This is a genomic window from Buttiauxella sp. 3AFRM03, from assembly GCF_003675305.1.
GTDB classification, from domain to species: domain Bacteria; phylum Pseudomonadota; class Gammaproteobacteria; order Enterobacterales; family Enterobacteriaceae; genus Buttiauxella; species Buttiauxella ferragutiae.
The window spans coordinates 571,772-802,457 of the sequence record NZ_CP033076.1; the positions used below are offsets into that span (position 1 = coordinate 571,772).

228 protein-coding genes, 4 tRNA genes, 6 pseudogenes and 1 riboswitch (2 of these 239 cut by a window edge) are annotated in these 230,686 nt (G+C 49.8%); of the genes and pseudogenes, 104 read left to right on the plus strand and 134 right to left on the minus strand.

Annotation, left to right across the window (positions count from 1 at the left end; translation table 11 throughout):
* On the minus strand, window positions 1-87 hold the 5' end (the start) of the coding sequence (gene rspA / locus D8682_RS03885) for a starvation-sensing protein RspA (RefSeq protein WP_064546305.1). Its footprint begins 1,128 nt before the window's first position; the window shows 87 of its 1,215 coding nt (coding positions 1-87); the start codon lies at window positions 85-87; its stop codon lies beyond the left edge, outside the window.
* A gap of 187 nt (window positions 88-274) precedes the next feature.
* Window positions 275-601, minus strand: a complete 327-nt coding sequence (locus D8682_RS03890; RefSeq protein WP_121815628.1) for a YnfA family protein — start codon at window positions 599-601, stop codon at window positions 275-277.
* Between the two features lie 113 nt (window positions 602-714).
* Here D8682_RS03890 and D8682_RS03895 point away from each other — a divergent pair, with 113 nt between their 5' ends.
* Both D8682_RS03895 and speG read left to right on the plus strand, forming a co-directional pair.
* Window positions 715-1,065, plus strand: a complete 351-nt coding sequence (locus tag D8682_RS03895) for a DUF1283 family protein (protein ID WP_064546304.1) — start codon at window positions 715-717, stop codon at window positions 1,063-1,065.
* A gap of 61 nt (window positions 1,066-1,126) precedes the next feature.
* Window positions 1,127-1,684: a spermidine N1-acetyltransferase gene (speG, locus tag D8682_RS03900; protein ID WP_064546302.1), complete on the plus strand. Its 558-nt coding sequence runs from the start codon at window positions 1,127-1,129 to the stop codon at window positions 1,682-1,684.
* Between the two features lie 49 nt (window positions 1,685-1,733).
* On the opposite strand, the gene D8682_RS03905 is transcribed toward speG, so the two are convergent.
* Complete coding sequence (locus D8682_RS03905; protein WP_064546300.1) at window positions 1,734-2,774, minus strand: oxidoreductase; 1,041 nt, start codon at window positions 2,772-2,774, stop codon at window positions 1,734-1,736.
* A gap of 279 nt (window positions 2,775-3,053) precedes the next feature.
* Between D8682_RS03905 and ydgT the strand changes: the two genes are divergently transcribed.
* The 11 genes from ydgT to gstA all read left to right on the plus strand — a co-directional run bounded on the left by ydgT (window position 3,054) and on the right by gstA (window position 12,974).
* Window positions 3,054-3,269: a transcription modulator YdgT gene (ydgT, locus tag D8682_RS03910; protein ID WP_034495755.1), complete on the plus strand. Its 216-nt coding sequence runs from the start codon at window positions 3,054-3,056 to the stop codon at window positions 3,267-3,269.
* A 91-nt stretch (window positions 3,270-3,360) separates the two neighbouring features.
* Window positions 3,361-3,813, plus strand: coding sequence for a DUF2569 domain-containing protein (locus D8682_RS03915; RefSeq protein WP_064546297.1), 453 nt, complete (start codon window positions 3,361-3,363; stop codon window positions 3,811-3,813).
* A gap of 80 nt (window positions 3,814-3,893) precedes the next feature.
* Window positions 3,894-4,475 (plus strand): electron transport complex subunit RsxA, encoded by a 582-nt coding sequence (rsxA, locus tag D8682_RS03920; protein WP_034455395.1) that lies wholly within the window; start codon window positions 3,894-3,896, stop codon window positions 4,473-4,475.
* Window positions 4,475-5,053: an electron transport complex subunit RsxB gene (rsxB, locus tag D8682_RS03925; RefSeq protein ID WP_064546295.1), complete on the plus strand. Its 579-nt coding sequence runs from the start codon at window positions 4,475-4,477 to the stop codon at window positions 5,051-5,053. Before rsxA ends, rsxB begins: the two co-directional genes overlap by 1 nt.
* Entirely contained in the window at window positions 5,046-7,133 is a 2,088-nt protein-coding gene (gene rsxC, locus D8682_RS03930) for an electron transport complex subunit RsxC (RefSeq protein ID WP_121813576.1), read from the plus strand. The genes rsxB and rsxC overlap by 8 nt, the downstream gene beginning before the upstream one ends.
* Complete coding sequence (rsxD, locus tag D8682_RS03935) at window positions 7,134-8,183, plus strand: electron transport complex subunit RsxD (protein ID WP_064546291.1); 1,050 nt, start codon at window positions 7,134-7,136, stop codon at window positions 8,181-8,183.
* A 9-nt stretch (window positions 8,184-8,192) separates the two neighbouring features.
* Complete coding sequence (gene rsxG / locus D8682_RS03940; protein WP_064546289.1) at window positions 8,193-8,819, plus strand: electron transport complex subunit RsxG; 627 nt, start codon at window positions 8,193-8,195, stop codon at window positions 8,817-8,819.
* The gene (locus tag D8682_RS03945; protein ID WP_064546287.1) at window positions 8,816-9,502 is read left to right on the plus strand and encodes an electron transport complex subunit E; all 687 of its coding nucleotides are present in this window, start codon (window positions 8,816-8,818) and stop codon (window positions 9,500-9,502) included. The genes rsxG and D8682_RS03945 overlap by 4 nt, the downstream gene beginning before the upstream one ends.
* Complete coding sequence (nth, locus tag D8682_RS03950; RefSeq protein WP_121813577.1) at window positions 9,502-10,137, plus strand: endonuclease III; 636 nt, start codon at window positions 9,502-9,504, stop codon at window positions 10,135-10,137. The genes D8682_RS03945 and nth overlap by 1 nt, the downstream gene beginning before the upstream one ends.
* Window positions 10,138-10,755: 618 nt before the next feature.
* Window positions 10,756-12,261, plus strand: coding sequence for a dipeptide/tripeptide permease DtpA (gene dtpA / locus D8682_RS03955; RefSeq protein ID WP_064546283.1), 1,506 nt, complete (start codon window positions 10,756-10,758; stop codon window positions 12,259-12,261).
* Between the two features lie 110 nt (window positions 12,262-12,371).
* On the plus strand, window positions 12,372-12,974 hold the full coding sequence (gene gstA, locus D8682_RS03960) for a glutathione transferase GstA (RefSeq protein ID WP_121813578.1): 603 nt from the start codon (window positions 12,372-12,374) through the stop codon (window positions 12,972-12,974).
* Between the two features lie 42 nt (window positions 12,975-13,016).
* Here the strand turns inward: gstA and pdxY are convergent, their stop codons facing one another.
* The 5 genes from pdxY to anmK form a co-directional block, all read right to left on the minus strand.
* Complete coding sequence (gene pdxY / locus D8682_RS03965) at window positions 13,017-13,877, minus strand: pyridoxal kinase PdxY (protein ID WP_121813579.1); 861 nt, start codon at window positions 13,875-13,877, stop codon at window positions 13,017-13,019.
* 101 nt (window positions 13,878-13,978) lie between these two features.
* Window positions 13,979-15,253, minus strand: coding sequence for a tyrosine--tRNA ligase (gene tyrS / locus D8682_RS03970; RefSeq protein ID WP_121813580.1), 1,275 nt, complete (start codon window positions 15,251-15,253; stop codon window positions 13,979-13,981).
* A gap of 142 nt (window positions 15,254-15,395) precedes the next feature.
* Entirely contained in the window at window positions 15,396-16,052 is a 657-nt protein-coding gene (gene pdxH, locus D8682_RS03975; protein ID WP_064546275.1) for a pyridoxamine 5'-phosphate oxidase, read from the minus strand.
* A gap of 57 nt (window positions 16,053-16,109) precedes the next feature.
* Entirely contained in the window at window positions 16,110-16,433 is a 324-nt protein-coding gene (gene mliC / locus D8682_RS03980; protein WP_064546273.1) for a C-type lysozyme inhibitor, read from the minus strand.
* Between the two features lie 111 nt (window positions 16,434-16,544).
* Window positions 16,545-17,669 (minus strand): anhydro-N-acetylmuramic acid kinase, encoded by a 1,125-nt coding sequence (gene anmK, locus D8682_RS03985; RefSeq protein ID WP_064546271.1) that lies wholly within the window; start codon window positions 17,667-17,669, stop codon window positions 16,545-16,547.
* Window positions 17,670-17,956: 287 nt separating this feature from the next.
* Between anmK and slyB the strand changes: the two genes are divergently transcribed.
* Window positions 17,957-18,424 carry an outer membrane lipoprotein SlyB gene (slyB, locus tag D8682_RS03990; RefSeq protein WP_064546269.1) on the plus strand — a complete coding sequence of 156 codons (468 nt, stop codon included), beginning with the start codon at window positions 17,957-17,959 and terminating at the stop codon, window positions 18,422-18,424.
* A 117-nt stretch (window positions 18,425-18,541) separates the two neighbouring features.
* On the opposite strand, the gene slyA is transcribed toward slyB, so the two are convergent.
* Window positions 18,542-18,982: a transcriptional regulator SlyA gene (gene slyA, locus D8682_RS03995; RefSeq protein WP_064546267.1), complete on the minus strand. Its 441-nt coding sequence runs from the start codon at window positions 18,980-18,982 to the stop codon at window positions 18,542-18,544.
* Window positions 18,983-19,157: 175 nt separating this feature from the next.
* Here slyA and D8682_RS04000 point away from each other — a divergent pair, with 175 nt between their 5' ends.
* From D8682_RS04000 to D8682_RS04010, 3 genes are read left to right on the plus strand one after another with little or no spacing between them, the layout of a single operon-like run.
* The gene (locus tag D8682_RS04000; protein ID WP_074388562.1) at window positions 19,158-19,394 is read left to right on the plus strand and encodes a DUF1656 domain-containing protein; all 237 of its coding nucleotides are present in this window, start codon (window positions 19,158-19,160) and stop codon (window positions 19,392-19,394) included.
* 8 nt (window positions 19,395-19,402) lie between these two features.
* A complete protein-coding gene (locus tag D8682_RS04005) occupies window positions 19,403-20,254 on the plus strand; it encodes an HlyD family secretion protein (RefSeq protein WP_064546265.1) in 852 nt (283 codons plus the stop codon).
* A gap of 7 nt (window positions 20,255-20,261) precedes the next feature.
* Window positions 20,262-22,283: an FUSC family protein gene (locus tag D8682_RS04010; protein ID WP_121813581.1), complete on the plus strand. Its 2,022-nt coding sequence runs from the start codon at window positions 20,262-20,264 to the stop codon at window positions 22,281-22,283.
* A gap of 2 nt (window positions 22,284-22,285) precedes the next feature.
* Here D8682_RS04010 and sodC read toward each other — a convergent pair whose 3' ends face one another.
* From sodC to D8682_RS04025, 3 genes are all read right to left on the minus strand, one after another.
* Window positions 22,286-22,807, minus strand: coding sequence for a superoxide dismutase [Cu-Zn] SodC (gene sodC / locus D8682_RS04015; RefSeq protein ID WP_064546567.1), 522 nt, complete (start codon window positions 22,805-22,807; stop codon window positions 22,286-22,288).
* An 80-nt stretch (window positions 22,808-22,887) separates the two neighbouring features.
* A complete protein-coding gene (locus tag D8682_RS04020; protein WP_121813582.1) occupies window positions 22,888-23,784 on the minus strand; it encodes an aldo/keto reductase family oxidoreductase in 897 nt (298 codons plus the stop codon).
* A 57-nt stretch (window positions 23,785-23,841) separates the two neighbouring features.
* A complete protein-coding gene (locus D8682_RS04025; RefSeq protein WP_074388561.1) occupies window positions 23,842-24,081 on the minus strand; it encodes a DUF1289 domain-containing protein in 240 nt (79 codons plus the stop codon).
* Between the two features lie 175 nt (window positions 24,082-24,256).
* On the opposite strand from D8682_RS04025, the gene D8682_RS04030 reads away from it, so the two are divergent.
* The 6 genes from D8682_RS04030 (at window position 24,257) to D8682_RS04055 (ending at window position 28,798) form a co-directional block, all read left to right on the plus strand.
* Window positions 24,257-24,859 (plus strand): phosphoethanolamine transferase domain-containing protein, encoded by a 603-nt coding sequence (locus D8682_RS04030; RefSeq protein WP_064546259.1) that lies wholly within the window; start codon window positions 24,257-24,259, stop codon window positions 24,857-24,859.
* The gene (locus D8682_RS04035) at window positions 24,856-25,455 is read left to right on the plus strand and encodes a TetR/AcrR family transcriptional regulator (RefSeq protein ID WP_121813583.1); all 600 of its coding nucleotides are present in this window, start codon (window positions 24,856-24,858) and stop codon (window positions 25,453-25,455) included. Before D8682_RS04030 ends, D8682_RS04035 begins: the two co-directional genes overlap by 4 nt.
* Window positions 25,456-25,510: 55 nt before the next feature.
* The gene (locus D8682_RS04040) at window positions 25,511-26,608 is read left to right on the plus strand and encodes an alkene reductase (RefSeq protein WP_064546254.1); all 1,098 of its coding nucleotides are present in this window, start codon (window positions 25,511-25,513) and stop codon (window positions 26,606-26,608) included.
* A 207-nt stretch (window positions 26,609-26,815) separates the two neighbouring features.
* Window positions 26,816-27,223, plus strand: a complete 408-nt coding sequence (gene gloA, locus D8682_RS04045) for a lactoylglutathione lyase (protein ID WP_064546252.1) — start codon at window positions 26,816-26,818, stop codon at window positions 27,221-27,223.
* A 94-nt stretch (window positions 27,224-27,317) separates the two neighbouring features.
* On the plus strand, window positions 27,318-27,977 hold the full coding sequence (gene rnt, locus D8682_RS04050) for a ribonuclease T (protein ID WP_121813584.1): 660 nt from the start codon (window positions 27,318-27,320) through the stop codon (window positions 27,975-27,977).
* Between the two features lie 44 nt (window positions 27,978-28,021).
* Entirely contained in the window at window positions 28,022-28,798 is a 777-nt protein-coding gene (locus tag D8682_RS04055; RefSeq protein WP_121813585.1) for a response regulator, read from the plus strand.
* A 105-nt stretch (window positions 28,799-28,903) separates the two neighbouring features.
* Here the strand turns inward: D8682_RS04055 and D8682_RS04060 are convergent, their stop codons facing one another.
* Window positions 28,904-29,248 (minus strand): Grx4 family monothiol glutaredoxin, encoded by a 345-nt coding sequence (locus D8682_RS04060; protein WP_064511765.1) that lies wholly within the window; start codon window positions 29,246-29,248, stop codon window positions 28,904-28,906.
* 362 nt (window positions 29,249-29,610) lie between these two features.
* On the opposite strand from D8682_RS04060, the gene D8682_RS04065 reads away from it, so the two are divergent.
* Entirely contained in the window at window positions 29,611-30,465 is an 855-nt protein-coding gene (locus D8682_RS04065) for a C40 family peptidase (protein WP_121813586.1), read from the plus strand.
* A 131-nt stretch (window positions 30,466-30,596) separates the two neighbouring features.
* Window positions 30,597-31,178, plus strand: a complete 582-nt coding sequence (gene sodB, locus D8682_RS04070) for a superoxide dismutase [Fe] (RefSeq protein ID WP_064546243.1) — start codon at window positions 30,597-30,599, stop codon at window positions 31,176-31,178.
* A 53-nt stretch (window positions 31,179-31,231) separates the two neighbouring features.
* Here sodB and D8682_RS27410 read toward each other — a convergent pair whose 3' ends face one another.
* Window positions 31,232-31,324 carry a YnhF family membrane protein gene (locus D8682_RS27410; RefSeq protein ID WP_202914370.1) on the minus strand — a complete coding sequence of 31 codons (93 nt, stop codon included), beginning with the start codon at window positions 31,322-31,324 and terminating at the stop codon, window positions 31,232-31,234.
* 292 nt (window positions 31,325-31,616) lie between these two features.
* Here D8682_RS27410 and purR point away from each other — a divergent pair, with 292 nt between their 5' ends.
* Complete coding sequence (gene purR, locus D8682_RS04080; RefSeq protein WP_064546241.1) at window positions 31,617-32,642, plus strand: HTH-type transcriptional repressor PurR; 1,026 nt, start codon at window positions 31,617-31,619, stop codon at window positions 32,640-32,642.
* A 38-nt stretch (window positions 32,643-32,680) separates the two neighbouring features.
* Here purR and punR read toward each other — a convergent pair whose 3' ends face one another.
* On the minus strand, window positions 32,681-33,592 hold the full coding sequence (punR, locus tag D8682_RS04085) for a DNA-binding transcriptional activator PunR (RefSeq protein ID WP_121813587.1): 912 nt from the start codon (window positions 33,590-33,592) through the stop codon (window positions 32,681-32,683).
* A gap of 115 nt (window positions 33,593-33,707) precedes the next feature.
* Here punR and punC point away from each other — a divergent pair, with 115 nt between their 5' ends.
* The 5 genes from punC to D8682_RS04115 all read left to right on the plus strand — a co-directional run bounded on the left by punC (window position 33,708) and on the right by D8682_RS04115 (window position 40,271).
* The gene (gene punC, locus D8682_RS04090; protein WP_064546237.1) at window positions 33,708-34,901 is read left to right on the plus strand and encodes a purine nucleoside transporter PunC; all 1,194 of its coding nucleotides are present in this window, start codon (window positions 33,708-33,710) and stop codon (window positions 34,899-34,901) included.
* A 298-nt stretch (window positions 34,902-35,199) separates the two neighbouring features.
* On the plus strand, window positions 35,200-36,348 hold the full coding sequence (gene cfa / locus D8682_RS04100; protein WP_064546232.1) for a cyclopropane fatty acyl phospholipid synthase: 1,149 nt from the start codon (window positions 35,200-35,202) through the stop codon (window positions 36,346-36,348).
* 185 nt (window positions 36,349-36,533) lie between these two features.
* The gene (locus D8682_RS04105) at window positions 36,534-37,853 is read left to right on the plus strand and encodes a PTS sugar transporter subunit IIC (protein ID WP_121813588.1); all 1,320 of its coding nucleotides are present in this window, start codon (window positions 36,534-36,536) and stop codon (window positions 37,851-37,853) included.
* Between the two features lie 48 nt (window positions 37,854-37,901).
* Window positions 37,902-39,293, plus strand: a complete 1,392-nt coding sequence (locus D8682_RS04110) for a glycoside hydrolase family 1 protein (protein ID WP_121813589.1) — start codon at window positions 37,902-37,904, stop codon at window positions 39,291-39,293.
* A gap of 54 nt (window positions 39,294-39,347) precedes the next feature.
* The gene (locus D8682_RS04115; protein WP_121813590.1) at window positions 39,348-40,271 is read left to right on the plus strand and encodes a LacI family DNA-binding transcriptional regulator; all 924 of its coding nucleotides are present in this window, start codon (window positions 39,348-39,350) and stop codon (window positions 40,269-40,271) included.
* A 65-nt stretch (window positions 40,272-40,336) separates the two neighbouring features.
* On the opposite strand, the gene D8682_RS04120 is transcribed toward D8682_RS04115, so the two are convergent.
* On the minus strand, window positions 40,337-40,978 hold the full coding sequence (locus D8682_RS04120; RefSeq protein ID WP_064546223.1) for a riboflavin synthase: 642 nt from the start codon (window positions 40,976-40,978) through the stop codon (window positions 40,337-40,339).
* Between the two features lie 224 nt (window positions 40,979-41,202).
* On the opposite strand from D8682_RS04120, the gene mdtK reads away from it, so the two are divergent.
* The 3 genes from mdtK to D8682_RS04135 all read left to right on the plus strand — a co-directional run bounded on the left by mdtK (window position 41,203) and on the right by D8682_RS04135 (window position 42,925).
* Window positions 41,203-42,576 carry an MdtK family multidrug efflux MATE transporter gene (mdtK, locus tag D8682_RS04125; RefSeq protein WP_121813591.1) on the plus strand — a complete coding sequence of 458 codons (1,374 nt, stop codon included), beginning with the start codon at window positions 41,203-41,205 and terminating at the stop codon, window positions 42,574-42,576.
* A 153-nt stretch (window positions 42,577-42,729) separates the two neighbouring features.
* Window positions 42,730-42,806 (plus strand) — tRNA-Val (locus D8682_RS04130).
* A 42-nt stretch (window positions 42,807-42,848) separates the two neighbouring features.
* Window positions 42,849-42,925, plus strand: a tRNA-Val gene (locus D8682_RS04135).
* A gap of 67 nt (window positions 42,926-42,992) precedes the next feature.
* Here the strand turns inward: D8682_RS04135 and D8682_RS04140 are convergent.
* The 7 genes from D8682_RS04140 to D8682_RS04170 all read right to left on the minus strand — a co-directional run bounded on the left by D8682_RS04140 (window position 42,993) and on the right by D8682_RS04170 (window position 50,878).
* Window positions 42,993-44,450 (minus strand): capsule assembly Wzi family protein, encoded by a 1,458-nt coding sequence (locus tag D8682_RS04140; protein ID WP_121813592.1) that lies wholly within the window; start codon window positions 44,448-44,450, stop codon window positions 42,993-42,995.
* 39 nt (window positions 44,451-44,489) lie between these two features.
* On the minus strand, window positions 44,490-45,131 hold the full coding sequence (locus D8682_RS04145; protein WP_121813593.1) for a LuxR C-terminal-related transcriptional regulator: 642 nt from the start codon (window positions 45,129-45,131) through the stop codon (window positions 44,490-44,492).
* Window positions 45,132-45,328: 197 nt separating this feature from the next.
* Entirely contained in the window at window positions 45,329-45,862 is a 534-nt protein-coding gene (locus D8682_RS04150; RefSeq protein ID WP_064546211.1) for a fimbrial protein, read from the minus strand.
* 15 nt (window positions 45,863-45,877) lie between these two features.
* Window positions 45,878-46,894, minus strand: a complete 1,017-nt coding sequence (locus tag D8682_RS04155) for a fimbrial protein (protein WP_121813594.1) — start codon at window positions 46,892-46,894, stop codon at window positions 45,878-45,880.
* 8 nt (window positions 46,895-46,902) lie between these two features.
* Window positions 46,903-49,488: a fimbria/pilus outer membrane usher protein gene (locus tag D8682_RS04160; protein ID WP_121813595.1), complete on the minus strand. Its 2,586-nt coding sequence runs from the start codon at window positions 49,486-49,488 to the stop codon at window positions 46,903-46,905.
* A 91-nt stretch (window positions 49,489-49,579) separates the two neighbouring features.
* On the minus strand, window positions 49,580-50,257 hold the full coding sequence (locus tag D8682_RS04165) for a molecular chaperone (protein WP_064546209.1): 678 nt from the start codon (window positions 50,255-50,257) through the stop codon (window positions 49,580-49,582).
* Window positions 50,258-50,350: 93 nt separating this feature from the next.
* Window positions 50,351-50,878 (minus strand): fimbrial protein, encoded by a 528-nt coding sequence (locus D8682_RS04170; RefSeq protein ID WP_121813596.1) that lies wholly within the window; start codon window positions 50,876-50,878, stop codon window positions 50,351-50,353.
* A gap of 340 nt (window positions 50,879-51,218) precedes the next feature.
* Here D8682_RS04170 and D8682_RS04175 point away from each other — a divergent pair, with 340 nt between their 5' ends.
* Entirely contained in the window at window positions 51,219-51,884 is a 666-nt protein-coding gene (locus D8682_RS04175; RefSeq protein ID WP_238392814.1) for a winged helix-turn-helix transcriptional regulator, read from the plus strand.
* 62 nt (window positions 51,885-51,946) lie between these two features.
* On the opposite strand, the gene arnF is transcribed toward D8682_RS04175, so the two are convergent.
* From arnF to arnB, 7 genes are all read right to left on the minus strand, one after another.
* Complete coding sequence (arnF, locus tag D8682_RS04180) at window positions 51,947-52,327, minus strand: 4-amino-4-deoxy-L-arabinose-phosphoundecaprenol flippase subunit ArnF (protein WP_202914371.1); 381 nt, start codon at window positions 52,325-52,327, stop codon at window positions 51,947-51,949.
* A complete protein-coding gene (gene arnE, locus D8682_RS04185) occupies window positions 52,327-52,650 on the minus strand; it encodes a 4-amino-4-deoxy-L-arabinose-phosphoundecaprenol flippase subunit ArnE (RefSeq protein WP_064546201.1) in 324 nt (107 codons plus the stop codon). Before arnE ends, arnF begins: the two co-directional genes overlap by 1 nt.
* Window positions 52,651-52,754: 104 nt before the next feature.
* Complete coding sequence (arnT, locus tag D8682_RS04190; RefSeq protein ID WP_121813598.1) at window positions 52,755-54,416, minus strand: lipid IV(A) 4-amino-4-deoxy-L-arabinosyltransferase; 1,662 nt, start codon at window positions 54,414-54,416, stop codon at window positions 52,755-52,757.
* 4 nt (window positions 54,417-54,420) lie between these two features.
* Window positions 54,421-55,317 (minus strand): 4-deoxy-4-formamido-L-arabinose-phosphoundecaprenol deformylase, encoded by an 897-nt coding sequence (gene arnD / locus D8682_RS04195; RefSeq protein ID WP_121813599.1) that lies wholly within the window; start codon window positions 55,315-55,317, stop codon window positions 54,421-54,423.
* On the minus strand, window positions 55,314-57,296 hold the full coding sequence (arnA, locus tag D8682_RS04200; protein WP_121813600.1) for a bifunctional UDP-4-amino-4-deoxy-L-arabinose formyltransferase/UDP-glucuronic acid oxidase ArnA: 1,983 nt from the start codon (window positions 57,294-57,296) through the stop codon (window positions 55,314-55,316). The genes arnD and arnA overlap by 4 nt, the downstream gene beginning before the upstream one ends.
* Window positions 57,293-58,276: an undecaprenyl-phosphate 4-deoxy-4-formamido-L-arabinose transferase gene (gene arnC, locus D8682_RS04205; RefSeq protein WP_064546193.1), complete on the minus strand. Its 984-nt coding sequence runs from the start codon at window positions 58,274-58,276 to the stop codon at window positions 57,293-57,295. The genes arnA and arnC overlap by 4 nt, the downstream gene beginning before the upstream one ends.
* A 1-nt stretch (window position 58,277) precedes the next feature.
* Window positions 58,278-59,417, minus strand: a complete 1,140-nt coding sequence (gene arnB / locus D8682_RS04210) for a UDP-4-amino-4-deoxy-L-arabinose aminotransferase (RefSeq protein WP_121813601.1) — start codon at window positions 59,415-59,417, stop codon at window positions 58,278-58,280.
* Window positions 59,418-59,977: 560 nt separating this feature from the next.
* Between arnB and D8682_RS04215 the strand changes: the two genes are divergently transcribed.
* On the plus strand, window positions 59,978-61,597 hold the full coding sequence (locus tag D8682_RS04215) for a phosphoethanolamine transferase (protein ID WP_121813602.1): 1,620 nt from the start codon (window positions 59,978-59,980) through the stop codon (window positions 61,595-61,597).
* 835 nt (window positions 61,598-62,432) lie between these two features.
* Here the strand turns inward: D8682_RS04215 and D8682_RS04220 are convergent.
* From D8682_RS04220 to D8682_RS04235, 4 genes are read right to left on the minus strand one after another with little or no spacing between them, the layout of a single operon-like run.
* Window positions 62,433-63,614, minus strand: coding sequence for a cytochrome c (locus tag D8682_RS04220; RefSeq protein WP_121815632.1), 1,182 nt, complete (start codon window positions 63,612-63,614; stop codon window positions 62,433-62,435).
* Window positions 63,615-63,619: 5 nt separating this feature from the next.
* Window positions 63,620-65,512: an NAD(P)/FAD-dependent oxidoreductase gene (locus D8682_RS04225; RefSeq protein ID WP_064546186.1), complete on the minus strand. Its 1,893-nt coding sequence runs from the start codon at window positions 65,510-65,512 to the stop codon at window positions 63,620-63,622.
* Between the two features lie 8 nt (window positions 65,513-65,520).
* Window positions 65,521-65,997: an ester cyclase gene (locus D8682_RS04230; RefSeq protein ID WP_121813603.1), complete on the minus strand. Its 477-nt coding sequence runs from the start codon at window positions 65,995-65,997 to the stop codon at window positions 65,521-65,523.
* A gap of 35 nt (window positions 65,998-66,032) precedes the next feature.
* Entirely contained in the window at window positions 66,033-67,460 is a 1,428-nt protein-coding gene (locus D8682_RS04235) for a gamma-aminobutyraldehyde dehydrogenase (RefSeq protein WP_121813604.1), read from the minus strand.
* Window positions 67,461-67,637: 177 nt separating this feature from the next.
* On the opposite strand from D8682_RS04235, the gene D8682_RS04240 reads away from it, so the two are divergent.
* Window positions 67,638-68,372 (plus strand): FadR/GntR family transcriptional regulator, encoded by a 735-nt coding sequence (locus D8682_RS04240; protein ID WP_064546180.1) that lies wholly within the window; start codon window positions 67,638-67,640, stop codon window positions 68,370-68,372.
* Window positions 68,373-68,389: 17 nt separating this feature from the next.
* A complete protein-coding gene (locus D8682_RS04245; protein WP_121813605.1) occupies window positions 68,390-69,079 on the plus strand; it encodes a cache domain-containing protein in 690 nt (229 codons plus the stop codon).
* A 43-nt stretch (window positions 69,080-69,122) separates the two neighbouring features.
* On the opposite strand, the gene D8682_RS04250 is transcribed toward D8682_RS04245, so the two are convergent.
* On the minus strand, window positions 69,123-70,601 hold the full coding sequence (locus D8682_RS04250) for an APC family permease (RefSeq protein ID WP_121813606.1): 1,479 nt from the start codon (window positions 70,599-70,601) through the stop codon (window positions 69,123-69,125).
* Between the two features lie 362 nt (window positions 70,602-70,963).
* On the opposite strand from D8682_RS04250, the gene D8682_RS04255 reads away from it, so the two are divergent.
* On the plus strand, window positions 70,964-71,950 hold the full coding sequence (locus D8682_RS04255; protein WP_121813607.1) for an IS110 family transposase: 987 nt from the start codon (window positions 70,964-70,966) through the stop codon (window positions 71,948-71,950).
* Here the strand turns inward: D8682_RS04255 and D8682_RS26665 are convergent.
* Genes D8682_RS26665 through puuE form a run of 3 tightly spaced genes read right to left on the minus strand, consistent with a single transcriptional unit; the run spans window position 71,932 to window position 75,348 of the window.
* On the minus strand, window positions 71,932-72,591 hold the full coding sequence (locus D8682_RS26665; protein ID WP_162302979.1) for a hypothetical protein: 660 nt from the start codon (window positions 72,589-72,591) through the stop codon (window positions 71,932-71,934). The two genes, D8682_RS04255 and D8682_RS26665, sit on opposite strands and share 19 nt — an antisense overlap.
* Before the next feature lie 28 nt (window positions 72,592-72,619).
* The gene (locus D8682_RS04260) at window positions 72,620-74,071 is read right to left on the minus strand and encodes an NAD-dependent succinate-semialdehyde dehydrogenase (RefSeq protein WP_121815633.1); all 1,452 of its coding nucleotides are present in this window, start codon (window positions 74,069-74,071) and stop codon (window positions 72,620-72,622) included.
* 11 nt (window positions 74,072-74,082) lie between these two features.
* On the minus strand, window positions 74,083-75,348 hold the full coding sequence (gene puuE, locus D8682_RS04265) for a 4-aminobutyrate transaminase (RefSeq protein WP_121813608.1): 1,266 nt from the start codon (window positions 75,346-75,348) through the stop codon (window positions 74,083-74,085).
* A 110-nt stretch (window positions 75,349-75,458) separates the two neighbouring features.
* Between puuE and D8682_RS04270 the strand changes: the two genes are divergently transcribed.
* The 7 genes from D8682_RS04270 (at window position 75,459) to D8682_RS04300 (ending at window position 85,276) form a co-directional block, all read left to right on the plus strand.
* Window positions 75,459-76,931, plus strand: a complete 1,473-nt coding sequence (locus D8682_RS04270) for a PLP-dependent aminotransferase family protein (RefSeq protein ID WP_121813609.1) — start codon at window positions 75,459-75,461, stop codon at window positions 76,929-76,931.
* Between the two features lie 76 nt (window positions 76,932-77,007).
* Window positions 77,008-77,655, plus strand: coding sequence for a metal-binding protein ZinT (gene zinT / locus D8682_RS04275; RefSeq protein ID WP_064546170.1), 648 nt, complete (start codon window positions 77,008-77,010; stop codon window positions 77,653-77,655).
* Between the two features lie 459 nt (window positions 77,656-78,114).
* Window positions 78,115-78,609 carry an SH3 domain-containing protein gene (locus tag D8682_RS04280; RefSeq protein WP_064546168.1) on the plus strand — a complete coding sequence of 165 codons (495 nt, stop codon included), beginning with the start codon at window positions 78,115-78,117 and terminating at the stop codon, window positions 78,607-78,609.
* 59 nt (window positions 78,610-78,668) lie between these two features.
* The gene (locus D8682_RS04285) at window positions 78,669-79,622 is read left to right on the plus strand and encodes a hypothetical protein (protein ID WP_064546167.1); all 954 of its coding nucleotides are present in this window, start codon (window positions 78,669-78,671) and stop codon (window positions 79,620-79,622) included.
* Window positions 79,623-79,661: 39 nt separating this feature from the next.
* Complete coding sequence (locus tag D8682_RS04290) at window positions 79,662-81,047, plus strand: protein kinase (RefSeq protein WP_121813610.1); 1,386 nt, start codon at window positions 79,662-79,664, stop codon at window positions 81,045-81,047.
* Between the two features lie 145 nt (window positions 81,048-81,192).
* On the plus strand, window positions 81,193-82,887 hold the full coding sequence (gene treA, locus D8682_RS04295; protein ID WP_121813611.1) for an alpha,alpha-trehalase TreA: 1,695 nt from the start codon (window positions 81,193-81,195) through the stop codon (window positions 82,885-82,887).
* A gap of 211 nt (window positions 82,888-83,098) precedes the next feature.
* Window positions 83,099-85,276, plus strand: a complete 2,178-nt coding sequence (locus tag D8682_RS04300; RefSeq protein ID WP_121813612.1) for a TonB-dependent siderophore receptor — start codon at window positions 83,099-83,101, stop codon at window positions 85,274-85,276.
* Window positions 85,277-85,330: 54 nt separating this feature from the next.
* Here D8682_RS04300 and D8682_RS04305 read toward each other — a convergent pair whose 3' ends face one another.
* The 4 genes from D8682_RS04305 to ebgR all read right to left on the minus strand — a co-directional run bounded on the left by D8682_RS04305 (window position 85,331) and on the right by ebgR (window position 91,656).
* Entirely contained in the window at window positions 85,331-86,821 is a 1,491-nt protein-coding gene (locus D8682_RS04305; RefSeq protein ID WP_121813613.1) for an amino acid permease, read from the minus strand.
* 96 nt (window positions 86,822-86,917) lie between these two features.
* Window positions 86,918-87,370 (minus strand): beta-galactosidase subunit beta, encoded by a 453-nt coding sequence (locus tag D8682_RS04310; protein WP_121813614.1) that lies wholly within the window; start codon window positions 87,368-87,370, stop codon window positions 86,918-86,920.
* On the minus strand, window positions 87,367-90,441 hold the full coding sequence (gene ebgA / locus D8682_RS04315) for a beta-galactosidase subunit alpha (protein ID WP_121813615.1): 3,075 nt from the start codon (window positions 90,439-90,441) through the stop codon (window positions 87,367-87,369). Before ebgA ends, D8682_RS04310 begins: the two co-directional genes overlap by 4 nt.
* A 231-nt stretch (window positions 90,442-90,672) precedes the next feature.
* Window positions 90,673-91,656, minus strand: a complete 984-nt coding sequence (gene ebgR / locus D8682_RS04320) for a transcriptional regulator EbgR (protein WP_064546152.1) — start codon at window positions 91,654-91,656, stop codon at window positions 90,673-90,675.
* Window positions 91,657-91,904: 248 nt separating this feature from the next.
* Here ebgR and ygjK point away from each other — a divergent pair, with 248 nt between their 5' ends.
* Complete coding sequence (gene ygjK, locus D8682_RS04325) at window positions 91,905-94,277, plus strand: alpha-glucosidase (protein ID WP_121813616.1); 2,373 nt, start codon at window positions 91,905-91,907, stop codon at window positions 94,275-94,277.
* 125 nt (window positions 94,278-94,402) lie between these two features.
* Here the strand turns inward: ygjK and D8682_RS04330 are convergent, their stop codons facing one another.
* Window positions 94,403-94,654: a GlsB/YeaQ/YmgE family stress response membrane protein gene (locus tag D8682_RS04330; RefSeq protein WP_064546149.1), complete on the minus strand. Its 252-nt coding sequence runs from the start codon at window positions 94,652-94,654 to the stop codon at window positions 94,403-94,405.
* A gap of 232 nt (window positions 94,655-94,886) precedes the next feature.
* Here D8682_RS04330 and D8682_RS04335 point away from each other — a divergent pair, with 232 nt between their 5' ends.
* A complete protein-coding gene (locus D8682_RS04335) occupies window positions 94,887-95,618 on the plus strand; it encodes a flagellar brake protein (protein WP_064546555.1) in 732 nt (243 codons plus the stop codon).
* Window positions 95,619-95,625: 7 nt separating this feature from the next.
* On the opposite strand, the gene emtA is transcribed toward D8682_RS04335, so the two are convergent.
* On the minus strand, window positions 95,626-96,234 hold the full coding sequence (gene emtA, locus D8682_RS04340) for a membrane-bound lytic murein transglycosylase EmtA (protein ID WP_064546147.1): 609 nt from the start codon (window positions 96,232-96,234) through the stop codon (window positions 95,626-95,628).
* Between the two features lie 113 nt (window positions 96,235-96,347).
* Between emtA and ldcA the strand changes: the two genes are divergently transcribed.
* Window positions 96,348-97,268, plus strand: coding sequence for a muramoyltetrapeptide carboxypeptidase (gene ldcA, locus D8682_RS04345; protein ID WP_121813617.1), 921 nt, complete (start codon window positions 96,348-96,350; stop codon window positions 97,266-97,268).
* A gap of 88 nt (window positions 97,269-97,356) precedes the next feature.
* The gene (locus D8682_RS04350) at window positions 97,357-99,087 is read left to right on the plus strand and encodes a potassium/proton antiporter (protein WP_121813618.1); all 1,731 of its coding nucleotides are present in this window, start codon (window positions 97,357-97,359) and stop codon (window positions 99,085-99,087) included.
* 84 nt (window positions 99,088-99,171) lie between these two features.
* Here D8682_RS04350 and dadX read toward each other — a convergent pair whose 3' ends face one another.
* Both dadX and D8682_RS04360 read right to left on the minus strand, forming a co-directional pair.
* Window positions 99,172-100,245 (minus strand): catabolic alanine racemase DadX, encoded by a 1,074-nt coding sequence (gene dadX, locus D8682_RS04355; RefSeq protein WP_121813619.1) that lies wholly within the window; start codon window positions 100,243-100,245, stop codon window positions 99,172-99,174.
* A gap of 19 nt (window positions 100,246-100,264) precedes the next feature.
* The gene (locus D8682_RS04360) at window positions 100,265-101,563 is read right to left on the minus strand and encodes a D-amino acid dehydrogenase (RefSeq protein ID WP_064546139.1); all 1,299 of its coding nucleotides are present in this window, start codon (window positions 101,561-101,563) and stop codon (window positions 100,265-100,267) included.
* A gap of 325 nt (window positions 101,564-101,888) precedes the next feature.
* Between D8682_RS04360 and D8682_RS04365 the strand changes: the two genes are divergently transcribed.
* The gene (locus tag D8682_RS04365; RefSeq protein ID WP_064546553.1) at window positions 101,889-103,424 is read left to right on the plus strand and encodes a SpoVR family protein; all 1,536 of its coding nucleotides are present in this window, start codon (window positions 101,889-101,891) and stop codon (window positions 103,422-103,424) included.
* 80 nt (window positions 103,425-103,504) lie between these two features.
* Here the strand turns inward: D8682_RS04365 and fadR are convergent, their stop codons facing one another.
* Entirely contained in the window at window positions 103,505-104,224 is a 720-nt protein-coding gene (gene fadR / locus D8682_RS04370; RefSeq protein WP_064546136.1) for a fatty acid metabolism transcriptional regulator FadR, read from the minus strand.
* Window positions 104,225-104,520: 296 nt separating this feature from the next.
* Between fadR and nhaB the strand changes: the two genes are divergently transcribed.
* On the plus strand, window positions 104,521-106,086 hold the full coding sequence (gene nhaB / locus D8682_RS04375) for a Na(+)/H(+) antiporter NhaB (protein WP_121813620.1): 1,566 nt from the start codon (window positions 104,521-104,523) through the stop codon (window positions 106,084-106,086).
* Window positions 106,087-106,229: 143 nt separating this feature from the next.
* Entirely contained in the window at window positions 106,230-106,760 is a 531-nt protein-coding gene (dsbB, locus tag D8682_RS04380) for a disulfide bond formation protein DsbB (protein WP_064546132.1), read from the plus strand.
* Between the two features lie 47 nt (window positions 106,761-106,807).
* Here dsbB and D8682_RS04385 read toward each other — a convergent pair.
* The 7 genes and pseudogenes from D8682_RS04385 to D8682_RS04420 all read right to left on the minus strand — a co-directional run.
* A pseudogene (locus D8682_RS04385) lies at window positions 106,808-107,745 on the minus strand (IS3 family transposase); the annotation flags it as partial.
* Window positions 107,724-108,960 (minus strand): annotated as a pseudogene (locus tag D8682_RS04390) (IS3 family transposase). The pseudogenes D8682_RS04390 and D8682_RS04385, both read right to left, overlap by 22 nt.
* A gap of 93 nt (window positions 108,961-109,053) precedes the next feature.
* A complete protein-coding gene (locus D8682_RS04395) occupies window positions 109,054-109,290 on the minus strand; it encodes a DUF333 domain-containing protein (RefSeq protein WP_121813621.1) in 237 nt (78 codons plus the stop codon).
* A 739-nt stretch (window positions 109,291-110,029) separates the two neighbouring features.
* Window positions 110,030-110,476, minus strand: a complete 447-nt coding sequence (locus D8682_RS04405; protein ID WP_064546127.1) for a YcgN family cysteine cluster protein — start codon at window positions 110,474-110,476, stop codon at window positions 110,030-110,032.
* Between the two features lie 87 nt (window positions 110,477-110,563).
* Window positions 110,564-111,223 carry a fumarylacetoacetate hydrolase family protein gene (locus D8682_RS04410; RefSeq protein ID WP_121813622.1) on the minus strand — a complete coding sequence of 220 codons (660 nt, stop codon included), beginning with the start codon at window positions 111,221-111,223 and terminating at the stop codon, window positions 110,564-110,566.
* Between the two features lie 54 nt (window positions 111,224-111,277).
* A complete protein-coding gene (locus D8682_RS04415; RefSeq protein ID WP_064546123.1) occupies window positions 111,278-112,345 on the minus strand; it encodes a lytic transglycosylase domain-containing protein in 1,068 nt (355 codons plus the stop codon).
* 201 nt (window positions 112,346-112,546) lie between these two features.
* Window positions 112,547-112,822 carry a YcgL domain-containing protein gene (locus D8682_RS04420; protein ID WP_064546121.1) on the minus strand — a complete coding sequence of 92 codons (276 nt, stop codon included), beginning with the start codon at window positions 112,820-112,822 and terminating at the stop codon, window positions 112,547-112,549.
* Window positions 112,823-112,948: 126 nt separating this feature from the next.
* Between D8682_RS04420 and minC the strand changes: the two genes are divergently transcribed.
* The 3 genes from minC to minE are packed head-to-tail and all read left to right on the plus strand — an operon-like array spanning window position 112,949 to window position 114,775.
* A complete protein-coding gene (gene minC, locus D8682_RS04425) occupies window positions 112,949-113,656 on the plus strand; it encodes a septum site-determining protein MinC (protein ID WP_064546117.1) in 708 nt (235 codons plus the stop codon).
* A gap of 24 nt (window positions 113,657-113,680) precedes the next feature.
* Window positions 113,681-114,493, plus strand: coding sequence for a septum site-determining protein MinD (gene minD, locus D8682_RS04430; RefSeq protein ID WP_034495914.1), 813 nt, complete (start codon window positions 113,681-113,683; stop codon window positions 114,491-114,493).
* Window positions 114,494-114,496: 3 nt separating this feature from the next.
* Entirely contained in the window at window positions 114,497-114,775 is a 279-nt protein-coding gene (minE, locus tag D8682_RS04435) for a cell division topological specificity factor MinE (RefSeq protein WP_064546115.1), read from the plus strand.
* A gap of 161 nt (window positions 114,776-114,936) precedes the next feature.
* Here the strand turns inward: minE and rnd are convergent, their stop codons facing one another.
* The 5 genes from rnd to D8682_RS04460 form a co-directional block, all read right to left on the minus strand.
* The gene (gene rnd / locus D8682_RS04440; protein WP_162303064.1) at window positions 114,937-116,046 is read right to left on the minus strand and encodes a ribonuclease D; all 1,110 of its coding nucleotides are present in this window, start codon (window positions 116,044-116,046) and stop codon (window positions 114,937-114,939) included.
* An 82-nt stretch (window positions 116,047-116,128) separates the two neighbouring features.
* Window positions 116,129-117,814, minus strand: a complete 1,686-nt coding sequence (fadD, locus tag D8682_RS04445) for a long-chain-fatty-acid--CoA ligase FadD (protein ID WP_162302980.1) — start codon at window positions 117,812-117,814, stop codon at window positions 116,129-116,131.
* 204 nt (window positions 117,815-118,018) lie between these two features.
* Window positions 118,019-118,621: a Slp family lipoprotein gene (locus D8682_RS04450; protein WP_064546109.1), complete on the minus strand. Its 603-nt coding sequence runs from the start codon at window positions 118,619-118,621 to the stop codon at window positions 118,019-118,021.
* A gap of 46 nt (window positions 118,622-118,667) precedes the next feature.
* A complete protein-coding gene (gene tsaB, locus D8682_RS04455; protein WP_121815635.1) occupies window positions 118,668-119,363 on the minus strand; it encodes a tRNA (adenosine(37)-N6)-threonylcarbamoyltransferase complex dimerization subunit type 1 TsaB in 696 nt (231 codons plus the stop codon).
* Between the two features lie 70 nt (window positions 119,364-119,433).
* The gene (locus D8682_RS04460) at window positions 119,434-121,344 is read right to left on the minus strand and encodes an ATP-dependent DNA helicase (RefSeq protein ID WP_121813625.1); all 1,911 of its coding nucleotides are present in this window, start codon (window positions 121,342-121,344) and stop codon (window positions 119,434-119,436) included.
* A gap of 121 nt (window positions 121,345-121,465) precedes the next feature.
* Between D8682_RS04460 and D8682_RS04465 the strand changes: the two genes are divergently transcribed.
* On the plus strand, window positions 121,466-121,810 hold the full coding sequence (locus D8682_RS04465) for a RidA family protein (protein WP_121813626.1): 345 nt from the start codon (window positions 121,466-121,468) through the stop codon (window positions 121,808-121,810).
* A gap of 119 nt (window positions 121,811-121,929) precedes the next feature.
* Here the strand turns inward: D8682_RS04465 and D8682_RS27070 are convergent.
* Window positions 121,930-122,103 (minus strand): annotated as a pseudogene (locus D8682_RS27070) (YoaH family protein); the annotation flags it as partial.
* A gap of 116 nt (window positions 122,104-122,219) precedes the next feature.
* Between D8682_RS27070 and pabB the strand changes: the two are divergent.
* From pabB to D8682_RS04490, 4 genes are all read left to right on the plus strand, one after another.
* On the plus strand, window positions 122,220-123,578 hold the full coding sequence (gene pabB / locus D8682_RS04475) for an aminodeoxychorismate synthase component 1 (protein WP_121813627.1): 1,359 nt from the start codon (window positions 122,220-122,222) through the stop codon (window positions 123,576-123,578).
* Window positions 123,579-123,582: 4 nt separating this feature from the next.
* Window positions 123,583-124,161: a CoA pyrophosphatase gene (locus tag D8682_RS04480; protein ID WP_064546098.1), complete on the plus strand. Its 579-nt coding sequence runs from the start codon at window positions 123,583-123,585 to the stop codon at window positions 124,159-124,161.
* A 275-nt stretch (window positions 124,162-124,436) separates the two neighbouring features.
* Window positions 124,437-125,801: an L-serine ammonia-lyase gene (gene sdaA, locus D8682_RS04485; RefSeq protein ID WP_064546096.1), complete on the plus strand. Its 1,365-nt coding sequence runs from the start codon at window positions 124,437-124,439 to the stop codon at window positions 125,799-125,801.
* Between the two features lie 233 nt (window positions 125,802-126,034).
* Window positions 126,035-127,630 (plus strand): EAL domain-containing protein, encoded by a 1,596-nt coding sequence (locus D8682_RS04490; protein WP_064546094.1) that lies wholly within the window; start codon window positions 126,035-126,037, stop codon window positions 127,628-127,630.
* Here D8682_RS04490 and yoaE read toward each other — a convergent pair whose 3' ends face one another.
* Complete coding sequence (gene yoaE / locus D8682_RS04495; RefSeq protein WP_121813628.1) at window positions 127,631-129,190, minus strand: CNNM family cation transport protein YoaE; 1,560 nt, start codon at window positions 129,188-129,190, stop codon at window positions 127,631-127,633. It lies immediately after the preceding gene.
* A gap of 480 nt (window positions 129,191-129,670) precedes the next feature.
* On the opposite strand from yoaE, the gene manX reads away from it, so the two are divergent.
* The 5 genes from manX to mntP all read left to right on the plus strand — a co-directional run bounded on the left by manX (window position 129,671) and on the right by mntP (window position 133,889).
* On the plus strand, window positions 129,671-130,639 hold the full coding sequence (manX, locus tag D8682_RS04500; protein WP_121813629.1) for a PTS mannose transporter subunit IIAB: 969 nt from the start codon (window positions 129,671-129,673) through the stop codon (window positions 130,637-130,639).
* A 75-nt stretch (window positions 130,640-130,714) separates the two neighbouring features.
* Window positions 130,715-131,515: a PTS mannose/fructose/sorbose transporter subunit IIC gene (locus D8682_RS04505; protein WP_121813630.1), complete on the plus strand. Its 801-nt coding sequence runs from the start codon at window positions 130,715-130,717 to the stop codon at window positions 131,513-131,515.
* 12 nt (window positions 131,516-131,527) lie between these two features.
* Window positions 131,528-132,382, plus strand: coding sequence for a PTS mannose transporter subunit IID (locus D8682_RS04510; RefSeq protein WP_064546086.1), 855 nt, complete (start codon window positions 131,528-131,530; stop codon window positions 132,380-132,382).
* 66 nt (window positions 132,383-132,448) lie between these two features.
* Complete coding sequence (locus tag D8682_RS04515; protein ID WP_121813631.1) at window positions 132,449-132,907, plus strand: DUF986 family protein; 459 nt, start codon at window positions 132,449-132,451, stop codon at window positions 132,905-132,907.
* Between the two features lie 199 nt (window positions 132,908-133,106).
* A riboswitch (yybP-ykoY riboswitch) is annotated at window positions 133,107-133,270 on the plus strand.
* Between the two features lie 46 nt (window positions 133,271-133,316).
* Window positions 133,317-133,889, plus strand: coding sequence for a manganese efflux pump MntP (mntP, locus tag D8682_RS04525; RefSeq protein ID WP_064546082.1), 573 nt, complete (start codon window positions 133,317-133,319; stop codon window positions 133,887-133,889).
* 4 nt (window positions 133,890-133,893) lie between these two features.
* Here the strand turns inward: mntP and rlmA are convergent, their stop codons facing one another.
* From rlmA to mgrB, 6 genes are all read right to left on the minus strand, one after another.
* Window positions 133,894-134,709 carry a 23S rRNA (guanine(745)-N(1))-methyltransferase gene (rlmA, locus tag D8682_RS04530; protein ID WP_121813632.1) on the minus strand — a complete coding sequence of 272 codons (816 nt, stop codon included), beginning with the start codon at window positions 134,707-134,709 and terminating at the stop codon, window positions 133,894-133,896.
* Window positions 134,710-134,772: 63 nt separating this feature from the next.
* A complete protein-coding gene (gene ftsI, locus D8682_RS04535; protein WP_121813633.1) occupies window positions 134,773-136,518 on the minus strand; it encodes a peptidoglycan glycosyltransferase FtsI in 1,746 nt (581 codons plus the stop codon).
* A gap of 233 nt (window positions 136,519-136,751) precedes the next feature.
* Window positions 136,752-136,961: a transcription antiterminator/RNA stability regulator CspE gene (cspE, locus tag D8682_RS04540; RefSeq protein ID WP_001062678.1), complete on the minus strand. Its 210-nt coding sequence runs from the start codon at window positions 136,959-136,961 to the stop codon at window positions 136,752-136,754.
* Window positions 136,962-136,974: 13 nt separating this feature from the next.
* Window positions 136,975-137,118, minus strand: a complete 144-nt coding sequence (locus tag D8682_RS04545) for a DUF2627 domain-containing protein (protein ID WP_074388558.1) — start codon at window positions 137,116-137,118, stop codon at window positions 136,975-136,977.
* A gap of 794 nt (window positions 137,119-137,912) precedes the next feature.
* Window positions 137,913-138,200: a YebO family protein gene (locus D8682_RS04550; protein WP_064546076.1), complete on the minus strand. Its 288-nt coding sequence runs from the start codon at window positions 138,198-138,200 to the stop codon at window positions 137,913-137,915.
* Between the two features lie 74 nt (window positions 138,201-138,274).
* Window positions 138,275-138,418: a PhoP/PhoQ regulator MgrB gene (mgrB, locus tag D8682_RS04555; protein WP_121815636.1), complete on the minus strand. Its 144-nt coding sequence runs from the start codon at window positions 138,416-138,418 to the stop codon at window positions 138,275-138,277.
* A gap of 158 nt (window positions 138,419-138,576) precedes the next feature.
* On the opposite strand from mgrB, the gene D8682_RS04560 reads away from it, so the two are divergent.
* Window positions 138,577-138,819 (plus strand): YobH family protein, encoded by a 243-nt coding sequence (locus tag D8682_RS04560; protein ID WP_064546074.1) that lies wholly within the window; start codon window positions 138,577-138,579, stop codon window positions 138,817-138,819.
* 50 nt (window positions 138,820-138,869) lie between these two features.
* Here D8682_RS04560 and kdgR read toward each other — a convergent pair whose 3' ends face one another.
* Window positions 138,870-139,661 carry a DNA-binding transcriptional regulator KdgR gene (gene kdgR / locus D8682_RS04565; protein ID WP_121813634.1) on the minus strand — a complete coding sequence of 264 codons (792 nt, stop codon included), beginning with the start codon at window positions 139,659-139,661 and terminating at the stop codon, window positions 138,870-138,872.
* 177 nt (window positions 139,662-139,838) lie between these two features.
* On the opposite strand from kdgR, the gene D8682_RS04570 reads away from it, so the two are divergent.
* Window positions 139,839-141,215, plus strand: coding sequence for an MFS transporter (locus D8682_RS04570; protein WP_064546070.1), 1,377 nt, complete (start codon window positions 139,839-139,841; stop codon window positions 141,213-141,215).
* Between the two features lie 45 nt (window positions 141,216-141,260).
* Here D8682_RS04570 and htpX read toward each other — a convergent pair whose 3' ends face one another.
* The 4 genes from htpX to D8682_RS04590 form a co-directional block, all read right to left on the minus strand.
* Window positions 141,261-142,142 carry a protease HtpX gene (htpX, locus tag D8682_RS04575; RefSeq protein WP_034496301.1) on the minus strand — a complete coding sequence of 294 codons (882 nt, stop codon included), beginning with the start codon at window positions 142,140-142,142 and terminating at the stop codon, window positions 141,261-141,263.
* A gap of 193 nt (window positions 142,143-142,335) precedes the next feature.
* A complete protein-coding gene (gene prc, locus D8682_RS04580; RefSeq protein ID WP_064546068.1) occupies window positions 142,336-144,384 on the minus strand; it encodes a carboxy terminal-processing peptidase in 2,049 nt (682 codons plus the stop codon).
* A 20-nt stretch (window positions 144,385-144,404) separates the two neighbouring features.
* Window positions 144,405-145,088, minus strand: a complete 684-nt coding sequence (gene proQ, locus D8682_RS04585) for an RNA chaperone ProQ (RefSeq protein WP_064546066.1) — start codon at window positions 145,086-145,088, stop codon at window positions 144,405-144,407.
* Between the two features lie 104 nt (window positions 145,089-145,192).
* A complete protein-coding gene (locus D8682_RS04590) occupies window positions 145,193-145,681 on the minus strand; it encodes a GAF domain-containing protein (RefSeq protein ID WP_064546064.1) in 489 nt (162 codons plus the stop codon).
* 171 nt (window positions 145,682-145,852) lie between these two features.
* Between D8682_RS04590 and yebS the strand changes: the two genes are divergently transcribed.
* From yebS to D8682_RS04615, 5 genes are all read left to right on the plus strand, one after another.
* Window positions 145,853-147,097 carry a membrane integrity lipid transport subunit YebS gene (gene yebS / locus D8682_RS04595; RefSeq protein ID WP_064546062.1) on the plus strand — a complete coding sequence of 415 codons (1,245 nt, stop codon included), beginning with the start codon at window positions 145,853-145,855 and terminating at the stop codon, window positions 147,095-147,097.
* Window positions 147,066-149,699 (plus strand): PqiB family protein, encoded by a 2,634-nt coding sequence (locus D8682_RS04600; protein WP_121813635.1) that lies wholly within the window; start codon window positions 147,066-147,068, stop codon window positions 149,697-149,699. Before yebS ends, D8682_RS04600 begins: the two co-directional genes overlap by 32 nt.
* Window positions 149,700-149,771: 72 nt before the next feature.
* A complete protein-coding gene (gene rsmF, locus D8682_RS04605; protein ID WP_121813636.1) occupies window positions 149,772-151,214 on the plus strand; it encodes a 16S rRNA (cytosine(1407)-C(5))-methyltransferase RsmF in 1,443 nt (480 codons plus the stop codon).
* 111 nt (window positions 151,215-151,325) lie between these two features.
* Window positions 151,326-151,565 (plus strand): YebV family protein, encoded by a 240-nt coding sequence (locus tag D8682_RS04610; protein ID WP_064546055.1) that lies wholly within the window; start codon window positions 151,326-151,328, stop codon window positions 151,563-151,565.
* 106 nt (window positions 151,566-151,671) lie between these two features.
* Window positions 151,672-151,863 (plus strand): YebW family protein, encoded by a 192-nt coding sequence (locus tag D8682_RS04615; protein ID WP_064546053.1) that lies wholly within the window; start codon window positions 151,672-151,674, stop codon window positions 151,861-151,863.
* On the opposite strand, the gene D8682_RS04620 is transcribed toward D8682_RS04615, so the two are convergent.
* The 3 genes from D8682_RS04620 to D8682_RS04630 all read right to left on the minus strand — a co-directional run bounded on the left by D8682_RS04620 (window position 151,864) and on the right by D8682_RS04630 (window position 154,983).
* Complete coding sequence (locus D8682_RS04620) at window positions 151,864-152,508, minus strand: metallophosphoesterase (RefSeq protein WP_064546051.1); 645 nt, start codon at window positions 152,506-152,508, stop codon at window positions 151,864-151,866.
* Window positions 152,509-152,563: 55 nt separating this feature from the next.
* Complete coding sequence (locus D8682_RS04625; RefSeq protein WP_064546049.1) at window positions 152,564-153,091, minus strand: GNAT family N-acetyltransferase; 528 nt, start codon at window positions 153,089-153,091, stop codon at window positions 152,564-152,566.
* A 401-nt stretch (window positions 153,092-153,492) separates the two neighbouring features.
* Window positions 153,493-154,983: a SulP family inorganic anion transporter gene (locus tag D8682_RS04630; RefSeq protein WP_121813637.1), complete on the minus strand. Its 1,491-nt coding sequence runs from the start codon at window positions 154,981-154,983 to the stop codon at window positions 153,493-153,495.
* Window positions 154,984-155,310: 327 nt separating this feature from the next.
* Here D8682_RS04630 and D8682_RS04635 point away from each other — a divergent pair, with 327 nt between their 5' ends.
* From D8682_RS04635 to D8682_RS04650, 4 genes and pseudogenes are all read left to right on the plus strand, one after another.
* Window positions 155,311-156,150 carry a transporter substrate-binding domain-containing protein gene (locus D8682_RS04635; protein WP_121813638.1) on the plus strand — a complete coding sequence of 280 codons (840 nt, stop codon included), beginning with the start codon at window positions 155,311-155,313 and terminating at the stop codon, window positions 156,148-156,150.
* 75 nt (window positions 156,151-156,225) lie between these two features.
* A complete protein-coding gene (locus D8682_RS04640) occupies window positions 156,226-156,540 on the plus strand; it encodes a BON domain-containing protein (RefSeq protein ID WP_064546043.1) in 315 nt (104 codons plus the stop codon).
* A gap of 745 nt (window positions 156,541-157,285) precedes the next feature.
* Window positions 157,286-158,290 (plus strand): IS110 family transposase, encoded by a 1,005-nt coding sequence (locus D8682_RS04645; RefSeq protein ID WP_121813639.1) that lies wholly within the window; start codon window positions 157,286-157,288, stop codon window positions 158,288-158,290.
* A 274-nt stretch (window positions 158,291-158,564) separates the two neighbouring features.
* Window positions 158,565-159,709: pseudogene (locus D8682_RS04650) on the plus strand (IS4 family transposase).
* 41 nt (window positions 159,710-159,750) lie between these two features.
* On the opposite strand, the gene D8682_RS26670 reads toward D8682_RS04650, so the two are convergent.
* Window positions 159,751-159,909, minus strand: coding sequence for a hypothetical protein (locus D8682_RS26670; RefSeq protein WP_162302981.1), 159 nt, complete (start codon window positions 159,907-159,909; stop codon window positions 159,751-159,753).
* A gap of 150 nt (window positions 159,910-160,059) precedes the next feature.
* Entirely contained in the window at window positions 160,060-160,401 is a 342-nt protein-coding gene (locus D8682_RS04655) for a hypothetical protein (RefSeq protein ID WP_121813640.1), read from the minus strand.
* 426 nt (window positions 160,402-160,827) lie between these two features.
* Here D8682_RS04655 and D8682_RS04665 point away from each other — a divergent pair, with 426 nt between their 5' ends.
* From D8682_RS04665 to D8682_RS04675, 3 genes are all read left to right on the plus strand, one after another.
* Window positions 160,828-161,217, plus strand: coding sequence for a VOC family protein (locus tag D8682_RS04665; protein WP_121813642.1), 390 nt, complete (start codon window positions 160,828-160,830; stop codon window positions 161,215-161,217).
* A gap of 371 nt (window positions 161,218-161,588) precedes the next feature.
* Entirely contained in the window at window positions 161,589-162,137 is a 549-nt protein-coding gene (locus D8682_RS04670; RefSeq protein WP_121813643.1) for an NlpC/P60 family protein, read from the plus strand.
* A gap of 179 nt (window positions 162,138-162,316) precedes the next feature.
* Window positions 162,317-163,479, plus strand: a protein-coding gene (locus D8682_RS04675; RefSeq protein ID WP_121813401.1) for an IS3 family transposase whose coding sequence is annotated in 2 segments (ribosomal slippage) — window positions 162,317-162,578 and window positions 162,578-163,479 — 1,164 coding nt in all. Because the reading frame shifts where the segments join, the coding sequence is not laid out codon by codon here.
* A 13-nt stretch (window positions 163,480-163,492) separates the two neighbouring features.
* Here D8682_RS04675 and D8682_RS04680 read toward each other — a convergent pair.
* From D8682_RS04680 to D8682_RS27080, 3 genes are all read right to left on the minus strand, one after another.
* Complete coding sequence (locus D8682_RS04680) at window positions 163,493-164,218, minus strand: hypothetical protein (RefSeq protein ID WP_202914372.1); 726 nt, start codon at window positions 164,216-164,218, stop codon at window positions 163,493-163,495.
* The gene (locus D8682_RS27075; RefSeq protein ID WP_238392815.1) at window positions 164,208-164,651 is read right to left on the minus strand and encodes a hypothetical protein; all 444 of its coding nucleotides are present in this window, start codon (window positions 164,649-164,651) and stop codon (window positions 164,208-164,210) included. The genes D8682_RS04680 and D8682_RS27075 overlap by 11 nt, the downstream gene beginning before the upstream one ends.
* Window positions 164,652-164,816: 165 nt before the next feature.
* Window positions 164,817-165,410: a hypothetical protein gene (locus D8682_RS27080; protein ID WP_238392816.1), complete on the minus strand. Its 594-nt coding sequence runs from the start codon at window positions 165,408-165,410 to the stop codon at window positions 164,817-164,819.
* A gap of 21 nt (window positions 165,411-165,431) precedes the next feature.
* On the opposite strand from D8682_RS27080, the gene D8682_RS04690 reads away from it, so the two are divergent.
* The gene (locus D8682_RS04690) at window positions 165,432-165,923 is read left to right on the plus strand and encodes a hypothetical protein (protein ID WP_121813644.1); all 492 of its coding nucleotides are present in this window, start codon (window positions 165,432-165,434) and stop codon (window positions 165,921-165,923) included.
* 2 nt (window positions 165,924-165,925) lie between these two features.
* Here D8682_RS04690 and D8682_RS04695 read toward each other — a convergent pair whose 3' ends face one another.
* From D8682_RS04695 to D8682_RS27090, 4 genes and pseudogenes are all read right to left on the minus strand, one after another.
* Complete coding sequence (locus D8682_RS04695) at window positions 165,926-166,273, minus strand: hypothetical protein (protein ID WP_121813645.1); 348 nt, start codon at window positions 166,271-166,273, stop codon at window positions 165,926-165,928.
* Entirely contained in the window at window positions 166,270-166,824 is a 555-nt protein-coding gene (locus D8682_RS04700; RefSeq protein WP_238392817.1) for a phage baseplate protein, read from the minus strand. Before D8682_RS04700 ends, D8682_RS04695 begins: the two co-directional genes overlap by 4 nt.
* A gap of 46 nt (window positions 166,825-166,870) precedes the next feature.
* Window positions 166,871-167,233 carry a hypothetical protein gene (locus D8682_RS27085; RefSeq protein WP_238392863.1) on the minus strand — a complete coding sequence of 121 codons (363 nt, stop codon included), beginning with the start codon at window positions 167,231-167,233 and terminating at the stop codon, window positions 166,871-166,873.
* Between the two features lie 167 nt (window positions 167,234-167,400).
* Window positions 167,401-167,583: pseudogene (locus tag D8682_RS27090) on the minus strand (transglycosylase SLT domain-containing protein); the annotation flags it as partial.
* Between D8682_RS27090 and D8682_RS04710 the strand changes: the two are divergent.
* Window positions 167,531-167,809 (plus strand): tyrosine-type recombinase/integrase, encoded by a 279-nt coding sequence (locus D8682_RS04710; RefSeq protein ID WP_238392818.1) that lies wholly within the window; start codon window positions 167,531-167,533, stop codon window positions 167,807-167,809. The pseudogene D8682_RS27090 and the gene D8682_RS04710 overlap by 53 nt on opposite strands.
* Window positions 167,810-168,154: 345 nt before the next feature.
* Here D8682_RS04710 and D8682_RS04715 read toward each other — a convergent pair whose 3' ends face one another.
* Genes D8682_RS04715 through yobA form a run of 3 tightly spaced genes read right to left on the minus strand, consistent with a single transcriptional unit; the run spans window position 168,155 to window position 169,775 of the window.
* Window positions 168,155-168,496 carry a YebY family protein gene (locus D8682_RS04715; protein WP_064545927.1) on the minus strand — a complete coding sequence of 114 codons (342 nt, stop codon included), beginning with the start codon at window positions 168,494-168,496 and terminating at the stop codon, window positions 168,155-168,157.
* A gap of 26 nt (window positions 168,497-168,522) precedes the next feature.
* Entirely contained in the window at window positions 168,523-169,395 is an 873-nt protein-coding gene (copD, locus tag D8682_RS04720; RefSeq protein ID WP_064545924.1) for a copper homeostasis membrane protein CopD, read from the minus strand.
* Window positions 169,396-169,400: 5 nt separating this feature from the next.
* Window positions 169,401-169,775 (minus strand): CopC domain-containing protein YobA, encoded by a 375-nt coding sequence (yobA, locus tag D8682_RS04725; protein WP_064545923.1) that lies wholly within the window; start codon window positions 169,773-169,775, stop codon window positions 169,401-169,403.
* A gap of 148 nt (window positions 169,776-169,923) precedes the next feature.
* Between yobA and D8682_RS04730 the strand changes: the two genes are divergently transcribed.
* The 3 genes from D8682_RS04730 to exoX all read left to right on the plus strand — a co-directional run bounded on the left by D8682_RS04730 (window position 169,924) and on the right by exoX (window position 171,718).
* A complete protein-coding gene (locus D8682_RS04730) occupies window positions 169,924-170,154 on the plus strand; it encodes a DNA polymerase III subunit theta (RefSeq protein ID WP_034495983.1) in 231 nt (76 codons plus the stop codon).
* 131 nt (window positions 170,155-170,285) lie between these two features.
* Complete coding sequence (locus tag D8682_RS04735) at window positions 170,286-171,017, plus strand: carbon-nitrogen hydrolase family protein (RefSeq protein ID WP_121813648.1); 732 nt, start codon at window positions 170,286-170,288, stop codon at window positions 171,015-171,017.
* A 38-nt stretch (window positions 171,018-171,055) separates the two neighbouring features.
* A complete protein-coding gene (gene exoX, locus D8682_RS04740) occupies window positions 171,056-171,718 on the plus strand; it encodes an exodeoxyribonuclease X (RefSeq protein WP_064545921.1) in 663 nt (220 codons plus the stop codon).
* Between the two features lie 7 nt (window positions 171,719-171,725).
* Here the strand turns inward: exoX and ptrB are convergent, their stop codons facing one another.
* From ptrB to D8682_RS04755, 3 genes are all read right to left on the minus strand, one after another.
* Window positions 171,726-173,783, minus strand: coding sequence for an oligopeptidase B (gene ptrB, locus D8682_RS04745; RefSeq protein WP_064546017.1), 2,058 nt, complete (start codon window positions 173,781-173,783; stop codon window positions 171,726-171,728).
* Between the two features lie 93 nt (window positions 173,784-173,876).
* Window positions 173,877-174,560: a tellurite resistance TerB family protein gene (locus D8682_RS04750; RefSeq protein ID WP_064545920.1), complete on the minus strand. Its 684-nt coding sequence runs from the start codon at window positions 174,558-174,560 to the stop codon at window positions 173,877-173,879.
* Between the two features lie 117 nt (window positions 174,561-174,677).
* On the minus strand, window positions 174,678-175,022 hold the full coding sequence (locus tag D8682_RS04755; protein ID WP_064545919.1) for a YebG family protein: 345 nt from the start codon (window positions 175,020-175,022) through the stop codon (window positions 174,678-174,680).
* A gap of 138 nt (window positions 175,023-175,160) precedes the next feature.
* Here D8682_RS04755 and purT point away from each other — a divergent pair, with 138 nt between their 5' ends.
* Window positions 175,161-176,339, plus strand: coding sequence for a formate-dependent phosphoribosylglycinamide formyltransferase (gene purT, locus D8682_RS04760; protein ID WP_121813649.1), 1,179 nt, complete (start codon window positions 175,161-175,163; stop codon window positions 176,337-176,339).
* A 65-nt stretch (window positions 176,340-176,404) separates the two neighbouring features.
* Here purT and D8682_RS04765 read toward each other — a convergent pair whose 3' ends face one another.
* From D8682_RS04765 to zwf, 3 genes are all read right to left on the minus strand, one after another.
* Complete coding sequence (locus tag D8682_RS04765) at window positions 176,405-177,043, minus strand: bifunctional 4-hydroxy-2-oxoglutarate aldolase/2-dehydro-3-deoxy-phosphogluconate aldolase (RefSeq protein ID WP_121813650.1); 639 nt, start codon at window positions 177,041-177,043, stop codon at window positions 176,405-176,407.
* Between the two features lie 65 nt (window positions 177,044-177,108).
* Window positions 177,109-178,920 carry a phosphogluconate dehydratase gene (edd, locus tag D8682_RS04770; RefSeq protein ID WP_064545912.1) on the minus strand — a complete coding sequence of 604 codons (1,812 nt, stop codon included), beginning with the start codon at window positions 178,918-178,920 and terminating at the stop codon, window positions 177,109-177,111.
* A 377-nt stretch (window positions 178,921-179,297) separates the two neighbouring features.
* Window positions 179,298-180,773: a glucose-6-phosphate dehydrogenase gene (gene zwf, locus D8682_RS04775; protein ID WP_064545910.1), complete on the minus strand. Its 1,476-nt coding sequence runs from the start codon at window positions 180,771-180,773 to the stop codon at window positions 179,298-179,300.
* Between the two features lie 359 nt (window positions 180,774-181,132).
* Here zwf and D8682_RS04780 point away from each other — a divergent pair, with 359 nt between their 5' ends.
* Window positions 181,133-182,002, plus strand: a complete 870-nt coding sequence (locus D8682_RS04780; RefSeq protein ID WP_064545908.1) for a MurR/RpiR family transcriptional regulator — start codon at window positions 181,133-181,135, stop codon at window positions 182,000-182,002.
* Window positions 182,003-182,195: 193 nt separating this feature from the next.
* Window positions 182,196-183,638 (plus strand): pyruvate kinase, encoded by a 1,443-nt coding sequence (gene pyk / locus D8682_RS04785; protein ID WP_064545906.1) that lies wholly within the window; start codon window positions 182,196-182,198, stop codon window positions 183,636-183,638.
* A gap of 41 nt (window positions 183,639-183,679) precedes the next feature.
* On the opposite strand, the gene lpxM is transcribed toward pyk, so the two are convergent.
* From lpxM to znuA, 3 genes are all read right to left on the minus strand, one after another.
* A complete protein-coding gene (gene lpxM / locus D8682_RS04790) occupies window positions 183,680-184,654 on the minus strand; it encodes a lauroyl-Kdo(2)-lipid IV(A) myristoyltransferase (protein WP_064545904.1) in 975 nt (324 codons plus the stop codon).
* A 123-nt stretch (window positions 184,655-184,777) separates the two neighbouring features.
* Complete coding sequence (gene mepM / locus D8682_RS04795; protein ID WP_074388553.1) at window positions 184,778-186,100, minus strand: murein DD-endopeptidase MepM; 1,323 nt, start codon at window positions 186,098-186,100, stop codon at window positions 184,778-184,780.
* Between the two features lie 15 nt (window positions 186,101-186,115).
* The gene (znuA, locus tag D8682_RS04800; protein ID WP_064545900.1) at window positions 186,116-187,060 is read right to left on the minus strand and encodes a zinc ABC transporter substrate-binding protein ZnuA; all 945 of its coding nucleotides are present in this window, start codon (window positions 187,058-187,060) and stop codon (window positions 186,116-186,118) included.
* A gap of 79 nt (window positions 187,061-187,139) precedes the next feature.
* Here znuA and znuC point away from each other — a divergent pair, with 79 nt between their 5' ends.
* Window positions 187,140-187,895 (plus strand): zinc ABC transporter ATP-binding protein ZnuC, encoded by a 756-nt coding sequence (znuC, locus tag D8682_RS04805; RefSeq protein WP_064545899.1) that lies wholly within the window; start codon window positions 187,140-187,142, stop codon window positions 187,893-187,895.
* The gene (gene znuB, locus D8682_RS04810; protein ID WP_064545898.1) at window positions 187,892-188,677 is read left to right on the plus strand and encodes a zinc ABC transporter permease subunit ZnuB; all 786 of its coding nucleotides are present in this window, start codon (window positions 187,892-187,894) and stop codon (window positions 188,675-188,677) included. The genes znuC and znuB overlap by 4 nt, the downstream gene beginning before the upstream one ends.
* Window positions 188,678-188,764: 87 nt before the next feature.
* On the opposite strand, the gene ruvB is transcribed toward znuB, so the two are convergent.
* From ruvB to aspS, 6 genes are all read right to left on the minus strand, one after another.
* On the minus strand, window positions 188,765-189,772 hold the full coding sequence (gene ruvB / locus D8682_RS04815; protein ID WP_121813651.1) for a Holliday junction branch migration DNA helicase RuvB: 1,008 nt from the start codon (window positions 189,770-189,772) through the stop codon (window positions 188,765-188,767).
* A gap of 21 nt (window positions 189,773-189,793) precedes the next feature.
* Window positions 189,794-190,405 carry a Holliday junction branch migration protein RuvA gene (ruvA, locus tag D8682_RS04820; protein ID WP_064545891.1) on the minus strand — a complete coding sequence of 204 codons (612 nt, stop codon included), beginning with the start codon at window positions 190,403-190,405 and terminating at the stop codon, window positions 189,794-189,796.
* 79 nt (window positions 190,406-190,484) lie between these two features.
* Complete coding sequence (ruvC, locus tag D8682_RS04825; protein WP_064545890.1) at window positions 190,485-191,006, minus strand: crossover junction endodeoxyribonuclease RuvC; 522 nt, start codon at window positions 191,004-191,006, stop codon at window positions 190,485-190,487.
* A 43-nt stretch (window positions 191,007-191,049) separates the two neighbouring features.
* Entirely contained in the window at window positions 191,050-191,793 is a 744-nt protein-coding gene (locus tag D8682_RS04830; protein WP_064545889.1) for a YebC/PmpR family DNA-binding transcriptional regulator, read from the minus strand.
* 23 nt (window positions 191,794-191,816) lie between these two features.
* Entirely contained in the window at window positions 191,817-192,260 is a 444-nt protein-coding gene (gene nudB / locus D8682_RS04835; RefSeq protein WP_064545887.1) for a dihydroneopterin triphosphate diphosphatase, read from the minus strand.
* Complete coding sequence (gene aspS, locus D8682_RS04840; protein WP_121813652.1) at window positions 192,260-194,032, minus strand: aspartate--tRNA ligase; 1,773 nt, start codon at window positions 194,030-194,032, stop codon at window positions 192,260-192,262. The genes nudB and aspS overlap by 1 nt, the downstream gene beginning before the upstream one ends.
* 249 nt (window positions 194,033-194,281) lie before the next feature.
* On the opposite strand from aspS, the gene D8682_RS04845 reads away from it, so the two are divergent.
* The 13 genes and pseudogenes from D8682_RS04845 to D8682_RS27415 all read left to right on the plus strand — a co-directional run bounded on the left by D8682_RS04845 (window position 194,282) and on the right by D8682_RS27415 (window position 205,038).
* Window positions 194,282-194,848, plus strand: a complete 567-nt coding sequence (locus D8682_RS04845) for a hydrolase (RefSeq protein ID WP_064545880.1) — start codon at window positions 194,282-194,284, stop codon at window positions 194,846-194,848.
* Window positions 194,845-194,940: pseudogene (locus D8682_RS27095) on the plus strand (hypothetical protein); the annotation flags it as partial. The gene D8682_RS04845 and the pseudogene D8682_RS27095, both read left to right, overlap by 4 nt.
* Window positions 194,941-195,212: 272 nt before the next feature.
* The gene (locus tag D8682_RS04855) at window positions 195,213-195,458 is read left to right on the plus strand and encodes a DinI-like family protein (protein ID WP_121813653.1); all 246 of its coding nucleotides are present in this window, start codon (window positions 195,213-195,215) and stop codon (window positions 195,456-195,458) included.
* Complete coding sequence (locus D8682_RS04860) at window positions 195,451-195,714, plus strand: hypothetical protein (protein ID WP_121813654.1); 264 nt, start codon at window positions 195,451-195,453, stop codon at window positions 195,712-195,714. Before D8682_RS04855 ends, D8682_RS04860 begins: the two co-directional genes overlap by 8 nt.
* 359 nt (window positions 195,715-196,073) lie before the next feature.
* Window positions 196,074-199,007, plus strand: coding sequence for a tetratricopeptide repeat protein (locus D8682_RS04870; RefSeq protein ID WP_121813656.1), 2,934 nt, complete (start codon window positions 196,074-196,076; stop codon window positions 199,005-199,007).
* A 326-nt stretch (window positions 199,008-199,333) separates the two neighbouring features.
* Window positions 199,334-199,825, plus strand: coding sequence for a DUF805 domain-containing protein (locus D8682_RS04875; RefSeq protein WP_162302982.1), 492 nt, complete (start codon window positions 199,334-199,336; stop codon window positions 199,823-199,825).
* Window positions 199,826-199,992: 167 nt separating this feature from the next.
* On the plus strand, window positions 199,993-200,967 hold the full coding sequence (locus tag D8682_RS04880; protein WP_162302983.1) for a leucine-rich repeat domain-containing protein: 975 nt from the start codon (window positions 199,993-199,995) through the stop codon (window positions 200,965-200,967).
* A gap of 125 nt (window positions 200,968-201,092) precedes the next feature.
* Complete coding sequence (locus D8682_RS04885; RefSeq protein WP_121813659.1) at window positions 201,093-201,650, plus strand: DUF805 domain-containing protein; 558 nt, start codon at window positions 201,093-201,095, stop codon at window positions 201,648-201,650.
* A gap of 65 nt (window positions 201,651-201,715) precedes the next feature.
* A complete protein-coding gene (locus D8682_RS04890; RefSeq protein WP_121813660.1) occupies window positions 201,716-202,135 on the plus strand; it encodes a hypothetical protein in 420 nt (139 codons plus the stop codon).
* 155 nt (window positions 202,136-202,290) lie between these two features.
* Window positions 202,291-202,746 (plus strand): hypothetical protein, encoded by a 456-nt coding sequence (locus D8682_RS04895; RefSeq protein ID WP_121813661.1) that lies wholly within the window; start codon window positions 202,291-202,293, stop codon window positions 202,744-202,746.
* A gap of 438 nt (window positions 202,747-203,184) precedes the next feature.
* Window positions 203,185-203,661, plus strand: a complete 477-nt coding sequence (locus D8682_RS04905) for a hypothetical protein (protein WP_121813663.1) — start codon at window positions 203,185-203,187, stop codon at window positions 203,659-203,661.
* A gap of 2 nt (window positions 203,662-203,663) precedes the next feature.
* Complete coding sequence (locus D8682_RS04910) at window positions 203,664-204,785, plus strand: PAAR domain-containing protein (RefSeq protein ID WP_121813664.1); 1,122 nt, start codon at window positions 203,664-203,666, stop codon at window positions 204,783-204,785.
* Window positions 204,775-205,038: a hypothetical protein gene (locus D8682_RS27415; protein ID WP_121813665.1), complete on the plus strand. Its 264-nt coding sequence runs from the start codon at window positions 204,775-204,777 to the stop codon at window positions 205,036-205,038. The genes D8682_RS04910 and D8682_RS27415 overlap by 11 nt, the downstream gene beginning before the upstream one ends.
* 386 nt (window positions 205,039-205,424) lie before the next feature.
* Here D8682_RS27415 and D8682_RS04925 read toward each other — a convergent pair whose 3' ends face one another.
* From D8682_RS04925 to D8682_RS05045, 25 genes are all read right to left on the minus strand, one after another.
* Window positions 205,425-206,501, minus strand: coding sequence for a contractile injection system protein, VgrG/Pvc8 family (locus tag D8682_RS04925; protein ID WP_121813667.1), 1,077 nt, complete (start codon window positions 206,499-206,501; stop codon window positions 205,425-205,427).
* Between the two features lie 4 nt (window positions 206,502-206,505).
* The gene (locus D8682_RS04930; protein WP_121813668.1) at window positions 206,506-206,709 is read right to left on the minus strand and encodes a tail protein X; all 204 of its coding nucleotides are present in this window, start codon (window positions 206,707-206,709) and stop codon (window positions 206,506-206,508) included.
* A complete protein-coding gene (locus tag D8682_RS04935; protein WP_121813669.1) occupies window positions 206,684-207,187 on the minus strand; it encodes a phage tail protein in 504 nt (167 codons plus the stop codon). The genes D8682_RS04930 and D8682_RS04935 overlap by 26 nt, the downstream gene beginning before the upstream one ends.
* The gene (locus tag D8682_RS04940; protein WP_121813670.1) at window positions 207,187-207,762 is read right to left on the minus strand and encodes a phage major tail tube protein; all 576 of its coding nucleotides are present in this window, start codon (window positions 207,760-207,762) and stop codon (window positions 207,187-207,189) included. Before D8682_RS04940 ends, D8682_RS04935 begins: the two co-directional genes overlap by 1 nt.
* A gap of 1 nt (window position 207,763) precedes the next feature.
* Complete coding sequence (locus D8682_RS04945; protein WP_121813671.1) at window positions 207,764-209,452, minus strand: hypothetical protein; 1,689 nt, start codon at window positions 209,450-209,452, stop codon at window positions 207,764-207,766.
* A gap of 102 nt (window positions 209,453-209,554) precedes the next feature.
* Window positions 209,555-209,881, minus strand: coding sequence for a phage tail assembly protein (locus D8682_RS04950; RefSeq protein WP_121813672.1), 327 nt, complete (start codon window positions 209,879-209,881; stop codon window positions 209,555-209,557).
* Between the two features lie 64 nt (window positions 209,882-209,945).
* A complete protein-coding gene (locus D8682_RS04955; protein WP_121813673.1) occupies window positions 209,946-210,458 on the minus strand; it encodes a phage major tail tube protein in 513 nt (170 codons plus the stop codon).
* The gene (locus tag D8682_RS04960) at window positions 210,455-211,909 is read right to left on the minus strand and encodes a phage tail sheath subtilisin-like domain-containing protein (protein ID WP_121813674.1); all 1,455 of its coding nucleotides are present in this window, start codon (window positions 211,907-211,909) and stop codon (window positions 210,455-210,457) included. The genes D8682_RS04955 and D8682_RS04960 overlap by 4 nt, the downstream gene beginning before the upstream one ends.
* A 98-nt stretch (window positions 211,910-212,007) precedes the next feature.
* The gene (locus tag D8682_RS04965; protein WP_121813675.1) at window positions 212,008-212,457 is read right to left on the minus strand and encodes a hypothetical protein; all 450 of its coding nucleotides are present in this window, start codon (window positions 212,455-212,457) and stop codon (window positions 212,008-212,010) included.
* Window positions 212,458-213,861 carry a phage tail protein gene (locus D8682_RS04970; protein WP_121813676.1) on the minus strand — a complete coding sequence of 468 codons (1,404 nt, stop codon included), beginning with the start codon at window positions 213,859-213,861 and terminating at the stop codon, window positions 212,458-212,460.
* A 3-nt stretch (window positions 213,862-213,864) separates the two neighbouring features.
* On the minus strand, window positions 213,865-214,404 hold the full coding sequence (locus D8682_RS04975; RefSeq protein ID WP_121813677.1) for a phage tail protein I: 540 nt from the start codon (window positions 214,402-214,404) through the stop codon (window positions 213,865-213,867).
* Window positions 214,397-215,308 (minus strand): baseplate J/gp47 family protein, encoded by a 912-nt coding sequence (locus D8682_RS04980; protein ID WP_121813678.1) that lies wholly within the window; start codon window positions 215,306-215,308, stop codon window positions 214,397-214,399. The genes D8682_RS04975 and D8682_RS04980 overlap by 8 nt, the downstream gene beginning before the upstream one ends.
* Window positions 215,305-215,655, minus strand: a complete 351-nt coding sequence (locus tag D8682_RS04985; protein ID WP_238392819.1) for a GPW/gp25 family protein — start codon at window positions 215,653-215,655, stop codon at window positions 215,305-215,307. Before D8682_RS04985 ends, D8682_RS04980 begins: the two co-directional genes overlap by 4 nt.
* A gap of 25 nt (window positions 215,656-215,680) precedes the next feature.
* A complete protein-coding gene (locus D8682_RS04990; RefSeq protein ID WP_121813679.1) occupies window positions 215,681-216,280 on the minus strand; it encodes a phage baseplate assembly protein V in 600 nt (199 codons plus the stop codon).
* Entirely contained in the window at window positions 216,273-216,809 is a 537-nt protein-coding gene (locus D8682_RS04995; RefSeq protein WP_121813680.1) for a hypothetical protein, read from the minus strand. The genes D8682_RS04990 and D8682_RS04995 overlap by 8 nt, the downstream gene beginning before the upstream one ends.
* Window positions 216,810-216,811: 2 nt before the next feature.
* Window positions 216,812-217,504: a hypothetical protein gene (locus D8682_RS05000; protein ID WP_121813681.1), complete on the minus strand. Its 693-nt coding sequence runs from the start codon at window positions 217,502-217,504 to the stop codon at window positions 216,812-216,814.
* Entirely contained in the window at window positions 217,501-217,878 is a 378-nt protein-coding gene (locus D8682_RS05005; protein ID WP_121813682.1) for a head-tail joining protein, read from the minus strand. Before D8682_RS05005 ends, D8682_RS05000 begins: the two co-directional genes overlap by 4 nt.
* Window positions 217,879-217,880: 2 nt before the next feature.
* Entirely contained in the window at window positions 217,881-218,249 is a 369-nt protein-coding gene (gene gpFI, locus D8682_RS05010) for a DNA-packaging protein FI (protein ID WP_121813683.1), read from the minus strand.
* Between the two features lie 40 nt (window positions 218,250-218,289).
* Window positions 218,290-219,318, minus strand: a complete 1,029-nt coding sequence (locus tag D8682_RS05015) for a major capsid protein (RefSeq protein ID WP_121813684.1) — start codon at window positions 219,316-219,318, stop codon at window positions 218,290-218,292.
* A 58-nt stretch (window positions 219,319-219,376) separates the two neighbouring features.
* Window positions 219,377-219,709, minus strand: coding sequence for a head decoration protein (locus D8682_RS05020; RefSeq protein WP_121813685.1), 333 nt, complete (start codon window positions 219,707-219,709; stop codon window positions 219,377-219,379).
* Window positions 219,710-219,718: 9 nt separating this feature from the next.
* The gene (locus D8682_RS05025) at window positions 219,719-221,044 is read right to left on the minus strand and encodes a S49 family peptidase (protein WP_121813686.1); all 1,326 of its coding nucleotides are present in this window, start codon (window positions 221,042-221,044) and stop codon (window positions 219,719-219,721) included.
* Window positions 221,031-222,617 carry a phage portal protein gene (locus tag D8682_RS05030; protein ID WP_121813687.1) on the minus strand — a complete coding sequence of 529 codons (1,587 nt, stop codon included), beginning with the start codon at window positions 222,615-222,617 and terminating at the stop codon, window positions 221,031-221,033. Before D8682_RS05030 ends, D8682_RS05025 begins: the two co-directional genes overlap by 14 nt.
* The gene (gpW, locus tag D8682_RS05035) at window positions 222,614-222,820 is read right to left on the minus strand and encodes a gpW family head-tail joining protein (RefSeq protein ID WP_121813688.1); all 207 of its coding nucleotides are present in this window, start codon (window positions 222,818-222,820) and stop codon (window positions 222,614-222,616) included. Before gpW ends, D8682_RS05030 begins: the two co-directional genes overlap by 4 nt.
* Window positions 222,821-224,731, minus strand: a complete 1,911-nt coding sequence (locus D8682_RS05040; RefSeq protein ID WP_121813689.1) for a phage terminase large subunit family protein — start codon at window positions 224,729-224,731, stop codon at window positions 222,821-222,823.
* Window positions 224,706-225,254, minus strand: coding sequence for a terminase small subunit (locus D8682_RS05045; protein WP_162302984.1), 549 nt, complete (start codon window positions 225,252-225,254; stop codon window positions 224,706-224,708). The genes D8682_RS05040 and D8682_RS05045 overlap by 26 nt, the downstream gene beginning before the upstream one ends.
* Before the next feature lie 387 nt (window positions 225,255-225,641).
* Here D8682_RS05045 and D8682_RS05050 point away from each other — a divergent pair, with 387 nt between their 5' ends.
* Window positions 225,642-226,142: a DUF2004 domain-containing protein gene (locus tag D8682_RS05050; RefSeq protein ID WP_162302985.1), complete on the plus strand. Its 501-nt coding sequence runs from the start codon at window positions 225,642-225,644 to the stop codon at window positions 226,140-226,142.
* Window positions 226,143-226,225: 83 nt separating this feature from the next.
* Here D8682_RS05050 and D8682_RS05055 read toward each other — a convergent pair whose 3' ends face one another.
* The 7 genes from D8682_RS05055 to D8682_RS05085 all read right to left on the minus strand — a co-directional run.
* On the minus strand, window positions 226,226-226,540 hold the full coding sequence (locus D8682_RS05055; RefSeq protein ID WP_121813691.1) for a hypothetical protein: 315 nt from the start codon (window positions 226,538-226,540) through the stop codon (window positions 226,226-226,228).
* A 373-nt stretch (window positions 226,541-226,913) separates the two neighbouring features.
* Window positions 226,914-226,990: transfer RNA gene (locus D8682_RS05060), tRNA-Phe, on the minus strand.
* A gap of 327 nt (window positions 226,991-227,317) precedes the next feature.
* Window positions 227,318-227,851, minus strand: a complete 534-nt coding sequence (locus D8682_RS05065) for a hypothetical protein (RefSeq protein ID WP_121813692.1) — start codon at window positions 227,849-227,851, stop codon at window positions 227,318-227,320.
* Between the two features lie 291 nt (window positions 227,852-228,142).
* Complete coding sequence (locus D8682_RS05070) at window positions 228,143-229,198, minus strand: site-specific DNA-methyltransferase (protein ID WP_121813693.1); 1,056 nt, start codon at window positions 229,196-229,198, stop codon at window positions 228,143-228,145.
* Between the two features lie 148 nt (window positions 229,199-229,346).
* Entirely contained in the window at window positions 229,347-229,538 is a 192-nt protein-coding gene (locus tag D8682_RS05075) for a TrmB family transcriptional regulator (RefSeq protein WP_121813694.1), read from the minus strand.
* A gap of 442 nt (window positions 229,539-229,980) precedes the next feature.
* A tRNA-Cys gene (locus D8682_RS05080) sits at window positions 229,981-230,057 on the minus strand.
* A 345-nt stretch (window positions 230,058-230,402) separates the two neighbouring features.
* Window positions 230,403-230,686: the 3' end of an antitermination protein gene (locus tag D8682_RS05085; RefSeq protein WP_121813695.1), read on the minus strand. The gene runs 499 nt beyond the window's last position; 284 of the gene's 783 nt are visible here — the last part of the coding sequence; its start codon lies beyond the right edge, outside the window; the stop codon is at window positions 230,403-230,405.

Here is a 230,686-nt window from a genome sequence, read left to right on the forward strand (position 1 = left end):
GGTGAGTCCATCGTCAGTAGTAATTTTTAGCGTGACAAAGTTACGTCCAGGGCAAGTGACAAAAACTTCTGCTTTTACAATCTTCATTCGGATTCCCTTACAACACATTGGTCGACAGTCTTCAATGCATGTAAAACTACGCCACTGCCAACTACCATACAAGTATGCTTATTGAATTTTAGCGTGTTGAGTCACAATTAATTTGTGACTCTTGCGTAGTGTTTCAGTGGGAATGCGAGAAAAGCAGGAAGATTATCCGAAGGGAAATGACGTATCAGGCGCGGCCCCAACCCGCCACGATAATTAACATGCCGCTAAACGCGACGGCCGCCCCCACCCAGTCGTATGTACTTAACTTAACGCCGTCAATCCAGCGTAACCACAGCAAAGCTGTCATCACATAAACCCCGCCATAAGCGGCATACACGCGCCCACTAGCTGCCGGATGGAGGGTTAACAGCCAGACAAACATCGCCAGTGATAATGCCGCGGGAACCAGCAACCACGCCGAACCATCGCGTTTTAACCAAAGCGTCGGTAAAACACAGCCGATGATTTCAGCGAGCGCAGTAACAAAAAAGAGCAAGGTTGTTTTGATCATATTGAACATTGTCTGGAATAATGAGGTCAATAAGTGGGTCATCTGATATATCCCACTCGCCAGTGGTATTTTTTACATTAACAAAAGGGGCTTCACCCTAAAAGGAATCGACAATGAACACAATCCTTCGCAAACGTCTGTCCGTGGCAATTTTGCCGTTGGCAATGTTGCTGAGCGCAGTTGCGTTTGTTCAACCAGCTCATGCTCAGACAAGTAAGCTGATCGTTGAGTCAGGTGACAATGCGCAAACTCGCCAGGATGCGGCGATGGACAAAGAGCAATGGAATGACACACGCCAATTGCGTCAGAAAGTGAACAAACGCACCGAGAAAGAGTGGGATAAAGCCGACGTGGCTTTCGATGCCCGTGATAATTGCCAGAAAAGCACCAACCTTAACGCCTATTGGGAACCCAACACCCTGCGTTGTCTGGACCGTCGTACCGGTCGCGATGTCGCACCGTAACTGGCGACTGTAGTCAATAAGGCTTCTGCCTGGAAGCCTTACCACTTTGAAAGGAACTCACATGCCCCACGATTTGCAAATCAAACTTCGCCCGCTAGAACGCGAAGATCTCCGTTTCGTCCATCAACTGGATAACAACGCAAGCGTGATGCGCTACTGGTTTGAAGAGCCCTACGAGGCGTTTGTCGAATTGTCAGATTTGTACGACAAACATATTCACGACCAAAGTGAGCGGCGTTTTGTCATTGAATGTAATGGCGAGAAAGCCGGTCTGGTGGAATTGGTCGAAATTAACCATGTTCACCGCCGTGCCGAATTCCAGATAATTATTTCGCCAGACTATCAGGGCAAAGGGCTGGCATCTCGAGCCGCTATACTTGCGATGGATTACGGGTTTATGGTGCTGAACCTGTACAAGCTGTATTTAATTGTTGATAAAGAAAATGCCAAAGCCGTGCATATCTATAAGAAACTGGGCTTTATGGTGGAAGGCGAATTAATCCACGAATTCTTTATTAATGGTGAGTATCGCAACACAATCCGGATGTGCATTTTCCAGCATCAGTATCTGACAGAGCACAAAACCAGCGGCAGTCTGTTAAAACCTACCGCGCAGTAAACAAGTCCATCTCACCCTGGACCAGGGTGAGATGTCCTATAAATGCGGGCTATGACAGATTCAGCGTGGCGCGATGTTTGGCAGACTCCATCCCCAGCTCAATCATTTCCATAACCTGAATAGCTTGTGCTGCCGGCACTGGGTTTTCGCCGTGACCGGTAAGAGCATCACGAATCGCCGCATAGTAAGCCGGGTAATTACCAGGCACTGTCAACAGCGTTTGTTCCGCCATCACGTCGCCCTGTGCCAGCGTTAATACGCCATCACGCATATCATAACCCCAGTCTTCCTGCGGTAGACGTTCGCCCGCTTTCAGGCGATCTTCCTGTGGGTCCAGGCCATATTTGATGTAACTGCCACGCGCTCCGTGCACGATATAACGAGCAGTTTCTGCCGCCGCCAACAAAGTGCCGTGTAAGACAACGCGGCGTTGAGGATAGGCCAGTACCGCGTGGAAGTAGTCAGTGGCTTGCGCACCCGGCCGCAACTGGCCTAAATCCACGGTCAGGCTTACCGGCAATCCGAAAAGATTTAGCGCCTGGTCGATAAGATGTGGCCCTAAGTCGTACCAGATACCACTGCCGACACCAGCCTGCTCACGCCAGCGATTGCGAACTTGCGGACGGTAGCGGTCGAAGTGCGATTCAAAATAGGCCACTTCGCCCAAAGTACCGTCTGCCAGCAGCCCTTTCAGGGTTAAGAAATCACTGTCCCAACGGCGGTTATGGAATACTGAGAGTAACAAACCACAGCTTTTTGCCAGTGCATCCAGTTCACGCGCTTGTGACAACGTCACGGTAAACGGTTTATCGACCACCACATGCTTGCCTGCTTCCAGCGCGGCTTTAGCCAACGGGAAATGCGTGTCGTTAGGAGTTGGGATAACAATCAGGTCGATATTTGGGTCGTTGAAAAGATGATGAGGGTCAGAGACAACCGGCATGTTTGGCCAGTCAGCATGAACTTTCGTGGCATCGCTGCTGGAAACACCCGCCAGGACCATGCCAGGCGTACCGACAATTAATGGTGCGTGAAAGGTTTTGCTGGCGTAACCGTAACCGATTAGTCCGACACGAATGTTATCACTCATTTGCGTTCCTCATTATTTTTGACGGTTCATTTGACACCATCCCACAGATTGTAACAACAGGTAATTATATTGTTGCGTGCTAGTTGCGTATTCCACAGCCTACCTGTCCGTAAGACGGCATCCAACTGGCGTTTTTGCCATAACCAGCCGATGAAAACTCCTAAAAATTTAAACTCGGGTTATTCGTAGATAAATAAAAAGCGATTTACGGTTATTATTCGGACAAAACAAACGTACTGCGTGCCCTTTCCTCTTTTATTTTATGGATAACCACCCCCCATGACTGCTCTCGATTATTTAATGAAGTTCCGTAAAATCAGTTCGTCCGAAAGCCTTGAAAAACTGTTTGATCATCTTAACTACACCCTGACAGATAATAATGAACTGATGAATATGTATCGCGCAGCCGATCATCGTCGGGCGGAATTAGTTTCAGGCGGACGTCTGTTTGATTTAGGCTGTGTGCCAAAATCGGTCTGGCGGTATGTGCTCTAGCATCACAGGTAGTAAAGCGCTGAAAAAACCTTATAATCCTCCCGCCTTATGATTCGCATAAGGAAAGTCTCATACTTTTTCGGGAGGTAACATGACGACGACCCAAGAACCCATGCAAGCACCTCGTATTGCAGGCTGGCTTCTGGCCCCTCTCGCCTGGCTTTTGATGACGCTTCTCAGCAGCACTATTGCGCTAGCCATTTATCTTATGATGCTCATCACCCCAGAAAGCCATCGACTTATGAGCGCACAAGGCCCCAAAATGGTGCTCCTTTGGTACACCTCAATTGCCTGTGCCATTGCCATGTGGGGTTACACCATGTGGTTGACTATTGCCTTCTTCAAACGTCGTAAGAATGTGGTACGTCATTATATTCTTTGGTTATTACTGTCAGTACTGTTAGCGATTAAAGCCTTCGCATTTTCCCCAGTAAGTGACAGCCTGGCATTACGTCAGTTGATGTTTCCTTTATTGGCTGCCGCCTTGTTGGTTCCTTACCTCAAGCGTTCACAGCGCGTGAAGCAAACATTTATTAAACCGTAATAACCCTATAATCGTTCTGTTGTCGTCATCGGCCTGTTGGCCGATAATAGGCGGCTTTTTTTTGGTTTCAGGTCTTATTCATGACAGATTATTTGCTGCTCTTTGTTGGAACGGTGCTGGTCAATAACTTCGTATTAGTGAAGTTTCTTGGTCTGTGTCCGTTTATGGGGGTTTCCAAAAAACTGGAGACCGCTATTGGCATGGGGCTGGCGACCACTTTTGTACTGACGCTGGCTTCTATTTGCGCCTGGCTGGTCAATGAGTTGATCCTTATTCCTCTCGACTTAGTCTATTTGCGCACGCTGGCCTTTATTCTGGTGATTGCCGTTGTAGTTCAATTTACCGAAATGGTGGTTCGCAAAACCAGCCCGGCGCTCTATCGCCTGTTGGGGATCTTCTTGCCACTGATTACCACTAACTGCGCGGTGCTGGGCGTTGCGTTACTCAACATCAATCTTGGCCACAACTTCCTGCAATCCGCGCTTTATGGCTTTTCAGCTGCGGTAGGTTTTTCACTGGTGATGGTGTTGTTTGCGGCTATTCGGGAACGTCTGGCGGTTGCCGATGTGCCTGCGCCTTTTCGCGGGAATGCCATTGCACTAATCACCGCAGGCTTAATGTCTTTGGCCTTTATGGGCTTTAGCGGCCTGGTAAAGTTCTGATGAGTACTATTTGGATTGCGGTGATAGCTCTGGGCCTGTTAGGCCTGGTATTCGGGCTGATCCTCGGCTATGCCTCACGCCGTTTTCGTGTCGAAGAAGACCCGATTGTCGATAAAATTGATGAGTTGCTGCCGCAAAGTCAGTGCGGTCAATGCGGTTACCCTGGCTGCCGTCCCTATGCCGAAGCGGTAGGAAACCAGGGTGCGAATATCAACTTGTGCGCACCCGGCGGTGAGGCGGTGATGCACAAAATTGCCACATTACTTAACGTCGACCCGCAACCTATTGATGGTGATGCCGATGCGCAAGAGCCCGTGCGTATGTTGGCGGTTATCGACGAAGCCAACTGTATTGGCTGCACCAAGTGCATTCAGGCTTGCCCGGTTGACGCCATTGTCGGCGCAACCCGAGCCATGCACACCGTTATTAGTGACCTTTGCACCGGATGCAATTTATGTGTCGACCCGTGCCCAACGCGCTGTATTGATTTGCGCCCGGTCGAAACCACCACAGAAAGCTGGAAGTGGGATCTGCAAACCATCCCGGTTCGACTCATTCCGGTGGAGCAAAATGTTTAAGCTATTTACCCGTTTCAAAAAAGATAAAATTTGGGATTTTGACGGTGGTATTCATCCACCGGAAATGAAAACTCAATCCAACGGTACGCCGCTACGCCAGGTTCCTTTACCGCAAAAACTGGTTATCCCGTTAAAGCAGCACATTGGTGCTGAGGGCGAGCTGTGCGTGAAACCCGGTGATTACGTGCTGCGTGGTCAACCATTGACTCGCGGGCGTGGTCGCATGTTGCCGGTTCACGCTCCTACCTCAGGAACCGTTACCGCCATTGCGCCCCACTCTACAGCTCATCCTTCTGCGCTGGCTGAACTGAGTGTCCTGATTGAAGCCGATGGCGAAGACCAATGGATTGAACGCGACGGCTGGCAGGACTATACCTCCCGCAGCCGTGAGGAGCTGATTGAGCGCATTCATCAGTTTGGCGTGGCAGGTTTGGGTGGCGCAGGTTTCCCCACGGGCAATAAATTGCACGGTGGCGGCGATAAAATCGAGACGCTGATTATCAATGCGGCTGAATGCGAACCGTACATTACTGCCGATGACCGCCTGATGCAGGATTGTGCCGCGCAAATCGTCGAAGGTGTGCGCATCCTCGCGCATATCTTAAAACCTCAGCGCGTTTTAATCGGTATTGAAGACAATAAACCGCAGGCGATTTCGATGCTGCGTGCGGTGTTATGTGATACCCACGGCATTCAACTACGCGTCATCCCGACCAAATATCCGTCTGGTGGCGCAAAGCAACTGACTCAGATTCTGACGGGGAAACAGGTACCACAGGGTGGGCGTTCTTCCGATATCGGCGTGCTGATGCAAAACGTCGGGACGGCCTTCGCGGTGAAGCGCGCCATTGTTGATGGTGAGCCTTTAACTGAGCGCGTAGTGACGTTAACCGGCGGTGCCGTTCAACAGCCAGGTAATGTCTGGGCACGGTTAGGAACTCCGGTTCGCCATCTGCTTGATTTTGCAGGATTCCGTCCGGGCCATGATCAACAAGTGATTATGGGCGGCCCACTGATGGGCTTTTGTCTGCCGTGGCTGGATGTTCCGGTAGTTAAAATCACCAACTGTTTGCTGGCCCCATCGGCCAACGAAATGGGTGAGCCGCAGGAAGAACAGAACTGTATCCGTTGCAGCGCCTGCGCCGATTCTTGCCCGGCTGATTTGTTGCCACAGCAGCTTTACTGGTTTAGCCGTGGGCAGCAGCACGATAAAGCCCAGGCTCACAACCTGAAAGATTGCATTGAATGCGGCGCTTGCGCCTATGTGTGCCCCAGCAACATTCCGCTGGTGCAGTACTTCCGTCAGGAAAAAGCCGAGATCCGCGAAATCGAGCTGGAAGCAAAACGCACTGCTGAAGCGAAGATTCGCTTTGAGGCACGCCAGGCGCGTCTTGAACGTGAAAAAGCCGCTCGTCAGGAACGCCATAAGAAGGCAGCGGTTCAGCCAACTGCGAAAGATAACGATGCAATTCAGGCAGCACTTGCTCGCGTGAAAAACAAGCAAGCACAAAGCAATGAACCGATTGTTATTCAGGCAGGTAGTCTGCCAGATAACCAGCAGGTTATTGCGGCGCGTGAAGCTCGCAAAGCGCAGGCTCGCGCTCGTCAGGCAGAGAAAGATACGCAAACAAGCGTGGCAGAAACCACGGCGACAGACCCGCGCAAAGCAGCCGTTGAAGCGGCTATCGCCCGTGCTAAAGCGCGTAAAGCGGCGCAAGCTGGCGAATCTGCTCCGGTAACTGAAAGCGCTGAAGCCACTAAAGTCGACGCCGTTGACCCGCGCAAAGCAGCTGTCGAAGCGGCTATCGCCCGCGCTAAAGCGCGTAAAGCGGCGCAAGCTGGCGAATCTGCTCCGGTAACTGAAAGCGCTAAAGCCACTAAAGTCGACGCCGTTGACCCACGTAAAGCGGCTGTCGAAGCGGCTATCGCCCGTGCTAAAGCGCGTAAAGCGGCTCAGGCTACAACCGAATCTGTAGCAGAATCTGCCGAAGAACAAGATCCGCGCAAAGCCGCGGTTGCGGCGGCCATCGCCCGAGTCCAGGCACGAAAAGCAGCGCAACAAATGGCATCAGAGGAATAGATGGTTTTCAAGATAGCAAGCTCCCCTTATACCCATAACCAACGCAGCACATCGCGGATTATGCTGCTGGTGACCTGCGCCACTTTGCCAGGAATCGCCATGCTGTGGTACTGGTTTGGCTGGGGAAGCCTGGTGCAGATTGCATTAGGTATCCTCACCGCCGTCGCCGCAGAGCTATTTGTGCTCAAACTGCGTAAGCAACCCCTGAAAATCCTGGCTGACAATTCAGCTGCGTTAACCGGCCTGCTGTTAGGTATGAGTATTCCGCCCCTTGCACCGTGGTGGATGGTGATTCTCGGTACCCTATTCGCCGTCATCATCGCTAAACAGTTATATGGCGGGCTTGGTCACAACCCCTTTAACCCGGCGATGGTCGGCTACGTGGTATTACTGATTGCCTTTCCTGTGCAAATGACATCATGGCTGCCGCCGCAAACTCTTGCCGCGACGGTGCCGGGTTTTGCTGATTCAGTGCATGTTATTTTCTCGGGTGCGACTGCAGTGGGTGACAGCATGTCGCAACTACGTATGGGCATTGACGGTATAAGTCAGGCGACTCCGCTTGATACCTTTAAGACAGGGTTACGTGCCGGGCATTCCGCAACGTCCCTGATGCAGGCACCTATCTACACAGGCGTACTGGCAGGAATCGGCTGGCAGTGGGTCAACCTGGCCTTCCTGCTGGGTGGCGTGTTCTTATTGATGAAAGGCGCAATTCGTTGGCATATTCCGGTCAGTTTCCTGATTACGCTGGCGGTGTGTTCCACTCTGGGTTGGGTGTTTTCCCCGGAAAAATGTGCCTCGCCGGTGATTCACCTGTTCTCTGGCGCAACCATGCTGGGAGCATTTTTCATTCTCACCGACCCCGTCACTGCCTCGACGACGAATCGAGGACGCCTGATTTTTGGCGCACTGACCGGTGTGTTGGTATGGCTCATTCGCACCTATGGCGGCTATCCGGATGGCGTGGCATTTGCCGTACTGCTGGCAAATATTACCGTCCCGTTGATTGATTATTACACCCGCCCTCGTGCTTATGGGCACCGCTAAGGAGTCGTCATGCTGAAAACAATGCAAAAACATGGCGTGACTCTGGCGCTATTTGCCGTAATGGCGACCGGACTTACGGCAGTCGTCAATGCGTTAACCAAAGACACCATCGAGCAACAGGCCGTGGCCCAACAAAAGCTATTGTTTGATCAGGTGATTTCCCCCGATCTCTACGACAATAATATTCAGTCCAGTTGCCTGGTCGTCAGTGAGCCACAATTGGGCAAAGGTGAACGCCATATTTACGTGGCGCGTAAAGGCCAACAGCCCGTTGCCGTGGTGATGGAAGCGACAGCGCCTGACGGCTATTCTGGCGCCATTCAATTACTGGTTGCGGCCGATTTTAATGGCAAGGTACTGGGGTCACGTGTCACAGAACACCATGAAACTCCGGGGCTGGGCGATAAAATAGAAACCCGACTGAGTGACTGGATTACCCATTTTGCCGGTAAAACCATTGGTGGCAGTGATGACCCAAGCTGGGCGGTGAAAAAAGATGGTGGGCAGTTTGATCAATTTACCGGGGCCACTATCACACCACGTGCAGTCGTCAATGCGGTAAAACGAGCGGGACTGTTCGCTAAAACATTACCATCGCAAATTGATAACCTTCCTGTTTGTGGAGCACAGCCATGAGCGAAGTAAAAGATATTGTCGTTCAGGGGTTATGGAAAAATAACTCCGCACTAGTGCAATTGTTGGGCCTGTGCCCACTGCTGGCAGTAACATCAACAGCCACCAATGCCCTCGGTCTTGGTCTGGCAACCACACTGGTGCTGGTGCTGACTAACAGTGCCGTTTCTGCCCTGCGCCGCTGGGTTCCGGCAGAGATTCGCATCCCCATTTACGTGATGATTATTGCCTCGGTTGTCAGCACCGTACAAATGCTCATCAACGCCTATGCTTATGGTTTATATCAGTCTTTGGGGATATTTATTCCGCTGATTGTGACCAACTGTATTGTCATCGGTCGCGCCGAAGCGTTCGCCGCCAAAAGCAGTGTGCCACTGGCCGCCCTCGATGGGCTTGCCATTGGCCTGGGTGCCACAAGTGCCATGTTTGTATTAGGCTCCCTGCGCGAAATCATTGGCAACGGAACGTTATTTGATGGGGCTGATGCGTTACTTGGCAGTTGGGCTAAGGTGCTGCGCATTGAAGTCTTCCACACCGATACCCCTTTCCTGCTGGCGATGTTGCCACCGGGTGCGTTCATCGGCCTGGGTTTGATGCTGGCGGTGAAGTATCTGATCGATGAAAAAATGAAAACGCGCCGTACCGCGAAAGCGACGGCACCGGAAGGGAATCCAGAGAAAGCGTAATGAATAAAACCAAGCGGCTAGAGATCCTGACACGTCTGCGTGATAACAACCCTCACCCGACCACGGAGCTGCATTTCAGCTCCCCGTTTGAATTGCTGATCTCGGTTCTGCTGTCAGCGCAAGCCACTGATGTCAGTGTCAATAAAGCCACGGCAAAGTTGTATCCGGTGGCGAATACGCCACAAGCTATGCTCGATTTAGGCGTGGACGGCGTGAAGTCGTATATCAAAACCATTGGCCTGTTTAACAGCAAGGCGGAAAACGTCATCAAGACCTGCCGGATGCTCATTGAGCTACATAACGGTGAAGTCCCTGAAGACAGAGCGGCCCTGGAAGCCCTGCCTGGTGTAGGGCGTAAAACCGCCAATGTGGTGCTCAATACCGCATTTGGCTGGCCCACTATTGCCGTCGACACCCATATTTTCCGCGTTTGTAACCGCACCAATTTTGCACCAGGTAAAAATGTTGAGCAGGTTGAGGAAAAGCTGCTGAAGGTGGTTCCGGCAGAATTTAAAGTCGATTGCCATCACTGGCTAATCCTTCATGGCCGTTACACCTGCATTGCTCGTAAACCGCGCTGTGGCTCATGTATCATTGAAGATCTGTGCGAATTCAAAGAGAAAGTTGAACTCTGATTTCCCGCTTGCTTCTTAAGAAGCAGGGCATTCCATTCCCTTATACACTTCCTCATAGCTGCCAATACCAATAAATCCATTCATTTGTTCTGCGTATTGTTACCACTTCACTTACTTCATCTGGTGAATAATCACCCGACCAGGTTAATCGTTTTTTTACGATAAGAATTTTCCATAAATATGTGACGAATATCACACTGATAACTTGATGTTAAATTTTGGTCATCAAAATGAAATAAATAACCACGTAATACACAGTGATAACTCCAACCAGGCAGGACAATTACCTGTACAAATCTTTACACCTGGCCTATATCACTACACATTTACCAGTAGAGCAGAACATATAACTAAATTGCCGTTATTTTATCATTTTATGAGAGAATAAATTGGTAAAGCGCATTTTGATAAAATTTAACGCTGAATAACAATTTGGTTTGCGGAGCTTTATCTTGCACGGGATAAATGTAACAGATCATTACAAACCTCTTGCCTGAAGCCTCAGGATAGTGAACATTACCCGCCGTTTCCCCTTTCTTATAACTAAAAAAGCGAATGCACACTCGGCATAACGCTTAAAAAATTCCTGTTAAATTGGGATGTAAAAAAGAGGTATATGTGTCGACTGCAAACAAAGAACCAGCAGAAAGCATCAGTCTGAATGCTTTCAAACAACCTAAATCGTTCTACCTGATTTTCTCTATCGAATTATGGGAGCGTTTTGGCTACTACGGCCTCCAGGGCATCATGGCCGTTTATCTGGTCAAAATGCTTGGGATGTCCGAAGCTGACTCCATCACCCTGTTCTCTTCCTTCAGTGCACTGGTCTATGGCTTAGTAGCAATTGGTGGCTGGCTGGGCGATAAAGTTCTCGGCACCAAACGTGTCATTATGCTCGGTACTATCGTACTGGCTATCGGTTATGCGCTGGTGGCATTTTCCGGTCATGATGTGGCAGTGGTGTACATGGGTATGGCGACTATCGCTGTGGGTAACGGTCTGTTCAAGGCTAACCCGTCGGCCCTGCTTTCTACCTGTTATGCGAAGGATGACCCGCGTCTTGATGGTGCATTTACTATGTACTATATGTCCATCAACATTGGTTCGTTCTTCTCTATGCTTGCCACACCGTGGCTTGCTGCGAAGTACGGCTGGAGCGTTGCGTTTTCCCTCAGCTTCGTCGGTATGCTGATTACTCTTGTGAACTTCATGTTCTGTAAGAGATGGGTAAAAGACTACGGTTCCAAACCAGACTTTGAACCTGTTCACTTCGGTAAACTGATTGCCACTATCGCGGGCGTCATTGTGCTGGTAACCGCTGCAACCTGGCTGCTGCACAACCAGGGTATCGCACGTATGGTACTGGGCGTTGTGGCTCTGGGCATCGTGATTATCTTTGCTAAAGAAGCCTTTGCCATGCAGGGCGCTGCGCGTCGCAAGATGATTGTTGCGTTCATCCTGATGGTTGAAGCGATTGTGTTCTTCGTGCTGTACAGCCAAATGCCTACTTCTCTGAACTTCTTTGCTATTCGTAACGTAGAGCATGCGATTCTGGGTATTACGTTCGAACCGGAGCAGTTCCAGGCACTGAACCCATTCTGGATTATGATCGGCAGCCCGATTCTGGCCGCTATCTATAATAAAATGGGCGACCGTATGCCGATGCCGCATAAATTTGCCTTCGGTATGGTGCTGTGTTCCCTGGCCTTCCTGGTACTGCCTGTTGGCGCTAAGTTCGCATCTGACGCCGGTATCGTATCGGTTAGCTGGTTGATTCTGAGCTATGCGCTGCAGAGTATCGGTGAGCTGATGATTTCCGGCCTGGGCCTGGCAATGGTTGCACAACTGGTACCACAGCGTCTGATGGGCTTCATCATGGGTAGCTGGTTCCTGACTACCGCTGGTGCAGCAATCATTGCCGGTAAAGTGGCTAACCTGATGGCGGTTCCTGAGAACGTGACTGATCCGCTGCAATCTCTGGCTGTTTACGGTCACGTGTTCATGCAGATCGGTATCGCTACTGCTGTTATCGCTGTTCTGATGATGATCATTGCACCAAAACTGAACCGTATGACCTTCAGTGATGAAAAAACTGAAACCTCTACGGAAACAGCTACCGCGTAATGTAGCGGGAAACATAAAATTTTAAGCCGTTAGCTTCATGCTTAACGGCTTTTTTTTTGCCGGTAAGCGCACTAACATAAGGTATCTTAGCGCCCAATAGGAGTTCAGTAATGAAACTGTATTATAAAGCTGGTGCCTGTTCCCTCTCCCCTCATATTATTCTGCGTGAAACGGGTATTGATTTCTCTCTGGTTAAGGTCGATTTAGCGGCGAAGAAAACCGAAGCAGGTGATGACTATCTTGAAGTCAATGCGAAGGGGCAAGTCCCTGCGTTGCTGCTGGATGACGGTTCACTGCTAACTGAAGGCGTGGCGATTGTTCAGTATTTGGCGGATAAGGTACCTGACCGCCAACTACTCGCTCCGGCAGGCAGCATGACGCGTTACCACACTCTCGAATGGCTGAACTACATCGCGACCGAGTTGCACAAGGGCTTCTCCCCGTTGTTCAACCCAGCAACGCCTGACGAATACAAAACCATTGCGCGTGCCGCACTGGAGAAGAAATTCAAATACGTTGACGAAGAGCTGAATGATAAACAGTGGCTGATGGGCCTGCGCTTTAGCGTGGCAGATGCGTATTTGTTTACCGTGCTGCGCTGGGCGAATGCGGTGAAACTGAATCTGGAAGGGCTGAGCAACATCGAAGCGTTTATGGAGCGTATGAAAGCGCGTCCGGCAGTGGCTGCTGCATTAACAGCTGAAGGGATTTAATTAATACGGCGGATAGGCGCAAGCTTCATCCGCCATTTTTTATTACAGTTTCACTGCAGTGAAATAATGCTCTGGATTTGCAATACCTTCTTGCGCTGCCACCAGTTGCAGTTCGTACTCTTCCATTTTCTTGGTTACTACCATGATGTCGTATACCGCGGCGGTAACATGCTCCAGCGCTTCGCGTAACGTGGCACCATGCAGCAGATTCACCAATAACAGTCCACTCGTCACATCACCCACTCCGACTGGCTGACGGTCGCCAAAGTCGACCAATGGGCGGTGAATATGCCAGGCTTCATCTGCCGTCACCAACAACATTTCAAAGCGGTCATGCTGGAACGCAGCACGCGCCAGGTGTTTCACCAACACAATTTCTGGCCCCTGGGCAATCAGCTCTCTCGCAGCACTGACCGCTTCTTCAACGGTGTTTACCGTATGACCGCAGAGAATCTCAAGCTCAATTAAGTTTGGGGCAATAATGTCGCTGGCTGGCATGGCATAACGAGTATGGAATTCGGCAACACCAGGTGCAACGATACAGCCCTTTTCTGGATGCCCCATTACCGGGTCACAGAAGTACTTCGCTTGCGGATTAGCTTCTTTAACTTTACGAACAATAGAAAGAATGTGCTCGCCCTGTTCGGCAGAGCCAAGATAACCACTCAGTACTGCATCACAACGCTTTAACTGCCCAATATCTGCAATCCCCTGCACAATCTCGCTGAGGTGGCTGGCTGGCATCACGCTGCCTGTCCATTTACCGTATTGGGTATGGTTTGAGAATTGGACTGTGTTCAGCGACCATACGTTGGCGCCCAGACGGCGCATCGGGAATTCGGCAGCACTGTTACCTGCATGACCGAAAACGACATGAGACTGGATGGCAAGGATATTTTTCATTTCTCTACTCGGAGGCAACGATTTTTTTAGGGGTTGCGAAATGACAACGGGTGGCAAAAATAAAGGGCGTGGTTTCCCACGCCCTTTAAGTTTATTCTCAATTACTTCCAGCAAACGAGGCAGTAATTTTTCTTACCCCGGCGCAACAAGGTGTAGCGATTGAAAAGAATATCGCTATCAGCAAAGGTATATTCCGGGTCAGACTGCTTCTCGCCATTAATGGTGATCGCGTTCTGTGCAATGGTTTTACGTGCCTGGCCGCGTGACGGTTGCAGTTCAGAATCAACCAACGCCTGTTGCAGGTCAGCACCACGATCCATTTCCACCATCGGTACGCCGTCTTGTGCCAGTTGCTCAAGGTCAGCTTCGGTCAAATCGCTCAAGTTGCCGTTGAACAGGCTGCTGGTGATACGTTTTGCTGCTTCCAGGCCTTCTTCGCCGTGAACCAGACGAGTCACTTGCTCGGCAAGCACGTATTGCGCACGCGGAGCGGTACCGCTGTTTTTGTCTTCTTCTTCCAGTGCGTCAATTTCTTCGAGGCTCATGAAAGTGAAGAACTTCAGGAAGCGATACACATCGGAGTCTGCGGTGTTAATCCAGAACTGGTAGAACTTGTACGGGCTGGTTTTCTTCGGATCAAGCCATACTGCGCCACCTTCAGTTTTACCGAATTTGGTACCGTCAGATTTGGTGATCAACGGAACGGTAAGACCGAACGCTTGTTGCTGGTGCAAACGGCGAGTCAAGTCGATACCAGAGGTGATATTGCCCCACTGATCAGAACCGCCAATTTGCAGCACCACGCCGTGCAGTTTGTTCAGGCACGCGAAGTCATAACCTTGTAACAGGTTGTAGGAAAATTCGGTGAAAGAGATACCAACATCATCACGGTTCAGGCGCTGCTTCACCGCTTCTTTGTTAATCATCTGGTTAACAGAGAAGTGCTTACCGATATCACGCAGGAAGGTCAGAACGTTCATTCCGCCAAACCAGTCGTAGTTGTTAGCCGCGATAGCTGAGTTTTCACCGCAGTTGAAATCGAGGAAAGGTGCAACCTGACGGCGGATTTTTTCCACCCACTCTTGCACTGTGTCTTCGGTATTCAGTTTACGCTCTGAGGCTTTGAAGCTAGGGTCACCAATCAAACCTGTCGCACCACCCACCAGCGCAACCGGTTTGTGGCCCGCTTCCTGGAAGCGTTTCAGGCACAGCAGTGGAACCAGATGGCCCAAATGCAAGCTGTCAGCGGTAGGATCAAAGCCGCAATACAGAGCAATTGGCCCTTGCGCCAGTCGCTGTGCTAACGCTTCTTCATCCGTTACCTGGGCGACTAAGCCCCGCTCTTGCAATTGTTTTATCAAATTGATGCTCGCCATCAAATTCTCCATCTATATACGACTGCACCTTGGCCGGTACACGGCTTTCCGCCTGTTGGCGAAAGGAGTTAATTTCTTAGGGGACATAGGATAAAGCGCCAACAGCAGGAGTGCCAGCGCTTAAAACAACAATTTCCCTATGTTATGGCGCCAAACGGTCTATTTTCCAGGAACTGCCTTCGCGCTGGTATAAAAAACGATCGTGTAGACGATGTTCGCCGCCCTGCCAGAATTCCATTTGTTCAATTGTTACGCGATAGCCACCCCAGAAACTGGGTAATGGAATGTCGCCTTGCTGGAATTTCTGTTTCAGCTCGAGGAATTTACTTTCCAGAATACCTCGTGCGGAAATTCGGCTGGACTGTTTGGAAACCCAGGCACCAATTTGGCTATCGCGCGGGCGACTGTGGAAATATTTCATCACTTCGAGGGTAGATAAACGCTCCGCAGTGCCTTGCACCATCACCTGGCGATCAAGCATATGCCAGGGGAAATGCAGGCTAATACGCGGATTATTTTCCAAATGATGCGCTTTGCGCGAACCAAGGTTGGTGTAAAACACCAGCCCGCGTTCATCATAGTGTTTGAGCAAAACGATGCGCTGATATGGCTGACCGCTCTCATCGACAGTAGCCACCACCATGGCGGTAGGATCAGCAAGTTTTGCCTCGCAAGCTTGAGCTAACCAGCGCTCAAACAAGGCTAACGGTTGTTCAGTAAGATCATTGCGGCGCAAACCACCTTTTGTGTATTCGCGGCGCAGATGCGCAATTTGTTGCAAAGAGTCGTTATCAGACATGGCGTTACGTCAGGCTATCGTAAGGTGGAGCTATTGTGCGCTCCACCCTTAGAAATCTCAACGCTTGGGATTTTGTAATTGGCAATTATCTAACACAACAGTGTCTTTCCGATAAACCGTGGCGGTATCGCCTTTCGACCAGAACACGTAAACCCCATCAGTATAACGAACACCCGATGCCGATAATCCCTGAGTCAGGGACAAGTATTCATTGTCGTAAACGAAATTCACCATGCTTTTCTGGTTATTCAATTTAACGGTGAGGGGTTTATCATCGCACTGATACTGCAAAGTATCGGTCTGCATACGCTCAACAAAAGTGTTGTAGTAGCTACATCCGGCAAGCATGAAGGGGATGGTGGCAATAAGTAGTTTTTTCATCTGCATATCCTGAAGTTCTTATTATTTCTTATAAAGGGGGAGCATAACTTCCCCCATTCACTTCAGTTTAGAGATTTAGTGCTTAAGTTAATTTCAGTTAACTCTGATTTTTCAGGGAATATTGTACAGTGGGTTGGCAGGAAAAATTGCCCCTATCACGCTAGCAGCCGATGCTCCCGTTACCGAAGGTAAATTGCCCGGTAATCCAGATAACGTTCGATAGGCAAGCCAGGCGAAAGCCAGCGCTTCCATGTCATCGCCACTGATTCCTGCTTCGTCAGTTGTCGTGACTTCGATTCCTGGCAGCAGCCCTGCCAAACGAGCCATCAATAAAGGATTGCGACTTCCCCCACCGCACACCATCAAGCGCTCACAACCACCGCTCAACAATACTTGTTCTGAAATCGTTACTGCAGTCAGTTCGGTCAGCGTTGCCTGGACATCTTCTCCGGCAAGCCCAGGGAATGCTGCGAGCTGCCGCTCAAGCCATCCATAATTGAAATACTCGCGCCCGGTACTTTTTGGTGCTGGCATCGCAAAGTAAGGATCACTCAACATTTGCTGCAGTAAGGGGATAATCACCTTGCCGCTGATCGCCCATTGCGCATCTTTATCATAGGCTTTCCCGCGCTGACGCCAGATCCAGGCATCAATCAGCATATTTCCCGGCCCGGTATCGAAACCGCGCACTGGTTGTTCAGGAATCAACAAAGAGAGATTAGCGATACCACCAATATTGAGCACCATGCGATGTTCAGTGGGATGCCCAAGTAAAGCCTGATGGAAGGCAGGGACTAGTGGAGCGCCCTGCCCACCCAGAGCCATATCACGGCGGCGGAAATCACCGACAACGGTGACTCCGGTACGGGCAACAATTTGGTTGTTATCGCCAATTTGCATAGTGTGCGCCGCTTCACCTTGTGGCTCATGCCATACAGTTTGCCCATGGCAGCCAATAGCGGTGATATCCGTATACGTCAGGCCTTGTTCGGTCATCAGAGTTTGTACTGCCTCAGCGAACAATTTACCCAGTCGATTATCGAGCTGACCGAGTTGAGAAAGAGTTAATTGCTGGCCCTGGCAGATTGCCAGAATGGCATTTTTAATATCCAAAGGAATGGGATGGCTGTAACTCGCTTGCTGAGCAACAAGATGTTCATCAATCGCAGCAAGAACGACATCAATACCGTCCAGGCTGGTGCCTGACATCACGCCGATATAACGCCCTGATTTCATCTGTTACTCCTGAAAACTCGCCAAATTGTGGGATTAAGTGCCCCATAAACTAACATTCAACACAGTGATTGATTAATAGTTTTTAACCACGTTGCGTCACAAAATGATATTGAAAGCGCTGTTATACCTCAACAATGGCAAATGGTTTAAGCCCGGTTAAAACTCACTTATCTAGAATCAATGCGACCATGTGGCTGAACTAATATTAAATTCGGCACCTAAATACCATATAATTAGGCCCGATGGATGCTCGGTTGGGCGTTTTAAGATGATCAGGAGAGTCACAAATGATTTCACGTATACTGGCGGTCTCGTTAGTAGGTTTAACTTTGGCTGGTTGCGCTAACACCAGTACGCTTTCAGGCGATGTGTATAGCGCCTCAGATGCTAAGCAAGTTCAAAGCGTAACTTACGGCACATTGGTCTCCACTCGCCCGGTACAAATCCAGGCTGGCAATGATTCAAATGTGATGGGCGCGATTGGTGGTGCAGTTCTGGGTGGTTTCCTAGGTAATACTGTCGGCGGCGGTTCGGGCCGTTCACTGGCTACAGCTGCAGGTGCTGTGGCAGGTGGCGTAGCGGGTCAGAGCGTCCAGAGCGCCATCAACAAAACTGATGGTGTTGAGCTGGAAATCCGTAAAGATGATGGCAATACTATTCTGGTCGTGCAAAAACAAGGTAAGACCCAGTTTGCTGCTGGTCAACGTGTAAGAATCGCCAGCAACGGCAGCCAAACGACTGTATCACCAAATTAATAATGAAGAGGTGGCTTGCTTGCAGGTCGCCCTACTTTATTGCGGTGGAACAAAGTTTGTAGCGCGAAGTTTGCTAAAGAGTAAGCCTCACCGAGAGATGAGGCTTACTGAGAGAAATTACTCTTTAGTCTGAAGATGAACGATGTTTTGTTCCAGTCGATTAATCAGATCAAGAAGTAGCGCTTGCTCGTCGGAACTGATCCCCAACAAAATCTCATTGCGCGTTTTTTTAATCACCGTTTCCATCTCATTGATGATTGGCTCAGCGCGTTCAGTAAGCTTAATACGTTTTGCCCTGCGGTCATTCGCGCAGGTTTGACGTGAAATAAGCCCTTTCTCTTCAAGCTGGTCGAGCGTTCTGACCAATGAGGGTTGTTCGATACCAATCGCTTTCGCCAACTGAATCTGTGACTGCTCGGGCGGCAACTGATGAATATTGTGCAGCGTAACCCAATGCGTCTGTGTCAACTCCAGAGGTTTTAGACGATGGTCAATCAGAGCACGCCAAATGCGCACTAACCTTGCCAGATCTGATCCTAGTGGCGATTCCAATTTCATCTCCTTATAATTAGCTTGCTAACTTATTATACTGATTTTAAACTATTGTGCAGGCATTCATTGAAAAATTAAATTCCTTACTTTTGCTGATGTTAAGCAACCAGCTATACTTTTAGTTTACAACTAAGTCAGGGGAAACGGCAGTCATCCCCAGTAATTTAAAGGATTATCTGACGTGATATTCAGTTTTATAACATCAGGCTTACCTCTTCAGGACTTGGTTGTCGGGGCTTCCATCTACTTTCCCCCTCTTTTCAAAGCCGTTATCCTTGGCTTTTTTATCTGGCTCATTCTGCATCATTTGCTGCGTGACTGGATGTATTCCGGCGATATCTGGCATCCGACATTAATGGATTTGTCGTTATTTTCGCTGTCCGTTAGCGCAGGACTTGTCATTTTAGTGATGTGGTAAGCAATAACATGAAAACAATAAAGTACTTCTCCACGCTGCTGATTTTCGCTGTCGCCATTATTGTTGGCTGGATGTTGTGGAATTATTACATGCAATCCCCGTGGACGCGAGATGGGAAAGTGCGTGCCGAACAAGTCAGCATCACCCCTCAGGTGTCGGGAACCATTACTCAGTTGAATGTCGAAGATAACCAGTTCGTTAAAGCGGGCACCGTGCTGTTCACTATTGACCCCACGCCTTATCACATTGCCCAACTCAATGCACAAGCGCAGCTAGCCCAAACTCAGTCTGAACTGGCGAAAGCCAGCAATGAAGCATTACGCCGCAGAAATTTACCGCGTAATTATATTTCTGCTGAAGATATGGATACGGCGAATATCAATGTCAAAGCCGAACAAGCCGCAGTTAAAGCTGCCGAAGCCACACTTGAGCACGCGAAATGGCAACTGACTCAAACAACCGTCAGCGCGCCAGTTGATGGTTGGGTCACCAATCTCTCGACCCGTACCGGTAACTATGCCACTGTGGGTCAACCGGTCTTTGCGCTTATCGACAGCCACTCTTTTTACGTGGTCGGTTACTTTGAAGAAACCAAGCTGCGCCATATCCAACCCGGTGACACTACGCAGATTGTGCTGTACAGCGGCCATGTCCCGCTAAGCGGCAAAGTGCAAAGTATCGGCCGCGCTATCTACGATCAAAGCGTGGAAAGCGACAGCAATTTAGTTCCAGATATCAAACCCAATGTGCCGTGGGTGCGCCTCGCCCAGCGCGTTCCGGTGCGCATCAAATTAGATAGAATTCCCGAAGGCGTTACGCTGGTTTCCGGCACCACCTGCACAGTTACCATAAAGCATTAATCGGCTGATGAAACTCTCCGCCCTGCAATGGCAAAACACCCCGTGGGGAAAGGCGAATGCCGGGCAATGGCGTTATGCGCTGCGTAACGCTATTGCGATGTGTCTCGCATTAACTATTGCCTATTATCTCGATCTGGACGAACCGTACTGGGCGATGACTTCAGCGGCGGTGGTCAGTTTTCCCACCGTAGGCGGTGTAGTCAGTAAAAGTTTGGGGCGTGTTGCCGGCAGCCTGATTGGTGCGACGGCTTCGCTAATCATCGCGGGGAATACGCTGAACGACCCCTGGCTGTTTACCTTCGCAATGGCGTCCTGGCTGGCGCTGTGTACGTGGAGTTCAAGTCATTTCCAGAATAACGTTGCCTATGCGTTTATGCTGGCAGGTTACACCGCCGCAATCATCGCTTTCCCTATGGTGAATACCGTCGATACCACGCAACTTTGGGATATCACTCAAGCGCGTGTTTGCGAAGTGATCGTCGGGATTTTGAGTGGGGCATTTATGATGATGGTGCTACCCAGCACATCGGATGGCACCACCCTGCTGACAGCTCTGCGGAATATGCACGCCCGGCTGTTAGAACACGCATCTATGCTGTGGAAACCAGAAACCACCGATGCCATCCGCACCGCGCATGAAGGTGTAATTGGGCAAATTCTGACCATGAATTTACTCAGGATTCAGGCATTCTGGAGCCATTATCGTTTCCGCCGCCAGAACAATTTGCTTAACTACCTCATTCATCAGCAATTGCGCCTGACCAGTGTGATCTCCAGCCTGCGCCGGATGTTGATGAACTGGCCAAACCCACCTGAAAATTTGTGGCCAGTTCTCGAAGCTTTAATCAAAGAGTTGGCGCGGGAAGAAGTTCATAAGTACACCATTGCACGACTGCTTGCGCAGATCGCCCCCAGTACTGAAGATGATTATCGGCATCAGGCATTCTGGCATCGCCTGCGCTACTTTTGCTGGCTCTATCTCAACAGCAGTCGCTGGTTACGCGAGCTGGAAAATGCCACGCCGGTCGCTGAATTAAGCCCGCCAAAAACACCGCCACTGGCTCGTCATACCGACAATACCGAAGCGGTCTGGAGTGCTTTGCGCACGTTTTGTGTGATCACCGTTACTGGTGCCTGGTGTATCAGCACCCAATGGGACGCCGGGAGTGGTGCGTTATCACTGGCGGCCATTAGTTGTGTGCTCTACTCGTCAGTACCATCGCCGTTGAATTCGCTGACCCTGCTAATGCGCACCTTATTGTGGCTTTCGGTGTTCAGCTTCCTGGTCAAATTTGGCCTGATGGTGCAAATCACCGATCTGTGGCAATTCCTTGTTTTCTTACTGCCGCTGTTGGCAACCATGCAGTTACTGAAGCTACAGCAACCCAAGCTAGCTGGATTGTGGGGACAACTGATAGTTTTCATGGGGTCGTTTATTGCCGTCACCAATCCGCCAGTCTATGACTTCGCTGATTTTCTGAATGACAACCTGGCAAAAGTGATTGGCGTGGGGCTGTCGTGGGTTGCGTTTTCGGTGCTGCGCCCCGGTTCTGATACGCGCAAAGGCCGCCGCCATATTCGTGCATTGCGCCGTGGCTTCGTGGACCAACTTAGCCGTAAACCGCAACATTCTGAGAATCAGTTTGAGTCATTGGTTTATCACCACATCAGCCAGCTCAGTAGCAGTAAAGATGACGTGGCACGCCGCTGGCTACTGCGTTGGGGTGTGGTGTTGCTAAATTGTTCGCATGTTGTCTGGCAATTACGCGGATGGGAAACTCGCTCGGACCCGCTTTCTCAGGTACGTGATGTGTGCATTCATACTTTGCGTGACGTGATGAGCGAGCGTGGGGTTCAACAACGTTCTTTAGCCACCTCGTTGCAGGAATTGCAGCGGATGTCGGAAACACTCTCGCATCATCATAATCCGGCAGCGCGCGAACTGGCGGGGATCATCTGGCGGCTTTACTGCTCTCTTTCACAGCTAGAACAAGCGCCACCTGCCGGAACGCTGGCAGGCAGCCACTGAGTTTATTGAATTACACCGCAGGCGTAACGCGCACCACCACCACCTAGCGGTTTAGGTTGATCGGACATATTATCGCCGTCAACATGAACCATCAGCGCCTTACCTTTGACTTCATCAAGGGTTTTCATGCGCGGTGCCGTGACTGGTTCAGTTGCGCTGCCATCATTATCGACCACCAACACCGGTAAATCACCCAAGTGTCCAACCCCCATCGGCCCCATATGCTTACCGGTTTTGTCAGGATCAAGGTGACCACCAGCGGCCTCAGCAGCCGAAGGTTTACCGTTTTTCATTCCGGGGTCACAACTGCCATTGGCGTGAACGTGAAAACCATGTTCACCAGGAGGAAGAGTTCGAAGATCGGGCGCGAAAACCAGCCCTTTATCGGTTTCGGTTATTTTCACCGTGCCAAGAGAATGGTCAATTCCCTTTGACGTGACGAGATTCATTTGCACTTCAGTGCTGGCAGCCTGAACAGCAGCACAGCTAAATAGCGTAAGAAAAGCCAGACTAATTCGCTTCATAATATCTCCCGGATTGACTTTCAGCCTGTTAAGCATAGGCCATACCAGTCGAATGCTCCGGGAGATCGCTATTTTTGTGGTTATGGCACGTCGTAACCCAGCGCAGCTTTACGAATGCGGAACCACTGTTGGCGGTTCATATCGAGGCTTAAAGAGTGAATCGCTGAACGTACGCGCTCAATCTTACCGGAGCCGATAATTGGCAACGGCTTCGCGGGTAAACGCATCACCCAGGCATAAACCACTTGTTCGATAGTTTCCGCCCCCAGTTCATCTCCCACAGCACGCAGCTCATCACGCAACGGTTGGAAAGTTTCATCATTAAACAAGCTCCCGCCGCCCAGGCATGACCACGCCATAGGATGGATGCGCAGTTGCTGGCATTGATCCAGCGTGCCATCAAGAATCGTTGGCTGATGCACTGGGGAAATCTCTACCTGGTTAGTCGCCAGCGTAAACGGCAGACGTGATTGCAGCAGACTAAATTGCGCAGGAGTGAAGTTAGAGACACCAAAATGGCGCACTTTGCCGCTCTGATGCAGCGAGGTAAACGCCTCAGCCACTTCGTCAGCATCCATAAGCGGATCCGGGCGGTGAATTAACAGCAAATCGAGGTAGTCGGTAGCCAGTTTTTGCAGTGAAGAGTCGGCACTGCTGATGATGTGTGATTTGTCAGTAATGTAGTGTCCCAGTGCATGGCCTGGATTTGCGGTGGTGGCAATCCCGCACTTGGTGACAATTTCCATTTTCTGCCGTAGGTGTGGCACCAGGCGCATCGCATCGCCAAAGGCAGCTTCGCACTGATAACCACCGTAAATATCGGCGTGATCGGCTGTAGTGATTCCCAGGTCGACATGTTCTTCGATAAAACTGGCCAGCTGGCGAGCGGACATGTTCCATTCCATCAAACGCCAATAGCCCATAACAAGCCGAGAAAACTCAGGTCCCTGCGGGGAAATCGTAGTGCGCTGTACCATAAAGCCTATCCTCAGTAAGAAACGAATTCTGCGAGTGAGTATAGCGAGATCAGCGAATTAAAAAAGTGAGGGTTGCTGCGGTTCTTCGGGGGGAGTGGACTTGCTTGCGCGTAATTTGCGTATCAATCTCTGGCGGCATAAGCGCAGTACTTCCTGCTTTTGCCCATCGCTCATTTGCTGCCACTGAAAACGCTCATCGCGGCTACGCATACAACCACGGCAAAAGCCGCGCTCATCCGACTGGCAGATCCCGCGACATGGGCTTTGTATCGGGAAAAACTCTAGCTGTTCAGACACCCTCACCCCCGTAATCTTGTGTTATTTCAATTGAAGCCCTTCATCCAAAATGTTGCAAGCGCGGCGGTGAATATTCTCAACACGTATCCCGAATAGCGGACGATGACCGTTTTGCTTAAATTAAGGTTCACCTAATCTTCATTCTTTAGTCTGTGCCCATTACTTATGAGCACTTATGGCTGTCATGGAAACCCTGAAAAAGTTACAGTGTAACGATTCAAAGTTTAATCTCTACTGCGCGTTCTTCTTCACCATAATCAATTTCTTGTTGATCAAACGCAGCTGGGAAATTATTGAACCAAATTCGTTCCACAGCTGGATTTTCGCCATTTCGGTGCCAGTGGTTTTATTTAGCGCCTGGTTGATAATCTTTAGCCTGATTAACCTGCCGTGGTTGCGTAAACCATTACTGGTGATTTTGGTGCCTGGCTGCGCGGCCTGTAACTATTTTATGTTCACCTGTGGCGCAGTTATCGACAAAAACATGATGACCAACGTCGTGACTTTGGTTACACCGCAATTACTGATGTGGACTGGGCTCACCGGTATTGTATGCGCAGTGTTTTTGGCCACGATTAAAATCAAACCTTCGCGTTGGTGGTACACCCTGCTATCGCGCACCGTTGGCGTACTGGCGGGTCTGCTAATCATTATTCTGGTGGCTTCCGTATTTTATAAAGACTACGCCTCGCTGTTCCGTAACCACAAAAATATCGTAAAAATTCTGCCACCTGATACTTGCATTAGACCGACTGGTCTATTACAGTTCTTTCCATGAACAGACATCCCGCACATGACACTCGTGAACATCTTCTTGCTACCGGCGAGCAGCTTTGTCTGCAACGTGGGTTTACTGGCATGGGATTAAGCGAACTGTTAAGCACCGCCGAAGTACCGAAAGGTTCCTTCTATCACTACTTTCGCTCAAAAGAGGCGTTTGGCGTGGCGATGCTGGAGAGGTATTACACCGCTTATAACCTGCGATTGCAGCAGCATTTTTCGCAAGACAGCGGGAATTACCGTGAGAAATTAATCGCCTGGTATCAGGAAACTGTCACCTGGTTTTCGCAACATGGCAGCCTGATCAGTTGTTTGACGGTTAAACTTTCGGCTGAAGTGTGTGACCTTTCAGAAGATATGCGCACAGCCTTAAATAAAGGTTCGGCGCAAATCGTTTCCCAGATTGCAGATGCACTGGAGAAGGGGCATGCCGAATCAAGCCTTAAATTAACCGACTCGGCGTTAAGCCAGGCACAAGTGATTTATGCCCTGTGGCTGGGAGCCAGCTTACAGGCGAAAATTTCACGTAGCGCGATACCGCTGGAATGCGCCCTCGCCCACGTTAGCCAATTATTAGCGGAGCCTGTCTCCTGACAGGCTTTTTTATTTACTCAATTACTAGACGACCGGTCTATTCAAAGGATAACCCATGTCAGCAGATAAATTATTTACCCCACTGAAAGTCGGTGCCATTACCACACCAAACCGCATTTTTATGGCGCCATTAACTCGTCTTCGCAGCATTGTGCCTGGCGATATCCCAACCCCATTGATGGGCGAATATTATCGCCAGCGCGCAAGCTCCGGCCTTATCATCAGTGAAGCCACGCAAATTTCTGCGCAAGCTAAAGGTTATGAAGGCGCACCCGGTCTGCACAGCGATGAGCAAATCGCTGCGTGGAAGAAAATCACCGCCGGTGTTCATGCGGCAAAAGGTCGCATTGCGGTACAACTCTGGCACACCGGCCGTATCTCTCACTCCAGCATTCAGCCAGGCCAGCAAGCGCCTGTCGCGCCATCGGCAATTTCTGCCGGTACGCGCACCTCACTGCGTGATGAAAATGGCCACGCCATTCGCGTCGACACCTCTTTGCCACGTGCGCTTGAGCTGAATGAAATCCCGGGCATCGTCAATGATTTCCGTCAGGCGGTAGGTAACGCCCGTGATGCCGGTTTTGACATGGTCGAACTGCACTCCGCGCACGGTTATTTGCTGCACCAGTTCCTGTCACCGACCTCCAACCATCGTACGGACGAATATGGCGGTAGCCGCGAAAACCGTGCGCGTCTGGTACTGGAAGTGGTCGATGCCGTGAGCAAAGAATGGAGTGCCGACCGAATTGGTATCCGCGTCTCGCCAATCGGTTCATTCCAGAACGTGGATAACGGCCCGGATGAAGAAGCCGATGCGTTGTATCTGATTGAAGAATTGAACAAGCGCGGCATCGCTTATCTGCACATGTCAGAGCCTGACTGGGCTGGCGGCAAACCGTATAGCGAAGAGTTCCGCCTGAAAGTGCGTGAACGTTTCAACGGCGTGATCATCGGCGCGGGCGCTTATACCCCAGAGAAAGCGGAGTCGTTAATCGAGAAAGGTTTAATCGACGCTGTCGCTTTTGGCCGCGATTACATCGCCAATCCGGATTTGGTCGAACGCCTGCATCACAATGCCGAACTCAACGCCCAACGTCCTGAAACCTTCTATGGCGGCGGTGCTGAAGGTTATACCGATTACCCAACTTTATAAGACCTGTCGATTGATAGCGGCGTGAATTCGCCGCTATACTTACCCTCACATTTAGAAATTAACCCTTTAATTTTACCCAAATAATTCTAGTTGTGGCCAGGCGGCAAGCTCAGGAATCCCCGGGAGCTTACTTGAGTAAATGACTGGGGTGAGTGAGTGCAGCCAACACCGTCACAACTTGAAGAATGAAGGGGAAAAGAGGAATTTATGCGCTTACTTCATACCATGCTGCGCGTTGGCGATCTGCAACGCTCTATCAATTTTTACACCAACGTACTGGGCATGACCCTGCTGCGTACCAGTGAAAACCCAGAATATAAATACTCTTTGGCGTTTGTTGGCTACGGCCCGGAAACCGAAGAAGCCGTTATCGAACTGACTTATAACTGGGGTACCGAGAGCTACGATCTGGGCAACGCCTACGGCCATATCGCATTGAGCGTTGATAATGCCGCCGAAGCTTGCGAGCGTATTCGCAACAACGGTGGCAATGTAACCCGTGAAGCTGGCCCGGTAAAAGGCGGCTCCACCGTTATCGCTTTCGTTGAAGATCCAGACGGCTACAAAATCGAGCTCATCGAGAGCAAAGATGCGGGTAAAGGCCTGGGTAACTAATACTCAACTAACGGGCGGTAAACCTGCCCGTTAGCTTCCCTTCTTAAAATTTGCCATAATGCGCGCTGCTTTTTCCCCGTATTAAGAGATCCTGATGTCTGACAACACGCAACTGCAAGGCCTGTGTGACCGCTTTCGTGGTTTTTATCCGGTAGTCATTGACGTTGAAACCGCTGGGTTTAACGCGAAAACCGATGCTTTACTGGAAGTCGCTGCCATCACCTTGAAGATGGATCAGGACGGCTGGTTAATGCCTGATGAAACCCTGCATTTCCATGTCGAACCTTTCGAAGGCGCTATCCTTCAGCCTGAAGCGCTGGCCTTCAATGGTATTGACCCGCACAACCCGTTGCGTGGTGCCGTCAGTGAATATGACGCGCTACATGCGATTTTTAAGATGGTGCGCAAAGGCATCAAAGACAGCGGGTGTAACCGTGCAATTATGGTGGCGCACAATGCCACCTTTGATCACAGCTTTATGATGGCCGCGGCAGAACGCGCGTCATTAAAACGTAACCCTTTTCATCCGTTTGTCACCTTTGATACCGCCGCACTGAGCGGACTGGCATTAGGCCAAACGGTGCTGGCGAAAGCGTGTATTGCTGCTGGTATGCCGTTTGATAGCAGCCAGGCGCACTCTGCACTTTATGATACCGAGCAAACCGCGCAGCTATTTTGCGAGATAGTGAATCGCTGGAAGCGTTTAGGTGGCTGGCCGCTGCCGTTGCCAGAACAGCCGAATTCTGAAGCCTAAGGTGTTTGGTTCTTTATTTGCACGAACCATGAGGGTAACTGGTTATGGAAATCAACAAATTTGCTGAATCTGCTAAAGGATTCACCAAAAGCCCTTTGGGCATAATTGCTCTATTTATAGTGCTGGTTTATGGTTTTGCCTCATTAGTCGTGGGCTTGGGCAACAATCTTTCGGACCATATAGTTCCTTTAATCTATTTTATGGTTTTCTTCCCTATATTAGTATTTCTGGGTTTTTTATGGTTGGTTGCAAAACACCATAATAAGCTTTATGGCCCTTCCGACTTCAAAGACGAAGACAACTTCCTGAAAGCGCAAATGATGACAATTGCCTCTTTGGCAGCAGCCACAGCCAAAAACCCTGGAGATAATGCGGCATTAGAAGATTCACAGTTCAAAAAGATCATTAATGCTGTATCAACCTCATCAATGCTCGCAACTACTGCAAAATCCAAGCACAGAATCTTATGGGTAGACGACCGTCCAGATAATAATATTTATGAGCGGAAAGCTTTTGAAGCCCAAGGGATTGAATTTACACTGGCACTTTCCACTCAAGAGGCTTTGGGACTTATTGCTGAAAATAACTTTGATGCGATAATTTCCGATATGGGCAGAAAGGAAGGACCACGGGAAGGGTATGTGTTACTTGACAAGCTTCGAGCTGCAAACAACAGAACACCATTCATAATCTATGCAGCATCAAATCTTCCAGAGCATAAAGAAGAAGCATATATTCGGGGAGCAAACGGCTCAACAAACCGCGTAGCAGAACTTTTCGAATTGGTCATGGCGGCTCTAACGAATACGGCACGGTCTTAAAAAGATCACCGCCAGTAAAGTAAAATGGTTCATCACGCTACACGTGATGAACCATTAAAAACAATAAGCGAAGACATTTCAGCCTTCACTTATCCCAGCAGCAAATTACTCTGCGTCTGGCTCTTCAGATTTATGCTTAGCAGCAGATTCTTTAATCAGCGCCTGCAATTCACCACGTTGATACATCTCAATGATGATGTCGCAACCGCCAACCAGCTCGCCATCAACCCACAATTGCGGGAAAGTCGGCCAGTTGGCATATTTTGGCAACTCAGCACGGATGTCCGGGTTCTGCAAAATATCAACGTAGGCGAAACGCTCACCACAGGCAGACAGCGCCTGCACAGCCTGGGCTGAGAAACCACAGCTAGGCAGTTTCGGGGAACCTTTCATATAAAGAAGGATTGGGTTTTCAGTAATCTGTTGTTGGATTTTTTCAATAGTGCTCATTGCTTGCTTCCTCAAACCTGGTCTCGGCAGTAGCCTGCCATTGTAGCGATCGATACCCTCTCCAGAAAACACCAATTTTTGCAGGGTTTCTGTGTACTACGCGATGGAGGGATAACATGTCTCAAGAATAACACTTTTCCGGTAGCTGCAAATCAGGAATTAACCCTATCCCTGATCAATAAATCACCTTATGACCTTAAGTTTGATGATTTTTTTTGCGACTGGTTACGAAACAGCACGACGATAGGTAAAAGGTTGTTAACTTTATCTCACTTAATAGATTAGAATCGGCGGGTTTCGCAAAATCATACACGGGCATGATGGTAATTATCATGCATTCATTTTAACCAGGGGATTGTCGAGTGGCGCGGATAACAAAAATTTCTATCACGCTCTGTGCTCTGCTATTTACCTTGCCGTATACACCATTGACGCAGGCGTCTGAGCACGCTCGTCCCGTGGCGGCGCATAAAGCGCACGTTGTGAAAAGCACAACCAAGAGCACAGAAAAGAGCAGTAAGAGTAAAGATAAAACCACTACCGCCAGCAAGAAAACCAACACCACCTCCAAAACAGCCAGCAAGAAAAAAGAAACCACTGCCTCAACGAGTAAAACCGCTAAAAACTCCAGCAGTGCTAAAACAAAAAATCTTGCCAGTAAAGACCGCAAAAAATCCTCTCAGCTCGCGAAAGTCCAGCCTGTTGCTCTCACCGAAAAATGCAGTAAACCTCGTAAAGGTTATAAAACGCATTGCGTGAAAGTCAAAGCAGAGCAACCAACGACGATTGCCGCTGCGCATAAAGTCCGGGTGCAAAAAGCACAGAAAACGGCGATGAACAAATTGATGGGCCAGATTGGCAAACCGTATCGCTGGGGTGGGACTTCACCGCGTACCGGTTTCGATTGCAGCGGTCTGGTTTATTACGCCTATAAAGATTTGGTGAAGTTCCGTATTCCACGCACTGCTAACGAAATGTATCACCTGCGTGATGCCTCTTCGGTGGATCGTGGTGAGCTGGAAACAGGTGACCTGGTATTCTTCCGTACACAAGGTCGCGGCACTGCGGATCACGTAGGCGTGTATGTAGGCAACGGTAAGTTCATTCAGTCTCCACGTTCGGGCAGGGATATCCAAATCACTTCCTTGAGCGAAGATTACTGGCAACGCCACTATGTTGGCGCTAAACGTGTCATGACCTCCAAAACCATTCGTTAAAAATTCGTCGAAAATCTGCGCCTGCCCTTCATTGGGCAGGCGTGTTCCTCTTTTGCTTACCCTTTCAATTTGTTACCCTAAACCCGCACTAAAAGTGTTGTCTAGATGTAAACAATAATAAGGAGTTAGCAATGTCGTTCGAACTACCTGCACTACCGTATGCAAAAGATGCTTTAGCACCGCATATCTCCGCCGAAACCCTGGAATACCATTACGGTAAACACCATCAAACCTATGTCACTAACCTGAATAATCTGGTTAAAGGCAGCGCGTTTGAGGGTAAAACCCTCGAAGAGATCGTTCGTACTTCCGAAGGTGGCGTATTTAACAACGCCGCTCAGGTCTGGAACCACACTTTCTACTGGAACTGCCTGGCACCAAATGCTGGCGGCGAGCCAACTGGCGAACTGCTGGAAGCCATCAATAAATCTTTTGGTAGCTTCGCTGAGTTCAAGCAGCAATTTACTGATGCTGCTATCAAGAACTTCGGTGCTGGCTGGACATGGCTGGTTAAACAGGAAGATGGCGCATTAGCGATTGTTTCTACCTCTAACGCTGGCACCCCACTGACGACTGCAGCTAAACCGCTGTTGACTGTGGATGTGTGGGAACATGCGTACTACATCGACTACCGCAATGCTCGTGCTGGCTACCTTGAGCATTTCTGGGCGCTGGTGAACTGGGCGTTTGTTGCGAAGAATTTAGCAGCTTAATGCAAAAGTAAATGGGCCGCGATTTGCGGCCCATCTTGATCAAAGCGTAAAAATCAGTGCAGTACGGCAGTTAGTGCGCCGAAAACAATCAAAGCCAAAACAATTACCGTCGTCGTGATTGAAAATTTCAAATCGGTGCTCATCATTAAACTCCTTTTATATCCATACAATCGATGTGTCAGGGTGATTTTCCCACAACCAGAGATAAAAATCCTCCAGGTTTTAATCTGATATCAATTTTCCCTCTTCCACTTTTCGCCTGGATAGGCCAAAATCCCTCGCTAATTTGTTGCGTATCGTCAATTCAATGCCCTCCTCCCGTTTTATGTCGCAATCCCGGCATACCTGCAACCATCATGTTGCCTGTGGAGTCAGCGTACGCAAACGTTTAACATAATAGCAATCAAGGGTTTACGATATAGCCCGGAGTGAATTTTAATGGCGACAATCAAGGACGTGGCGAAGCGCGCAAACGTTTCCACTACAACCGTATCACATGTGATTAACAAAACCCGTTTTGTGGCGGAAGAAACGCGCAATGCGGTGTGGGCAGCAATTAAAGAATTGCACTACTCGCCAAGCGCCGTAGCACGAAGCCTGAAAGTTAATCACACCAAAACGATTGGTCTGCTTGCCACTTCCAGTGAAGCACCCTATTTCGCCGAGATAATCGAAGCGGTGGAAAATAGCTGCTTTGAAAAAGGCTACACCCTGATTTTGGGCAACGCGCACAACAACTTTGAAAAGCAGCGCGCTTACTTATCGATGATGGCACAAAAGCGTGTCGATGGCCTGTTAGTGATGTGCTCTGAATATCCTGAATCATTGCTCACCATGCTTGAAGAGTACCGTCACATCCCTATGGTGGTGATGGACTGGGGCGAGGCTCGTGCCGATTTCACCGACTCCGTGGTCGATAACGCTTTCCACGGCGGTTATCTTGCTGGACGTTATTTGATTGAACGCGGCCACCGCGAAATTGGCGCCATTCCCGGGCAAATGGAACGTAACACCGGTGGCGGCCGCCATGCAGGCTTTATGAAAGCACTGGAAGAAGCGGGAATTTCCATTCCGGAAAACTGGATTGTTCAGGGAGACTTTGAACCTGAATCAGGTTACCGCGCCATGCAGCAGATCATCGGCCAGTCTCATCGCCCAACAGCGGTATTCTGTGGCGGCGACATTATGGCGATGGGTGCTATTTGCGCTGCTGATGAAATGGGGCTGCGCGTACCGCAGGATATTTCCGTTATCGGTTACGACAACGTACGCAACGCGCGTTACTTCTCACCGGCATTGACCACCATCCACCAGCCGAAAGATTCGCTAGGGGAAACGGCGTTTAATATGCTGCTGGATAGAATCGTCAACAAACGCGAAGAGTCGCAGTCGATTGAGGTTCACCCGCGTCTGATTGAACGCCGCTCTGTGGCTGATGGCCCGTTTCGCGATTATCGCCGCTAAGTGTGTGTCGGATGTCGCGCAAGCGACATCCAGCAGACTTACAGCGGCTCCTGTAGCCACTCCTGATTCATCGTGTCACTATCGCCTAAGTAATCCAACAGCCAGGCCAACGCTGGCGATGCATCGTTTTGCTGCCATGTCAGGCAACATGCCGCGTCAGGGAATGGATTATCCAGCGTTAATTCGCGCCATTTCCCTGAAGCAACCCACGGTTTGGCAATATGTAACGGCACCATGCCGATACACAACCCCGCGCTCAAGCAATCCGAACCGGACGCCCAATCAGGCACTACCACGCGGCGCTGGTTATCTAACAGCCAGGTAATTCGTTTTGGTAATGAACGCGAAGTATCTTCCAGAACTAGCGATGGCCAGGCACGCAGGTCATCATCGCTTAACGTCCCATCGCACTGTGCCAGTGGGTGCGAGGAAGCCACCACGCAACGCCAGCTCAACGTTCCCATATCACGGAAGGCATAACGCCCCCCAACCGGAATCGCCTGAGTCGCGCCAATCGCCACTTCTACGCGTCCATCCGCCAGCGCATCCCACACGCCGTTGAACACTTCCTGAAAGATACGTAATTCGATATCAGGAAAATGGCGATAGAAATCCAGCACCAGTTGCCGCGTTCGCTCCGGTTTTACAATGTTATCAACTGCAATCGCCAGGTGACCACGCCATCCATTGGCGATCTGTTGGCACTGTTGCCGTGTCGTCATCATTTTTTTGATAACAGAGCGGCCTTCTTTGAGAAAAAAGACGCCAGCAGGGGTTAATTCAACATCCCGATGACGACGTTCGAATAGCGGAACGGCTAACCAATCTTCGAGTTGCCGCACCGTATAACTAATGGCAGACGGAACGCGGTGCAACTCTTGTGCTGCACCGCTGAAGCTGCCATTGCGCGCTACCGCATCGATGACTTCCAGCGAGTATTCTGACCACATTTCTTTGCTCACAAATTTTTTGAACGCAACCTACAAATATTAGCGTTTCACAAGCGTAATTGCACTCCGTACACTCTCGCGGCGATTAACCTGCAAGATAAAACAAGAGAAAATTATGCAACCATCAAAAGGATTTCTTATCTGGCTGGCCGGATTAAGTGTGCTGGGGTTCCTCGCCACAGACATGTATCTGCCTGCTTTCGCTGCCATTCAGCAAGATTTACAGACCGACGCCTCTGCCGTCAGTGCCAGCCTGAGTCTGTTCCTTGCCGGCTTTGCGTTTGCCCAGTTGATGTGGGGTCCATTGTCAGACCACTTCGGTCGTAAACCGGTATTACTGGCGGGTTTAAGCCTGTTCGCCATCGGTTGTATCGGCATGCTGTGGGTTGAAAGCGCCACCGCGCTACTGGTACTGCGTTTTGTTCAGGCGGTTGGCGTCTGTTCTGCGGCCGTCAGTTGGCAAGCTTTGGTGACCGATTACTATCCGGCGAATCGCGCTAACCGTATTTTCGCCACCATTATGCCACTGGTTGGCTTGTCTCCGGCGTTGGCACCGCTGCTCGGTAGCTGGATTTTGACTCACTTTGACTGGCAGGCGATTTTCGCTACCCTGTTTGCCATCACGCTGGTGCTGATGATCCCGACTTTACGTCTGAAACCCCGCACTCAGCACCATCCGCAAACCGAAGATAATAAAGTCAGCTTTACCTCTTTGCTGCGCTCACGCGTGTACAGCGGGAACGTATTGATTTATGCCGCCTGCTCCGCCAGCTTCTTTGCCTGGCTGACCGGTTCGCCATTCATTCTTAACGATATGGGTTACAGCCCGGCGGTTATTGGACTGAGTTATGTGCCGCAAACCATCGCCTTCTTGATTGGCGGCTACGGCTGCCGTAGCGCGCTGCAAAAATGGCAAGGCAAGCAAATGTTGCCATGGTTACTTGCACTCTACACCCTGAGCATTTTCGGTACCTGGGGTGTGGCGGTCAGCGGCCATGCCAGCCTCACGCTGCTATTGATTCCATTCTGCGTGATGGCGATTGCTAATGGTGCGATTTACCCGATCGTCGTTGCTTCAGCCTTGTTGCCATTCCCGCAGGCCACCGGTAAAGCAGCTGCATTGCAAAATACGCTGCAATTAGGTTTGTGCTTCCTGGCAAGTTTGATGGTGTCATGGTTGGTCGCAACCCCGTTGTTGACCACCACCAGCGTCATGCTGGTGACCATCGTCTTAGCCATGTTGGGCTACTTGCTGCAACGCCGTAGTCATGTCAAAGTCTGGCAACCTGCTGAATCCGATGCACATTAATGTATCGTTTGCGTGACAGTAATGTAGTTAGCTTGCTAACAATATTTCATTGAATCACCGCCTGGGCGAGCCTATACTTATTTACGGCTTGACCGTCAGCACAATAATAATGACGTTTTGACGGGAGCCTTTGTGCTCCCGTTTGTTGTTTTAGAAGCTTTTTTTGTGGGCTCTCGCCCCCCTTTCTCTGTTCTACGTCGGATATCAGGCTCGCGGTATTTTCCGTGACATTTCTCACATGCCCAAAATAGCGTCTACGCTGTTTTAAGGTTCCTCTCACAATGGTGATGGAGAAGCTATGAGTTCATCGTGTATAGAAGAAGTCAGCATAAGAAATAACCCGTGGTATCGAATCGTGAGCGAAATGCTCACGCAGGCTGGCGTGGAAATTAACGGCCCGCGCCCTTTCGATATCCAGGTTAAGCATCCCGATTTTTTTAAGCGCGTGCTGCAAGAAGGCACCCTCGGGCTGGGTGAAAGCTATATGGACGGCTGGTGGGACTGCGAACGGCTGGATATATTTTTCAATAACACCATCCGTGCCGGACTTGAGAATCAACTCCCCCGCCATTTAAAAGACACCCTGCGCATTGCTGCAGCCCGAATATTAAATCTGCAATCCAAAAAACGCGCCTGGATTGTCGGTAAAGAACATTATGATCTTGGCAACGACTTATTTAGCCGGATGCTCGATGAACATATGCAATATTCCTGCGGCTACTGGAAATCAGCCACTACCCTTAGCGATGCGCAGAATGCCAAACTGAAAATGATCTGCGATAAGTTGCATCTTGAGCCAGGTATGACGCTGCTGGATATCGGCTGCGGCTGGGGTGGGCTTGCGGAATATGCCGCACGGCATTATGGGGTCGTGGTTCATGGCGTGACCATTTCTGCCGAGCAGCAGAAAATGGCTCAGGAACGTTGTCTCGGGCTGGACGTGACTATCTTGCTGCAAGATTATCGCGATTTAGAAATGCAGTTTGACCGCATTGTTTCAGTTGGCATGTTTGAACACGTCGGGCCGAAAAACTATGCCACCTATTTCAATGTGGTTGACCGCAACCTGAAACCAGAGGGTATTTTCCTGCTGCACACTATTGGTTCGAATAAAACCGATAACTGCGTTGACCCGTGGATAGACAAATACATTTTCCCGAACGGTTGCCTGCCGTCCGTGCGCCAGATTGCCGATGCCAATGAAGGCCATTTCGTGATGGAAGACTGGCATAACTTTGGTGCCGACTACGATAAAACGTTAATGGCATGGCACGAGCGTTTCCAGAATACCTGGCCGGAATTTGCCAGTAACTATTCAGAACGATTCAAACGGATGTTTAGTTATTACCTTAATGCGTGTGCCGGAGCCTTCCGCGCCCGCGATATTCAACTGTGGCAAATCGTCTTTAGCCGCGGCATCGAACACGGCTTACGCGTCCCGCACTGATTTAATACCCCGGCTAGTCCGGGGTTTAGCATTTTCTTAACAAATCGTGAACTTCTTCACGTTTCCAGCTCTCCTTTCCTCACGAGTTTGATCTCGCTAACACTTATCTCTTTATTCAATGGAAACCGGTTTCCCTGTTGTTTCACAATCAATCCACTTACCCCGACAATAACAAGGATACCGCCATGAGCATCTACCAAAAAATGGTCAATGTGATTGAGCAAAAAGTCACTCCCATGGCCGGAGCGATGGGCTCTCAGCGCCATGTCATCGCCATCCGCGACGGCTTTATCTCTGCCCTACCGTTTATGATCATCGGTTCTTTCTTGTTAGTATTTATTTTCCCGCCGTTCTCACCTGACAGTAGTTGGGGCTTTGCCCGCTCGTGGTTGAGTTTTTCTCTCACCTACCGCGAACAGCTGATGTTGCCGTTTAACCTCAGCATGGGTGTCATGACATTCTTTATTTCGGTCGGTATTGGTGCAAGCCTCGGAAAGCACTATAAGCTCGACCCGATTATGACCGGCTTACTGGCATTTATGGCTTTTTTACTGGTCGCAGCACCGTATAAAGACGGGCAGATTTCAACACAATATTTCTCTGGCCAGGGCATCTTTACCGCACTGCTGACGGCCATTTATGCCAGCGAAATGTATGCGTTCCTCAAACGCCACAACATCACTATCCGCTTGCCGAAAGAAGTCCCAACCGGTGTTGCGCGCTCGTTTGAGATCCTGATTCCGGTGGTGGTGATTGTCGCCACGCTCCATCCGCTGAACTTATTTATTGAATCGACCACCGGAATGATTATTCCGGAAGCGATCATGCACCTGCTGGCACCGCTGGTTTCGGCCTCTGACTCATTGCCTGCGATTCTGATTTCGGTGTTTATCTGCCAGATCCTGTGGTTTGCCGGTATCCACGGTGCACTGATTGTCACCGGGATTATGAACCCATTCTGGATGGCCAACCTTTCGGCGAACCAGACCGCACTCGCCGCCGGTAACGTGCTGCCACATATCTACCTGCAAGGTTTCTGGGATCACTACCTGCTGATTGGCGGCGTCGGTTCAACATTGCCGCTGGCGTTCTTGCTGCTGCGTAGCCGCGCCATTCACCTGCGTACTATCGGTAAAATGGGCGTGGTGCCAAGCTTCTTTAACATCAACGAACCCATTTTGTTCGGTACGCCAATCATCATGAACCCGCTGTTCTTCCTGCCATTTACTTTGGTGCCGATGATTAACGCAACCCTGGCGTACATCGCGACTAAATTAGGTTGGGTGGCACAAGTTGTGTCGTTAACACCGTGGACAACCCCGGCACCCATTGGCGCGTCGTGGGCCGCAAATTGGGCGGTAAGTCCCGTAATCATGTGCCTGATTTGTATGGTCATGTCGGCTGTGATGTATTACCCCTTCCTGAAGGCTTACGAGCGCACCCTGCTAAAACAGGACGAAGAGCGCAGTGCACAGGAAAACGAGAACCCGATTACTGTAAGTTAATTTTTTATAGCCTGCCGGTATGGCAGGCTCGTCAAATGAGGAACAAAAATGAAATACCAATTTCCTGATAATTTTTGGTGGGGCAGCGCCAGTTCAGCACCACAAACGGAAGGCGAAACACTCGGATTTGGCAAAACGGCCACCATCTGGGATCGGTGGTTTAAAGAGCAACCGACCCGTTTCCATAACGGCGTAGGCCCGGCAGAGACTTCCACCTTCTACAAGAACTGGAAAGAAGATATTGCGCTGCTCAAAGCGCTTAATCACAACACTTTCCGTACCTCGATTTCCTGGGCTCGTCTAATTCCGGAAGGCCGCGGTACGGTCAATCAGGAAGCGGTGACCTTCTACAATCAAGTTATTGATGAATTACTGGCGCAAGGCATTAAGCCGTTCATCAACCTGTTCCACTTTGATATGCCAATGGTGATGCAGCAGCAAGGCGGCTGGGAGAATCGTGACGTTGTCACGGCTTATGCTGAATTTGCCAGCAAGTGTTTCGAATTGTTCGGCGACCGTGTAAAGCATTGGTTCACCTTCAACGAGCCAGTAGTACCGGTTGAAGGCGGCTATTTGTACGACTTCCATTACCCGAATGTAGTGGATTTCAAACGTGCAGCCACCGTGGCTTACCACACTATGATTGCGCACTCTCTGGCGGTGAAGGCCTACCACGAGCGTAACGACGGCGGCGAGATTGGCATTATCCTCAACCTCACGCCATCTTATCCACGCTCACAAAACCCGGCAGATGTGAAAGCGGCAAATATTGCTGACCTGATGTTTAACCGCAGCTTCCTCGACCCGGCGCTGCGTGGTGAATATCCGCAAGAACTGGTGGCGCTGTTGAAAGAACACGGCCAATTGCCAGTCTGCCAGCCAGAAGACAAAGCTCTGCTGGCGGCGGGTGTGGTCGATTTATTGGGTATCAACTACTACCAGCCGCGCCGCATCAAATGCCGCGACTCGCTAGTGAACCCTGACAGCCCATTCATGCCGGAATGGTTCTTCGAAGCCTACGAAATGCCTGGCCGCAAAATGAACCCGTACCGTGGCTGGGAAATCTACGAGCAAGGAATCTACGATATTCTCACTAATCTGCGTGAAAATTATGGCAACCCAAATTGCTATATTTCAGAGAACGGCATGGGCGTTGAGAACGAGCAGCGTTTCGATGAAAACGGCCAGATTCAGGATGATTACCGCATTGATTTTGTACGCGACCACCTGAAGTGGCTGCATAAAGGTATCAGCGAAGGCAGCAATTGCCTCGGTTACCACATGTGGACGTTTATTGATAACTGGTCCTGGTGTAACGCCTATAAAAACCGTTACGGTTTTGTCTCGTTAAACCTTGAGACACAGCAGCGCACTATCAAGAAAAGCGGTGAGTGGTATCGCACGACCGCTGCAGAAAATGGCTTTAACGACCGGACGTAATCTCAGCACTCGGGCCGCAAGGCCCGTTTCTGGCTGAGAAGTGGGAAACAGACCATGTCGAATATTAATGATGTTGCACGTCTTGCGCAGGTTTCCAAAGCCACGGTTTCGCGCGTATTAAGCGGCAGTCGCGGCGTCAAAGAAGAGAGTCGTCAGGCGGTTTTACGCGCCGCCGAAATTCTGAATTACACCCCTAATGCCATTGCGCAATCGTTGAGCAGCCAGTCGACGAACTGCATCGGTGTGATTTGTGCCACCGAACATATTCAGCAGTCTACCGGTTACCTGCAAGCGCTTGAAAAACAGCTCAATCAACATCACAAGCACTTGTTATTACGCTTCGCCAATGACCACAACAGCGTGGTACAAGCCGCTCAGGAGTTATCGAAGGGGTTATGCGACGCACTGGTAGTGGTCGGCGCGCGTTTCCCACTGCCGACGCTTGCTGACGACATCATGCTGATTGACTGCCTGAGCGGTGCCGAAAATTTCAGCGTTCAATGCGATCATGTTTTTGCCGCAGAAACCGCCGTGCACTATTTGTGTAACCAGCAACGGCGGCAAATCGCCTTAATCAACTTTGCCAGCGGAGAAGCGGCAGCGTTAACGCTCGAGGGTTATCACCAGGCGCTGCACAACCATGTGGTGCCTTTTAACCGCCAGTTAGTGATTGAAGATGAGTCATCAGTACGCATTGCACTGCAACGTCTGATTAACCGTGGGGTGAAATTTTCCGCCCTGTTAGTTACAGACGATACCCAGGCACAAGAAGCCATGATGATGCTCAACCAGTACCAGTTAAAAGTGCCCGAACAAGTGATGGTATTTAGTCTGGATGGCTCCACCCGAATGCCTGGGTCGAACACCATTCCGGCGATTCAATACCCGCTGGAAAGTATGGCGCGTCGGGCGGTGGAATTACTGTTAGGGGAACGCCAGACCAGCGATGTGGTGCGCGGCAGTTTATTGATTGCGTAAGAATGTCGGATACGGCTCGAAACTGTACGGTGGATAAGCCAAAGGCGTCATCCACCGTATAATCCTTATTCCTTCGGTAACAGCGCTTCCAAAGTCGCTTCACGTTGTGCCAGCACACGCTCAACGGTATCGACAATCGCCTGCGTTTGCGGGTCGATTTCAATATTAATGCGGTTGCCCAATTTCTTGCTGCCTAATGTGGTGCGCTCAAGCGTTTCTGGAATTAAATGTACACAGAAACGTGAAGCCGTCACTTCGCCCACTGTCAGGCTAATACCATCGATGCCGATATATCCTTTATGCAGGATATATTTCATCAAGGTTTTATCGCGCATTTTAAACCAGATCTGGCGGTTATTTTCCGACGTCAGGATCTTCGCCACTTCCGCCGTGGTCATAATATGCCCCGACATCAAATGCCCGCCGATTTCATCATTAAATTTGGCGGCACGCTCGACGTTAACGCTGTCGCCCACCACTAACTCGCCGAGGTTGGTGATACGCAGCGTCTCTTTCATTAAATCAAAGCTGACGTGATTGCCATTGATTTGGGTGACCGTCAGACAACAGCCGTTGTGCGCCACCGATGCCCCAGTTTCAAGGCCTGGTAACATCGCATCTGGCATTGCGACAACGTGCGTACGGAAGTTAGGTTTCTCATCAATGGAGACCAGGGTTGCTGTGCCCTGCACAATACCTGTAAACATCGTAAAGCTCCTGGTAATTAACGGCAGCTGAAAATTATATGGCAGCACTTTAACAGTTGGAAAAAAACCTTGCCAGTCATCCGCGCTACCCCACCATTATTTGACTGGCGTATTCGTTTTCTCCCGCTACAATAGTCAGGCTATTTCCCCTGCTATTCCTATTTTCCTGCCTCTTCTGGCGGTCTTGTTGTCTATCTAATAACTAAAAATAATCAGGTGTATAAATGCAGAAGTACATAGTTGAAGCCCGCCAGTTGCTAGCGCTGGCGATACCCGTAATGCTGGCGCAAATTGCACAAACCTCAATGGGTTTTGTCGATACCGTGATGGCCGGTGGCTACAGCGCAACCGATATGGCCGCAGTGGCAATCGGTACCTCTATCTGGCTACCTGCGATACTTTTCGGCCATGGGTTGTTAATGGCTCTGACGCCCACCGTCGCCCAACTCAATGGTTCTGGCCGTCGTGAGCGCATTGCCCACCAGATTCGCCAGGGCTTTTGGCTGGCGGGCATCGTCTCGGCAATCATCATGATTGTGCTATGGAACGCGGGATATATTATTCACGCGACCAAGAATATCGACCCGCAACTTGCCGATAAGGCCGTCGGCTATTTGCGTGCGCTGTTGTGGGGTGTCCCGGGCTATTTGTTCTTCCAGGTGGCGCGTAACCAGTGTGAAGGTTTAGCGAAAACCAAACCCGGCATGGTGATGGGCTTTATCGGCCTGCTGGTCAATATTCCGGTCAACTACATCTTTATTTATGGCCACTTTGGCATGCCAGAACTGGGTGGTGTGGGCTGTGGCGTTGCCACTGCTGCGGTGTACTGGGTAATGTTCTTCTGCATGATCTCTTATGTGAAGAAAGCCCGCTCAATGCGCGATTTGAAGCTGGAAAAAGGCTTCATCAAGCCCGACTGGAAAGTGATGAAGCGCTTAACTCAGCTTGGGTTGCCGATTGCGCTGGCGCTTTTTTTTGAGGTAACGCTGTTTGCGGTTGTAGCATTGCTGGTTGCACCATTGGGGATTATTAACGTCGCCGGTCACCAGATTGCCCTGAACTTCAGCTCGCTGATGTTCGTATTGCCGCTGTCGCTATCAGCTGCGGTCACTATTCGCGTCGGCTTCCGTTTGGGCCAGGGTTCAACGCTTGATGCCCAAACGGCGGCATGGACGGGGATTGGTGTTGCAATGTGTATGGCGACGCTCACCGCTATTTTCACGATAGTGATGCGTGAACACATCGCCCTGCTCTACAACAGCAATCCGGAAGTGATTGCCCTGGCAGCACATCTGATGCTGCTGGCGGCGGTTTACCAATTGTCTGATTCTGTTCAAGTCGTCGGTAGCGGTGTGTTGCGTGGTTATAAAGATACCCGTTCGATTTTCTTTATCACCTTTATCGCCTATTGGGTTCTGGGCTTACCGAGTGGTTACATCCTGGCGCTGACCGATTGGGTGGTCGAACCGATGGGCCCGGCAGGATTCTGGACCGGTTTTATCATCGGTCTGACGTCAGCGGCAATTATGATGATGCTGAGGATGCGTTGGTTACAACGCCAGCCATCCGTGACAATTTTGCAGCGCGCTGCACATTAAACCCGAATAGCCGCCGTAATGGCGGCTATTTTTCCATCGAGTTGCGCAGATGCGCAGCAAACGAGTGAAATATGGAAGAAAATTGCGGTTTAACGCTTGCAAGGTTTAAGGGGTGCCGCTAATATTCGTCCCCGTTGTCACAGACAACACAGTGCGTCCGTAGCTCAGTTGGTTAGAGCACTACCTTGACATGGTAGGGGTCGGTGGTTCGAGTCCACTCGGACGCACCATTTTCTAGTTTTACTGCAATATGTAGTACCGCAACACACAGTGCGTCCGTAGCTCAGTTGGTTAGAGCACTACCTTGACATGGTAGGGGTCGGTGGTTCGAGTCCACTCGGACGCACCATTCTTAGTAGTAAACACCTTTATTCCCTCCCCACAGCAAAATCAACCCCTAAGCTATAACTTCTGTATTAATCAAATGACAGCGGCAATTCAAACGCGAAAGTAACGCCCAGTTCACTCTCTTTTGTCGAGCTACCCTGCGTATAACCCACTCCACTGTTCAGCGTCATCTGTTTATACAGCGGCGTCTGCCAGCCCAGTTCGAGGCCCTTCAGCGTGTCTGAATGCGGGAAAGCCTGATTTATCGGTTGCGACAGGCGATTCACCCGCACCCAGACTGCGCGCGCGCTCAGCCGTTGTTGATTCGCCAGCACCAGTTCGAGTTTCCCCGAATAACGAGTACCGTCGCCGCCCATCGACTCACCCAGCGGCGAGCCCTGCTGGTAGTAACCCTGCTGATAGCAATAGTGGTAATAGATAATGCCGGTTTTCTGCATCCCTGAGCGGGTATCGGCCCCTTCGAGTGTCCAGTTAAGCTGGCTTTCACCCCACACATTTACGGCATGATGACCTTCTATTCCGGCAATAAAAGTATTGTGCGAGGGCAAAACGCCCGCCTGATCTTCACCCGTCACCTGCCCGTAAACGCTCAGTGGCAGGTCGATCAGCGGCGCGAGTTTCAGGCGAAAATCCACCCCGCCTAACTGGTCACCGGGATCTCTGTCCTGGCTGCCGGTATTGTCACGGCCAATAAATGCATCGCCAAACGAGTGGAAGGTATTGGGCCGCCCTTTTCCGCCCCACATCATGATGCGCGAAGCCCCCAGGTCCAGCGCGCTGAATGGCGAAATAGTCAAGCGGCCGCTAATCAGCTTCGGTTGTTGTGGACGTTGATACTGGCGCAGTTGCCCAGCCGATAGCTGATACTGCCAGCTTCCCAGCCACGACAACCACGGCGTTTCAAAAGGCGACTGGTCAGCGCGTTGCACTAAAAAGCCCACCACCGGGCGCGCCGCATCCGAGCGAATGGTGCTGCCGTCGTTACCCGGCCCCCACCATTGTGGGATTTCACCAAATGCCAGCCACTGATTAAACAGTTTCACCCCCGCGTAAGCGCCGTTAAGGTTGATGTTGGCAGAGTCCGCAATGTACTGATGGCTTTCAAACTGCGCCTGCAAATTCACATCCCAGAAATCGCCATTGCTGGCAAGTGCCGCACCGATCCCATGTGCACTGGCAGGCGTGTCGGCAAAACCCTGGGGTAATGGCGGGTGGTCGGATTGCGTCCAGCCCTTTATTCTGACCGGGGCTTTCAGGTCAGCCAGGCGCTGCTCAACACGTTGAAGTACGGCCTGGTTTGCGGCACTGCTCTGCAATTTTGCCTGTGAAATAGTGCGGGTTATTTCTTCCTGGCTTAACGGCCAGGTGGAAAGGTTAATGTGAATAACGTCCCTGTCCGCCAGCCAGGTCAGATCGCTGCGCAATTGCGCGTCATTACTGACAAGCCCTGCGGCAACGCTGTTACTGCAATAACAAACTAACGCCCAGCACAGACTCTGCCGGCATAATAGAGCCAGAGGTTTCATTGCCATTCCTTTGAATTATCGCCCTGAGAAAATCCTGTTTTAATTCGCTTCCAGACTTTGATTAAATAATTCGAGCGTGCGTTTTTCTTTTAATAAATTATTTAAAAAGGTCAATAACTCAAAATCCGTATTCAAGTTAAATTTGGTCATAATCATGCGCTTGTGCGCGCCAACCGTTTTCGGGTTGATCTGTAAATCACTGGCGATCTTTTCTGTGGTATCACCACGATAAAAATGCGCCGCAATTTTGACCTGTTGCGGTGATAACGTGCGATGGCGGCAATCCAGGCAGCTCCATTGTTTCTTTTGCTCCTGTGCGGCCCGGCAATCCTCCCAGCCGCGCATAATCGTGGTTTTAGTTTTATTCACCGGCTCAGCGCGGTTCACAAAGGCAATATCAGTAATGCATAACGGTAACTCTGCGTAGCGCGGGTTTTTACTACCTTCATATAAGCCAATGACCAGGCTGTTTTTCCTGCGGGTGTGCAGTAAGGGCTGGCAAATACAGCTGACGCCGACATCATAATTTTTAAAGATAATATCCGCCGTGGCGATATTGGTTTCGTTTAACGTAACAATCTCGACTGTTACATTCATTTCTGCTGAAAATATCTGCTTCAACAGCATTTCCAGTCCATGGCGATATAAAACATTTTGCTCATCAATAACAATTTTTAACATACCACTGCCCCAGCAAGAATCGACAACAGCAATTTCCTCGAACACCCGTTATTGATTAAAAATCAACGCCAGATTCCGGCAATAAACTCCATACCATGCACCCTATAAGCGTAGCGATAATTAATCCTTTAATCAGATATGGTCCATAGCGATATAAAAAATACATATCAATATTCCTTACTCTTTTATTACTGCGGCTACTGGTACGTGAACGTCATGGTGACCACACTATTAATGGCTCCTGAACCCACATTCCCGCCAGGCGTGATGACCCGAGCAGCCAGGCCAAACGTGGCGGTACGCAGAGTGGGATCAATATTTGACGTCATGGTGGTGCTGTTGCCTTTCGCCAGTGTACGGTTGCTGTTATCCACCATTTGAATCGCCATGTTTGTCGCGCTGCCTGACGATGTGGCATTTTGATAGAGCGTGGCATCCGTGGGATAAGGTGTTCCCTGGAATGTGACCGTTGCTGTGACAAGTGCTGCCGGGCAATTGATCAGTTTAACGGTGAACGGTACCCACGCTGAAGCCGAGCCCGCCGTTCTGAGATCGGTACCAAGTAGTTGCCCAAAGTTAATATTCTGACTCACTGAACCTGGGTCAACCACACAAGGTGTGGGCAGTATTCGGCCTGTCACATTAATATTCACTATATCTGCGGCAAACACTGGCCCAACAGAAAATACGCTGGACAAGGCAACCATTAAATACACTTTAAGTGGCAGCATATTCTTCCCTTTTTATTATTGATAAGCCATGGTCACAGTGGCCGTTGCATTGGCTGTACCGGGCACCACCGTACTGGCGGTCTGATAATATCTGGCGGTGAATGGCACATTTAATGTGTCCCCCGCATTAACCACATTGCCGGCTGAGAAATAATTATCAAACACCGCTGGGCTGCTGTTATAGAGTAATTGGATACCAATCCCGCTGGCATTATTCGCACCCGCTGTTAATGCCATCACCGCATTGGGTTTCGAAATATAGGCCGCAGAGGTCATATTCATCATCACATTCACTGGCGCATTACAGGTTACCGGCACATTAAAAGCCTTATCCCCGGCGGTTGATCCAATACCTGAAAAATTAGCCACGATCATATCGTCTAATGGCACCGGAATATTGGCATCCACTGAACAAGAAACAGCGCGATAATAAAGTGTGCCGGTATAGGAAACCGAACTATCAGTATTGCTACCCAGACCATAACCGGTGTTATACATCCCGATACCAAACTTGGTTTGTCCTGGGGCCATAGCACCACTGCCAATAGTATTGCTGGTTTTAACTAATGCCAGAGTCATACTAATTGAATAGGTTTTGGCACTGGTGTTAGAGATATAACCTAATGGAGTATTTCGTGTATCACACGACGTCCCTGCCCCCGTTACTCTCTGACCACTCGAGTTAATGAGGGTAATACCCACGCCAGCCACCCCGGTATTATAGACGCGAGGCATACCCGAAACTTCAGTTCCCGTTCCGTAATAACAGGTGATAATCGCAATCCCCTGCGGCACCGCCGATATTGTCGAACAGTTGCCTGAGAAACTGAATACGCGTTCAGTACCGGGTATGGTTGAACCTATTGGCAAGGTTGAATCCACCGCCGTTGACGATAACGTCGCGATACCCGGTATCGCTGGCGTAGAGACACATCCGGTATTAGCAGCGAATACATTGGGGGAGATTAAACACAGCCCCAATAATAAACTGCATAGCATCATTATTCTTTTGGCAATAATAAATAAGCCCATTTCATTCCTCACTTGCACTGGCCATTAACGGTCTGGATGCCAGCCGTGTTATTTGTCTGTTTTGACAGGGAATAGGTCACCTGGCATTTTTGACTGGCATCGCTACCCCAGGTGACATTCAACGTGCCGCTGTCCGCCATCCCGGTCAGGTAAACCTGCCCTGCATCACCAACGATAAATGCCTGTGCGATTTTTTGAGTGGGGTCGCTCACCATTGCGCCAAACGGTACGGTTTGACTACCCGGACGGAGTAATGTCATCAGCACACGTTGGCCGACGTTCGCTTCAAAGTTTGCCCGCACCACCGCACCGCGCGTTGGCACCACGTTCTGGTCGGTGAGTGTCAGATCCACATTGTCCGGCAACGTTTCTGAATTTAATTGCAGACGGTCTTTGCGATACGGGCTGGTGTACGGAACAATCGCGTAGCCTCGCCAGTCGGTCTTCACGCCAGTTTGGTTATTGACTCCCACACCGCTGGCACCCGGCGCTTTCACCAGCGCAATGGTTTCACCTAACGGCTGACCAAACGTCACGCCATCCTCATGCACGACAACCCCGCCTTGCACGCCGTAATTCAGGCGTTGGCTGTGGCGGTCATAGCCATAACCCCCCTCCACTTCGCCGTAAGTACCACGGTAATCGGCATTCATGTTGCCGCTGTTACCCGTCCCCTCGGTGCCATAACCTTCCTGCACGCTCCAGCTCAGGTTATTGTCCGCAAGTGCCGTTCCGTTAAGGCCAACGCTCTGGGTGGTATTACCCTGTTTGCTGGTATTTAAGTTGTAACTGGCCCAGGTATTGGGCAAGAAACGACTTAATGGCACGCTGATATTTAAACTAAATATCTGGTCACGATCGTAAATACGCCCGTGGCCTGCTGCATCACTGCTATTACTCGCCTGTGAGTTTTCGTTGTAGCTGTAATTAAGCCCGTAACTGACGTCATTCCAGTTGTTGTTATATCCAACCCCAATTGAACGCATGGTACGATGGCTATTCCAGTAGTTTTCACTGACCCAACTTAATGATAATGAACCTGCGTTTTCCCACAGATTCTGGCTAATCGTCATCTCGCTACGGTTGCGGCGTCTTTCAATAATTGGGCTTGGGGTGCCGTCGCGCCAGGTATCCATCACTTCCTGGAGGGTATAAAAACCGTTGGTCGAATAACGGTAACCGGCGATAGCAAAGTTAGTGCCGGTCTGGACGATATTCTTGCTATAACGCACGCGCCACGACTGGCCGTTATCTTTTGGCTTATCCTGCATGGTTGACCAGGCCTGAGTCACATCAGTTGAGACGGCACCAAAATCACCAAAATTTTTCCCGACACCCAGCGCCAGTGACTGATAATGGCTGGCAAACTGCCCGCCGCCATAGCCCGTGAAACCTGCAGGTAAACCATAAATAGCCGTTCCCTGGGTGAATGGGGTTTTATCGACGCTGCCGTCATAAGAGCGATACTGGCCGCTGGTCAGGCTGTATTTCAGCCGCCCTTCACGTTGCAGTACCGGCAGCGAAGCAAATGGCACCACCAGCTGCTGTTCACTCCCGTCAGCCTCTTTAATAGTGACGTACAAATCGCCAGACCCACCGGTTGGGAACATATCCGTGATTTCAAAGGCACCCGGTGCGACATAACTTTGGTAAATGATGTAACCGTTTTGACGGATGATCACCTGCGCGTTGGTACGCGCAATACCGCGAACAACTGGGGCATAACCACGCATGCTGTCGGGTAACATGTCGTCATCGGAGGCAATTTGCGCGCCTCTGAATGGCACGCTGTCAAAAACATCACCTGGCGATGAGCTATCACCGAGGGTTAATTGGCTTTTTAGCGAAATAATATTGCGCTGGGCGTAGGTGTATACCGTGTCCCATTTATCCTGGCCATTAGTATCCCGATTCCAGGTGGTATAGTTACGCAAACGCCACGGCCCGATATTAATACCCGGACGCAGGTTGGCATATTGTGTATTACTGTCATTGCCACTGCTATCCCGCGAGGTATTATTCGCACCACTGAGATTGTAATTAAGCAGGAAAGCCGTAATACCATTATCCCACTGGCTTTCGGGTACATATCCGCGTGCTTTTTGTGAGATGGCTATTTGCGGAATACTCAACAATAGTTGCTGGGCACTAAAGCGAAATTGTGCTGAAGCCTGAGGGATCGCCGTTAAATTGGCACATTTCTCGTCGGCTGCGCCAAGCTCGGGGAACTGCGGAGTTTTAACCCCCATGTCGCTGAGGTCTGCCACGCTCAGACAGGGCTGTAAACTCTCTTTGCCCTGTGCATCTTTTTGCAAACTAAACTCAACATCACGCGTCTGTTGTTGTTCGTTATTAAGATAAATATCGACGCGATAAGTCCCGGGGAGTTGTCCTGCCCCATCTTCAAACACAGAAAGATCCGTACTCCCCAGAGCTGTATTACCTTGTTCCAGTAAAGCGGGGTTAAATACATCACGGGCTTGCGCATCGAATGAAAAAGCATTCAATAAAACCACATAGCCAGAAATTAAATATGCCAATTTACTGATATTAAATGAAGGGACAGGTTTGTTGCTCCCTTTAATAATAAACATCAATTAACTCCTTGTGCAAAAGGCATGAGATACCCTGGTAATGTGGTAAACATTTATTGGTGGTTTATCGGTTTATATGTCTGCTGAAGATTTAAAGGGAGCTTTTATGCTCCGGCCCAATCGCGCCGTAGTCACTGATAATCGTCCAGGTGACGCTGCCGGAGCTGGCACCCACAGGCATTGCGAAGCTCGCGGTACCGCCGGGAGCGACATAAGTCACATCCTGCACGCTTTTACCCGCCACTTTCACATCCATGAAATTCATATAGAACGGCGTCGGGTTGCTGACTTGTATATTATTCCCGCTACGGTGCCAGGATAATTTATCGGTCATCTCTTCCGGAACCCCTTTCAATCCCTGCGGGCGATAGATCAATTTAATGCGCGTTTTCACGGCAATTTGCAGTGTATTAATATTCGCCGCGACATCAGCGGAAGGAATAGCTTTGATATTCATCCAATAAAGCGATTCTTTATCGGAAGGCAAGTTGCCTCCCGCACGTACCACGCGCAAGACGTTATTTTGCCCGCCATCAAGACGGAACAGTGGCGGAGTCACCACAAAGGGGGCTTTCTCAGCGCCACCCTTTTCCATTTCCACCCACGACTGGATGAGAAAAGGCTGTTTGTCGGGGTTGCTGACGCTGAGTGAAGACTCCTTTCTGGCGCCGTCATAAATCAAGCGCGTGCCACCAACAATCACACCAGCCTGGGCTGCGCAGGTGCTAACCAGCAGGGCAACCAGCAAAGTTCCAGGGATAAATTTCATTACTACACTCCAGAATAATCAGGGATAAAAGCCGGTAACAGTAGCTACCGGCCAGCTGTTCAACTCTCAGCCCGCACAAGGCCTCAAATTGAATTAGTTGTAAGTGACAGAGAAGTCAGCGGTAGAGTTCGCCGGGCCCGCGGTCACAGTGGAAGAAGTCGCGATATAACGCGCAACGAATTCCAGGTTGTTATCAGCAGTGCTGGACAGCGGATACGCTTTAGAAGAGGTGAACAATGGCAGCACGGTATTCGCATCATCAGAAAGCTGAATACCTACGCCCGTTGCCACACCAGATTCCTGTGTCAGAGCCAAAACTGAGGTATCACCGCTAACGTTAGTACCATCGAATTTAACCATGGCGTTATGCACGGTCGCTGGGCAGTTAGTTAATTGAAGAGTGAATTTAGTAGCAGCTGCTGTAGAGCCTGCACCTGTGAATTCAGTTTTTGCCACGCTACCTAAAGTCACTGTCAGTGGGTTAGATGGGGTATTCACAATCGTACAGCCGGCATCGATGATTTCACCCTGGAAATTAACCTGGCCACCCGCAGCGAAAGCAGAAGCAGTAGACAGAATGGCAGTAGCGGCGAATGCAACAGCGATTAAATTCTTTTTCATAACACTTTCCTTGAATATATTTACCGTTAATAGAAAGCCATAGCCCTTTATCTTTAATAAGGTAAAAGGGCTATCTCTGTTTAATGATCAACATTTATTGCTGAGCAATTCTCAGGCTTTCAGATAGTTAAATAGTGAAGCTAGTTATTAATTGCTTTTAGTTAAATACAGCAATTTTTACCCTTACTATTTACAGGGCAGATTTTGATATAAACACAGAGATCATTTCAACATATTTTTGGGTGTACTTTTACACCGCTAATTTCTTTTAAAAATATTTTGTTTAAGCATAATCCCAACCATCAAATTTTATTATTTTTCAAATAACGGCAAGCCTAAAATGAAAGACTTTCAATACGAAAATCCTTTTTTTTCAGAGAATTACCTATCCAAAAGCAAGAAGCCTGTTGATGACATTATGGCTTTAATAAAATATCTGACCCCCATAAGCAACAAATTAGAAACAACTGAAAGACAATTCATTAACCACAAAGATAGTGATAAGCGTATGTGCTTTATCCTACATAAAGGCAGCGTGACACTTTACCGCCGCAACGATGGGATAATATTAAACTCAGAATCTGCCCCCTACATTTTCGGGCTTAGCACCCAACACCTTGCGCAGGATTATCTTTCTATACGCACTAATGAAGACTCAGAGATCAGCTATTTATCGATTGATGACACCAACAAAATCATCGCCCGCCATAATTTATGGAAGCAGTTAAGCTACTTGATGATTTACACCATTACGCGGATTTATGATCATTGCAGCAAAATATCGTCACTGTCGTCCTATGAGATAATCTGCCACCAACTCTATGAATTGATGAACGAACCTGAAGACGTCAGAAATCAAGTGAGTGTCGCCACTTATATCAAGGACAGAACGTTTTTATCGCGCAGCAGCATTATGAAGATTCTTGCGCAATTAAAGGAAGGGGGTTACATCGTGACAGACCGCGGGGTGTTAATTGAATTGTTTACCCCGCCGAAAAAATATTAATCACAGCAAGGTCGGTGGATTAGCGCTAGCGACATCCACCATTTTTTTGCCCGCAGCCAGGTTTAGCGTTTTTTATCGGGAATACAGACCAGCAATAAGCCGATGAAAATCACCCCAACCCCGACCAATTTTCCGGCGCTGAAACGCTCATGCAGCCACGGCAACCAGATAGCCGCCGCCCAGACCAGCACGTAACTCAAACTGAGCAGTGGGTAAGCTTTGCTGAGCGCCACGCGGCGTAATGCCATAAACCAGCATGCCATCGAGCAGACATACGCCAGCAGTCCAATCACCAGTATTTCAGCGCCAGGGCTAATTCCCCAGAACGCCGAAAAAAGTTCGCGTGGGCGGTCAATTGGCGGCAGCGCCATCATCGCCCATTTCATCATCAGCTGCGCGCAAGTGACCAACAGCACGCTCATTAAGGCCCAAAAGTAGCCCATCAGGCAGCACCTCCCAGTATGCTGATGCCGCAGATGATCACCACCACGCCCAGCCAGTGCCGCAGTGACACCGGCTCATGCCAAATAAAACGCGCCGCCAGGGTGATAAAAATAAAGTTCAGGCTCAACATCGGATACGCAACGCTCACCGGCACGCGTTGCAAAACCAGCAACCACAGCAACATCGCGCAGCCCAGCAACAGCACGCTTAACGCCAGCCAGCCCAATAAATGCAGCCGACCGCGCTTGTAAGTGGCCTGCTTCTGACAAAGCTGGCCGCCACAACTCAGTAAACTCGCCAGCACTATCAGCAAATAACTCATAAGACTGATGACAGACCTTTTTCGGGGTTCACTTCAAAATGGTGGATGGCGCTGACGCTTATCCACCCTACAAAACCAGATTTTCTGCCTTTGTCAGCACGCTATCATGGCGTTTTTTCATAGAAGAAAAGCACAAAGCGGCCTTTGCGATAAATATTATCGGGCGGTGGTACATCCTGGTCTTCCGGCACTTTATCTTTCGACAGCAACAACACCAACGAAACATTGCCTTGTTGGCGATGTTCCGCCAGCCAGCCTGGGAAATCCTCGCGGGAGACAAAGTTATCTTGCGCATCGGCGAAATTCGTCAGGCCGTAATTCAGCTCACCCGGTTTGGCGTACATCGTAATATCGCTGCGCTTTAATTCCCAGGCGATACCCGCGCCTACCCCGACGCTATCGGCAAGAATATAACGGCTGCTCTCCAGCTCCGGGCGCACTACGTCGATGAACACTTGCGGATGTTTGGAATCGATAACTTTGTCAGGAATCACGCCGCCAACTAACAACGCCAGACCCAGCGGGCATATTGCCGCCCACTGCCAGTGCCTGGCGTTATTGCGCAGGGTAAGATAGCCGACCAGCGCCCAGACCAGGAATGCCACTGCCGCCTGTATCGCTTTGAGCACTTCGTGACTGGCATAAAGCGGATGTTTTGCCACGCCCCAGGGCGCCAGTACCACCAGCACGGCTAAGGTACAAATCCCGCCGAAAGCGACGTTTATCCAGCCGTTGATTTTCAGGGTGCGAGTCGAAGCCAGTAATTGCGTAGCATGGCGCGCCAGCAAAATAGCCAGCGGGGCAAAACACGGCAGAATATAAGTCGGTAATTTGCCTTTCGCGATACTAAAAAAAAGTAGCGGCATTACCACCCAGCCCAGTAAATAGAGCGAGCTGCTTTCGCTTGAACGCTCCTGCCAACTGCGTTTTAGTGCACCCGGCAGCAACGCCAGCCAGGGTAAGCAACCGGCAATCAGGAAAGGAATGTAATACCAGAATGGCGCTTTATGCTGCGCGTCTTTCTCGGCGAAACGCTGAATATGCTCAACCCAGAAGAAATAGTTCCAGAATGTCGGCTCCGCTTTGGCAATAACCAACGCCCACGGCAAGGTAATAACCACCGCGCTCAATACCGCCAGCGGGCCAAACAACAGCACCTCTTTCCAGCGTTTTTGCGCAATCACCCACGGCAACACGCCCAGCACTGGTACCGCCAACGCGAGGAAACCTTTGGTCATCACCCCCATGCCGCAGGCCAGGCCGAGCAGAATATAGCCGCCTGCTTTTCCAGCGGTGGTCTGCGCATGGGTGCCAAGCCAGAAGCTGCACATCGCCGCTACAAGCCACAGCGTGATCATCGGGTCCAGCACCGCGTAGGTGCCCACGCCATAAACCAGCAGACAGGTCAGGAAAATCACGCCAGACAGCACCGCAACGGTCTTGTCACGCCAGATACGCAACGCCAGCCAACTCACCATCAGTGCGCTTAGCGTAATAGAAAACACCGAGCCAAAGCGCACCGCGAAATTGTTATGGCCGAAAATCAACTGGCTGAGATTATTAATCCAGTATCCGGCAACCGGTTTTTCGAAATAACGCACGTCGAGAAAATGCGGGACGATCCAGTTACCCGCCGCCAGCATCTCGCGGCTGATTTCCGCATAGCGTGTTTCGTCCGGTTGCCACAGGGCGCGGAATTCTAGCGGCAGCAGGTAAAGCAGAGCAAAACCTAATAACAGAACAAACGAGTACTTTGCTGATTTCATCCGTTTAGCGCCCGATAAGTTGTTGGCAGCCTAACCAGCCTTCACGACCTGGGATCACACCGCGCACCACTCTCCCCAATGGCAAAGTGGTTAAATCTTGCGGTAACAGTTCGCTAAGTGGGCAAAACTGAATACCTTCCCGTGCTGCCATGGTCAGCAGTTCATCAAAGTCTTTGCGCATCACCATCCCTTCCACTTCGGCGTGAATGGTGTACACCGGCGTACCGCTATCCTGCTTAATACGGTCAAGGATAAAACGGTTGTAGCCTTCACGACTGACCCCTTTACCAATCACTTCATCCCAGGTCGGTAGCGTCACCGGAATTTGTACCGTTCCGCTGCTGCCATCGGGTAATAGCGGGCGAAATGGTGTGGTTCCGCGGCAGTCGCTGTTGTAAGTGAATTTGAACGACTCTTTTGCCCGCACCACGCGCTGGTCAGCACGCCATCCGGCAACCGCTGAACAGCTCACCGGTTGCTCGACAATTTGGCCCAATGATTCCAGGCCAAGGCGAATTTGTTTCTCAAGATGCGCGTTATCCCAGACACCCGCCCAGGTTTGCCAGGCAAAGTGATCCCAGGCGTGCAACCCGACTTCATGATGATCCGCCGCCGCTGCAATGATCTCCGCATTGCCTTCACCGATTTTGCGGCCCGGCCATGCGGTACCCGCCAGCAAAATATCCCAACCGTAGAGCGATGCGGCTTTCGAACGCAGCATCTTCCACAGGAATTGCGGTTTCACCAGGCGCCACAAATGGCGGCCCATGTTATCCGGGCCAACGCTTACGAAAAATGTGGCCTGAATACCATGCAAACTTAAGATCTCAAGAAGATGCGGAACCCCTTGTTGGGTGCCCCGCCATGTATCTACATCAATGCGCAGGCCAACTTTTCTCATGCCTGAGGTTCCGTCAGTTCAACTGTATTAAGGAAGAAATCCAGCGTTTCGTCGATGGTTTTTCCCATCTCGACCGTTGGCGTCCAGTTTAGTAAGCGCTGTGCGTTGCGGATGCTTGGCTTACGGTGTTCCACGTCCTGATAACCTTTACCGTAATAGGTGCTGCTTTCCACTTCACGGAAGCCAGCGAACGGCGGGAAATGGTTGCGCAGCGGGTGTTTTTCAAAGCTCGCCAGCAGCATTTCAGCCAGATCTTTGATACTCGCTTCATTGTCCGGGTTACCGATATTGACGATTTGCCCATCGCAATTGTTGTTCTTATTCTCGATAACGCGGAACAACGCTTCGATACCGTCGCTGATATCAGTGAAGCAACGTTTTTGACGCCCGCCATCAATCAGCTTAATCGGTGAGCCTTCTACCAGGTTGAGAATCAACTGGGTAATGGCGCGTGAACTACCGATACGTGCAGCATTCAGGTTATCGAGGCGTGGCCCCATCCAGTTAAACGGACGGAACAGCGTAAAGCGCAAACCCTCTTTCTCGCCATAAGCCCAAATCACGCGGTCGAGCAGTTGTTTGGACACCGAGTAAATCCAGCGCTGTTTGTTGATGGGGCCAACAATCAGGTTCGAGTTATCTTCATCAAAGACCTTATCGGTACTCATGCCGTACACCTCAGAGGTAGACGGGAAGATAATGCGTTTTTGATACTTCACGCAGTCGCGAATAATCTTCAGATTCTCTTCGAAATCTAGCTCAAAGACGCGCAGTGGATTACGGGTATATTCAATCGGCGTGGCAATCGCCACCAGCGGCAGCACCACGTCACATTTCTTAATGTGGTATTCAATCCACTCGGAGTGAATGCTGATGTCGCCTTCCACAAAGTGGAAGCGAGCGTTGCCGAGGAAACGGCTGATGGCATCAGAGCTAATATCCAGCCCGTACACTTCAAAGTTGTCGTCCTGCAACAGGCGCTCGGTCAGGTGGTTGCCGATAAAACCGTTTACTCCAAGGATCAGCACGCGAGTGCGGCGTTTAATAGCCGAAACCGGTTGGCTGCTGAGTAACGCCCCCGCCACCAGACCCAGAGTTTGCGCCAGTTGCGCGCCCTGCATGTATACGCCGTTGTCCGTTTGCCCGGTGAGTATTTCAAGTGCACCGCCGCCCGTGGCGATCACCAGCGGGCTGACGGACAGCACGGTTCCGGCTTTCGCTGCCTGCAACCCTTCCAGCACACGGCTTTTCCAGACGATAAATTTGCTGCCGCCAACATAGCTGAAAGCGCCCGGCCATGGGTCGGTAACGGCTCGCACCAGGTTATTAATTTCCTGCGCCGTGGATTGCCAGTTAATGCAGCCATCTTGTGGTGTCCGACGGCCAACTAAGCTTGCTTTGCTGTGGTCTTGCTCAACCTGCGGGAAATGTCCGGTTTTGATGACTGGCAGAATATCTTCCAGCAACTCAGTAGCGGCTTCCGTCAGTTTCTTGTGCAGCGTTAGCGCGGTGTCTTGTGGCGTAATCGTGACGCGATTTTGCTCGACGATGGCACCGGCATCAGCACGCTTAACCATACGATGCAGCGTAACGCCGGTTTCGGTTTCGCCGTTCACCAACACCCAGTTCAGCGGCGCGCGGCCACGGTAGGCTGGCAATAACGAGCCGTGAAGGTTAAATGCCCCGACCGTCACGCTTTGCAGAATTTCTTCGCACAACAAGTTGCGGTAATAGAACGAGAAAATCACATTAGCCTGTGCCGATTTAATACGATCGACCCACAGCGGGTGATTGACGTCATCCGGTGCATAAACCGGGATACCATGTTCCGCTGCCGTTCTCGCCACTGAGCCAAAGAAATGGTTTTCAGAAGGTGAATCAGGGTGGGTATAAATAGCCGCGATGTCATAACCGGCGGCGACCAGTGCGTTAACACCCGCGCAGCCCATGTCGTGATAAGCAAAAACGATAGCTTTCATTGTTGATTTTCCTCAGAAATTGAAACTGACTCACGGCTAACCACCCGCTGAATAAAGTAACGTGGCCGGGCACGGACATCGGTGTAAATCCTGCCGATGTATTCCCCTAATAGCCCCATGCCGACAAACTGTGCGCCGATGAACATAAACAGCACCGCGAAGAGCATGAACACCCCTTCCGCCGCCCATTGCGGCCCGAAGGCAAGTCGTAAAACCACCAGCAGAACGGACAGCGCAAACCCCATTACCGCGATGATGCTGCCAAACACACTGAGCATGCGCAGTGGTGTGGTCGTCAGGCAGGTGACCAGGTCGTACATCAAATTAATCAGGCGCATAAAGCTGTATTTCGAATCGCCAAATTCGCGTTCGGCGTGATGCACCGGGATTTCCGTGGCTTTACGCGCAAAGGTATTCGCCAGAATGGGAATAAAGGTGCTGCGTTCGTGGCAATTGAGCATCGCGTCGATAATGTGGCGACGGTAGGCGCGCAGCATGCAGCCGTAATCGCCCATCGCTTTGCCGGTGGTGCTCTGAATCAGGCGGTTGATCAGCCGTGAAGCGCGTTTGCGAAACCAGGTATCCTGGCGATTCTGGCGCACGGTGCCGACCACGTCGTAACCTTCATCGGCCTTCGCCACCAGGCGGGGGATCTCTTCTGGCGGGTTTTGTAAATCCGCATCCAGCGTGACAATCAAATCGCCGGTAACATGGCTAAAGCCCGCCATAATCGCGTTGTGTTGCCCATAATTGCGGTTGAGTAACACCGCAACAATATGGCTGCCTGGCGCTTCGGCGGCATCGCTTAGCATATCGGCTGAATTGTCAGTGCTGCCGTCATCAACCAGCAGGATTTCGTAATCTTTACCCAGCGTTTCACACGCCGCGGTAGTGCGTTTGATAAGCTCGGGCAAGCTTTCTTGTTCGTTATAAACAGGGATCACCACAGAGACTTTGTGGATGGCTACTGGTTTGGTCATATTATTTTCCTGCGACTTCACGCAACGCGTTGATCACGCGGGAGACATCGTCATCAGTCATCGTTGGGAACAACGGAATAGAGCAAATTCGCTCACTGTTCCATTCGGTATCGGGTAAAGAGAGCGTTGGGTATCGTTCGCGGTAATACTTCTGGGTATGGGCGGCGCGGAAATGCAAACCGCTGCCGATGCCTTTTGCTTTCAGGGCTTCCATAAGTTCGTTACGTGAAATGCCGCAACGCGCTTCATCAACGCGAATAATAAATAGATGCCAGGCGTGCTGGTGTTCCCACTCTGGCTGGATAAGCGGCAAGAAAGGCGTGTTCGCCAGTTCAGCTAAGTAACGTCCGGCGATTTCTGTACGGCGAGCATTGTTTTGCGCAAGTTTGCCTAACTGCACCAGCGCGATAGCGGCATTAATATCGGCAAGATTGTATTTGTAACCAGGCGCTATCACTTCGGCTTGCGGCGCACGGCCAAGCGTCTGGCGGTCAAAGGCATCAACACCCAGCCCGTGGAATTTCAGGCTACGCATGCGGTTGGCGAACGCCTCGTCGTCGGTGACGATTAACCCACCTTCTGCACAAGTCATGTTTTTAATCGCATGGAACGAGAAAATTGCCGTCCCACGGTCGCCAACATGTTTGCCTTTATAGTACGTTCCCGCCGCATGTGCCGCGTCTTCAATCACCGGAATTCCGTGGCGCTCACCCACGGCGCGGATCGCGTCAATATCCACTGGCGCTCCGGCATAATGAACCGGAATAATCGCGCGAGTTCGCGGGGTTATCGCGGCTTCAATGGCGGCGGCGGTCACCATTAGCGTGTTGCGGTCAACATCAATCATCACCGGTTCAGCGCCCAGTAACACAATCATATTCAGGGTGGAAACCCAGGTCAGCGAAGGCGTAATTACCTCGTCACCCGCACCGATGCCCAATGCCATCAACGCGACGTGCATTCCGGCGGTGGCTGAGCTGACAGCAATCGCATGTTTATTGCCGGTTAACTCGCAAAAAGCTTGTTCAAGTGCCTGATTTTTTGGGCCAGTGGTTATCCAACCGGACTGCAAAACTTCACTCACCACAGCGAGTTCTTCTGGCCCGATAGCGGGACGTGAGAAAGGCAGAAATTCACTCATTGAATATTCCCATTATTAGCAGCACGAATTAGCAGCACGGTGTTCACTCCAGGAGTAACTCCAGATTAAGACGTTGCACGAATGTATTTATCATGACCCTGTGTTATTAAATAAACGTGCAACATGACTGATTCAAAATGCAGTTATCTAAACCGCGATTAAATTGAAATCAACTTAACAGAGTTTTCTTAGCTCAATATTAAGATTGCACCAGACAGAATAAAAATCACCTTAATGGAAAATACTGACAGACATCCCAAAACCACAAAAATCAACACAACACCATGAATCAATTAACTTTTAACGAAAACACCATCTATAAGACTCATGTTTTTTTAAGTGTTTTTAATCTATTAAGGTTAAATTAAGGTTTGTAATGAATAAATAACCACTCTTGAACCATAAATCGTGAGTTGTTTTTTGGGATATTTAAGAGGGTATTTCTTAACTTCACCGCAACTTATTTGTTCTGAGCAAATTTCAAACACTTGGTAAAAATTGCCAGCACGTTTTAGATTCCAAATGGTATTTACTTTGGCGGCAATTATTCGGAGATATTAATGCCCGTACTTTTCAGGATTAAGCTTATCCCACTGGTTTTACTGTTGGCGGTGGTTTTTGCCTTCTTGCTTAACTGGCCCGTATTACTGCATTTTTACGATATTTTGACGCACCTTGAGCACGTCAAAATGGGTTTTGCCATCTCCATACCGTTTGTATTGGTTGCGGCACTTAACTTTGTCTTTATGCCCTTTTCGATTCGATTTTTGCTGAAGCCGTTTTTTGCCCTGTTATTTGTGACAGGCTCAATGGTCAGTTACTCGACGCTGAAATACAAAGTGATGTTTGATCAGTCTATGATCCAAAACATCGTCGAAACCAATCCACAAGAAGCCCATTCTTATCTGAATGGCTCGATCATTTTATGGCTGCTGCTGACCGGAATACTTCCGGCTATCTTGCTGTTTTTAATTAAGATTGAATATCCAGCCAAGTGGTATAAGGGCATTACATACCGTTTGTTGTCTATGGCGGCATCACTGTTGCTAATTGCGGGTGTGGCCGCACTTTATTACCAGGACTACGCCTCTGTCGGGCGCAATAACTCAACGCTAAACAAAGAGATTATCCCGGCGAACTACGTCTACAGTACCGTCCGCTATCTGCAAGATACCTACTTCACCACCAAAGAACCGTTCCAGACATTGGGTGATGACGCCAAACGTGTTGCCAATAAAGACAAACCGACACTAATGTTCCTGGTGATTGGCGAAACCGCACGTAGCCAGAATTTCTCGATGAACGGTTATGAGCGTGATACCAACGCTTTCACCAGCCAAAGTGGCGATGTTATTTCGTTTAAGGACGTTCATTCGTGCGGCACGGCCACTGCGGTTTCCGTACCCTGCATGTTCTCAAATATGAACCGCACCGAGTACAACGCCAAAAAAGCGACTAACAGTGAAAACTTCCTCGATATCGTGCAAAAAACCGGGGTTTCGCTGCTGTGGAAAGATAATGACGGTGGCTGTAAAGGCGTGTGTAAACGGTTACCGACTATCGAAATTAAACCGACCGATAACCCGAAATTGTGTAATGGCGAAACCTGTTTCGACGAGGTGATGCTGGAAAATATCGATGAAGAGATGGCAAAAATGGCCGGGGATAAGCTGGTTGCCTTTCATATCATTGGTAGCCACGGGCCGACCTATTTCCAGCGTTATCCGGCTAAACAACGCCACTTTATGCCGGAATGTGCGCGTAGCGACATTGAAAACTGTACGCAAGAACAACTGGTCAATACCTACGACAACACCATTCGTTATACCGACTATGTCGTGGCACAAATGATTGAAAAGCTCAAACTTTATAGCGACAAGTACAACACCGTGCTGCTGTATGTGTCCGACCACGGCGAGTCTCTGGGGGAAAGTGGCCTGTATCTGCACGGCACGCCGTACAAACTGGCACCGGATCAGCAAACGCATATACCGATGCAGGTGTGGATGTCACCCGGTTTTATCGCGGATAAGCACATTAATATGACTTGTCTGAAAAATAATGCTGCGAAGAACCCGTACTCCCATGACAACTTGTTCTCATCGGTGCTAGGGATTTGGGACATCACCACCCGCGATTACCACGCGGATAGTGATTTGTTCCGCGGGTGCCGGAGTTAATCCAACGTCAGACAGCTGAAAATGTCGGATGGCGCTGCGCTTATCCGACCTACTCGGTTTCATAAGGCTTTGTTTTGTAGGGTGGATAAGCACTAGCGTCATCCACCATTTACGCCAGTGGTGTCGGATGACCCTGCGCTTATCCGACCTACTCGGTTTCATAAGGCTTTGTTTTGTAAGGTGGATAAGCACTAGCGTCATCCACCATTTACGCCAGTTGTGTCGGATGGCGCTGCGCTTATCCGACCTACGCGGTTTCATAAGGCTTTGTTTTGTAAGGTGGATAAGCACTAGCGTCATCCACCATTTACGCCAGTTGTGTCGGATGGCGCTGCGTTTATCCGACCTACGCGGTTTCATAAGGCTTTGTTTTGTAAGGTGGATAAGCACTAGCGTCATCCACCATTTACGCCAGTTGTGTCGGATGGCGCTGCGTTTATCCGACCTGCGCGGTTTCATAAGACTTTGTTTTGTAGGGTGGATAAGCGCCAGCGTCATCCACCGCTTGCGCCTGTCGTTACACCTGAAAATGTCGGATGGCGCTGCGCTTATCTGAGCTACGCGGTTTCATAAGGCTTTGTTTTGTAGGGTGGATAAGCGCCAGCGTCATCCACCATTTACGCCAGTGGTGTCGGATGGCGCTGCGTTTATCCGACCTACTCGGTTTCATAAGGCTTTGTTTTTGTAAGGTGGATAAGCGCTAGTGTCATCCACCGCTTGCACCTGTCGTTACACGTGAAAATGTCGGATGGCGCTGCGCTTATCCGACCTGCGCGGTTTCATAACGCTTTGTTTTGTAGGGTGGATAAGCGCTAGCGTCATCCACCGCAGGACTCTATTTCGCTATCGCACTAACCTCATCTTTGGTCGCCTGCGGCGCGCCATTGCCCCACGTTCCTCTGACGTAATTAACCACATTGGTCATTTCATCGTCAGACATCACCTCTTTATATGCCGGCATTTTGAAAGAAATATTGCCGTGGGTTTGCGGTGTTTCGGCGCCCTGATAAACCACAGAAATCAATGATGACGGGTCTTTGGCGTTGACTACCGTGTTGTTCACTAACGAAGGGACGGTGAAATCTTTGCCTTTTCCGTCATCACCGTGGCAGGTGGAACAATACATCGAATACAGCGTTTTACCGTCTGTCGGCGCATAAACAATGGCGCCATCGGCAGCCACCGGCACGCCATTTTTGTGGTTAAAGTTCAGCAAATAAAACGCTATCGCATCCAGATCTTTGTCGGTCAGATACTGCGTGCTCTGCGTCACCACCTCACTCATTGGCCCGGAAAGCGCATCGTGCTGGCTGCGCCCCATGCGCAGCAGATCTTTTAATTCATCTCTCGACATAGAAATGTTTCGCAACGAAGGTGCATACCAACCTTCAATCATCGCCCCCGTCAGATATTCAGCGCTGGAGGCGTCATAGCCTTTTTCCTGCATCGTCACACCTCTTGGGGTATGACACGCACCACAATGCCCCGGCCCTTCCACCAGATAAGCACCTCGGGCTAATAAATCAGTGGGCTGCCCGGTTTTATTTTCAGGGGCCGTCTCTTCGACGAACAACCAGTTCCAGACATGCAAAGGCCAGCGGGCCGACAAGAGCAAAGGGATCTCATTGTCTTTGTTTTTTGTATCCGCCGCCGGAACCTCATTCATGAAATAGTCATACAAGGCACGAATATCTTGATCCGTCATTTTGGCGTAGGACGGATACGGCATCGCGGGATACAACGGATGCCCATCTTTTGCGATGCCCTGCCTGACGGCTTTTTCGAAGTCTTCGTATGAATAATTACCAATGCCGAAGGTTTTATCCGGCGTGATGTTAGTGGCGTAAATATCGCCAATCGGCGTGGAGAACTTTTTCCCGCCCGCCATCGGCGCTCCGCCTTCGGTGGTGTGGCACGCCACGCAATCTGAAATCTTTGCCATATATTCGCCTGCCGAACTCGCGGCGGCATTCCCCGCGACGAACAAGCAGCCAATAGCCAATAAAGTCTGTTTCATGTCGCTCATCCCATCGCTTTAAGTTCGTTGACCGCGCGCCACGCCTGGTCAATCGCGGTATGCGCGTAGGCGTCCCAGTCGGAATCAGAGTTGGCTATCGCAATGCGGCCAATGGGTTGACGCGCGCGCTCAATGATTTCGGGCATTTTGTCCATATCATCGAACAAGGCGGTGGCGTAGTAAGAATAACCGTGCGCCCAGCGGTTAACGGTGATGGCAGTAATATCCCGTTCATGGTCAAAACCGGTTTGCCCGAGCATTTCCTGCAATTGTGTACGAATCATTTTTTCATGGGTGTCGAATGGCGTACCCAGTAAATACGCCCGCCCCTGGCGGAATTGCTCACGCGCACTCAATTTGCTTCCCGGATACGTCGGTACATAAACCATATGCAGACACATCGGTTGATCGGCATTTTGCGGATGCTGGTAACCGCCCATGCTGACCGGATAATCCAGCTTCACGCGGCTATATGGTGCGGCGGGTGAATAAAATTCGTGGATGCCTAATTGCATGAATGACTGCCAGTTTTTGACCACCACATTGGTGTACACCAGCGGCGCTTTAACGTTGAGTCGCAGGTCAGCCTTTTGCTGTTCCGGCGTTTCAGGCACCAGATACGGGATCATCATGTTGTAACCCGCCATGATGGCTTTTCGCCCTTTCACGCGATGCGCTTTACCGTCATTCACGTAAGTCACCACCACACCGTCTTCGCTATTGGCCGCATTAATCACCATGCTGTTAAGGCGCAGGCGTGTGCTGTTTTCCGGCAGATCGAGCTTTTCATAATGAAGCCTGGCGGTAATGGAATCCTCCATGGTGTTACCCGGCAGCGCATCTGGAATCAGGTGCCTGACGATCAGCCGCGCAAGCCCGGCATTACCATCAGGAAAATGATAAACATAGGGTTCATCGAGATCGGCCTGTGCCTCTTCATCAAGCGGCGGTAAATCCATGGCATCCATTCCCGGAAGCGCGCAGGTTCGGGCATCGCTACAACTTACGCCTTCAATACCGATGGCAAAAAAGTCGTTGGTGCGTTGCTGGAAATACATCAGCGCCATTTTGCTCAAGCCGACTTTTTCTACCAGGAAATCGCGGTAACTGTGGGTGTCCATCCACGCGGATTTTTCGTCGGCGGTCATGCCTTTCAGGTAATCCACTGGATTAACATGCAGATCCAAAATGGCTTTGCGATCGCTTTCGCTCAACGGGAAATCATTAATGAATGCTTCAAGGGGGCGACCATTGAGTTTATCGCGCGGAATATCATCAGCGACGGCGTGCCCAGGATCACCGCTGACAATTTTGGTTTCACCAAAGTTCTTTTTGTCGAAGAAAACGCCACGGCTGAGTTTTAAATCGGGGTAGAAATTAACGTCAAAGCTTTCCTTCATTCTGACGACGCTTACGCCGACGGTAGACAGCAGCCCATTTACCTCATCGCTAAAATTGCGGCTCGGCGATTGAAAGGCTTCACTGCCGCCATAGCCAATGATTTTTTTGCCGTCCGCTTTAAATTCATTACGTTTCGCGTGACCGCCAAAATCATCATGATTATCGAGCACCAGCACTTTGCTATTCTTACCCGCCAAATCATGCCAGAAGCTGGCGGCAGATAAACCACTTAGCCCGCCGCCAACAATCACCAGATCATATTCTTCTTCGATGGGCAGATGGTCGGTACTAAATTTTTCATGATCGCGGCCAATCGCATGTGCCATTTCAAAAGAACCGGGATGATTCCCACGCAGCCCAGTGAGTTGCGGTGGATAATAGTCATCGCCAATCATCACACTGGCTTTTCCGGCAGCTTTTGCAAAATCAAGTGGTGTCATCCCTGCGGCAATAGTAATTGCCACTCCATTGAGAAAATCACGTCTGGTGATAGACATATCAGTCCTTATTTAGCTTGTGGCTTTAGTTCTTCGTCGAGCTTTTTGGAGTCGTAATAATCGCCCTGCCAGGTTATTTTCCCGTTATTGACGGTGATATAACTGACTCCTTCAAATTTAATCGGGTTATTTGTGGCCGGGCTTCCCGCCCATTCGCCGCTATTTTTACCGCTGAATTCCCAGCGAAAAGCGATAGTGTCGTGATCGTAAACTGGCTTGCTGGTCATTTTCCAGGTTAAATCTGGCACCGCTTTAATAAACGCGCCAATCACCTCTTTTTCGGCGTTACTTTTCCCTTTCACCGGCGTGCCGCTGGCGGCATCGTAATACACCACATCATTGGATAAATATTGCGCGGCCTTTGCGGCGTCATGGGCATTCCACGCCGACATATAATCTTTAACCACCGTTAACGGAGACACTTCCGCTAATGCCAAATTTGAGAACAGCGCCAGGGACAGAACAGCGACTTTCATTGCTTTCATTTCATCACCTTAAAGTCTAATCGGAGCGGCGTTAATTATTCAGAGATGTCACACATGATGTGTTTCACTCGCGTGTATTCATCCAGTGAGTAGGATGATAAATCTTTGCCATAGCCAGATTTTTTGAAGCCGCCGTGAGGCATCTCCGCACACAGAGGAATATGGTTGTTAATCCATACGGTGCCGAAATCCAGACGAATGCTGAAACGTTGGGCGCGGCTGTGGTTGCTGGTCCAGATGCTCGCCGCCAGGCCGTATTCCACATCATTGGCCTTCTCCAGTGCTTCCGCCTCGGAGGAAAACTTCTGCACTGTCATCACCGGGCCAAACACTTCGTGCTGGATGGCCTCGTCGCGTTGATCAAGCCCGGAAATAATCGTCGGTTCAAAATAGAAGCCTGGGCCATCCCCCGCTTTGCCGCCAGTTTCGATGACGGCGTGTGACGGCAGGCGGCTGATAAAACCTTTGACCTGTTCTAGTTGGTTGCGGCTGTTTAACGCGCCGTACAACGCGTCTTTATCTTCCGGTGTGCCAAATTTGATAGCGCGGGTTTTGGTGACCAATTTTTCGAGGAATTGCGCATAGATAGAGTCTTCAATCAAAATTCGCGTCGCCGAGGTGCAGTCTTGTCCGGCATTGAAGAACCCTGCAGTGGTGATGACCTCCACCGCTTTGGCAATGTCGGCATCGGCAAAGACGATGACCGGAGCCTTACCGCCCAATTCAAGGTGCGCTTTGGTCAAATTAGCCGCAGCAGAGGCCGCAACTTGCAACCCCGCGCGCACCGAACCGGTTATCGAAACCAGTGACGCTTCGGTGCTGGACACCACCAGCGAGCCGGTTTCCGCTTTGCCGAGCACCACGTTAAATACCCCTTGCGGGAAAAGAGGTGCTGCCAGTTCCGCCAGAATCAACGTGCTGATGGGCGTGGTATCGCTGGGCTTTAACACCACCGTGTTTCCGGCGGCCAGTGCCGGTGCGATTTTCCACACCGCCATCATGAAGGGATAGTTCCACGGGGTGACCTGGCCGACAATCCCCAGCGGTTCGCGGCGAATCGTCGAGGTTAAGCCCTCGGCATATTCATAGGAGGCTTTTCCTTCCAGGCAACGCGCAGCACCAGCAAAAAAACGCAGCGCATCACAGGATGCCGCAATCTCTTCTTTTTCAATGAAATGCCGCAGCTGCCCGGTTTCTTCGCTTTGCGCCTGAATCAGGCGTTCAACATTACGTTCAATTTCATCCGCCAGTTTCAGCAGCGCACGCTGTCTCTGCGACGGCGTGGAGTGTTTCCACACCGCAAAAGCTGTTTTCGCCGCCAGATAAGCTTGCTCGACCTCCGCACGACCGGCGCTCGGCGACAGTGCGTAGGTTTCACCATTCACCGGGCTAACCAGCTCAAAGAGGTTCTCCTGCGAACCCGCGACATATTGCCCATTGATAAAATGCTTCAGAATCTTCATCGTGCTCTCCGCTGGTTTAAACATATATTATATTATGTAATATGTTTGATGAAGATTAAATTCAATAACATTTTGCTAACAATATGATATACATCCCATTCCGAAGTGATTCTTTACGCAGCGCTTGTATGCTATGTTCAGTGGCCTTATTCAAGGAGTCTCTCTTCAGGGAAAATTATGATTACGCATGCGGTGATATTCGCGCCAATCGGTCAGGCCAGCCGTTCCGATCAGATAGTTCAGCGGCTTTCCAACGCCATTATTACCGGCCTGCTTGAGGCAAACGAGCAGCTACCGAATGAAGCCGATCTGGCAAAAATGATGGGGGTTTCGCACATCACCATCCGGGAAGCGTTAAACACGCTGCGCGCGAATAATTTAATTCATACGGTGCGTGGGCGTAACGGTGGCAGTTTTGTGTGCGAACAAGCGTGGGAATTAAGTCACTCTCTTAATCCTTTTAAAACCCTGAGCACTGATTACCTGTCTGATTTGGGCGAGATGCACTGCGCGATTATTAGCCACAGCGCAAGGCTTGCGTCGCGCCGTATGACGAACGCCGATATCACCCGCCTGCGCGACTTTGTTGCAGTACTTGCCGCCTCCACCACGCCCGAGGCACGTACTCAGGCCGACATGCGCTGTTTGTTAGCCATTGCCGCCTGTTCACAGTCAGCACGTCTGGCAAACCAGGAGCTGATTTTGCAATCTGAATGGTCGTCACTGGTGGCGATGCTGTTCCGTTCAGAAAATATACATCGCGAGATTGTTGATCTGTATATCTCGTTAATTGACACGCTGGAATCTCACAATGAAATCGAGTCAGTTAACATTGCCAAAAAATTAATCGACACGTTTACTTTCTATCTGATAGAAAATAAATTGAAGCACAACGTAAATAATAACCAATAAAAACAACAGGCATAAATATGCTACAAACAACATCACTCCGTACTCTAAGCACCAAAATTGATAAAATCATTAACTCGACTATTGAATCCACCGTGTTGCTTGCCAGGGAAATTGAAGCTTCGCTGGCTGAAATTAAAGACGTTAAGCTGGAGCATCTGCTTGAGCCGTCAGTCAGAAAAACCATTCAGGATCATATTAAACAAACTCTGAATAGTAATGGTTACTGTGCGGGTGCCGGTTTTGCCAGCCATATTGAAAGCAGCGTCAGCAATAAGGAATTCTGGCTTCTGGAGTGGTGGTATAAGAAAGCCGATGGTGTAAAACAGGTGAATCTGGATTTGGACCAGGCCACACAACAGCGCCTGGATTTCCGTACCTTTGAATGGTTTAAGCAAGCGCCATCGGTGGATAACGCCTTTATCCATGGCCCCTACGTCGACTATATTTGCAATACTTCGTACACCCTCACCTGCGCCGTCCCGGTTCATTTTCAGGATCAGTTTTTAGGTGTTGCGGCGATAGATTTATTAGTCAGCCGTGTAGAGGATGAGCTATTACCTTATGCGGCTAATGATAAAGTTATTCTAACCAATAAAGAGCGCAGAATTATTTTCTCTACCCATCCACGATTCCGCGTCGGTGATTTACTGGATGCCAGTGTGACGAGTATTGTCTTTGAGAATGATTATTTTAATTTATATATGTGAATAAGTCGGATGTCGCTACGCTAAGCGACATCCGACATTGATATTAACCTTGTTCGGTATTTAATTTACGAGCGTATTCAATCGCATCATTCTCGGGTGCACTCGAGCGACCAAACGGTTTGCTGACGAACATATAAATCAGGCCCGAACCAATCACAATCGCCAGTCCTACCAGCACCGTCCAGCGGTCCATAAAGTTTTCACTCTGGGCCGGTTGCGCCAGTAACCAAATACCGCACAACCCGTAAGCCAGTGCCAGAATATTGACGATAATCCCCCACGAACCCACCGTCCATTCACCGGCAGGTTTCCACCCTTTCAGGCGCTGGCGCAATGCCGCCAGTACCACCATCTGGAAGGAAATATAGATACCGATGACCGCAAATGCGGTAATACGCGCCAGGCTATCAGGCTGGAAATAGACCCACACGCAGATAATCACCGGTAACAAACAGCTCACCATCATGGCGTTATCCGGCACGCTATGTTTGGAGATTTTCGACATCCATTCGCTGCCAGGTAGCATGTTATCGCGGGAGAAGGAAAATATCAGACGGCTCAAGGCAGCTTGCAAAGAAAGAATACAAGACAACATCGCAATCACCGCGACCACAATAAAGACCGTAGCACCGGTTGGCCCCAACGCTTCGTTGAGAATCGCCGGAATCGGGTCGGAAATTTTACCGTTTACAATGTTGACTAAATCTGGGGACGATAACAAATAACCCATAATCGAAATTACCGCAGAGATGGCACCAAACACGATACTTAAAATCATCGCCACGGGAATTTTCTTACCTGGGTTTTTCACTTCTTCTGCCACATTACCGCAGGCTTCGAAGCCGAAGAACATAAACAACCCCATCAAAGATGCTGACATAAAGGCGGTGGTGTAATTGCCGTCGTTAGCCAACACGCCCATCGAGTCAAATACCACGGAGAAAGGTTGCGAGCGATGGAATATCAGCAGATAAATGCCGAGTGCAATAACGCTGACGATTTCACACCAAAAACCAATTCTCGCCACGCGAGCCAGGTTTTTGGTGCCTGACATATTCACGACCATCATAATCAGCAGCAAGACGACAGACGTCACCATCATATTGCCCGCACTAGTGGCGTAGTGGAATAACGAGGCCACGAAGGTAGAGGTGTATTCCGCAATCGAAGTAATGGTAACCACTAACGCCCAAAGATAAATCCAGGCGGCAATCCAGGCATATTTTTTACCCCAAAGTCTTCTCGCCCACGGATATAAGCCACCGGTAATCGGATATTGCGAGGCCACTTCGCCAAAGACTAACGCCACCAGTAGTTGCCCGCACGCCACAATCAATATCCACCAAATAGCCGGTGGCCCCGCGAGCGTCACGGCCAACGCAAACAGCGAATAAACCGCAGTCAGTGGCGAAAGGTAGGTAAATCCCAATGCGAAGTTAGACATCAGCCCTATCGAGCGGTTGAATTGCTCGCCTTTAACTGGCTGATGTTGGTGATGTTGTTTGTCTGTCGTCTGGTCCATATCTTTTCTCTTTATGTGGCATAAGGGCAGGCAGTGTGTATATTTTATAAAACATAATATGTTATATGTATACGCTTAATGTCACATAATTGTTAAAGATTTTGAGCGAGATTTTAACAAGAGAATTGTCGGATGACGCTACGCTTATCCGACCTTGTATCTTGAACCGGTAGCTGGTTAGCTACCGGTTACATGAAACGGAGGAAGCTTGTATCCGACCTGAAGACCTCGATCTTCCGACGTAGCTTAAGCCCTCCGTTTCACCTTTCACGCCACTCAAAATCCGAACGGTAACCAGAAGCTCTGACTTCGCATGTACAAGGCTGGAATGGCGTGTTGGTTCACGTGGAAGGAGATGAAATATGGCTTTTCTCGGTGCTGATATCAGCAAAAATAAAATAGATGTCTGTCTGCTTGTTGCCGGTATTAAGGGTAAGAAAAAGCAGAAAGTCTTCACCAATGAACCCTGTGTGGCCCGCAAAATCATCGACTGGCTGGAGGCCCAAAAATGCGCCTCTGATAATATGACAGTCGTGATGGAAGCCACGGGTATCTACCATGAGAATCTGGCGTATGGGCTTCATGATGCGGGGATTTCTGTCTGCATGGCCAATCCATACCGTGTCCGTGAGTTTGCCTGCGGAATGGATATCCTCACGAAAAATGACACAGTGGACGCATTTGTGCTGGCCTGTTATGGCGAGCTGAAGCATCCCGATGCCTGGGTCCCACCGTCAGTTGAAGTCCGTAAACTCAGGGCGTTGTTGCGTCAGCGCGACGCGCTGAAAGAGGATGTGCAGAGGACGGCCAACCGGCTTGAAAAAGCGCATTCAACCTCGACACCACGGGAGGTCATAGGCTCACTGGAGCGGACACACGGCTGGCTGAGTGATGAACTGGAACGGATAGAAAAGCTCATTACTGACCACACAGATAACGACCCGGGACTGAAGGCCGATCTGGAGCTGCTGAAATCGATAAAATGTGTGAAGGAGCAGGTGGGACGGGAGATGCTGGCACTACTGAAAGACGGGACGTTCAAAAGTGCCTCGCAGGTGGCAGCGTATCTGGGAATAACACCGGTGGAGAGAGTGTCCGGCAGTTCGGTACGCGGGCGGGCACATATGTCAAAAACAGGCCCCTCAATAGTCAGAGCCAAACTGTATGTAGCAGCCCTGAGTGCAATCCGGTGGAATAAACCCGCGAAGGCGATATATGAAAGGCTGGTAGCGAAAGGTAAGGCGAAAAAAGCGGCGCTGGGTGCAGTGATGCGTAAGCTGGTACATATGTGCTTCGGCGTACTGAAAACCCGATTACCATGGGATGAAAATTATGCAGCTACCGCTTGACGTCCAAGACGGTAGCTACGATTTGGATTTTGTAGAGCAGGCAAGCGCAGTGTCACCCACCAGAAATTTGGATATTGTAGAGCGGGTAAGCGCAGCGTCACCCACCAGAAATTTGGATATTGTAGAGCGGGTAAGCGCAGCGTCCCCCACCAGAAATTTGGATTTTGTAGAGCGGGTAAGCGTAGTGTCACCCACCAGAAGTCAGGATTTTGTAGCACGGGTAAGCGTAGTGTCACCCACCAGAAATTTGGATTTTGTAGGGCGGGTAAGCGTAGTGTCACCCACCAGAAGTCAGGATTTTGTAGCACGGGTAAGCGTAGTGTCATCAACCAGAAATTTGGATTTTGTAGAGCGGGTAAGCGTAGTGTCACCAACCAGAAATTTGGATTTTGTAGCACGGGTAAGCGCAGTGTCACCCGCCAGAAATTTGGATTTTGTAGGACGGGTAAGCGTAGTGTCACCAACCAGAAATTTGGATTTTGTAGGACGGGTAAGCGCAGTGTCACCCGCCAGAAGTCAGGATTTTGTAGAGCGGGTAAGCGCAGTGTCACCCACCAGAAATTTGGATTTTGTAGAGCGGGTAAGCGCAGCGTCACCCACCAGAAGTCAGGATTTTGTAGGGCGGGTAAGCGTAGCGTCACCCGCCAGAAGGTTGTAAATGTGAATGGGTTAAGCGAGGTTAACGCAGACGTATTTCATCTCTAAATACTCATCAATCCCAAAGCGTGAGCCTTCGCGCCCCAGCCCTGATTGCTTGATGCCGCCAAATGGCGCAACTTCGTTGGAAATCAGCCCGGTGTTGACCCCTACCATGCCGTATTCCAGTGCTTCAGGAATTTGCCACTGGCGCTTCGCATCCTGCGTGAATATATACGCGGCAAGGCCAAACTCGGTATCGTTGGCGTAATTCACTACTTCGTCGTCACGGTCAAATTTAAACAACGCAGCCACCGGCCCGAAGGTTTCTTCACGAGCAAAACGCATCTCTTGCGTGATATTGGCCACCACGGTCGGAGCGAAATAATTGCCACCCAACGGATGTTTATGGCCGCCAGTTAACAGCGTGGCGCCCTTTTGCAGCGCGTCATTCAGATGCAGCTCAACTTTTTCAATCGCTTTGGCATTGATAAGCGGCCCTTGTGTCACGCCGTCATCCATACCATTGCCGACTTTCAGGGCTTCAACCGCTTTCACCAGTTCATCGCACAACTTTTGATAAATCCCGCTCTGCACGTAGATGCGGTTGGCGCACACGCAGGTTTGCCCGCTGTTACGGAATTTCGACGCCATAATGCCCTTTACGGCAAGCCCAAGGTCGGCATCGTCAAAGACAATAACCGGCGCATTTCCGCCAAGCTCCAGCGAGAGCTTTTTGATGGTCGGAGCACATTGCGCCATTAATAAGCGCCCTGTTTCCGTGGAGCCGGTAAAACTGAGTTTGCGTACCGTGGCATTGCGACACAGTTCACCGCCAATTTCTTTGGCATCTCCGGTAATGACTTGCAACAGGGCTTTTGGCAAACCTGCCAGTTCGGCAAGTTTGGCTAACGCCAGCGCGGTCAGTGGCGTTTGTTCCGCGGGCTTAACGATAATTGCACAGCCTGCGGCTAATGCCGGGGCTACTTTGCGGGTGATCATCGCCGCCGGGAAATTCCACGGGGTGATTGCCGCGCAAACACCAACAGGTTGTTTCGAGACGATAAAACGTTGATCCGGGTTGGTCGGTTGCAACAACACGCCATCGACTCTTTTCGCCTCTTCCGCAAACCAGCTAATGAACGAGGCAGCATAGTTTACTTCGCCACGCGCTTCAGCCAGCGGTTTGCCGCCTTCACTGGTAATCAGCCGCGCCAGATCTTCAGTATTTTCCTGAATCAGGCTCACCCAACGATGGAGGATTTTTGCGCGGCTTGCCGCAGTCTGCATCTTCCACGCTTTTTGCGCGATCTCTGCCGCCGCGATTGCCTGCTGAGTTTCAGCTTGCCCCATCAACGGCACTTCGGCGATTTTCTGCCCCGTCGCGGCATTGACCACCGACATGGTTTTACCCGACTGGGCGTGGCTCCACTCGCCGCCAACCGGGCAACTGTCGAGCAGCAGGTCTGTATTGTTTAAATTGATCATCTTGGGTCTCACATTTGCGTCGCGGTTTTAATGATATCCAGCGCTTTATCGAACTGAGCATCAGGGATGGTCAGCGGATAAAGGAAACGGATCACGTTGCCATTTTGACCACAGGTCAGTAGCAGCAAGCCTTGCTCCAACGCACGTTTCTGCACTTGCTGGGCAATTGCCGCAGACGGCTCGCCAGTTGTGGTGTCGTAAAATTCTGCGGCAATCATCGAGCCAAGGCCACGCACTTCCGCTAAGGCCGGGCAATTTTGTTTGATCTCGCGCAGCGCAGATGTCAGCCGTTCGCCCAGTGCTTCGGCTCGTTGGCAGAGTTTTTCCTCAGCAATAATATCCAGCACCGCATGGGCTGCCGCCACCGACAGCGGGTTACCGGCGTAAGTCCCGCCCAAACCGCCAGGCGCAGGTGCATCCATAATTTCCGCTTTACCCACCACGCCAGATAACGGCATGCCGCCTGCCAGGCTTTTCGCCATAGTCATCAGGTCAGGTTGATGCGCGTAATGGTTCATGGCAAACATTTTGCCGGTGCGCGCAAAACCACTTTGCACTTCGTCAGCAATCATCACGATGCCGTGGGTATCACAAATTTGGCGAATCGCCGCCACAAATTCAGGCGGAGCCACATTGAAGCCGCCTTCACCCTGCACAGGTTCGAATATAATCGCCGCTACCTGAGTTGCCTCAATGTCGGATTTAAACAGGCGTTCGATGGATTTCACCGCATCGTGAGTGGAAATCCCGTTCAGTTCGGACGGATACGGCGCATGGAAGACGGACCCAGGGAATGGGCCAAAACCAATTTTGTAGGGAGCCACTTTGCCGGTTAACGCCATGGTCATGTAAGTGCGACCATGGAACCCACCGCTAAAAGCAATCACACCAGGGCGGCCACTATGGGCGCGGGCAATCTTCACCGCGTTTTCTACCGCTTCAGCCCCGGTGGTGAAAAAGGCCGTTTTCTTACGCCCAGCGATTGGCGCGGCGGCGTTAATTTTCTCTGCAAGCTGAACGTAGCTTTCGTAAGGGACAATCTGATAAGCGGTGTGAGTAAACGCTTGAAGTTGCTGCTCAACCGCCTGCACCAGGCGAGGATGCCGATGGCCGGTATTCAGCACGGCAATCCCGGCGGCAAAATCAATGTACTGCTTGCCTTCAACGTCAGTGATGGTGCTGTTTTCAGCCGATTGGGCAAAGAAATTACACATCACACCTACGCCACGTGGAGTAGCAGCCAGACGACGTTGATGGAGTTCGTTATTACTCATTTTTTTATCCCTCACACATTTATCAAATAGACAGGTTGTATTACCTGATTCATTTAGACAGTATCTGGTACCTTAATCGAGAGCCAAATCGTTTTAATAATAGGATCCAAATGCGTTCACTTGCCGTAGATGTGATCAAGCAGGCATTTATCCACACGCCTGGCGAGAAACTTCATAAGAAACTCTATGTTGCGATATGCAGCTGCATCCTCGAAGGGAGTTTACGTCCAGCAGCGCGCATGCCACCGACCCGGGATTTGGCAAATGAACTGGTACTGTCGCGAAATACCGTATTACGGGTGTATGAGCAGTTGCAGGCAGAAGGTTATATTTCAACACGCACCAGCAGCGGCACATTCGTCACCGAAAGTGTGCTGGATAATCTCACCACGCACGTCACTAAAACGGTACAAACCACACAGCCTGACGCACCTGCAACTCTTTCAGACCGTGGCCTTGAACTGCTGGGAAATGCCAGTGCCAGCCCAGCGCAATGGGGGGCTTTTATTCCTGGTGTGCCCGATGTGAATAGCTTCCCGCACCGCATATTTAAGAAGATTTATGATCGCATCGCCAGGTCCCCTGACCCGCAATATCTGACTTATGACGCAGACGGCGGGCTCGAGTTGTTGAAATCCGCGTTGTCTGATTATTTGCGTACCGCGCGTGGAGTAAAATGTTCCACCGACCAGATATTAATCACCGAAGGGATTCATCAGGCTCTGGATTTAGTCACCCGCACGTTATGTAACCCAGGCGACCATGCGTGGATTGAAGAGCCCGGCTATTGGGGCATTAAGAATATATTACGCATCAATGCCGTCAATATGACGGCGTGTGATGTCGACGATCAGGGATTAGTTCCAGAACCTGCCCCCGCCGTGCGGCCAAAATTAATCTTCGTGACCCCTTCCCATCAATATCCGCTTGGTTCGGTGATGAGCCTGCCTCGACGGCAGTTATTACTTTCGCAGGCCAGGGAATTTAAAAGCTGGATTGTCGAAGATGATTACGACAGTGAATTTCGTTTTTCCGGCCAGCCGATACCGTCACTACAAGGGCTGGAAGAAAACAGCCCAGTCATTTATATCGGCACCTTCAGTAAAACGCTGTATCCCGCACTGCGTCTGGGTTATGTCGTGCTGCCCAAGCCGTTAGCGGCGCCACTTAAAAAGGTGCATAACGAGCTTTATCGCGGTGGTCATCAGATAGTTCAGGCAGCTTTAGCAGAGTTTATCCGTGAAGGTTATTACGCCGCGCACATTCGCAAAATGCGCCAGTTATATAGCAAACGCCGCAGTTTATTGGTGGAACTGATTAAACAGTATCTGGGTGAAGCCTATCTTGGTTATTTTAACAGTAACGCCGGTCTGCATCTGATTATTCAATTCCCCCTTGAAGCTGATGATATTGGCATCTCAAGGCTTGCGAATGCTGAAGGGATTCTGGTCCGGCCATTGTCGCGTTATTATTTTAATCAACAGAAAATGAAAGGACTATTAGTCGGTTTCGCCAGCATTCAGGATAGCGATATGGAGGCCTCGTTTATTCGTCTGGCGGAGATCATTAAGCAGAACGTCTGAAGCGAAAGCAGTGATTGAATTACGATAATGTTATGTTATAACATTTTATAAATTCACATACCCACTGGAGAACTTCATGACTAAACGCATTTCCGCCGCGCTGCTGGGCGCTGGCATTTTACTGAGTAGTGCTCATGTACTGGCGCATAGCCATTCACACGGCAAGCCGTTAACTGAAGCTGAACAGAAAGCCAGCGCCGGAGTTTTCGACGATAACGACGTCAAGGACCGCACCCTCAGCGATTGGGATGGGATGTGGCAGTCGGTGAATCCTTACCTGTTAAACGGCGACTTAGATCCGGTGATGGAGAAAAAAGCCCAAAAAGATGGCACTAAAACGGTGGCGCAATACAAAGCGTACTATCAGAAAGGTTACGCGACGGATATCGATACTATTGGCATCGAAAACAACACTATAGAGTTTCACACTGGCAAAACGATCAACACCTGCCACTACGCCTACTCTGGTTTTAAAATCCTGAATTACGCCTCTGGCAAAAAAGGTGTGCGCTATTTGTTTGAGTGTAAAGATAGCCAGTCAAAAGCCCCAAAATATGTGCAATTTAGCGACCATATTATCGGTCCGCGCAGATCTGAACATTTCCATATTTACATGGGTAATGATTCCCAGCAGTCATTATTAAAAGAAATGGACAACTGGCCGACGTTTTATGAGTACTCATTAAGCAGCAAGCAAATTGTCCACGAGATGCTGGAACACTAATAAGCTATCGATTTTGCTCAGCGCATTCATCGGTTTACCGGGTCCTGGCTGAGGGTGAATGTGCGCCTTAATCTCAAACATCGGTCATCATAGCGCCGGAGTCATCACCGCTTCCGGCGCACTTTGCGCAATACAATTGCAGATATCGGGCAATAACGCTTCCATCTTCATCCTTAAACCTGGGATTGAAACCCTGTTTTATGATCTATGCTGAAGGCTACCAGTAAAGCAAGATGATTCACCCGCTGAATCACCGCTAGCAGTGTGCTTCTTGTCCTGCTTAACACTTAATAATGTCAATCAGTTACATCAGCATTGAATTGTTAATCAGGCGATGTAAAATTAACGTTAATATGTATTGCTGATGTGAATCATTCTTCAGATTCCTGGACTTCTTCTTCGCCATATCACCTCCTTCTCGGCGACCAGGTTTGAACCATTTTTTCAGGGAACGTTACGATGAAATTGCGAAATCTGTTGATCCTTGCTGTTGTTGCGACGGTTGTGGGCTGTAAAGCGCCCCCACCAAAAATGACGGACGACACTCTCGTCACCAGTGAGATCAATGGTGTCACATTGACGCACCGTTATGCGGTTAGCGCGCCAAAAGAATTCACCCCAGTCAACGCAAGTTTTAGGGCGCTGTATGCAGGGTCAATTATGAGCAAACCGGACTTCGGCGGAAAAGTCGTCAGCACCCTTGATAATGGGCAAAGTTACACCGTTTTGGGGCAAGTCGAGAATAATTGGCTGGCCGTTGCGCAGCAGGATAAACAGGAAATGTTGGGTTATGTTCCTGCACGTGCGCTGGTGAAAAGTGAACTGTATGCACAAACGCTGAAAAAAGATCGCCCTCGTCCACGCAAGGCCACCAAAAAAACCACCTGCGTTGCGGTCGATGGCAGTAGCAAAGCCTGCCAGAATGCGAACAGCGGCACCTGGATCATTGATTAACTGTCGACGTTTTACGTCATACCTTGTTGTTTAAAACTGTTCGGCTAAGAAGGATTTCTATGAAACTCTGGCTTTCGAGTCTGGCGCTACTGCTGGCATCTACTTCAGTGTGGGCGGCTGGTAACTATCGTATCGTCCAGTCTCCTTCGCAAAAGCTGGATGTCTGGATTGACGATGTGCAAAACAACACGCCGCAAAGCTGGTGTGCGCAAGAACTTCCCCTGCGAATCGTCGCCAATGGCGATAAAAATCCGGCGCTGCTCAATGTTTTTATGCCACGTCTGGGAACACTCCTGGAAAGCCAATGTAGCGCGGTGCAAATAGTCAGTTGGCGGATGGAAGATCCACAGGGTCAAGCACTCGCGGTTGGCACTGCGAGCAGAAGCAGCGACTGGACGGTGATTATCGCGCCGGTTGTTTCCAGCGAACTCAACACCCAACCCGCTCGCGAAGAAAACTCACCGTTAGCGGACCGCACGCCGTGGCAGGAGTTTACGCTGCAAGACGGCTGTCATTTGCGCACTTTCTGGCAGGGTGATGCTAATTCGTCAGCGATGTTTATCCCAAATGGTAAATGTGAAAAAGGCGGCTGGTTGAATGGCCACAGTGAAATCATTCAGAGCGGCGCTAAAGGCGAAACACGCAATGTGATGACCTTTGTGCATGGCTTCCCGGTCAGCGGATTAAGCGCCGATGCCGGTTCTGACAGCCTGCTGATTACCAGTCTCAATAACGAGCGGATGGTGGTCAGTAATGAACATGCTCCGCAGAGTTGGATGATTTTGCCTTATCACTCAGAGCTGAATGGCTGGAAAGCCACTGGCATGGTTGCCGTTGAAGTACCACGCGAACTGGCAGTAGATGAAGCCGCTATCCAGAAGCGTTTAAATATTGTGCGCAAAGTTTGGTCGGAGTGGCTTGCACCGGATACCCCTATCACCTTGTTGTTGATTGATTCCCTGCGTCCGCAATTGCGTGATCCAGCGGTTGGCGCATGGCGCTCCCAGAAGTAACCCTGAATTTTCGTCGATTTCGAGCAGAGTAAGGCCATCATGACTGATAAAGATTACAACTCCGAACTACCCGACGCTCTGCCGCCTGGCTTCCGTTTCGACGAGTTTGAAATTCAGCAAGTGACTGAATCCACCAATACTAACGTGGTGTATAAAGCGTGGGACCACCAGCTTGAGCGCCCGGTCACTATCCGCGAATTTATGCCGCGTGCGCTGACGGTACGCAGCGATAATATGCAGCTGGTGTTACGCAGCAAGCAAGACAGCCAGGCGTTTAATGTCGGAATGAATCGTTTTGTGCAGTCTGCTCGCCAGCTCGCACAATTTAACCACCCCAATTTGCTGCAAGTGTTTAGCTTCTGGACACAAAACGAAACCGCCTATGCGGCGACACGCTACTCCAACGGCGTAACGCTGGCTGAATTGCATCAGCATCAGCCTGAAGTGATTAATGAAGCCTGGATTCGGCGCATCTTGCCGATGTTGTGCGGAGCGCTGGCAACATTACACGATGAGGGGTTTATCCATCGTGACCTGTCGTTAAGAAGCATTCAAATTCAGGATAACGGCGCGCCTTTGCTATTGAATGCTGGCGCTCCGCGTCCAGGAAAAACCGAAAATGGCGATGAGATTAAAACGCCACTCAATCCAGGTTTTGCGCCGCTTGAACAATATGCTGATGACCTCGAAAACCGGCTCGGGCCATGGACGGATATTTACGCACTGGGGGCGATTCTCCACACCCTGATCACCGGCACTTGTCCACCGGCCAGCGTTACCCGCACCATTCAAGACCCGTGCGTGAAGCTGGCAAAAAATCGGCCTGAAGGTTATTCCCATAGCCTGTTGCAGGCGGTGGATAACGCGCTGGCGTTAAAACCGGAAGACCGCCCGCAGTCTATTGCAGAATTTGCGGCGCTGGCGGACATGCCGTTAAGTGGTATCAACGGCGCGGCACCGTTGAAACAGCCTGGCACCATGCTGGTCGCGGTGGAAGATGCGGAAATCACCCCACTCTCGCCGTTCAAAAAACGCTACAAACTGCCGCTACAGATTGCCGCCAGTTTACTGGCAGGCGTGGCGATTGGCGGTTTCATTTTTAATAACAACGCCCCTTCTGTTTCTACTACCCAGACGGCCAAAACCGACAAACCGGTTGCGGAAAAAGCGGAAGCTGCCGGGACTAAAAGCGTGGTGCCTGTAGCGGATGGCGCGATAGCGCGCATTTATGTGCGCATGAATGATGGCGAACAACTGGATGTTAATGGCAAGGCCGAAAAAGTGACACAGGGCGCCAATGGTTATGGCTTCCTGCAACTGCCTGCGGGCCAATATGAGCTTACGTTGCGTGATAAAAATCTGTCGCGAAGCATGACGTTATCGGTTGAAAAAGCGGGGACATGGTTGGTCAATCCGCAAGGGTAAATGGACGTTTAGCCAGGCGGTAAATTATCTGCTTTATCAGATTATGAGACATCTCCCGTAGCACTAGCCAGAAATTCGGCTAAGGTTTTCATAGGGTTGATCGCGGTAAACTTTCGCCGCGGTAGCCTGTAAAGGAGAACGATTAATGATAAATCCTGTTTTGCGCCGTCCTCGCACGTTATTTTTTGCGATTCAAATAGCTATCGGTTGTACGTTCGTCACTTTGCCTGCCTCAGCCGCAGACAGCCTGCCACAACCGCCTGATGTCATCCTTGGCCCGCTGTTTACCGATGTCCAGACGGCAAAATTATTCCCCGATCAGAAAACATTTGCCGATGCGGTTCCCAAGAATGATCCGTTGATGATCCTTGCGGATTACCGCATGCAGCGCAATCAATCGAGTTTCGATTTACGCCATTTTGTCGACGTTAACTTTACCTTGCCAAAAGAAGGTAAAAAGTATGTCCCGCCTAAAGGCCAAACTTTACGCGAGCACATCGACGGTTTATGGCCGGTGCTGACGCGCACCACTGACAGCACCGATAAATGGGATTCGCTGCTACCGTTGCCGAAACCGTATGTGGTACCAGGCGGGCGCTTCCGCGAAGTCTATTATTGGGACAGTTACTTCACCATGCTGGGGCTGGCGGAAAGCGGCCACTGGGACAAAGTTCAGGACATGGTCGATAACTTCGCCCATGAAATCGACACCTTTGGGCATATTCCTAACGGCAACCGCAGCTACTATCTGAGCCGCTCTCAACCGCCGTTCTTTGCCTTTATGGTCGAACTGCTCGCCAGCCACAAAGGTGACGAAACCTACACCACCTATCTACCGCAGTTGAAAGCTGAGTATGCCTGGTGGATGCAGGGCAGCGATACGTTGGCAGCAGGCGCTGAAAACTTGCGGGTGGTGAAACTAAAAGATGGCTCGGTGCTAAACCGTTACTGGGACGATCGCGATACACCGCGCGCCGAATCGTATCTGGATGACGTGACCACCGCGAAGAACAACCCCAACCGCCCGGCGACGGAAATCTATCGCGATTTACGCGCAGCTGCGGCTTCGGGTTGGGATTTTAGCTCGCGCTGGATGGATAACCCGCAGCAACTGGGCTCGATTCGTACCACCTCTATCGTTCCGGTTGATTTGAACGCTCTGCTATTCCAGATGGAAAAGACCCTCGCGAAAGCAAGCCATGTGGCGAAGGACAGCGCAGCTGCCACGCAATATCAGCAACTGGCCGATGCCCGTCAAAAAGCCATCGAAAAGTATCTGTGGAACGATAAGCAAGCCTTCTATGCGGATTACGATCTCAAGAACCACGCGGCTCGTTCGCAACTGACCGCTGCCGCGCTATTCCCGCTGTATGTACATGCCGCTTCGAAAGATCGCGCTGAAAAAATGGCGGCCATCACCCGTTCGCAATTGCTGAAAACTGGCGGGCTGGCGACCACCAACCTGAAAACGGGCCAGCAATGGGACGCACCAAACGGCTGGGCGCCATTGCAGTGGGTGGCCACGGAAGGCCTGCAAAATTACGGCCATAACGATCTGGCAATGGAAGTCACCTGGCGCTTTATGACCAACGTGCAGCAAACCTATAACCGCGAGCAAAAACTGGTGGAGAAATATGACGTATCCACCACGGGTACCGGCGGTGGCGGCGGTGAATATCCGCTGCAAGATGGATTCGGCTGGACTAACGGCGTCACCTTGAAAATGCTCGATTTGCTGTGTGGCAAAGAGAAACCGTGTGATTCCACACCGGACAAATTGCCTTCTGCAACACCGGGGCCGGTGAAAGAGACGATTCAGCCTGCTAGTTCTGCGAAGTAGTTTTCCCTTCACCCTAACCCTCTCCCGAAGGAGAGGGGATTGTCTGGTTTTCGCCTTGTCCTTCCCCTTCTCCTGGGGGAGAAGGACGGGATGAGGGCGCCCGCTCCCCCGCCAAAATTGGCACTTGAAACAAAAAACAATAACGATAATAATTCGCATTCAATTTATTAGCACAAATAGCTAAATCAATACCTCCTGGGAATATAACTAAATGAAACTGGCATTTACAGTAAAGCGCTCTGCTTTACTCTGCGCGCTGGCACTCGCGGCACCCACTTACGCATTGGCAGAAGACACCGTCGTCGTTACCGCCTCCCCCGCACAAACCTCCACCAGCCCAACCGAAGGTTACAGCGCAACGGTCAGCCATGGAGCAACCAAAACCGATGAGCCGCTGATTACTACCGGTCAATCGATTTCGGTGATTACCCGCCAACAAATCGAAGACCAGGGCGCGCTCACCGTCAACAACGCGCTAAATTACACTCCTGGCGTATTTACCGGCTTTGCCGGTGGTGCAACGCGTTATGACACCGTGGCTTTGCGCGGTTTCCACGGCGGCGACGTCAATAACACCTTCCTCGATGGCCTGCGCCTGATGAGCGACGGCGGCAGCTACAACGTGATTCAGGTTGACCCGTGGTTCCTCGAGCGAATCGATGTGATTAAAGGGCCATCGTCGGCACTTTATGGCCAAACCATACCAGGTGGACTGGTAATGGAAACCTCAAAGCGCCCGCAATTTGTCGAGGAAGGCCACGTTCGTGCGATGTACGGTAATCACAACACCAACGGCAGCGCATTTGATTACACCAATGCGATTAACGAAGAATGGGCGTATCGGATTATTGGTTTAACCAAAAACAGCGACACTCAGTACGAGAACACGCGGGACGAACGTTATGCGATTTCCCCGTCCCTGCTGTGGCAACCCGGCGAAAATACCTCGCTGTTGCTGCGCGCCTATCTGGAAAAAGATCCATCAGGCGGATTCCACGGCTCGGTTCCGGCTGATGGCAGTATTTATTCATCCACCGGGCGCAAACTCAGCACCGGTTTCTCTGACGTCGAACCGGGCAATGACGCTTTCAAACGCCACGAGCAAATTTACAGCTACGAGTTTGCACACAGCTTTAACGATGTGTGGGCGTTCCGCTCCAACGCCAGTTATACCCACTCGAACGTCAGCCTGAAACAGGCTTACCAGATTGGTTGGGCAGACGTGGCGCATGACGAACTGATGCGTTATTACAGCGGCGAAACTTCATCACTTGACGCTTACGCCATGGATAACCAACTGGAAGCCGATTTTGCAACTGGCGAGCTGGATCACAAAGTGGTGCTCGGCGGCGAATTCCATAAGTTCACCAACAATTTGTCCGATGACTCCGCTTACACCACCAACCTCAACCCGTGGACGGGTGAGTCTGGCGGCCCTGGCGGTTTCTATTATTACGACCCACGCGATCCCACGTATTCCACCATCAATCAGGGCCTGCTGACCAAAGCCGGTAAACGCCAGTATGAACAAACGGGTGTCTATCTGCAGGATGATATGCAGTGGAATCAATGGCACATGACGCTTTCTGGCCGTTACGATCACATCGTGACCAAGAGCCATATTGTGGCAGATGCCATTGATAGCGTCGTCACCGATAACCGTACTGACGATCACTTCAGTGGCCGCGCATCGTTGCTGTACGCATTCACCAATGGGATATCCCCATACATCAGCTACAGCCAGGCCATCACGCCGCAGGTTCTGCCGGATGCCGAAGGCAAGCTGCTGAAACCGACCACCGCTGAACAGTATGAAGCCGGGATGAAATACCAGCCGCTGGGTACGGCGGATCTCTACACCCTCGCCCTGTATGACCTGACGCAGAAAGATGTCGGGAACCGCGTGGTTCAGGGCAGTTACTATGAGCCAGCGGGTAAAGTTCATTCGCAAGGTGTTGAGCTGGAAGCACATTCTCAGTGGCATCCACGTTTCTCGACCGTTGCCGGATACACTTACAACAAAGTGCGCTTTAAAGATGCCATCGACGGTAACGATGGCAACACGCCATACGTCACACCAGATCAGATGGCCAGCCTGTGGGGAATGTTCAAAGCCGACTTCGGTATTAGCCTGGGTTCAGGTATTCGCTATATCGGCAAGCAATGGGCGGACAATGAAAACACCCTGCGCGTGCCTTCTGTAACGCTGCTTGATGCAATGGTGCGTGCTGAGATGGGGGCGTGGACGCCGTCACTGAAAGGTGCCTTCGTGCAAGTTAACGCCAATAACCTGACGGGCCGTGATTACGTTGCGGGTTGTTACGGCACAGGTTACTGCTACAGGGGCGCGGAGCGTTCTGTGATTGCTACTGTGGGATATGATTTTTAATCAGTGAAGTGGGTGTCGGATGGCGCAAGCGCCATCCGATATTTATTTGACCTTTTACTGAGTGACACTCCCGGCAATCTTCACGTCAGTCTTTACACCCTGCTGTTTTTCCAGCGCGAGTTGCGCCAGTGGCGTATCCGCTTCATAACGCCCTTTCGCATCGAGAGTTTTCTCGTATTTGTTGTATTTCCACCAGGCATAGCCGAGGAAAATAACCAGACCGCCAACGTTATAAAACACAATGGTCATAATGCTCGCCCCCGTCGGGAAGGTTGAAGCAATAAACCCGACGGTGAAAATAACAATTAAGACGCTAACAATAGCGATGCCCTGCATTCGCGAACCCATGCGGAAATCTCGGTTCACTTCATCGTATTTCAGGCGCAAGTTCAGGTAAGCCAGCATGATAAACAGCGGTGGCAACATTGACGCTGCTGCCGTCATGTTAATCAGGGTGTTCATCAACTCCTGCACGTTACCCGAACCAATAGTTGGGATAAGCATCAACGGAATCACAATCAAGAACTGAATCCAGGCCGCGCGAGTCGGTACGCCATGCTGGTTCAGGCTAACCGTTTTCGCACCAAAGATACCTTTCGGGATCTCAGTAAAGAAGATTTTGACCGGTGCCGCCGTCCACATCAGCAAAGAACCAAACATGGCAGTGAACGAAACAATTCCGACAAAGCGATTCATCAGTACCACTGGCAGGCCAAAGTGTTGCGCCAGGCCGCCAAATACCTGAACCGTGCCACCGGTGTAGTGCAAATCAGCCTGGTGGACAAAGACGTTAATCAGCAGCGATGAAACGGTATACAGCACACCGATAAACAGCCCAGAAAGAATGATCACTTTGACGAACGCTTTGCTGCCGCCCTTAACGTCATTGACGTACACCGCCACGGACTCTGCGCCACCCGCAGCCTGGAAAATCCACGCAATAATGCCGAGGAACGCCCAACTAAATTGCGGAGTAATGGCCTGCACGTTAATTGGGTCAGCCGGTTCAACGCCGCCAATCACCGCAGCACCTGCCAACACAATGTAGGAGAAAGTGAGTAATAACATCAGCGTAGAAGTTACTGACGTCATCGGCCCGAGCAGTTTCGCCCCGTGGTTTGAAATCCAGGTGGAGAATGCGAACAGGATAATACTGATGATGGCCGTGGTTAATGGCGTGAAAATATAGTCATAACCGAGGAACGCATACGAGGCGTAGGCAATTACCCTTGGCAATAACGAGGTGAAGAAAAACAGGTTCACAAACCAATAGGTGTAGGCGGTGATAAATGCCCAACGGCCACCAAGTGCACTTTTTACCCAGGCGTAAACCCCGGCTTCTGAATTACGGTTTAACGAGACAAATTCAGCGATGATTAAACAGAACGGAATAAAGTAAATAAGCGTAGCTACCAGGAAAACCGGTGCCGATGCAATGCCAAGTTGCACGTTATTGTTAATGACATTATTGAAGCTAAAAACCGCCGCAAATGTCATTGCCAATAAGCCAAACTTGCCAATGGTATTTCTGTTTGTTGAAGCCATGAGAACTCCACATTGTGTAGGGTATATTTTTTATAACTGCTTTTTGTAGGTCGGATAAACGTCAGCGTCATCCGACACTAAGCGGTGCTTAACACCTTATTTATTAAGGAAATAGGTTTCCTCAACCGTCACTTTTAAAATTACCTTTCTCATGCCCTCACCATGTGAAAAACGGTGCGCCTGATGATTTTCAAAAATAACCACATTGCCAGCGTTGAGACGATAAGCCTCGCCCCGCCCGCGTAAATGCTCACGGTCAGTTTCGTCGCGATAAATCATTTCATGGGTTAAGTCGCTTTTATCCGCTATTTCAACGGTTTCTTGCCCAGCGAGGTAATAATGCACGTCGAAATAACGGCGATTCCCTTCAAATAATTCGCTATTTTCGCTGTTGCCTTCCGCCAGGCGATAGACCAGTGAATCGCCAATTGAATAAAAAACATTGGCTTTAATATTATTACGGTTATTAATCGCTTCCATGCAGCGTTGCCATTTCTTTCCGGCATGATAGATGCGTTTAAAATCTTCTAAGGTGTTTAAAATAATCATTCCACTTCCCTCGCTGGTGAAGCCTGCTGGAAATCGTATTTCGCCAATTCAACCGGGGTCATTTGTGACTGACTGAATGGCACCATGGTGAAGCCGTAGCTAAACGGTTTTAGATAAACCCGGAACGAATCCAGCACTTCTGAACCCCAGGAGTTGGAACCTAAGCCGAGAATTTGGTCATCAAGATTCAGCGTCAGATAGTCGCTTTCCTCAAGCTCATTGATGTGTTGCGCCTGCTGCAGCATGTCGGCGCTGTACGGCCAGAGACTGAAGTTAATCGGTTTACGCGGCTGAATAAAAAGACCATTCCCCTTTGCATCTTCAACAGTTAACCAACGCACCTGCTGGCGGTTACCGTTATCTTGTGGGAACGGATAGTTTTCAAACAGGCTGTCTACCGGCTGACGATAATGCCCAATCAGGTTGTTCTGGCAGCTATCGCCGTAGTTTTCACCCGGCCCACGGCCATAATATTCCACTTCGCTGAAACGCTTGCTGATGCCAAAATCGAGGCCAATTTTTGGAATAATCGCCTGATAATTTCCGTAAGATGTGCCCGAAAGTTCAAGCGACACATGGCCCGCAGGGGTAATCCGCCACTGGTAGGTGCAACGCATGCCAAAATCGAAAACTGGCGGCGCAATCACGCTATCCACTTCAATGACCAGATCGTCACCTTGCGTGGTTTGGCGCATTGCGCGGAAATGGTGCTGCATCAGGTGAAGATGATACGGCTGCCACAACCCTTCAAATTCTTGCTTATGGTTATCAATCGTCGGCTTGAAGAAGGTGAGATGCGGTGCGCGACCGACAATCTCTTCACCATTCACCAGCCATGAAGTCAGCTCACCCTTCAGGCGGCAGAAGGTCAGGGAAAAATCTGCACCGCTGACGATTTGCTGATGCCCGCGCGTTTCGCTGTGCAGCGAACGGGAGGGTTTCACTGGCAGCGCTTCACGCGCGCCTGCCGCCTGGCGCAGGATTTGATAGTGGCCGAGCAAAGACATCGCTTCGCTGTATGGTGTTGCGTGACGTTTGTAAACTTCGACATTAATAAACACTTCGCCAGCTGGCAGCGACGGAGCGTTGAGGCGCAATTGTTCTTTTTCACCGGGTTGTAAACAAGGTGCCGCCAGCGTTTGTTGCGCGAGGGTTTCACCATCGAGCTGATAACTGACCTGGAGTTCGATGTCGTTTAACGCGCTGAACCAATAACGGTTTTCCACCAGCAACACATCATCTTTTTCGGTTTGCTGCACCGCAACCGGACACAAAACCTGCTTATATTCACGCAGCCCTGGTCCCGGGCGCTGGTCGGGATAAATCAGCCCATCCATGCAGAAGTTATAGTTGTTTGGGAAGTCGCCGTAATCGCCACCGTACTGATAACGCTCACGTCCTTGCTCGTCGTGCACCAACAAGCCGTGGTCGCACCATTCCCAGATGTAATGCCCTTGCAGGCTTTTATGTTGATTGATGACCGCCTGATATTCCGCCAGCCCGCCCGGCCCGTTACCCATCGCATGGGCGTATTCGCACAGAATGCGCGGCTTCGGATGCGGGTACTCGCCAAAGGCATTCATCATTGAGACGCGGGAATACATGGTGCTGATGACGTCCACCACTTCGGCATCGCGATCTTCTTCGTAATGCACCAGGCGTGTCGGGTCCAGCTCCTTACAACGTGCGGTCATCGCGCGGATGTTGCAGCCGTAGCCGGATTCATTACCCAATGACCAAATGATGACCGACGGATGATTTTTCTGTGCCAGAACATGGCGTTCGATGCGTTCGACGTAAGCCTGCTCCCAGGCGGGATCATCGGTAATGCGGCTAATATCACCTACGTTAGCAAAACCGTGGCTTTCCAGGTCGGTTTCCGCCATTACAAACAGCCCGTACTGGTCGCACAAGGCATAAAAGCGCGGGTCGTTAGGATAGTGTGCGGTGCGTACCGAGTTGATGTTGTGCTGCTTCATCAGAATGATGTCGCGCTCGGCGCGTGCCATATCAATGGCGCGGCCTTTTTGATGGTCATGATCGTGGCGGTTGACGCCATGCAGTTTCAGGTAGCGACCATTCACGTAAAACAAGCCGTCGCGCACTTTGATATCGCGGAATCCGACCTGCTGCGGCACCACTTCGACGATCTCGCCACGGTTATCGCGCAAAGTTAGCAGCAGCAAATAGAGATTCGGCTGTTCTGCGTTCCACTGTTTAGGTTGTTTGACCGGTAATACCAGCTGGCAACGCAAATCGCTGTGGACAGACAGCGCATCGTGTTGCTGTTCGGCGATACACTTTTCGCCATCAAATAATTGTGCCAGTAGTTGATAGCCTTCGGCAGGCGTCGCTGTGATGTTACGCACATCACAGGAAAGCTGAAGTTGGGCATCACAGTAGTTTTCGTCAAATTCAGTGACGACCGTAAAATCATGCAGATGCACATTCGGCTGACCGGTCAGGTAAACGTCACGGAAAATCCCCGCCATCCACCACATATCCTGGTCTTCGATGTAGGTTGAATCCGCCCACTGCATGACGCGAACCGAGAGTAAGTTGTCACCGACTTGCACGTAAGGGCTGATGTCGAACTCTGCCGTCAGGCGGCTGCCTTTGCTGAACCCAACGTAGTGGCCGTTAACGTACACTTCAAAGTAGGTTTCTACGCCATCAAACTTGATGAGGATCTGGCGTTGTAGCCATTCGGAGGTCAGGGAAAACTGGCGCTGGTAGGCACCGGTTGGATTGTTGGTGGGAACAAAAGGCACATCAATCGGGAAAGGGAATCCTTCATCGGTATACTGCAAATGACCGTGACCTTCCATTTGCCACATGCCCGGAACGGTAATTTCGCCCCACTCTGGCATCGCCTGACGGTAAAACGCTTCAGGCACTTTTGCAGGATGGTCAAAATAGTTAAACGTCCATTTCCCGCTAAGTAACATAAAGCCGAGGCTTTCTTGCCGATCAAGCGTTTTAGCCTGCGCTTCGCTTGCGTAACGATGAAACCAGGCGCGTGGTGGCAGCCGGTTCTCAGATTGTTTGTTTATGTTTTCCCAGTTATTCACGCCAACATCCTCATTACGTGTGTATGAGGAAAACAATAGTAAATATTTACTAAAACTTAAAATCGAATTTTACTAAATGACGAGGGGATCACAATAATAGAGCCAATCCCCTAAATAATTCGAGTTGCAGAAAGGCGGCAACGCAGTGAGTCCCCAGGAGCTTACTCAAGTAAGTGACTGGGGTGAGCGAGGAAAGCCAACGTATCTGCGGCTTGAAGAATGACGGGGATTTTATGAGGTTGTAGTATCTCGCAACTGCAACGAGCTTGGGACAAACACCGAGAGCGGAATAGTACGTTCATCACGCAGGCGTTCCATTAAAAGATTTACCGCCTGGGCACCCATCGTTTCAGAATGGATACGCACGGTAGACAACGCGGGGAAAACAAAGCGTGCGGTAGGAATATCGTTAACGCTGATTAACGCCATTTGCTGCGGGACTTTAACCCCGTGTTCATGCAATGCACGCAACACACCAATGGCAATGGAGTCGGTGGCAACGAACAACGCTGGCGGGTAATCACCTGATGTAGCAAGCATTTTCAACGCGCACTGGTAGCCAGACTGGCTGCTAAAGTCGCCGTAATAAACATCTTTTGCGCTGACCACTTTCTTACTACGCCCATACTCTACGAAAGCTTCTTCACGCTGGTCGGCATAGGCTGGGTCATCGCGGCCACCAATAAAACCAATCCGCATATAGCCGCGCGAGATGAAGTAATCGATAACTTTACGGCTGATTTTGTACAAGTCCACGTTAACGCAATCAAAACGAGGATCATCAGTCACGCCATCAAGGAACACCAGAGGGAGTTCTTGTTGATCAAGCCATGCCCTGGCAACTGGCAGAGGTTTACCAATTATTAGTAAACCATCGACGGCGGCAACAACCGGACGTTCGCTTTTAAAGTCGTAACAAGAAACCAGAGTAATGCCTAATTTTTCGCATTGTGTTTCAATGCCATAGCGCATCGCCAGATAATAGGGGTCATTAATCTCGAGCTCTTGTCCGTGGGTATACAGTGCCGCAAACGTCAGCCGCTGACTTGCCTGCCGTTTCGCGCTGGGGACTTTGTATTCCAGTCTTTCTGCGGCTTCGAGGATTTTTTGCCGAGTCTGTGTTTTGACGCTCAAACTCGGGTCGTCATTGAGCACGCGTGAAACGGTCGCCACAGAGACCTGAGCCGCCTCAGCAATTTCCTTCAATGTAGCCATAACACCCCAATAATCACCTGATGAAAACAACAGCTTAATGTCATAACTGACCCGTGTATACCCATTCGTTTAACCTGTTTCACGGCAATCTGAAGTTGTGAGCCAGCTATCGCTTTGCTGCTTCAAGTGTATTTTTTAGTAAAATATTATCTAAGATAACTACCGTTACCCTGCCGTAACAATAATGCAAGCAAACGGCATAACCATTCGATACTTCTGATGCACTCTTTTATTGGTAAGGAAACGGCATGAAACCAGTACTTCGACTTGCCCCACTGGCGGTGTTGCTCGCGTTGTCGGGATGTCAGTCAACAGACCATGACTCGACAACCCTCAAAGCTAATCAGTTCCACAACGTTATTGACCGCAGCGGCGCGCCGCAAGCGATGCTCGATTACGATTTTGATGAGCATCAGCGCTTTAACCCGCTGTTTGATGATGGTGCGTGGCACGGGCATTTGCTGCCCGCAAACAGCGAAGGTATGGGCGGATTCCCGGGGCCGGCGCTACTGACCGAAGAGTACATCAACTTTATGGCGAATAATTTCGACCGCCTGAGCGTGTATAAAAACGGTGAGAAAGTGGCGTTCACCATGCAGGCGTACAGCATTCCTGGTGCTTTGATTCAAACGCTCTCCGCACCTGGTGTGACGGTAAAAATGACGCTGCGTTTTGTCACTTCCCGCACCTCTTTACTGGCGACAGAGGTAACCACCGACACACCGCTTGAGCTGGTGTGGGATGGGCAGTTGCTGGAAAAATACCATCTACAGGAACAGAAACCGCAGTCAAACGAGACGATTGACCAGGCATTCCCTGCATACGACCGCACACTATACGCCACCCAAGACGGGCTGAACGTGAGCTTTGGTAAAGTGCGCTCCGACTCTAATCTGATGACGTCTGGCGAGTCGCAATACCAAATCCACAAAACGCTGCCGATGAGCACGCAAATCAACGGGCATAGTTTTGTGGCAAAGGCGAATATTGCCCGTTCCACCACTATTTATACTACCTACTCGCACCTGCTGAATGCGGCGGAAGTGCAAAAAGAACAAGCCAAAATCACCGATATTCTTCAGCATCCACAGCCATATCTCAGCGCCTCGGAACAACGCTGGGAAGGTTATCTAAAGAAAGGGTTAAACAACCCTGATGCCACAGCGGCTCAGACTCGCGTTGCAGTGAAATCGATTGAGACGCTCAATGGCAACTGGCGCGGTGTTGCCGGAGCGATGAAGTTCGACTCCGTCACCCCATCGGTGACCGGACGTTGGTTCTCCGGTAACCAGACCTGGCCGTGGGACACCTGGAAACAGGCTTACGCGATGGCGCATTTCAACCCGGATGTGGCAAAAGATAACATCCGCGCCGTATTTGCGTGGCAAATCCCGGCTGATGACCCTGTGCGCCCCTGGGATGTGGGCTTTGTGCCGGATCTGCTGGCGTATAACACCAACCCAGAGCGCGGGGGCGATGGTAGCAACTGGAACGAACGCAATACTAAGCCAAGTCTCGCTGCCTGGTCAGTGATGGAAGTGTATAAAACCACCGCCGATAAAGCCTGGCTGGAAGAGATGTATCCGCATCTGGTGGCTTATCATGACTGGTGGTTACGCAACCGCGACCATAACCACAACGGTGTGCCGGAATACGGTGCGACTCGCGACAAAGCGCATAACACCGCCAATGGCGAAATGATATTTACCGTGAAACGCGGCAACAAAGAGCAAAAAATGGTCGGTCTGGAGAATTACAACCGCGTGTTACGCAGCGGAAAGTATGACAGCATCGATATTCCGGCGCAGGTGGCGGCAGCCTGGGAATCAGGGCGTGATGGTGCAGCGGTATTTGGTTTTATTGAACCAGACCAGTTGCAGCGTTATCTGGATAAAGGCGGTAAGCGCGAAGACTGGCAGGTGCTGTTCGCGGAAAACCGCGCGCCAGATGGCACTTTGCTGGGCTATTCGTTGCTCCAGGAGTCGGTTGATCAGGCCAGCTACATGTACAGCGACAGTAGTTACCTGGCGGAAATGGCCGATATTCTGGGCAAACAGGATGATGCGCAGAAATTCCGTGGTCACGCCAAAAAACTGGCTGATTACATTAACACCTGTATGTTCGACGACGTGACCGGCTTCTATTACGACATCCGCATTGAGGATAAACCGCTGGCAAATGGCTGCGCGGGGAAACCTATCGTCGCACGTGGCAAAGGGCCGGAAGGCTGGTCACCGTTATTTAACGGTGCCGCCACCCAGCCACATGCTGACGCCGTGGTTAAGGTGATGAAAGACCCGAAAGAGTTCAACACTTACGTGCCTTTGGGCACCGCAGCCCTCACCAATCCGGCATTCGGGCCAGATATTTACTGGCGCGGACGCGTGTGGGTGGATCAGTTCTACTTCGGGCTGAAAGGGATGGAACGCTATGGTTATCGTGCTGATGCGGTCGAAATGGCTAACCGCTTCTTTGCGCATGCTAACGGGCTGATTACCGACGGGCCAATTCGTGAGAACTACAATCCACTAACCGGTGAACAACAAGGCGCACCTAACTTCTCATGGAGTGCCGCGCATCTTTATATGCTGTACAACGACTTCTTTACGCAAAAACAGTAAACATGAAACGGCCCCAGAAATGGGGCCGCTGAGAATAGCTTTTGTCGGGTGACGCTACGCTTACCCGACCTACAAAAGTAGTTGTAGGTGGGATAAGCGCCAGCGTCATCCACCATTTGCACAAATTATCGTCGAACCATGCGGTAAATAATTAGCACAATAATCGCGCCCGCAACGGCAACCAGGAAACTCGGTAAGTTGAAGCCCGTAACACTGCCACCAATATGAAGAAATGTCGCTATCCAGCCCCCTACAACGGCACCGATGATCCCTAAAATACAGGTAAGGATAAAACCACCACCGTCTCGACCAGGCATAAGAAGTTTTGCAATAACACCCGCTATCAAACCGAAAATAATCCAGGCCAGAATACCCATGTTAAACGTCCTCTTCATTATTGTGTTGGTCGTAACAAGTCAGAATCCACGTCAACATGACCATGGCTTCTGTTTGTCGGTACGCTAAGTATAATCAAGTGTTAGAAAAATGTGACTGACGTCACCAACATATTGAATTTGTGAAGATAAAAAACCGAGATTTATCTTAAGTTTTTCATTTTTCTGCCGATATAGTTTCTTACAGCTTTCAAAACACAACATGGACCTGGCCTTGAGTAACTATAACGAGCAGTTTCTGAAACAAAGTCCTCTGGCAGTATTAGGCGTGTTACGTGATCTCCATAAAAAGCAGGTACCGATTCGTCTGAGCTGGCAATCCGGGCAATTCATCAGCAAGATTCTTGAGGTCACTGCGGCAGGTTTGATTGTGGATTTTGGTAGCCAGGCGCAGGAAAACCAGGGCGCGCAGAAAGCAGCAAACATTCAATTCACCGCCGAAACCGAAGGGGCGAAGGTTGAATTTATCTTGCCGAAAATCACGGCGATAAATTACCTGAACTTACCGGCATTCCACGCCCCTATTCCACCGGCTTTATGGTTTGTTCAACGCCGCGAGTACTTCCGAATTTCAGCCCCCTTGCAGCCGTATTATTTGTGCAACACAACGCTACCCGATGGTTCTCCCTTCCGGTTCAGGCTGTGTGATTTGTCATTAGGTGGAATGGGTGCATTGGTTGATGGCCCACTGCCGGAAGGGCTGAAAGATGGGATGCGTTTTTCTCAGGTGGAACTCGATTTAGTACAGTGGGGGAAATTCCATTTTGATATGCAGTTGATCACCTTATCTGAACGGAAAGTGATCGACAGTAAGAACCAGACTGTCAGTACCCCACGCCTGAGTTTCCGCTTTCTTAACGTTAACCCCGCCGTGCAGCGCGAATTGCAGCGTATTATTTTCTCGCTGGAACGGTCGGCCCGCGAGAAAGCAGGCCGGGTGAAATAGCAAACAGTTACATCGCGTTTAACGCTTTAGAGACCTTATACAAATACCGTGGTGCCTGCGGTGCCGGGTGGTTCTTCGCGATGTACTGGTAAAACTCGTCTGGGCTTAGGTCATTGATCTCATCAATGGCCTTTTTGCGATCTGAGGAGAACGTCCTGAGCAATGCCCCCGCACCGTTAGCATACGAGGCCAGTAACGCATATTGCATCGTTTCCGGGTCCTCAATACCGGCCAGAATGCCGTGTTCGAGAATGCTCAAATACGCAGTACCAATTGAGATGTTACGAGCCGGGTCTTTCAGCTCACTGGTTGACGGCTGCCCGCCCCACCCCAGATGGCGATAAACATCTTTGCCAGCTGTTGAGGCTTTAATCTGCATCAGACCCACAGCATTGGATTTACTGACCAGCGCAGGGTTACCGCCGGACTCCACAGCAATAATGGCTGTCACCACGCGTGGACTTACGCCCCACTCTTTTGCCGCTTGTTCGGTAATTGGCATCCATGTTAATGCGCGTTGTACCGGTTTTGTTGGATCCCACTCGGGTTGTTTGGTTGTGTGGCTCGAACAACCCGCTAATACCAGAACCAATACAATCAGCCATCTTATATTCACGCATCTATCCTTATATTACTAAGCCGTAGTTACCGCGATTCGTCGTTGTCGACGGGTGACAACCACCGTTTCAAGCGGCATGATAACCAATTCACTTTACGCAAGGAAATGCCATGTCGACGATTCGTTTAATTGCCCCCTCTGGATTCTGTGTTAATCAGGCTGCTGCTGCCCGCGGCATCGAACGTTTGAAAGCCGCAGGTCACCGGGTTGAGAACCAGTCTGTGGTGACGCGACGCTTCCAGCGTTTTGCCGGAACAGACGAACAACGACTGGCCGATATTCAGGATTTATCTGCACTGCCGTCAGAATGCGATATCGTGCTGGCGGTACGCGGCGGCTATGGTGCAACGCGTCTGCTTGAAAAGATTGACTATTCGAGCCTTGGACATGCCTTTGCTGAACGGACACCGATCATTTGCGGGCATAGCGATTTCACCGCAATTCAGTTAGCGCTCCTTTCCCAAACCGGGACGGTTACCTTCAGCGGGCCAATGCTTGCCGGTAACTTTGGCGCTGAAGAGTTGAATAGCTTCACCTGGCAGCATTTCTGGCAAGCAATTACTGAACCGAAATTTACCGTGGACTGGCAAAGCCCTACGCCAGCCTGTACCGCGAGCGGTACGTTGTGGGGAGGAAATCTGGCGATGCTGGTGTCGATGATTGGATCGCCATGGCTCAAGGTTATCGATGGCGGCATTTTAGTGGTTGAAGATATTAACGAGCACCCGTTCCGCGTGGAGCGCTTGTTGCTGCAACTTCATCACGCAGGGATTTTAGCGCGTCAAAAAGCGCTGATTCTGGGCAGTTTTAATGGTGCAACGCTAAGTGATTATGATGGCGGGTATGATTTCGACGAAATGTGCCAAATGTTGCAACAACGCTTATCGATACCGGTCCTGCGGGGTTTACCGTTCGGCCATGAACCCGAAACAGTTACCCTGCCACTGGGTGCCTGGGGTGAACTGCATCACGATGGGCAAACTGCCAGCCTGACCGTCAGTGGTCACCCCGTTATGAGGCAAAAAAAGTAACTTTCGCCCTGCAGATAGCACAATTAATCAATGCCTTCCGTGTTAACATATGTACACGTTTGGCACAGGCAAAAGGGGAAAGATAATTTTGGACGCAGGGGCGATCGTCAGTCTGTTTATTTTAGGTTCCGTATTGGTAACTTGTAGCATCTTATTAAGTTCTTTTTCCTCTCGTCTTGGTATCCCCATTCTGGTTATTTTCCTCGCTATCGGCATGTTAGCGGGGATCGACGGTATCGGTGGCATTCCGTTTGATAATTATCCTTTCGCTTATTTGGTCAGTAACCTGGCACTGGCGGTGATCCTGCTTGATGGCGGAATGCGCACCCAGGCCAGTTCGTTTCGTGTAGCCCTTGGCCCCGCGCTTTCGCTTGCCACTGTTGGCGTATTGGTAACATCGGGTTTAACCGGTATGGCGGCCGCCTGGCTGTTCAATCTTAATTTAATCGAAGGCTTACTGATTGGCGCTATCGTCGGCTCAACCGATGCCGCAGCGGTGTTTTCATTGCTTGGCGGCAAAGGGCTTAACGAACGTGTTGGCGCCACACTGGAGATTGAATCTGGCAGTAACGATCCGATGGCAGTGTTTCTGACCATCACGCTGATTGAGATGATTCAGCAGGGGCAAACTGGCTTGAGCTGGATGTTCGTGGTGCATCTTATTCAGCAGTTTGGGCTGGGAATTTTGCTCGGCCTCGGCGGCGGTTATCTATTGTTGCAGATGATCAACCGCATCACTTTGCCACAAGGTTTGTATCCGCTGCTGGCGTTGAGCGGCGGGATTATGGTGTTTGGCATCACCACGGCGCTGAACGGTAGTGGGATTCTGGCGGTCTATCTTTGTGGTTTCCTGTTAGGTAACCGCCCGATTCGCAGCCGCTTTGGTATTCTGCAAAACTTTGACGGGCTGGCGTGGTTTGCGCAAATCGGCATGTTCCTGGTGCTGGGATTGCTGGTGAACCCTACTGATTTGTTGCCGATTGCCATTCCGGCGTTGCTGCTTTCCATCTGGATGATTTTCTTTGCCCGCCCGCTGTCTGTGTTCCTCGGTCTGCTGCCATTCCGTGGCTTTAATCTGCGTGAACGTGTGTTTATCAGTTGGGTAGGATTACGCGGTGCGGTGCCGATTATCCTCGCGGTATTCCCGATGATGGCGGGCCTCGAAAATGCTCGTTTGTTCTTCAATGTGGCGTTCTTCGTGGTGCTGGTATCGTTGTTGTTACAGGGCACGTCTCTGAGTTGGGCGGCTAAAAAAGCCAAAGTTGTGGTGCCGCCAGTCGGTTGGCCAGTTTCCCGTGTCGGTCTGGATATTCATCCGGAGAATCCATGGGAACAGTTCGTGTATCAGCTAAGTGAAGATAAATGGTGCATCGGTGCCTCCCTGCGCGACCTGAAAATGCCGAAAGACACGCGAATAGCGGCACTGTTTCGTGACAATGTTCTGATGAATCCTGGCGACCGCACGCGGTTGAAAGTCGGTGATGTGCTCTGTGTTATTGGCCGTGAGCGCGATCTGCCTGCACTCGGTAAAATGTTTAGCCAGTCACCTCCTGTGGCGCTTGATCAGCGCTTCTTTGGGGACTTTATCCTCGAAGCCAGCGCCCAGTTTGCCGATGTCGCGACCATTTATGGGCTTGAGCTGGATGACAGTGTGAACACGCAGCAAACGTTGGGTGAATTTGTGGTAGGCATGCTTGGTGCAGCGCCGGTCGTCGGTGACCAGGTAGAATTCGCTGGCATGATTTGGACGGTTGCCGAGAAAGAAGATAATCAGGTGCTTAAAATCGGTGTCAGAGTCGAAAGCGAAGAAATCGAGTAACAAAGTGGGTGTCGGATATCGCTTGCGCTAATCCGACATCCACGTTTTGTAGGGCGGATAAGCGTAAGCGTCATCCGCCAGCTTTTAAGGCTGTGTCACAACAGGCACTCGCGGTGCCAGTGCACACATCAGTTCGTACCCTACTGTCCCTGCAGCATGAGCGACATCATCAATTTTAACCTCGTTACCCCACAACTCAACCGGGCTACCTATCCCAGCCTGTGGGCATGGTGTGAGGTCAACAGCCAGCATGTCCATGGATATCGCCCCGACAGTGTGCGTTAACACGCCGTCGACACGCACTGGCGTACCCGTCGGTGCATGACGCGGGTAACCATCCGCATAACCACAAGCGACGATACCAATTCGCTGTTCAGCATCAGTTCGATAACGACTGCCGTAACCGACGGCATCGCCCGGTTTGAGATTCTGGATACCAATAATTTCACTTTGCAAACTCATGACCGGCTGCAAGCCGCTGGTGGCGACATCGCACCATTGGCCGCTCGGCGATGCGCCATACAGCACAATACCAGGACGAACCCAATCGAAATGCGCTTCAGGGTGCCACAGCGTCGCCGCAGAATTCGCGAGTGAGCGAGGGCAATCTAAACCTTCGACTGCCTGCTCTACCCGCTTCATCGGTTCAACAATCCCTTCAGGCTGCTCCGCATCGGCAAAATGTGCCATCAGCGTTAACTGGCCGACGTTGGCAATAACCCGTAATTGCTGCCAGATAGAATGCACCCGATCAGCGCTGAACCCGAGTCGGTTCATGCCACTGTTCATTTTCAGATAAACATCGAGTGGTGCGTTAAGTTTGGCATTCGCCAGAGCCTTCACCTGCCAGTTGCTGTGCAAACTGGTGGTGAGACGGTACTGGTCAAACAGCGGCAGTTCATCGGCGTGGAAAAAGCCTTCGAGCATCAAAATCGGCCCTTTCCAGCCGCGTTCACGCAGCAAAATAGCTTCTTCAATGTTGAGCATCGCGAAGCCATCAGTTTCATTTAATGACGACCAGATACGCTCCAGACCATGACCATAAGCATTCGCTTTGACGACCGACCAGACGCGTGAATGAGGTGCTGCCCGGCGGACAACTTTTAAATTGTTACGCAGCGCGCTGAGATCCAGCGTCGCAAGAACAGGACGGGTCATGTCCGCTCCTTGTTTAAAATTAATTATGAGCGTTATGCAGACGCTGTGAGCCTGTCGGATTGAAGCCTGGGGAGTAACGCGCTACCGCGAGATCATCAAACGGAATCGCCGGTGTTCTTCCAGAAATTAAATCACTTAACATCTGACCTGAGCCGCAGGCCATCGTCCAACCCAGCGTTCCGTGCCCCGTGTTGAGCCACAAATTCTTGAACGGTGTCCGCCCGACAATCGGCGTGCCGTCTGGCGTCATCGGACGTAAACCGGTCCAGAATGTCGCCTGTTCAACGTGCCCACCGCGCGGGTAAAGATCGCGGACGACCATTTCCAGGGTTTCACGACGTGGTTGCCGTAATTCAGTGTTGTATCCAACAATTTCTGCCATTCCGCCGACGCGAATACGCTGGTCGAAACGCGTGATAGCAATTTTGTATGTCTCATCGAGAATAGTCGAAACCGGAGCGCCTTGCTCATCGGCAATAGGTATAGTCAGGGAATAGCCTTTGAGCGGATACACTGGAATATCAACGATATTTTTCAATAAGCCCGTGGAATACGAACCGAAAGCGACAACATAGGCATCGGCTTTCACCACCTCTTTACCGCACTGCACACCAAAAATATTCTGGCCTTCATACAGCAAACGATCGACTGGCGTATTAAAACGAAACACTACGCCCGCTTCCGCGGCCATGCGGGCCAGATTTTGCGTGAACAACTGGCAGTCGCCAGTTTCATCATTAGGAAGACGCAGGCCACCCGTCAGTTTATGGGCCACATCAGCCAGTGCAGGCTCTACTTCGGCTAAACGACTGGCTTCCAGCAATTGGTACGGCACACCGGCATCTTCGAGAACCGCAATGTCTTTGGCCGCGTTTTCAAACTGCTGCGCGGTGCGGAACAGTTGCAGCGTACCGCCCTGCCGTCCTTCATATTGAATATTGGTGCTCTGGCGCAGTTCTTTCAGGCAATCGCGGCTGTACTCTGCCAGGCGCACCATGCGGCCTTTGTTTTCCATGTAATGGCGCATGTCGCAATTGCGCAGCATTTGCAACATCCACTTCAGCTGAAATTGCGTGCCATCAAGGCTAATGGCCAGTGGAGCGTGGCGCTGGAACATCCATTTAATAGCTTTAAGCGGCACACCAGGAGCTGCCCAGGGGGCGGCGTAACCCGGTGATATTTGCCCGGCATTGGCCGCGCTGGTTTCCATGGCAGGCCCCGCTTCCCTGTCGATAACCGTGACATCATGCCCAGCCTGACGCAAATACCAGGCACTGCTGACACCAACAACACCACTTCCCAGCACCACAACACGCATATCCATTCCACCATTTAGCTAAAAGAATAATCTTCTGATTACAAATTGATAACCCAGATGAAAATGTTATTCAACATATGGCTTTATTATAGTGACTTTCCTCACATCCTTAGCTGATACAGCAGGATGGCGATAATTAGAATCTCCTGCGATGATTCTATTTTACGCAGAATATTATTCTGCATTTCTCGTCAAATACGGGGGGTTAAGATGAGTAAATCGTGAGGAAAAAATTTTGCTTGCAGCGGCTAAGTTTCAGGAGTTGTCTATTCTTGAAGGTGAGGCTTTCCATCCAGAGAGAGCCGCCAACAATGAGGGCGCGCTGATGGCTATTGTTACTGATTCCGCCACAAAGGATTCTAAACGTCTTAGTGATGGACCTGACTGGACGTTCGAACTGCTTGATGTCTATCTCGCTGAGATTGACCGTGTCGCTAAACTCTATCGGCTGGAGACTTATCCTCATCAAATTGAAGTGATTACCTCCGAGCAAATGATGGATGCTTATTCAAGTGTCGGGATGCCGATTAACTACCCGCACTGGTCATTTGGTAAAAAATTCATTGAAACGGAGCGGCTTTATAAACATGGGCAGCAGGGTTTGGCCTATGAAATCGTCATCAACTCGAACCCGTGTATCGCTTATTTGATGGAAGAAAACACCATCACAATGCAGGCACTGGTTATCGCGCATGCCTGTTATGGGCACAACTCTTTCTTCAAGAACAACTACTTGTTCCGTAGCTGGACGGATGCCAGCTCGATTATTGATTATCTGATTTTCGCCCGTAAATACATCACCGAGTGTGAAGAGCGTTATGGCGTAGATGAAGTAGAGCGTTTGCTCGACTCCTGCCATGCCCTGATGAACTACGGCGTGGATCGCTATAAACGTCCGCAGAAGATTTCATTGCAGGAAGAAACCGCCCGGCAGAAAAGCCGTGAAGAGTACCTGCAAAGCCAGGTCAACACGCTCTGGCGCACCCTGCCACGCCGTGAAGAGGAAAAGACGGTTGCTGAAGCACGTCGTTACCCTTCTGAGCCGCAAGAAAACCTGCTCTATTTTATGGAGAAGAATGCACCGCTGCTGGAGTCATGGCAGCGTGAAATTTTGCGTATCGTGCGTAAGGTCAGTCAGTATTTTTATCCGCAGAAACAAACACAAGTGATGAATGAAGGCTGGGCGACGTTCTGGCACTACACCATCCTTAATCATCTGTATGATGAAGGTAAAGTGACCGACCGCTTTATGCTGGAGTTTTTGCACAGCCACACTAATGTGGTGTTCCAGCCGCCGTACAACAGCCCGTGGTACAGCGGGATTAACCCGTATGCCCTCGGTTTTGCAATGTTCCAGGATATCAAACGAATTTGCCAGTCGCCGACCGAAGAAGATCGCTACTGGTTCCCGGATATTGCGGGTAAAGATTGGCTGGAAACACTGCATTTCGCGATGCGTGATTTCAAGGACGAAAGTTTTATCAGCCAGTTCCTGTCACCAAAACTGATGCGCGATTTCCGTTTGTTTACCGTGCTTGATGATGACCGCAATAATTACCTGGAAATTGCCGCTATTCATAATGAAGAAGGCTACCGGAAGATCCGTGCTGAACTGTCCGCTCAGTACAATCTCAGCAACCTTGAGCCAAATATTCAGGTGTGGAACGTTGATTTGCGCGGCGACCGTTCGCTCACGCTGCGTTATATCCCGCATAACCGAGCGCCACTGGATAAAGGGCGTCGTGAAGTCCTCAAACATGTGCATCGTCTGTGGGGCTTTGATGTGACGCTCGAGCAGCAAAATGAAGATGGTAGCGTTGAGTTGCTTGAACGTTGCCCTCCACGGCTCAATAGCCTGTGACCGTCACTGCACAGGCATAAAAAAACGCTTCCTTCGGGAAGCGTTTTTCGTATTACGTGGGTTGATATGAAAATGCCAGATTAACGGCTGTGCATCGCCAAATCGCCCGGTAAATTTTTCTGCATCCGATGCCAGATTTCACCACTTTCACGGCCATAGGTACGAACGGTATCAAATACCTGGTCGTGCAGGCCTTGTTGGCAAATTTCTGCCAGACGGTGGTAGAAGCCTAATGCCAGGCTGCGCGCTTCAGGGCTTGAGAAATAGTGACGACCGATACGGGTATATAATCCTTTCATTCCATTGAGGATTAGCCCGTAAATCGGGTTGCCAGAAGCGAACGCCAGGCCACGGAAAATGCTGTAATCCAGCTTTGCAAACGCATCAGCGTGGTCTTCAACACTATTCGCCGTCGCCAGGACTTCTTGTGCTTTATCCGGATGCTGACGAACAGCGGTGCGGATAAAGATCGTCGCGATGTTGGTACGAACGGATAACAGATTATCAATCAGCTGCGGCACGCTGTCGTGATCGAGACGTGCCAGCGTTTCCAGAATGTTTAAACCTGAGGTTTCCCAGAAGTTATTCACTTTGGTCGGCTTGCCATGCTGAATGGTTAACCAGCCATCACGCGCCAGACGCTGAAGCACCTCGCGCAATGTGGTACGAGTGACGCCAATTAGCTCGGATAACTCACGTTCAGCGGGAAGAATTGTCCCCGGAGCGAAGCGGTTATTCCAGATACTCTCAATGATGTATTCTTCCGCGAAACCCGCTGGGCTCTGCGCCTTAATGACCATAGTATGCTTTCCATTACACAGGTTTTGCTAAAGAGACTCATCATACCAGATGCCTTGCGGCGCAGGTAGCAGCGACAGCCGCCAAATGTGGAATCGTGGTTTAATTTTGCACGTAATCACACATCCAAATAATATTCCAATACCTTGATTGAAATCTTGTGCGCGGTTAACCTGAAACACCTCGATTAAAACGCAATTTTATAATGTATCCGAAATGTTTCATTTTTAACGCAGGCTGATAACTATCCGCTCTGTATCTGAGACATGACGGGTCACAGGAGCATGATAATTCAACGATGGAAATGTCTACCGGGCGTGCGCTGTTTCGCAACTTCTTAGGCCAGTCTCCGAATTGGTACAAGCTGACTTTATTGACTTTTTTAGTCATTAACCCTTTAGTTTTTTGGTTTGTTAGCCCATTTCTGGCAGGCTGGTTACTTGTAGCAGAGTTTATCTTTACCCTCGCGATGGCGCTGAAATGTTATCCGTTAATGCCAGGCGGTATGTTGGCGTTTGAAGCGGTGTTCATCGGCATGACCAGTGCAGACCATGTGCGCACAGAAATCGCCGCGAACATCGAAGTCTTGCTGTTGCTTATCTTTATGGTGGCTGGCATCTACTTCATGAAGCAACTCCTGCTTTTGGTCTTTACCAAGTTGCTGTTGGGTATCCGCTCGAAGATTTTACTCTCGCTGGCATTTTGTCTCGCTGCGGCGTTTTTGTCAGCATTTCTCGATGCCCTTACTGTGGTCGCGGTGGTCATCAGCGTAGCAGTGGGTTTCTACGACATTTATCACCGTGTGGCATCCGCTGGCGACATTGACGGAGATCTTCAGGATGACTCGCGCCTTGATTCCGAGAATCGCAATACGCTTGAAGAGTTCCGCGCTTTCTTACGCAGCCTGATGATGCACGCGGGTGTCGGCACGGCACTGGGGGGCGTGATGACGATGGTGGGCGAACCGCAAAACCTGATCATTGCGAAAAATGCCGGTTGGCATTTTGGTGATTTCTTCCTGCGTATGGCACCCGTTACCCTACCGGTTTTCGTCTGCGGACTGCTCACCTGTGTTCTGCTTGAGTCCACCAAAATCCTCGGTTACGGCGAAAAACTGCCGGAAAAAGTCCGTGGGATTTTGCAAGACTACGATACCAGGAGCGCGCAGAAGCGCACGCGCCAGGACCGTATGAAGCTCATCGTTCAGGCATTGATTGGTGTTTGGCTGGTTATTGCGCTGGCACTGCATCTGGCTGAAGTCGGGTTAATTGGTTTATCGGTGATTATCTTCGCCACTGCACTTTGTGGTGTGACTGATGAACACCAGATAGGTAAAGCCTTCACCGAAGCGCTGCCCTTCACTGCCCTGTTAACGGTGTTTTTTGCGGTGGTCGCAGTGATTATCGACCAGCATTTGTTTACGCCGGTGATTCAATTTGTATTGCAAGCCGAACCGCAATCGCAACTGGCGCTGTTCTATTTGTTCAACGGTATTTTGTCATCGATTTCCGATAACGTGTTTGTTGGCACCGTGTACATCAACGAAGCGAAAGCCGCGCTAACCAGCGGCATTATCGATCTTAAACAGTTTGAGTTGCTCGCGGTGGCCATTAACACTGGGACTAACTTACCATCAGTTGCGACACCGAACGGCCAGGCAGCATTTTTATTCCTGCTCACTTCGGCGCTGGCACCACTGATTCGCCTATCTTATGGTCGCATGGTGCTAATGGCTCTGCCATATACGCTGGTGCTAACTGTGGTCGGCCTGTTATGCGTAGAATTTACTCTACTGCCAGCCACGGAATGGATGATGCAAACTGGTTTGATTTCCTCCCCCGCTATAGACGCCATACCGCACTAAGCTAAATTTACGGGCAGCCTGCTGCCCGTTTACCTTTTTGTCTGATAAACATTCAATTAGCATGTTATTTTGATGTGCGTACTGGTGCTGAAACCGAATTCGTTTACACTGCCGACTAAAAGCATGTTGCAGGGATACTGATTATGTTGCGATATTTGAACCAATGCTCCCGTGGGCGCGGTGCCTGGCTTCTTTTGGCATTCACGGCTTTCGCCCTGGAGATGGTGGCATTGTGGTTCCAGCACGTCATGTTGCTGAAACCTTGTGTAATGTGTATTTATGAGCGCTGTGCACTGTTTGGTGTAATGGGTGCGGGAATTGTTGGTGCGATTGCGCCGAAATCACCGTTGCGTTATGCCGGAATTGCACTGTGGATTTATAGTGCCGGGAAAGGTCTGCAGTTAGCATGGGAACATACCATGCTGCAACTTCACCCTTCTCCGTTTGTAACCTGTGACTTTGCCGCTCGTTTCCCAGGCTGGTTGCCACTCGATAAATGGTTACCACAGGTTTTTGTGGCGACAGGGGACTGTTCCGTGCGTCAATGGGAATTCCTGTCGCTGGATATGGTGCAGTGGCTGGTAGGAATTTTTGCTGTGTTCCTGGTGATTGCTGTGCTGGTGTTGATTGCTCAGCCATTCAAACCAAAACGTCGTGACCTATTCGGTCGTTAAGTCCAGGTCTCCTGACTAGTCCTGCTATAGGTTGACACTTTTCGGCCTTACAACGCCCGATGAACTTCATCGGGCGTTTTGTATTTTAGCGACAGATGTGGCCGCCGCGTGTTGTAGATTTCCACCGACTCCCTGACCATCTTTCTTGCCTGTCCAATATCTTCTGGCTTCCCGAGCAGATATTCCATTTTTAATATCCCGTTTACCCGTTCCGCCAGCGCATTCTGATAACAGTCATACCCGTCTGTCATCGAGCAGATGACCCCATGGCGTTGGTGTAGTGCCTGATATTCTGTTGAACAGTACTGCACACCCCGATCTGAGTGATGCACCAGTGGATGTGCTGTACGCCTGCTGACCAGCGCCATTCTGAACGCCTTAGCCACATGATGGGTATGCAGACTTTCATGCACATGATACCCCACGATTTTTCTCGACCAGACGTCTGTTATCAGACTGAGGTACGCCGTTCCCTTACGCAGGGGAAGGTACGTGATATCCGCGACCCACACCTGCTCCGGGCGGCTGGCAACAACCTGATTTTCTCCCGCCTTCAATAAGTTAGGATGACGATAAAAGCGATGATGGCTTTGAGTCGTTTTGTGATACGCCCGTTTCGGTATTACCAGTAATCGTGCGCCACGCAGTATCTGGAACAAACGATCCCGACCGACATGGAGTGCCGGCTCTGGTTGCTGTCGCAATAAATAATGCAGTTTACGTGTCCCCAGCCGGGGCTGGTGTAGCCGGATGGTCGTCACCTGTTCAACGATATGCTGCGCCTGTCTTTCTCTTCCGCGCTCACGTTGCAGGGATTGATACCACGCCTGTCGGCTGATCCCCATGAACCGGCAAGCACGCATTACTGTGAGTCCCGGCGTTTGTGCTTGCGTGATAAGGTGGCCAACTGCTTTTTTGTCAGTGTGGCTCCGAACTCGGTATTCATTACCTTGACTAGTCCTGCTATAGGTTGACACTTTTCGGCCTTACAACGCCCGATGAACTTCATCGGGCGTTTTGTATTTTAGCGACAGATGTGGCCGCCGCGTGTTGTAGATTTCCACCGACTCCCTGACCATCTTTCTTGCCTGTCCGATATCTTCTGGCTTCCCGAGCAGATATTCCATTTTTAATATCCCGTTTACCCGTTCCGCCAGCGCATTCTGATAACAGTCATACCCGTCTGTCATCGAGCAGATGACCCCATGGCGTTGGTGTAGTGCCTGATATTCTGTTGAACAGTACTGCACACCCCGATCTGAGTGATGCACCAGTGGATGTGCTGTACGCCTGCTGACCAGCGCCATTCTGAACGCCTTAGCCACATGATGGGTATGCAGACTTTCATGCACATGATATCCCACGATTTTTCTCGACCAGACGTCTGTTATCAGACTGAGGTACGCCGTTCCCTTACGCAGGGGAATGTACGTGATATCCGCGACCCACACCTGCTCCGGGCGGCTGGCAACAACCTGATTTTCTCCCGCCTTCAATAAGTTAGGATGACGATAAAAGCGATGATGGCTTTGAGTCGTTTTGTGATACGCCCGTTTCGGTATTACCAGTAATCGTGCGCCACGCAGTATCTGGAACAAACGATCCCGACCGACATGGAGTGCCGGCTCTGGTTGCTGTCGCAATAAATAATGCAGTTTACGTGTCCCCAGCCGGGGCTGGTGTAGCCGGATGGTCGTCACCTGTTCAACGATATGCTGCGCCTGTCTTTCTCTTCCGCGCTCACGTTGCAGGGATTGATACCACGCCTGTCGGCTGATCCCCATGAACCGGCAAGCACGCATTACTGTGAGTCCCGGCGTTTGTGCTTGCGTGATAAGGTGGCCAACTGCTTTTTTGTCAGTGTGGCTCCGAACTCGGTATTCATTACCTTCACGACAGCTTCAAAAAACTGGGCTTTTATTTCTGATTCAGCCAGTTGCTGCTCGAGTTCTTTGATCCGTTGTTCGGGAGTAAGAGGTATTTTGGGCATAGTAGCTCCGCACTTTCTTGCGAGAGAGGGGGAGTGCCAGTCGAGTTGACCGTATCTGCGCAACCACGTCATGACGGTGTGGCTACCCTGAATACCGTAGCGGTCTTGCGCCTGACGGTAAGTCATTTCCCCTTTTTCGACCTGTTCGACAACGGCCAGTTTAAAGGATAGAGGGTAATCGCGTTGTGTGCGTTTAACATATTGGTTCATCACATTTTCCTCTGCCTGCGAGTTAAATGTGTCAACGCTATTTAGGACGGGTCATCCAGAAAACAAAAACCCGCCGAGGCGGGTTTTTTATTATTAGTGGTCGCGACGATAAAGCTCCCACTGGTCCATACGTTCACCGCTCGGCAATAAGCAATCACCACGCTCACCCAAATCGGTTTTCACCGTCCTTAATTCACCGCCTTTGTCTTTGCAGTAAACTGACGCCGGGTTCGGCATGCCGATAACCTGAGGCGGTTTGGGTGCAGTGGGTTCTGGAGATGAACAGCCACTGAGTATGATTGCCCCAAGCACTAGTGTTATTTTTTTCATTATTCCTCCGTTATGGAGGCCGAATGGTAACAGTGCAGGACTGGGGAAAGCAAAATCAGCGGCAGACGTTTTTAGCGAGCGGACACGCTATGTTGATGAATCGCACTCATCGCTTGATGAAGGAGGTGCATCCCTGATTTACAGAAGATACAAACAGCGCCATGGGGATTTGTTTCTCGGACATCGTAGGGGGAAGTGCGATACTGTGAACCGCCACATGACGGACACTTAAATGTTAAATATTGGATAAAAACCTACTTTTACTTGTTATTGAAAGGATACCGTATCATAAAAATTCTGATTTGTACGATTTATTTTTACCCAAATCCACTTTCATAGTGATTTTGTCTGCACCGTCACCTCTTGGGTAAAATTTTACACTGTAAACCTTAGACACAGACACAGGAGATATGGGGAGAAGATTAGCTAAACCCAACGATTTGATTTTTACCGGCTCTTTTGGCTTATTAAAGTGATTTGTCGGCATGCTCAATCATATTATCCAAAGTTTACTCTGTATTAGCCTCATCTCTTCTATTGGACGTTCCACTCAATATTTTAAGCGTTATCGGTAAAGCGGCGCAGTGTATCGTTCAAATCACTTTCTTTTTCATACTTAATATATTTAACTTGGCAGATAAGAATTTTTATAAAAAGGAGCAAAGCAATGTTGGCCGCGTTTGCACCCAATATTGTCTGATAAATTTTATGTGATGGTAACGTCTATCAATCCCAGAGATTAATCAGCCCACTCAGGTTTGTTTAAAATGTGGTCCTGCCAGTCGCGCACTTCGGATTCTTTCACTGCGATATGACGCACAGAAATGCGTTCGCCGTGCATTGCCGCTTTTGAGCCAGTCAACAACGGGTGCCATGCCGGCAAGTCTTTGCCTTCAGCTAACAGACGATAAGCGCAAGTATGCGGAAGCCATTCGAAGGTAGGTAAATTGTCACGCGTTAGCTTGATGCAATCTGGCTCGTAGTCAAAGCGACGGGCATAGTTTTTACACTGGCAAGTTTTGATGTTTAACTGCTTGCAGGCAACGTTGGTGAAATAGATTTCATCCGTGTCTTCATCCATCAATTTATGCAAACAGCACTGGCCGCAGCCATCGCAGAGAGATTCCCACTCCGCATCACTCATTTCGTCAAGAGTTTTGCACTGCCAGAACGGCGCTGTTGTCATGATGGTGTCCTGTAATAAAAACAAGCGCACCTTATAAACAGTCTGAGCCGCAGATGCAAGTTTTGCCGCCCACAGGCGGCAAATTGATTATAGAACACGCGTAGTCAAACTACGGTTAGCAAAGCTCACTTCTAGTTCATCACCGCTGTTGAGCGGCCCAACACCTTCCGGGGTCCCGGTGAGAATGACATCTCCGGCACGCAGGGTGAAGAACCGACTCATATAGGCAATGAGTGGCACGATTTTATGGATCATATCGGAGGTACTGCCCTGCTGGCGGATTTCACCGTTGATCTTTAACGCAAGCTCTGAGTTTTGCGGATCGCCGCTAAATTCACTGGCGAGAACAAAACCTGAAATCGGGCAAGAGTTATCAAACCCTTTGGACTTTTCCCACGGCTGGCCCGCTTTTTTAAGTTTGCCTTGTAAATCACGCAACGTAAGATCAAGCGCTACGCCATATCCTGCAATGGCTTTGGTCACATGCTCTTCCGTCGCCTTTCTCAACGTTGAGCCGATCAGAATTGCCAGCTCCACTTCATGGTGAACGGAACCCAAATCCTGCGGTAGAACCAACGGCTGACGAATATCGCACAGCGCACTCTCGGGCTTAATGAACAACACCGGCTCATCGGGCGTCGCACTGCCCATCTCTTTGATATGTTTTGCGTAGTTACTGCCTACACATACTACTTTGCTGACCGGAAAATCCAGCAGCGCCCCCTGCCAGTTATGATGCTGATACATGCTTTCCTCTGCCTCGTTGCGTATATTGGGTATATAAGAACTGATGAGTCTGGGTTACTGCACAATCGCATCCGCCATTGTGCCGATACTTATCGCAAAGTAGTAAGAACGGTTCCAGTGCATAATTGTGCGGAAGTTGTTGTAGACCAGGAATGAGCGCCCCTGATTATCATCCGGTGTCACAATCCAGGCTTTTTTCTTCGACAGATGCAGTGGTGTGCCGTCTTTCTGTATGACACCTAATTTTCGCCACTGAGTGACGGTTTTGCCCTGGTTTGATTTAGTACCTGCAAGGGCACTATTGAAACCTTTAGGTAAAGTTATTTCTTTACCCCATGAGCCACCAGCTTGCCAACCTTCTTTTTTCAGGTAATTAGCCGTGGAAGCAAAAACATCGCTAGTGTTCTGCCAGATATCAATTTTCCCGTCACCATCGCCATCAGCACCGTAGTGCAGATAGGAAGTCGGCATAAACTGGTTTTGCCCCATCGCGCCTGCCCACGAGCCTTTCAACTCTTGTACCGGGATATGCCCCTGGTCGAGGATTTTCAGCGATGCCATCAACTCTTTGGTAAAAAAGGCTTCACGCCGCCCTTCAAAAGCGAGCGTTGCCAGTGCAGAAATGATGTCCTCTTTCCCTTGTATTTCACCAAACAAGCTTTCCATGGCCCATAAAGCCACAATGTACTGGCTTTGTACGCCAGTCCGCTCACTGACCTGGTTTAATTCACTTTGATGCTGGCGATACTGCACACGCGCTTTTTCAATCTTTTTCGGCGTGATCACTCGTGCCAGATATTCATCAAGCATGATTTTCTTTTCAAGCTGGTTCTGGTCAGATTTTATGACCCGATCAACAAAATGGACGTTGGCAAAAGCGCTGTTGATGGTGCGTTCACTGATACCCTGTGCTCGGGCCTGGGTCTTAAGGGTTTCAACAAAAGCGGGGAATTCGGCGGGATTACGCCCTTGTTCTGCAAGCGTGGTCGGCGCGGGCTTAGCCTCAGGCTGCGGCGCAATCGGTGTGTTTACAACAGATTGCGTCTGCGCATCGGCGGATGAAACGCTAAAACCACCCAGGATAAAGGCGATGACCGTTAAACAAATTGCTGGAGTATTCATTATTTTCCCCGCGGTTATTTGTTCTAAATATCATCTACCTTTATACCCGTCATACTTCAAGCTGCAGGGGCGTTGGCTGCACTCACAAACCCCAGTCACTTACTCAAGTAAGCTCCAGGGGATTTGCTCCCTTGCCGCCTACCTGCAACTCGTAGTATTTAGAGTATATGTATAGGAAAGAATTGGGCACTAGTCTGAAACTTATTTTTTCGGACTACTTTCGAGGTGCATTTTTAACAAACTTTCTGGGGGCGGTGGCAATTGTAAATAATAGCCCTGATCTTTGAGTGCTTGCTTTACTTTATCAAAATCAGCGTTGGCCAGTTTTTTACTGCCATCAAGCGGCAATATCATCGCCAATTGGGGTGTACCAAAACCTTTCATCAATTCTTCAGGAACCCGAGAGAAATCGTCTTTTTTTTCGACATATAGATATGTCTGGTCACGCTTGCTACTTCTGTAGATCACACAAAACATTTTTTTTACTCTATTTTCGCCAGATGGTGGCTTGCCTGAATATACCTGTGACTATAACATGCCAGATGTACTTCGGAATATCGTCCCACAGCAGTGGGGATTAAAACTGAATTGAGTAAGGCCAGGATGTCAAACACGCCAATCGAGTTAAAAGGCAGCAGTTTTACCTTATCAGTGCTTCATTTACATGACGCACAACCCGAGGTGATTCTCCAGGCCCTCCAGGAAAAAGTATCTCAGGCTCCAGCCTTTCTGAAAAATGCCCCGGTGGTGGTGAATGTTGCCAGTCTCGATGGTTCAGTTAACTGGAAAAAAGTCCAGCAAGCAGTGGTTTCTTCCGGTTTGCGTGTCGTCGGTATTAGTGGCTGTAAAGACGAAGCGCTGAAAAAAGAAATTGAGCGTGCGGGCTTGCCACTTCTGACGGAAGGGAAAGAAAAAAATTCACGTGCTAAGGCCGCGCCCGTTGAGATTGCCGCCCCTGTCGAACCCGTTGTTAACTCGATCACAAAAACACGTTTGATTGATACCCCTGTTCGTTCCGGTCAGCGCATTTATGCACCAAACTGTGATTTGATTATCACCAATCACGTCAGTGCCGGTGCAGAACTTATAGCTGATGGTAATATTCATGTTTACGGCATGATGCGTGGCCGTGCCCTGGCGGGTGCCAGCGGCGATCGTGATGCACAAATATTCTGTACAAATCTTGCTGCTGAGCTGGTCTCAATAGCGGGTGAATACTGGCTGAGTGAACAAATACCAGCTGATTATTATGGGAAAGCAGCACGCCTGAGTCTGGCGAGTGGTGCTCTCTCCGTTCAACCTTTGAATTAAGCCCTTTTAACAAGGAATTCCTTTATGGCACGCATTATTGTTGTTACATCGGGTAAAGGGGGCGTCGGTAAGACCACGTCCAGCGCGGCCATCGCTACAGGTTTGGCCCAGAAGGGAAGAAAAACCGTCGTAATCGATTTTGATATTGGCCTGCGTAACCTGGATTTGATTATGGGCTGCGAGCGTCGGGTGGTATACGATTTCGTCAACGTTATTCAGGGCGATGCCACATTAAATCAGGCGTTAATCAGAGATAAACGCACCGAGCAGCTTTATATTCTGCCGGCATCACAGACCCGTGACAAAGACGCACTCACGCGTGAAGGCGTGGCGAAAGTGCTTGAAGACCTGAAAAATATGGACTTCGAATTTATTGTTTGTGATTCCCCTGCAGGTATCGAAACTGGCGCATTAATGGCGCTCTATTTTGCTGATGAAGCGGTTATTACTACTAACCCTGAAGTTTCATCGGTACGAGATTCTGACCGAATTCTTGGTATTCTTTCTTCTAAATCTCGCCGTGCAGAAAACGGTGAAGCGCCGATTAAAGAACACCTGCTTCTTACTCGCTACAACCCAGGCCGTGTTAATCGCGGCGACATGCTAAGCATGGAAGATGTGCTGGAAATCCTGCGCATTCCACTGGTCGGGGTTATCCCGGAAGATCAATCTGTTCTGCGTGCGTCAAACCAGGGTGAGCCGGTCATTCTTGACCAGGAGGCTGATGCTGGTAAAGCTTACGCAGATACTGTTGAGCGCCTGCTTGGCGAAGATCGCCCTTTCCGCTTCATTGAAGAAGAGAAGAAAGGCTTCCTCAAACGCCTGTTCGGAGGATAAGTTATGGCATTACTAGACTTTTTTCTCTCACGGAAAAAGAACACCGCCAACATTGCAAAAGAACGTCTGCAAATTATCGTTGCAGAACGGCGCCGTGGTGATAGTGAACCGCATTATTTACCGCAGCTAAAACGCGATATTCTGGAAGTGATTTGCAAATACGTCAAAATCGATCCAGAGATGTTAACCGTCGTTCTTGATCAAAAAGATGACGATATTTCTGTTCTGGAGCTTAATGTCACGTTGCCAGAAGCACAGGAAGCAACAACAAAATCTGCGTGATGCAACTGCTCAAAATAAGCCCTCAGAATTAATCCTGGGGGCTTATTTATTTTTACGCACAGACAACTTTTTAATACAGACTATTCTTAAATAGCTAATGGTTTTATTCCATTATTACTCAACACATCCCTGTAATTATTCCCAGTAACTATCAACAAATATTAAAAATCAGCCAACAGCGTTTTTAATGCTTCACCCATCACTCGCCCACGCCAACCACTAATTAATTCCGGTTGTGTTGATGGTGATTTTAATTTCCAGTGCCAGTTCAACAGTTGGTTAATTTGTCGACGTGAAGCCAGCAATTCAACGCTTAAACCACAATCCTCGCTCACTTGCTGTACCAACGCTTTAATCGCTTTAAATACGCGGCGATAGCCCGGCATATCAACCAGATTGCTTAACGGTTCTGGCAATTCATCATCAGATAGTGCCTGAGCTTCAACGACCATCTCTAACAGTGCTTTGCCGTGGAAACGGATTTCACTCCCGCTCAGGCCAAGATGTTCCAGTTCCCCCAACGAACCAGGCATGTAACGCGCGACCTGCCACAGATGTTCTTCACGCACCACAAAATTGACAGCCATGTCGCGCTCACGCGCTTTGCGCAGTCGCCACGAGGCCAGTTTCTTCAGACAAGCCAATTGACGTGTTCTCAATTGCCATGCGTTACCGATTTCGCGCCAGGCTTCTTCCGGGTCCAGTACATCCTGACGACGCGCTGCCATCAAGTTACACTCATCGAGTGCCGCTTCCATCCAGCCTGCAGCTTGTGTCTCTTCCATCAATTTATGCGCAATGGGCAGCAAATAAAGGACATCTGCGGCGGCATAGTCACACTGACGCTCGGTCAGCGGGCGAGCAAGCCAGTCGGTACGTGATTCACTTTTATCCAGGGCGATCCCCGTGAAGGACTCAACGATGGTGGCAAAACCACACGAGAGTGGGCGTCCACTAAACGCTGCCAGGATCTGCGTATCAATAAACGGATCGGGCAGCATGCTATACGCATTGAGGAATACTTCCAGGTCTTCGCTACCCGCGTGCAGGAATTTAATCACTGCTTTATTTTGCAGTAGCGCTTTAAACGGTGACCAGTTAGTGATGGTTAACGGGTCGATAAGCGAAGCTGTTTCACCGTCGAATAGCTGGATCAAACCCAGTTGCGGGTAGTAAGTACGGGTACGAACAAATTCGGTATCCAGCGCTATCGCTGGAAAGTGACGAGCGGCCTCACACACTGTGGCAAGGGCTTCATCGGTAACAATCATTTGGTAAGTCAAATTCAGTTCTCTTAGGTTTGCGCCCATAAAAAACGCCGGTTTACCGGCGTTAGGGCGACGGACTCGGAGCTCAGGCGTTATTGTTGCCTTTACTGACCGATTCGTCACGTAGTTCTCGTCGTAATATTTTGCCAACGTTTGATTTTGGTAGTTCTTCACGGAACTCAACAAGCTTAGGCACTTTATAACCTGTGAGGTGCCGGCGACAAAAAACAACCAATGCCTCTTCAGTTAAAGCTGGATCTTTTTTCACTACGAAGATTTTTACCGCTTCACCGGAAGCGCCACTTGGAACGCCAACCGCCGCGACTTCAAGTACGCCGCTATGTTGCATAACCACGTCTTCAATTTCGTTTGGATACACATTAAAGCCGGAGACCAGAATCATATCTTTCTTGCGATCGACGATACGCATAAAGCCCTCCTCGTCCATCACAGCAATATCACCGGTACGTAGCCAACCGTCATGCATAATCTCATCTGTTGCATCCGGGCGCTGCCAGTAACCCAACATCACCTGCGGGCCTTTCACACACAGCTCGCCGGGCTCGCCCGGAGGTACTTCTTCGCCTTCGTCATCAATCAGTTTCACTTCGGTGGAAGGCACCGGTAAACCGATACTGCCACTGTGGTAATCCATGTCATGCGGATTAGCACTGACCAGCGGCGCACATTCCGTCAAACCATAACCTTCAAGCAGGAAGCGGCCGGTCAGTTTCTCCCAGCGTTCAGCCACCGCGTGTTGTACTGGCATCCCGCCGCCAGCCGAAAGATGCAGACTAGAAAAGTCGAGTTGCTGGAATTCTTTATTATTGAGCAGCGCATTGAACAATGTGTTAACACCGGTCATGGCGGTAAATGGATATTTCGCCAACTCTTTCACCAGCCCCGGAATATCACGCGGGTTAGTGATCAGCAAGTTCTGCCCACCAAGCTCAATAAACAGCAGGCAGTTCATGGTGAGCGCAAAGATGTGATAAAGCGGCAGGGCCGTCACCACCAGCTCTTTGCGTTCGAATAACAATGGGCTGTAAGCCGCTCTGACTTGTTCCAGATTCGCCAACATATTGCGGTGCGTCAGCATCGCCCCTTTGGCAACGCCTGTCGTGCCACCGGTATATTGCAAGAACGCGAGGTCGGCATTCAGAATTTCAGGTTTAATATACTGGAGACGATAGCCGTGTTGCAGGGCACTGCGGAAAGAAATGGCATCGGGAAGATGATACTTCGGCACCAGGCGTTTGATGTACTTAACCACAAAGTTGACTAACGTCCCTTTTGCCGCAGAAAGCTGGTCACCCATGCGGGTCAAAATAACGTGTTTTACCTGAGTTTTATCGACAACTTTTTCTAGCGTATGCGCAAAGTTCGAAACAATCACAATGGCGCTGGCACCGCTGTCATTAAGCTGATGTTCAAGCTCACGTGGGGTGTACAACGGGTTGACGTTCACCACCACCATGCCCGCACGCAAAATACCGAACAACGCGACGGGATACTGCAACAGGTTTGGCATCATTAACGCAACGCGGTCGCCCTTTTGCAGGCCAAGACCTTGTTGTAAATACGCAGCAAAAGCACGGCTTCGCTCTTCCAGCTTACGGAACGTCATCACTTCGCCCATATTCACGAACGCAGGCTGATCCGCATAGCGTGCCGTTGCTTGCTCAAACATATCAACCAGGGACTGATAACGGTCAGGATTTATCTCAGCCGCAACATCGGCTGGGTAGCGGTTAAGCCAAACCTTCTTCAAGGATCCACCTCTGAATTTATTATTCGTCGTCATCACAACCCCAATATATAAACACGCTGTTAACATAATATTAACTCAGCGTACCAGTTTATTAATTAGACTGATTTAAGGTTGCGAAGCACATCACTAATTATTTTTTATCGATTGTAGAAAAAAATAGACAGCGGACATGCCGCTGCCTATTTAACTTGTTAAAACAGTGAGTTACTCAGTTACGATAGTCTGAACCTGTGCCGGACCTGGATTATACCATCCGCCGCCCCACATCCCGCCGTAGCCGTAACGCCCACGATAAGGGTACGGCCCGCCCCAGAACCACGGGTCGATTGGCTGTGGCGGCATGACCACTTGTTGTGTAACACGCCAGCGTTTATAGCCATTGACCTGCATCACCATAAACTTGTAAGCGGTTTCGCCCACTTTGCCTTCCACTACACCAGTGATGGGACCCACAACGGTGACCAACTGGCCACGGAAATCGACCGGGTCGAGGAAACCATTCACGTCAGCGTAAATACGCCCTCTGGAAGGCTCACCCAATTGCGGGCGCGCTCCGTCGTCGAGGCTGACGGTGGCAATTTCCAGACGTGTTCTGCCTTGTTTGTTATCGATGTTCACCACTCGCCCACCGAAACGCGCTTCTTGCCCAACGTAGAGTTGCGGTGCATTCATCACTCGCGCTAAATCTTGTTGCGGCGTGGCACTGGTGCCCTTAATCGCATCAGGGATGGTGACACAACCACTCAGCATAACTACGGCAGCAACTGCCAGTAATCGGCTAACAATTCTGAGATTCAAACCAGCCATAACCTTTCTCCTTGACGCAGTTTCGGCTTCCCAAAAACGTTGGGAATTATTCTCTGCCTGGAAGCTTCTTCCATGTCACTTCATTACGCAGATAAACCGGCTCGGCATGTTCTACCGCCACCGTACAACCATCATTTAATGCCTGAATTGCCAAAGGCAACATATCTTCTGCTGCAGGAAGTGTGACTTCACCATCACGGATCTGCAGTTCACTGCCTTGCGCCATATCTGGCCAGGCTTGCCAGCCCGTGCCTACTGTCGCCCATTCGCCCTGAAGATGCTTCAACCGTTCAGCAACCGCTTCTGGTTTTAACACAGCTTCAGTTTCTTCACCGTGCCAGACACCCAGTTCATCACGCTGGTATTCAGCCCAATACACTTCACCCATGCGCGCGTCGATAGCTGCCAATACACGGGTCGCTCCGGTCATACGCCAGGCACCCTGCGCCATGGTGGCCAGAGTCGAAATGCCAATCATCGGCAATTCAGCCCCCAGCGCCAGCCCTTGCGCAATACCAATACCGATACGCACGCCGGTAAAACTACCTGGGCCACGGCCATAAGCAAGCGCATTCAATGCGGTCAGACCAACACCCCCTTCATTGAGGATGTCTCGCACCAGCGGCAGGATACGTTGGGTGTGTTCGCGTGGGCAGAGCTCGAAATGGGCAAGGGTCGCCCCTTCATTATACAGGGCAACCGAACATGCTTCTGTCGCGGTATCGATGGCTAAAATTCGCATGGTATTGCCAACCTCTGGCAGGAAAATAAGGTCAAAAATCGGCACGCATCATACCATAGCCTGGCACAAATTACTGCGCCGAGCGGTGGTTAAGGAATTCAACTGCCCGATTAATATCCCGTGTGCGCGGTGTGGGCGGCAGGCTGTTGAGGAATACAGCACCATAAGGGCGCATCACCAGGCGATTATCACAAATCACCAGCACACCACGGTCATCAACATCACGGATTAAGCGTCCAACGCCTTGTTTTAAGGTAATAACGGCGTCGGGGAGTTGCACATCTTCGAACGGGTCGCCCCCACGCAGGCGGCAATCTTCCATGCGTGCTTTCAGCAAAGGGTCATCCGGCGAGGTAAACGGCAGTTTGTCGATAATCACCAGTGACAGCGCATCACCACGCACATCCACACCTTCCCAAAAACTACTGGTCGCGACCAACAATGCGTTACCTGCGTCAACGAACTGCTGCAACAACTGGCCTTTGCTGGTTTCACCCTGCAACAACACCGGTAATGTCATAGTGGCGCGGAATTGCTCGGCTAAATCGCGCATCATCGAATGGGAGGTACACAACATGAAGCAACGACCATTGTTAGCTTCGATAAGCGGCTTGAGCATTTTTGCCAGATGTTTGCCTGCTGCCGGTTGGTTAGGCGTTGGTAAACCACGCGGCACACACAACAACGCCTGGCTGGCATAGTCAAACGGGCTGGCTAATAACAAGGTTTGCGCATTGGCGATACCCAGTCGTTCGGTAAAATGGCTAAGCTGGTCGTTTACTGAAAGCGTTGCCGAAGTAAAAATCCAGGTACCTGCTTTTTGGCTGATCACTTCCTGGAATTTATCGGCGACGGAAAGCGGTGTTAGCGCCAGCGTGAAGTTGCGCGCGTTACATTCATACCAGTAGCTGTAACCCGGGGTATCGACCTCTTTGAGGCGTTTGATTCGCCCACGTAAAATCACGATGCGTTCGAAAGCCGCGTCCAACAATGCAGAGCGCCCAAGGGAAAGTTTGGATACGTCGTAACACAGCTCAAGCGCATCATCGAGCAACAATAACGCACGTTGTACCGACGGTTCGGCCAGTAATTCTCGCAAATTGCCGCGGTAACCTGGGTCACCCATTTGCAGGCGAAAATCTTGCGTGCTTTGCGCCAGACGGTCCGAACTTTTTTGTAATTGCTGGGCGTCACGCACTTCAGTGCGATAAGCGATGGAGATATCTTTGGCTATGTCGAGTAACTGGCGGCTGGAGACCGATTGCCCAAAATACTGGCTGGCGATGTCGGGGATTTGGTGGGCTTCATCGAAAATCATCACTTCTGCTTCCGGAATCAGCTCGCCAAAACCGCCCTCTTTGACCACCATATCGGCCAAAAAGAGGTGATGGTTAACCACCACAACGTCTGAATCCATGGCTTTTTTACGCGCTTTCACCACAAAACAATCTTTGTAAAGCGGGCAATCTTGCCCCAGGCAGTTATCGTTGGTGCTGGTCACCATCGGCCAGACGGCAGAGTCCTCGGCAACACTCGCGCAAGTGCTGATATCCCCGTCCACCGTTTCAATCGCCCACCCCCGTAATTTGACGATGTCACTTAGCGTCTGGACTTGCAGATCGCCGCCCGCCAGCGCTTGCTGTTCTAAACGTTCAAGGCATAAATAGTTCGAACGCCCTTTTAACAGCGCCAGCCGCCCTTTGAAATCCAGCGCCCGCGCCACTGTTGGTAAATCGCGTGAGAAGAGCTGATCCTGTAAGGCTTTTGATCCCGTAGAGATAATGACTTTTTTGCCTGAACGCAGAGCCGGAACCAGATAAGCGTAGGTTTTACCCGTACCGGTACCCGCCTCCACCACCAGCTCATGCCCGGAAGCGATAGCCTTAGCCACGGCTTGCGCCATCTGGCGTTGTGGTTCACGCGGTTTAAAACCCGTTATCGCCGTAGCGAGTTGGCCGTCTGCTGCAAAATCGTCTGTCACATTACCCCCTGGGTTTATTGACAGTGATTATGTCAGCCTGAGCGGTGTTAAGCCAGTGGAAGCCTTCTGTAGATTGTGGCAGGCTGTGCCACAGTATGAACAAGCTGAAAAGGAAACAGTGATGAGTATTGTGCGTATAAAACCGGAAGCGCGTTGGTCGGATGCGGTCATTCATAACAACACGTTGTATTACACCGGTGTGCCAGAAAACCTTGATGCGGATGCTTACCAGCAGACCGCCAACACGCTTGCGCAAATTGATACTGTGCTTGAAGAACAAGGCAGCGATAAGAGTAAGATCCTCGATGCCACCATTTTCCTGCCGGAAAGTGCCGACTTTGCCGCGATGAATAAAGCCTGGGATGAATGGGTTGTTGCGGGTCATGCGCCGGTGCGTTGTACCGTGCAGGCAAAATTGATGAACCCGCGCTACAAAGTAGAAATTAAGATTATCGCGGCAGTGTGACACTAAGCGGGCTGTAGCCCGCTTTACTTATCGTCGTCGTTTTCTTCGTAATGGTCGACATATCTTTCTTCTTCATCGTTTTCATCCGTGTTTTCTTCGTCGCTCTCAGCGTTACCGACGTCATCATCTTCAAAACGGACCGCGACCATCTCGCCAGTATGATTGGCACGAATTTCTGCGGCGACCAGTGTAATCGCTTCACCACTGCTCATGCCCTGGGACATCAGTTCCTGAATACGTTCTACAGCTTTCTGCTGTTGCTCATGGGATAATGCGGGTAATCCTGAAAACATTTTCGACTCCTGATACATTGCCTGGGTTAATTATTTCACGCTGCTAACAGGGTTTCCAGCGGGTTCACTGGTATAGCAGGATGATCACTCTCTTTTTTTAGTTGTGGTTTATAACGTTGCAGACTCTCACTTTTCGAACTTTGCCGTGGCATGCCGATGCTGTTCAACACACTTTCAAAGCGACTGCACAGCAGCCATGGGCCATGCTTCTGCATTCCGGCTTCGCTGACCATCCTCATAATCGCTTTGATATTCTGGTCGCAGAACCTCGGGCAACATTAGTGACGCGTGGTCCTGAAACAACAATTTGCGTGGACGGTATCAGTTCAACGCATCACGGCGATCCTCTGCATCTACTACAGGAAACTCTGGATAGTTTTGGTTATCAGCCAGAGATACACCCGGAACTCCCCTTTTTAGGCGGTGCGTTGGGGTTGTTCGGTTATGACCTCGGTCGCCACTTCGAAAAATTACCCGAGCGGGCACAACGCGATCTTACTACACCCGATATGGCGATAGGCATTTACGATTGGGCGTTAATTGCTGACCATCAAAATCAGTGCCTGACTCTGCTGTGTTGGGGGGATATTGATGCTCGCCAACAGTTTATTGAAACGCTGACCGCGTACAGCCCTCGCCAACCGTTCCGCCTGACGAGCGCGTGGCAGTCCAGTATGACCCGCGAGCAGTATGGACTTAAATTCCGTCAGGTACAGGAATATCTCAAAAGCGGCGATTGCTACCAGGTGAACCTCGCGCAGCGCTTTAACGCCAGTTACGAAGGCGATGAATGGCAAGCATTCGAACGCCTGAACGCGGCGAATCGGGCTCCGTTCAGTGCGTTTATTCGGCTTCCTGACAGCGTGATTTTAAGCCTGTCGCCTGAGCGGTTTATTCTGCTGGAAAATCACAACATACAAACGCGCCCGATTAAAGGCACTTTACCGCGCCTTGAAGATCCTCTGGCCGATGCGCAGCAGGCTGAAAAACTGGCGAATTCACCAAAGGATCGCGCAGAAAACCTGATGATTGTTGATTTGCTACGTAATGACATTGGCCGTGTTGCGGTACCGGGCAGTGTAAAAGTCCCTGAGTTATTTGTTGTTGAGCCCTTCCCGGCAGTACATCACCTGGTGAGTACCATAACCGCACAATTGCCTTCGCATCTTAAGGCAACAGATTTACTACGCGCCTGTTTCCCTGGTGGGTCGATTACCGGTGCACCAAAAGTTCGCGCTATGGAAGTGATTGAAGAACTCGAGCCGCAGCGGCGTAATGCCTGGTGTGGAAGTATCGGCTATTTAAGCTTCTGCGGAAATATGGACACCAGTATTACCATCAGGACTCTGACCGCCGAAGGAGGCAAACTTTACTGTTCGGCGGGAGGTGGAATTGTGGCTGATAGTGTTGAATCTGCGGAATATCAGGAAACTTTTGATAAAGTTAATCGTATTCTTCCACAACTAGAGAAGTGATGAGATGTCTGGTTCGTCCCTGAGTATGAACGATTTTTTATCGCGTTTTCAGCTGTTGCAACCGCCCGTAACGCGCACGACGAGTAATCATCGCCAGGCTGCGGTGCTGATTCCTATTGTACGCCGCCCACAGCCTGGGCTGCTGTTGACCCAACGTTCGACCATGCTGCGTAAACATGCCGGGCAAGTTGCCTTTCCAGGCGGTGCGGTGGACGACACTGATGAGTCATTGATTGCCGCGGCACTGCGCGAGGCATGGGAAGAAGTTGCCATTTCGCCAGAGCATGTTGAAGTGATCGGCACTTTGCCGCCGGTCGATAGCGTCACCGGGTTTCAGGTTACGCCAGTTGTCGGCATCATCCCTCCCGATTTACCTTACCAGGCCTGTGAAGATGAAGTTGCAGCGGTTTTTGAGATGCCATTAATGGAAGCGCTCACCCTGGGTCGCTATCATCCGCTGGATATTCACCGTCGTGGTAACGCCCATCGCGTTTGGCTTTCCTGGTATCAACACTACTTTGTCTGGGGTATGACTGCCGGAATTATCCGTGAGTTAGCTTTACAGATAGGTGTGGAACCGTGATCACTCTTTAATTCTGCAAATACGGCTATATTTAGCAGAGTGTCTTGCTGTAGTTTTATTCCCCTATAGATGCAAGGGGAAATAAAAAGAGTGGTTGATGTGACTGATTACTCCCTGGAAGCGCATTCTGCGGACCGGATTAGTCAAGTTATGGTTAACCATTAGTTTAATTCATGTGAATAGTTTACTACAGTGACCAATAAATTTTTAAACTAGCTAGCTGCGGTTTTGCAGCAGCAAATTTTATTTAGCCGGTGTCCTGAAAGGAGTTTAGTGTGATTAGCATATTCGACATGTTCAAAGTCGGCATTGGGCCATCCAGTTCCCATACCGTCGGTCCGATGAAGGCCGGTAAGTTGTTTGTCGACTCGCTGCTCGAAAATGGATTACTGGAAAGCACGACGCGCATCGCCGTCGATGTTTACGGTTCCCTGTCGCTGACTGGTAAAGGGCACCATACTGATATCGCTATCATCATGGGTCTTGCAGGTAACGAACCTGCCACTGTTGATATTGACTCCATTCCTGCGTTTATTCGCGATGTAGAAACGCGTGAACGTCTGTGGCTTGCCCAGGGTCGCCACGAAGTTGATTTCCCGAAAGATACCGGCATGTGTTTCCGTAACGACAACCTGTCGTTACATGAGAACGGCATGACTATCCATGCGTTCAGCGGCGATCAAAAGATCTACAGCAAAACGTATTATTCCATCGGCGGTGGTTTTATCGTTGATGAAGAGCATTTCGGCAAAGAGGCAGCAGATGAAGTTGTCGTGCCCTACTCGTTCAATTCCGCGGAAGAAATGCTGAATCACTGTAAACAGACCGGCATGTCCCTGTCTGGCGTGATCATGCAGAATGAGCTGGCTTTGCACAGCCGTAAAGAAATTGAAGAGTATTTTGCCAACATCTGGCAAACCATGCGCGCTTGTATCGACCGTGGCGTCAATACTGAAGGTGTGCTGCCTGGCCCATTGCGTGTACCGCGTCGTGCTTCCGCATTGCGCCGTATGCTGGTATCCAGCGATAAACTCTCCAATGACCCAATGAACGTGATTGATTGGGTGAACATGTTTGCGCTGGCGGTGAACGAAGAAAACGCCGCGGGCGGACGTGTGGTTACCGCTCCGACCAACGGTGCCTGCGGTATCGTCCCTGCAGTGCTGGCGTACTATGATCACTTTATCGAATCAGTCAGCCCTGACACCTACATCCGTTATTTCCTCGCATCCGGTGCGATTGGTGCGTTGTATAAGATGAACGCGTCAATTTCTGGTGCTGAAGTGGGTTGCCAGGGTGAAGTCGGTGTGGCCTGTTCAATGGCGGCAGCCGGCCTTGCTGAAATTCTCGGGGCCAGCCCAGAACAAGTTTGTGTTGCTGCGGAAATTGGCATGGAACACAACCTCGGTTTGACCTGCGACCCGGTTGCGGGCCAGGTTCAAGTGCCGTGTATTGAACGTAATGCGATTGCTTCTGTGAAAGCGATCAACGCCACCCGCATGGCAATGCGCCGTACCAGTGAACCTCGTGTTTCTCTCGATAAAGTGATTGAAACAATGTATGAAACGGGCAAAGACATGAATGCGAAATACCGCGAAACCTCTCGCGGTGGCCTGGCAATTAAAGTCCAGTGTGATTAATCCCTTCCGGCCCTCAGTGATGAGGGCCAGGCTAGTGCGGGTCATTCACCTGAACTTGAGAAGCCAACTGCTTGTTTAACCATTAAAAGGTGCTGCGTCTGCTCAACGACGCGGCTCCTGAACAACGAAACGCAAAAAAAAGGTTATTTTTCCAGCGCTCTACAAATCCCCCACTACACTTTGAATGTTCTGTGTGCCGATTTCGGTCGCGGTTCTACACAAGGTGATCACGGATGCAGACAGCTCAACGTATATTACGAGGCTACCGTCGCAGGCGTTTAATTGTCTGTATCGGCTTAGCTGTTCTGGCACTCGTGTTGACTCTGAGCGCACGCTATGTTGCTGAGCGCAAAGTGAATGAACAGCATTTGCAGGCGTTTAATCAACGTATTATCAGCACGCTAGAGAGTATTCTGCTCCCCCTTGAACAAGGCAACAAAGAGCTTATTGCTTTAGTGGGAATGTCTTGTGAGGCCGCGCAACTCAAAATGCGCGAACACGCAGCACGCCTGCAAACAGTGCGTTCAATCGGGCTGATTAAGGATGATATTCTTTATTGCTCAAGTATTTTTGGCAGCCGCCACGTCCCGATTAATTTGCTACAACCCAAATTACCTTCATCTCTTCCACTGCTGTTTCTCTCAATTGACCGTTCATTACTGAAAGGCACGCCAATTCTGTTGTCCTGGACACCGTCATCCAACAGCAGTCACGAAGGCGTCATGCAGATCATTAATATTGAATTGCTGACCGGATTAATCCTTGAGCCTGAACGCCCATGGGTATCGCGTGCTGTACTTAATGTCGCAGATTCGCACCTCGAATATGGTGCAGGACTTTTGCAGCGAATTGTTGTTGAAGATGGGCAAGTCATCCATGAAATGGCTTCCGAACACTTTGCGTTTTCCATCACCACCATTGGCCCCTCACCTGGGGCATTGGCATTAAGCAATTTGCCAACTCAACTTCCACTGGCACTGATTCTCAGTATGCTGATTGGTTATATCGCCTGGCTTGCAACCGCCAATCGCATGAGTTTTTCATGGGAAATTAATGTTGGTATGGCCTCTCATGAATTCGAGGTCTTCTGCCAGCCACTAGTGAGCGCTCGTAATCTGCAGTGTGTCGGTGTGGAACTACTATTGCGCTGGAATAATCCACGCCAGGGCTGGATCTCCCCCGATGTATTTATTCCCCTCGCTGAGCAGCAAAACCTGATTGCCCCGTTGACCCGCTATGTGCTGGATGAAACCGTTCGCCACCTTGATATTTTTCCCAAATCACGTCATTTCCACATCGGGCTAAACGTGGCGGCCAGCCATTTCCATGAAGCTGAGATTATTGCCGATTTGCGCCGTTCCTGGTTCCCTGCACACCCGCTGCAAAAATTGACTCTGGAGTTAACGGAACGAGATGCGTTGCCAGATGTTGACTATCGTGTGGTGCGTGATTTGCATCGTATGGGCGTGGGTTTGGCGATAGATGATTTCGGTACGGGGCAGAGTTCCCTGGCCTATCTGGAAACACTGAATCCGAATGTACTGAAAATTGATAAGTCGTTTACTGCGGCTATCGGGACTGATGCGGTGAACTCGACGGTGACCGATATTATTATCGCACTGGCGCAGAGGCTGGGAATCTCTCTGGTGGCCGAAGGCGTTGAAACGCCGCAGCAGGCAGAGTATCTGCGCAGCCACGGCGTGAATGTCTTGCAAGGTTATTTGTATGCGCGACCAATGCCACTGAGCGAATTCCCTCGCTGGTTAAGGGGGAGCACACGCCCCCCGCGCCATAGAGGTCATCCTATTTCGGTCGTTCCGCTGCGCTGATTACTCTTCTTCATCTTCATGTTCGGAGCGTTCTTTCACCACACGGACCAGGTCCACACGGTAATCGTTCGCTTCGACAATCTGGATGCGAAGCGGAGCAACTTCAATGACATCACCCGCTTTCGGGATTTGGCCATTCACCGAGATAACCAATCCGGCAATCGAGGCGATATCTTCGCTGTCGTTAACCAGAGTATTGATATCCAGATGCTGCTGAATCGCATGCAGGTCAGTGGAACCTTTCACCAACCAACCGTCACCGTCGCGCACAATTTCTGGTGTTTCGTCAGCATCCGGGAATTCACCCGCAATGGCTTCCAGGACATCTAATGGCGTCACCAGACCTTGAACGACCCCGAACTCGTTGTTGACGATAACGAAGCTACCGCGAGCACGACGCAGTACACCCAGCAAGTTGATAGGGTCCAGCGTTTCCGGAACGACAATCGCCGGATATTGGGCCGCAATAGCCGCAACATCGCCACCATTTTCCAGCGCCACCAGCAGCTCTTTAGCCCGCACGATCCCGATGATTTCATCAAGCTCACCGCGGCATATCGGGAACAGACTGTGTGGAGATTCCAGCAGTTGTTCACGTATTTCAGCCGTCGATTTATCGGCATCAACCCAGGAGATTTCACCACGAGGCGTCATAATGCTACGCAATGAACGTGAAGCCAGCGTCAGTACCCCGTTTATCATGTAACGTTCTTCTTCAGCGAAGGATTCCGTTTCAATCGGGGTGATGGTTTTGTTGTCTTCATTCTGTGAGCGCGCCTGGCGCTTGCCATTCATTAAGCGCAAAATCGCATCAGCTGTACGAGCACGTAGCGGTACATTTGACTGATGGCGAATAAAGTTGCGACGCGCAATCTGGTTAAAGAACTCGATGATTATCGAGAAGCCAATCGCTGCGTACAGGTAGCCCTTAGGAATATGGAAACCGAAGCCTTCTGCAACCAGACTCAGGCCGATCATCAACAAGAAGCTCAGGCACAGCACCACGACCGTTGGATGCTGGTTAACAAAATTCGTTAACGGTTTTGACGCCATCAGCATCACACCCATCGCAATCACAACCGCCGCCATCATGACAGGCAGGTGATTCACCATCCCTACGGCGGTAATGACCGCATCTAGCGAGAACACCGCGTCCAATACAACAATCTGCAGTACTACGACCCAGAAACTAGCGTAGCCTTTCCCATGCCCATCATCATGCTGGCGGTTTTCCAGCCGTTCATGCAGTTCGGTCGTGGCTTTAAACAGCAAGAATAAGCCCCCGAATAGCATGATGAGATCGCGCCCGGAGAACGTCAAATCTGCGACGCTAAACAGGGGTTGGGTCAGTGTCACCATCCATGAGATCAATGACAACAAGCCTAGTCGCATCACCAATGCCAGAGATAAACCGATAAGCCTCGCTTTATCCCGTTGTTTTGGTGGAAGTTTATCCGCAAGAATCGCAATAAAGACCAGGTTATCAATACCCAGTACGATTTCCAGAACAATAAGTGTCAGTAAACCCACCCATATTTGGGGATCCATTAAGAGTTCCATGACAAGCTCCAGCTTTGGGAATCACTGCGCGGCAACCCGCAAAATACGGACGCAGAAAGTTGAATTAAGGTATTAACGGGGCGTGTTACGCCATTATGAAAGGCTGAGGATTCAGACCTGAAAATGAAAAGACGTCGGTGACGGTCCATACGGTGGGCTACTGCCCTTTACTCCTTAGTTATTAAACGGGATGCAAACAATATCAGAGCAAATTACCCTTTTGCAAAGATTTACCTGATTTTGCAATTTTACTGTCATTGACCAAGCGCATAATTTGCTCCGCGAAACAATATGTGTGAAGCAAAGCTAAATTACGGATCTTCATCACATAAAATATTTTTTTCACTGACTAAAATAAATCCGTCTTCAGTTACACATCTTTACTCATACCGTTATCTGAATCGATTCGCTCAATGAAACGGATAATCTACAAAACACCCATTTTAAGGGTGTGGTTATGTCCAACACAGGAGGTAGCAAGTGACTATTGCTATTGTCATAGGCACGCATGGCTGGGCAGCAGAACAATTGCTGAAAACCGCTGAAATGCTATTAGGCGAACAAGAAAATGTTGGCTGGATAGATTTCGTTCCCGGTGAAAACGCCGAAACTTTGATCGAAAAATATAACGCTCAATTGGCAAACCTGAAAACCGACAAAGGTGTGCTGTTTCTCGTCGATACCTGGGGCGGTAGCCCTTTCAATGCGGCTAGCCGTATTGTCGTCGATAAAGAGCATTACGAGGTCGTCGCCGGGGTCAATATTCCGATGCTGGTCGAAACCTTGATGGCACGTGATGATAACCCTTCATTTGATGAATTAGTGGCTTTGGCAGTAGAAACAGGTCGCGAAGGGGTTAAAGCCCTGAAAGCAAAACCTGTTGAAACTGCAACACCTGTGGCGCCCGTTGCTGCACCAAAACCTGCGGCACCGCTGAAGCCAATGGGTCCAAATGACTACATGAACATTGGTCTGGCACGTATTGATGACCGTTTGATTCATGGCCAGGTGGCGACTCGCTGGACTAAAGAAACTAACGTGACGCGCATTATTGTTGTCAGCGATGAAGTTGCCGCCGATACCGTGCGCAAAACTCTGTTGACGCAAGTTGCGCCTCCAGGCGTAACAGCACACGTGGTTGATGTGGCAAAAATGATCCGCGTGTGGAATAACCCGAAATATGCAGGCGACCGTGTGATGCTGCTGTTCACTAACCCAACTGATGTTGAACGCGTCGTGGAAGGTGGGGTGAATATTAAGTCAGTCAACATCGGTGGTATGGCGTTCCGCCAGGGTAAAACTCAGGTGAACAACGCGATTTCTGTCGATGAAACGGATATTGAAGCCTTTAAGAAACTGAACGCGCGTGGCATTGAACTGGAAGCGCGTAAGGTTTCTACCGATCAAAAATTGAAAATGATGGATCTGATCGCGAAGGTGAAAAACTAATTACTGATGTAATTAGTTTGATTCTACGTTTTGCTCAGTTTTCACACATAAGTCACTCGTTTAAGGAGAAGTACAATGGAGATTACCACTCTTCAGATTGTGCTGGTGTTTGTCGTAGCCTGTATTGCCGGTATGGAGTCGGTGCTCGATGAATTTCAGTTCCACCGTCCGCTGGTCGCCTGTACCTTAATTGGTCTGGTCCTCGGTGACATGAAAACCGGTATTATTATCGGTGGTACACTTGAAATGATCGCGTTGGGTTGGATGAACATCGGTGCGGCGGTTGCTCCCGATGCGGCTCTGGCGTCAATTATCTCGACCATTCTGGTTATCGCCGGACATCAGGGCATCGGTTCTGGTATCGCTCTGGCCATCCCACTGGCAGCAGCAGGCCAGGTGCTGACCATTATCGTTCGTACTATTACCGTGGGCTTCCAGCACGCAGCAGATAAGGCCGCCGAAAATGGCAACCTATCGGCACTCTCCTGGATTCACGTTTCCTCCCTGTTCTTGCAAGCAATGCGTATCGCCATTCCTGCCGTTATCGTCGCGGTTTCCGTGGGGACTAGCGAAGTGCAGAACATGCTGAACGCCATTCCTGAGGTGGTAACCAGCGGTCTGAACATCGCCGGCGGCATGATTGTGGTAGTGGGTTATGCGATGGTCATCAACATGATGCGCGCAGGCTACCTGATGCCATTCTTCTATCTGGGCTTCGTTACTGCGGCTTTCACCAACTTCAACCTGGTTGCATTGGGTGTGATTGGTGCTGTGATGGCAATTCTGTACATCCAGCTGAGCCCGAAATACAACCGTACTGCCGGTGCTACAGCGCCTGCTGCCGGTGCTAACGACCTCGATAACGAATTAGATTAATAGGTGAGCGAAATGGTTGATACCACTAAAACAGTAACTACCGAGAAGAAACTCACTCCGGGCGATATTCGTGGCGTGTTCCTGCGTTCTAACCTCTTCCAGGGGTCATGGAACTTCGAACGTATGCAGGCGCTGGGCTTCTGTTTCTCAATGATTCCGGCGATTAAACGCCTGTATCCTGAGAACAACGATGCGCGTAAACAAGCGATTAAGCGTCACCTGGAATTCTTCAACACCCATCCCTATGTAGCCGCTCCGGTTCTGGGCGTTACCCTTGCGATGGAAGAACAACGTGCGAACGGTGCAGAAATTGATGATGGTGCCATTAACGGTATCAAAGTTGGTTTGATGGGGCCGCTGGCGGGCGTGGGCGACCCAATCTTCTGGGGTACTGTACGCCCAGTATTTGCAGCGCTAGGTGCCGGCATTGCCATGAGCGGCAGCCTGCTCGGCCCATTGCTGTTCTTCATCCTGTTCAACGCAGTCCGTTTGCTAACCCGTTACTACGGTGTGGCTTACGGCTACCGTAAAGGGATCGATATCGTTAAGGATATGGGCGGCGGCTTCCTGCAGAAATTGACTGAGGGGGCGTCAATCCTCGGCCTGTTTGTCATGGGGGCACTGGTAAACAAGTGGACGCACGTTAACATACCGCTGGTTGTGTCGAAAATTACCGACCAGACCGGCGCAGTTAAAGTGACCACGGTTCAAACCATTCTTGATCAGTTGATGCCAGGCCTTGTGCCATTGCTGCTAACGTTTGCTTGTATGTGGCTGCTGCGTAAGAAAGTCAACGCGCTGTGGATCATCATGGGCTTCTTCGTTATCGGTATTGCCGGTTATTCTATCGGCTTGCTGGGTCTGTAATTACCATGTTATGCAAACCGGGGCCCCTGCCCCGGTTTTTTTATTGTTTAGAATGAAGGTAGTGTTATGACGTTGACGGATGTGGTTTTACTCGTTTTCATTGTGCTGTTGCTCGCGTGGTCAATCTATGATGAGTTCATCATGGATAAGCTCAAGGGCAAAAACCTACTCAAAATCACCCTGCTGCGCCGTAATCGTATCGACAGCACCATCTTTGTTGGTCTGGTTGCCATCCTCATCTATAACAACGTCACCACTCACGGCACACCACTGACAACCTGGTTATTATCTGCACTCGCGTTACTCGCTATTTATATTTCGTGGATCCGTCAGCCTAAATTATTGTTTAAAACTGAAGGTTTTTTCTTCGCAAACGTGTGGATTTTATATTCACGAATTAAAGAAATGAATTTATCTGAAGACGGAGTGTTGGTGATTCAACTAGAGCAACGCCGTTTACTGATTCGGGTTAAAAATATCGATGACCTGGAAAAAATTTATAAACTAATGGTTGATAATCAATAAGTTATAAATATAGCAAAGTCTATATTTTGATATTTTTTGTACAGTTATTTAAATATAGCCGATGCTATTTCGCACAATTAGTGTGCTATTATTTTAACGTTTAAGTTACCTATTAAGTTAAATGAAAATCGTTATCATTTAAGCGTCTGGAATAATAGTTTTCAAATATTGTTTTATCTTTGAATAATATGTTAAGGTTGCGCCCGTCGTTGGGGAGTAGCCGATTTTCGCCATTGCGAAAATGTACATGTCAACATACTCGTTACTTGTTTTAGCAGGTTTTTTAAACAAGAAAATAACGTGGCATGTACGACTCAAACACTGAGTAGGCGAGACCATAGGCACGTAGCCATCGTTTTAGTTGGGGATGGTCGACGTGTATATGGATATTCCCAACTGAGGCGTTTGTATGAATCTCTCCGCTACAATTATTCTTGCTTTTGGCATGTCGATGGATGCGTTTGCTGCATCAATCGGGAAAGGTGCCACCCTCCATAAACCTAAGTTTTCCGAAGCCATACGTACCGGCCTGATTTTTGGCGTTATTGAAACGCTCACACCACTGATTGGCTGGTGTCTGGGGATGTTAGCCAGTAAAGTTGTGCTGGAATGGAACCATTGGGTTGCTTTTATCCTGCTCGTTTTCCTCGGTATCCGAATGATCTATGAAGGGATTCGCGGCAACGATGATGAAGAGACACCTAAGCTACAACGTCATGGATTTTGGTTATTGGTCACGACAGCTATAGCAACCAGCCTTGATGCAATGGCGGTGGGCGTCGGTCTGGCGTTTCTGCAAGTGAACATTATTGAAACTGCGCTGGCGATTGGTTGCGCGACCATGATCATGTCTACGATGGGTATGATGCTGGGCCGTTTTATTGGCCCGCTACTGGGTAAACGCGCCGAAATTCTCGGCGGCGTGGTGTTAATTGGGATTGGTTGCCAGATCCTTTACGGCCATTTCAGCGCGCTAAGTTAAATATTCAAGCTACCTGGGCTTCGCGTCGCCAGACGCGAACCACAAAGTCAGTCTCACATTCAAATGCCGTTTCAGCCGTTAAGGCTTGCCACACTTCCGGGCGAGCGCGCCAGGCAAACGGCGTCATTTGTAGCAATGCTACCGCTTCATCACCCTTTAATGTCATCGGCCAGCTAATTTGCTGAGTCTGTTCTGCAATAAAACCAGGCAAAGATTCAGACTCAGAGCTGTGCAACACAATATTGTCGTAAATTAGTCCTTTCAACTGCATTAAATGACGGGGACCAGGGGTCGCCGTAATGACGATACCGCCAGGTTTTACCACCCGCGCCAGTTCTTCCGCTTTGCAGGGCGCGAAAATACGCACAACAGCATCAAGGCTATTATCGTCAAACGGTAAACGGTGACTTGAAGCAACGCAGAATTGCACCTGCGGGTAACGTTTAGCCGCGTAGCGAATCGCCACTTTCGCGACATCTAACCCCCAGGTCGTGCCATTTTGTTTTGCGACTACCTGTGCAAAACCGGCAGTGTAGTACCCTTCCCCACAACCAATGTCGAGTAAAGTCACGGGTGACGCTTGTTCAAGTTGTTGGCAAATGGCATCACGCAAAGGCTGGTAATGCCCGGCATCGAGAAACTTTCTGCGTGCCTGCATCATCTCGCTGCTGTCGCCAGGATCCTTAGAACGCTTATGCTGTACTGGCAGCAAATTGACGTATCCTTCTTTTGCCTTATCGAATTGGTGGCCTTGTGGGCAAAGATAACTCTTGCCAACAGCGGTAAGCGGCGCATGACAAAGCGGACAAAGATAGGACATGGGAACTCCAGGCAATCATAAAGGGCGCAAGTGTAACGCTAAACGCCCTGTTTCGAAAAGCAACTAACCGGCGGAGTTATCTGCGACAGGCTTATTTAACACCATTAAATTTGGGTCACCGTCCGGAAGACCATCAGGCTCAATATTTTCCAGTCGTAACACATCGCTCATAATTTGACTAAATACCGGGGCTGAAACTGCTCCGCCATAATAAGCCCCATTTTCTGGATCGTTAATCACCACAACCAGCGCAAAGCGTGGATTACTGGCTGGCGCAACACCGGCCGTGTAAGCAATGTATTTATTGATGTACTTACCGTCATCACCAATCTTCTTCGCCGTGCCCGTTTTTACCGCGACACGATATCCGTGCACCGCCGCTTTTACTCCACCACCGCCAGGCAACGCCACGCTTTCCATCATATGTTCAACCTGATGAGCAATGACTTCAGACATCACGCGTTTCCCAACGACCGGTGGGTCAACACGGGTAATCGACAGCGGTCTGGAAATACCGTAACTACCAATGGTTGCGTAAACATGGGCCAGTTGCAGCGGCGTGACCATCAAACCATAGCCAAAAGAGAAGGTTGCACGATCCAGTTCTCCCCAGAACTTACGATGTGGTAAATAACCGCGGCTTTCTCCTGTCAGGCCCAGCCCCGTCGGCGAACCAAAGCCAAACTCTTTGTAGGTATCCAAAAGTTTTTGGATAGGCATTGCCAGCGAAAGACGTGATACCCCGGTATCGCTCGATTTTTGCAGGATCCCGGTCAACGTTAGCTGAGGGTAATAACCCACATCCCGAATCCGATGCCCGTCAATGGTATAGGGATGGGTATCCACCACACTGTCGGGTTGCACAATACCTTGTTGCAGCGCGGTCATCACTACCATGGGTTTGACCGTTGAGCCGGGTTCAAAGGTGTCACTTATTGCCCGATTGCGGAAATCGTTCAACGTGGCACCCTCACGGTTATTCGGGTTAAAAGTCGGGCAACTTGCCATAGCCAGAACTTCACCGGTATTAACATCAAGGATAACTGCGGCGGCTGATTCGGCTTTATTCCACGAAACCGCGTTGCTTAACGCATCTTCAGTCACCGTTTGCAGACGCTCATCAATGCTTAACATTAGGTTATGCGCGGGGCTTGCCGGATTTTCAGTGATATTTTCAATGACGTGACCGTGTCGGTCTTTGCGAACTAATCGCTCCCCGCCCCTCCCCATCAATTGTCGATTGAAACTCTTTTCTATGCCCTCAATACCCTGATCATCAACATTGGTAAAACCGAGCAAATTTGCTGCGACATGCCCTGCCGGGTAAAAGCGGCGTGACTCATCGCGCAACGAAATCCCCGGTAGTTTCAAACTCTCAATATATTGGGCTTTTTGTGGATCGAGTTGACGGGCAAGGTAGATAAATCGGTCGGAAGGGTTACGACGAATACGGGCGGCGATCTCATTGAGCGGCATATTGAGCGTTGTCGCAAGTGCCTGCCAACGGCTATTCACTTGCACACCACCTTTTTCCATCACCGTTTTGGGGTCGGCCCAGATAGCTTTTACCGGTACGCTGACTGCCAATGGTCGGCCCGTACGGTCTTCAATCATGCCACGTGGAACCGTAATCGTCTCTTCGCGTAGCGAACGCATGTCCTCTTGCTTGACAAGATTCTCTGGCGAGATGATTTGCAACCAGGCTACACGTCCTAATAAAAATACCAGACACATAAGAATAGCACTGCAAAGCAGAGCAAAACGCCACTGAATAAAGTTACCCACGACTCCAGGGGCAATTTTTCTCACTTTCAATCCTTCACAACAACTAAGCAATTGAAAATTTAAACATAATGATGAAATTAACCGGACAGGAACAGTGCTACAAGATGCACTGCTTTGCTACAAAACATAACTAATCACGGCTTGTAGAAACATATGGACAAGTAGTGCATAAGATTCAGACATGAAAAAGCCCCGCTACATGAGCGGGGCTTTCATCAAAATTTGGCGTTATTCGCGCCAGGTCTAATTCAACGGAATTAGATAGCAGTGACGTTAACTGCTGCTGGGCCTTTCTGGCCGTCCTGGATTTCGAACTCAACGTTCTGGCCTTCAGCCAGAGTTTTGAAGCCGTTACCCTGGATTGCAGAGAAGTGTACGAACACGTCTTTGCTGCCGTCAGCAGGAGTAATGAAACCAAAACCTTTAGACTCGTTGAACCACTTAACTTGACCTTTGATCTTTGCCATTTTGCAAAATTCCTTAGATTGTTTTCTTTGCCCGAAGGCATAACTTAGCTAAAACAGAGACATTACTGCATGAGGCACTAATATAAGGCTCGGCAGAGAAGCGGTATTCAACGTCAACGTGTTTACTCAGAACTTCTTTACTGAAAATGCCACACATAAACAGAACTGTACCTCGTTTAACCCAAAGTGTTATCACATACAACGCAATCAATGGCAAGCCATTTTTCGGCGTGAATCGATCTGTCGCACAAATTCTGAAACCAATATTGTTCATAAAAATGAAATGCACAAAATGTGCATAAAATTAACGGCGAACAAACGTGATTCCAGGCGTTCAGGCGATGACCGCAGACAACGTTTTTACCATAGCCCAAAGCTAACTTTTCGTCCAGACGAAGGACGAAAAAGTCGACACCACAGACATTATCCTTATGATTTTTTTAGCATAGCTATTCAAAAAATGAGCAGTACAGAACGTCTCAAGACAGATTGAAATAGGAGATGGAAATAACGCGATTACCAGAATGAATAAAGTATGAACAGTAAGCTCTTTATATTGCACCAAAATAATGAAAGTTTAATGACACTCTGCTACACAATGAGGCAATAAAAACGTTTCACTATATTAGCCATATAATAAAATTATCTTAGGTTATCCAAAATAACACTTTAACTTTCTGGATAATATTTAAACTATTATTTTAAGCAAGAGTAAAGTTTGACCTATATGTCGTGGCATGAACAGCGATTCACCGCCATAGTCTTGCCAGATGGTTGGTGTATTCCCTGCTCTTTCCATGCTTTCGTCAAAGCGTAACATCAGCCGATTTTCGTAACTGTGGTGACACATTACGAAAACCGTCGATTTAAAGATGAGATTTTAGAGGATCAAACCAGGGATTCATCCAACGCATGAGTCACGACAAAGCGACGTAAACGCTTATGTAAGGATTAGCGTTCTGCCACCAGACGAATAAAATCGTCATCCTCTGCAACTTCTTCCTTAATCTCTTGCGGTTCTTCCTTCACAACTTCCGGCTCATTGGCTTCACACAGACGGCGTAGCAGAGCATTTTGTCGTTTCTGCTGTTCCAACAACTCTTCAAGCAGCTCGATCTGTTCATTACTACGGCTACTCGCTCGGTTAACAAAAAACCACATTACGAGGCCGATAACCAGCACCACCAGGGAAACTGTCAGGGACACGATATTCAACGCGCCAACACTTAATTCGTTCATCTTACCACCTCAGTAAAACGCGCTATTCTACACCTGCTGCGCCCGAAGGTAAGTATCGTGTGGATAAAAAGAGTCTACCAGGGAATAAATTTGTTAATTGTACAAATCCCGCTGAAAAATTGTACATCCTGATCGCACATCACGTTGACCATCTGCGTCCAGAGTAGTAAGCAGACGAAAAAAACCGCAACTAAGATGAACCATCTGTACTTTTTCACTACATTCTCCACATTAAAAGCTTTAGAGAGTAAGTCTGGCATACGCAACCTAAACCAGGCATCACTCAACTCAGATTTTATTTAAGAATCATCACATTGATACTTTAGTGCTACGCGCTACGCTTAACACTCTAATAAAGTAATAATAAGAGGTAGATATGCGTGTCGTGATCCGCACTATTCTGGTGATAGTGCTGCTGTGGATCGGTTTACTCCTCTCTGGCTACGGAGTATTGATTGGGAGCCATCAAAATGCAGCGGGTATGGGACTGCAATGCAAATACCTCACTGCACGAAATATCACCACTGCACAATTCATTCATAGTGAAAGTGGTATTATCGGACTGAGTGATTGCCCTGTATTGCGTAAAAGTGACAAGGTTATTGATAACGGACAGTAGATAATCGAAGAGTAAAAAAACGCCGCTATTTAGCGGCGTTTAATTTTTCATCAGAATGGATATTCGTGATAACCCATTTGCTCAGAAATAGTGCGCGCAGCGTCATGTAGCATAGCGACATATTCGTGAAGGCGGTCTTCAGAAAAACGCAAAGTCGGGAATGAAATACTTAAACCGGCAATCACAACACCAAAGCGGTCAAATACCGGCACGCCGATGCAGCGCAAACCTTCTTCTTGTTCTTCGTTATCTTCGCCAAAACCTTGCTTACGCACCGTATCCAGAACATCCATCAATTCGTCGGTGCTGGTAATGGTACGTTCAGTGCTGCGGGTGTACTCCACATCGGCAAGAATTTCACGTACTTCTTCACGGTCACGCCAGGCCAGAAGCACTTTACCAATTGCAGTACTGTACAACGGGTTACGACGACCAATGCGCGAATACATACGCAAGTTGTACATTGAGTCGATCTTGTGGATATAGACAATACTGTCTTCATCCAACGCACCCAAGTGGATCGTTTCTTTTGTCAGACGCGACAGTTCACGCATCTGGATGTCAGCACTACGAATCAAATCAACATTTTGCAACGCACGCGCGCCAAGTTCGAACAACTTCAGCGTAAGCGAGTATTTCTCAGATTCGCCTTCCTGAGCCACATAACCCAAGGATTTCATTGTCTGCAAAAAGCGATAGACGGTGCTTTTTGACATCATTACGCGTTGCGATAATTCAGTAATACCAATTTCGCGTTCTTCGCCAAGAGCCTGTAAGATGCCAAAAACTTTCAGGACAGAAGAGACAGAATCAGGTTGTTTATCCAGATCTGCGATTGCCATTAAATCACCTCGATCGCATTTGTTTTATAAAAATTAGAACCGGTTTTTAGTATAAGTTGACTACCATGTCATCGCAATGAATCTATTCTATATCGTTACAAATCTGCGACATATCCCGTAAATTTAGTGCTATTATTATTTCTCCCCGAATACAGCCCCGTGAATTCAATCTTTCCTATGGATAAAACCCTTGCTGATGGGCTGCCATTACCGCGGCGCTATGGTGCTATTTTAGCCATTGCGTTAGGTATTACTATGGCCGTGCTTGATGGCGTAATCGCTAACGTCGCCCTTCCCACCATTGCCCGCGAACTTAATGCCAGTCCGGCAGAATCCATCTGGATTGTTAACAGTTACCAAATAGCGATAATTGTTTCATTACTTTCCATGTCGTTTCTGGGGGATATTTTTGGTTATCGCCGGGTATATCAGTGCGGGCTAATGCTGTTTTGTGTGACATCCCTTTTTTGTGCGTTATCTAATTCTTTACCCATGCTGACATTTGCTCGCGTACTGCAGGGATTCGGCGGTGCGGCATTAATGAGCGTAAATACCGCGCTCATTCGGCTTATTTATCCACAAAAACACCTTGGCCGCGGCATGGGAATTAACTCATTTATTGTTGCCGTTTCATCAGCTGCCGGGCCGACTATTGCTGCCGCCATTCTATCCGTTGCTTCCTGGAAATGGTTATTTTTGGTTAACGTGCCCATTGGCATCATTGCGCTATTATTGGCTCTGCGTTTCTTGCCAGCGAACCAACAAAAATCCCAGGGGCAGCGCTTTGATATTCCAGGCGCCATCATGAATGCCCTGACGTTTGGCTTATTGATTTCTGCCATCAGCGGGTTTGCTCAGGGCCAGTCTGGCTGGCTTATTCTCAGTGAACTGGCAGCCTTGCTAGTCATTGGATCTTTCTTTATACGCCGCCAGTTAAAACTCCCTTTCCCATTATTGCCGGTCGATTTACTGCGTATCCCGGTGTTTTCTTTATCCATTGGAACATCAGTGTGTTCTTTTACCGCGCAGATGCTGGCAATGGTTTCTTTACCCTTTTTCCTGCAATCGACATTAGGTCGTAGTGAAGTGGAAACTGGCCTGCTACTGACGCCGTGGCCCATCGCAACCATGATTATGGCTCCGGTCGCTGGTCATTTAATTGGACGAGTACATGCGGGATTATTAGGTGGAATCGGACTTGTAATGATGGCTTGCGGTCTGTTTGCTTTGGCGCTGTTGCCACATAACCCTTCTGACATAGATATTATCTGGCGCATGTTCTTGTGCGGTGCAGGTTTTGGCTTGTTCCAGTCCCCCAATAACCACACCATTATCTCTTCTGCTCCGCGTCACCGCAGCGGTGGTGCCAGCGGCATGTTAGGCACGGCCAGGTTACTCGGCCAGAGTTGTGGTGCAGCTTTGGTAGCACTGATGTTCAACCTGTTCACCACTCACGGAACGCACGCCTCGTTACTTCTGGCCGGCAGTTTTGCTACCGTCGCGGCTATTGTTAGCAGTTTGCGGTTATCTCAACCTACTGCTTCGCAGGCATAAAAAAAGCGTGCCAGCGATGGCACGCTTTCTTATCAATATTTATCACTACTTCAGATATTCGCCGTTACGCAATGCTTCAATACGTTTGTCCAAAGGTGGGTGAGTCATAAACAATTCGCTCATTGACTTCGCCTTACCGTTGATACAAAACGCCATCATGCTACTGGCTTCTTGCGGTTCATAGCTGGTTTTCAGACGCTGTAAAGCAGCAATCATTTTTTCACGGCCGACTAATTTTGCAGATCCGGCATCAGCGTGGAATTCACGGTGACGTGAGAACCACATAGTAATGATGCTGGCCAGAATACCGAATACCAACTCCAGTACGGTCGCAATTGCAAAATAGACAAACGGGTTACCGTTGTTACTTTCACCTTCATCCCGATTGCCTGACAGGAAGCCTGAGGCAACCTGTGCAATGATTCGCGAAATAAAGATAACGAAGGTGTTCACCACACCTTGAATCAGCGTCATGGTTACCATATCGCCGTTCGCAATGTGGCTAATTTCGTGAGCAATTACCGCTTCTGCTTCATCACGGCTCATGTTCTGCAACAGGCCGGTACTGACCGCAACCAACGAGGCATTACGGCGTGCGCCAGTAGCAAACGCGTTGATATCTGGCGCATGGTAAACCGCCACCTGAGGCATAGCGATACCCGCCTGCTGCGACTGCTGACGAACGGTTTCCATCAGCCAGCGCTCAGTTTCATTACGTGGCTGCTCAATCACTTCACCGCCAACTGAACGTAATGCCATCCATTTGGACATCAGTAACGAGATGATTGAACCACCAAAGCCAAACAACACCGCCATGATCATCAGACCCTGTACGCTGCTCGACTGGATCCCCGTCAGGCTTAGCACTAGCCCGAATACGACCATGACTGCAAGGTTGGTCAACAGGAAAAGCCCGATACGCATCATAATTTTCTTTTTACCTCGGTTAAAAATACGCATTCTGCGTTACCCCACATCGTAGGGGCAAGCCTGCTATTTTCAAGCATTCATCGTTGCCAAGTGGTTAATAATACATAACTTTACATTCAGAAAGAGCTAGGTTTACGCGGCTTGATAGAGGTAAAAAAAACAGGCACAAAAATTTGTGCCTGTTGGGGAGTTACTTAGCAGGAGCCGGTTGCTCGGCTGGCTTATCTTGCTGCATTTTTGCAAGGTCCAGCGCGATATGAACCGTTTCATCGAGATAAGGATCTGGTTCCTGATAATCCTTCGGCAAGTCTTCCAGTTTCTTCAACGGAGCTTTACCTTCCCGCTTGTAGCGATCGTTGATGCGTGCCAGACGCGTCGCATCGTCTTCCTGGTTTTCTTTCTCACGTTGAGCAAGATTCAGGGAAACAATATTGCGCTTCTCTTTCAGGGCATTAAAGCGAGCAATGTCCTTCATGATGTACTGGAACTCAGGATCGGCTGCAATTCTGTCCTGGTGCAGTTTGAGCAGTTGCGGTTCGAACGGTGTCAGATCGCCTGACTTGACGTAAGTTGCGGCATTAATGCTATCCCATGGGAGCGCGTTATCTTCGAACTTCTCGCCAGTTTCTGTCTCTTCCGTACCGGTCGGCATCATCACGTCTGGCGTAACACCTTTACGCTGAGTACTGCCGCCATTAATGCGGTAGAACTTCTGGATGGTGTATTGCACAGAGCCTAACGCAGGCCACTCAGGGCGAAGCATCTGATCGTAGATACGGTTCAACGAACGATACTGCTGAACAGTCCCTTTACCGAAGGTCGGCTCACCGACAATCAACGCACGGCCATAATCCTGCATTGCAGCGGCGAAAATCTCAGATGCAGAGGCACTGAAACGGTCAACCATAACAACCAGTGGGCCTTTGTAGTACACAACGCCATCGGTATCGCTGTCTTCACGCACTTTACCGTTGTTATCACGTACCTGAACAACTGGGCCACCAGGGATAAACAGGCCAGAAAGCGACACAGCTTCGGTCAATGCACCGCCACCGTTAGAACGTAAATCGATAATCACGCTCTTCACATTCTGTTTTTCCATCTTCTGCAACTGGACTTTGACGTCATCCGTCAAACCAACATAGAAGCCTGGAATATCCAGCACGCCGACTTTATCTTTACCAACCGTTTTAATGGTGAGTTTAACGGCACGGTCTTCAAGACGAATACGTTCACGCGTTAACGTGACGATGCGTGTTTTAGTGCCCTTGCCCGCAGGTAAGACTTCAAGACGAACCTTACTGCCTTTTGGTCCCTTGATCAGCGCAACCACATCATCAAGACGCCAGCCAATCACATCAACCATGGCTTTGCCGGTTTGACCGACACCCACAATACGATCGCCTACGGTAATCGCTTTGCTTTTCGCCGCCGGACCACCCGCAACCATCGAGTTGATCACTGTGTAGTCATCATCCATTTGCAGCACCGCACCAATACCTTCCAGAGATAAACTCATTTCAGTATTGAATTGTTCAGTATTGCGTGGAGACAAATAGTTAGTATGCGGATCGATTTCGTGAGCAAAGGCGGTCATTGCCAGAGAGAAAACATCTTCGCTGTTAGACTGCGCCAGACGGCGAATCGCAAACTGGTAGCGCTTAGTCAGCGTTTCACGAATTTCCTGATCGGTTTTACCGGTCAGTTTCAAACTTAATTCGTCAAACTTAACTTTGCTGTCCCACAGACTATTTAACTCGGCGGTACTTGCAGGCCACGGAGATTTGCTGCGGTCCACATTGAAGGTGTCATTGCCGGTGAAATCCATCGGCTTTTCAAGCACTTTCAGCGCGTATTGATAACGTTCAAAACGGCGCTTCTGGGCCAGATTATAGAGATCGTAAAATACGTCCAGTTTACCGGTGCGCAATTCATCGCCAATCTGTTTTTTCCGCGACACAAACTGCTCAACGTCACTGGCAAGCAGCACGTTGTGGCTATAGTCGAGGAGGTTTAGGTAGCGATCGAAAATTTTTGCGGAAAAATTTTCATCCAGATCAAACTGGCGATAATGCGAGCGAGTGAAGCGTGAAGTTACACGCTCACTCACCGTTGCATGCTGTGTCTCTTCCTTTAACTGCGGGATTTGAGAAGCTTGCGTGATATTTTCGACGGCCAGTGCGCTACCTGCAAGAAACAACAGACTAGCGACTGCCGTACGCTTAAAGAGTTTGTTCATGCCCGGGTCTGGCCTCCGTTTCAGAACTGCAAGTGTTCTGCGCGTACGATCATTGCCATACCAGAAGTTAGCTGTACACGTACGCCATCTTTGGTAATTTCCAGTACGGTGGCATCCATCGCGTTGTTACCCGCTTTGACTTTGATTGCCTGACCCACCTGCAATGCAGAAATGTCCGTAACCGGAGTGCGTTTTTCTTCACGCGGAACCTGAGGAGCCGCCGGTTTTTCTGCACGAGGTTTACGTTCTGTAGTCTCTGGACGACGCGGTGCAGGACGAGGTTTGCGATCGCGACGAGGCTTATCGGTAACGGTTTCACCGTTAGCAATAGCCGCTTCACGTTTCTTCGCTTGCTGCTCTGCACGCTGTGTCTGAACACGAGCTTTTGCTTCTTCAAGCTGCTTACGAGCATGCTCAACGTGCTGCTCATCGAGTTCACCACATGGGTTACCGTCGAGATCAACACGGGTCGCGCCGACTTTGATACCGTACAGGTAACGCCAGCTTGAAGTATAAAGACGTAACGCGGAACGAAGTTGAGTTTTACTGAGGCTCATCTCCCCTTCAACGCGCGCGACTAAATCCTGGAAGATACCAATCTTCAGGGGGCGGGCTTCACCTTCAGCGCTAAAGCACTGTGGGAAACGCTCTGCCAAAAAGGCGATGACTTCTTTGCTACTATTCAACTTAGGTTGATTTTCCATGAAATTTCCTGATTACAACGGAGTTGCCAACAATCCGCAGGCATGAACAGGCGACATTATAATGACGCTATCAGCAAATGCCACGTTATCCGTTGTTTATCATGCTATCGAGTGAAGAATTTTTTAAAATCCGTGTCGGCAAGCGTCAGCGAAAGCTGCGTTACCAGTTGAGATAAGCCGAGTTGGTCTTCAGGTGTAAAGCGCCCAAACTCAGTGCTATCAATGTCCAGGACCCCGATTAACTCATCGTTTACCATTAACGGCAGAACGATTTCGGAATTGCTGGCGGCGTCACAGGCGATGTGACCATCAAAAGCATGCACATCTTCAACGCGCTGAATGCTCCTGGTGGAAACTGCTGTACCGCATACACCTTTACCTACCGGGATGCGCACACAGGCAATTTTGCCCTGGAAAGGCCCTAAAACCAACGTATCGCCTTCCAGTAAATAGAACCCGGCCCAGTTAACTCCTTCAAGACGTTCAAACAGCAAAGCACTGGTATTTGCCAACGTTGCCAGAAAACTTGTTTCACCTGCCATTAACGCACTAAAATCGCGGTTCAAGTCCGCGTAAAATTGTTCTTTGTTCATTGATTAACCATAGTATGTTGTCTTACTCAACTGCATAGCATAGTAAAATAAGCATTAAATGCCTTATGCCACAAGGTGTATCATTCCATGAATTAATATACGCTTAACGAATATTTGATTTTCTAAAGAGATACCCAATGCGCCAACGGTATTCCTTGCATACGACAACACATGAAAATACACGCCATTAGCAATGCTGTACCGCAGGCACGTTATCAGCGTTGCCCCGAATGCGATACACTTTTCTCGTTACCGCTGGTTAAATCGTCGCAGAGCGCGTATTGCCCACGTTGTGACGCGAAAGTCTTCCATGGTCGTGATTGGTCACTCACACGTCTGGCCGCTATGGCAACCGCCATGCTGCTACTGATGACAGTTGCCTTTTCAGAGCCACTGGTCCGCATCTATTTATTAGGTACGGCCATCGATGCCAATCTATTTCAGGGCATCTGGCAGATGACCAAACAGGGCGATCCGCTCACGGCCGCGATAGTGATGTTTTGTGCCGTTGGTGCCCCCGCCACACTGGTCGCGGGTATCATCTATCTCTACTTTGGTAATATTCTTGGGATGAATTTACGCCCGGTCTTACTGATGCTCGATAAGCTCAAAGAGTGGGTCATGCTTGATATTTATCTGGTCGGCATTGGCGTGGCCTGCATAAAAGTCAGAGAGTTTGCCTACATCCAGCCCGGCATAGGTTTAGTGGCGTTTATCGCGCTGGCCATATTGAGCTTATTAACCCTGATTCACTTAAACGTAGAACAACTGTGGTCACGCTTCTACCCGCAACGCCCGCCGCGCGCCTGGAATGCGCAACTGCGTGTATGCCTCGGGTGCCATTTTACTGGTGTGCCGGATAAACGTGGCCGCTGTCCGCGTTGCCATGTGCCATTAAGAGAACGCCGCCGCCACAGCCTGCAGAAATCCTGGGCCGCGTTAATCGGCTCGTTAATCTTTTTACTTCCTGCTAACTTGCTGCCGATTTCAATTCTGTACGTCAATGGCTCGCGTCAGGAAGATACTATCCTCTCTGGTATTATTTCCCTCGGCAACAGTAATGTTGCCGTGGCGGCAGTGGTTTTCATTGCCAGTATTTTGGTGCCTTTTGTCAAGGTTATCGTGCTGATTTCATTGTTGTTAAGTATTCATTTCAAATGCGAGCGAGGGTTGAGAACGCGCATTTTATTACTACGCTTTATTACCTGGATTGGCCGCTGGTCTATCCTCGATCTCTTTGTTATTTCGCTTACGATGTCACTGGTTAATCGAGATCAGTTATTGGCATTCACTATGGGGCCGGCTGCGTTTTACTTTGGCGCGGCGGTTATTTTAACTATTCTTGCAGTCGAATGGCTGGATAGCCGACTACTTTGGGACGCACATGAGTCAGGAAATGCCCGCTTCACCGACTGAAGCGCGAATTAAAACAAAACGCCGAATTTCGCCCTTCTGGTTGCTGCCGATTATCGCATTGATGATTGCCAGTTGGCTCATTTGGTCGACATGGGAAGAACGTGGTACCACTGCGACCATTGATTTCCTTTCAGCCGACGGTATTGTCGCCGGGCGAACACCTGTACGTTATCAAGGCGTAGAAGTGGGAACCGTGCAAAGCATCAGCCTGAGCAAAGACCTGCGCAAAATCGAAGTCAAAGTCAGCGTGAAAAGCGATATGAAAAATGCGCTGCGTGAGGATACTCAGTTTTGGCTGGTGACGCCGAAAGCTTCACTGGCCGGCGTTTCCGGCCTGGATGCACTGGTCGGCGGGAACTATATCGGTATGATGCCTGGCAAAGGCAAACCCCAGGAGCACTTCACCGCTCTGGATACTCAACCCAAATATCGATTGAATAATGGCGAGTTGATGATTCATCTTCACGCCCCTGATCTAGGTTCGCTCAACAGCGGCTCATTGGTTTACTACCGTAAAATTCCTGTTGGCCGGGTTTACGACTACACCATTAACAACAATACGCAGGGCGTCACCATTGACGTACTGATCGACCGCCGCTTTACCAAACTGGTGAAAAAAGGCAGTCGTTTCTGGAACGTATCAGGGGTAAAAGCCAACTTCAGCCTTTCCGGAGCACAAGTTCAGTTAGAAAGCCTCGCCGCGTTAGTGAATGGCGCAATTGCCTTTGATTCACCGGAAAACTCCGCTGAAGCGAAGGCTGAAGATGAATTTGGGCTGTATGAGGATCTGGCACATAGCCAGCGGGGAGTGATCATTGATCTTGCCCTGCCAAGTGGTGAAGGCCTGAAAGCAGGCTCAACGCCGCTGATGTATCAAGGCCTTGAAGTCGGTACGCTAACCAAGCTGAACCTGAATCCTGGTAGCACCGTCACAGGCCAGATGACCGTTGACCCAAGTGTGGTCAACCTAATGCGCAGTGGTACACGTATTGAGCTACGTAACCCTAAAATCTCGCTCAGCAATCCAAACCTCAGCAGCCTGCTAACCGGTAGCACCTTTGAGTTAGTGCCAGGGGAAGGTGACCCACAGAATCACTTTGTCGTATTCCCAAGCGATAAAACACCGCTACAACAGCCGAACGTTCTGACGCTAAACCTGACTGCACCTGAAAGCTACGGTATTGATGCTGGGCAACCTATCATTCTCCATGGCGTGCAAGTTGGGCAAATTCTTGAACGCACACTGTCCGCTAAGGGTGTCAGCTTCTCTGTCGCCATTGATCCTGAATACCGCCAACTGATTCAGGGCGACAGCAAGTTCGTCGTCAACAGCCGTATTGATGTCAAAGTTGGTATCGATGGTGTTGAATTTTTGGGTGCCAGCGCCAGTGAATGGATCAATGGTGGGGTCAGGGTTATTCCTGGCAACAAAGGCGAGATGAAAAAGAGTTATCCGCTGTATGCCAACCTTGAAAAAGCGGTCGAAAATAGCTTGAGCGACTTGCCGACAACGACATTAACGCTAACTGCCGCCAGCCTGCCGGATATCCAGACCGGCTCAGTGGTGCTGTACCGTAAATTCCAGGTCGGTGAGATTATCAGTGTCCGCCCTCGCGCCAATAGCTTTGATATCGATGTGAATATCAAGCCGGAATACCGCAACCTGCTGACAGACAATAGTGTGTTTTGGGCTGAAGGTGGCGCACGCGTGCAACTCAACGGCAACGGCCTGACGGTGCAAGCCTCCCCACTCTCTCGCGCTCTAAAAGGTGCAATCAGCTTTGACAACCTGAGCGGTGCCAGCGCCGGTCTGAAAAAGGGTGACAAACGCATACTGTACGCGTCTGAAACTGCCGCGCGCGCCGTCGGTAGCCAGATTACCTTGCATACCTTCGATGCCGGGAAACTGTCTGCGGGAATGCCGATTCGCTATCTGGGAATTGACATTGGGCAGCTCGAGTCACTGAATCTGACAGCGTCACGCAGCGAAGTCGAAGCGAAAGCGGTGCTCTATCCTGAATTTGTGGATACTTTTGCTCGCGGTGGCACACGCTTCTCGGTTGTGACACCGAAAATCTCAGCCTCGGGTGTTGATAATCTCGACACTATTCTCCAGCCGTATATTAACGTTGAACCAGGGCGAGGCGCACCACGACGTGACTTCGAGTTGCAGGAAACCTCGATTACCGACTCTCGTTACTCTGATGGCCTGAGTATCGTGCTGGAAGTCCCTGAGTCGGGGGCATTGAGCATTGGTACACCCGTTCTGTTCCGTGGTGTTGAAGTCGGTACGGTAACCGGTTTAACCCTCGGCAATCTATCAGACCGCGTGATGGTTGGCCTGCGCATCAGTAAACGTTTCCAGCATTTGGTGCGTGATAGCTCAGTGTTCTGGCTTGCCTCGGGCTACAGCCTCGATTTTGGCCTGACAGGCGGCGTGGTGAAAACCGGCACCTTCAACCAGTTCATTCGTGGCGGTATCGCGTTCGCAACTCCACCGGGAACACCGCTCGCGCCGAAAGCGGTCACCGGTAAACACTTCCTGCTTGAGGAAACTGAGCCGAAAGAATGGCGTCAGTGGGGAACTGCACTACCACGTTAATGCCCGCGCCCCGGTGTCTCACCGGGGCGTTTGTGCTAGACTCCACTCTTCATTTTTTTCTGGACTTCCTTCGTGGCTCACTCTCAAAACGCCTTTCTCCCGCAATCCTTTCTTGATGTTATTCGCGATGCACTTCCGGCCGACCAAACGCTCGAAAGCTTTATCGAGTATTGCCAACGTCCTCTGCGGCGTAGCTTGCGAGTCAATACCCTCAAAATTTCGGTCAGCGATTTTCTCGCCCTGGTTGCACCTTACGACTGGCATCTGACACCTGTTCCATGGTGTGCTGAAGGGTTCTGGATTGAGCGAGATGATGAAGAACGCCTGCCACTCGGTAGCACAGCAGAACATCTGAGTGGATTGTTCTACATCCAGGAAGCCAGTTCGATGTTGCCCGTTGCGGCGCTGTTTGCGGACGACAACCAGCCGGTGCGAATTATGGATGTCGCTGCCGCACCTGGTTCAAAAACCACGCAAATTGCCGCACGCATGGGCAATCACGGTGCGATTCTTGCCAATGAATACTCCGCCAGCCGGGTGAAAGTGCTGCATGCCAACATCAGCCGCTGCGGAATTAGCAACGTGGCACTGACGCATTTTGATGGCCGGGTATTTGGTGCAGCCTTACCGGAATGTTTTGATGCGATCTTGCTCGACGCCCCCTGTTCAGGCGAAGGCGTAGTACGTAAAGATCCCGATGCATTGCGTAACTGGTCACCAGAAAGCACCGCCAGTATTGCCGATACGCAACGCGAATTGATCGCCAGCGCTTTCCATGCCTTGCGCCCCGGAGGCACGCTGATTTATTCCACCTGCACTTTAAACCGTGAAGAAAACCAACAGATTTGCCAGTGGTTGCTTGATGAATGGCCCGATGCCGTGGAAATAGCCCCGCTTAACGACCTGTTCCCGGAGGCAGGGAAAGCCATCACTGCTGAAGGCTACCTGCATGTTTTCCCACAGATTTATGATTGTGAAGGCTTTTTCGTCGCGCGCCTGCGCAAAATGGCATCAATCGAAGCACTCCCGGCCCCAGGGTACAAAGTAGGTAATTTCCCGTTCAGCCCCCTATTTGGCAAGCAAGCCGCTGAAGTCACCGCGGCTGCCAAAAAATCTGGGATAAGCTGGCAAGATGACCAACAGCTTTGGCAACGCGATAAAGAAATTTGGTTGTTTCCGAAGGAGATTGTTTCGTTATTCGGCAAGGTCCGTTTTTCTCGGATTGGCATACGTCTGGCGGAACAGTACAACAAGGGATACCGCTGGCAGCATGAAGCAGTGATTGCTTTAGTGCCAGGGGATTCGCCGCTGGCATTCGCGCTGACGGAGTTTGAAGCTGACGAATGGTATCACGGGCGCGACATTTACCCAGATGTGACACCGTCACTTAATGAAGTGATTGTCACCTGGCAAGACCAACCATTGGGTCTGGCCAGGAAAGTGGGATCGCGACTGAAGAACAGTTACCCACGTGAACTGGTACGCGATGGCAAACTGTTCGCGACGAAGGCCTAATTCGCAAAATATTGTCGCCATGTGATTTGCAGTTTTTGTACGTTTGTCTACGCTCTAGTGTGGGAGGCCTTACTGGTCATACCACATGCACCCAGACCCAAGGAGAGTAAGATGACGAAAACTAACGTACGAATAGGCATCTTCGAAATTGATGATGCTGAATTACATGGCGAGCAACAAGGGGACCGCACTTTGAGCATCCCTTGTAAATCTGACCCGGACTTGTGCATGCAACTTGATGCCTGGGATGATGAAACCAGTATTCCCGCCGTCCTTGATGGCGAACATTCAGTCCTCTACCGTCAACATTACGACCAAAAATCTGATGCCTGGGTCATGCGTCTTGCATGATTCCAATCAACCCGTCGCTCAGGCGGGTTAATTAATCTGTACTGATTTCCCCTCTTCCCATGACTTCCCCTACAATTAAGCCAAACGGTGAAACTCTGAGGCGTTAATGTTTGCGTTAGTCTTATTTGTTTGTTACCTGGACGGTGATTGCGAAGATATTGTTGTGGACGTTTTTAATACCGAGCAGCAATGTGTGGTGGCCATGGATGACCAACGGATCCGTTATGGCGGATGCTTCCCAATAGAAGATTTTATCGATGGTTTCTGGCGCCCGGCTCATGAATACAGTTCGCTATAACTACTGTACCTGCACCATCGTTAGCTTGTTACCAAACACTGCGCCGGTATCAATATAGTTTTGGTTGTAAAAATGACCGACTTCTTTGAGTGGTGTATGGCCGAAATAGAACTCATCCGCCCCTTCTATTTCTTCACCGCGTCCCTGTAAATTTTTATTGAGCCGATCCCGGCTCCAGACCAGCAAATGCTCATCAACTGGCTGATTCCAACTGTAATGTGATGCAGGATAATCGGCATGAGCAATAACCAGTATTTTCCCATGGGTATGAAGCTCAATCACTAACGGCAAATCACGGCAATGTAATAAAGCCTCTTGCACATTATGTTGGCGCAGTGCTGGCAACTCCCGGTACCAATCGCCACCGTTCATTTGCCAAAGAATCCCCTCGCCCTCATCCAACGCTTCTAAAGCCATCTCTTCGTGATTGCCTTTCACCGCTTTAAACCACTTGCTACCCAGTAAGGCCAGACAACCGGGGCTATTCGCACCGCGGTCGATAAGATCCCCCACCGAGATAATAAGATCCTGATGGTAATCAAAATGCTGGAGTTTAAGCTGGCTAATTAACTCAGAAAGGCAGCCGTGTAAATCGCCAACAACAAAAATATGCCGCCAGTTCTCACCTTCAATTCGCTGATACATACTGACCCCACACCGCTTATTTATTGCTCAATTATAAACCAGTGTGCGGCGATGGTTAGCAGGTTGGGCGAACGAACATCTTTATCCGTTTACCGTGGTATTCCACAGGGTGTTCAAACCGGAAGCCAAAACGCTCGGCGAGGTGAATGGAGCGATGGTTATCATCATCAATAATGCAGCAAACGGGCGTGGTAAATTCACGGTCTGCCCATTCTAAAATCGCACCCAAGGCTTCATTGGCGTAGCCTTTACCGTGTACGGCTGGAATGAGCGTCCAACCGGCTTCAGGGAATTCAAGGGCTGGCGTTAATTCACGTTGTGCATCCTGAAAACCGAACGCCCCGACAAAACGCCCTTTTGCTTTTTCAAACACCCCCCAGTAGCCATAACCCAGTGCCTGCCAATGACCGATGTAACGTAACAGGCGACTCCATGTCATTTCCTGCCCTTGCGGTTGACCACCACCGATAAATTTCACCATTTCCGGGTCAGCCCAACAAGCCGCTAAATCCGGGAAATCCTCCAATGCAAAGTGCCGCAAAACTAAACGTTCAGTTTCCAGACGTGGTGCTTCTTTAACCATTTTCATTTCCTTCTGAATCTTTTTTAATGATTCTGCCGCTATACCGCTCATGAAACAATAAGCACAGGTTAGCTGCTGTGAGATAAGAGAAATTGAGCGGGAGATAAAAATAGAAAAGGCTGCAAATTTGCAGCCTTTAGAGAGATGATACGAGTTATCTGGTAAATTTTTCCGCTTCTTCAAGCGTTTCAATATGGTTTATACCAAAGAGTGCGTGGTAATCAGCCCCACCACGTACCCCACCAGCTTACTATCGAGGATCAGTTTCAAACTTTCTGGCACCTCCGTTTCACTCTGGGACTTAGATTAATCTAGCAGTCCTGACGTTCGAAAAGTAACGGCAGATTCACAGTTTTGCCATCTGCTGGTCAAAATGCCAAATTAATCCTTGCACGCTTTGATCATACTTTACCGCTCAGCCGTTCATGAAAATCACTGCTGCGCAAATCCAGCCCCACAATTTTCACTCTACATTCATAGCGTTGGTAGCGAGTTTCAATCGCATCAAGCACCGCGACCGTCGAGACATCCCAGATTTGTGCCTGAGATAAATCAATAATCACCTGCTGCGGGTCATCGGCATACTGAAAATGTTCGAATAAATCATTACTACTGGCGAAAAACAGCGGCCCGGTCACCGTATACCGAACGGATTGCCCATCATCAGACAATGACCGTTGTGCATGAACAACATGAGCAATACGTCGGGCGAACAAAATCATCGCAAAGATGACTCCGCCAACGACACCCAAAGCCAGGTTTCCTGTCGCAACGGTGACTGTCACCGTCGTCACCATCACCAGAGTTTCGGGAAGCGGAATTCTTTTCAATGTGACGGGTTTCACACTGTGCCAGTTAAGAGTTTTCACCGCCACGATGACCATGATCCCCGCCAGAACAACCATCGGGATTTTTGCCATCAGTTCGCTTAAACCGGTAACCAGCAACAGCAGCACCAGCCCTGCGGCAAGCGTAGAAACTCGTGTACGCCCTTTACCAAGCTCAACATTAACCATGGTCTGGCCAATCATGGCGCAACCTGCGATCCCACCGTAGAAACCGGCGAAGATATTAGATATCCCTAATCCCCAACATTCACGGCGTTTACTGGAGGGTGTATCTGTCAATTCGTCCACCAGCTTAGCTGTCAGCAATGACTCCATTAATCCCACAAATGCGATACTCAACGCACAAGGCCATATTATCCGTAATGTCTCCAGGTTTAACGGCACCATTAATTCCGTTAATCCTGGTAAGCCGGCATCCATTGGCCCTGATTCTCCGACTGTCGGGACTGATAGCCCCATGCCGATACAAAGTGTAGTAATGACAATTATCGCCACCAGCGGCGAAGGCACCATTTTGAACACCCGTGGCAACAGGAGAACAATCAATAACGTCAGTGCAAACAACCCCCACACCAACGGGTTATTTCCCCAAATATGAGGCACCTGTGCAAAGAAAATCAGGATACCTAATGCGTTCACAAAACCGGTCATCACCGATAAGGGAATGTAACGCATCATGCGAGCTAGCCCGCTTACGCCGAACACAATTTGAATCAACCCCGCCAGCAATACGGCAGGGAAAATATATGCAACACCATGCTGATGCACCATTGGCCCGATAACCAGAGCAACTGACCCTGCAGCTGCGGTCACCATTGCAGGGCGACCACCAAAAATTGACATGGATAAACACAGTACAATGGAGGCCACCAGACTGACTTTCGGGTCAACCCCTGCGATAACTGAAAATGAAATGATTTCTGGAACTAACGCTAATGCTGTAACCACTCCCGCAAGGGATTCCCGGGCTAACAGGCGTGGACTACGCAAAACATACGCCAGAGAATTCTCACGGCTATGGTTTTCGGTTTGAGTGGTGGTCATATTTTTCGTCTTTGCAGGTTTATCGTTATTCGCTATGGCCCATTCAGGTCGGGCATGATTGTACAGAGACGTTAGTGAGGATGCTAATTAATGTAATGTATAACATTCTGAACACTGAATGGCTTGCCCAATCTTCATCATGAATGTCGATTAATACCTATTATTCAAAAACGCTATCGATAGGAACACAGCATAAAAACACTTACAATAATGATGGCTTTTTAAAATTCTATAAAAATTGTTTTAGTTTGTGTATTTATTGAGGGATTCATTTTGTTTAGCTACTTAACTAATTGTAAATCGACAGGTATTTTCCTGTTGACTACCATGATGCTATTTTGTGGGAATGTTTTTGCTGACCCAGTACTGAACAAAATACTCAGCACCCATAGCATAACCCTGGCATGGGTCGATAACACCAGACCCATTGCCTGGCAATTAAATAACAAGCCCTCTGGCATGGTGATAGATATCTGCCTCGATGTCGTACAAAGTATAGAAAAACGCTACAACACCAAATTAGACGTCAAATGGATAAAAATCCCCGCTGCCGCTCGCTTTGAGGTTATATCCCATAATCAGGCGGATGTTTTATGTGCAGTCGCGGCGAACTCTGGGCAACGTCATAAAATAGTTAAATTCTCTATTCCGTGGTTTTACACCAAAATGAATATTCTGACCAAGAAATCAGAGCAAGTTTTGAATGAAGAGTTACTGAGTGGGCATACAGTCGGTGTTATCAGTGGCGGTACTGCCGCATTAGAATTGGCAAAGATGAATGAAAATTACAATTACTCAATTTCGGTGAAGTTAGTGCGCGATTTTAATGATGGTTTTGATTTGCTTGCCGATGGTCATATTTCAGCATTCATCACTGATGACGTTATTATCCGTGGTAAATTGGCTGAAATGCCAAATAAAGAAGATTACCAGATCAACGCCAGTGGTTTTGGTAATACATTAGAATATGGTTTAGCCGTGGATAAAAATGCGGATGAAATGGAAGAAATCATTAATACCAACATAAAGACCATGTTTGCCACAAAACGATTTGATGAGCTCTATAACAAGTGGTTTATGTCTCCACTCACCTCCCCTGATGACATCGTACAACTGCCGATGTCACAGCAACTTATCAATGATAAGCTTCGCTATCAATTGCGTTAGCAGAACTGCTGATTATCGTGAAATCATCGGGTAAGATAACGGCCTGTGTACATGTCGACCTCAAGGAGATTAATTATGAAAAATAGAAACATAATGGCTATTTTTTGCGCAATAGCTCTGGCAGCAACAACATTGACAGGATGCGCTGGTTCCTCAAAACAAGAAAGTACCGGCGGCTATATCGACGATACGGTTATTACAACCAAAGTTAAATCGACTCTGCTGGCAGAGAAATCACTGAAATCTACGGATATCAGTGTCGTCACGTTTAAAGGGCGAGTACAACTTAGCGGCTTTGTCGCTTCATCCGCTGAGGCAAATAAAGCTGTCGCGCTAACCAAAACGGTTAAGGGTGTACGAATGGTTGAAAATGACTTGCTCGTGAAGTAAGGGCTTCTTAGCTTTTAATTTCAAAGCGATTCATGCGTCGGAAATACAACAAACGGCTTTATGTGAAGTAAATCACAAAAATTGGACACCCAGCCAGTAGGGGTTTTGCGTTTCATGAGCCAAAAACCTGTCAGAATGTTTTTTTGAGAAAGCATTTGGAAATGAACTCACTCAAAACGGGTCGGCCACAAGTCAGAAAAAATGACCGAAAAGTACTTGGATGTGAGGGCAAAAGTGTTTACATTGATTTAACACGGCAACATACGGGATATGGAAGTATGGACATTTTCGGGCGTAAACTACTAACTAATTGATTTAAACGATAGATAAAAAAACCGAATACGATTCCTGTTCCCGCCAACCTCGATTAAAATCATTTAAAATCAAAAAATTAAAATATAATTTGATTAAATTACGTTCAAAAAAGCATGCAAAAACACGTCAATACAATCATATAGATGTCATTTTTTTCGGATTTGTTCGGGAAAAATTCGTAACTTATTATCCTACTTTGAATGTAAAAATTACGCGATCGTTACCCCCTTTTTGGTGGGAAACTCTTACATTTGGCCCATAAAAAAGCCCACATAGCGTAGGTAATGCCGATCAGTTAAGGATCAGTTGACCGATCCCGTGGCTGTGTAAGAATCCGGAAATGCTCACCCGTTTCCGGATTAATGAGATGGTCCCCCCCCACCCTGTGAGCGTTACGCTGACAGGGTGTTTTATTTTAGAGGGAACCATCATGCAAAACGTTGCACTTATTGGTATCGATCTCGGTAAACATTCTTTTCATATTCACTGCCAGGACAAACAGGGCAACCCTCTGTTACGTAAGAAATTCTCCCGCACTCAACTTATCCATTTTCTCGCAACATGCACACCTTCAACCGTGGCATTCGAATCCTGCGCGGGTGCACATTTCATGGCCCGGACCATCGGTAAGCTGGGGCATCAGGTTAAGCTGATTTCACCGCAGTTTGTTCGTCCTTTTGTTAAAAGCAATAAAAACGATTTTATTGATGCTGAAGCCATCTGCGAGGCGGCGTCACGTCCTTCCATGCGCTTCGTGACTCCCCGGACAGAAGACCAGCAGGCTATGGCTGCCCTGCACCGGGTCAGGGACTCACTAATACGGGAACGGGTCAAAACCACCAACCAGATACATGCCTTTTTACTGGAGTTCGGCGTCAGCCTGCCGCGCGGAATTACCGTGATACGACGTCTGGCTGCCGTGCTGGAAGAAAACGACTTTCCGGCATACCTGGCACGCCTGTTGAACAGGTTGCACAGCCATTATGTTTATCTCAGCGGAGAAATAGGGGAAGTCGATAAGGAGCTGAAAAACCATCTGGCAGAGGATGAAACCGCACAGCGCCTGCTGACTATCCCGGGTGTGGGGCCGGTAACGGCAAGTCTGTTAGCCACACGGCAGGGAGACGGTAAAAACTATGCCAGCAGCCGTGATTTTGCAGCATCAACCGTGCGGGTTCCCCGGCAGTACAGTACGGGTGGGAAAACGACACTGATGGGCATCAGCAAGCGGGGTGACAAGAATCTGCGACGGCTGCTGGTGCAGTGTGCCAGGGTTTTTATGCAGCGGCTGGAGCACAACCCAGGGCGTCTGGCAGAGTGGGTTAAAAGGCAGCTTGCCAGCCATCATTCAAACGTTGTGGCATGCGCGCTGGCGAACAAGCTGGCCCGGATAGTGTGGGCAGTTACGGCCCATCAGGCGGTGTTCAGTAAATAAAAGAGCCAACGAGAAACCTCGTTAGCTCAGTTAATTAACACGTTACTTTCTGGTTTTGCGACGACAGATAATTGATGACATGAACGGCATATCGGCCTGCTGATGAATCTGACATAAAAAATGGCTCCGGGAAGCCGACGGATTTTTAAGGTTCGGCAGGCGCGGAACTCATCGTGGCGCGGGCATAACTGTCCACCAGACGCCGAATAGATTTACGCAAGTTTATCATAAATCAAAATCTGTGTTGCAAAAACGGGGGTGACCATAGATTTTTATGCATATCGGACAGGCTCTTGACCTTGTTTCACGTTACGACTCTCTGCGTAACCCAATGACTTCCCTCGGGGATTTTCCTGACCCGGCGCTCATCTCCCGTTGTCTTGCCGAGCCCGTCACTGTCACTGTGTGTAAACGCCGTCTGCCGCTGGAAATGATGGTCTGGTGCGTCGTCGGTATGACGACGGAACGAAAAGAGCCACCTCATCAAATCGTTAACCGGCTGGATGTCATGTTGCCGAGTGACCGTCCCTTCGTCGCCCCCAGCGCCGTTATCCAGGCCCATCAGCGACTGGGAAGCTAGGCCATTCGTCAGGTGTTCCTGCAATCTGTACAACTCCGGCATCGTGCCACGACACATCCCCACTTGTGTGGCCTGACGCTACTGGCCGTGGATGGCGTGGTCTGGCGAAAACCGGACACAGCAGAAAACGACACAGCTTTCCCGCGTCAGACCTATGCCGGTCAGCCAGGACTCTACCCTCAGGTTAAAATGGTCTGCCAGATGGAGCTGGCCAGCCATCTGTTAACGCCGCCTTCGGCACGATGAAGGAAAGTGAATACACGCTGGCAGAGCAGTTGATAAACCAGACCGGCGATAACATCCTGATCCTGCTGGATAAAGGCTACTACTCTCTGGGCTTGTTGAACGCCTGGAACCTGGCAGGGAAGCAACGCCACTCGATGTCCCCACTGAGGAAAGGTGCGCTGGGGGAGGAAATGACGGTCCGACTGTTGAGCGTCACCCGGAAAGGAAAAGTCTGCCATCTGCTGACATCGATGACGGATGCGCTGCGGTGTCCGAGAGGCGAGATGGTGGACCTGTACAACCACCGGTGGGGAATCGAGCTGGGTTACAGGGAAATAAAACAGACAATGCAACTGAGCAGACTGACAGTGAGAAGTAAGAAGCCGGAACTGATGGAGCAGGAGCGGTGGGGTGTACTGCTGGCGTACAATCTGGGGCGTTACCATATGATAAAGATGCTGGCAGCCTGAAAGGTTACTGACCGAACCAGCTGAGCTTCTCGGAATCATGCGGGATGGTGAGGTTACCAATAAGCCTTCCCGAGAGTGGTGAAGGAAAGGCCGTATAAATATGGCAAAGTCAAGAATAAAAATGCCAGTCAGTTGCTTAACTGACTGGCATTACACATAACGTGGGTTATTTTCTAAAGGTTTGCTTATGCTGCTTTGGGATTCTCTGGCTCGCCAATATCATCCATACTTGGATCACACATCGCCACTAAAACAGCAGGATCAACACTTTGCCAGAACGCCGTAGCACTTCCAATCAAGGACAGCGTTTCGACTGTATCGAACTTAGCTTCTTGATTGCTCATCAGTGCATTCCTTATACGTTAATTTTGCGAGTTATCCGATCCGATACCAGATCCGTAAACATATTGGTTGCAGTATAAGGGTTGCAGGGTATTAATCAAGTATTGTTGGGGTATTGCTCAAGCCTTACGTAGCAAGACTTTCCGATAACATTACTGCATCCCTTTCATGGCGCGGGCTATGGCCTCTTCAATGTCATCCAAGGATGCATTTAGATGAGGGGAGCAAGTCGCATCCTCAAAAAAACCATACTTCTGATAAAGGCGCACATAACGCTGTTTAGGATTCATTATGTGAATATCCTCATGGCGGGTAGCCCTTGCCATAGTGTGAGCAAAAAATAAAGTAGAAAGCCACACTTTTTGGCTCAATGCTGTTGTGTGTGTTTTCAAAAAATTCTCGACCATACAAATTTCAAAACGCTTTCGTTTTTTATCAATCCTGCAAAGAGCTGCACCGCCAGGGAAAACGTCATTGGTGCCAACTATGCGCATCGAGAGATCCACAATATTTTCGCTATCAGGTCTACCAAGCTCCCGGAGCACCACATCCCACGGGATGTTTACCAAACGAACCGGACTCGAGAAGCCGAAGATCTTCTTCTTTCAATTTGCCATATCCAAGCTCCCAACCATAAGTCTCAGCGGCTATCTGGACCGTATTAATGCTTAGGTCGTGAATCTGAGCATATGTTAAGCCTGGCTTCTGCATTCTTTTATTCCGTTTCAAAAGATTGCAGGGAGTATACCAAATATTAGAGAGAGTTTTGGCGCTGACGTTGTAAAAGATATGTCATATGGGTTGCGCCCTAACGCGAGCTGGCTTAAGAGAACTGGTCTAGGCCCGCACAATATGGCTAAGGTGCATAATTTCCACTCTGTACTATTCACCGCCTTTATTATCAATATGGAAACTGATAAATGAACGTTTCTCCTTACGTGTTTTTTAATGGTCGCTGCGAAGAAGCTGCACATTTCTATGCTGATGCTCTTGGTGGGGAAGTGGGCGCAATTCATCACCTTGGTGCGTGCGTTGCTGCGGCTAAAAACCCTGATGCGGTTCAGCACACCGATGTGAGTGTCGATGGAAAAATTATTTTGCAGATGTCTGACGGAGTAGAAGACGCCGTTCATTCAGGCTTTTCGGTGTCATTGGGTGTGCAAACAGTCGAAGAAGCTAAAATTCGCTTTGAAAATCTGGTGTCTGAAGGGGTTGTTATAGTTCCATTAGCTCCGAGCTTCTTTAGCCCTGCATTTGGCATGCTGACCGACAAGTTCGGTGTGAGCTGGATTATCACTGCGACTGCATAGTCGAAGATTTGCAGGGACAATTCAAAATCACACACGGGGATGAGGGGAATGTCTGCACATCCCCGTGTGGTTGTCAGTCAATATTCATTCGAACACAGCCCATCATTTACAAAATCAATATATCAACAATTAAAAGTGTTTTTTTTGGACTAATTATCCAAAATCAGGACTACATTCCTAACTATCAATGATACAAAGTAATATTGTGATAGTGATCATTTTATTAACCTTCCTGTTAACTATCTGGCTATATAACTCTGATTAATGAGTTGAATATTGCCACAGAACTGTATATTTTTCACTCATGCAAGGCTAAATATCAGCCTATCACATATTCAAGGATTAGAACCCTACTTATAGCTGTTTAAATTATGTTATCAAAAACACTAAAATTTCTTCCGGTTTTTATATATTGTTTATTTACCTCTCAATATGTACATGCTTTTAATTTACCGAAATCTTTCGATAGCGATAATTTAAAAAATCGCACCTACTCCACTTCGAGCAGGACAAATACAGACTCTGACTCATTCACAACTATCAAGCCCCTCCATTCAGAAGCAGTAAATGAAATATTAGATGAGTATCACGACTGGAAAGGGGTTAAATATCGATGGGGAGGAGATTCAAGACGCGGCATCGACTGCTCTGCTTTTACAAGGCGTATGTTTAAAGAGATTTCAGTTCATTTACCACGAACCTCATCGGAACAACTCCGAATAGGTAAGAAAATATCAAAGAAACACTTAAAAGCTGGAGATTTGGTTTTTTTTAAAACATCCAGAAGGGAGCGCCATGTGGGAATTTACGTTGGTAATGATCAGTTTATTCATGCTTCTACAAAGAAAGGTGTTACCACTTCCAGCCTGAATAATAGTTACTGGTTAAAAAATTATGAAGCTTCTGTGCGAGTAGCTTAAAGCCGTCACCTGTGATTTTTATTACACAGATACAAAGGGTTATTTACTCGTATGCAGCGATCGGTCCGCATTCCCCGGCAATAGCATTCGCATATATAGCAGGACCATGCTCTATGATCCTACCCGCGAATAGTGGACACGAGACTAAGTGAGTAAACTCTCAACCAGAGGTGACTCACATGACAAAAACAGTATCAACCAGCAAAAAGCCCCGTAAACAGCATTCCCCTGAATTTCGCAGTGAAGCCCTGAAACTCGCTGAACGCATCGGTGTTGCTGCCGCTGCCCGTGAACTCAGCCTGTATGAATCGCAACTTTATAACTGGCGCAGTAAACAGCAGCAACAGCTCTCATCCTCTGAGCGTGAAAATGAACTCGCTGCTGAAAATGCTCGTCTCAAACGCCAGCTGGCGGAACGGGACGAGGAGCTGGCCATTCTCCAAAAGGCCGCGACATACTTCGCGAAGCGCCTGAAATGAAGTATGTCTTTATTGAAAAACATCAGGCTGAGTTCAGCATCAAAGCCATGTGTCGCGTCCTCCGGGTGGCCCGCAGCGGCTGGTATGCGTGGGCTCAGCGGCGTGCGAGGCTAAACTCACGCCAGCAGTTCCGTCTGAGTTGTGACAGCGCCGTGCACGAGGCTTTTCACCGGGCAAAACAGCGCTACGGCGCACCGCGCCTGACCGATGAACTGCATGCTCAGGGTTACCGCTTCAGCGTGAAAACCGTGGCAGCCAGCCTGCGTCGTCAGGGGCTTCGGGCGAAAGCGTCACGGAAGTTCAGCCCGGTCAGTTACCGCGAGCATGACCTGCCGGTGTCGGAGAACCTGCTGAAGCAGGATTTTTACGCCAGCGGTCCAAACCAGAAATGGTCGGGTGACATCACCTACTTACGTACTGATGAAGGCTGGCTATATCTGGCTGTCGTCATCGATCTGTGGTCACGTGCTGTTATCGGCTGGTCAATGTCATCGCGGATGACGGCACAGCTGGCCTGCGATGCGCTACAGATGGCGTTGTGGCGACGTAAGCACCCGGAAAATGTCATCGTTCACACCGACCGTGGTGGGCAGTACTGCTCAGCGGATTATCAGGCGCTACTGAAGCGGCATAACCTGCGCGGTAGCATGAGTGCAAAGGGTTGTTGTTACGATAATGCCTGTGCAGAAAGCTTCTTCCACTCACTGAAAGTCGAATGTATCCACGGTGAACGCTTTATCAGCCGGGAAATGATGCGGACGACGGTGTTTAATTATATCGAGTGTGATTACAATCGGTGGCGTCGCCACAGTGCCTGTGGCGGACTCAGCCCGGAACAATTTGAAAATCTGAATCTCGCTTAGGGCCGTGTCTGCATTACGTGGGTAGGATCACTATACTGCCATTGGGTGATGCGGTGAACGGGAATGATTTTCCGTTTGCTGTGATAACACAATCAATGGCGCTGCTATCGGGTTTGCTGTAGCGGCAATCAGTGATACTGACTGCTCCGCGCATTGACATAGATGGCGTACCATCAATGCGTATCCATGATGTTACGGAGATATCCACGCAGTCCCCATACTCAGGAATAGTAATATCGAAAATGGTGCCATAGCTGATAACGCTAATACCAAAAGTGTTACTGATAAAAGGGTCGACGCCAGCCTTTCCATGAATAAATCGTGCTGACCGCCGTTTCAGCCACGGAATTGAAAACTGGAATCCATCGCCCTTATAAAAATTCCACGTCAGTATTCGCTTGAAGTGATCATCGGGAAGATATTGAGTCTTACTCGGCGTGTAAGATTTTAATTTTGCGTAAGGGACGGTGTTGTACTCAACACTGTCATACATGCCTTTTGATACAGTACCTTCGGATATTCTTAAATACGGTCGCTCTTGCCCGTATATCCCTGCCGCAATCCAGTCGAGCAGATAACCCTGAATGCTATCATCAGGCCAGTACGAGAGCGTTAGCGCATTGAATGCAGAAAGGTACTCTTGCGCCATCGCGTTATAGGCTGTGAATAAGGCAACGATATTAGGATCATCGTTATATTGAACGAACGGGTAAGTAGGAATAATTTTATCAACTGCCATATTGCTTCACCATGACATATGACTGGTCGGTTGTGAAATATTTATATTTATTCCCATAAATCAAACCCGATTCCGGTGCGGGTTCAGCAATGACACCATCAATCCAGATATTCGTTTCAATTAACGATACCTGTGAGGGTTCAACCAGCTTGCTAATCGATGCCAGGAAAACGCTGCCGATTTGATAAATACTCATCGGCTCGCTCACGGCCAGCGAGTTGATATAGTCGACCAGCGGCTGGGTGGCTGCTATAGCGATACTGTCCGGATCAAACGGGTCATCAAATCTCAAATTCCAGGTTAATACCAAGTTGACCATCTGCGAAGTTGGGATAACAAAGGGGATGTCATAATAGTCGGGAAAGTCCGATATCGTGATGGTCACGCTATCCGGTTGATTCCCTTCGTCGTCGAATACATCCCCCGTTAGCATGGATACATCTGGCACTGCGTTATAAGTGGCGAGTCCAACCTCGTACGGATCACCGCCGCCAACGACGACGACCCACTTACCAGCCCCCACATTTCTGTAAGAAATCAGGTTCTTTTGTACACCGGAAACTTTTTCGAGGAGTGTTTTTAAGAACGCTGGGACGCCCTATGCGGTCGCCATCCTCGCCTGCATGACCTGCGCACGATAAGCCGAAACCGGCTGCTCGCTGGCACCAGGTAAACCAGCATTGATGTTCGTACAGGTCAGTGAGGCCGTGGTTTTTGTTACCGAACCTGCGGGTACCGCCCACGTTCCGCTTGTGGTCGCCAGGCAATAGACTGACTCGGTTTGACCACCCGTCGGTATGATGACGTTGTTTTGCACTGCATATTGATGGTTACCGTCCGAGACAATAAATCCCTTCGAGATAACAAAGCCTGGCGACCCCATGAACACTACATTGACGGAGGTGCTATAGCCCACCCCCTGTGTAACGCCGTAAATGTTGCCCTCCTGCATCAACAGCGGGATGTTAGCGCCGTACGGTGTTACAGAGTTAATGGTGTCGACCAACGCGCTATCAATGAGCGCCAGCGCGCCCTTAGCAGTGCTTGCTAAGTCGGTAATTAATCCGGCTGGTAGATTAGCGGTGAATCCTGGAACAATCTCCGAAACGTTGGTGATCAGTTTCGCGAGAAGTATTTTTGGTGGCGTGGGTTGTGCGCCAGACTGGGTAACTATTACAGGTATGTCAGACATAATTTCCCCTGAAGGATAAATATGAAAAAATTAGTTTTTTTGGCCGCAGTATTTGTTTCGTTTATCGCTCAACCCGCGTTCTCTTACGATCTCCCTCAAGGCGCTTTAACGTATGGACTCACCTCTATACAAAATTCCGCAGATGATCCTGTGTATGGTGGCAATTTGGCATCAACAGAATTCAACATTTGTATGAGTGAAGCACCATCAGGTGGGGCAGCAAGTAATTGCCTGAGCGACGAATCGGGTAAGATAAGAAAAGAAATTGATGCACTAATGCATCAGTTTTACGAATCAATAACATTGCCTGCTGACGCGAAAATACGTTACATCGACTCAGTTAAAACCGATTTACATAAAATTGATTATTTATGCAAAATGTTCAACATTGATAGCACCGGAGAGATGTATATTGTTTACAATAACCATATACGTAACGAGATAATTACATGTGAAATATCCCGACTCTCTGTTTTACGAGATTCTGTTACGCGAGCACTTTCTGACGTTTAAAGTTAAACAGCAATTTCCCCTCTGAAAGTTACCCCGTTTAAAAACACAGCCTGAATGTCATAGGTGGGGCTAACCGCTCCACCCACTCTGGCAATGGAAAGCGACGCGAAGAAACCAGCAAATTGTTGCTGCGTCATGTTGACGTAATAATCCGGGTATATCTGCGTAACAATGGACTGTTGCGCCGGTATGCCGTATTGCACATAGAACGGAGATTCGCCCAACCCAAGTTTTAGTGTCTGGATCAACGTCGTCAGCCAACCGTACGAGAAGTCCCCGTTATCATCAGATGACACTTCAACCCATTTTTTATTGCCGTTTTCGTCAGTGACGCGGCCCCATGTTCTCACTTCGGTACCTCCGAGGTTTTGGTACTTCCACCGGACTCAACATCTTCAACATCATGAGTGTGAGTCGCACCAATATTCACGCCGTTGTGCGTCAGGCCAGAGGCACTTAGTTCCAGCACCTGGTCACCAATAGTGAGTGTGATAGCCGCATCATCAACAGTTACCGACGCCCCGCCGCTCTTTGTTTTCAGGGTGACACCTGCAGGCCCGGTGTCCGGATCTTCTTCTTCCCATCCTGCATTTGAGAGAGGAACAAAAAACTGCGGCGTTAGTGATCCAGAGAATGACTTGCTTGCTATACCGGCACCCAGGCCAGAAACACCACGTAAAGAGACATCATCGGCTGCAACCGTCACGCCTTTATCACCAATCTGGATTCGGTAGTGAATATAATGGGACGCAGCAATCGGGATCGTAATCTCTGGGTATTGAATACCATCCGGCAGCATGTCGAACTGCACCGTGACAATCTGCCCTTTAACAGCGACAACATGACAAGGAAGCGAACGACCCGACATAGCAAACCTGTCATCGGTCTGAGTCTGGATCATATTCGTCATCGCTTTCATAAGTGGAAATTTTTGCGAATCGCTCATTTTATATTGCCTGCGCAATGGCTTCGTAAATGGTTACCCAGGAATTGCTGTTGTCCGTGGAGATGTATTGTCCGACGTATCGAACGGAGGTGATATGAAACATGCCCGTAAAATTCACGGTATTTCGCACCGATGCGTACGAGCTGTCACTGTTGACAGCCAGAAGCGATGAGGGGCCAGAAATAATATTTGCGGGTAATTCCACCAAATCCCCACAACGCAGGTCAGCGCGCATTGGACATTTAAACGAAACGTTGAAAGGACCGATCCATGTGGGTTGGCCCAGTAACTCCTGCGGCAAAATCTGAATCCCACTACCTTCAACGGTAGTGTTATCAAATACGCGAATGATCCTGTTTTGCATAACCACCTGCACACCAAGATAACTCTCCGAGTTGACCATCGACAGTGTCTGACTACGCATAGTGGTAGACAGTTGAGCCAGGAGCGGATAGACCCCCTTCCCTCTTTATCGATACGCCCGCCGTTGTACTGAGTAAGGCTCTTAGCGATATCGCCATCGTAGCATTTCATGTTGTCTTGCAAGTATTTTGCAGCAGCGATAGTCGCCTTGTTTGGGTCGAAAACATCATCCCCTTCAAGACCGTAGCCTTTCGCAGTACCTGGCATAAACTGGAACAGGCCTGCAGCACCCGATTCTTTGTTAATTGCCAGCGGGTTCCAGGATGACTCTTTTTCAGCGATAGCTGACATCAAACCAGCAGGTAGCCTGACTAAAGGATTTGTGAAGGCGCGCAAGAACGCAGGAATTGAACTAAGCGACTGTCCGCCAACGTTTCATGAGATCCGCAGCCTGGCAGGTCGACTTTATGAGAAAGCTTTTGGAAAGGAATTCACCCAAAAACTGCTCGGTCATAAGTCGGAAAAAATGACCGAAAAGTACTTGGATGTGAGGGAGAAAATGTTTACATTAATTTAACAGAGCAAAAAGACCGGATATCGAATTTCGTGGATTTTTCGTGTAATTTCGTGCATCTACTTTTAACTTATTGATAAAAAAGAAGAATAAAAAAAGACCGAATACGATTCCTATATTCGGTCCAGGGAAATGGCTCTTGGGAGAGAGCCGTGCGCTAAAAGTTGGCATTAATGCAGGCAGACTTCGCCTTGCCTTCTAAGAATAGTTTACCGGCGCAGCTTTTCCAGTCGGGCGCTAAAGTGTTCGAAAAAAAACTGTGTTACAGGTGACATTTAAAACAAAAACCGCCATATCCGGCTCTCGGATATGGCGGTTTTTTTATGACAAATAAAGAAGTTAGCGTGTTTAGCTACATAGCTTCTGTGCACGCTCAATAAATGGTGCGAGGCTCTTTTTTTGCCCTGGCGCCTGTGGATCATCTATCTGAATGACAGAGATTGGCTGGCCAGTGGTCTTGCCGCTCGCCACTTGTTGCTCAGCAATATCATTTAGCGGGTACTGCATCAGTGTGCTTGGGTTGATGACAAACAACGCCTGGCCCGCACGGCAACTCAACATCACCTCTTCGCGGTTAAACGCCCAGTTATCTTTACCCATTTCAAAACGGCTCACGGTGATAATTTGTGGTGCCGCAAACGCACCACCTGCGCAAACCAGCAACAGCAATGTCAAAATACTTTTTTTCATGAATTTCTCTTGAGCAAATAATGTCTTCAGTACGGTTCCCAGGTAGCGAAAATGCTAACCGCAAGGAGTACCGCCACCGACAAAATGATTTCCAGCCAGGTTAACCGGACAAACTGTTTTGTTGCCGTTGGAGCACGGTTGAATCGGGGCACCAAATAATAACGGTTATACAGTGCGATGATAACCATCACGGCAACAAAGACAACCTTCACCAACAAGAAACGCACATAGTCGCTTTCCAGTGGCAATGACCAGCCCAGAATCATCAGACTGTTGATTAATCCGCTTAGTAGCACAGCGGCAACCGCCAGATGCCCGTAACGGGAAAAACGCATCATCGCGGTGATCGCAGCCCCCCGCCAGCGTGGTTTTCTAGCCATGCGCATGCACATAATCAGCGGCAAAAGGCCTCCGATCCACCAGCCAGCGCTAAGTAAATGCACTGCGTGGTTCAGGCGCTGTAAGCCACCATAAAAATCTTCGCGCATTGCGGCATGCCCAACACCAGCCAGCAAAATGAGTTGCCCTGCGGCGAGGGTTAGCAGTAAAGATTGCAAGTTGCGCGGTTTTAACATCAGCACCACAACCGTCACGAAACCGAGTGAAATCTGCCACAGCCACACAGAACCAAAACGCGTGCCCAGCACGGCTAGCCAAACCTGTGGATTGATGGTGTCCTGCCATCCACTGCCCATCATTCCCGCCTGAGCACATAACAGCAATACTGCGCTAAGCATTGTCATCCAGACTGCAGAATGCCACTGCCATTGCAGACGGCGGATGAGGACCGGCTTAAATGCCTGAGGCGCTAACATTGAGCATGAAATGGTGCTGCCAAGCAGCACCATAAGGGCAGCAAAATGGATGAATCGCAGCGCGATATAGAAAGAAGGTAGCATCCCGCTTATTTCACCGAGAACAGGTACTTCCCTTTGGTTTTATGTCCGTCAACCGACACCACATGCCAGTCGACCTGGTATGCACCTGGTTTCAGTGCCTCCTCGACTGGCACGATGAGCTGTTTTTCGTCTTTTTCGTTACGTTTTGCCATGCCGGTTTTCACGGCGACTTGCTGTGGCCCGGTCAGCGTAATCCCGCTAAAATTAGCTTCTACTCCTTCAGAAAAATTGAGGGTAATTGCCTGCGGTGACGCCGTGACTGAAGCATCTGCCGCAGGGTATTGATGCTCAAGATGCGCATGCGCAAATGCTGAGCCAGAAGCGGTAAGAGCCGTTAAAAGAGTCGCGAGGGTAAAAAGACGAGATCGAGTGAAAGCCATATCAACTATTCCTTTTTCTTATTCAAGACGGCAAAAGGATAACCTTGAGCCCAGGTGAAGTCGAGATGAGAACAGCTATCAATAAATGTAAAGACTTGTCATCAACTTCATCTGCAAGTACCTTTGCGGCACAAAACAGGAGACCAAAATGAATCACAATCTTGCTGAATTACCCCAGGACGAAATGGATAAGATCAATGTGGATCTTGCTGCGGCAGGCGTGGCCTTTAAGGAACGTTATAATATGCCGGTGATTGCCGAAGTCGTTGAACGCGAGCAACCTGCCCACCTACGTGATTGGTTCAGAGAACGCCTGATTGCACATCGCCTGGCATCAGTTAATCTTTCACGTCTGCCATATGAGCCTAAAGTGAAATAAATATTCACAGCCTTAAACTTCCTGACAAAATTGATGTTAAGATTTTTCTTGGGTTTTAGAACCAAACACAGGAATTACCTGTTGCGGCCATAGGAAGATGGCTGTTAGGTAGATTGATTAAGGAAGAGCATATGCCTGTCTGGAATGTTGCGGCGGCGCAATACGGCGCCACCCCCGATGACCTCGAATCTAATATCTCACATCACTTAGACTTTGTTCGTTGTGCAGTCCGTGAACAAATTGATCTCCTGATTTTTCCCGAACTATCCCTCACTGGTTTCAACATAGAAAATCACCACGACTGCGCACTACCCTTCACTGATGAACGTCTTAATCCTCTGCAAAATGCCGCCATAGAACACAAAATGACTATCGTCGTGGGTTTGCCCCTGCGGTGTAAAGGAGGTGTTTCACCCGGTTCTGTAGGCTTTTTGCCTGATGGTTCGCGCGTCGCCTGTTGCAAACCTCTTTCAAGCGATATTGACCTTCCAGGCCAGCATACCCCTTTGGTTGGTTTGCATAATCGTAGCGTCGCGATGGGGTTCAGTACCGGCAGCGATGAAGAAACCTGGCCACGCAGCGCTGCTGAGATGGGCGCAAGTCTTTACGCCACAGGCAAGTTCATTAACGAAATCAGTTACCAGCACGATGAAATGTATCTGCAACGTTGGGCGCGTAAATACAATTTGCCGGTATTGCTGGCTAATCATGCTTTTTCGACCGGCAAATACCGCTCCGCGGGACGTAGTGCCTGTTGGGATGATCGCGGCGAGTTAGTGGTGCGCGCCGATCATGGCGAATTGCTGGCCGTTGGTCGGCGCGATGAGAAAGGTTGGCACGGAGAAATCATTCCATTACGCTAGCGCGTTATTGAAACCAGCGAAGTTCTGATGGAGTGAATATGCTGCGCATTATTGATACGGAAACCTGCGGTTTGCAGGGCGGCGTGGTGGAAGTGGCGTCTGTCGATATCGTCAATGGTGAAATTGTTAATCCAATGAGCGATCTGGTGCGTCCGGATCGTCCCATTGGTCACCAGGCGATGGCCATTCATAAGATTACTGAAGAAATGGTGGCGAATAAACCGTGGATTGAAGATGTCATTCCGCGCTACCACGGCAGCCCCTATTATGTCGCCCATAACGCCAGCTTTGACCAGCGAATGTTGCCTGAACTGCCTGACAGCGAATGGATTTGTACCGTAAAACTGGCCCGCCGTTTATGGCCCGGTATCAAATACAGCAACATGGGTTTATATAAATCGCTCAAGCTTGAAGTGGAAACACCGGCAGGCTTGCATCACCACCGCGCCCTGTTCGATTGCTACATTACCGCCGCTTTGCTGTTGCGGATTATGGAAGAATCCGGCTGGACACCCGATCAGATGGTGACTATTACTGGCCGTCCAGCGATGGTGACCACCATGGCATTTGGCAAGTATCGTGGCCAGCCCATTGCTGAAATTGCGGATAAAGATCCGGGCTATTTACGTTGGATGTTAAATAACATCAAAGAATTAGCACCGGATCTCAGAATGACGCTGAAACATTATCTCGAAGGGTAAAAACGCATTACTCCACACGCCCTGGTAAGGTGCCTTGCGCCAGGGCAATCAAGAACGCGAACTCCAGCGCCACACCTTCGTATGATTTGAATCGCCCTGATTTCCCACCATGCCCCGAGTCCATATCAGTACATAACAACAGCAAGTTATCGTCGATACGTGTTTCGCGCAATTTTGCGACCCATTTGGCGGGTTCCCAATACTGCACTTGCGAGTCGTGCAAGCCCGTGGTCACCAGTATATGCGGATAAGCCTGCGCGGTGATTTGGTCGTATGGGCTGTACTGTTTGATGTAGTGGTAATACTCAACATCTTGCGGATTCCCCCATTCTTCAAATTCACCCGTGGTTAACGGAATTGACTCGTCCAGCATGGTGGTAAGCACGTCAACAAATGGCACTTGCGCGACCACACCGTGAAACAAATCCGGACGCATATTGATAGCCGCGCCCACTAATAACCCGCCTGCGCTCCCCCCCATGGAATACAACAGATTTTCATCGCCGTATCCCAACTTCAGCAAACCATCACACACATCCAGATAATCATTGAATGTATTCATTTTCTTTAGGTATTTGCCGTCTTCATACCATTGTTGGCCAAGCTCACCGCCGCCACGCACGTGGGCAATCGCATAGACAAAACCACGGTCTAACAGGCTCAAACGGCTGCTGCTGAAATCAGCATCCATACTGCTGCCATACGAGCCGTAGCCGTACACCAAAAGTGGATTTTTCCCACGGATGAAATGTTCACGGTGATAAACCAGTGATACCGGCACTTGGACGCCATCTCGTACCGTTATCCATAAATGTTCACTGCGATAGTGACTGGCATCAAATCCCGCCACTTCGCTTTGTTTAATGACGCGCCGCTCGCCGGTATCCATATCCAGCTCGAATAAGGTATCAGGCGTAGTCATTGACGAGTAACCGTAACGTAGTCGGGAAGATTCCGGTTCAGGATTGTAACCAACCCAAGTTACGTATGCCGGATCGTCAAAAGCAATTCCGGTCACTTCGTGCGTTTTACGGTTAATTTGCCGTAGGCTGGTTAGCCCTTGCTGGCGTTCTTCAACAACCAGCCAATCGGTAAACAACGTAAACCCTTCCAGCATGACGTTTTCACGCGGTGGAATCAGCTCTTCCCATTGGCTTTCGTCGCGCACTTTTGAGCGATACAAACCAAAGTTTTTGCCTTCACGATTCGAACGCAGATAAAAATGATGTTGATAGTGATCGAGAGTGTATTCGTGGTCTTTACGGCGTGGTGCAAAACTTTGTGGCTGCGCATCCACCAGCTCGGCATCCAGCAACAACACTTCGCTGGTCGTCGCGCTGCTCAGGTAAATCAGGACAAAATGCTTCGAAGTCGTTTTATGCACGCTGACATAAAACATTTCGTCCTTCTCTTCGTAAACCAACTCGTCGGACGTGGAAGGATGCCCTACCGTATGTCGCCAGACCTGATATGGCAGCAGCGTTTTAGGGTGCTTGCGGACGTAGTAAAGCGTGGCGGAATCATTCGCCCAGACAAAACTGCTGTCGACATTTTCCAGCACTTCCGGGTACCAGTTCCCGGTTTCCAGATTGCGGAAACGCAAACCGTACTGGCGACGCGAAAGAAAATCTTCCGCCAATGCCAGCACAGTATTGTCAGGCGTGATGCTCATCCCGCCCATCGTATAAAATTCACTGTGGGCAGCACGGCGATTACCATCCACCAGCGTGCTCCACTCTTCCCATTCAGCCAGCATCACCGACTGGCGCTGATAAATGGCGTATTCATTTCCGGTTTCAAAAACCTGGCGATAACGATAGCCATTTTGCGTATAGGGCGCGGAGACATCGCGTTGTGGGATACGGTCGATCATCTCTTTGAGCAAGCGTTCTTGTAGCGCCTGTTGCGTGCTCATGACTTGATGGCCGTAATCATTTTCCTGATGCAGATAATCAAGTACTTGCGCATCTGCGCGCTCGTCGTCGCGCAACCAATAATAGTTATCGATGCGGGTATCGCCATGAACTGACATGGTGTGAGGAATTTTTTTAGCTTTTGGTGGCATGTCGATTTTCATTTTTGAGTTAACACCCTGTAAGGGTGGCAAATTAAGACAGCCTTGCAAGCGTAACGTGGGATTTTGAGAAAAATGCCGGGGTTAACCCGGCAGATTGAGTTTCTGTTGCTGAATATCTTTTTCAATACCTTCGCGCACATCTTGTGGGATTTTTAGCGCATCACCTAACGCACTGAGATAGCTACGTTCCATAAAGTGGTCGATGTCGATTGCCGCACAGCTGAGGAAATAAAGTTCCAGAGCTTCTTCTTCGTTATTAACGCCTTGTACCAAACGCTGTGGATCAAGCGGTTGATCGATAGCCTGTTGAATCAGCGTACGGCCTGACTCTTCAATACCCGCATCCCGCAACTGTTGTTCGATTATCTGGCGCTCTTTGTCATCGATATGGCCGTCACTTTTCGCGGCAAAGACCAATGCCATTACCAGACGCTGGGTCCGCACATCAACTGGCGATTGTTGCTGCCCAAATTGCGGCTCCCCCTGATGGGTTTCACGGACGCGATCTTTATATTTGCTCCACATCACGCTTCCAGCGACTGCCCCACCGCCAACCAACAGCGCGCTGGTTCCGTATTTAGTGAGTAATTTACGCGATGATTTACTTGCCAGCAGTAACCCCGCTAAGCCACCCAGCGCGCCAGGTACCAGTAATTTGCTCAGCCCCTGAGGATCTTGAGTGGGTTGATTGTGCCTGGAAGATTTTTGGCCGGGCTGTGTCGCTTGCCCCAGCATAGACTGAAGCTGCTGTAACCAATTACTCATGAGAGACACCCTTGTTTTAGAACATAGCCACTGAGGTTAGGTGAAAGGCTGTCAAGAAGTGTCTGATAAGACTAAAGATGAGAAAAGAACCGCGCCGGTATTCCGACGCGATAAAACTTAAGCGGCTTTGGTGCGTTTACGTGGATGTTCGGCTACTTTATCATCAGAAGCCTCTTCTTCAGTAACGACTTCAGGCGTTTCATCTGCTGCTGTTGCCGTTTCCAGCTCTGGCAATTTTCCGCTTTTCAGTACGGTCGAAAGCACATCTTTGTTTTCTGCCATCCACATGGCCAGCACGTCATTTTGGCCTTCTTCGAGAGCAATTGGGCTTTGAGTGAGCCAGTCACTCAACACTTCGGCCAGGTCGAGCATTTTGTCATAGGCGTCTGCGTCCTTTTTACTGGCAAATGACATTTTTTCTTGCCCCTCTCGTACTACAACGTATTTGATTTCAACCGCCATTTTGCAGCTCCGGCTTAACTGTTTATTTAAACAGTATAATAATATTACCCTTGCATCGCAAGCGGGAAAGTCGCTGCGTACGCAAACGTTTTCGTTTATAATTCGCCGGTCTATTTTCTCCGTTTGGGTATACAGATTATGTCAATGTTGGGAACAGCGCTTCGTCCTTCAGCTACACGTGTGATGTTGTTGGGTTCAGGCGAATTAGGAAAAGAAGTGGCAATTGAATGTCAACGTCTGGGGCTGGAAGTGATTGCCGTAGACCGCTACGCTGATGCCCCAGCGATGCACGTCGCGCACCGTAGTCATGTCATTAATATGCTTGATGGTGCCGAACTTAAAAAGCTGGTCGCTGCTGAAATGCCCGATTTTATCGTTCCCGAAATTGAAGCCATTGCCACGGATATGCTGGTAGAACTGGAGCAGCAAGGCCAGAACGTTGTCCCGTGCGCCCGAGCCACTAAGTTGACCATGAACCGCGAAGGTATTCGTCGTCTGGCAGCTGAAGAGTTAGAACTGCCCACTTCAAGCTACCGCTTTGCCGATAGCGAAAGCGCTTTCTTGCAAGCCGTCGAAGAAATTGGCTTCCCTTGCATCGTTAAACCGGTAATGAGCTCTTCAGGCAAAGGGCAAAGCTTTATCCGCAATGCCGACCAGTTAGCCAAAGCCTGGGAATACGCTCAACTCGGTGGCCGGGCAGGCAAAGGACGCGTCATTGTCGAAGGGGTGGTGAATTTTGATTTTGAAATCACTTTGTTGACCATCAGCGCAATCGATGGCGTGCATTTCTGCGCGCCAATTGGTCATCGTCAGGAAGACGGCGATTATCGTGAGTCGTGGCAGCCACAAAAGATGAGTGATGTTGCGATTTGTCGCGCGCAGGAAATTGCCGAGAAAGTCGTGAAATCCTTAGGGGGCTTCGGGTTGTTTGGCGTTGAGCTGTTTGTCTGTGGCGATGAGGTCATTTTCAGCGAGGTTTCCCCGCGTCCACATGATACCGGCATGGTGACGCTGATTTCTCAGGATTTGTCAGAGTTTGCATTACATGTCCGCGCCTTCCTCGGCTTGCCAATTGGCGATATTCGCCAGTATGGCCCGGCGGCTTCTGCGGTGATCCTGCCAGAATTAACCAGTGATAACGTCCAGTACGGTAACGTCGCGGGTGCGGTAGGTGCCGGTTTGCAGGTGCGTCTGTTTGGTAAGCCGGAGATTGAAGGTAAACGCCGTATGGGTGTCACGCTGGCAACAGGTTCTAGCGTGGAAGATGCGATTGCGCGTGCGATTGCCGCAACCAAAGCGGTTATCGTCAAAGGATAAAAAAACCGGTCACATCGTTATCTATGTGACCGGTTTTACGCAGCTACAACTTAAAGAATGGCGTATTATTTCGCGCCTTCAACCGCTTCACGAGCAAGCTGAGTAATACGGTCGTAATCACCTGCTTCCAGTGCGTCAGCCGGAACCAACCATGAGCCACCGATACACAGAACGCTTTTCAGTGCCAGGTAATCACGGTAGTTAGCCGGTGTGATCCCGCCAGTTGGGCAGAAACGAACCTGAGAGAATGGGCCCGCAATAGCTTGCAGTGCTTTGGTGCCACCATTCGCTTCAGCCGGGAAGAATTTGAATTCTTTCAAGCCGTAATCCAGACCCAGCATCAGTTCAGAAACAGTGCTGATACCCGGAATCAATGGAATTGAGCCTTCGGTTGCCGCTTTCAACAGTGGCTCAGTCAGACCTGGGCTGATAGCGAACTGCGCGCCAGCTTCGGTCACTTCTGCCAGTTGCTCTGGGTTCAGAACGGTACCCGCACCAATAATCGCTTCTGGTACTTCTTTAGCGATAGCGCGAATCGCGTCCATTGCACATGGAGTACGCAGAGTCACTTCCAGAACGCGCACGCCACCAGCAACTAATGCTTTAGCCATTGGTACTGCGTGTTCCAGTTTGTTAATTACAATAACCGGGACAACCGGCCCTGTTTTCAGGATCTGTTCCGCAGTAGTTTTCCAGTTTTTCATCTAATAAGGCCTCTTCAACCAACTTTATAATTCGTTTCCAGTGCGGCAATTGCTACATCTGGTCCTTAAAATTTAATGCAGGTCGCGCCCTGTTCCGCGCCAGATAACTGTTCGCGTAACGCGCTAAATAGTTCACGGCCGGTTCCAACGCGATCAGCGCTGAGGTCCGGGTGATATGCAGTGCGTTTTGCAAGCTCTGCATCATCGACCAGCAATGTCAGTTCACCCGTTTGACCATTGACGCGAATCATATCGCCATCACGGACTTTCGCCAGCAACCCACCATCATAGGCTTCTGGCGTAACATGGATTGCTGAGGGCACCTTACCTGATGCACCCGACAGTCGTCCATCAGTGACTAACGCAATTTTGAAACAGCGGTCCAATAATACCCCAAGTGGCGGCATAAGTTTATGTAATTCTGGCATGCCATTCGCTTTTGGCCCTTGATGGCGCACAACAACCACGCAGTCACGGTCCAGCAGACCTGCTTCAAACGCTGGCAAAACGTCATGCTGGCTTTCAAAGATGACGGCGGGAGCTTCGATAATTTGATTTTCCACGGGAACTGCAGAGGTTTTCATTACTGCACGGCCGAGGTTACCGCTAAGCACTTTGGTGCCGCCGTGTTTGGAGAATGGTTTTTCAAAGGTTGCAATGACATCGGTATCGAGTGCGGTTGTCGCACCTTCACGCCATGCAAGCTGCCCATTATCCAGCCATGGTTCCATGGTGTAGTGATGCAGGCCAAAGCCCGCAACAGTGTTCACGTCTTCATGCAGCAGGCCACCTTTGAGCAATTCGCGCATTAGCACTGGCACACCGCCCGCGGCCTGGAAGTGATTGATGTCCGCCGGGCCGTTCGGGTACAGGCGCGCCAGCAAAGGCACCACATCAGAAAGATCAGAGAAATCATCCCAGTTAATGATGATACCTGCTGCACGCGCCATCGCGACCAGGTGCATCGTATGGTTGGTAGAACCGCCGGTTGCCAACAACGCAACAATGCCATTGACCACTACTTTTTCGTCAATCATTTTACCGAGTGGCATCCACTCGTTGCCATTTCCTGTCAGGCGCGTTACCTGACGTGCCGCTGCTGCCGTTAGTTCATGGCGCAGAGGGGCATCCGGATGAACAAACGAAGAACCCGGGAGCTGCATCCCCATAAACTCAACCACCATTTGGTTGGTATTGGCGGTGCCGTAAAAAGTACAGGTGCCTGGCGCATGATAAGAAGCAGCTTCAGATTCCAGTAATGCCAGACGGTCAACTTTGCCTTCAGCATAAAGCTGGCGAATGCGTACTTTCTCTTTATTGGCCAAACCACTGGCCATTGGGCCTGACGGCACAAACACCGCTGGTAAATGGCCAAATGAGAGTGCAGCCATAGTCAAACCGGGGACAATTTTGTCGCATACGCCCAGGTACAGCGCGCCGTCGAACATGTTGTGGGACAGGCCGATAGCGGTGGACATCGCGATAATTTCGCGGCTCAGCAATGAAAGCTCCATGCCGTCCTGGCCCTGAGTCACGCCATCACACATCGCTGGCACACCACCTGCAACCTGCCCTACGGCACCAACAGAGTGCAACGCTTTACGAATCTGATCAGGGTAATACTCATAAGGTTGATGCGCGGAGAGCATGTCGTTGTAGGAGGTAATGATCGCAATGTTGTTACGCAGCATACTTTTCAGCGAAGCTTTATCTTCCGGCTGACAAGCAGCAAAACCGTGGGCCAGATTTCCGCACGCCAGCTCAGATCGGTGGACTGTGTTGGACTTCGCTTTTTCGATGCGAGCCAGATAAGTTTCACGGGTCTGGCGGGAACGTTCAACGATGCGCTTTGTTACGCGTAACAAAATTGGATTCATAAAAGATCCTCTTTAAAGTGGCTGCCGTCGCTTTGGGCAGGTGGTCGAGGTTACCGGCTCTTTTCTCTCAATGAGGCGGCAATCCGTACCATCGGGGCAAAATCGCTTCAGCTAGTGTAAATAAAAAAGCCCTGCTGGTGAATCCAGTCAGGGCTTTTATATTAAAAAATTTTCACCACTTTGGCGCCAGATCATGTTACCGGTAAAATACGAATCGTTTGTTACACGATTTTTACACAATGACACCGATTCCATCCGCTAAATCAGTCGAGTTGCAGGTAGACGGCAAATGACCGAATCCCCAGCAGCTTACATTAGTAAGTGACTGGGGTGAGCGAGTGCTGCCAACCCCCCTGCAACTTGAAGGATGACGGGGATTACTCAAATTCGTTCCATGAACGCCCATCACGGGTAATCATCGCCACCGATGCCACTGGTCCCCAGGTTCCGGCCTGATATGGCTTAGGTGCATCATTGTCCGCAGCCCATGCTTCAGTGATGGAGTCGACCCATTTCCACGCTTCTTCTACTTCGTCACGACGCACGAACAGTGCCTGAATACCACGCATGGTCTCCAGAAGCAGGCGCTCGTAAGCATCTGCCAGATGTGTTTCGTTAAAGGTTTCGGAGTAACTCAGATCCAGTTTGGTGGTTTGCAGGTTGTGCTTGTGATCAAGCCCTGGCACTTTGTTGAGCACCTGGATATCCACACCTTCGTCCGGTTGCAGACGGATGGTAAGTTTGTTTTGCGGCAAATCTTGCCAGGAATCTTTAAACAGGTTCAGTGCAGGGCTCTTGAAGTAAACCACGACCTCAGAGCATTTTGTCGGCAGACGTTTCCCGGTACGCAGGTAGAATGGCACGCCAGCCCAACGCCAGTTGTCGATATCCACACGGATAGCCACGAAGGTTTCAGTGCCGCTCGTTTTGTTGGCACCTTCTTCTTCCAGGTAACCCGGGACTTTTTTACCCTGTGCAAAGCCCGCCGTGTACTGGCCACGAACCGTTTTCTCGCGCACATTGCTACGGTCAATACGGCGCAGGGATTGCAGAACTTTCACTTTCTCGTCGCGGATATGGTCGGCAGTCAGATCGGATGGTGGTGACATGGCAATCATGCACAGGATTTGCAGCAGGTGGTTTTGAATCATGTCGCGCATTTGACCGGCCTGGTCAAAGTAACCCCAGCGCCCTTCAATCCCGACTTCTTCCGCTACGGTGATTTCCACATGATCGATAGTTTTGTTATCCCAGTTATTGGCAAACAGGGAGTTCGCAAAACGCAGCGCCAGCAGGTTCAGTACGGTTTCTTTACCTAAGTAGTGGTCAATACGGTAAACCTGGCACTCTTCAAAATACTCACCAACCTGATCGTTGATTTGCTGAGAAGTCACCAGTGAGGTGCCGAGTGGCTTTTCCATCACCACACGAGCAGGTTTAGCGTTAAGTTTCGCTTTACCCAATCCTTTGCAGATGGCACCAAAAGTACTTGGTGGCATCGCAAAGTAGTTAATCGTGACACGGTTTTGCTGATCGAGCATCTTACCGAGTTTGGTAAACGCCGCAGTATCGTTAACATCCAGGTTGCAAAAATCGAGACGGCTACTCAATTTGTCCCACAGGCTTTCGTCGATCTTTTCCTTCATAAAGGTTTCGATCGCTTCGCGTACCACTTTGGTATACGCCTCTTTATCCCAGTCTGCGCGGCCTACACCCAGGATGCGAGTGTCCGGGTGAATCTGCCCCGCCTTTTCCAACTGATACAGGGATGGCAGCAGTTTCCGACGCGCAAGGTCGCCTTTTGCACCGAAAATCACCAGGTCACATGCCTGAGCTGTCTGCGTTACCGCCATGTCTATTCTCCTCGTTTCGGATGTCCGGGGGATTCACCGGCCCGTTTGTAATTTTATTACAGAATAATGTACTGCTTTTAGTGAATTCAGGTAAACCTTTGCCCATTATCAGATCACATTCATGGGCAACATTTGCCCGTCAGTGCCACTTTTAGCGATGTGCCGTGGAATTTTCTGACGATTTATTGTTGATGTATATCATGTCTAAAGTTAGACGCTGATCATGTAATGAAAAAAAACAACATCATTACACCCATTCTCCCGCCCAATCGCTGATGGGCAAGCGTATATTCTTGCTAAATCGTGTCGCGATTTCTCCTGTTAGTGAAATCGACAAAATCCATGAGTGCCGGACACCTATGAATATGCTGGACAAAATCCAGTCCCAACTGGAACACCTTAGCAAATCAGAACGTAAAGTCGCAGAAGTGATTCTTACCGCACCGCAAGATGCCATTCACTCAAGCATTGCTACCCTCGCCCGCAGCGCTGACGTTAGCGAACCGACAGTCAACCGCTTTTGCCGCCGTCTTGAAACCAAAGGCTTCCCGGATTTTAAATTACATTTAGCGCAAAGTCTGGCGAATGGCACTCCTTATGTAAACCGGAATGTTGACGAAGATGACAGTGTAGAAGCTTATACCGGCAAAATCTTTGAATCAGCGATGGCAAGTCTTGACCAGGTCAGGCAATCACTGGATATGGCTGCCGTTAATCGCGCTGTAGATTTACTCACGCAGGCGAAGAAAATTGCCTTCTTTGGTTTGGGTTCCTCGGCCGCGGTCGCACATGATGCGATGAACAAATTCTTCCGTTTTAACGTGCCAGTTATCTATTCTGATGATGTGGTGTTACAGCGTATGAGCTGCATGAATTGCAGTGAAGAAGATGTTGTCGTGCTTATCTCGCATACCGGACGCACCAAAAACCTCGTTGAACTGGCGCAATTAGCGCGTGAAAACGACGCCATTGTGCTGGCCATTACCTCTGAAGGCTCACCACTGGCTCGCGAAGCCACCCTCTCTTTACTGCTGGACGTGCCAGAAGATACCGACATTTATATGCCTATGGTTTCTCGCCTCGCGCAATTAACGGTGATTGATGTACTGGCAACCGGTTTTACTTTACGTCGTGGCGCGAAATTCAGAGATAACTTGAAGCGAGTCAAAGAAGCGCTCAAAGAATCGCGTTTTGATAAGGAGCTATTCGTTTCTGGCGATAGCCAGTAAAACAAAATTAGTCTGCTTAAATCGTTTGAGTTGCAGCCAGCACCCCCGCAGCTCGAAGTAAGACAGATATAACAAAGCTGTAACTTTTTAGGTCATTCGGTTAAGTTGTTACATTGCGTTTTTCAACGCATTCCGATTTACCGAATCTTTTGTTAACACAACACCAAAGTTGTTTCAGTCAACGGAGTAATACATGTCCAGACGGCTACGTAGAACCAAAATCGTTACCACTTTAGGCCCGGCAACCGATCGCGACAATAATCTGGAAAAGATTATCGCAGCCGGCGCAAACGTGGTGCGTATGAACTTCTCCCACGGTACTGCAGAAGATCATCAGATCCGTGCTGATAAAGTTCGTGAAATTGCCGCGAAACTGGGTCGTCATGTCGCTATTCTGGGCGATTTGCAAGGGCCAAAAATTCGTGTCTCTACCTTTAAAGAAGGTAAAGTTTTCCTCAATATCGGCGACAAATTCTTACTGGATGCCAACCTGGGTAAAGGTGAAGGCGATAAAGAAAAAGTCGGTATCGATTATAAAGGTCTGCCCGCTGACGTGGTCACCGGTGACATCCTGCTGCTCGATGATGGCCGTGTTCAGCTAAAAGTACTCGAAGTTCAGGGTATGAAAGTGTTCACCGAAGTCACCGTAGGCGGCCCGCTGTCGAATAATAAAGGCATCAACAAACTGGGTGGCGGCCTGTCAGCCGAAGCGCTGACCGATAAAGACAAAGCTGACATCATCACTGCAGCGAAAATCGGTGTCGATTATCTGGCGGTTTCTTTCCCACGTTGTGGTGAAGATCTGAACTACGCTCGCCGCCTGGCGCGCGAAGCAGGCTGTGACGCGAAGATTGTCGCAAAAGTTGAGCGTGCTGAAGCGGTATGCGACGAAGCGGCAATGGATGACGTTATCCTGGCTTCTGACGTGGTTATGGTTGCCCGTGGCGACCTGGGCGTTGAAATCGGTGACCCTGAGCTGGTCGGTATTCAGAAAACCCTGATTCGCCGCGCACGTAAACTGAACCGTGCGGTGATCACTGCGACTCAGATGATGGAGTCAATGATTACCAACCCAATGCCAACTCGTGCCGAAGTCATGGACGTGGCGAACGCCGTTCTTGATGGTACCGATGCGGTGATGCTTTCTGCAGAAACCGCTGCGGGTCAATACCCGGCTGAAACGGTTGCTGCAATGGCGCGTGTTTGCCTGGGTGCAGAAAAAATCCCAAGCATCAACGTCTCTAAACACCGTCTGGACGTGCAGTTCGACAACGTTGAAGAAGCGATTGCGATGTCGGCAATGTATGCGGCAAACCACCTTAAAGGTGTTACCGCCATCATCACCATGACCGAATCAGGCCGCACCGCGCTGATGACTTCCCGTATCAGCTCTGGTTTGCCAATTTTCGCCATGTCCCGTCATGAGCGTACGCTGAACCTCACCTCTTTGTACCGTGGTGTGACGCCAGTACATTTCGATAGCCCAAGCGACGGTGTTGCTGCTGCAAATGATGCAGTGAATTTGCTGCGTGACAAAGGCTACCTGATTTCCGGTGATTTGGTTATCGTGACCCAGGGCGACGTGATGAGTACCATTGGTACCACCAACACGACGCGCATTCTGTGCGTTGAGTAATTCAATCGCTGTATGACAAAGGGGCCAAATTGGCCCTTTTCTTATTTCTTCGGATATAACTCTTTGCGGCGGTAGGGTTCTGTTTCCCCTTCCTTGCGGGTTTTGAGCAATTTTAAAATCCAGGTGTATTGTTCAAGATTCGGCCCCACCAGAATTTCGACTTCTTCATTCATTCGGCGAGCAATGGTGTTGTCATCCGCATCAACTAAATCGTCCATCGGAGGACGAATATGAATATCTAAGCGGTGAGTTTTGCTGTTGTACACCGGGAACAATGGCACAACGCGCGCACGTGCTACTTTCATCAAGCGGCCAATTGCCGGTAATGTCGCTTTATAGGTGCCGAAGAAATCGACGAACTCACTATGCTCAGCACCGTGGTCCTGGTCAGGCAAATAATATCCCCAATACCCCTGACGCACAGAGCTGATAAACGGTTTAATCCCGTCATTACGCGCATGTAACCGGCCACCGAAACGGCGGCGCACGGTATTCCACATGTAGTCAAATAATGGGTTACCCTGGTTATGGAACATGGCGGCCATTTTTTGCCCCTGCGACGCCAACAACATCGCCGGTATATCCACGCCCCATCCGTGCGGCACCAGGAAAATCACATTTTCTTCCCGCTGCTTTAACTCGTCGATAATCTCTTTGCCATGCCAGTCAACACGCTGCATGACCTTTTGCGGGTCCTTGATCGCCAACTCAGCCATCATCACCATCGCTTGAGGAGCAGTAGCAAACATCTCGTCGATGACAGCTTCGCGTGAGGCTTCCGGCATCTCCGGGAAGCAATACAGCAAGTTAATTTGTGCGCGACGGCGGGCACTTTTACCAAAGCGCCCGGCTATACGCCCAACTTTACCCAGCAGAGGATCGCGTATTGACGGCGGTAACATCGCAATACCAGCGAAAGCGCCAACGCCTAGCCAGGCGCCCCAAAATTTCGGGTGCAAGAAGGCCTTTTGAAATTCAGGAATGAACTCACTGTGACTTTTTTTAGTTTTTTCCATTCATATTCTCAGTACAGCATCAAATCATTGATGACATGAATTTATCAGTATCTTAGCGGGGTAATGCCTTTCAGACAAAGAAAAAGCCGGTTACTGGGAACCGGCTTTATTCACAGCACTGGATTAATTGAAACTGAGCTGTGGAGTGACTTCACGAACCTGAGCCAGATATTCGTTACGATCGGAGCCTGTCAGCCCTTCGGTACGTGGCAGTTTCGCGGTCAACGGATTCACCGCTTGTTGGTTAACCCACACTTCATAATGCAAATGCGGCCCCGTAGAGCGCCCGGTATTGCCTGACAGTGCTACACGATCGCCGCGTTTCACTTTCTGACCTGGCTTCACTAACAGTTTCTTCAAGTGCATGTAGCGGGTGGTATATGAACGCCCGTGGCGAATAGCCACGAAGTAACCTGCCGCACCGCTACGTTTTGCCATCACCACTTCACCATCACCGACAGCCAACACTGGCGTACCTTGCGGCATCGCAAAGTCGACACCTTTGTGCGGCGCAACACGACCGGTGACCGGGTTAAGGCGACGAGGATTAAAGTTTGACGAAATACGGAACTGTTTAGCCGTCGGGAAGCGCATAAAGCCTTTCGCAAGACCCGAACCGCTTCTGTCGTAGAACTTGCCGTCTTCTGCACGAATGGCGTAATAATCTTTACCGCCACTGCGTAGACGCACGCCAACCAAACGGCTTTGCTCACGTTTGCCTTCGAGCATTTCGCGAGACATTAACACCGCGAACTGATCGCCTTTCTTCACTTTGCGGAAGTCCATTTGCCACTGCATGGCCTTGATAACTCCGCTGATTTCAGCGCTGGTTAATCCAGCATCTTTCGCGCTGCTGACAAAACTACTGCCTACCGTGCCTTTCAAAACATTGTTAACCCATTCGCCTTGCTGCATTTCGCTGCTGAGCTTAAAGGCCGTACCTGAACGGTCGTAGGTGCGTGTTTCACGGCGCGACATTTCCCAGGTCAGGCGTTGTAACTCGCCATCAGCATTTAACGTCCAGGAAAGTTGTTGACCGATTTTCAGGTTACGCAGATCTTTATCAACCGCGGCAAGCTGGCTGATATCACCCATATCAATTCCGTACTGGTTCAGGATGCTGCTAAGCGTATCCCCGGTAGACACGACATACTCATGAACCCCAGCTTCACCGGCGGTTTTATCATCCAGTTCATCTTGCGGAATGGTGTCGTCTTCAGCGTCTGGAGACTGGTCTAAAGGTTCACTGGCCTCAGGAAGCAACGAACGGATCTCGTTTTTCTCAAGCTCAATGGTTTTGATAACAGGGCTGGCTTCAGGATGATAGACGTACGGTCGCCAAACAGCGACCGCAAGTGTAAGAACTGTAAGCGACCCCAGCATAACGCGGTGGGGCCGGGACAAATTGTCGAATGCCAGGGCGACAGAGCGGGCTATCTGTTGCACGTATTCACTTCCTCGTTAATCTCCTTTCAGGCAGCTCGCATACTGGTTCGCAAGCCCGTTCAAAAACTGCATATAGCTGTCTTTGCCGAGCTTAACCTCAATCCCCAGTGGGTCCAGCGTTCCGGAACGGACGTTAGTACCACGGGCTACGGCATTGATCACGGCCGGCCTGAATTGTGGTTCAGCAAATACGCACACGGCTTTTTGCTCAACCAACTGTGTTCTGATGTCATGTAAACGCTGCGCACCGGGCTGGATTTCAGGGTTCACGGTAAAATGACCAAGAGGTGTTAGACCGTAGTGTTTTTCAAAGTAGCCATAAGCGTCGTGAAAAACGAAATACCCTTCACCTTTGAGCGGTGCGAGCACGTTAGCCACTTGCTTGTCGATGTTGGCTAATCCTAACTCGAAAGATTGCAAGTTGGCGTCAAGTTTGGCTCTATTTTGGGGCATAAGTTCCACTAATTTATCGTGGATTGCAACCGCCGACAGCCGCGCTACCTCTGGTGAAAGCCAAATATGCATGTTGTATTCACCATGATGGTGATCTACATCACTATTTTCGGCTGAATTGTCATGTCCTTCATGACCATGGTCGTCGTCGTCACCGCCTTTCATGAGCAACGGTTTCACACCCGGCAATACAGCCAATTGCACTTGTTTTTGTTCAGCTAATTGATTAACCGACTTCTGCATGAAGGCTTCCATTTCTGGGCCAACCCACACCACTAAGTCCGCGCTTTGTAAGCGTTTTACATCCGATGGGCGAAGTGCATAATCATGCTCAGAAGCGCCATCTGGCAGTAAAACCTCTGTCGGTGTCACGCCGTCAGCGATCGCTGCGGCAATAAAACCTAATGGCTTGATAGAGGCAACCACGGCGGCCTGTGCGGGCACGGCTGCGGTAGCCATAAAAGCAGTTGTTAAAGCTGCGCAAAGAAATGAGTTTTTATGTAACATAATGCGACTTATCATCGTTATGAATCAGAGATGTGTGATATTATAACATTCGCTAACTTCTGCAACCCCTGAAATTGTCATGACAAATCTGGTATCACTGGAAAATATTTCTGTTTCTTTCGGACAACGCCGTGTGCTGTCTGATATTTCACTCGACCTCAAGCCTGGCCGAATTTTGACGCTGCTCGGGCCAAATGGCGCTGGAAAATCAACGCTGGTGCGTGTGGTTCTTGGGCTGGTAGCACCTGACGAAGGAGTTATCAAGCGCGACCGCGACCTGCGTATTGGCTATGTGCCGCAAAAACTGCATCTGGATGCCACCCTGCCGCTTACGGTAAGTCGTTTTATGCGCCTGCGCCCTGGCGTGAAAAAAGCGGATATTCTGCCAGCGCTTAAACGCGTTCAAGCCGCTCATCTGATTGAAGCCCCGATGCAAAAGCTTTCCGGCGGTGAAAACCAACGCGTCCTGTTGGCACGCGCGCTGCTCAATCAACCGCAATTGCTGGTGCTTGATGAGCCTACGCAAGGTGTTGATGTAAATGGCCAATTGGCACTGTATAACCTGATTGATCAACTGCGCCACGAATTGGATTGTGCGGTGTTGATGGTTTCCCACGACCTGCATCTAGTGATGGCAAAAACTGATGATGTGCTGTGCCTTAACCACCACATTTGCTGCTCCGGTACGCCAGAAGTGGTGTCGATGCACCCGGAATTCATTTCGATGTTCGGCCAGCGTGGTGCGGAGCAGTTAGGCATTTATCGTCACCACCATAATCACCGTCACGATCTTACCGGACGTATCGTTCTGCGCAGAGGGAATGGCCAGTCATGATTGAATTGTTGTTACCCGGCTGGCTTGCCGGGATCCTGCTGGCGTGCGCTGCTGGCCCGCTTGGCTCGTTTGTTGTCTGGCGTAGAATGTCTTACTTTGGCGATACGCTTGCCCACGCTTCTTTATTAGGCGTTGCATTTGGTCTGCTGCTCAATGTAAATCCGTTTTATGCGGTGATTGCTGTGACGTTAATGTTGGCTTTCGGCCTGGTCTGGCTCGAGAAACGCCCACATCTGGCATTAGATACCCTCTTAGGTATCCTGGCACACAGTGCTTTGTCGCTGGGTCTGGTGGTCGTGAGTTTGATGTCTAACGTCCGTGTCGATTTGATGGCCTATCTGTTTGGTGACCTGCTTTCAGTCACCATGCCAGACATTATCTCAATTGCGTTGGGCGTTGCGGTGGTCGTCGGCGTTCTGCTTTGGCAATGGCGCAACTTGTTGTCGATGACTATTAGCCCGGATCTCGCCCATGTAGATGGGGTTAACCTGCAACGAGTGAAGATGCTGTTGATGCTGGTGACAGCCCTGACGATTGGCGTTGCAATGAAATTTGTTGGTGCACTGATTATCACTTCGCTGCTGATTATTCCTGCGGCAACCGCACGTCGTTTTGCGCGCACGCCTGAGCAGATGGCAGGTTTCGCGGTGATTATCGGTATGCTTTCCGTGACGGGTGGGCTGACGTTCTCAGCATTCTATGACACGCCCGCAGGGCCATCAGTGGTATTGAGTTCGGCGGTGTTGTTTGTGCTGAGTATGGCGAAGAAACAAGCGGCATAAAACAGTGTTGGATGGCGCATTCGCTGTTCCAACCAACAAAACTGTAAGGCGGATGAGCGCAAGTGCCATCCGCCTTTTTATTTCTTGTTAGGCGTCTGGTGGCACAATCCCAAAATGAGTCCAGGCTCTTGGCGTTGCCATTCGCCCGCGCGGCGTACGTTGCAAGAAGCCCTGCTGAATCAGGAAGGGTTCCAGTACATCTTCAATCGTTTCCCGTTCCTCACCAATTGCTGCCGCGAGGTTGTCCAGCCCGACCGGGCCGCCAAGGAATTTGTCTATTACCGCTAACAATAGCTTGCGGTCCATATAGTCAAAGCCTTCGGTATCAACATTCAGCATATCCAGCGCTTGCGACGCAATGTCACCATTAATGGTGCCATCGTGCCGTACTTCCGAAAAGTCACGTACACGACGCAATAAACGGTTAGCAATACGCGGTGTACCACGCGCACGACGCGCCACTTCCAGCGCGCCCTCTTCGCTCATCTCAAGCCCCAGCACGCTGGCACTGCGGCCAACAATGTGCTGCAAATCGGCAACCTGATAAAACTCGAGGCGCTGCACAATGCCGAAACGGTCACGTAATGGCGAAGTCAAAGAACCCGCTCGAGTTGTCGCGCCAATCAGGGTAAACGGGGGTAAATCAATTTTGATTGAACGCGCCGCCGGACCTTCACCAATCATAATATCGAGCTGGTAATCTTCCATCGCCGGATACAGTACTTCTTCAACAACCGGTGAAAGGCGGTGGATTTCATCAATGAACAAAACATCATGCGGTTCGAGGTTGGTCAGCATCGCTGCCAGGTCACCTGCCTTTTCCAGTACGGGGCCGGAAGTGGTTCGCAGGTTAACGCCCATCTCGTTGGCAACAATATTAGCCAGCGTGGTTTTACCCAAACCTGGTGGGCCGAAAATTAACAGATGATCAAGCGCATCCCCACGCAGTTTTGCCGCCTGGATGAAGATCTCCATTTGCGATGTAACCTGCGGCTGGCCGACGTAATCCGCCAGAAAACGCGGGCGAATGGCTCGGTCAATTAACTCATCAGGGGTGATGGTGTCTGGCGATACCAGACGGTCTGCTTCAATCATCCTTCATCTACCTCAGGGGCTTCAAAGTGCTGCGCGGAGTGCTTCGCGGATCAGCGTTTCACAATCAGCACCGGCACGCCCTACTTTGCTAATCATACGGCTGGCTTCTTGTGGTTTATAGCCCAGTGATACTAGTGCCGCAACCGCTTCTGCTTCTGCGTCGTCAGCCACGCCACTTTCCGGAGCGGTCAGCACCAGATCAGACGCCGGAGTAAACAGGTCGCCGTGCATACCTTTGAAGCGGTCTTTCATTTCAACAATCAAGCGCTCAGCGGTCTTTTTACCTACGCCTGGCAATTTGACCAATGAACCAATTTCTTCACGCTCTACGGCATTCACAAATTGTTGTGCAGACATACCGGAGAGGATGGCCAGCGCCAGCTTAGGGCCAACGCCATTCACTTTGATGAGCTCACGGAACAAGGTACGTTCTTGTTTGTTGTTGAAACCGTAGAGCAACTGCGCGTCTTCACGCACCACGAACTGAGTGAATACCACCGCTTCTTTACCGATATCCGGTAATTCGTAGAAGCAAGTCATCGGCATGTGGACTTCATACCCTACGCCACCGACTTCCATAAGTACCAGCGGCGGTTGTTTTTCAAGGATGATGCCTCTGAGTCGACCAATCACGATATGCTCCTGCGTTTAGCGTTTGTGCCAAAAATTTTGCTTATCATATTAAAAAGGCTGGATAGATATCCAGCCTTATTTATTTTAATCGTCCCCGTGCCAGATTAAGCCGTGTATCACTCATCTGCATCGAGTTCTGCGTCACATGGCAATGCGTAATGGCAATTGCCAGTGCATCGGCCGCATCCGCTTGTGGGTTAGCAGAGAGTTTGAGCAAAGTGCGTACCATATGCTGCACCTGGCTTTTCTCCGCACTGCCGATACCCACTACCGTCTGTTTTACCTGACGGGCGGCATATTCAAACACCGGAAGCTCATGGTTTACCGCCGCAACAATCGCAGCACCTCGTGCCTGTCCGAGCTTTAAAGCAGAGTCGGCATTCTTCGCCATAAACACTGATTCAATAGCGAAATACTCTGGCTGGAACTGGGTAATGATTTCGCTCACCCCCGCGTAGATGAGTTTCAAACGCGAGGGTAAGTCGGTCACCTGAGTACGAATACAGCCGCTGCCTAAATAGGTTAGCTGCCGGCCAGTCTGGCGTATAACGCCATAACCGGTAACGCGTGACCCTGGGTCGATGCCGAGAATAATCGCCATCACGCGTCCCTCATAAACAGGTGTAAGGTTTCAGACAACACCATTACAGGGTTGCCGCAACCTCGTCAGAGATCTCACCGTTGTGATAAACCTCTTGCACGTCATCGCAGTCTTCCAACATATCGATAAGGCGCATCAGTTTCGGTGCGGTTTCTGCATCCATATCCGCTTTAGTGGATGGGATCATAGAAACTTCGGCTTCATCAGCTTTCAGACCTGCTGCTTCCAGTGCGTCGCGGACAGCGCCCATGTCTTCCCAGGCGGTGAACACGTCGATAGCACCGTCGTCATAAGAAACGACGTCTTCGGCACCCGCTTCAAGCGCGGCTTCCATTACGGTGTCTTCATCTTTGCCAGGAGCATAAGAGATAACGCCTTTTTTGGTGAACAGATAGGCTACGGAGCCGTCAGTTCCCAGGTTACCACCGCATTTGTTGAACGCGTGGCGTACTTCTGCCACGGTACGGTTACGGTTGTCACTCAGGCATTCAACCATTACAGCTGAACCGCCAGGACCGTAACCTTCATAAATGATGGTTTCCATGTTCGCGTCTTCATCGCCGCCCACACCACGTGCAATCGCGCGGTTTAAGGTGTCACGCGTCATGTTGTTAGACAACGCTTTATCAATCGCTGCACGCAAACGCGGGTTAGAACCCGGATCACCACCGCCCAAACGGGCCGCTGTCACCAGCTCACGGATAATTTTGGTGAAAATTTTACCGCGTTTGGAATCCTGCGCAGCTTTGCGGTGCTTTGTGTTGGCCCATTTACTATGACCTGCCATAACTATCTCCAAAAGCGCCTTTTTCAGGCGGCATTAATTACAAACTCTTCAATCGCTTGCCGGTTGCTCCACGACTTTGTCATAGCCGCCGCAGCATGTGCGTCCGTCCATTCCCAGGCCAGATGTTCCGAAATGGTTATCTGGCGTTCGTGAGGCAGCGCAAGGCAGAACCAATATTCCGTATTGCGCGTAATTCCCGGAGCATAGCGATGACGCAAATGTGTAAAAATTTCAAACTCCACACAGCGTTGGCAGTCAATCAAAGCCAGTTGTTCTGAAACAACGTCGATATCAACCTCTTCCTTTACTTCACGCTGTGCGGCATGCAGCGCAATTTCCCCTTCTTCCAGGCTGCCGGTAACCGACTGCCAGAAATCAGGATCATCGCGCCGCTGTAGCATCAGCACCCGCCCGGTGTCTTGTGCAAAAATCACCACTAATACCGAAACGGGATGCTTATAGCCCATTATTCTTTCTCAGCCTTTTTAATCACCGCGACACCCAGTTCAGCCAGCGCTGTTGGGTTGGCGAAGCTTGGGGCTTCAGTCATCAGACACGCTGCTGCGGTGGTTTTCGGGAACGCGATAACATCACGGATGTTGTCGGTGCCAGTCAACAGCATGGTCAGGCGATCCAGACCAAATGCCAGGCCTGCGTGCGGTGGTGTACCGTATTTCAGGGCATCGAGCAGGAAGCCGAACTTCTCGCGCTGGTCTTCTTCAGCAATACCCAGAATGCCGAACACGGTCTGCTGCATCTGGCCGTTGTGGATACGCACGGAACCGCCGCCCACTTCGTAACCGTTAATCACCATGTCGTATGCGTTCGCAACAGCAGCTTCCGGATCTGCCGCCAGTTGCTCTGGGGACATATCTTTTGGTGCAGTGAACGGGTGATGCATCGCGGTCAAGCCGCCTTCGCCATTGTCTTCAAACATTGGGAAGTCAATAACCCACAGCGGTGCCCAGGCTTTATCATCGGTGATACTCAGATCTTTACCGATTTTCAGACGCAGTGCGCCAAGCGCGTCAGCAACCACTTTCTTATTGTCCGCACCGAAGAAAATCATATCGCCATCTTGCGCACCGGTACGGGCCAGAATAGCTTCAACGATTTCTGCGTTCAGGAATTTAGCGACCGGGCTGGTGATCCCCTCGATGCCTTTAGCACGCTCGGTCACTTTGATGTAAGCCAGACCTTTCGCGCCGTAAATCTCAATGAACTTGCCGTAATCGTCAATCTGTTTACGGCTTAACTGTGCGCCACCTGGCACTCGCAGTGCTGCAACGCGGCCTTTAGCATCATTTGCCGGGCCGGCGAACACTTTAAACTCAACGTCTTTAAGCAGGTCAGCAACGTCCACCAGCTCCATCGGGTTACGCAGGTCTGGTTTATCAGAACCGTAACGACGCTCAGCTTCAGCGAAAGTCATGATTGGGAAATCGCCCAGGTCGACGTTTTTCACATCTAACCACAGTTCACGCACCAGTTTTTCCATCACTTCACGCACTTGCGGAGCAGACATGAAGGAGGTTTCAACGTCGATCTGAGTAAATTCAGGCTGACGGTCAGCACGCAAGTCTTCGTCACGGAAGCATTTAACGATTTGATAGTAACGGTCAAAGCCAGACATCATCAGCAGCTGTTTGAACAACTGTGGGGACTGCGGCAATGCGTAGAATTTACCTTTGTGAACACGGCTCGGCACCAGGTAGTCACGCGCGCCTTCTGGCGTGGCTTTGGTCAGCATTGGGGTTTCGATATCCAGGAAACCGTGGTCATCCATAAAACGGCGCACGAAACTGGTGATTTTCGCACGGGTTTTCAGGCGGTTCGCCATTTCAGGGCGGCGCAAATCCAGGTAACGGAATTTCAGACGCGCTTCTTCGGTGTTGACGTGGTTGGAGTCTAGCGGCAACGCTTCAGAGCGGTTGATAATGGTCAGGTCGGTAGCGAACACTTCCACCGCGCCGGTTGCCATATCTTTGTTGATGTTTTTTTCATCACGCGGGCGAACGGTGCCGGTGATTTGAATGCAGAACTCATTACGCAGTTCGGAAGCAAGCTGGAACGCGTCCTGACGGTCCGGGTCGAAAAACACCTGCACGATGCCTTCGCGATCGCGCATATCAATAAAGATAAGGCTACCGAGGTCACGACGACGATTGACCCAACCACACAGTGTTACTTGTTGTCCCACATGGGATTGATTGAGCTGCCCGCAATATACTGTACGCATGAGATATCCCTTAAATTAGCCGCTCACTGTGTGCAACCTGCACCGGTGGCCACTATTTTTGTATGTCAGATATAGTTGAAAAAAGGGGGCTATTATACTGGAAATATTGGCCCGCGATAAGAACTGACGCGTTTCAATGCGCCTTGTTTGGCCTATTCTCACAAAAATTAACAAAATTTGTAAACTGTCGAACATATGTTCCGTCGTAATGTGTTGCGAGATAATTCAATTTTGAACCGGAGTCACCGAATGTTAGAACTGAATACTTCCAAAACCGCACTGGTCGTTATTGATTTGCAGGAAGGCATTTTGCCATTTGCAGGCGGCCCGCACAGCGCACAGGATGTGGTGGCTCGTTCAGCCAGGCTGGCTGATAAATTCCGCGAGAATAACGCCCCGGTTATTATGGTGCGTGTTGGCTGGTCTAAAGACTTTGCCGAAGCACTCAAACAACCGGTTGATGCACAGGCAGGCGCTCATGCTTTGCCGGAAAACTGGTGGCTTTACCCGCAAGCACTGGGTAAAAAAGAGAGCGACATTGAAGTCACTAAACGCCAGTGGGGAGCCTTCTACGGCACCGATCTGGAGCTTCAGTTACGCCGTCGTGGCATCGACACCATCGTGCTATGTGGGATTTCCACCAACATCGGTGTGGAATCTACTGCCCGTAACGCATGGGAATTGGGCTTCAACCTGGTGATTGCTGAAGATGCGTGCAGTGCTGCAAACAGCGAACAACATCAAGGCAGCATGACGAATATCTTCCCGCGCATTGGGCGCGTACGCAGCACTGACGAAATCCTCGCTGCACTGTGATTTATATCGGCCTTCCCCAATGGTCGCACCCTAAATGGGGGCGTCTTGGTATAACTTCTCTGGAAGATTATGCTCGCCACTTCAATTGTGTGACGCGGGAATTTTAAAAATCACTAAAGAACGCCCAAGAGCATGTGTATTCTTTAGTTTAATCAGCACCTTAAAAGATTACATATATGAAATACAGTAAAGTTCATATGTGCAATAATGCCCCACGGATGCCCCAAAATAGTTCTTTTTGCCCCACCCATGCCCCACCCATGCCCCAAAATCTCTTCTGAAACACTGCACGCCCCACCGTTGACACTGTATAAAAAAACAGTATAAATACTGTCTACAATCACAGTAATTATTGGAGGATGCTATGTACGTTGAACTCGTTTATGACAAGCGCAATGTGGAAGGTTTACCCAGTGCGCAGGAAATTATTCTTGCGGAGCTAACGAAGCGGGTACACAACATCTTCCCGTCTGCCAGCGTGCGTGTTAAGCCAATGGTGGGTAACAGCTCGCTAAACAGTGATGCCAGCAAGAGCGAACGTGAAAAACTCAACCGCATGCTGGAAGAGATGTTTGAAGAGGCTGATATGTGGATGGTGTCAGATGAGTAAAGAATCTAACCTATCCAGCATCCCTGAACTGATAGAATTTGAAGTATCGCACTCAACGCTGACTCGCCAGGTGCTTGTACATAGCTCATACACCGACAATATGGCTGGCGTTCCCCACTGGCCGGTGACGGAGTTTCCCGACCAGTTTGTTTGCATTTCACGAGATCGAGCTCAAGCCCTCATCAGTGAATTGCAAAAAGCAGTAGCATACCTCGACGCGAGCATTGATGGTCGGCCTATGAAGCGTCGCCATTAACGCCCAAAGACCGCCGAGTTGTAAAACACTAAAAAGCACACTTTGATGTACGCAAAATAAAATGTGTGCTTTTTCTTTCTCCATTTTTTGCCCCACCTATGCCACATCACCGGCACATCGTCGACCTCTCCATTCCTGGCATCGTTGAGTACCCATACCCCATCAAATCCCTGGCACATAATCCAGATCATCACTGCTGTAGGCTCACATGCACCATTTTTCGCATTCCTCCCCCTGCGGATACCTGATGTCATATTTAATTTAAGACGAAATAAAGCCCATTCTCTTTTTGTGCTTTTTGTAGAATCGACCGCTGTGGTTTCTACTTTTCCCGTTTCATTAGCTATCAGGCGCCCCAGATGACCCCGAATGAATTACAGCAAGCCCATGAATTAATTGAATCTGAAATCAATATCCGGGATGACGCCGCCCTTTTACAACATATCGAACTGGTGCCACACCTGGTACAACATATTCAGTTGGCCCCACACCTGAACCAGCAAGAAGAGCCTGCTGTTCAGCCCCTGATAGCGAAGACCCTGCTTAAGCTTGCCAGATGGTTCGATGCCAAAGGTCAGCCTGAACAGGAGATCGCCCAGTATCAGGCACTGATAGCGCGCTTTGAGCACTCACCGGATGACATCATGCAGGGTTTTGTTGCCCAGGCCATGTTCCGTCTGGCTATTGCATATTATGAGCGGGGACGAGGGGAGGAAGAGTATGCTCAATATCAAATATTGATTGAACGTTTTGAGAAGTCACCAGATCGTGATGCACAGGCTATGGTCACTAAAGCCGTGTGCAATGTGGTCAGCACTGATTACGGCCAGCAAAAACTGACCGAGCGTCGGGATTTTATTGAGCGTTTCGAATACTCAACAGATAAAGCGGAGCAGACGCTGGCTGCTCACGCTATGTTTACCATCGGTATTTGCAGCCATTTTATGCAGGATCAGGAGCAGGAGCAGGTCTATTACCAGTCTTTGCTCAGGCACCACCAGGATTCGGCGGATGTTACCCTCCAGAGACTGGTTGCAAAGACCATGTTCAATTTAGCCACAGTGCTTGAATTTCAACAATTCCCCGATAAAAAAATGGCTCAGTATCAGGCCGTTGTCGAGCGTTTTCAGGATTCATCGGATCCAATCATTCAAGGCCGTGTGACTTCAGCCCTTATTGGTTTAAGTTTTTGGTACAATTTTCAGGAGTTGCATGAGTTAGCAATGGCTCGGTACCAGACATTGATTAAATGTTTCAGTGGTTCATCAGATGCGGATGTCCAGGAGGATGTCGCGGAGGCCATGTTCAATATTGCAAACGCCTACAGAACTCAAGGGAAGCCGGAGCAGGAAACTGAACAATTGCGCACACTGATCGCGCGCTTTCAGGATTCAGCGGTCAGAGGCATTCAGGTGCAGATTGCAAAGGCTATGCACAACCTGGCATGCTCCTATGACACTCAGGGGCTGCTGGAGCAGGAAATAGAACAACAACGCACGCTGATTGAGAGTTTTCAGGATTCATGGGGCGAAGAAATTCAGATTCTGGTTGCAGAGGCCATGTACAACCTGGCATGTTCCTATGACACTCAGGGGTTACCGGAGCAGGAAATAGCACAACTGCGCACCCTGATAGAACGCTTTGAGGACTCAGAGTACGAAGGTGTTGAGGTACAGGTTACAAAGGCCATGTACAGTCTGGCACTTACCTATGACGCTCAGGGGCTGCTGGAACAGGGAAAAGAACAGCTACGTACGCTTATTGGGCATTTCCAGGATTCCACGGTCGAAGGTGTTCAGGTTCGGGTTGCAAAGGCCATGTACAGTCTGGCACTTACCTATGATGCCCAGGGGCTGCTGGAGCAGAAAACAGAGCAACAGCTCAAGCTGATTGAGCGCTTCCGGGATTCCACGGTCGAAGGTGTTCAGATTGAGGTTGCAAAGGCCATGTACAGTCTGGCATGCACCTATGATGCTCGGGGGCTGCCGGAGCGAAAAACAGAACAACTACGTACGCTTATTGTGCGCTTCCAGGATTCCACGGTCGGAGGTGTTCAGGTTGAGGTCGCACAGGCTATGTACAACCTGGCATGCACCTATGATGCTCGGGGGCTGCCGGAACAGAAAAAAGAACAACTGCGTAATCTGATTGAGCGCTTTGAGGATTCAGAGTTCGAAGGTGTTCAGGTTCAGGTTGCAAAGGCTATGCTCAGCCTGGCACTTACCTATGACGCTCAGGGGCTGCCGGAACAGGAAACAGAACAACTACATACGCTTATTGCGCGCTTCCAGGATTCCTCGGTCGAAGGTGTACAGGTTGAGATTGCAAAGGCTATGCTCAACCTGGCATGCACCTATGATGCTCAGGAGTTGCCGGAACAGGAAAAAAAACAACTACGAACGCTTATTGTGCGCTTCCAGGATTCCACGGTCGAAGGTGTTCAGATTGCGGTTGCAAAGGCCATGTACAACCTGGCATGCACCTATCGTGATCAGAAGTTGCCGGAACAGCAAAAAGAGCAACTGCGCACGCTGGTTGAGCGCTTTGTGGATTCAGAACTCGAAGGTGTTCAGGCTCAGGTTGCACAGGCCATGTTCAGCCTGGCAAACTCCTATGATGCTCAGGGGCTGCCGGAGCAGGAAACAGAACAACTGTGCTCGCTGATTGCACGTTTTCAGGATTCAGAATTCGAAGGTGTACAGGTTGAGATTGCAAAGGCTATGCTCAACCTGGCATGCACCTATGATGCTCAGGAGTTGCCGGAACAGGAAAAAAAACAACTACGAACGCTTATTGTGCGCTTCCAGGATTCCACGGTCGAAGGTGTTCAGATTGCGGTTGCAAAGGCCATGTACAACCTGGCATGCACCTATCGTGATCAGAAGTTGCCGGAACAGCAAAAAGAGCAACTGCGCACGCTGGTTGAGCGCTTTGTGGATTCAGAACTCGAAGGTGTTCAGGCTCAGGTTGCACAGGCCATGTTCAGCCTGGCAAACTCCTATGATGCTCAGGGGCTGCCGGAGCAGGAAACAGAACAACTGTGCTCGCTGATTGCACGTTTTCAGGATTCAGAATTCGAAGGTGTACAGGTTCAGGTTGCAGCGGCCATGCACAACCTTGCACTGACCTACGACGATCAGGGTAAAACTGAACTGGGGACGGTGCAATATCGCAGTTTGATTGCACGTTTCCAGGATCTACAGGTTAAAGAAATTCAGGAGTATGTCGATCATGCCAAAGCGAAGGTCTCAGTACCAGCAAAATCATGGCTAAAAAAACTCTTTGGGTGGTAAGTCTCCCATGTCTGCACGGTACGACGAAACAGAGCGTTTATTTTATGGGGTAATGCAAACGACTTAAGGCTTTTCGGAACAAAGCCAGGTTCCTGGGCTTCTTCCAGCATTAACTAGATGCTCACCTTTTCCTGATGGAGGCAGGATCTATTGTACTGAGAACAGCCCGATAAAGTCCATTTCTCAGCCATCGTATCGGGTCAAAAAATCGACATTATTCGGGTGTCATATTTAATTTAAGACGAAATAAAATCCATTAGTTTTGTATGCGCTCAGTAAAATCAGCCTCCACTGGTACAACTTTCATATGCAGGAAAATTTGTCTGATGTTTTTTATAACAAATGCGATCGACGGATACAGGAAAGTCTTTTGTTACAAAGGCGTGGCCGACCGTAAATCCTATTTCTTTTTTGTGCTCTTCCAGACACCTATCGCTGCACTAATTCTGTGGGCTTCAATTTATCTGGAATCTATTAGCCAAGGTCTTAATGAAGAGACACCGATTAGTCATCTAAGCATTATTCTTCTTTTTTCCCTAGCTCAACTTGCTGCATATATTTATACATTTCTGGCTAGCTTAGCATGCTCCGTTAGAAGATTACATGGCATCGGCCTGAGTGGTTGGTTCATACTCCCTCCGCTGGTTATCGCTGTTATTGGCTCGAATGTTATCGAGAGCGACTGGTTCTGGCTCGGGTTTGTGGCCGGTGTTTGTGTCGATCTGCTGTTTGCACTACCGAAGTCAAAAATAGAAAACAATAAATACCGACCAGCCAATTCTGTTCCCATTCCAGCTACCGATGAAAGCGTGAGCTAATGTATGGGCGGCGAAATACAGGTCGCCGCCATCATGCTTGTATGGCACTGACGCAGAAATATAAGGAATGATATATGTCATTCGATTTAATTAAGCATTTAACAAAAAATTCAATTCCGCATTCCGTTTCAGAGAATGGCGCTATTAATATACCGGGTAGCCTTATTTTGAGAAAGAATAAATATGCTACCTCACTACCAGAGAACCTGACTGTTGGTGGCAGACTCGACCTGAGAGGTGGTACCCAAATCACCGAGCTACCCAAGAATCTGACGGTGGGGGGAACGCTCTACCTGCGCGGAACCCGAATCACCGAGCTACCAGAAGACCTTGATGTAGGTGGTGATCTCGATCTGCAAGGTACGCAAATCACCACGCTGCCAGAGAACCTGACTGTCGGCAGCTGTCTCAACCTGACCGACACCCTAATCACCACGCTGCCAGAGAACCTGACTGTCGGCGGCTGTCTCAACCTGACCGACACCCTCATCACCACACTGCCAGAAAACCTGATGGTGTGCGGTGCTCTCGAACTGCAAGGTACGCAAATCACCACGCTGCCAGAGAACCTGACTGTCGGCGGCTGTCTCGACCTGACCGACACCCTAATCACCACACTGCCAGAGAACCTGACTGTCGGTGGCTGGCTCGACCTCCGTGGTACGCAAATCACCAAACTGCCTGAGAATCTGACGGCGGAGAGCATACTCGACCTGACCGACAGCCAAATCACCGCGCTGCCAGAGAATCTCATGGTGGGCAGCTATCTCTGTCTGAGCGGAACTCAAATCACCAAGCTACCTGAAGGCCTAGCAGTAGGGGCAGAACTCGACCTGCGCAGAACCAAAATCACAGCCCTACCCAACTACTTCACTTGCGAATCCCTTTACCTTGATCCTGAACATTTCTCCAATGTCGCTTTCCGTAAAAATTGCGGAAATAACAACCGGACAATTTTCGCCGTCTGGGCAAATGAAACATTCTATATCGCAGCAGGTTCTTTCTATGGACCGATTGAGCAATTCGAAGATGCGATTGACCGAAGCCGAAAATACTCCGGTGAAGCAGCCAAAGCCTACAAGCAAGCTGGTCGTGATTGCATAGATGAACTGAAAGAGAAACTAAGCGCCAGGCCGCAATGATTGTGGCACTTCCCGCCCACTCCGGACGGGCTTTTAAATGCCGGATGTAGAACGTTTGCGATTTAGCTTGCGTTGCTGAGCCGGTCTCTACTGGTACAACTTTGATACACAGGAAAATTTGTCTGATGTTTTTTATAACTAATGGAATTGACGGCTACAGGAAAGTCTTTTGTTACAAAGGCGTGGCCGATCGTAAGTCTTGGCTATTTTTTGTGCTCTTCCAATTTCTTTTTTTGATGTTATATGACCTAGTCAATTTTGCCCGCGCCCTTGACAACGGCGCCCTTGATGACGAAGCCCAGGCTAGCCATGTAGCTATTCTTGCTGTTGAGCTTGCTCTTTTTTATGCTGCCACTATTTATTCATGTCTGGCCTATTTGGCCATCACTGTCAGGCGATTCCATGATTTCGGTCTAAGTGGTTGGTGGGTAATCCCATATTTTGGGCTTATGGTACTTGTGCTACTTGTGATATTTGCAGTGTCCGTACTTATATTTGGTATACTTCTTGAGGATGTGCCCATTGGTAGTATCGCTACCGTGGTCGGTTTTATAGTCTGCAAGAATGTGGTCAGTATTAGCTTCATTCTTCTGCTTGCACTACCAAAGTCAAAAATAGAAAACAATAAATACCGACCAGCTGATTCCATTTCCATTCCAGCTACCGATGAAGCCATGAGCTAATGCATGGGCGGCGAAATACTGTTCGCCGCCTTCATGCTTATATGGTGCTCATGCAGGAATAATTTATGACATTCGATTTAATTAAGTATTTAACCGAAAATTCAATTCCGCATTCAGTTTCAGAGAATGGCGCTATTGATATACCGGGTAGCCTTATTTTGAGAAGGAATAAATATGCTACCTCACTACCAGAGAACCTGACTGTTGGTGGCAGACTCGACCTGAGAGGTGGTACCCAAATCACCGAGCTGCCAGAAAACCTGATAGTGAGAGGTGGACTCAACTTACTCAGCACCCAAATAACTACACTTCCAGAGAACTTGATGGTGGATGGCTGGCTTGACCTGAGCGATCCCCAAGTTTCCCCGGATACGGAGGCCGCTGCTGTAGTTGTGTCGGATAAGCACAGCCAGTTGCCTGACTGTGCTCTCCTAAGAACGGAGCGTGCGACTTTCACCGCACTGGTGAAATGCTGTTGCCGTTGATATTGCGTCAGCGATACAGCCTAGATCGACTGAGTCGATAATGTCTGACAGACTACCGGCCTACCATGCTGGCAGGCCGTCGTGCGCCCCCCCCGTCGTGAAGGCAGAAAGCTGCCAAAAGCGAACGTACGAAGCCCGGACTCTCAAGGAGACAAATGAATCTTATCTTGAAAAAGACGAACCAAATCTGTTGGTTCACTAATATGCTTGAAGTGTTTGATGCTGCGAACATTGCGCCGCAAAATTATGATTGGTTCGTCAGCGATATCGAAACTAATTGGACTCCTGCGGGTTTTTCACCGATTGATCAATGGTTTTCTGGCGACGAACTCGCGTCCTTTATACGCGAACATGAGGTGCAGTTCATTTGGGCGGTATTCAGTGCCGTACCTAAAGGGTTTCGTTCATCGCCTTCGTTTCCACCATACGTCGAGGGCAACCCAAGATACTGGGATGGGACAGAGCCAACGCCTCAACTCGATGGTGCCTTATTTGAAATCGTATGCTGGGACAGTAGCGGCACCATCCTGATTAATCTACCTGCGCAAGCCGCTCACTCATTTATGGCAAGATATCCCGACACCCGACCATTGGTGACCGCCAGAGCCTGACCCTGCTCTGGGGTTCGATGGCAAACAGTGCGAAAAACCACGTTAAGGAACTAACCATCTGAAATATAAATACTTATGAAACTGCATATTTGGGGCGAAAAAGTGGTTCCAAATCGTTTTTGGTCATTTTGAGACTGAAACGTATCAAAATCGATTTCTGAGACGGCTTAGCGTGGTTTTTAACATCACTGGACTTCACACCCCGATAGGCGATTATATTTGGAAAAGCAACCGGATACCGGCTTCCGGCAAGTTTCGTCGCCTGAGGCCAGCTAAAGTCGAGAGGGTCAATAAACAGCCTTAACGTGCAATCATTTTCGATATCCAAACGGCCCCCCCATAACATCTGTACCCACCACGAGGACACTAGGCTGCTATTGCTTTCATCTGGCAAAACGATGAAAATCAAACCAATAACAACAATGCAAAGAGGGATTTATGCCGCAGTACACCAATGAAATCACACCTGAAATTATCCATACCCTGAATAACCCATATTCAGAAAGCGACCTGGCGACATTCCGAGAGACAGAAAGCAAGTTCATCACCGACGAACTCAGCAAGCGCACTGCGGCTACTGTTGTCGCCATTTATCGCCATGCCACCGAAGGGGCACTGACCCGAAACGGTGGCTCTCTGCATAACACATCGGCACGAAGCTGCATCCTGGATGACGATGGCACAGAACGCAGGTTCGGCCTCGTTGGTGACGAAGTAATTTACCCCAATGGGGAGATGGCAAAAATAGTCTCCGGCACAGGCGAACTCTTGAAAAGCAACGGTCGCAGCCTCGCTCTGGTGGGTAGTCTGCTGGATGACGGGGATATCATTGTGAGTACTCCCCAGGGCGTAAGGATGCTTGTTGAATACGACGATATGCACTTTGGTGGCGACTTTCTGAAACCGGAGGCGTAATCATGGCGACGGGTTACTACTTGTTCAGAGGGGATAAATCCGCCTGCGGCGGCGTGATCATTGACGGTTGCAGCAACCACAGGCACTTCAACCGCGACATTGCGCGGGAAAGAGACCGGGTAACCTGTGGTGTGCATGAGGGGATTTACCTCATTGCGGGCGGTATGCGCGATAAAGTCCACGGACGCAAAGTCGCCGGGACACTGGAAAGCTTCAGCACCTGCCCTTGTCGGTCACACTTCGTCCCGTCGATATGGACTGACCATTATAATTTCAGCGGTGGTACGACGGTCACACACACCGATTTATCTCATCTCGTCGATATTCCTGTATTGCCCGGTCCGGTAGACGCCGCAAAACAAAACAACCTCACCGAAACCTGTAAACCGGAGGACAACCCGTTACTGAATGGGGTTTACCTCTGGACTGAAGCCACAGGTTCTGGGCACGCGTTCGTTTCGGTACACGAGAATAATACGGTTTATCTGTACACATATGGGCGCTATGGTCGAACTGATCGCAGCACACTCACTGGAGACGGCATCTTAAACTTCTTCCAGGGTGAAGACGCCAGAAAATATTACCAATACGAACTTTACGAGATGGGAGCTCGTGTATTCCGAATTGATGATGCCAATCCTGAACTAATTCGTAAATTCTTTGAAGAACTCTGGAACAATGGTGAACCAGCAATCCAAACACCAAAGATGGAGGATGGTACAAAACGAAGAGGACGAACCATTGATAAATACGATGTAACAGGAAATAACTGTACTACTCATTCAATCGCGGGAATCAAGTTTTCTGGTTCCAAGCTGTTTGATAATGGATATACAACTAGGACACTGTTACCAATCGAAGTAGAAGAAGATTTTACTATCCCTATATCGTTACAAAATTATCTTGATAATAAAAGTTCCGATGTTTCCTCAATGCTCGTAATTGAAGTAACCAACGAATTTAAGTCACAGTATACGAACTTTGAGAATAAGAGTTTCCAGCCAATGGGGGGAAGCGCAAAAATACAAAAAGCAGCGACGGAATCATCAGCGGTTGCTGGATCTGTATCTCCGTATTCTGGAGGCACCGTTGGCGGTTCATTAGGAAGTACCCATGATGAGTAGGAAATTCTGGATTAGATGGACAAGTATTGCGCTGATCTGTATCGCATACTATTTCATTGTTTTTTACTTCAACCTCATCTTCGCGGTTAACTTTTCAGAAACAATGAGCCAAGGTGGAAATTTCACGGCATCTCAATGCATTTGGTTTGTTAAAGAACAGCTACAAAACCATAATGATTCAGCCTCCGCTTCAATCATTGGTTTTGGTATCTGCGTTCCCCTGATCCTCCTCATCTTCAAGAAAGTACGCTAATGACGCATTGAACATAACATCTATGGGGTCTGAGTTGAGTAGACCTGCCGGTTACCCGGACAGGCCCCTCCTCAGAACCGAACGTGTGGAACTACCGCATCCGCCTCCCGACAGCCCTGCGTCCCCACACATATTTACCAGAGGAGTTTAACTCATATGCAGCAACTGGACCGTACTCCCCGGCGATGGCGTTTGCATAGGTGTTGTACTGTCTGCCGGTGATGCGGTGAACGGGAATGATTTTCCGTTTACCGTGATAACACAGTCAATGGCGCGGTTGTCAAGCTTGCTGTAATGGCAATCAGTGATGCTGAGTACACTGCGCGTCATTTACATGGTGGAAGGACTATCCATGCATATTCCTTGCATCCAATAGTGAAGTGCAATCAGCGTTTCAGCTCCATGCTGACTGACATCCCTTTACCCGGGGAGAGTGAAAAAGCAATGTTATCGACAATCCAGGAGCGGTCAGCCTGTGGATCAAACCCTTCGGTGGTAACGCTGCTTTCTGGCGTTAATGCCAGCAGTTCTGGCGTTGCCGGTTGCGCGATAGACATGGACATAAGGTATTCGGGTTTTGGCTTTGTTTGCTTTTTATTTGCAGCTGCGCGGGCCTCAGTTTGCTGCAATGAGCGGATGAGTTGCTCTGCTGCTGCCAGATTAGGTAGCGTACGGCCGGATGTCGTAATGGGATCCCCTGAACCGTATTTTAACTCTTTAGTCTCATTGGTTTCCGCATCGTTATATAGCACAACATATGTGCCTTTATTACCGGCCGCTGCCGCAGATGGACTCCTGGCTTTACTCCGGTGCGAAAACTGCCAGCTTGTCTTTCCATCAGGTGTAATGGTCACCGCAGGCAAGTCCTTACCACTTGCGCTCTTTCCTGAGCCCTGCACCATAAAGACCTGGTAACCGCCCGTTGCTTTACTGATGGCATCATATTGCCGCGCCAGTTTTGCCAGGAATTCGGCATCGTTTTCATAGAACTGATCAAGATGCCCGGGCATCAGGTTGTTAAGCTCGGGTGAGATGCTGGCTAAAAGTCCATTTTCCGCCGCAATGGTTCTGACAATCTCTCCAACACTGACATTATCCCACGAGCGCGTTTTTTGACTCTGCATGTTATGGGGATGTATGGCATTGCTGCTCGGTACGGCCAGTGCGGTTATGGTGATGGATCGCGGCGGCCCCTGTAATGACACGGAATCAACAACAAAGGTGCCTTTTTCCACCAGAAATTTATCGAATCCGATGGCCAGTTTTAATTTTGCACCTTTTGCTGGCAACATCATCGTGGGTGAAACCAGATTAATCGTCAGCTTGTCAGATTGGGGATCTTCTCCTGTTGCCCCGTAATCAATAAATGTCAAATCGGTGAGGTATTTTGCGACCTCATGAGTGATATTTTTATCTTCTGCTATGAGTGAAAAAGTGGGCAAGGAAGGATTAACATTATTCATGGATTTACCATAATGACGGAGTGTATATTGTGGGCTCGTCAGTAATAACCGGTAATTTTATTTCAATGCCTGCCTCGTAATAATTACCCCATTCAGCAAGCCCGGGATTAGCATTGAATACAGCGATGAGATTTTTCGAATCACCGTAAAACCGCCAGCATATTTCATCAAGGATATCGCCATCACGGGTGATATATATTGTCACCATAATATTTTATCGTCATTGTAAATTGCTGATGTTTAGGTATTCCGGCCATTAAAAACCGGTCTGCCGTATCGGAAAATTCAGAGACCACCCAATATCCCAGAATCTCACCGGTGCCGGATATCAGGAGTTTTGGTGTAGCCACATCACCCAGCAGGCTCAGTTCATTGACCGGTTGAGTCCCCACAAACATCTTGCTCAGTTGCGGGGAGATGCGGCGATTATCCGTATACACCTCCCCCGAGAAAGAGATGACTGGCGTGGATTTCCCTGTGTACTGGAGGCTGTCGCGCTGCCCAAATCGCTGCTGCTCCACCCAGCGCCAGGACAATGACCGCTGGATGCTCTGATAGGTCGCATCGTCGATATTGAAATTAAAATCCCCGAGGGTCATCATCGTTTTGAAATTGTGCTTCACGCCAATATCCAGAAGGGCGAAGGCGTCTCCAGTCGCGACGGTTGCCAGACCAAAAATATCCATCAAAAGCCCTCCCCGATAAAATCAGATAGCGTCAGACTCTTAAAGTCGATGCCATCAATGCCGCCCGGCACTGAACTCAGGTAAACCATTAATGAAACGATATTCAGTGTATCGATACCATTTATCCGTCTGACGCCCTCACCCGGTATCAGCAGTATCTTCTCCTTTCCATTCACCGATCGCCTGTAATAGCTGAGCGCTATGTCTATTGAGGTTGATTTATTCGCACGCCCAACGCTTCCGGTCGGGTCAGAGGAAGAACGCGATATAAAGCCTTCCATCTCGTCTTCAATGCCGGTCACTCCACCGGTGCCATGATAGCCTTCACGAATAACAAGTCTTGTGCTGACGAAAGGTCTGAATCCGATAGCAATAAGGTCATCAACATTTGCGCCACGGATCTTCAGGCTGGCAGTCAACGGCTGCATACCGTCATCAATGATCCGCGGGCCATCCATATGCCCCGCGAAATATTCAGCAGTTTTAATCACTAAATCGGGTGCCCGATATTCCAGGGCGTTAGTGACATGCCGCCCCCGATGCCATACGGACCAGCTCTTTAATTGCGATGACATATCATCCTCCCAGTGATGCAGGTGTCATAATGCTATTACCGCCAGCGATTGGATTAAGAATATTAAAAACTTCACCTGCGACTTTTTTCCCCGTTGAAACGGCATCATCACCTGGTGTGGATTGCACGGTAACATTGATTGGAAATTGTTGTAGTGGAGTGATGCCAGGTGTCTGCGTTTCACCTGAAGGAGATAAAGGAGCCTGTGTATCATTTAAAAATGAAAGCAATTTTTCATCTGCGGTTTTCGGAGCAGGTCTTTCATTTAATGGTGTGGCCCTTTCAAATAATTGTTCACTTTTAATACCCTCCCATTTTTGCATCATAGCCAGCGCATCCTGCCGGGCCTTCCCGGGATCAAAAACAAAATCCTCACCGCGATTTTCTGCGTATTTCCGCTGTGACTCCTCAGACTCCCGCCATCCTATCTGGTAGGCCTCTTCTCCTGTTTTTGCGCGCCTCACTTCAACATCAACGGAGGGGAACCATTCCTGTATTTTTTCGGCCAGAGCCTGCAACCCTTGCCATAGAGAGGCGAGTACCGGACTGAGCTGATTTGTCCAGAAATCACTGATTGACGTCGCAAAACCAGTAATCCCGTCAACCAGTATGTCTTTGCCGCCCGTTCTGAACCAGGTTGAAAACTCATCAGCGTATTTCGTGATGGATGGTGCCAGTTCGCCCGCCAGTGTGCCTGTGACTTCCTGTGCAGCACTGCTTAATGCCGTCCACATACTGGACATGGCCATCTGCCCACGAATGGCCCCCTCCTCCCCCTCTTTGGTCGTCAGGATGTACTTTTCCTGCGCGGACATCAGCTCTTCATACGTCCGCCCGGACAGCTTCATAAATGCGAGTATTTTGTTACCCTCACCCCCCATGATCATATCCACCATCGATCGGGCTACCTGTTCATCCTTCACTTGCGCAGCACGGTTTAAGATGAAGGCCATCTGCTCTTCGTTCGTCTTCCCTGAAATTTCGCTCTCAGCTATCCCCAACCCCTTAAAAGCGTCACTGACCGCAGACATTTCGCCCAGGGCTTTGTATTCACCGATTTTATTCGACAGCTCTTCAGCAAGATCACCGAATGCCTCACCCGACATACCAATCTGCTTACCTACGGCATCCCAGGCTTTGAACTTATTCAGGCTGACGCCATAACCTTTCGCCACACCAGCCTGCTCGGCTGTCGAGGCATTAACAGCAAACGCCCCTCCCACCAGTCCGGTGGTTAACGCCCCGAAAAGCCCCGCATTCTGACCCGCGGCAGACAATGCACTCGGGATTACCCCCCTCTCCCTGATCCCGCTAAAGCGGCTGCTCAATCCACCCGCCACGCCGGTAGCAAGACCGGTTAAACCGGTATGTTTTGACAAGCCGGCCAGCGGCGTCATCCACACCTTTCTTGCTTTGAGCGTTCGATTTAATTTGGCCGCATCCGCATTAGCATCGGATATGCTTTTCCCTAACGCCTCATATTTTTTCTGAAGCTTACTGACATCCTTGCCTGCCGCCGTACCGGCTTTGATTTTTTTTGTCAGCTCAGTTTGCTGCCTGGTCAGTTTGGCGCTTTCTGCCGTAGTTTTTTTAATACCGTCGATAAGTGTGGCTTGTGAGCTTTTAAAGCTACTCGATACCACCCCGCCAAACGTCACCGTTGATTTAAACGCGCTTGATACCACGCCCATATTACTTTTTCCTTGTCAGAGATAAGAAATCAACGAATACGCGGAAAGGTAAATTGGTGATTTCAGAGGGTTGCCACCCCTGCATGGTCAGGGATAATTTAATTATTGCCCGCTGGATTTCTCTTTCTGATATCCCATTTTCTTCAGCAACGCCGCCCGTTTTTGTGGCGGAACCATAAAAACGACAAACTGATCCTCAAGCTGTTTGTAATCGGCAATCGTCAATCCTTTCAGAACATCCACGTCCTGTCCGCATAAATCAGCAATCATGATTAAATCCTTCTCATCTTCGGAGCAGGTCAGATAGCTGAATTTCAGGCGATCAAATACTTTCGGCTCACGCATCGAAAGGCACGTCAGTTCATTGCCCTGCTGATCCTTGATAGCGGTATACAGCGTAATAACTTTCACTTCTGCCGGGTATGTCATAACAAAATCCTTAAATATAAAAAGGGCGCCGGAGCGCCCGTTAATGACCGATAACGGGAATGAATTACAGGTTTTTACCCATCACAAAATCGGTGATGTCTTTAAACTGATCGACACCGTTAATTCGCCGCACGCCGTTGATAGCATCGATATAAATCACTTCTTTCCCGTCGATGGTTCGCGAATATAAAGACGGGCGCAGTGTGATGGTTACGCCGCTTTTGGCACGATCGGCCTCCGTTCTGGCATCGGATTCATAGCGCGTAATTAACCCCTCCATTTTGTCCTCGAGGAGGTTTTTGTTTTTTCCGGAGACATATCCCTCACGGACGACAAAACGAGGATTGCCACCCGACTGGAAACCAAACAGCGACAAAATACGTTCATCAGCGCCCACCAGTTTGATGGTGACGCTCATCGCTTCCATGCCATCATCGAGAACCAGTGGCATATCCATGTGACCAGCACGAAACTCAGCCTCAGTGATACCGAGTGCCGGCGGCGTGTATTCCGACGCATTGGCCACATGAGAGCCTTCGGAATAAAGCGCCCAGCGGGTTAAAAATGTTTTCGTCATTGCGTGCCACCTTTAGCATAATCAGGATTCAGACGGACACGGCAGGTAATACGCTCGGTCGGTGATTTGAAACCGTAGTCATAATCGACATACAGATGACCTGCCAGGATGGTTTCTGCGGTGTTGATTTCGGGATCAAGCCATGCCGTTCCGCCATGAATGGCACCCAGGTCTTTCTGCTCTTTCAGATAAGCAGTCACAGACGCCACGGCATCATTGGCGAGCATGATGTCCAGTGGTCTATCCATATAAGGAAAGAGCCCGGACTGAATGGAATCACGCAGAATGTCATCGGTACGCACCGCCACCTCAAACCAGCGCAGCGGATCGATACTGCAGTTGCGGTTCCCCCAGTGCCGGGATCCGCCATAATTGATGATGGTACTGACGCCGTTCATGTTGAGCTGATTGGCAACGGTGTTTTCATCGCCGATTGACCAGCTGTCGATCTGCTCAAGCCCTTCAAAACCGTACATCGCCTGATTTGATTTTGACCACCACCAACCCAGCTCGTCATCGATGCGGGCCCGGAGCCCTGCGGTATAAGCAGAAGCCGGACGATAAATTTTCTCGCCCTTAGCATTTGTGACCTTCAGGCGCGGTCGCAGGATCTCAACGCGCTCACCATAAAGTGCGCGGCGCTGGATGACGCTGGCAGGCGTGGCCATCGGGAGACTGTCCAGATAAGTCACCGCGCGCAGCTGCGTGGCCACAGATTCCAGTTTCTTACCCACACCGTCATCTTCGGAAAATTCAGGGGTGATCAAAATCTTCGGTGTCACTGAAACCGCGGCCTGTGCCGACAGAAAAATATCAATTCCCGCGATGATATTAGCGATGGCTTCCGGGCTGGTAGCCCCCTCATCCACGCGAACACCCACAACCAGCGCGCCGGTCTGCTCAAAGATTTCACTGATTGCCGTGTGAAGCGTACCCGCGGTACCGAGAAGATCGGCTTGCGTCTGGCTGCCATAAATGACAAATGGGGTATTCAGCGGAAAGGGTTCGTCCATTCCGCCCGTTAACGGCACTTTTTGAAATGGCGTGACGATACCAGCACCGGTACCACTCAACGCAGCCAGAATGCCGGGCGTTTCAAGTGCATTAACGACGTCAACAACCTGAGCCGCTGTCGTCGTGGAGACACCCGCTGGCGCAACCAGTGTGATAGTTAATACCCCCGCGGAGAAAGCAGCAGCCGTCTCGGTGATGGTGGTATCTCCCAGGACGGCCGTAACACTCAGCCCATTCCCCAGCATGCCAGGAAAGCGTGAAGTGGCAGACCAGGTCATCACGTTATCGAGAATCGACGTCCCCGTGATGAGTGATGCGGCTACGGCCCCCGCTGAATCCGGCGCGGTACCCACGATACCCATCGCCGCCGTTTGCACTGTCGCAATCGGGTAGATATTGCCACCCGCTGTTTGCATATCGATGCCATGCACTTCCATATTTTTCCCTTATAAAAAAACCACCCGAAGGTGGTTGTGGTTAATTCATGCCTTGCGCCAGTGTGGTCAGAGCGTTGAACCGGTATGGCAGGTATCAGTCAGGTTGGTTGTGGTATCCCGCCAGTTTTACTCATCAGCATAGTTTTAAGCTGCTCCAGTTCCTTTTGCATGACATCAAGCCGCGAGTTTTTTCTCGGGGCCACCACTGGACGAGGGGTGATATTCACACCATCAAAGACAAACTGGCCAACAGCGAACCCTTCCGGCAGGGATTCAACTTCTGCCACACTCCTTCCTGACGGGTTAAACATGGATACCGCAAGGGTGTTACCGCGCGACGGGACGGGCTTATCGACTACTGCGACAATGACGCCATTCTGGTCGTACATAATCTTGATGGTATCGTCGGCAAAAAGCGCCTGGCATTCATACCAGTCCCGACCGTCTTCAGACAGGAAAAACTGAATCGAATTAACACGCTCACCGAATTTTTTTGCATCGGCTACAGATGGCAGTACTGCCTTGAAATTTTTAATATTTTGCATCATTCACCCAATCACATTTATCCAGGTACCATTAATAAATTTTTGCTGCGGCTTGAACCAGTAACCATGTATTTCGTTATCGTCCTGCTGCTCTTGCAAACCACATAACACTTCACCACTACCCGCGATAACCTGACCGCCGCCCGCATAATCCTGCCAGCGCATTGCACCAAATTGAATATCATTAACCAGGCTGTCCAGGTGAATAACTAAATTACTCCCCCTGAATACCGCGCCAAGTATGTTGCCGTTGGATGTGAATCGGGTTGAGTTGCTTCCTGCTGCAAGGTTGGGGTCAAATATCCATTGATGGACTTCACCTCTGTCATTAACTGAATTGATGCACGGTGAGGGCCATTTATTCCCACCATCGACAAATACACCGAAATCACTTGATGCCAGATAACCAATCCCGGCTGTCTGCACTACCGCTTTTGTTAGCGGTAAATACATATTCCCACCCGCTGAATAGACATGGGTAAAAATCGGTGCCACTTCATTAGTTAATTGGTCAGCAGCTGCCCCGCCACCAGGCCAGCCCGTGGTGTTAAATTCCATCCCCAGCGCACCTGTCATGGTGTCCCCAGTTTTGGCTACTGCGTTTATGCCTCCTGCTGTTGGCGGATTTTCAGCATTAAAAGCAAGTGACCACCCCGACCAGACACCCTCACTAAATGAGCGGCTGTAAGAACGCGAGCCAGCATAGACACGAAAAACCTGAGTGATCCCGGCATGCTTAAGGATCTCTAACGAGCCAGCGGTTGGCTCTGGATAGTTCGCGCCAGTTTGGGCTTGTAAAATTAATGGCTGATAATAAAGCCCAGGCTCAACAAGTGTATTCAGGTCTACTGCATCGCCAATCTGAATGGCCTGGTCACGGAAAATATCAATCGTTGTGACATTAATTGCGCCAGCGGAATCAGGGGAATGGCTATTAACCGTGCGAGGGTAGAGCGTGTTCGCCCGTTCTTCCGTCAGATAATCCCCGGGTTTCAGCAATAACGTAATATCTTCAGTACCTGAAACGGCAAGTGAATAACGGATTTCTAGTTTTGCTGCATAACCGCTATCAGGTGCAGGCTTAATCTGATCGGGATAGTTACTGACGCTGTATAAAATCCCTTCCTGGGTGAAAATCCCTATCTCCCGCACGGTGTATCCACCCGATTCTTTGGGAATAATACCCTGTGCCACCATGACATTGGGCTGCTCACCGACGGTCAGGCTACTCAAATTCCCACGATAAACTTCATTGACCAGTGCGACTTGTGGTGGCATTGGGGCGACAGGGAAACCACCGCCATCCCCCGCCGCAAATTGGGTTAATACCACTGGCGGGCCACCGGCTATTGCAGCCGCTTCCAGTGCTGCCCCGGCATCAGTAATAATTGAATAATATTCACTCATGATTTATTGAATTCCTATTTCCGCAGTAATATTCGCAATAACAGCACCACCGATATAAAACCGTCCCCTCACTGCTCTTGATGAAATTTCAATACCCGATAAGTAACTTCTGACATTTTTAGCATCATTAATTTGGTTTATGAGTTTATCCAGCACGGCTTCCGAGATTTCACTTCCGAAAATAATCACTCTGAACGTGTAAGGTGTGGCTTTGGGTGACTCCTGATGCCATTCAACAACACGGGTCAAATAATCAAGCGAGGCCAGCGCGCGCTTTACGGCACCAATGGTCCCGCGCCGCTTATTTATTTCAGGTGCCGCTTTCACGACCTGGCGTTTTTGAATTTCCGTCCAGTCCTCTTCCCACCATGTCACGCCATTATCCCACGCAAGCCAGGGAATGAATTGGCGGGGTGTTAACAGTGGGCGGCGTATTTGTCTGATGGGGACCGGTATGGCTTCAATTCTTTCAGCGTGGGTATTTTCTAATGCAATTTCAGGCGGTGAGGCGTTCGGCGGCAACAGTGTTTTCAGTTTATCCACTCGTTGTCTCCAGACTCATGCTCAGAGTGATGCCAGAGCAATAAAATGCCTGACCCATGACCGGTTTTAAGTCACCCACTGGGGAGGTTAGCGTTACGCGGTCTACACCAGGTTGATGCAATGCCTGATAAATACCTGACTCAGCAACAATCTGACCGATCCGGTGCACACTGTCGACATACGCCTGCGCCGCCTGTAATGCAGCATCCTGGACGCTTTGCGGATCAGGCCCGGGTTTAATGTGCAACGTCGCCTCGATGGTGTAAGTCGTTATCACAGCGGTATAAGTCGTCACGTAATCGGTTAGCGGTCGGACATCTTCATCATTAAGGGCCAGCAGAACCGTATCGAGAAGCGCCTGGTCGGCGGTACCATTACCCGTTCTCGATAAAACATACACATGCACTTCACCCGGTAAGTCATGATGCTCCGGTCCATACGGTTTTGCATCGAGCACATCGGGTGAGGCTGATAGCGAGAAATAGAGATATGCGCCATAGGGCCCCGCGACACTCAACGCCTGCATGGACAACCATACACGGGAGCGGAATTCATCATCACTCTCATAAACCGGGTCGCGCGGCGGTATCGCGTCAGGATCGCCCGGGTCTATCAGCTGACGTGGGACGCCGTAATCGGCTGCTTTCACATCGAGGTCATTCCCTCCGGCAGTGGCCAGAAATGTTGCCCCCACCGCCTCGTTGACCCGTACCCTGAGATTGCTTTCACGAAAAGCAACAGCTTCCCCCTGGATGTACGCCGGATCTGATTCAACCAGGCCGGTATAGTTCGGGTCTTTGCTCACGAGTGACTGTGTCCACTCAACAATGATCACTTCCGGGTCAATCTCTTCAATAGCATCAGGCAAGGGGAGCTGTGATAAATCAATGGTGTTTGTTGTCATCCTAACCTCACGCGACCGCTGCGGAAAAACGTGCTGCTTTCAAGGTTCACGCCTTCAATGCCCACTTCAATAAAACCATTACCCGCCGCCAGCACATAAACTCGTTGTATTTTTAGTCGGGGTTCCCAGCGATTAATCGCAATGGCAGTTTCTTTTCTGATATTCGAAACAAGTATTCCATCCAGAGGGGAGTCGATCAGATTAAAAAGATTACTGCCGTAATCACGGCGCAGGACACGTGTTCCCACCGGTGTGGTTAAAATATTAATGATGGATTGATTTAAATGAGCATCACCGCTGAGCGGTCGCCCGGTTTGTGCGTTCATGCCCTTCATATTTTCACCCATAAAAAAACCGCACAATGGCGGGGCATTACATCGGCTGATTCGGCGGCAATGTTACTGAATCTGTTTCATCATGATCATGACCATTGAAGATTTCTCTCACGCCGGCCATCGTTCCTTTGCTGTCTGATAGCTCAGCCCTGGTGCCGATATTGCCTTCCGCATCGATAGTCTGTTTTGCTTCAACAGCATCTTCAAACGTGACTTTTCCCTTAAAAACCCAGCCCTCGGGCGAAGCGGTCAGACTGATTTCTCCACCTGCCAGCTCGATAGCCAGCACGGTACCGTGACTGTCATAGGTGATAGCACTGCCATCGGTAAACTGTATTTTATAGACCCCGGGTTCGGTGGTCGGTGGTTCGTGACGGGTGGTATGCAGACCAAGATGTGCAACGCCATTGCGTAAATCCCCGGACTCACTGATAACCTGCACCCCCTCGCCCACCGTCGGGAGATACGAAATACTCACCGCGCCGGCGGCTGGCATTTGCGGTCGAAGCCAGTCAGTTATCAGGTCACCGATTTTGACTTTTACTCTCAATGGGGATGGCTGCACATCGGCAATGACGCCAGAACGAACCAGGTTACCCAGCCGGCGCTGCAAATCTGAAAGTATGGCGTCACTCATCGCTTAGTTTCTCCGGGAACATCGGATCATAATCATCGATGTGATCGAGGCCAATATCCGGTACCGAGCTGACATAAACCTGCTTCAGCGGTGTGCGTGGGAAGTCATGCAGATCACGACCAAGTGGAATTTCCTGCCCGTAACTGACGCGCCAGACGTAATAATCTTTTAGCCCAGGATCTAAATTGTCCATCGTGGCCGACTGAAAAACAGCAGGCTCAATATCCAGCCCGAAAGTGCGCCCTTCAACCAGCTGTGATATATCCGCCGCATACTCACGGGCACATAACTCAGGACTATCGATATCAAGACTGCGATCCACCACAATCCAGATACTGCAGTCCTGGTCGATATGTAACTGATCGGTACCACTGTCAGCGCGTGACCAGCTATCAACGGAAAAATACAGCGCAGGGGTTTTTAGTTGAGTTCTGGTATCAGGATAAAATCCAACATCCTTTTGCCAGTCAATGAGTTGTAGTTCAGCAATAACTGCATCGTGATATTGCCGCTGTGTATATGATGGCATTATCACCCTCCTGAGCGTTTACCGCGTAATGATGTATGGATCCCTGCCTTCACGCGGCCCTTCAAATCCACCTCGTAGTGGTGCAAAAAAATTTCGGGTATTCGCTGAAAAATATCATCTTCGATTTTATCCAGCATGGGAGCGTAAATATCCATTTCAGCCTCCCGCCTCCTGTTCTGTTCACCACGAACAAAAATAGTTTTTTTGCCCTTCCGATTCTCGCCCACATACGCATCCATAAAATCCGTATCCTTTAATGCGGCACCACGCGGTCTGAAACGTACGGTCGACGTTTCCCGGTCTGATACATACCGGCCCGTTTTCGGGTCGCGAAGTTTATGATGCTCATCCTGCCAGGAGGCACTGCCCTCTATCAGCCCCCGGAGCTCACTTAAGCGGATTTGATTGAGGCCATACCACAACTTCATCCCACCCAGTTCGCGAGCCGACTCTCGTTGATGTTCGAAGGAAAGGACGCGGCGCTTAATGGTTTTCGCGTCCAGTATCCCCGCCTCCTGCCTCATCAGCTTCACGGACGCTTTAGTCAGGGTCTGTACGGTTCGATTGAGTGCGCGGCTGTAAGCAAGGCGCATCTGATTAGCGGTGGCACCGAGTGCCGCCCCCAGCGACTGCAATTCACCGAGATCGATTTCAAAGGGCGAGCTGCGACGCCCGCGAGATCCTCTGACGCTCATTCACTTCCGCTCCAGCTTTTGGGGCCGGGTACGCCAGCCGCTGGTTTTCCTGGCTTTCCGGTGCCGAGCGTCAACACCCGACTGCCCGTATCATCCGGTCCGATTTTCTCGACCCAGTATGATTCACCGTCGATGACAACCAGGTCCTTTTCCTTCACTCCGTCGACACTATGGCTCTTGACGAACAAGGTGGGAGCAGTCGTCTGCACCCGGCCACCCGTTTTGAATGTTGCCGTTGCATCCGGATTATCAAATACGCCACGAACAGGGGTTTTAATGCCGTTAATGTCAATAACCGCATTAACCCCCATGGCGTCGATAATCTCATTGTCAGCAGCAAACATGGCTTCATCAAAAAGATTATCGAACGCCATTTTTAACCGCCTTTGATCATCTTTTTATGGTCAAAATCACCGGATGCAATTTCCACCATCTCGCCAGGTGGCACACATTTGGATATCAGATTCCCGCGTGGATTGAACACTTTCAGATGCAGGCAAGTTAACGGTTTCACCTTAATCCGTTCTCTCGATGATAAATCAGTTTGATGGATCATTGATGCCGCGGCCTGGCTTGATACACCGCCCTCGCTATGCACCCCGTCATCACCATTAATCGCTGCAAATTCGTCTTCTGCTTCACGCAGGCGCAGTTCAAGATCAACAACCGACCCGGTCGTTTCAATTTCACGCCCCAGCTCATCAGACAACAGCTTCAGGCGCGCAATGATGTCTTTTTTTTCCATTTTTATATCCAAAGGGCGGTCTCACCGCCCTGTTAACCGGTTAAGCGATCTGAATGACGACGAATTTATCAGGCTCGGGCAATACCATCAGCGGCGCGGATTGCGTCATGGTGAATTCACAGGACGGGTCACCGGTCGTGATCCAGTTTCTTGGGTAACGTTTAGCCGACGAAACACCTTCAGCCAGCGCGCTCGCATCGTAGATCATGCCGTAGCAGCGAATACCGCCTGCGTCGGTGTTGCCCATGATGATGATATTTTCTGGCATATAACGGACGGTATTGCCTTCACTGTCGATATACTGGTTTTTGGACACAACGATCGCGAGTTCACCGTAATACCCTTTAAACGACACAATCCCGCCCAAATCCTTAAGGGCCGTTTCCAGCTGGCTGTTTGAGCCACGGCGGGTATCGAGTTTTTCGCGGAACAATTTGAAGCTGTTCAGCGTACGCCAGGCCAGACCATCCATGACCGCGATATTGATCGCGCCAGTGGACTGGTCGGCGTACATGTCGAGGTCATAAGTTGGATCAAATGTCTCAGGATCCTGAGCTGACCAGGCTGCCCCGCCTGCCTGAGTAATGTTGTTTTCCGGGCGACGACCAAAATCCACTTCTACCGGCTCAAACTGCTCACCGGTCATCGTGTATCGGCCATATAACACGGCTTCGGTGGCCTGCTGCTCTTCGACCTGCACAATGGACTGCTCTTCCAGTTGCAGGTTTTGCGCAATGATGCGTTCGCGACGGTAGGCCGGGTCCTGTAGTAAGGCTGGATCTTCCCCCGGCAGGCGGTCAACAACCATGTCTGGCCGTACCTGGTGTTTAGGTTTGACATAACCCGGTTTCAGGGTGCGCGTCATGCCGCCAAGATTACGCTGTACTTTGCCCTGCACGGTTGGAGAGACATAGACGGCAATAGGCGCTTTACCGGTGATTTTATCGAGCATGACCTGCTCAGTATCAAACGTGATTTCTCGCCTGAAAAATAAGTCCAGAAACAACGCCTGAAATTTAACGCTTTCCTGCGTGACTGAAATCAGCTCGCGAGTGGTAAACAATCCCATAATGAACCTCTAAATAAAAAGGCCGCCCGGGGCGACCTGTTTTTGATAATAAATTGAATTACGCGACGCTGATTGCCGTACCGACAAAGGCATTTCGTTGCTTAACGCTATCCACCCCCGCCGGCCACAAAATCACAGACATATCAAACGTGCCTGATTTGTAGTACGACCCCGTGACCGCCACACCATTGTGGTCAAGTGCCAGTACGGCGACCGCCGCCCCCGCCGTGACCCCATCCCACGGAACGAGAACGCCGGCAGTGGCATCCAGCATCAGTGGTGTGAGCGCGAGCGTGGGAGCAGAGAATGCCACGCTGCCGATGGCGGTATGGGCGGGATCACTCCCTGAAAAAATATGGCTGTCGCCGCGAACTTCAGTTTCTGTCATCATTGTTCACCCTTATTTCTTTAAAAAAGAGGCCAGACGGGAGGTTTTTCCATTCTGAATGTCGGCATTATCACCACCAACTGCCTGAGCGCCTTCCTTCTCCATAAACTGGACAAATGCATCAGATGCTCCCAGCGGGACGCCTGACATGATCCTTTCCGCAGTGACCAGCGTCATACCTGGCTCTTGACTTAAAACCCCCGCCAGCGCCTCGCGCCCTTTAGCTGCATCACATCCCATGATGGATGCGACAACGTCAGCGCCGGGTGCCACCATCGCAGGCACGGATTTCAAAACCGCGGTCACTTGCTCAGCATGCATGTCGGAATGCATAGCCAGGGCGCTCGCCAGTCCCTCACGGCCAACGGCATCGGGATGAGCAATAATCGCTGTGATGCGCTGGCGTTCTTGCAGCGCGGCTTCATGTGACATTGAGATACCTCGTGTTGGTGATGTTAAATTTAACGCAGCTGACATGACGTCAATTGCATCGGCGCTGTTAACTATTTGATTGGCGAATCCGATTGATACGGCGCTCTCGCCATCATAAACAGCAGCTTCGGTAGCGAGCACGGCCTGAACGGACATACCCATATAGCCAGAAACCTTCCGGGCAAACATGTCACGCGCCGTGTCTATTTTTGCCTGAAAATCGGCGCGGACATCCTCAGGAAGCTTTTCATACGGATTACCGTCAACTTTATGGCTGCCGGCATAAATCAGCGTGACCTCGAGCCCGGCCTGCTCCAGTGCGCCTGAATAATTTGAATGCGCCATCAAAACACCCACCGACCCCATTCGCCCTGTTTGGGTATTGAGTCGGTAGCTGCATGCCGCAGCGATAAGCATGGCCGCCGAGCAGGCCATATCATTACTCAGCGCCCAGATGGGTTTTTCATCCCTTAGCCGGGCGATAACATCCGCACAATCAAATGCCCCGGCCACCTGCCCGCCAGGGCTATCGATATCCAGCAGCACCCCTTTCACTTCCGGGTCAGAAATCGCCTGCTCCAGTCTGGCGATAATCCCGTCATAACCGGTCATGCCAGAAAAGGGCCGCATGGTGCCGAGCTTATGCACCAGCGTTCCGGTCACCGGCAGAACGGCGATGCCGTTTTTGACCTGATAAAACCGTGCCTCACGCTTACCCTCGGTCATGAAGCTTGCGGTGATGGCATTCATGTCCGACGTGGTGAGCTGCTCATCAGGAAGGTTCAGCCGGCTAACCCCGATTTCTTTACCCAGCGCAGAAAAGAAAACCCGCGCATAGGCGGGTTCAAGTAAGAGCGGCTCGTTAAAGGCCATGCTGGCGATATGCGCCAGATTACGTTGCGGCATTGGTTTCCTCGCTCTTTTGTGAGTCAGCGATTTGCTGGTTGTAGGTGTTCGCGATCCACACCGGAGGGCGCAGGCCCGCTGCCGCACGCTCCTGCGATTCACGCACCTGTTGACGGAAAATTTCCTGGTAGTCTTCACCCAGTTTCGCCAGTTCTTTTTCGTAGGTGCTGAGTCCGGCTTCAATCAGCATCACGGATTCCTGCACTTCCTTGAGCCCGTCGATAGCCATACGACCCGCGCCTATCCATTCCGAGCGCTGCCAGCTGGGGCGGGCTTCCCAGAATGAATATCTTGCGCGTGGCGGAACAATGAGCTTTCTGGCAATCACTTCTTCCAGCCAGCATCCGAACATCAACGAAGCCTGGCGGGCGGCAATAAATTTGCGCATTCCCATAAAGTAACGCCACGATTCATTGGCGCTGGCACGCGCACTGGAGTAGCTCACTTCGCTGTAATCCCGTGAAAGCTGCTCGTAAGACACGCCCGTTCCCGCCGCGATATACCGCAGAATAGCTTTTTCCAGCGCGGAATAGCCGTTATCAGAATCCTGTGCAGACTGGAGGTTTAACGCATCACCAGGATAAAGATGGGGAATTTTAACCCCACCCAGCTTGACGTTCACATTCGTGTAATGATTGGCCTGCTCAAGAAGCATTTTCATTAATGGACTGGATGCTTTCACTGCTTCATCAGCGCCGGCAATAAATGCCATCGCCTCTTTCGTATCTATTTGCGATTCGATAGTAGCCGCATACATGGATTTAACGATCACGCTCTGAAGCTGAGTGGCCTGAAGAGTGTCCAGCATTTTCATCCGCTCCATGACGCTGTAAAAACGGTTCGCGCCACGCGTCTGGCCATCCTCTGTCGGCTGGAATATGTGGATCATGCCCGGACGCCCATTGCGCATCGTTTTGGGTATGCGCAGATAACGGGTCGTCCCCATAAAGTATGGGTCGCCCTCGCGGACGTGATACGCGACGGCCTTGCCATTTTTATCAATATCCACACCCGCCCTGCGCGACGCGGTCGACATGCCGTTATAGGGATTTTCAATACGCTTCGGACTGATCATTTTAAAACGCGTACGAAAGAGACTACTGGAACTATTTTCCCAGACGGGTTGAATGAACGCCTCGCCATTAAAGGCGTGAACCCCGACCCCCTCACGAATAAATTCGGTAAAGGTGCGCTTCTCTTCGATATCAATTTTGCAGTACGGTGAGTCGGCAAACTCCAGCCAGGCCGCTTCAACATCATCAACAAATGCCTGCGCATCCGCCTCGTTCATGCCGAGAAACTTCCAGTTTGGTCGGTAACTCAGGCGGAACATGTGTCCTACGATATGATCCTGGTGTAGCCGAATAATATTTGAACCCAGCCCATTATTCCGGACCAGGTCATCAGCACGCGCATTACCTGTTTTCAGCGTGGGGAGTAATGCGGCATCAGCACTCTGGGACAGAGGTGTCCATTCTGCCATCTGCCCACCAAACCCCACACCACCGCCGGTATAACCCATCGAACGACTTAACGGATTTCCGTGCACATCAACCAGCACAGGATGTGTCATAAACGCACCCCCGCCGGCGGTAAGCGCCTGGATGGAAGGCCCAGCGCGGTTCGGATTTCATCGATGTAAAACCGCAGCTCTGAAATACTGGCCTGACTGTACTGAACCTGCCGCCCGTCTTTTGATATTGATACAATTCTTTTTCCGATCTGAAGCGCGTGAAGTGCCTGTTCGGCCTCAGTCAGCATGGCTGATGTGAACATTTACCCTCCCAGAGCAGCATAAACAGCAGCCATATCAGGTTCGTTACTGGTTTTCTCATTCCTTGACGCCGCCAGGGCATCAAGATCTAACTGCCATTTCTGCATGGATAAACGTAATGCGGCATAAGCATAGACAAGACAGTCCAGCGCCTCGTTGCGACGTTTTTTGTTGTCCCAGAGAAGTTTTCTCTTTCCCTTTTCATACTTTTCAATGAGTTCCTCAGCAACCAGTTGCTTCGCCTCCACCTCAGAGAAGATGTCCTGATCCGCAGGGAAGTGCATGGCCATCGGGGTCGGCACTGAATAATCAGAAGGAGTTAACGCCATGCGTGCATAAAGGATTTCTTTGGCGGTATCGGTACCGATTTCGCAAAGATACGTACCATGCTCACCACGCGTGCGCGGCATGGAGATAACTGTTTTTCCGTAAACGCTGGCGCCCTTGATTGGGATGACGCGAAAGATGCCATGCTTGCGTGAGCGTTTATGGACAATAACAGGGTCGATACCACCGGTATCCCAGCAAGTGCGGCTGATGGTCATTTCCGAACCATCCTCACAGGCATATCGCGCGTTGATTGCCGCATCGACACGCATCAACGTGGACTCATCATCTGGTCGCCCCATGATAATGACTTTATCGACGAGAAAAGCCTCCTCGCCGGGTGCCCACCCCCAGACATACACCTCGAAACGATCCCCCTGGGAATCGATACCCGCAGTGAGGTAAACAACGCGGCCAGGAACTTTGCATTTATAGACGGCGACTTTTTCCAGCAGAATATCGTGCTCAAGTTTTTCACCTACGGCATCGCTCCACGTTTCGCCCAGCGTGGTATTCCAGAATCCCTTCATGCCGTTCGGATCTTTGAGTGCCGTCTGATAGTCATAAATAATCTGCACCCAGGTGGTAAAGGGGCTGTATGCGGTCCAGATGTGGAATGAGACGGAGCGCGGCGCCGGGATTTCTTTTCCATTCACATCACACCACGCCAGACCATCACGGGTGGTGATGTGTGTATTTTCGCAAATCCACCGGCCATCGGTCTGATCGAGTTCAGCCTGATAAATAACGCAGCCATGATGCTCGCACAGGTAATAAACGGATTCGGGCTTACCCTGCTCCCACTTCAGGCCATACGGCGTCTCATCATCCCCCCATTTGAGAAACTGCTTCTCACCACAATGCGGGCAAGGAATGTGGAAGCGCAGCAGGTGATCAGACTCTCGTGCCGCTTTTTCAATCTGGCAGCTATCTTTTATTTTTGGTGTGGAACCACGGATGGATTTTGGCCAGATGGAACCTTCTATGCGCTTGTCGCCGAGTTGCGTCGGTGAGCCTTCTTTTTCAATATCCGCATCAAAGGCGGCCAGCTCGTCATACATCACCGCATCAACCGATTTCTCACGGTAATTTTTGGCCGCCTTCCCCCCAAGACACCACAGTCCCATGCCATGCGAAAAGCGTTTCATGGATAGAGTGTTGTCACGATGCTTCCTGCCGTACCAGGGAGCCAGGAGCTTCAGTGCCGGAACTTCCCTTATGGTAGGTTCAACATGTGACTTCATGAAGTTCTCAGCATCCGCATCCGTTGGCTGAAACATCAGACAATTACGGGTTTTATGTTCCACAAAATAAGCCATTACCGCCAGGAGCATTTTGGTATAACCGACGCGGGCAGATTTGATAAAGTTGACGGTGCGGATCCCATCATTACCCATGGCATTCATGATGGCCACCTGGAAAGGCAGCGTTATCCAGGCACCGGTGTTGTAGCTTGATTCTTTCGGCAAATAGTAACAGTCATCCGCCCATTCAACGGCCGTCATAGGTAAGGGGCGGCGCAAACTGGCAAGCCCTGCCGCAGCGGCTACGACCATATTTTCAACTTGTGCTGTCGATATATTCATCGAGCATCTCCGGGATTTTTCCGCTGGTTGCGGTAGCGTTATTCATCGCTTTGGCGATCAATTTTTTCAGAAATTCAAGTTGCGCCTTATCAATGTCAACAAAGCGCCTCTGCATAGAAAGGGGGATGGAGTCCAGAATGGAAGCGATATCATTTGCCAGCCTGGAGAGTGCAAAGGAGCAAAAAGCTGTATCAACAACCACCCTTTCATCTCTCAGGTTTTTAAGTTCCTGAGCAAGGGCCTGTGCCTCAGTGAGGCGAATACGCGCCTCCTGCAAACGGATCTCCCGCTCAATGTCATCACCTTGTTCGTCACCCTCATTTGCCGGTTCATTTGCCGGTTTGTTCAGGGGGTGTCCGGGCGGGACTCTCTGCCTCAAAACATCAATGTAAAACAGACGCCATGCATCCATGTCGTATCCCGCGCGCCCGCGTGGTTTGGGAGATCCAGCCAGTTTGGTGAGGCCCCGGAGCGTCCGTTCTGAAACATTAATATGGCGCGCTACCTCCTCTTGTGTAGCCATAAAATCACCCCAAAAGAAACCGGCAAATACATTCCTTGAAAATTTTCATAAATAGCGCGCTTTTGCGCGTCTAAAGCCCCTCGGTGTTTTTATTTCCCAGGAAGTACCTTTTCAGACTACTGAGAGTTGGATGTTTAAACCTGAGACCCCTCTACTATTGTTGCATCACGCCACAGTGTCGTATCCTGACCCGCATTATCCGGCCTGACACCATCAAAACTAAGACACCGCCGATCCTGAGTTCAGAATTGCGGAAGCAACTGGGCGGGTCGCGATCAAGCAGGGTTTTACTCATTAGCGCGAAATACAGCTTTTGCGTTCGCTGCCGTGAGGCTAAACCTGTTTTCAATGGATATTTACCAGATTTTCCCTGACAAAGGATTTGTAATGAGCTCAGTCAAACACCCGTACTTCGGTACGTTGAACAGTCTAAATTCACACGGCCCCGATGTTGTGTGGGAAGGAAAGATCGCTATTAACAACACTGAGACCGATGCCATGGTTTGGATTGAAGGAAACACCTCTTTCCAGATGGCACAGTTGGATGCATTTGCTGCGCTACTAACAAACATATCCTCAGTTGACGCCCGTGCTCGCATTCAGTTATGTAACCATCTGACCAAGGATGATCCACATTATCTTGAATATCATGTTAATGAGTTAGCGGAGAGCCCAGTCATCGCAGAGCTGATAAGGGCTAGTGCAGAAGGGATACCATCCGCCGATGCCTTTGTGCAAAAAATGCGACTACACAACATTGGACTATGGCATGGCCATAAAACGCCACTTATTCTCGATTACATGATCGATTCCGATTACAGCGACCAAATTCTTGCTGTAGGCATTAGCCTCGACGGGGAAGCTATCGATGTAAGTTGGGAGAGCTAAATGTAATCAGTTATTACAATACCCCCTCCCGGCACAACGAGCTAATGCCGGGAGTTTTTTGCCATTTAAAAAACTATAAATGCCTACCCCCTCATGTTCTTACTGCCCAGGCGAGACAGCAGTTTCTTTTCAAGCAAATTCACGACTGTTACGCCGGACCAGGATGATATTCCGCAGGCGACTGCCGTTCCGGTGTAATGCCACTGAAAACGCACCGCGAGCATCAGCACGAGTGCACTTGCAAATGTTGAGATGATGATTTGGCATACCGCGCCCCAGAATGATGTCGGGATGCCAGAAAGAATACTGTGGGCAATCTTCGATAACACACCGAGGCCCGTAAAAATGGCAACGAGGAAATACCCCGCAATTTCGTCTTCTGGCGGCTTAAATGGCATGGGATTTAGTCCATAAAAAAGCCCCGCGATAAGCGAGGCTTGAGAGTCATAGCACAACAATGTCAGTGGTTATGGCTCGGTCATGTTTTAGCAATGAAAAAAGCCCCGCATGAGGGGCTGAGTAAAACGAGAACTCAATTCGGAAGATTACTAACGATACACAGATAAGTATCAGACTGAACGCTGAGCGGCATGAACCTACAAGCGTATAAAGCAATATGGGAACACCCAGCGTTCAGACTGATACGCTCTCAAGCCACTCAGGAATTATTCCGTTTTTGTTGGCTGAAAAGCATTTGGTGCGGTCGGTGGGAATCAAACCCGCCCAGGCGCTCATTGATGGGATAGGTGCCTGAATATCAATTAACCGCATTGGAACCGGTTAGCGGAGTTGAACCGCTGCCATCCTGATTTTTCAATCAGGCGTTCTGCCTGCTGAACTAAACCGGTAAAAAAGCCTCTGACGAGGCCTAAGCAAATCAAAAAATCCAATTCCAAGCCAATGGGTTTTTACTATGTGTTACCTGCAAAGCAACGAGGCGAATCCTAAATCAATTCATGTGAGCCACCAATGCTGAATCGATTTAATTTTGAATAATCATTCAAAGATAGATAGCCACCAGTAAAGGGTCAGCACAGGATGAGGCTTCGATACTGCGTGTAAGCAGAAAAGAAAAAGCCCCGCGATAAGCGAGGCTTGAGAGTCATAGCACAACAATGTCAGTGTCTATGACTCAGTTACGTTTTTAGCACCAGTCATATTATTAAAACGGCTATTCAGCCAAACATCTTGATACCCAGCTCTTTGCACGAAAAAACCAAGTTATCAGGGTTTGCATTGCCCATCAGAGCCTCTATCAGAAGATCCTTTTCCTTCGAGTCCAACGGTGAATCAGCATGTTCAAGCAGACTGTCGGTATCCGCGAACTGCCGGAACCACGGCTCACCTACTTCAATGAGAAATCGCTCAAGGTCCATGATACAGCGTTCATAGGTGCTGCCACTAACCGCATTAAACCGGAAGTGATAGCGCCCCATACGTGTTTTTTCAGCATCACTGCAAGGACCATTTAGCGCTAATCCGGGATGCTCATCGTTAAGCACACGGATTCCGAAGGATACCTCAATGGTGACTGACGCATTTATGCTGCGCTGGCGGTGAAGATTCACAAAATCCACCGCATGAGTGATACGCTGCCGAGTCCAGAGCGTTGTCTTCGTTCTTGAGAACCCCAAAACAGAAGCAGATAAGGTGAATTCTTTGAAGGCTTTTTCCGTACGGCTACGAATAATGGGGGTAAACTCGCTCAATTTAACTCCTTTGGGGTCCTGCTTTACAGTTGCCAAATTCGATTGTAAAACAGGCCTAAGGCCGGTGGACCACTGATAACCTGATTTTGCAATCAGGCGTTCTGCCTGCTGAACTAAACCGGTAAAAAGCCTCGGACGAGGCCTAAGTAAATCCAGGATTCAAGTTACAAACAAATCAATCAATGGTTACGCTATCTGTTACCTGCGAAGCAACGAAGCGAATCTTATATAGTTAATTTGTGTTGTTATTGATATTTGATGCCGAAATGTTTCAACTTACAAAAGTTTACCCTATACAGACTTCGGTACCATGTACTGCCGAATTTCATCCTGTGTTTGCCCGTATCGCTCACCTTCCAGTTCCACGCCTATCGCCCGACGCCCCAGAGAAAAAGCCGCCTTTATCGTCGAACCAGACCCCATAAAAAAATCGGCCACAACATCGCCGGGTTTGCTGCTGGCGCTGATAATCTGCCGCAACATATCGGCCGGCTTTTCACATGGGTGTTTGCCTGGATAGAACTGGACGGGCTTGTGGGTCCATACATCGGTGTACGGAACAGACACTGAAACAGCAAATGGTCGCCGGAGAGCTTTGAACTCACCCAGCAGGTCAGAATATTTCCGGTTTAACGACTGCCACGTTTCCACCAACTGATGGTGTGGTTTATCCAGTTCTTGTTTCACATGTTTTGAGGCGGCTATTTGGGTGAACAATGCCTGAAGCTTTAAATAGTCTGCTTCATTCGGTAGCTGCCACTGACTGGCACCGAACCAGTGCGAAACCATGTTCTTCTTACCCGTTGCATCAGCAATTTCTTTTGACGTAACACCCAGCGCTGCGCGTGCATTACGAAAGTAATCAATCAACGGTGCCAGGATATGCTGTTTAGCGTCGCGGCAATGCTCCGTGTAACTGTCGGGCGTATACGGTCCCGGGTAATGCTCTGCAAAGAGAATGCGCTCAGTAGCCGGGAAGTAAGCCCGCAGGCTTTCTTTATTGCAGCCATTCCAGCGCCCTGAAGGCTTTGCCCAGATGATATGGTTCAGAATGTTGAAGCGCTGGCGCATCAGCAGCTCAATATCTGCCGCCAGGCGATGACCACTGAACAGGTAGATACTGCCATTGGGTTTCAATACCCGCCAGAACTCAATCAGGCATTTATCAAGCCAGGCCAGATAATCCTCATCGCCCCGCCACTGGTTATCCCAACCGTTTGGTTTCACCTTGAAATAAGGCGGATCGGTAACAATGAGATCGACGGAATTTTCAGGAAGGGAGGCAAGAACCTGAAGACAATCAGCGTTGAACAACTCAACACTGTTTAAAATTACAGTATTTTTCATAGATCAGTAAACGAGTCTCTGATAGGCTCACTTTGCTTTAGCGCTAAAGCGGTGGGCCCTGGTTCGCTTGTGACCATTAGACATGAGCGAATGGCTGGTTGAGTGCTACAACACCCACCAGCCGCCCATTTTCACTGCAGAAGCCTCCTTAATGGAGGCGCTTGTAACATCCAATCTGGTATTCCGATAAACCCGCCATTACTAACTGCGTCAGTATTAACTGGCATCGTTCACGCGTCAGATGTGTATTCTGTGCAATTTCCCCAACAGTTGCGGGCTTGTCGCTTAATTCTTTGAAAACTGCTTTTGCTGTTTCCGTCATATCCTGCTGTTTTAGCATGTCTTTTATCCTTGATTTTGGCGTGACATACAGATAACTCTGGTTCGATAAAGCAGCAAGCTGAAAGGTTTATTGCTGTATCAGCAGGCAATTCATTAACCTTTGGGCGTAAAAAAACCCGCACCTGGCGGGTTGATTATTGCATTCGGCTGGGCACTGACTTCGCATTTTGAACAGCCCCGCACAAAATGTTTTGAAGCCAATACCCAGCCGAATGCGCTTTCCAGTCACTCCGGGTTATCCCATCTTCGCAGACTGAAAAGCATTATTCTTGGAGCGGTCAGCGGGAATCGAACTGGTGACCTACTGATTACAAGTCAGTTGCTCTACCTACTGAGCTAAAGGGCCTGATATAAAAATCACTGCAAAGAGCAGCCAGTGGGAATCAAACCCACCCAGGCACTCATTGAGGTGAAAACGCCTGAATATCAATTGACTGCACTGGTACCGGTTGATGGAGTTGAACCACCGCCCTTCTGATTTTGCAATCAGCCGTTCTGCCTGCTGAACTAAACCGGTAAAAAAGCCTCGGACGAGGCCTAAGCAAATCAAAAAATCTAATTACGAGCCCTATGTGTTGCCTGCAAAAACAACGAGGCGAATCCTAAATCAATTCATGTGAGCGACCAATGCTGAATCGATTTAATTTTGAATAATCATTCAAAGATAGATAACCACCAGTAAAGGATCAGTACAGGATGAGACTTCAGTATTGCTTGTAAGCAGAAACAAGAAAGCCCCGCATCAGCGAGGCTTCATTTAAGTGGCGGGTATTAACAACTTCCCACAATTAGAAGCATACACGACAACTTCGGACAAAATCAATATGTTCAGCATTAAAATTCAAAACAATGCCGCCATCTTTCAAAATTTAGTCGCTCTCTCGAACGCTATTTCTGCCTTTCCCTCTCCCCAGTGGCATTCCTGCACCAGACCGTCGTAGAAGGGTTTCCAGTTTCGTGTCCATGTTCTGACATGCAGATCCGGAACAAGGCTCAGAATCGCTTTATGGACGTTTGTTGAGGGCATGCTTGCAAACCCCTTTCCCGTACAGCGTTCACATTCTTTAAATACCGGAGCACCCTGCTCACTGGTGGCTTTGCGATCGAGCACACATCCGATCCCTTTGCATCGGCAGCGGGCCGATA

Coding starts and splice junctions, on each gene's coding strand:
- D8682_RS03890 (WP_121815628.1), bottom strand. CDS start 601: ATGATCAAAACAACCTTGCTCTTTTTTGTTACTGCGCTCGCTGAAATC.
- D8682_RS03895 (WP_064546304.1), top strand. CDS start 715: ATGAACACAATCCTTCGCAAACGTCTGTCCGTGGCAATTTTGCCGTTG.
- speG (WP_064546302.1), top strand. CDS start 1,127: ATGCCCCACGATTTGCAAATCAAACTTCGCCCGCTAGAACGCGAAGAT.
- D8682_RS03905 (WP_064546300.1), bottom strand. CDS start 2,774: ATGAGTGATAACATTCGTGTCGGACTAATCGGTTACGGTTACGCCAGC.
- ydgT (WP_034495755.1), top strand. CDS start 3,054: ATGACTGCTCTCGATTATTTAATGAAGTTCCGTAAAATCAGTTCGTCC.
- D8682_RS03915 (WP_064546297.1), top strand. CDS start 3,361: ATGACGACGACCCAAGAACCCATGCAAGCACCTCGTATTGCAGGCTGG.
- rsxA (WP_034455395.1), top strand. CDS start 3,894: ATGACAGATTATTTGCTGCTCTTTGTTGGAACGGTGCTGGTCAATAAC.
- rsxB (WP_064546295.1), top strand. CDS start 4,475: ATGAGTACTATTTGGATTGCGGTGATAGCTCTGGGCCTGTTAGGCCTG.
- rsxC (WP_121813576.1), top strand. CDS start 5,046: ATGTTTAAGCTATTTACCCGTTTCAAAAAAGATAAAATTTGGGATTTT.
- rsxD (WP_064546291.1), top strand. CDS start 7,134: ATGGTTTTCAAGATAGCAAGCTCCCCTTATACCCATAACCAACGCAGC.
- rsxG (WP_064546289.1), top strand. CDS start 8,193: ATGCTGAAAACAATGCAAAAACATGGCGTGACTCTGGCGCTATTTGCC.
- D8682_RS03945 (WP_064546287.1), top strand. CDS start 8,816: ATGAGCGAAGTAAAAGATATTGTCGTTCAGGGGTTATGGAAAAATAAC.
- nth (WP_121813577.1), top strand. CDS start 9,502: ATGAATAAAACCAAGCGGCTAGAGATCCTGACACGTCTGCGTGATAAC.
- gstA (WP_121813578.1), top strand. CDS start 12,372: ATGAAACTGTATTATAAAGCTGGTGCCTGTTCCCTCTCCCCTCATATT.
- pdxY (WP_121813579.1), bottom strand. CDS start 13,877: ATGAAAAATATCCTTGCCATCCAGTCTCATGTCGTTTTCGGTCATGCA.
- tyrS (WP_121813580.1), bottom strand. CDS start 15,253: ATGGCGAGCATCAATTTGATAAAACAATTGCAAGAGCGGGGCTTAGTC.
- pdxH (WP_064546275.1), bottom strand. CDS start 16,052: ATGTCTGATAACGACTCTTTGCAACAAATTGCGCATCTGCGCCGCGAA.
- mliC (WP_064546273.1), bottom strand. CDS start 16,433: ATGAAAAAACTACTTATTGCCACCATCCCCTTCATGCTTGCCGGATGT.
- anmK (WP_064546271.1), bottom strand. CDS start 17,669: ATGAAATCAGGGCGTTATATCGGCGTGATGTCAGGCACCAGCCTGGAC.
- slyB (WP_064546269.1), top strand. CDS start 17,957: ATGATTTCACGTATACTGGCGGTCTCGTTAGTAGGTTTAACTTTGGCT.
- slyA (WP_064546267.1), bottom strand. CDS start 18,982: ATGAAATTGGAATCGCCACTAGGATCAGATCTGGCAAGGTTAGTGCGC.
- D8682_RS04005 (WP_064546265.1), top strand. CDS start 19,403: ATGAAAACAATAAAGTACTTCTCCACGCTGCTGATTTTCGCTGTCGCC.
- D8682_RS04010 (WP_121813581.1), top strand. CDS start 20,262: ATGAAACTCTCCGCCCTGCAATGGCAAAACACCCCGTGGGGAAAGGCG.
- sodC (WP_064546567.1), bottom strand. CDS start 22,807: ATGAAGCGAATTAGTCTGGCTTTTCTTACGCTATTTAGCTGTGCTGCT.
- D8682_RS04020 (WP_121813582.1), bottom strand. CDS start 23,784: ATGGTACAGCGCACTACGATTTCCCCGCAGGGACCTGAGTTTTCTCGG.
- D8682_RS04030 (WP_064546259.1), top strand. CDS start 24,257: ATGGCTGTCATGGAAACCCTGAAAAAGTTACAGTGTAACGATTCAAAG.
- D8682_RS04035 (WP_121813583.1), top strand. CDS start 24,856: ATGAACAGACATCCCGCACATGACACTCGTGAACATCTTCTTGCTACC.
- D8682_RS04040 (WP_064546254.1), top strand. CDS start 25,511: ATGTCAGCAGATAAATTATTTACCCCACTGAAAGTCGGTGCCATTACC.
- gloA (WP_064546252.1), top strand. CDS start 26,816: ATGCGCTTACTTCATACCATGCTGCGCGTTGGCGATCTGCAACGCTCT.
- rnt (WP_121813584.1), top strand. CDS start 27,318: ATGTCTGACAACACGCAACTGCAAGGCCTGTGTGACCGCTTTCGTGGT.
- D8682_RS04055 (WP_121813585.1), top strand. CDS start 28,022: ATGGAAATCAACAAATTTGCTGAATCTGCTAAAGGATTCACCAAAAGC.
- D8682_RS04060 (WP_064511765.1), bottom strand. CDS start 29,248: ATGAGCACTATTGAAAAAATCCAACAACAGATTACTGAAAACCCAATC.
- sodB (WP_064546243.1), top strand. CDS start 30,597: ATGTCGTTCGAACTACCTGCACTACCGTATGCAAAAGATGCTTTAGCA.
- D8682_RS27410 (WP_202914370.1), bottom strand. CDS start 31,324: ATGATGAGCACCGATTTGAAATTTTCAATCACGACGACGGTAATTGTT.
- purR (WP_064546241.1), top strand. CDS start 31,617: ATGGCGACAATCAAGGACGTGGCGAAGCGCGCAAACGTTTCCACTACA.
- punR (WP_121813587.1), bottom strand. CDS start 33,592: ATGTGGTCAGAATACTCGCTGGAAGTCATCGATGCGGTAGCGCGCAAT.
- punC (WP_064546237.1), top strand. CDS start 33,708: ATGCAACCATCAAAAGGATTTCTTATCTGGCTGGCCGGATTAAGTGTG.
- cfa (WP_064546232.1), top strand. CDS start 35,200: ATGAGTTCATCGTGTATAGAAGAAGTCAGCATAAGAAATAACCCGTGG.
- D8682_RS04105 (WP_121813588.1), top strand. CDS start 36,534: ATGAGCATCTACCAAAAAATGGTCAATGTGATTGAGCAAAAAGTCACT.
- D8682_RS04110 (WP_121813589.1), top strand. CDS start 37,902: ATGAAATACCAATTTCCTGATAATTTTTGGTGGGGCAGCGCCAGTTCA.
- D8682_RS04115 (WP_121813590.1), top strand. CDS start 39,348: ATGTCGAATATTAATGATGTTGCACGTCTTGCGCAGGTTTCCAAAGCC.
- D8682_RS04120 (WP_064546223.1), bottom strand. CDS start 40,978: ATGTTTACAGGTATTGTGCAGGGCACAGCAACCCTGGTCTCCATTGAT.
- mdtK (WP_121813591.1), top strand. CDS start 41,203: ATGCAGAAGTACATAGTTGAAGCCCGCCAGTTGCTAGCGCTGGCGATA.
- D8682_RS04140 (WP_121813592.1), bottom strand. CDS start 44,450: ATGAAACCTCTGGCTCTATTATGCCGGCAGAGTCTGTGCTGGGCGTTA.
- D8682_RS04145 (WP_121813593.1), bottom strand. CDS start 45,131: ATGTTAAAAATTGTTATTGATGAGCAAAATGTTTTATATCGCCATGGA.
- D8682_RS04150 (WP_064546211.1), bottom strand. CDS start 45,862: ATGCTGCCACTTAAAGTGTATTTAATGGTTGCCTTGTCCAGCGTATTT.
- D8682_RS04155 (WP_121813594.1), bottom strand. CDS start 46,894: ATGGGCTTATTTATTATTGCCAAAAGAATAATGATGCTATGCAGTTTA.
- D8682_RS04160 (WP_121813595.1), bottom strand. CDS start 49,488: ATGTTTATTATTAAAGGGAGCAACAAACCTGTCCCTTCATTTAATATC.
- D8682_RS04165 (WP_064546209.1), bottom strand. CDS start 50,257: ATGAAATTTATCCCTGGAACTTTGCTGGTTGCCCTGCTGGTTAGCACC.
- D8682_RS04170 (WP_121813596.1), bottom strand. CDS start 50,878: ATGAAAAAGAATTTAATCGCTGTTGCATTCGCCGCTACTGCCATTCTG.
- D8682_RS04175 (WP_238392814.1), top strand. CDS start 51,219: ATGAAAGACTTTCAATACGAAAATCCTTTTTTTTCAGAGAATTACCTA.
- arnF (WP_202914371.1), bottom strand. CDS start 52,327: ATGGGCTACTTTTGGGCCTTAATGAGCGTGCTGTTGGTCACTTGCGCG.
- arnE (WP_064546201.1), bottom strand. CDS start 52,650: ATGAGTTATTTGCTGATAGTGCTGGCGAGTTTACTGAGTTGTGGCGGC.
- arnT (WP_121813598.1), bottom strand. CDS start 54,416: ATGAAATCAGCAAAGTACTCGTTTGTTCTGTTATTAGGTTTTGCTCTG.
- arnD (WP_121813599.1), bottom strand. CDS start 55,317: ATGAGAAAAGTTGGCCTGCGCATTGATGTAGATACATGGCGGGGCACC.
- arnA (WP_121813600.1), bottom strand. CDS start 57,296: ATGAAAGCTATCGTTTTTGCTTATCACGACATGGGCTGCGCGGGTGTT.
- arnC (WP_064546193.1), bottom strand. CDS start 58,276: ATGACCAAACCAGTAGCCATCCACAAAGTCTCTGTGGTGATCCCTGTT.
- arnB (WP_121813601.1), bottom strand. CDS start 59,417: ATGAGTGAATTTCTGCCTTTCTCACGTCCCGCTATCGGGCCAGAAGAA.
- D8682_RS04215 (WP_121813602.1), top strand. CDS start 59,978: ATGCCCGTACTTTTCAGGATTAAGCTTATCCCACTGGTTTTACTGTTG.
- D8682_RS04220 (WP_121815632.1), bottom strand. CDS start 63,614: ATGAAACAGACTTTATTGGCTATTGGCTGCTTGTTCGTCGCGGGGAAT.
- D8682_RS04225 (WP_064546186.1), bottom strand. CDS start 65,512: ATGTCTATCACCAGACGTGATTTTCTCAATGGAGTGGCAATTACTATT.
- D8682_RS04230 (WP_121813603.1), bottom strand. CDS start 65,997: ATGAAAGCAATGAAAGTCGCTGTTCTGTCCCTGGCGCTGTTCTCAAAT.
- D8682_RS04235 (WP_121813604.1), bottom strand. CDS start 67,460: ATGAAGATTCTGAAGCATTTTATCAATGGGCAATATGTCGCGGGTTCG.
- D8682_RS04240 (WP_064546180.1), top strand. CDS start 67,638: ATGATTACGCATGCGGTGATATTCGCGCCAATCGGTCAGGCCAGCCGT.
- D8682_RS04245 (WP_121813605.1), top strand. CDS start 68,390: ATGCTACAAACAACATCACTCCGTACTCTAAGCACCAAAATTGATAAA.
- D8682_RS04250 (WP_121813606.1), bottom strand. CDS start 70,601: ATGGACCAGACGACAGACAAACAACATCACCAACATCAGCCAGTTAAA.
- D8682_RS04255 (WP_121813607.1), top strand. CDS start 70,964: ATGGCTTTTCTCGGTGCTGATATCAGCAAAAATAAAATAGATGTCTGT.
- puuE (WP_121813608.1), bottom strand. CDS start 75,348: ATGAGTAATAACGAACTCCATCAACGTCGTCTGGCTGCTACTCCACGT.
- D8682_RS04270 (WP_121813609.1), top strand. CDS start 75,459: ATGCGTTCACTTGCCGTAGATGTGATCAAGCAGGCATTTATCCACACG.
- zinT (WP_064546170.1), top strand. CDS start 77,008: ATGACTAAACGCATTTCCGCCGCGCTGCTGGGCGCTGGCATTTTACTG.
- D8682_RS04280 (WP_064546168.1), top strand. CDS start 78,115: ATGAAATTGCGAAATCTGTTGATCCTTGCTGTTGTTGCGACGGTTGTG.
- D8682_RS04285 (WP_064546167.1), top strand. CDS start 78,669: ATGAAACTCTGGCTTTCGAGTCTGGCGCTACTGCTGGCATCTACTTCA.
- D8682_RS04290 (WP_121813610.1), top strand. CDS start 79,662: ATGACTGATAAAGATTACAACTCCGAACTACCCGACGCTCTGCCGCCT.
- treA (WP_121813611.1), top strand. CDS start 81,193: ATGATAAATCCTGTTTTGCGCCGTCCTCGCACGTTATTTTTTGCGATT.
- D8682_RS04300 (WP_121813612.1), top strand. CDS start 83,099: ATGAAACTGGCATTTACAGTAAAGCGCTCTGCTTTACTCTGCGCGCTG.
- D8682_RS04305 (WP_121813613.1), bottom strand. CDS start 86,821: ATGGCTTCAACAAACAGAAATACCATTGGCAAGTTTGGCTTATTGGCA.
- D8682_RS04310 (WP_121813614.1), bottom strand. CDS start 87,370: ATGATTATTTTAAACACCTTAGAAGATTTTAAACGCATCTATCATGCC.
- ebgR (WP_064546152.1), bottom strand. CDS start 91,656: ATGGCTACATTGAAGGAAATTGCTGAGGCGGCTCAGGTCTCTGTGGCG.
- ygjK (WP_121813616.1), top strand. CDS start 91,905: ATGAAACCAGTACTTCGACTTGCCCCACTGGCGGTGTTGCTCGCGTTG.
- D8682_RS04330 (WP_064546149.1), bottom strand. CDS start 94,654: ATGGGTATTCTGGCCTGGATTATTTTCGGTTTGATAGCGGGTGTTATT.
- ldcA (WP_121813617.1), top strand. CDS start 96,348: ATGTCGACGATTCGTTTAATTGCCCCCTCTGGATTCTGTGTTAATCAG.
- dadX (WP_121813619.1), bottom strand. CDS start 100,245: ATGACCCGTCCTGTTCTTGCGACGCTGGATCTCAGCGCGCTGCGTAAC.
- D8682_RS04360 (WP_064546139.1), bottom strand. CDS start 101,563: ATGCGTGTTGTGGTGCTGGGAAGTGGTGTTGTTGGTGTCAGCAGTGCC.
- D8682_RS04365 (WP_064546553.1), top strand. CDS start 101,889: ATGGCTATTGTTACTGATTCCGCCACAAAGGATTCTAAACGTCTTAGT.
- fadR (WP_064546136.1), bottom strand. CDS start 104,224: ATGGTCATTAAGGCGCAGAGCCCAGCGGGTTTCGCGGAAGAATACATC.
- nhaB (WP_121813620.1), top strand. CDS start 104,521: ATGGAAATGTCTACCGGGCGTGCGCTGTTTCGCAACTTCTTAGGCCAG.
- dsbB (WP_064546132.1), top strand. CDS start 106,230: ATGTTGCGATATTTGAACCAATGCTCCCGTGGGCGCGGTGCCTGGCTT.
- D8682_RS04395 (WP_121813621.1), bottom strand. CDS start 109,290: ATGAAAAAAATAACACTAGTGCTTGGGGCAATCATACTCAGTGGCTGT.
- D8682_RS04405 (WP_064546127.1), bottom strand. CDS start 110,476: ATGACAACAGCGCCGTTCTGGCAGTGCAAAACTCTTGACGAAATGAGT.
- D8682_RS04410 (WP_121813622.1), bottom strand. CDS start 111,223: ATGTATCAGCATCATAACTGGCAGGGGGCGCTGCTGGATTTTCCGGTC.
- D8682_RS04415 (WP_064546123.1), bottom strand. CDS start 112,345: ATGAATACTCCAGCAATTTGTTTAACGGTCATCGCCTTTATCCTGGGT.
- D8682_RS04420 (WP_064546121.1), bottom strand. CDS start 112,822: ATGTTTTGTGTGATCTACAGAAGTAGCAAGCGTGACCAGACATATCTA.
- minC (WP_064546117.1), top strand. CDS start 112,949: ATGTCAAACACGCCAATCGAGTTAAAAGGCAGCAGTTTTACCTTATCA.
- minD (WP_034495914.1), top strand. CDS start 113,681: ATGGCACGCATTATTGTTGTTACATCGGGTAAAGGGGGCGTCGGTAAG.
- minE (WP_064546115.1), top strand. CDS start 114,497: ATGGCATTACTAGACTTTTTTCTCTCACGGAAAAAGAACACCGCCAAC.
- rnd (WP_162303064.1), bottom strand. CDS start 116,046: ATGATTGTTACCGATGAAGCCCTTGCCACAGTGTGTGAGGCCGCTCGT.
- D8682_RS04450 (WP_064546109.1), bottom strand. CDS start 118,621: ATGGCTGGTTTGAATCTCAGAATTGTTAGCCGATTACTGGCAGTTGCT.
- tsaB (WP_121815635.1), bottom strand. CDS start 119,363: ATGCGAATTTTAGCCATCGATACCGCGACAGAAGCATGTTCGGTTGCC.
- D8682_RS04465 (WP_121813626.1), top strand. CDS start 121,466: ATGAGTATTGTGCGTATAAAACCGGAAGCGCGTTGGTCGGATGCGGTC.
- D8682_RS04480 (WP_064546098.1), top strand. CDS start 123,583: ATGTCTGGTTCGTCCCTGAGTATGAACGATTTTTTATCGCGTTTTCAG.
- D8682_RS04490 (WP_064546094.1), top strand. CDS start 126,035: ATGCAGACAGCTCAACGTATATTACGAGGCTACCGTCGCAGGCGTTTA.
- yoaE (WP_121813628.1), bottom strand. CDS start 129,190: ATGGAACTCTTAATGGATCCCCAAATATGGGTGGGTTTACTGACACTT.
- D8682_RS04505 (WP_121813630.1), top strand. CDS start 130,715: ATGGAGATTACCACTCTTCAGATTGTGCTGGTGTTTGTCGTAGCCTGT.
- D8682_RS04510 (WP_064546086.1), top strand. CDS start 131,528: ATGGTTGATACCACTAAAACAGTAACTACCGAGAAGAAACTCACTCCG.
- D8682_RS04515 (WP_121813631.1), top strand. CDS start 132,449: ATGACGTTGACGGATGTGGTTTTACTCGTTTTCATTGTGCTGTTGCTC.
- mntP (WP_064546082.1), top strand. CDS start 133,317: ATGAATCTCTCCGCTACAATTATTCTTGCTTTTGGCATGTCGATGGAT.
- rlmA (WP_121813632.1), bottom strand. CDS start 134,709: ATGTCCTATCTTTGTCCGCTTTGTCATGCGCCGCTTACCGCTGTTGGC.
- cspE (WP_001062678.1), bottom strand. CDS start 136,961: ATGGCAAAGATCAAAGGTCAAGTTAAGTGGTTCAACGAGTCTAAAGGT.
- D8682_RS04545 (WP_074388558.1), bottom strand. CDS start 137,118: ATGTGTGGCATTTTCAGTAAAGAAGTTCTGAGTAAACACGTTGACGTT.
- D8682_RS04550 (WP_064546076.1), bottom strand. CDS start 138,200: ATGAACGAATTAAGTGTTGGCGCGTTGAATATCGTGTCCCTGACAGTT.
- D8682_RS04560 (WP_064546074.1), top strand. CDS start 138,577: ATGCGTGTCGTGATCCGCACTATTCTGGTGATAGTGCTGCTGTGGATC.
- kdgR (WP_121813634.1), bottom strand. CDS start 139,661: ATGGCAATCGCAGATCTGGATAAACAACCTGATTCTGTCTCTTCTGTC.
- D8682_RS04570 (WP_064546070.1), top strand. CDS start 139,839: ATGGATAAAACCCTTGCTGATGGGCTGCCATTACCGCGGCGCTATGGT.
- htpX (WP_034496301.1), bottom strand. CDS start 142,142: ATGATGCGTATCGGGCTTTTCCTGTTGACCAACCTTGCAGTCATGGTC.
- prc (WP_064546068.1), bottom strand. CDS start 144,384: ATGAACAAACTCTTTAAGCGTACGGCAGTCGCTAGTCTGTTGTTTCTT.
- proQ (WP_064546066.1), bottom strand. CDS start 145,088: ATGGAAAATCAACCTAAGTTGAATAGTAGCAAAGAAGTCATCGCCTTT.
- D8682_RS04590 (WP_064546064.1), bottom strand. CDS start 145,681: ATGAACAAAGAACAATTTTACGCGGACTTGAACCGCGATTTTAGTGCG.
- yebS (WP_064546062.1), top strand. CDS start 145,853: ATGAAAATACACGCCATTAGCAATGCTGTACCGCAGGCACGTTATCAG.
- D8682_RS04600 (WP_121813635.1), top strand. CDS start 147,066: ATGAGTCAGGAAATGCCCGCTTCACCGACTGAAGCGCGAATTAAAACA.
- D8682_RS04610 (WP_064546055.1), top strand. CDS start 151,326: ATGACGAAAACTAACGTACGAATAGGCATCTTCGAAATTGATGATGCT.
- D8682_RS04615 (WP_064546053.1), top strand. CDS start 151,672: ATGTTTGCGTTAGTCTTATTTGTTTGTTACCTGGACGGTGATTGCGAA.
- D8682_RS04620 (WP_064546051.1), bottom strand. CDS start 152,508: ATGTATCAGCGAATTGAAGGTGAGAACTGGCGGCATATTTTTGTTGTT.
- D8682_RS04625 (WP_064546049.1), bottom strand. CDS start 153,091: ATGGTTAAAGAAGCACCACGTCTGGAAACTGAACGTTTAGTTTTGCGG.
- D8682_RS04630 (WP_121813637.1), bottom strand. CDS start 154,983: ATGACCACCACTCAAACCGAAAACCATAGCCGTGAGAATTCTCTGGCG.
- D8682_RS04635 (WP_121813638.1), top strand. CDS start 155,311: ATGATGCTATTTTGTGGGAATGTTTTTGCTGACCCAGTACTGAACAAA.
- D8682_RS04640 (WP_064546043.1), top strand. CDS start 156,226: ATGAAAAATAGAAACATAATGGCTATTTTTTGCGCAATAGCTCTGGCA.
- D8682_RS04645 (WP_121813639.1), top strand. CDS start 157,286: ATGCAAAACGTTGCACTTATTGGTATCGATCTCGGTAAACATTCTTTT.
- D8682_RS26670 (WP_162302981.1), bottom strand. CDS start 159,909: ATGAGCAATCAAGAAGCTAAGTTCGATACAGTCGAAACGCTGTCCTTG.
- D8682_RS04655 (WP_121813640.1), bottom strand. CDS start 160,401: ATGCGCATAGTTGGCACCAATGACGTTTTCCCTGGCGGTGCAGCTCTT.
- D8682_RS04665 (WP_121813642.1), top strand. CDS start 160,828: ATGAACGTTTCTCCTTACGTGTTTTTTAATGGTCGCTGCGAAGAAGCT.
- D8682_RS04670 (WP_121813643.1), top strand. CDS start 161,589: ATGTTATCAAAAACACTAAAATTTCTTCCGGTTTTTATATATTGTTTA.
- D8682_RS04680 (WP_202914372.1), bottom strand. CDS start 164,218: ATGGCAGTTGATAAAATTATTCCTACTTACCCGTTCGTTCAATATAAC.
- D8682_RS27075 (WP_238392815.1), bottom strand. CDS start 164,651: ATGCTAACGGGGGATGTATTCGACGACGAAGGGAATCAACCGGATAGC.
- D8682_RS27080 (WP_238392816.1), bottom strand. CDS start 165,410: ATGTCTGACATACCTGTAATAGTTACCCAGTCTGGCGCACAACCCACG.
- D8682_RS04690 (WP_121813644.1), top strand. CDS start 165,432: ATGAAAAAATTAGTTTTTTTGGCCGCAGTATTTGTTTCGTTTATCGCT.
- D8682_RS04700 (WP_238392817.1), bottom strand. CDS start 166,824: ATGATCCAGACTCAGACCGATGACAGGTTTGCTATGTCGGGTCGTTCG.
- D8682_RS27085 (WP_238392863.1), bottom strand. CDS start 167,233: ATGCAAAACAGGATCATTCGCGTATTTGATAACACTACCGTTGAAGGT.
- D8682_RS04715 (WP_064545927.1), bottom strand. CDS start 168,496: ATGAAAAAAAGTATTTTGACATTGCTGTTGCTGGTTTGCGCAGGTGGT.
- copD (WP_064545924.1), bottom strand. CDS start 169,395: ATGCTACCTTCTTTCTATATCGCGCTGCGATTCATCCATTTTGCTGCC.
- yobA (WP_064545923.1), bottom strand. CDS start 169,775: ATGGCTTTCACTCGATCTCGTCTTTTTACCCTCGCGACTCTTTTAACG.
- D8682_RS04730 (WP_034495983.1), top strand. CDS start 169,924: ATGAATCACAATCTTGCTGAATTACCCCAGGACGAAATGGATAAGATC.
- D8682_RS04735 (WP_121813648.1), top strand. CDS start 170,286: ATGCCTGTCTGGAATGTTGCGGCGGCGCAATACGGCGCCACCCCCGAT.
- exoX (WP_064545921.1), top strand. CDS start 171,056: ATGCTGCGCATTATTGATACGGAAACCTGCGGTTTGCAGGGCGGCGTG.
- ptrB (WP_064546017.1), bottom strand. CDS start 173,783: ATGCCACCAAAAGCTAAAAAAATTCCTCACACCATGTCAGTTCATGGC.
- D8682_RS04750 (WP_064545920.1), bottom strand. CDS start 174,560: ATGAGTAATTGGTTACAGCAGCTTCAGTCTATGCTGGGGCAAGCGACA.
- D8682_RS04755 (WP_064545919.1), bottom strand. CDS start 175,022: ATGGCGGTTGAAATCAAATACGTTGTAGTACGAGAGGGGCAAGAAAAA.
- purT (WP_121813649.1), top strand. CDS start 175,161: ATGTCAATGTTGGGAACAGCGCTTCGTCCTTCAGCTACACGTGTGATG.
- D8682_RS04765 (WP_121813650.1), bottom strand. CDS start 177,043: ATGAAAAACTGGAAAACTACTGCGGAACAGATCCTGAAAACAGGGCCG.
- edd (WP_064545912.1), bottom strand. CDS start 178,920: ATGAATCCAATTTTGTTACGCGTAACAAAGCGCATCGTTGAACGTTCC.
- zwf (WP_064545910.1), bottom strand. CDS start 180,773: ATGGCGGTAACGCAGACAGCTCAGGCATGTGACCTGGTGATTTTCGGT.
- D8682_RS04780 (WP_064545908.1), top strand. CDS start 181,133: ATGAATATGCTGGACAAAATCCAGTCCCAACTGGAACACCTTAGCAAA.
- pyk (WP_064545906.1), top strand. CDS start 182,196: ATGTCCAGACGGCTACGTAGAACCAAAATCGTTACCACTTTAGGCCCG.
- lpxM (WP_064545904.1), bottom strand. CDS start 184,654: ATGGAAAAAACTAAAAAAAGTCACAGTGAGTTCATTCCTGAATTTCAA.
- znuA (WP_064545900.1), bottom strand. CDS start 187,060: ATGTTACATAAAAACTCATTTCTTTGCGCAGCTTTAACAACTGCTTTT.
- znuC (WP_064545899.1), top strand. CDS start 187,140: ATGACAAATCTGGTATCACTGGAAAATATTTCTGTTTCTTTCGGACAA.
- znuB (WP_064545898.1), top strand. CDS start 187,892: ATGATTGAATTGTTGTTACCCGGCTGGCTTGCCGGGATCCTGCTGGCG.
- ruvB (WP_121813651.1), bottom strand. CDS start 189,772: ATGATTGAAGCAGACCGTCTGGTATCGCCAGACACCATCACCCCTGAT.
- ruvC (WP_064545890.1), bottom strand. CDS start 191,006: ATGGCGATTATTCTCGGCATCGACCCAGGGTCACGCGTTACCGGTTAT.
- D8682_RS04830 (WP_064545889.1), bottom strand. CDS start 191,793: ATGGCAGGTCATAGTAAATGGGCCAACACAAAGCACCGCAAAGCTGCG.
- nudB (WP_064545887.1), bottom strand. CDS start 192,260: ATGGGCTATAAGCATCCCGTTTCGGTATTAGTGGTGATTTTTGCACAA.
- aspS (WP_121813652.1), bottom strand. CDS start 194,032: ATGCGTACAGTATATTGCGGGCAGCTCAATCAATCCCATGTGGGACAA.
- D8682_RS04845 (WP_064545880.1), top strand. CDS start 194,282: ATGTTAGAACTGAATACTTCCAAAACCGCACTGGTCGTTATTGATTTG.
- D8682_RS04855 (WP_121813653.1), top strand. CDS start 195,213: ATGTACGTTGAACTCGTTTATGACAAGCGCAATGTGGAAGGTTTACCC.
- D8682_RS04860 (WP_121813654.1), top strand. CDS start 195,451: ATGAGTAAAGAATCTAACCTATCCAGCATCCCTGAACTGATAGAATTT.
- D8682_RS04870 (WP_121813656.1), top strand. CDS start 196,074: ATGACCCCGAATGAATTACAGCAAGCCCATGAATTAATTGAATCTGAA.
- D8682_RS04875 (WP_162302982.1), top strand. CDS start 199,334: ATGTTTTTTATAACAAATGCGATCGACGGATACAGGAAAGTCTTTTGT.
- D8682_RS04885 (WP_121813659.1), top strand. CDS start 201,093: ATGTTTTTTATAACTAATGGAATTGACGGCTACAGGAAAGTCTTTTGT.
- D8682_RS04890 (WP_121813660.1), top strand. CDS start 201,716: ATGACATTCGATTTAATTAAGTATTTAACCGAAAATTCAATTCCGCAT.
- D8682_RS04895 (WP_121813661.1), top strand. CDS start 202,291: ATGAATCTTATCTTGAAAAAGACGAACCAAATCTGTTGGTTCACTAAT.
- D8682_RS04905 (WP_121813663.1), top strand. CDS start 203,185: ATGCCGCAGTACACCAATGAAATCACACCTGAAATTATCCATACCCTG.
- D8682_RS04910 (WP_121813664.1), top strand. CDS start 203,664: ATGGCGACGGGTTACTACTTGTTCAGAGGGGATAAATCCGCCTGCGGC.
- D8682_RS27415 (WP_121813665.1), top strand. CDS start 204,775: ATGATGAGTAGGAAATTCTGGATTAGATGGACAAGTATTGCGCTGATC.
- D8682_RS04925 (WP_121813667.1), bottom strand. CDS start 206,501: ATGAATAATGTTAATCCTTCCTTGCCCACTTTTTCACTCATAGCAGAA.
- D8682_RS04930 (WP_121813668.1), bottom strand. CDS start 206,709: ATGGTGACAATATATATCACCCGTGATGGCGATATCCTTGATGAAATA.
- D8682_RS04935 (WP_121813669.1), bottom strand. CDS start 207,187: ATGGATATTTTTGGTCTGGCAACCGTCGCGACTGGAGACGCCTTCGCC.
- D8682_RS04940 (WP_121813670.1), bottom strand. CDS start 207,762: ATGTCATCGCAATTAAAGAGCTGGTCCGTATGGCATCGGGGGCGGCAT.
- D8682_RS04945 (WP_121813671.1), bottom strand. CDS start 209,452: ATGGGCGTGGTATCAAGCGCGTTTAAATCAACGGTGACGTTTGGCGGG.
- D8682_RS04950 (WP_121813672.1), bottom strand. CDS start 209,881: ATGACATACCCGGCAGAAGTGAAAGTTATTACGCTGTATACCGCTATC.
- D8682_RS04955 (WP_121813673.1), bottom strand. CDS start 210,458: ATGACGAAAACATTTTTAACCCGCTGGGCGCTTTATTCCGAAGGCTCT.
- D8682_RS04960 (WP_121813674.1), bottom strand. CDS start 211,909: ATGGAAGTGCATGGCATCGATATGCAAACAGCGGGTGGCAATATCTAC.
- D8682_RS04965 (WP_121813675.1), bottom strand. CDS start 212,457: ATGATGCAAAATATTAAAAATTTCAAGGCAGTACTGCCATCTGTAGCC.
- D8682_RS04970 (WP_121813676.1), bottom strand. CDS start 213,861: ATGAGTGAATATTATTCAATTATTACTGATGCCGGGGCAGCACTGGAA.
- D8682_RS04980 (WP_121813678.1), bottom strand. CDS start 215,308: ATGACAACAAACACCATTGATTTATCACAGCTCCCCTTGCCTGATGCT.
- D8682_RS04985 (WP_238392819.1), bottom strand. CDS start 215,655: ATGGGTGAAAATATGAAGGGCATGAACGCACAAACCGGGCGACCGCTC.
- D8682_RS04990 (WP_121813679.1), bottom strand. CDS start 216,280: ATGAGTGACGCCATACTTTCAGATTTGCAGCGCCGGCTGGGTAACCTG.
- D8682_RS04995 (WP_121813680.1), bottom strand. CDS start 216,809: ATGCCATCATATACACAGCGGCAATATCACGATGCAGTTATTGCTGAA.
- D8682_RS05000 (WP_121813681.1), bottom strand. CDS start 217,504: ATGAGCGTCAGAGGATCTCGCGGGCGTCGCAGCTCGCCCTTTGAAATC.
- D8682_RS05005 (WP_121813682.1), bottom strand. CDS start 217,878: ATGGCGTTCGATAATCTTTTTGATGAAGCCATGTTTGCTGCTGACAAT.
- gpFI (WP_121813683.1), bottom strand. CDS start 218,249: ATGGAAAAAAAAGACATCATTGCGCGCCTGAAGCTGTTGTCTGATGAG.
- D8682_RS05015 (WP_121813684.1), bottom strand. CDS start 219,318: ATGGGATTGTTTACCACTCGCGAGCTGATTTCAGTCACGCAGGAAAGC.
- D8682_RS05020 (WP_121813685.1), bottom strand. CDS start 219,709: ATGATGACAGAAACTGAAGTTCGCGGCGACAGCCATATTTTTTCAGGG.
- D8682_RS05025 (WP_121813686.1), bottom strand. CDS start 221,044: ATGCCGCAACGTAATCTGGCGCATATCGCCAGCATGGCCTTTAACGAG.
- D8682_RS05030 (WP_121813687.1), bottom strand. CDS start 222,617: ATGACACATCCTGTGCTGGTTGATGTGCACGGAAATCCGTTAAGTCGT.
- gpW (WP_121813688.1), bottom strand. CDS start 222,820: ATGTTCACATCAGCCATGCTGACTGAGGCCGAACAGGCACTTCACGCG.
- D8682_RS05040 (WP_121813689.1), bottom strand. CDS start 224,731: ATGAATATATCGACAGCACAAGTTGAAAATATGGTCGTAGCCGCTGCG.
- D8682_RS05045 (WP_162302984.1), bottom strand. CDS start 225,254: ATGGCTACACAAGAGGAGGTAGCGCGCCATATTAATGTTTCAGAACGG.
- D8682_RS05050 (WP_162302985.1), top strand. CDS start 225,642: ATGAGCTCAGTCAAACACCCGTACTTCGGTACGTTGAACAGTCTAAAT.
- D8682_RS05055 (WP_121813691.1), bottom strand. CDS start 226,540: ATGCCATTTAAGCCGCCAGAAGACGAAATTGCGGGGTATTTCCTCGTT.
- D8682_RS05070 (WP_121813693.1), bottom strand. CDS start 229,198: ATGAAAAATACTGTAATTTTAAACAGTGTTGAGTTGTTCAACGCTGAT.
- D8682_RS05075 (WP_121813694.1), bottom strand. CDS start 229,538: ATGCTAAAACAGCAGGATATGACGGAAACAGCAAAAGCAGTTTTCAAA.